We start from the raw sequence: 225871 nt of genomic DNA, 5'->3' as shown, positions 1-225871 counted from the left end.
CGGGTCGAAGGCCAGATCGCCCAGATCGCGCGGCGACAGGATCTTCGTCTCGCGGTTCTTCTCCAGCGCGGCCTCGGCGGCCTCGGCATCCATGGTTTCGGGCAGGAAACCCGCCAGGCCCAGGATGGTGGCGCGGTCGGTGGCATGGCCCTTGCCGGTAAAGGCCAGGCTGCCATGCAGGCTGGCGCGCAGCCCATGGGCGCGAAACGGCTGCTCGCGCAGCGCGTCGAGAAAACGCCCTCCCGCAACCATCGGGCCCATGGTATGGGACGAGGACGGGCCGACCCCGATCTTGAAGATGTCGAAGACCGAAAGAAACATGCCGCGGCTCCTCTTGTCAGTGGCGTTGCAGTCTATCCGCGGGGCCGGCGGCGGACCAGAGCGGCTGCGACGGGAGTTAAGCAGCTTCGCGACATTTGACGAGTCGTGACCTGCACGTTATTTGGGCAGGCGGCACAAACAAGCGGCAAAACCGGTCGCGACGCCAAGGCCCGGAACGCGGGCAGAGGCCGTTTTCTTTCGCATCCCCTGAAGCCGGCATACGAGTTTTTCCATGACGCTGCCCGAACCCATCACCCTTGGCACCACGCGGCTTGGCCCGCCGATCTTCCTGGCGCCCATGGCCGGGATCACCGACCTGCCGTTCCGCCGCGCCGTCCTGCGCCATGGCGGGGCCGGGCTGATGGTCAGCGAGATGGTCGCCTCGACCGAGATGGTGACGCCGCGCCCGTCCACCCGCGCCGCGGTGCGCGCCAAGGCGCTGACCGAGGGCGCGCTGCCGGTCTCGGTCCAGATCGCCGGGCGCGAGGCGCGGGCGATGGCGGAAACGGCGCGCATCGTCGCCGGCATGGGTGCGCGCATCGTCGACATCAACATGGGCTGCCCGGCCAAGAAGGTGACGGGCGGGCTGTCGGGGGCGGCCCTGATGCGCGATCTCGATCACGCGCTGGGGCTGATCGAGGCGGTGGTCGCCGCCGTGCCCGATCTGCCGGTAACGCTGAAGATGCGGCTGGGCTGGGACGCCGATTGCCTGAACGCGTCCGAGCTTGCCGCCCGCGCCGCCGGGGCCGGGGTCCGGATGCTGACCGTGCATGGCCGCACCCGGGCGCAGTTCTATACCGGCCGCGCCGACTGGGCGGCGATTCGGGCGGTGGCGAATCTGCCCGGTCGGCCGCCGCTGGTCGCCAATGGCGACGTGGTGGACGCGGCCAGCGCCAGCGCCGCGCTGCGCCAATCCGGCGCCGATGCGGTCATGGTCGGACGCGGCGCCCAGGGCGCGCCGTGGAAGCTGGCGCAGATCGCGCATGAATTGTGGAACACCCCGGCGCCCGAGGTGCCGCAAGGCGCGCGGCTGGCCGAGGCGGTGGCCGAACATTATCACGACATCCTGTCGCTTTACGGCCGCGAACTGGGCCTGCGCGTCGCCCGCAAGCACCTGGGCTGGTATGCCGAGGCGAACGGCGCCCCGAACCGCGCCGAGCTGCTGCGCGCCCCCACGCCCGAGGCGGCGCTGACCGCGATCCGCGCCGGTTTCGGCGATGCCGATGCGGCGCTGGTCGATGCCGTTCATGCCAATGCCCAGGCCACCGAGGTGCCTTCATGACAATCCGGGGCAGGTCCGACATGCTGCCCGATCCCGAGATGGAAGCCGGCGGCGGCTTCGTCTCGGCCGAGGTCGGGCCGAACTGGTCGGCGCTTCCCCTGCCCGCGATCATCCTGGACGCGCAAGGCCGCATCGCGGCGATGAATGACCTGGCCGAGGCGTTCCTGAACATCTCCTGCCGCTCGTCGCTGGGCCAGGCGCTGGAGGGGGTCGAGATGCGCAAGCGGTTGCGCATCGTGCCGATGCTGGGCTCGATCCTCGCGCGGATGCGCGAGGGGCACGAGGCGCTGAACCGCGCCGGCGTGCGCTTCGAGATCGGCGACCGCTCGGGCGGGCATTCCGACCGCATCGCCACCGTCCATGCCGGCCGGGCCCCCAGCCCGCGGGGCGGCACCGTCATCCTGCTGGCGCCCGCCGATGGCGGCGGCCGGCTGGGGCAGGGGCAGGCGGCGCGCTCGGCCGCGCGCTCGGCCATCGGCATGGCCGAGATGCTGGCGCATGAGATCAAGAACCCGCTGGCCGGCATCCGCGGCGCGGCGCAGCTGATCGGCATGAACCTGACCGCCGAGGACCGCGACCTTGCCGATCTGATCGTGGCGGAATCGCGCCGCATCGTCGAATTGCTGGACCAGGTGGAACGCTTCGGCGACACCTCGGCGCCGCGGCTGTCCGCCGTGAACGTGCATGACGTGCTGGAGCGGGTGCGCCGCTCGGCCGCCGTGGGTTTCGGCAAGGGGCTGCGCATCGTGCCCGATTACGACCCCTCGCTGCCGCCGGCGCTGGTCGATGCCGATCAGCTGGTGCAGGTCTGCCTGAACCTGGTCAAGAACGCCGCCGAGGCCATCGGCCGGGCGGGCCGGGGCGGCACCATCCGGCTGCGCAGCTTCTACGACGGCACCCTGCGCCTGGCCCCGACCGAGGCCGAGCCGCAGGGCCGCAGCCTGCCGCTGCAGATCGAGATCGAGGATGACGGCCCCGGCATCCCCGAAACCATCGTCGCCGAGGTCTTCGAACCCTTCGTCTCGGGGCGCGAGAACGGCACCGGCCTGGGGCTGGCGCTGGTCTCCAAGATCATCACCGACCATGGCGCCTGGATCGCGCTGGACTCCCGCCCCGGTCGCACCGTTTTCCGCATTTCACTGCCCAAAGCCTGAGGTTTTCCCATGGATGGCACCGTTCTGATCGCCGACGACGACCGCACCATCCGCACGGTGCTGACCCAGGCCCTGACCCGGGCCGGCTGCCGGGTCCATGCCACCGGCTCGCTGGCGCAGCTGCAGCGCTGGGTCGAGGAGGGGCGCGGCGATCTGGTCATCACCGATGTGATGATGCCCGACGGCAACGGCATCGAGCTGATCCCGGCGATCCGCAAGGCGCGGCCCGACCTGCCGGTGATCGTGATCTCGGCCCAGAACACCATTGTCACCGCCATCCGCGCGACCGAGGCCGCGGCCTTCGACTATCTACCCAAGCCCTTCGACCTGCCCGACCTGATGACCCGGGCCGGGCAGGCGCTGTCGCGCCGGCTGCGCCGCGCCGATCCGGCCGCCGCCGCCGCCCCGGCGCCCGAAGCCGGCGCCGATCCGGCGCTGCCGCTGATCGGCCATGCCCCGGCGATGCAGAACCTGTTCCGCATGGTGGCGCGGGTGCTGAATGCCGACCTGCCGGTGATGATCGCCGGCGAGGCCGGGGTGGGCAAGACCGTGGTCGCGCGCTCGTTCCACGACCTGTCGGACCGGCGCGAGGCGGGCTTCGTGGTGCTGACCTCGGCCGACCTGTCCGAGGAGACCATCCATCATGCCGATGAACGGGCGCAGGGCGGCACGCTGCTGATCGAGGATCCGACCGGTTTCGACGCCGCCGCCCAGGCCCGGCTGATCGGCATGATCGAGGCCTGGGAGGCCGGGCCGGGCCGCCACCTGATGCCGCGCCTTTTGTCCACCACCGGGCCGGACCCGCAGGCCGATGTGGCCGCGGGCCGGTTGCGGGCGGATCTGTATTACCGGCTGGCCGGGGTGACGGTGACGGTGCCGCCGCTGCGGGCGCGGGTGGACGACATCCCGCCGCTGGCCCGGCACCTGCTGGCCCGCGCCGCCGCGCAGGGCCTGCCGCAGCGCAGCCTGTCCGAGGGCGCGACGGCGCTGATCCGCGCCTATCCCTTTCCCGGCAACGTGCGCGAGCTGGAAAACCTGATGCGCCGGCTGGCGCTGACCGCCGCGGCGGCCGAGATCACCGAGGCCGAGGCCCGCGCCGCCCTGGCCGAGTCGAGCCCGATCATGCCGCCCGCCCCGGCCGCGGCCCCCGCCGCCCGGCCGGCGGCTGCGGCCGCCGGTCCGGCCGCGTCGGTCACGCCGCTGGGCGAGCCGGCGAATATGCGGCTGGCGCAATCGGTGGAAATGCATCTGCAACGCTATTTCGACCTGCATGGCGACGATCTGCCGCCGCCCGGCCTTTACGACCGCATCCTGCGCGAGATCGAAAAGCCGCTGCTGGAGATCGCGCTGGACGCCACGGGCGGCAATCAGCTGCGTTGTGCCGATCTTCTGGGCATCAACCGCAATACCTTGCGCAAGAAACTGACCGATCTGAATATCGAGGTGACACGGCGCCGCAAACTGATGTAAAACGGCCACAGATGGCCTTGCGAGAGTCGCTGAACGGCCACAGAACGGCCGCGGCACAGCGGCGAAACCGCGAGGACGGGCAAGTGGCGGGAACGCTGTCCAGGGATGCATGGGAACGTGTCGCGCGGCTGCGGCGGATGCGCTTTTATCGCAATGCCGCGACCTTGGGTCTGGTGGTGCTGGGCCCGGTGCTGGCCGGGCTGACCTTTGCGGTCATGGGCCCCTTCGCCAATGCCATTTCGGGCGGCTCGGTCTTGCGGCTGGTGCTGCTGGCCGACCTGCTCTACCTGATCGTGCTGACCGGGCTTGTCGTGGCGCGCATGGCGCAGATCGTCGCGGCGCGGCGCAAGTCGGCGGCCGGCTCGCGGCTGCACATGCGGCTGGTCGGCGTCTTCGCCACCATCGCGCTGGTGCCCACGGTGCTGGTGGCGCTGTTCGCCGGGCTGACGGTGAACATCGGCCTGGAAGGCTGGTTCTCGAACCGCGTGCAGCAGGTGGTCTCGACCTCGCTCTCGGCCGCCGAGGCCTATCAGGAGGAACACCGCCGCGACCTGACCAATGACGCGCGGCTGCTGGGCGGGGCGCTGACCCAGGCGGCGCGGCAGAACCCGATGCTGGATGATGGCGACCTGCGGCTGCTGCTGACCGACTACCAGAGCCAGATCCAGCGCGGATTGCGCGAGGCCTATATCATCGACGGCCGCGGCACCATCCGCGCCCGCGGCGAGCGCAGCTATCAGTTCTGGTACGAACAGCCCTCGCCCGCCCAGTTCGACGAGGCGGCGACCCGCGGGCTGGTGCTGATCGAGGACTGGCAGAACAACGAATTCCGCGCCCTGGCGCCGCTGACGCCGCTGGCCGACCGTTATCTCTATGTCACCCGCGACGTGGACGGCAGCCTTCTGGGCCTGCTGGACGACACCCGCCAGACCGTCGGCGAATACCAGCGCCTGGAGCAGGAGCGCGGCCGGGTGCTGTTCGAGTTCTCGCTGCTTTACCTGGGCTTTGCGCTGCTTCTGGTGGCGGCGGCGATGTGGCTGGGGCTGTGGTTCGCCGACCGGCTGTCGCGACCCATCGGCCGGCTGGCCGAGGCCTCCGAGCGGGTGGGCGAGGGCAATCTGGACTTCCAGATCCCCGCCCCCGACACCGGCGACGAGATCCAGACCCTGGGCGAAAGTTTCAACCGCATGACCCGGCAGCTGAAACAGCAGCGCCAGGAGCTGGTGGAAAGCTACCGCGCCGCCGACGACCAGCGCCGGCTGTTCGATTCCGTGCTGTCCTCGGTCACCGCCGGGGTGATCGGACTGGATGCGGCGGGCGAGATCGACTTCCTGAACCGCTCGGCCACCCGGCTGCTGGGCCTCGATCCGGCGGCGGCGCATGACCGGCTGCTGTCCGAGGCGGTGCCGGAATTCGCGCCGCTGTTCGAGCGGCTGTCGCAATCGGTGAACGAATCGGTGCAGGACGAGATCCGCCTGACCCGCGAGGGCCGGGTGGAAAGCCTGCTGGTGCGCATGGCGATCCGCCGCGGCGCCGCCGGCGGGCTGGAAGGCTATGTGGTGGCGCTGGACGACGTGACCGATCTGGTGTCGGCGCAGCGCATGGCCGCCTGGGGCGACGTGGCCCGCCGCGTCGCGCATGAGATCAAGAACCCGCTGACCCCGATCCAGCTTTCGGCCGAGCGGCTGAAGCGCAAGTTCGGCCCCATCGCCGGCGAGGAACGCGAGGCGCTGGAGCAATATACCGAGGTGATCATCCGCCAGACCAACGACCTGCGCCGGATCGTGGACGAGTTCAGCCGCTTCGCCCGCATGCCGGAACCGGACCGCAAGGAAACCGACATCGTCAAGCTGCTGCGCGATGCCGAGCTGATGCAGCGCGACGCGCTGCAGGGCGCGCTGGTCTCGGACATCCCCGACGAGCCGGTGATCGTCGATGCCGATGCCGGGATGATGCGGCAGGTCTTCACCAACCTGTTGAAGAACGCCGGCGAGGCGCTGGACGAGCTGCGCGCCGCCCCGCCCGAGGGCTGGGCGCCGCAGGTCCGGGTCATGCTGCGCGCCGCCCCCGATGCGGTGACCATCCGCATCACCGACAACGGCCCCGGACTGCCCGAGGACCGCACCCGGCTCTTCGAGCCTTATGTCACCATGAAACCCGGCGGCACCGGCCTGGGCCTGCCGATCGTCAAGAAGATCGTCGAGGAGCACGGCGGCAGCCTGATGCTGACCGACGCCCCCGAGGGACGCGGCGCCATGGCCGAGATCCGTCTGCCGCGCGAGCGCCAGCCGGTGCGCCTGTCCGTGCGCCGCCAGAAACACGAGCAGGAAACATTCAAATGAGCGATATTCTGATTGTCGATGACGAGCGGGACATCCGCGAGCTGATTTCCGACATCCTGCGCGACGAGGGCTTCTCGACCCGCCTCGCCGCCAATTCCGACCAGGCGGTGGCCGAGCTGAACGCGGCCGAGCCGGCGCTGATGATCCTCGACATCTGGCTCAAGGACAGCAAGATGGACGGGATCGACATCCTCAAGCAGGTCAAGCGCAACAATCCCGACGTGCCGGTGGTCATCATCTCGGGCCACGGCAATATCGAGATCGCGGTGGCGGCGATCAAGCAGGGCGCCTATGACTTCATCGAGAAGCCCTTCAACATCGACCAGCTGCTGGTGGTGATCCGCCGCGCCATGGAGACGGCGCGGCTGCGGCGCGAGAACTCGACCCTCAAGCGCGGCGAGGCGCGGGCCTCAGAAATGCTGGGCAATTCCGCGCCCTTCCGCCGGCTGCGCGAACAGCTCGACAAGGTGGCGAAGTCGAACGGCAGGGTGATGCTGACCGGCGAGCCGGGGGCGGGCAAGGAGATCGCCGCCCGCTATGTCCACGCCCACAGCCCGCGGGCGCGCGAGCCCTTCGTCACCGTGCCCTGCGCCACCATCGAGCCCGACCACATGGAGGAGGTGCTGTTCGGCCGCGAGACGCCCGAGCGCGGCATCGAGCCGGGGCTGCTGGAACAGGCGCATGGCGGGGTGATCTATTTCGACGAGGTGGCGGACATGCCGCTGGGCACCCAGCCCAAGATCCTGCGGGTGCTGACCGAGCAGCAGTTCCAGCGCTCGGGCGGCACCGACAAGGTGCGGGTGGACCTGCGGGTGATCTCCTCGACCAACCGCGATCTGGCGGCGGAAATCGCCGCCGGCCGCTTCCGCCAGGAGCTCTACGACCGGCTGAACGTGGTGCCGGTGGCGGTGCCGTCGCTTGCCGACCGCCGCGACGACATCCCGATGCTGGCCGGGCATTTCATCGAGCTGTTCCACGCCGGCCAGGGCCTGCCGCTGCGCGCCCTGCCCGAGGAGACCTGCGCGGCGCTGCAGGCGATGGGCTGGCCGGGCAACATCCGCCAGCTGCGCAACGTGATCGAACGGGTGCTGATCCTGGGTGACGGCATCGGGCCGATCCAGCCCTCGGAACTGGAGACCCAGAACGGTACCACCACCACCGGCGAGGCCCTGGCGCTGGGGCCGCAGATCACCAGCCTGGCGCTGCGCGAGGCGCGCGAACTCTTCGAGCGGGAATACCTGCTGGCGCAGATCAACCGTTTCGGCGGCAATATCAGCCGCACGGCGCAATTCGTCGGCATGGAGCGCTCGGCCCTGCATCGCAAGCTCAAGTCGCTGGGCGTCGTCGGCGGCATGCGCGTCGAGGAAGAGGTGATGGGGAAATGACGGTGCCGCCGCGTTTGCGGCGCGGTCGCCGGGGTATTTGGAAAACGGTGAAAGCGTTAGGCTTTTCTTAACTTCACCGGGGTATTCAGGTTGCGCGGGACAGGCTGGGGAGCCGATGACCGCAAACGGTGAAAGCGCCCCGGACCGCCCTGGAATGCCCGGGGGTTCCCGGTTGTCCGGGGCGCCGCCTCCGCCCTTCACCGTTTTCCAAATACCCTGGCGACGGCGAAGCGCGCAGGGTGACCGCCGATCAGGCCGCGGCGTTTTCGCTGTATCCGCCACGCGCGGCGCGCGTTAGGATCGCGCTTCACGAAGGGCATCAACCGGGGCCGGAATGAAGATCATCATCTGCGGGGCGGGGCAGGTCGGCTGGCACATCGCGCGCCATCTGGCGGGCGAGCGCAACGATGTCACCATCATCGACACCAATGCCGAGCTGATCCGCCGCGCCACCGATGCGCTGGACGTGCAGGGCGTCACCGGTTTTGCCAGCCATCCCGACGTGCTGGACCGCGCCGGCGCCCGCGATGCCGATCTGATCATCGCCGCCACCCATTCGGACGAGGTGAACATGGTCACCTGCCAGGTGGCGCATTCCGTCTTCCAGGTGCCGCGGAAGATCGCGCGGCTGCGCAGCTCGGCCTATCTCGACGCGATCTGGTCCGATCTCTACCGCACCGACCATCTGCCCATCGACGTGGTCATCAGCCCCGAGCGCGAGGTGGCGCGGGCGGCCCTGCAACGGCTTTCGGCGCCCTCGACCTTCGATGCCGAGACCTTTCTCGACGGGCGGCTGCACCTGCTGGGCATCCTGCTGGATCCCGACAGCCCGGTGCTGAACACGCCGCTGCGGCAATTGAACGAGATGTTCACCAGCCTCAGCGCCATCGTCACCGGCGTGCGGCGCGGCGGCCGGCTGTTCGCGCCCGAGCCGGGGGACCAGTTGTTCGAGGGCGACCAGATCTATGTCTTCACCCTGAGCGAGGACGTGCCGCGCACGCTGGAGATCTTCGGCAAGCCCATGGCCAAGCAGGAAAGCGTCGTCATCATCGGCGCCGGCAATGTCGGCCTTGCCGTCGCGCAATCGCTGGAGGCGCGGCCCGAGCGGGTGCGCGTCAAGCTGATCGAGCGCAGCCGCGGCCGGGCCGAGGACGCGGCCGACGCGCTGAACCGCACCATCGTGCTGAATGGCGACGGGCTTTCCGCCGAGCTGCTGGAGGAGGCGGCGGTGCCGCGTGCCGATGCGGTGCTGGCGATCACCGACGACGACAAGACCAATATTCTGGCCGCGGTGCGTGCCAAGCAGGCCGGCGCCAAGCTGGCGATCTCGCTGGTCAACGACCCGACGCTGATGTCGCTGATGGAACCCCTGGACATCGACGCCTTCATCAACCCGCGCGCCAGCACCGTGTCCACCATCCTGCGCCATATCCGGCACGGCCGGGTGCGCGACATCTATTCCATCGGCGATGCCGAGGCCGAGGTGATCGAGGCGCAGGTGCTCTCGACCTCGCCGATCTCGGGCCGGGCGGTGCGCGACATCGAATTTCCCGAAGGCGCGCTGATGGGCGCGGTGCAGAAGGGCGACCGGGTGGTCAAGCCCACCGGCGACCTGCGCATCGAAGAGGGCGATATCGTGGTGATCTTCGCCCTTGCCTCCGACATTCCCGAGGTCGAGCGCCTGCTGCAGGTCTCGATCGACTTCTTCTGAGGCCCGGGATGCGGCTGCTTCTGCGACTGCCCCTGATGGTGATCCTGGCCGGGATCGGCGGCGCGGCCATGGTGGTGCCGGGGCTTTACGCCCATGCCATCGACAGCCACAAGATCGGCGCGATCTTCCTGGGCTGCGCCGGGCTTTTCGTCCTTCTGGCCGCGATCCTGGGCCTGGCCACCGCCGAGGAACCCGAGGGGCCGCGGGCGCGCAGCGTGCTGCTGACCATGCTGGGCACCATGCTGCTGCTGCCCGCCATGCTGGCGGTGCCCTTTGCCATTTCCCTGCCCGATACCGGCTTCTTCAACGCCTGGTGGGAGATGATTTCCTGCCTGACCACCACCGGCGCCACGCTTTATGCCGCCGACCTGCTGCCGGCGCCGCTGCATCTGTGGCGCGCCGTGGTCGGCTGGCTGGGCGGGCTGTTCATGCTGGTCGCGGCCATCGCCCTGCTGGCGCCGCTGCGGGTCGGCGGGTTCGAGATTCTGTCCTCGCCCTATGGCCGCAGCGAGCGCTTCGAGCGGCTGCCGCGCTCGGCCGAGAGCGTCGCGGTGGTCACCCACCTCTCCACCCCGGCCTTCCAGACCGAACTGGTCGATCCGGTGCATCGGGTGATGCGGGCGGCGCGGGCGGTGTTCCCGCCCTATGCCGGGCTGACGCTGCTGATGTGGACGATCCTGCTGATGCTGGGCGAGAACGGGCTGGTGGCGCTGACCCGCGCCATGGGCACGCTGTCGACCAGCGGCATCAGCCCGGTGGGCGGTCCGGCCGGGCAGGGCAGCGGCATCGCCGGCGAGGCGGTGATCTTCCTGTTCCTGGTCCCGGCCCTGTCGCGGCGTTTCTGGCCCGGCGGCGGCGAGCTGAACACCAGCGAAAGCTGGACCGGCGATCCCGAGCTGCGCATGGCGGCGGGCGTGGTGCTGCTGGTCTCGGCCATGCTGTTCCTGCGGCATTTCGCCGGCGCCATCGGCGTCTCGCCCACCGGCGCCCAGGGGGTGCTGGACACGCTGGACAGCGCCGCCTCGGCCGCCTGGGGCGGGATCTTCAACGGCCTCAGCTACCTGACCACCACCGGCTGGAACTCGGTCGAATGGCAGGGCGCGCGCAACTGGTCGGGGCTCAGCTCTCCCGGGCTGATGCTGGCCGGGCTGGCGCTGATGGGCGGCGGCGTCGCCACCACCGCCGGCGGGGTGAAGCTGTTGCGGGTCTATGCGCTGGCCCGCCATGCCGAGCGCGAGCTGGACAAGATCGTGCATCCCAGCTCGGTCGGCGGCGGCGGGCTGATGGCGCGGCGGCTGCGCCGCGAGGGCGCCTATCTCGCCTTCATCTTCTTCATGCTGTTCGCCAGTTCGATCGCGGTGACGGTCATGCTGATCTCGTTGCAGCGGATCGAATTCGATTCGGCGACGATTCTGTCCATCGCGGCGCTGACCAATACCGGGCCGCTGGCCGGGGCGATTCCGCTGACCCCCAGCTTCCAGGGCTCGGCCGGCATGGCCGGCGCCCCGTGGGAGGGCTGGGCCGGCCTGCCGGCGCTGACCAAGGCGGTGCTGGCGGCGGCGATGGTGGTCGGCCGGGTCGAGACCCTGGCCATCCTGGCGTTGTTTTCACCGGAATACTGGCGCCGTTAGCGCCGATCACATGCTTGCAAGCCGCTGCCCGCTCGCCTAAGTCTTGAAAACCAGCGATAAGAACAAGGTGCATCGAATGGCCGGCGACAAACAGAACCTCCAGGACGCTTTTCTGAACCATGTCCGCAAGGGCAAGGTTCCGGTGACGATTTTTCTTATCAATGGTGTGAAACTGCAGGGTGTCATCACCTGGTTCGACAATTTCTGCGTGCTGCTGCGCCGTGACGGTCAGTCGCAGCTGGTCTACAAGCACGCCATCTCGACCATCATGCCGGGGCAGCCGATCAGCCTTTATGAGGGTGAGGACTGATTGGCCGAACCCTCGGAAACCCGCGAGCGGCCGACCCGCGCCTATGTGATCCATCCCGATCTGGGCAATTCGCGCACCCGCCGCTCGCCCGAGCTGGCGCTGGAGGAGGCCGTGGCGCTGGCCCATGCCCTGCCCGCCATCGAGGTGACCGGCGCCGAGGTGGCGCGGCTGCGCAATCCCGATCCGGGCATGCTGTTCTCCAAGGGCAAGCGCGAGGAGATCGGCCAGCACCTGCAGGCCGCCGCCGAGGGCGAGGGGGCGGAGCTGGTGCTGATCGACGGGCCGGTGACGCCGGTGCAGCAGCGCAACCTGGAAAAGGACTGGGGCGTCAAGATCCTCGACCGCACCGGGCTGATCCTCGAGATCTTCGCCGACCGGGCGCAGACCCGCGAGGGGGTGCTGCAGGTCGAGCTGGCGGCGCTGGCCTATCAGCGCACCCGGCTGGTCCGGGCCTGGACCCACCTGGAACGCCAGCGCGGCGGGTTGGGCTTCGTCGGCGGTCCGGGCGAGACGCAGATCGAGGCCGACCGCCGCGCCATCGACGAGCAGGTGATCCGCCTGCGCCGGCAGCTTGGGCGGGTGGTCAAGACCCGCGAACTGCACCGCAAGGCGCGCGCCAAGGTGCCCTATCCGATCGTGGCGCTGGTGGGTTACACCAATGCCGGGAAATCCACGCTGTTCAACCGGCTGACCGGGGCCGAGGTGCTGGCGCAGGACCAGCTTTTCGCCACGCTGGATCCGACCATGCGGCAGATTCTGCTGCCGGGCGGCCGGCGGGTGATCCTGTCGGACACGGTGGGCTTCATCAGCGACCTGCCGCATGAACTGGTCGCCGCCTTCCGCGCCACGCTGGAAGAAGTGCTGGCCGCCGACCTGATCCTGCATGTGCGCGACATCAGCCACCCCGAAACCGAGGAGCAGGCCGGCGACGTGGGCGAGATCCTCGATTCGCTGGGCGTCGAGGAAGACGTGCCGCTGATCGAGGTCTGGAACAAGATCGACGCGCTTTCGCCCGAAACCCGCGCGGCGCTGCAGCGTACCGATGCCCGCACCGCCGGCGTCCAGACGATCTCGGCCCTGTCCGGCGAGGGGGTGGACGCGCTGCTGGCCGCCATCGAGGAACGCCTGGCCGAGGCGCTGGACGAACCGCGCCTTGATGCCGAACTGCTGCTGCCGCATTCCGACGGCCGCCGCCGGGCCTGGCTGCACGAGCGCGGCGTGGTGGTGGCCGAGGAGTCGGCCGAGGACGGCGTGCATCTGCGCCTGCGCTGGACGGAACGGCAAAAGGCAACCTTCGAGGCGCTTTGACCGGGCCGGTCCCGCGGGTCCCGCGGGTGGCAGGGGTATTTGGAAAACGGTGAAAAGCCGCGGTCCCGAGAGTCGGGCGCGGTCGATTCCGGTTGAGCGGCCGCGATCTGAGCATTGGGAGACGGCGGCAGCCGGTCCGGTCCGCAGGGCGCGGCCTTTTCGCTTTCACCGTTTTCCAAATACCCGAATCTCTTCCTGACGGTCTGTTCCGGGCCATGGCGGCTTCGCTGTTCCCCGGACACCCGTGTCGCGCCGGGCGGCCGGGGCGGGTTTTCCGCCCGGGGGGCGTCAGGCCGGCAGGGCGGCGAGTTCGCCTGCCCAGGGCGGGTTGGCGCCGGGGCGCGAGACGGTGATCGCCGCCGCGCGGGTGCCGAGCGCCAGCGCGGCGGCGATGGCGCCGGCGGTCAGCGCGTCCAGCCCCTTGCGCGAGAGCACCCCGGCGCGGTCGAGCGCGGCCAACACCCCGGCGTTGAAGGTGTCGCCGGCGCCGATGGTGTCGGCGACCTCGACTTGCATCGCCGGGGCGGCCAGCGGTTCGCCCGACCAATGCGCCCGGGCACCGGTGGAGCCGCCGGTCTGGAAGACCACCCGCGGTCCGCGGTCGAGGATCGCGGCGGCGGCTTGCTCGAAGGTCTTGCCCGGCATCAGCCAGTCGAGGTCGTCGCCCGAGAGCTTGACCAGGTCGACCATCCCGAAAAGCCGGTCGAGCCGGGCGCGATAGGCCGTCTCGTCGGCGATGAAGAAGGGGCGGATGTTGGGGTCCAGCATGACCGGGATGCGGTGGCGAACGCGCTCGACCAAGGCCTCGACGGCGGCGCCGCAAGGGTCGGGGACCAGGCTGATGCCGCCGATGAACAGGGCCGTGACCGCGTCGGGGATCTCGGGCAGATCCTCGGGCGCCAGCATCCGGCCGGCCGAGCCCTCGTCGTAGAAGGCATAGCGCGCCTCGCCCCCGGTCAGGGTGACGAAGGCCAGTGTGGTCAGCCGGTCGCTGCGCGGGCAGAGGCCGGTATCCACCCCCGCCTCGGCCAGCGGGCGCAGCAGCATCTCGCCGAAGGTATCGCGCGAAATCGGCCAGAGATAGCCGGCCCGCGCGCCCATGCGGCCAAGCGCGATGGCGGTGTTATAGACCGAGCCGCCGGGCAGCGGCCGGTAAAGGGCGCCCTCGGGCACCATGTCGATCAGCGATTCCCCGGCGCAAAGGATCATAGCCTCTCCCTTCCTTCGTCAGTCCGCTCCCGTCTCCTGATAGCGGTAACTGCCGCCGATGGAAATATCCGGCGTGAGGTCGGCGGCGCCGATGCGGACGAAGCCGCCGCGTTCGTTCAGCCAGAGCAGCGCCAGCAGCAGCGCCAGCGCCAGCAGCAGCGCGAAGCCTATCTTCCAGGCCGACCAGGGCCGTTCGCCCTGCACGCGGCCGGACTGACCGTTGACCACGAAACGGTAGCTCTGGCCGTTGTAGCGATAGGCGGCGGTCCAGACCGGCAGCAGGATATGCTTGAAGGTCTCGTCGCTGTGCCGGGTCTCGATGCCGGTGATGCGCTGTTCGTCGCCGCCGATGGCGTGGCGCACGTCCATGGCGATGACGCCGGCCATTTCCTGCCGGGCGATGTCATGGCCCGAGCCGAGCGGGATCGTGTAGCCCTCGGCCAGGAAACCGGCCAGGTATTCGGGCCGGTAGGGCACCAGGTGCGACAGATCCCAGGGCGTTAGCGCGTCGGTGATGCGGCGCGGCAGCGCGCTGGAGGCCAGCACCAGCACGTCGTCGAAGTTCCGCGCCACCTGGCCCGAGGCCGGGGTCCAGCGCGTCCTGCGCACCTGCTGGGCCACCCGCTGCTGGCGGCCGTCCACCATCTGCGTGACGTAGACCGTCTCGTAATACCAGTCGCCGCGCGCGCCGCTGTAGCGCGAGGCGGTGTCGGCGTCGAAGGTCCAGAACGGCGAATAGACCCCGCTCATCCTTTTGCCGCGCCGCGCATAGGCGGTCAGGCCCGAAGGCGCGAACCAGAGCCCGCGCAGCCAGTCCTCGAGCGCGGTCTTGGCCTGCGCCTCGGTGATGACGAAGGGCAGCACGCCCTGCGGCTTGAGGTGGCGGCTGGTGCCGGTGTCGGTGACCACGGCGGTGGCGCAGAACGGGCAGGCCGAGGCGTGGCGGTCGCTGGTGATCTCGACCTTGGCGCCGCAATTCGGGCAGGAGAGCGTGCGCACCGTTTCGGTCAGGTCGCTGTGCCGGTCCAGCGACAGCCCGTGCTCCAGCGGCAATTCGCGCAGGCCTGGCGCCTTGTGGCCGCCGTCCCATTGCAGCGCCCGCCCCGTCGCCGGGTCGAGCAGGATGGCGCTTTCGCCCCACGGTCCCTGCCGGGCCTGGCGGGAGGGCGCGCGGGCGGGGCCGGGGCCGATCCGGCTTTCATGCCCGCAATAGGGGCAGACCAGGCTTTGCTGGCCCGGCGAGAATTCCAGGCTGGCGCCGCAATTCTCGCAAGGATAGCGGTATTCCGAGGGCGGCGTCGGCATTCCGGCCGCTTACCCCGCCTTCGGGACCGGCGGCGGCGGCGGCGGCGCGACGGTGAAGAGCTGGGCGAGTTCCGCCACCTCGTCCGCCGGTTTCCAGCCGTCCTGTCCGGGGGTCCAGACCAGCGTCTCGCGGGTGAAGCCGCCCTCGCGCACGAGGCGGCCGAGATGGGCGCGGCCATAGGGGCCGTCGGCCTGGCCGTTCACGGCGATGTGCCAGACGGTTTCGGGATGCAGCGGCGGCGGGCTTTGCGGGGCCTGCTGCTGCTGCGGCAGGGCGCCCCAGGGGCCGCGCTGCGCCATCGCCGCGCCCAGCCCTGCGCCCAGTCCGGCGCCCAGTCCGGCGCCGATGCCCGCGCCCATGCCGCCGGGCTGGTTCGAGGCGTTCAGCATCGCCTCGGAGGCGGCATATTGGCCGAAGCGGTTCAGGTCGCCGACGATGCCCATCGAGGTGCGCTTGTCGAGCATCCTTTCCACCTCGTCCGGCAGGCTGATGTTCTCGATATAGAATTCCGGAATGGTCAGGCCGTAGCCGGCCACCGTCGGGCCGATCGCCTTGGCGACCATCTGGCCCAGCTCGGCGGTATTCGCCGCCATGTCCAGCACCGGGATGCCCGAGGCGGCGATCAGGCGCGAAAACTCCTGCACGATGATGTTGCGCAGCTGGAAGCTGATCTCGTCGCGGGTGAACTCGCCATCGGTGCCGACGATTTCGGTCATGAAGCGGCCGGGATCGGTCACGCGCATGGAATAGGTGCCGAAGGCGCGGATGCGGACGGGCCCGAATTCGGGGTCGCGGGCGATGACCGGGTTTTTCGTTCCCCATTTCAGGTCGTTGAAGCGGGTGGTGTTGACGAAATAGATCTCGGACTTGAAGGGGCTGCGGAAGCCGTGGTCCCAGTGCTGCAGCCGGGTCAGGATCGGCAGGTTGTTGGTTTCCAGCATGTAGAGGCCGGGCTGGAACACGTCGGCGAGCTGCCCTTCGTGGATGAAGACCGCGGCCTGGCCCTCGCGCACGGTCAGCTTGGCGCCGTATTTGATCGCCTTGCCCACGGTCGGGTAGCGATAGACCATGGTGTCGCGGGTGTCGTCGGTCCATTCGATGATCTCGATGAACTCGCCGCCGAGGATGTTGAACAGGGACATGGGTCTGCCTTTCCGTTGCGGCGCCGCGGGCAGGAGCGTGCCGGGACATCCCTGGTCCCCAGCCCGCCCGGCGCTGTCGATGAGGATAGTGCCGAGGCCGCCCCGCTCGTCAAGCGAGGAGAGGGTGGCGATGCCGGCCGGGATTCATCTTTTCTTGAGGAAAGGGTGCTGGCCAATCGGAAATGCCGTCCCGCCCCCGATCCCGGATAGGTGCCATGCCGAAGCAGCCAGACCCTCCGCCCGACCGGATCCTGCGCCGGTTGACGGGGATCGCGGCCTGGCTGGGCCTGGCGTTCCGGTCGCTGCGGGGCGGGGGCCGGTCACACCTCGGTCCCCAGCAGCTCGCGGGCGATCTGCATCACGATGGGGCGGGCCTCGGCCTCGGTCATGCCGGGGTGCAGGCGCGGGTCGTAAAGGATCTTCAGCAGCAGTTCGTCATGCCGGGTCAGATAGGCGAATTCCTCGTCGTCGTTGAAGATCGAGGGGCGCACGCGTGGGCTGTCATTGGCCAGCCCCATGCCCTGCGCCAGTTCCTCGTGGATGCAGGAGCGGCGCAGGCGCGGCGGCAGCTCGGCCCGGATCAGCGCCACCGCCTGGGCATAGGTCGGGGAATTGCCGCTGGAATAGGCGAAGACCGTGCAATAATTCTGCGGCGCCAGGTCGCGCAGCGCGGCGATGTCGCCGGCCGGAATGCCCGGCACCAGCGCGGACAGGCGCGCGCCGATGGCACGCCGTTCGTCCTCGTTCAGGATCAGCACGTTGAAATTGCCCGAGGCGCCGGTCAGCGCCACCGGCTGGCCGCTGACGCGCTGCAGGCGCGCCGCGAAGCCTGCCACCTCGGCGCGGTCGCGGGCGCGCTGGGCCGGGGCGACCGAGTCGCCGAATTCCAGCCGCACCCGCACCGGCTGCTGCCAGCGCCGCAAGGGCGCGGGCACCGGGCGCGAGACCAGCTTGCCGCCGTCGCGCACATATTCGTCATGCAGCGCCACCTCGATGAAATCCTCGGCCAGCTTCTCGGGGGTCAGCGCGATCTCGGTGCCGGGATCGGTGCGCAGCCGGCCGCGGGCGATCAGCGTCTCCTCGATGCCGGCGAGATAGTCGCGCATGTTGCGGCTGACGGGGGATGCGGCTGCGGCCTCGGCCCGGGCGGTGGCGGCGCGGGCACTCTCGGCGCGTTCGCGGCGCAGCGCGGCCTGATCGACCGGCGGCGGTTCGGGCCGGTCGGGCGGCGGCGGCGCCTCGACTGCGGGGGGCGGGGTTTCCGTCGGCGGCTGGGGCGCGCAGGCGGCAAGCAGCGCCAGCAGGGCCAGCGCGACGGGCAGGGGCAGGAGCGGAGGAAAGCGGGCAGGCAGGGTCACGATGGCGTCGTTGCTGGGGTTGCGGATCGGGCGCTGGCCGCGGCGAGGGTGTTGCGCAGCTCGGTCTCCATGGTCTTCAGGTCTTCCTCGGCGGCGGCGCGGCGGGTGCGGCCCTCGTCGGCGATGCGCAGGCTGTCCTCGATGGTCGAGATCAGCTCGGCATTGGCGGTGCGCACCGCCTCGATGTCGAAGACGCCGCGCTCGATCTGGGTGCGGATCTGGGCATTGGCCTCGCGCAGGTTCTTGGCGTTGGCGGTCAGAAGGTCGTTGGTCAGGTCGTTCGCCTCCTTGACCGCGCGGGCGGCCTCGGCGCTGCGCTGGATGGTCACGGCCTGCGCAAGCTGCGTTTCCCACAGCGGCACGGTGTTCACCAGGGTAGAGTTGATCTTGGTGACCAAGGACTTGTCGTTTTCCTGCACCAGCCGGATCGAGGGCAGCGACTGCATGGTCACCTGCCGGGTCAGCTTGAGGTCATGCACCCGGCGGTCCAGGTCGTCGCGGGCCGCGCGCAGGTCGCGCAACTCCTGCGCGGCCATGACCTTGTCGTTCTCGGCCGCGGCTTCGACGGCGGCTTCCTTGGCAGGGGTCTCGTCGCGGTCGATCTGGGCCAGCTTCTCCTCGCCCGCGGCGATATAGAGCGCGAGTTCGTCATAGAAGTTCAGCGTCCGGTCATAGAGCAGGTCGAGCGACTTGATGTCCTTGAGCAGCCGGTGCTGGTGCTGGTCGAGATCGGCGGTGATGCGGTCGATCTGGCCCTGCACCTCTTCGTAATTGGCGACGAATTTGGCGAAGGGCGCGGCGCGGCCCAGAAGCTTCTCCCACCAGCTGCGCCGGCGGCGCACGTCCAGCTCGCTGACCGAAAAGCCGCGGATGGTGGTCACGATCTCGCGCAGCGACTCGCCGGCCGGGCCCACGTCCTTGTTTCTGACGTCGGCCAGCATGGCCTGGCTGATTTCCTGCAGCTCGTTCTGGGCGCGGGCGCCGAAATGCACGATCGAGCCGGAGTCGCGGATATCGACCTCGGCCATGCGCTTGCGGATCTCCTCGGCCACGGCGGGCCCGGCCTCGGCCAGTTTCGGCGCGGCGGCGGGCGGTTCGGGCAGGACCACCGAGGTCACGGTCTGGATCTCGTCCAGCGCGGCCTGGGCGCTGGCCTGTGTCTGCGTGGTCATCCGGCGTCGTCCTTTCCTGTGGGAGCTTCTGCAAGGCAGGGGCTCGGCCGCAGAATAGGCCGATTCCCGATGAGTTCAACGAGCGCCCGCGGGTGCGGTTCCCATTGCCCCGGCGGGTGTTGCCATCCTGCCCGGGTGGCGCCGGATCCGCCGGGGCGGGGGCTTGCCGGCCGGGCCGCTTTGCGTTGCGCGGCGGGCGGGGGGCGTGTAGAACCTGCCCGATTGAGCGTTGCGAAGGGAGCCCGTGCATGCGCAGAGTTGTCGTCACCGGTCTGGGGATGGTCACGCCGCTGGCCTCGGGGGTCGAGGAGACCTGGTCGAGACTTCTGGCCGGGGAATCCGGCGCCGGACCGATCACCCGGTTCGACACCAAGGACGTAACGACGAAATATGCCTGCGAGATCCCGTTCGGCGACGGTACGGGCGGCAGCTTCAACCCCGATGACTGGATGGAGCCCAAGGACCGGCGCAAGGTCGACGACTTCATCCTTTACGGCATGGCCGCCGCCGCGCAGGCGGTGCAGGATTCCGGCTGGGAGCCGGCAAACGAGGACGAGCGCGAGCGCACCGGCGTCATGATCGGCTCGGGCATCGGCGGGTTGTCCTCGATCGCCGATACGGCGGTGCTGATCAAGGAACGCGGGCCGAAGCGGGTCTCGCCCTTCTTCATTCCGGGGGCGCTGATCAATCTGGTCTCGGGCCAGGTCTCGATCCGCTTCGGCTTCAAGGGGCCGAACCATGCGGTGGTCACCGCCTGCTCGACCGGCGCGCATGCCATCGGCGACGCGGCGCGGCTGATCGCGCTGGGCGATGCGGACGTCATGGTCGCGGGCGGCACCGAAAGCCCGATCTGCGAGATCGGCATCGCCGGCTTCAATGCCTGCAAGGCGCTGTCGACCAAGCGCGAGGACGATCCCAAGGCGGCATCCCGCCCCTGGGACGAGGACCGCGACGGCTTCGTCATGGGCGAGGGCGCCGGCGTCGTGGTGCTGGAGGAATACGAGCACGCCAAGGCCCGCGGCGCCAAGATCTATGCCGAGATCCTGGGTTACGGCATGTCGGGCGACGCCTATCACATCACCGCGCCCAGCGAGGATGGCGACGGCGGTTTCCGCAGCATGACCAATGCCTTGGCGCGCGCCAACCTGTCGCCGGGCGACCTGGACTACATCAATGCGCACGGCACCTCGACCATGGCCGACGTGATCGAACTGGGCGCGGTCGAGCGGCTGCTGGGCGAGGCGGCGGGGAACGTCGTCATGTCCTCGACCAAGTCGAGCATCGGGCATCTGCTGGGTGCGGCCGGCGCGGTCGAGGCGATCTTCTGCATCCTGGCGCTGCGCGACCAGATCTGCCCGCCGACGATCAACCTGGACAACCAGGCGCGTGAATCCGCCGTCGATCTGGCCGCCAATGCCGCCGTGCGGCGCAAGGTGGAGTATGTGCTGTCGAACAGCTTCGGCTTCGGCGGCACCAATGCCAGCCTGGTGATGGGGCGGGTCAAGGAATGATCTGGCGCCACATCGCGTCGAACTTCCTGACGCTGCTGATCGTGATCCTGATCGCGGTCGCAGCGGCCATCGCCTGGGGCAAGCACGAATACTCCCGGCCCGGCCCCAGCGCCGTGGCGGCTTGCGTGCGCGTCGCGCCGGGCGCCAGCCTGAACGCGGTCAGCCAGCAACTGGCCGAGCAGGGCGTGGTGTCCAATGCCTATGTGTTCCGGGCCGGCGCGGATTATGCGGGGAAGTCGCGCGATCTGAAATACGGCTCTTACCTGATGCCGCCGCAGTCCAGCATGGAGGAGATCGTCCGGGTCATCACCGCCGGCGGTCCCAGCACCTGCGGCACCGAGGTGGTGTTCCGCATCGGCGTGCGCGAGAACTCGGTGATCCTGCGCGACATGGATGCCGGGACCGGGGTGTTTGCCGAGCAGGCGAAATACAACCCCGCCAGCGAGCCGGCGCCCGAGGTCATCGCCGCGGCCGAGCAAAAGCCGGACGCGCGGCTGCGCATCTCGGTCGCCGAGGGCGTCACCAGCTGGCAGGTGGTCGAGGGGCTGAAGCAGGCCGGGTTCCTGGGCGGCGAGGTCGCGAAACTGCCGGAGGAGGGCAGCCTGGCGCCCGATACCTATGACGTCGAGAAGGGCGCCGACCGCGCGGCTCTGCTGGCCGAGATGGCGCGGCGGCAGGCCGCGCACCTGGCCGCGGCCTGGGAGAAGCGCGAGCCGGATCTGCCCTATGCGACGCCGCAAGAGGCGCTGATCATGGCCTCGATCATCGAGAAGGAGACCGGGGTGCCGGACGAGCGCCGGGTGGTGGCCAGCGTCTTCGTCAACCGGATGCGGCAGGGGATGCGGCTGGAGACCGACCCGACGGTGATCTATGGCATCACCGGCGGCAAGGGGGTGCTGGATCGCGGCATCCGCGGCTCCGAGCTGCGTCGGCGGACGCCCTACAACACCTATCAGATCGACGGGCTGCCGCCGACGCCGATCGCCAATCCCGGCCGGGCCGCCATCGAGGCGGCGATGGATCAGGAGGATACGGATTACGTGTTCTTCGTCGCCGACGGCTCGGGCGGCCATGCCTTTGCCCGCACGCTGGAGGAGCACAACCAGAACGTCGCGCGCTGGCGCGAGATCGAGCGGCAGCGCGGCGAGCCGTTGTCGCCGGTGCAGGGCGACTGACACCGCAAGACGGGGGCGATTCCGTCCCCGTTTTCGCCCTGTTGCGCGGCCGCGCGATGGGGTGTTGCGCGAGGCAATTTGTTTTTTATAAAGAATAATTGGCAGAGGGACGCACAACCATGGGTTTTGCGTTGACTCTGCGAACGCCCTGAAGTAGAAATTACCCATGCTGGGAGAAATGGGCAAGCGGCCGGGTCGGTGACCTTGGGCCGCTTTTTTCATGTCTCGCTCGTGCGGACAGGCACACGAGGGCAGGGCGATCAAGAATGACCATGAGTTTCGATCCGGGGCCGGAGGCGCCGGAAGGGCCTTTCGTGCCCGGCGCCGCCACGGCGCCCGATATGAGCGTGCTGGAGATCGCGGACGGGCTGTTTTGGTCCTACGCGGCCGATCTGGACAGGCTTCGCCGCAAGATCACGGCGGGCAAGACCGACGATTTGAAGGAATCCGGCAAGCTGGTGCGCGCCCTGCGGGACGCGACCCAAATGGTGCTGGAGGAAAGGAACAAGGTTGACAAGCTTCGCAAGGATGCTGCCGGACAGGTCGGTGCAGGGGCACTCGACCTTGTCGCGGCACGAGATGAAATCGGGCGCCGCCTGGCTTGCCTCCGCCGAGCCGGAGGAGGTTGACGAATTCCTGGGGGGCCTCAGCGACAATGCCCTGGCGGCGCTGCCCTGGCTTTTCGAGTTCTGGGCGCTGCCGCATCAGCTGCCGCCCGAGGGCGACTGGAAGACCTGGGTGATCATGGGCGGGCGCGGCGCGGGCAAGACCCGCGCCGGCTCGGAATGGGTGCGCGCGCAGGTCGAGGGGGCGACCGCCGATGCTCCGGGGCGGGCGCATCGCGTGGCGCTGGTGTCCGAGACCTTCGACCAGGCGCGGGACGTGATGGTCTTTGGCGAGTCGGGCATCCTGGCCTGTTCGCCGCCAGACCGGCGTCCGGTCTGGGAGGCGGGGCGGCGGCGGCTGGTCTGGCCCAATGGTGCGACGGCGCAGGTCTATTCGGCGCATGAGCCCGAGGCTTTGCGCGGGCCGCAATTCGACGCGGCCTGGGTCGACGAGCTGGCGAAGTGGAAGAAGGCCGAGGAGACCTGGGACATGCTGCAATTCGCGCTGCGGCTGGGGCAGCATCCGCAGCAGGTGGTCACCACCACGCCGAAGAACGTCGGGGTGCTGAAGCGGATCCTGGGCAATGCCTCGACGGTGACCACCCATGCCCCGACCGAGGCCAACCGCGCCTATCTGGCCGAAAGTTTCCTGGCCGAGGTCGAGGCGCGCTATGCCGGCACCCGGCTGGGCCGGCAGGAGCTGGAGGGGCTGCTGCTGGAGGATGTCGAGGGCGCGCTGTGGACCACCGCCATGGTCGAGCGCTGCCGGGTCGAGGCGGCGCCGCGGCTGTCGCGCATCGTGGTGGCGGTCGATCCGGCGGTGAGCTCGGGCGCGGCCTCGGACGAATGCGGCATCGTCGTGGCCGGCGTGGTCAGCGAGGGGCCGGTGACGGAGTGGCGGGCCTATGTGCTGGAGGATGCCTCGGTCCGGGGCGGGCCGTCGGACTGGGCGCGGGCGGCCATCGCGGCGATGCAGCGGCATGGCGCCGAGCGGCTGGTGGCCGAGGTCAACCAGGGCGGCGACCTGGTCGAGAGCGTGATCCGGCAGGTCGATCCGCTGGTGCCGTTCCGCGCCTTGCGGGCCGGGCGCGGCAAGGGCTTGCGGGCCGAGCCGGTGGCGGCGCTTTACGAGCAGGGGCGGGTGCATCATCTGCGCGGGCTGGGCGTGCTGGAGGACCAGATGTGCCGGATGACCGTGGCGGGCTATGGCGGCAGGGGCTCGCCCGACCGGCTGGATGCGCTGGTCTGGGCAATCCATGAGCTGGTGATCGAGCCGGCGGCGGCCTGGAGACGGCCCTCGGTGCGGGGGTTGTAGCGCCGGACCGGGGGACGTCGCGTCCCCCGGACCCCCTGCGGGGTATTTGGAAAACGGAGAAAGGGCCTTGGGGCCTGCGGAGGGTCGCGGGAGCGGCCCTTTTTCATTGGGGATTCAGGAGGGACCGATGGCATTTCCCTGGTTCGGACGGGGGGCTGCGGCCGCGAGGCCGCCCGTCGTCGAGGTCGAGAAGAAGGCCAGCGCCACCGGCAAGGTGGTGGCGCTGGCGGCGGGCTCGGGGCGGGTGGTCTGGTCGCCGCGCGACACGGTCAGCCTGACCAATGCCGGCTTTGCCGGCAACCCGGTCGGGTTCCGGGCCGTGCGGCTGATTGCCGAGGCCGCCGCCGCGGTGCCGCTGGTCTGCCAGGACCGCGAACGGCGCTACGAGGTGCACCCGGTGCTGGACCTGCTGCGCCGGCCCAATGCCGGGCAGGGTCGCGCCGAGCTGTTCGAGGCGCTGTTCGGGCAGATCCTGCTGAGCGGCAATGGCTATCTGGAAGCGGTGGGCGAGGGCGCCAAGGGCTTGCCGGCCGAGCTGCATGTGCTGCGCTCGGACCGGATGGCGGTGGTGCCGGGGCCGGATGGCTGGCCCGTCGCCTATGAATATGGCGTGGGCGGGCGGAAGGTGCGCTTCGACATGGCGGGCAGTCCCGATCCGATCTGCCATATCCGCAGCTTCCATCCGCTGGACGACCATTACGGGCTGTCGCCCATGCAGGCGGCGGCGGTGGCGGTGGATGTGCATAACAGCGCCTCGAGCTGGTCGAAGGCGCTGCTGGACAATGCGGCGCGGCCTTCGGGGGCGATCGTCTACAAGGGGGCGGATGGGCAGGGCAGCCTGTCGCCGGACCAGTATGACCGGCTGGTGACCGAGATGGAGATGCACCATCAGGGCGCGCGCAATGCCGGGCGGCCGATGCTGCTGGAAGGGGGGCTTGACTGGAAGCCGATGGGGTTCTCGCCCAGCGACATGGAGTTCCACGAGACCAAGCTGGCGGCGGCGCGGGAAATCGCCCAGGCCTTCGGCGTGCCGCCGATGCTGATCGGCATTCCGGGCGAGGCGACCTATGCCAATTACGCCGAGGCGCATCGCGCCTTCTATCGGCTGACGGTGCTGCCGCTGGTCTCGCGCGTTGCCGGCGCCGTGGCCTGGTGGCTGTCCGAGCATCTGGGCGCCGAGATCGACCTGCGTGCCGATCCGGACCGGGTTCCGGCGCTGGCCGAGGAGCGCGACAGCCATTGGCGGCGCATCGGCGAGGCCGCCTTTCTGACCGAGGCCGAGAAGCGGGCGGCGCTGGGCCTGCCGCCCTTGGCGGAGGGCTGACGATGGAGGGCTCGCGTTTCGTGAAGGAGCCCTTCGACTGGCACGACCAGCGCTTCGATACGCAGGAGCGGATCATGGCGCTGCAATTCGGCCAGGTCGAGCGGCGGCTGGAGCGGATCGAGGCGCTGATCGAGGGGCTGGAGCGGCGGCTGTGGATGACCGTCTATGGCGTCGTCGCGGTGATCCTGACCCAGGCGGTGCAGTCGATCCTGGAATATGCACCGAAAGGAGGCTGACATGGATTCAAAGGATTACGGGCTGGAGCTGAAATATGCACCAGGCGGCTCGTTGATGGCGGAGGGCACGCGCATCGAGGGCTATGCCAGCCTGTTCGGCCTGGCCGATCAGGGCGGCGATATCGTGGTCCGCGGCGCCTATGCGGCCAGCCTGGCGCGGCTGGCGGCGCGGGGCGACAAGGTGCGGATGCTGTGGCAGCACGATCCCGCCAGGCCCATCGGCGTCTGGGACGAAATCCGCGAGGACGAGAAGGGGCTGTGGGTGAAGGGCCGGCTGCTGCCCGAGATCGCCCAGGCCCGCGAGGCGGCGGCGCTGATCGGGGCGGGTGCCATCGAGGGGTGTCGATCGGCTATCGCACCGTGGTCGCCGAGCGCGACGGCAAGGGCCGGCGGCTCTTGTCCGAGGTCGAGCTGTGGGAGGTGTCGCTGGTCACCTTCCCGATGCTGGCCGAGGCCAAGATCGGGCGCAAGTCCGAGGGCGCATCGGAATTGGCGGCGGCCTTCCGGGCCGCGACGCGGGCGCTGCGCGCCGAGTGAGGTTCACCAGATGGAGGGGACGATGACCGAGGTGAAGGCCGCGGCCGGGGCGGACATGCCCGGCGAGCTGGGGGCCGAGATGCTGGGGTTCGTCAATGAACTCAAGACATTCCGATCCGACATTCAGAAGCGACTGGAAGCACAGGAAGAACGCATGACCATGCTGGACCGCAAGACCATTTCCCGCGCCCGCGCCCCGCTGTCGGCCGAGGCCGATCAGGGCGCGCCGCATCAGAAGGCTTTCGACGCCTATATTCGCCACGGCGACGACGGCGCGCTGCGCGGGTTGCCGCTGGAGGGCAAGGCGATGACCACCACCAGCGACGGCGGCTTCCTGGCGGCGCCGACAGTGGCCCTGCAGGTGCAGGAGGCGCTGAACGTCACCGCCTCGCTGCGCAAGGTCGCCAATGTGGTGACGGTGGAATCGGCCACCTACGAGGTGCTGGTCGACATGGGCGACATCGCCCATGGCTGGGCGAGCGAAGCCACGGCGCAGGCCGAGACCGGCAGCTCGACCGTGCAGCGGGTGGTGATCCCGGTGCACGAGCTTTCCGCCATGCCCAAGGCGAGCCAGCGGCTGCTGGACGACAGCGCCTTCGACGTCGAGACCTGGCTGGCCGGCCGCATCGCCGAGAAATTCGCCCGCGCCGAGGCGACGGCCTTTGTCAACGGCGACGGCGTGAACAAGCCCAAGGGCTTCCTGACCCATGCCAAAGCGCCGAACGGCACGGCGACCAATGTGCAGATCGGCACCATCGCCTCGGGCGGGGACGGGGATTTCGCAGCGACCAATCCGGCCAATGCGCTGATCGATCTGGTCTATGCGCTGGGCGCGCAATACCGGGCCAATGCAAGCTTCCTGATGAACTCGAAGACCGCCGCCGCGGTGCGCAAGATGCGCGATGCCGATGGCCGTTTCCTGTGGGCGGATTCGCTGGCGATGGGGCAGCCGGCGCAGCTGCTGGGCTATCCGGTGCTGGTCTGCGAGGATATGCCGGACATCGCCCGCGGCTCGTTCTCGATCGCCTTCGGCGACTTCCGCTCGGCCTATACCATCGTCGAGCGGCCGGACCTGCGGGTGCTGCGCGATCCCTTCTCGGCCAAGCCGCATGTGCTGTTCTATGCCACCAAGCGCGTCGGCGGCGGCGTCACCGATGCCCGCGCCATCAAGCTGATGGTCTTCGGCTGATCCAGGGCCGAAGCGGGGGCCGCGCGGCCAATGTCCGCCGGACCGGCAAGCCACTGTCCGCGCGCGCGAGGGCGGATATGCGCGGCCCCCTTTTCGTCCAGAGGATGCGGCACTCCGGCGAGTGGGAGAGACGAAGATGATGCTTGTGGAAGTGACGGCCCCCGCGGTCGAGGCGCTGCCCGTTGCCGGGCTGCGGGAGCACCTGCGACTGGGCACGGGGTTCGAGATGGCGGGGGATGCGGCCGAGACCGCGGCGCTGGCGGGGTTCCTGCGCGCGGCCATCGCCGCCATCGAGGCGCGCACCGGCAAGGTGCTGCTGGCGCGGCAGTTCCGGCTGCGGCTGGAGGAATGGCGCGACCCTCTGGGCCAGCCGCTGCCGCTGGCCCCGGTCGAGGCCGTCGAGCAGGTCGAGATCGCCGATGCGGCGGGCGTGGGGACGCCGGTCGATCCGGCGAGTTACCGGCTGGTGCCGGATGTGCAGCGGCCGATGCTGAAGCCGGTGGGGACGTTCCTGCCATCGGTTCCTGCGGGCGGCTTTGTCGCCATCACCTTCCGGGCGGGGTTCGGGACGGACTGGGCGCGGGTGCCCGCCGACCTGGCGCAGGCGGTGCTGCTGCTCGCCGGGCGCTATCACGAGGACCGCAGCTTCGAGGGCACGCAGGGCGCGATGCCCTTCGGGGTCAGCGCGCTGATCGAACGCTGGCGCTCGGTCCGGGTGCTGGGGGGGCGCGGCACTTCGCGCGGCCGGACATGAGCGCGCCGCGGCTGACGGTGCCGCTGGTCATCGAATCGCCGCTGCGGGAACCGGACGGGATGGGCGGTTTCACGCTGTCCTGGCAGGAGGTCGGGCGGATCTGGGCCGAGATGCGATCGGGCGCTGGGTCCGAGCGTTTCGCCGAGGTGGGGGCTCAGAGCGTGGTGATCTGGCGGATCACCGTCAGGGCGGCGCCGTCCGGCGATGCGCGCCGCCCGCGCCCCGAGCAGCGGCTGCGGCTGGGCGAGGGTGCCGCAGCCCGGCTTTTCCGCATCGAGGCGGTGGCCGAGAGCGACCCGCAAGGGCGCTGGCTGGTCTGCGTGGCGAAAGAGGAGGCGCCGGCATGAGCTATCTGGGGACGGCCGCGCTGCAGGCCGAGGTGTATCGGGTGCTGCGCGCGGATGCGGCGCTGCGCGCACTGGTCGGCGACGCGATCTTTGACGCGATGCCGGTGGCGGCGCCGGCGGGCACTTATGTCTCGCTGGGCCCCGAGGAGGTGCGCGATGCGGGCGACATGACGGCGGCGGGGGCGGTGCATGATTTCGTCGTCTCGGTCCTGTCGGCGGCCGAGGCGGCGGGCGGTTTCGGCGCGGTCAAGGCGGCGGCGGTCGCGGTCAGCGAGGCGCTGGAGACGGCCGAGATGCAGCTTTCGCGCGGGCATCTGGCGGGGCTGTGGTTCCTGCGCGCCCGGGCGCGGCGGGCGGAAAACGGCGCGGGGCGACGGGTCGATCTGACCTTTCGCGCGCGCATCGACCTGGGTTGAGGAGAGACGGTGATGGCGGTGCAGAACGGACGCGACCTGCTGATCAAGATGGACATGACCGGCGACGGCCATTTCGAGACCGTGGCGGGGCTGCGGGCGACCCGGCTGGGCTTCAATGCCGAGACGGTGGACGTGACGAGCCTGGAGAGCGAGGGGCGCTGGCGCGAGCTGCTGGCGGGGGCGGGCGTGCGCTCGGCCAGCATCTCGGGGTCCGGGGTGTTCCGGGACGGGACCACCGACGAGCGGGCGCGGCAGGTGTTCTTCGACGGCGAGGTGCCGCGCTTCCAGGTGGTGATCCCGGATTTCGGCACCGTCGAGGGGCCGTTCCAGATCACCTCGCTGGAATATGCGGGCAGTTACAATGGCGAGGCGACCTATGAGATTTCCATGGCAAGCGCGGGCGCGATCAGCTTCGTCGCCTTCTGAGATGGTCAATCCGCTGGCGGGCGAGGTCGAGATTTTCCTCGACGGCCGGGCGCATGTGGCCAGGCTGACGCTGGGCGCCCTGGCCGGGCTTGAGGCGGAACTGGGCGCCGAAAGCATGATCGCGCTGGTCGAACGTTTCGAGGGCGGGCGGTTTTCCAGCCGCGACGTGATGGCGGTGCTGGTCGCGGGCCTGCGCGGCGGCGGCTGGCCGGGCGGCATGGCGGAACTGGCCGCGGCCGATCTGCGCGGCGGGCCGGTGGCCGCCGCCCATGCGGCGGCGGCGCTGCTGGCGCGGGCCTTCCGCATCGAGGGAACATGAGTGGTGGGCTGGACTGGCCGGGGCTTTTGCGCATGGCCCTTGGCCCCGTCCGGCTGGGGGGGCTGGGACTGACGCCGGCGCAGTTCTGGGTGCTGACCCCGGCGGAGCTGGCGCTGATGCTGGGCATCGAGCCGGGGCGCGGCGGCGCGATGACCCGCGACCGCCTGGCGGAACTGGTGGCGCGCTATCCCGACCGGCCGGCGACATGAACATCTGCAAGAAGGAGGTGCCGTCGTGGCGGACAAAGACGGATTCGACCGGCTGGACGAGGACGGGCCGGCCCTGGGCAAGGGCCTGGAGCAGAGCGCGCGGATGGTGGCGGAGTTCGACGCCGAACTGGCCCGGCTGCGCGAGTCGATGACCTATGCCAATCGCGAGGTGGGCACGCTGACCCAGGGTATCGGCAGCGGGCTGCGCCGGGCATTCGCAGGCTTGGTCTTCGATGGCATGAAGCTGTCGGACGCGCTGAAAGGCATCGCGCGCAGCATGGCGGACAGCGCCTTCGCCGTGGCGATGAGGCCGGTCGAGCAGGCGCTGGCGGGGGCCATTGCGCAGGGTGTGAACGGCATGGTCTCGGCGGCGCTGCCCTTTGCGAATGGCGGGGCGTTCGCGCAGGGGCGGGTGATGCCCTTTGCCAAGGGCGGCGTGGTCAGCCAGCCCACCTTTTTCCCGATGCGCGGCGCGACCGGGCTGATGGGCGAGGCCGGGGCCGAGGCGATCATGCCGCTGCGTCGCGGGGCCGATGGCCGGCTGGGCGTGGCGGCAGCAGGCGGCGGCGGGCGGCCGTTGAACGTGACCTTCAACGTCTCGACCCCCGATGTGGCGGGATTCCAGCGCAGCCAGAGTCAGATCGCCGCGCAGATGGGCCGGCTGCTGGCGCGCGGGGAAAGGAACGGGTGAACCATGGCATTTCACGAGATCAGGTTTCCGGCGAATCTGTCCTTTGGTTCGGTCGGCGGGCCGGAACGGCGGACCGAGATCGTCGCGCTGACCAATGGCCACGAGGAGCGGCGCACGCCCTGGGCGCATTCGCGGCGCCGCTATGACGCCGGGCTGGGGCTGCGCTCGCTGGACGATGTGGCGGCGCTGATCGCCTTTTTCGAGGCGCGGGCGGGGCAGATGCACGGATTCCGCTGGAAGGACTGGGCGGATTGCAAGTCCTGCGCGCCGAGCGGCACGGTGAGTTTCCAGGACCAGGAGATCGGTACCGGCGACGGGGTGCGGCGGGAATTTGCGCTGCGCAAGGCCTATGCCTCGGGCCCGGCGCGCTATTGGCGGCCGGTGACGAAGCCCGTCGAGGGTACGGTGCTGGCCGGGATCGGCAATGTCGAGCGGCGCGCAGGGGTGGATTTCTCGGTGGACACGGCTTCGGGGGTGATCCGCTTTGCCGGCCCCCCCGAGGCGGGGGCGGTGGTCACGGCGGGGTTCGAGTTCGACGTGCCGGTGCGCTTCGACACGGATCGCATCGCGGTCTCGGTCGCCTCGTTCCAGGCTGGAGACTTGCCGCAGGTGCCGGTGGTGGAGGTGCGGCTATGACCGAGACGATTGCGCGGGCCTGGGCGGTCCAGCGCCGTGACGGGCTGGTGCTGGGCTTTACCGATCACGACCAGGCGCTGTCCTTTGACGGCATCGCCTTTCGCCCCGACAGCGGGCTGACCGCGCGGGCACTGGTGCAGGGCCTGGGCCTGTCGGTGGACAACAGCGAGGTGGCGGGCGCGCTGTCGGACGCGGCGATCACCGAGCGCGACCTGATGGCCGGTCGCTGGGACGCCGCCGATGTGCGGCTGTGGGAGGTGGACTGGGCCGATCCCGCCAACCGGCGGCTGATCTTTCGCGGCCATCTGGGTGAGGTGGCGCGCAGCGGCGCGGCCTTCCGGGCCGAGCTGCGCGGGCTGTCCGAGCCTTTGAACAAGGCGCAGGGACGGGTCTATCATCCGCGCTGCTCGGCGGCGCTGGGCGATGGGCAATGCCGGTTCGATTTGTCCAGGCCGGGTTATTCGGCCGAGGGCGCGGTGGTCCTGGAAGACGGCAGCCGGCTTATGCTGTCGGGGGTGACCGGGCATGATGCAGGCTGGTTCGAGCATGGCCAACTGCTGGTGCTGACGGGCGCGGCCCGGGGGCTGTCGGGTCTGGTCAAGGCCGATGCCGCCCTGCCGGGCGCGCGGCGCGAGGTCGAGCTTTGGACGGCGCTGGGTATCCGGCCTGCGGTGGGCGACCGGGTGCGGTTGCTGGCGGGCTGCGACAAGCGGGGCGAGACCTGTCGGATGAAGTTCCTGAACTATCCGAACTTCCGCGGCTTTCCGCATCTGCCGCCCGAGGATTGGCTGATCGCGCCCAAGGTGAACCGGTGAGTGCGGCGGTGGTGGCGGCGGCCCGGGCCTGGATCGGCACGCCCTATGTGCATCAGGGCTCGGTCAGGGGGGCGGGGACGGATTGCCTGGGGCTGGTGCGCGGCATCTGGCGCGAGTTCTTCGGCGCCGAGCCCGAGGCCATGCCGACCTATACCCCCGACTGGGGCGAGGTCGGCGGGGTCGAGCTGTTGCTGGGCGGCGCGGCGCGGTTCCTGCTGCCCGCGCCGGACGAGAGGCCGGGCGACGTGCTGGTCTTTCGCATGCGGGTCGGGTCCGTCGCCAAGCATATGGGAATATTGGTGGAAATCGGCGAGCGGGCCAGCTTCGTCCATGCCTATGACCGGCATGGCGTGGTGGAAAGCCCGCTCTCGGCACCGTGGCGCGCGCGGATCGCGGGCCGGTTCCGGTTTCCGCCGGTTTGAGGGAAAGGTGAGGCGCAATGGCGACGATACTGCTGTCGGCGGTCGGGGCATCGCTGGGTGCGGGCTTTGGCGGCACGGTTCTGGGGCTTTCGGGGGCCGTCATCGGCCGGGCCGTCGGGGCGACGCTGGGGCGGGTCATCGACCAGCGCCTGCTGGGCGGCGGCTCGAAGGCGGTCGAGACGGGGCGCGTGGACCGGCTGCGCATCCAGACCGCGGGCGAGGGCACGCCGATCCCGCGGCTTTGGGGGCAGATGCGGGTGCCGGGCCATGCGATCTGGGCTGGTCCTTTGGTCGAGACGCGGCGCCGGCATGGCGGCGGCAAGGGCTCGGGGCCCAGCGTGACCGAGATCGGCTATCGGCTGAGCTTTGCGCTGGCGCTGTGCGAGGGGCCGATCCTGGGCGTGGGCCGCATCTGGGCGGATGGCGAGGAGATCTCTGCCGACGACCTGAACATGCGCGTCTATCCGGGCGACGAGGACCAACTGCCAGACCCGGCCATCGCCGCGCAGGAGGGCGATGCCGCTCCGACCTATCGCGGCATCGCCTATGTCGTCTTCGAGGATCTGGCGCTGGAGCGCTGGGGCAACCGGGTGCCACAACTGTCTTTCGAGGTGACGCGGGCGGCGAAGGAAGGCCGGGGGCTGTCGCGCGAGGTGCAGGCGGTGGCGATGATCCCCGGCACCGGGGAATATTCGCTGGCGACCACGGCGGTCAGCTATGACCTGGGCCTGGGCGAGACGCAGGTAGTCAACCACAATACCCCGCTGGCGTCGAGCGATTTCCAGGCCTCGATGCGGGTGCTGGGCCGGGAATTGCCGAATGTCGGCTCGGTCTCGCTGGTGGTGTCCTGGTTCGGCGACGATCTGCGGGTCGGCGAATGCACGGTGCGGCCCAAGGTCGAAGACCTGTCGCGCGACGGGCGCGAGATGGCCTGGCGTGCGGGCGGCATCGGGCGTCAGGATGCGGCCGAGGTGGCGCGGGTGGGCGGCAGGCCGATCTATGGCGGCACGCCGGCCGACGGCGCGGTGATCGAGGCGTTGCGGGCGATCGCCGAGAGCGGACGCAAGGCGGTGTTCTATCCCTTCATCCTGATGGAGCAACTGGCGGACAATGGCCGGCCCGATCCGTGGAGCGGCGCGGCGCATCAGCCGGTCATGCCCTGGCGCGGGCGGATCACCACCAGCGTCGCGCCCGGCCGCACGGGCAGCCCGGCCGGCACGGCGGCGGCCGAGACGGAGGTGGCGCGGTTCTTCGGCACGGCCGAGGCGGGGGATTTCTCGCGCGACGGCCGGACGATCCGCTATAACGGGCCTGAGGAATGGTCCTATCGCCGCTTCATCCTGCATTACGCGCATCTTTGCGCGGCGGCGGGCGGCATCGACGCCTTCCTGATCGGCTCCGAGATGGTCGGACTGACGACGATCATGGGATCGGCGCATTCGTTCCCGGCGGTCGCGCAGCTCAGGCGGCTGGCGGCGGAGGTGCGCTCCATCCTGGGTGAGGGGGTCCGGATCGGCTATGCCGCCGACTGGTCGGAATATTTCGGCCATCACCCCGGCAACGGCGACGTGCATTTCCACCTGGACCCGCTTTGGGCGGATGAGAACATCGACTTCATCGGCATCGACAATTACATGCCGCTGTCCGACTGGCGCGAGGGCGAGGCGCATCTGGACGCGCATTGGGGGCGGATCGACGAGCCGGCCTATCTGCGCGGCAATGTCGCGGGGGGCGAGGGCTACGACTGGTATTACGCCAGCGAGGCCGACCGGCAGGCGCAGCGGCGCACGCGGATCCATGACGGCGCGCATCACGAGCATTGGGTCTGGCGTTACAAGGACATCCGCGGCTGGTGGCAGAACCGGCATCACGACCGCATCGGCGGGCTGCGGCAGGCGCAGCCGACGGCATGGGTGCCGGGCAGCAAACCCGTCTGGTTCACCGAGATGGGCTGCGCGGCGCTGGACAAAGGCACCAATCAGCCGAACAAGTTCCTGGACGCGATGAGCTCGGAATCGATGCTGCCCTATTTCTCGGACGGGCGGCGCGACGACGTGATCCAGGCGGCCTATGTGCGGGCGATGACCGGGTTCTGGTCGGATCCGGCCAACAACCCGGCCCGCGCCGCGTTCGGCAGGACCGGGGCGGGGCGGATGGTGGACATGGCGCGCGCGCATGTCTGGTGCTGGGATGCGCGGCCCTATCCGGCCTTCCCGGCGCGCACCGACCTGTGGTCGGACGGTCCGGCATGGGAACGCGGGCACTGGCTCAACGGTCGCGCTGGTGCGGTGCCGCTGGCCGATGTGGTGGCCGAGATCTGCCGCGAGGCGGGGGTGCGTGCCTTTGACGCCGAGGGGCTGCGGGGGTTGGTGCGCGGCTATGCGCTGTCCGGGGCCGAGACCGGTCGCGCGGCCTTGCAACCGCTGATGCTGGCGCATGGATTCGATGCCGTCGAGCGCGAAGGCGTCCTGCGCTTCGTCATGCGCAGCGCGCGGGTCGACGCAGATCTGGGACCGGACGACATGGCGCTGACCGATGAGGTCGAGGCGGTCGAGGTCTCGCGCGCCGCCGATGCCGAGATCGTCGGCCGCATCCGGCTGACCCATGTCGAGACCGGCGGCGATTATGCCGCGCGCACCGCCGAGACGATGATGCCGGGGGCCGAGTTCCTGCCGGTCTCGGACAGCGAGCTGGCGATGGCGCTGACGCGGGGCGAAGGTCGGGCGCTGGCCGAACGCTGGCTGTCGGAATCGGCGGTGGCGCGGGACGGGGTACGCTTTGCCCTGCCGCCCTCGCTGGGGCATCTGGGGCCGGGGGATGTGGTGCGGCTGGCCGAATCCGGCGTCGAGGCACGGCGCTGGCGCATCGACCGGGTCGAGCGGGCGGGCGCGATCACCGTCGACGCGGTGCGGGTCGAGCCGGGGGTTTATCGCCCGGCCCGGCTGATCGAGGGCGAGACGGCGCTGCGGCCCTTTGTGCCGCCGATCCCGGTCTGGCCGGTCTTCCTGGACCTGCCGTTGCTGCGAGGGGACGAGTCACCGCATGCGCCGCATCTGGCGGTGACGGCGACGCCCTGGCCGGGGGCGGCGGCGATCTGGGTCTCGACCGAAGCGGCGGGCGGCTATGGGCTGAACATGACGCTGGACCAGCCGGCGATCATGGGTCGGACCGAAAGCCCGCTTTCGGCCGCGCGGCCCGGGGTCTGGGATCGCGGGCCGGCACTGCGGGTCCGCGTCAAGGGCGGCACCCTGGAATCTGCGACGCCGGAGGCGCTGATGGCGGGCGCCAACCTGCTGGCGATCGGCGACGGTTCGGCCGAGGGCTGGGAACTGCTGCAATTCACCGACGCACGGCTGGTCGCGGCCGGGCTGTGGGAGATCTCGACCCGGCTGCGCGGGCAGGCGGGGACGGATGCCTTCATGCCGGAGGTCTGGCCCTCGGGCAGCGTGGTGGTGGTGCTGGACGGCGCGGCGCGGCAGGTGGAACTGGCACCCTCGGCCCGCAACCAGATGCGATATTGGCGTATCGGACCGGCGACGCGCGCGCCGGACGACCCGAGCTATCGCCATGTCGCCGCGGCGTTCCGCGGCGCCGGGCTGCGGCCGCTGTCCCCCTGTCACCTGGAACTCCGCGGCCGGGTCGCGACCTGGATCCGGCGGACCCGGGTGCAGGGCGATGGCTGGGACGGGCCGGACGTGCCGCTGGGCGAGGCGCAGGAGCGTTACGCGGCCCGGTTGGTTCGGGACGGGCAGGTGTTGGCCGAGGCCGTGCTGGCCGAGCCGCGCTGGGTGGTGCCGGAAGACAGCTGGTCCCGGGCCATGGCCGGAGGCGACTTCGCCGTCGAGGTCGCCCAGCTTTCAGACACGTTCGGGGCCGGGCCCCATGCAAGGAGGATGATCCATGCCTGAGAACACGACCGCCAATTGCGCGCTGCCGCTGTTGATGCCGGCGCAGGCGCAGAAACATGTCACGGTGAACGAGGCGCTGCTGCGGCTGGACGGGCAGGTCGATTTGGTCTTGCAGAGCCTGACCCGCACCACCCCGCCCGACACGGTGGTGGACGGGATGTGCTGGGCCGTGCCCCCGGGTGCGGTCAATGCCTGGGAGGGGCGGGGCGGTATGGTGGCCATCGGCGCGAATGGCGGCTGGATCTTTGTCCAGCCGCGCTTTGGCCGGCGCGCGGTCATCGCCGATCAGGGGGTGGGGGCGATCCATGACGGCACGGCCTGGGTGGCGGGTGCGGTCACGCTGGGCCAGCACGGCTCGGGCCTGCTGGCGCGACAATTGTCCGAGGAGGTGACGCTGGGCGCCGGAGCCTGGTTCGAGACCGCGATGGTCATTCCGCCGGGCGGGCTGGTCATCGGGGCGACGGCGCGGGTGCTGCAGGCGGTCACCGGCAGTGCGAGTTCGTGGTCGCTGGGCACGGCGGGCAACGCTGACAGCCTGGCGCGGTTCGGGCAGGGGCTGGGCAAGGCGCAGGGTTCCTGGGCGCGGGGGGTGCTGTCGCCGCCCACCGCCTTCTGGGAGCCGGTGCCGCTGCGGCTGACCGCCATAGGCGGGCAGTTTACCGGCGGCCGGGTGCGCGTCGTGCTGCATTGGTGGGAGTTGCGGCTGCCGGACTGACGGTCTTTTCGCGCCCGTCGGTTTCCGCTAAACTTAAGGGATGAAACCGACGGGCGCGCCTGAATGAACCTGCAGAAAGACATGATCGAGCCGCTTTCCGACGCTCGTGACGCCCCTCGCGATTCGGTCTGGGGGCGTATCCAGCGCGAGGCGCGGGTTGCCGTGCGCGACGAGCCGCTGCTGGGTGCGCTGATTCATGCCGGGCTGTTGCACCATGCCACATTCGAGGCGGCGCTGGCCTATCGCTTTTCGCTGAAGCTCGCCTCGCGCGAGATGAGCGAGCAGATCCTGCGCGAGATCGCCGACGACGCCTTTGCCCGGGCGCCGGAACTGTCGGCGGCGGCGCAGGCCGACCTGTTGGCGGTCTATGACCGCGACCCGGCGACGCATCGGCTGATGCAGCCGATCCTGTTTTTCAAGGGCTACCAAGCGCTGCAGGCCTATCGCATCGGCCATTGGCTGTGGCAGCAGGGCCGGCGCGACATGGCCTATTTCGTGCAGATGCGTTGCTCGGAAGTGTTCGGGGTGGACATTCACCCGGCAGCGGTGATCGGCACGGGCGTGATGATCGACCATGCCCATTCCATCGTCATCGGCGAGACGGCGGTGGTGGGCAACGATGTGTCGATGCTGCATTCGGTGACGCTGGGCGGCACCGGCAAGGAGGATGGCGACCGCCATCCCAAGATCGGCAACGGCGTGATGATCGGCGCTGGCGCCAAGGTGCTGGGCAATATCCGCGTCGGGCATCACTCGCGCATCGCTGCGGGCTCGGTGGTGCTGGCCGAGGTGCCGCCCTGCAAGACCGTCGCCGGGGTGCCGGCGCGGATCGTGGGCGATGCTGGTTGCTCGGAGCCATCGAACACCATGAACCAGCTTCTGGGTCACGAGGACCTGTTCTAGAGCTAGAGCCAGTCCGCGTTGCCGCTGCCGGTCAGCTCGGCCAGTGCGAGGTTTTCGCGTGCGAGCCGTTCGTCGAGTTCGCGCGCGATCTGCGCGGCAAGCGAGAAGCCCTGATAGACCAGCGCGGAATAGATCTGAACGGCCGCGGCGCCGGCGCGCAGCTTTTGCCAGGCCTGCTCGGCCGAGGCGATGCCGCCGACGCCGATCAGCGGCACCCGGCCCCGCGTCTCGCGGTAGAGCCGGGCGAGGATGCGGGTGGCGGGATCGAAAAGCGGCGCTCCGGAAAGGCCGCCGGCTTCACCGGCATGGGCCGAGACGAGGCCGTCGCGCGAAAGCGTGGTGTTGGTCGCGATGATTGCATCGACCGGCGCGGCAAGGGCCACGGCAGCGATGTCTACGAGTGCGGTCTCGTCGAGGTCGGGCGCGATCTTGATGAACACGGGCGGGCGGTTCGGCAGCGCGTCGCGCGCGGCCAGCACGCCTTGCAGCAGCGCGGCCAGCGCCTGTGGCCCTTGCAGGTCGCGCAGCTTTTCGGTGTTCGGGGACGAGACGTTGACGGTCAGGAAATCGGCATGGGCGCCGGCAAGGCGCACGACCTCTGCGAAATCGGCGCTGCGGTCGGCGCTGTCCTTGTTCGCGCCGATGTTCAGCCCGACCGGGATTCCGGCGGGACGCCGGGCGAGACGTTCGGCGATGGCCTGCGCACCGTCGTTGTTGAAGCCGAAGCGGTTGATGATGGCGCGGTCCTGGGTCAGGCGGAACAGGCGCGGCTTGGGATTGCCGGGCTGGGAGCGCGGGGTGGCGGCGCCGACCTCGACGAAGCCGAAGCCGGCGCGCATCAGCGCCGGCAGGGCGCGGGCGTTCTTGTCGTAGCCGGCGGCGAGGCCGACCGGGTTCGGCAGGTCGAGACCGGCAAGGCGGGTGCGCAGGCGGTCCGAGGTGACGGGCTTGCCGGGCAGCGGCACCAGCCCGCGTTGCAAGGCGAGGATCGAGAGATCATGCGCGCGCTCCGGGTCGAGGCGATGCAGCGCGGCGAGGCCAAGCCGCTCGATGGGGTTCATGCCAGGTCTCCGGTCTCGTGGCCGTCGGGGCCGAGGGGCAGGGTGCGGCTCCAGAGCACATCGCCGGCCCGCAGCCTGCGGTAGAGATGCGGGAACAGGTCGCCGCCGCGGGAGGGTTCCCAGCGCAGGGCATCAAGCCCCTCGGTTTCGATGGCCAAGAGGTGCAGGTCGGGCTCGCCCGCGAAATGCTTGGCGAGCGTTTCGGGAAGCTGCGCGGCGGTGGACAGGTGGATATAGCCGTCGGCCAGGTCGACCGGCGCGCCGGCCGACCCTCCGTCGCGCAGGAATGCCTGATATTCGGGATCGCGGAAAATCTTGTAGGCCAGCATGGCCGGTTCATGCGTCGCGGTCCGGCCGCCGTCAAGCGCGAACCTTTGGCCGAGCACGATTGACGCAGGCGGGTGCATCGCCCAATCTTCCCCCGGTTCAGATATCCGTGACGAGAGGGATTGAGATGAAACGCTGGCTCCTGGTTACAGCGGCGGCGGTGGTGCTGTCTTCGGGCGCGGCGCAGGCGGATTACACGCTGCATGTGCTGCATATCAACGATTTTCACAGCAGGATCGAACCGATCAACAAGTATGACAGCACCTGCGATGCCGAGTCTCAGACAAAGAACGAGTGCTTCGGCGGCATCGCGCGCCTGGCCAGCAAGATTCGCGAGCTGCGCGAGCAGCTGAAGGCCGAGGGGCAGAACGTCGTCGTTCTGGACGCTGGCGACCAGTATCAGGGCAGCCTGTTCTATACGACCTACAAGGGCAAGGACACGGTCGAATTCATGAACGCCATCGGCTTCGACGCCATGGCGGCCGGCAACCATGAGTTCGACGACGGGCCTGGCGGCTTGCAGATCCTGGCCGAGGGGGCGAAGTTTCCGGTCGTCTCGGGGAACCTGGATCTCTCGCAATCGCCAGAGTTGAAGGGCAAGGTCGGCGACGCGCTGACCCTGGAGGTCGGCGGCGAAAAGATCGGCATCGTCTCGGCCCTGGCGATGGACACCCCCGAGACCGCCGCGCCCGGTGACAAGGTCATCTTCCAGGACGACATGGACAGCCTGAAAGCCGACGTGTCCGCGTTGACCGACGAGGGCGTGAACAAGATCGTCGCGCTGACCCATTCCGGCTACAAGCGCGACCAGGAATTCGCGGCCGAGGTCGCCGGGATCGATGCGGTCGTCGGCGGGCACAGCCACACGCTGCTGGGCGACATGGAGGGTGCCGAAGGGGCCTATCCGACCATGGTGAAGGGCGCGGACGGGGTCGAGGTTCCGGTGGCGACCGCCTATGCCTATGGCAAATATCTGGGCCATCTGGTCCTGACCTGGGACGACAATGGCAAGCTGGTCAAGGCCGAGGGCGCGCCAATCCTGCTGGATGCCTCGGTCGCGCCGGACGAGAAGCTGGCGGCGCGGGTCAAGGAGATGGCCGCGCCGATCGAGCAGCTCAAGCAGAAGCGGGTGGCCGAGATCAAGGCGCCGATCGACGGCAGCCGCAACAATTGCCGCGCCCGGGAATGCGAGATGGGCAACGTGGTGGCCGACGCCATGCTGGCGCGGGTCAAGGACCAGGGCGTCACCATCGCCATTCAGAACGGCGGCGGGCTGCGTGCCTCGATCCAGGCCGGAACGGTGACGATGGGCGATGTGCTGTCGGTGCTGCCGTTCCAGAACACGCTGTCGACCTTCCAGCTTAAGGGCGAGGATGTCCTCGTGGCGCTGGAGAATGGCGCGAGCCAGCTCGAGGAGGGAGCCGGGCGTTTTGCCCAGGTCGCGGGGCTGAAATACACCCTGGACCCGGCAGCGCCGCCCGGCAGCCGGATCGGCGATGTGCAGGTGCGCGACGGCACGAACTGGGTGGCCATCGATCCCAACGCGACCTATGGCGTCGTGTCGCAGAACTACATGCGTTCGGGCGGCGATGGTTACAAGGTCTTCGCCGAGAAGGCGATGAACGCCTATGATTTCGGGCCGGACCTGGCGGATGTGCTGGCGGAGTACCTTGCCAAACAGGGGCCGGGATTCGTGCCCAAGCTGGACGGCCGCATCACCGTCGAGTGAGATCGTCGGAAGCGGGCGGGGCCGGGCATTGCCCGGCCTTTTTTGCATATCAGGCCGGCGTCATGTCGGCAGGAAAGCGCGGGCGTTCTTCAGATGCCGCTGCACCAGCCTGCGCGCCTCGTGTCCGCGGGTCAGGAGGCGGGCGGCGGCGGGGCTTTCCCCGGCAAGATCGGGGAACAGCGTGAAGATCTCGCGGCGGGCGGCGGCGGAAAGCCCCGCCAGCGCCTGCGGTCCGGTCAGCAGCGATTCCGTCCAGATGCCCTCGGACAGCAGCAGTTCATGCCGGTCGAAGAGCAGGTGCAGGTAGCGGATCCCGCCGGCCGGCGCCAAAGCCCGGATGCCGGGCAGCGCGGTCAGGTGCTTGGCGGCAAGCAAGACCTCCTGGGCGCCAAACATGCGTTGCGCGATGAGCGAGCGGATCAGCACCCGATACTGGGGCGAAACAAGGAGATCGCGTGCCGGCAGGTCCGGCCCCAGCGCCCCTCGGCCGATCCGGATCGGCCGGAGGTTGGGCTGCAGGTCCAGTTGCCCGGCCGTCAGTTGCGCGCCGCCGATCCAGCGCAGCGGCCGATATCCGTGATCGCGGGTCAGGATGGCATCGCCCGGCAGAAGCGACTCGACCGGCCTGGCGCCTCGGGCGGTGGCGATCAGTGTGCCAGGTGTGAAGCAGGGTGGCGCCTTTGCCGTCTGGTCATAGGCGATCGAGGTCTGGCCGAAGCCGATCTTATAGCTGCCGACGAAGCTGTAGGTTGCGTCCTGACGGAATTGCGGCCAGTAGTCGCGGCCCTCCGCATCCTGCCGGATCTTCGGCACGATCAGGACGCTGTGCCGGCCGCCTGCTTCGATGGGATAGCCGCTGAGCGCGTAATCCACATGGGTCGGGAACGAGATGTAGAACTCGTTGCCATCAGCATCGCGCAGGATGGCGGCGTCCTGAAAGGATATGCGTTGGCCCGGGTCGAGATCATCCGGCGCGTGCGATGGGCCGAAACGGACGCTTTCCAGCAGGGACTGGCCGGTGTCGCTGCCGGGATCATCGTAGAAATTGCCGAAACCGCCGCGCGAGAGATAACCGAAGCGGGCGTCGTCATCCTCGATGCGGATCTCCCCCATCTGCGCCGCGTCGAACCGGATGGAGCTGCGGTTCAGGAAGGGCAGGTATTTGTCCGAGCCGACAGCGGAGGGATCGTTGTAAACCTGGGTGTCGAACGTTGCCGTCATGATCCGGTATTCCATGGATCCACCTGCACAATCATTGATTGTGTGTCAGATAGGATCACAATCGCACGCCTATCAACAAAACATTAATTTGCCTGTCTCATTTCGCGTTTTCTGTGTCGATGGCGCAACTTATGAGCGATTTGCAGGTTAAGATGTCAATCTTCGGGGGGGGCGCTGCCGATCTGGGGCAGGGCGGTGCGAAGGAAGTGTTCGAAATCGTCGAGGTCCACCGGCTCGAACTGTCCGAAGCCCTGCATCCAGACAGAGGCGCTGCGCAGCCCGTCGGGCTCGAGCTTGCACCAGATGATGCGGCCGCGACGCTCCTGCCGGATCAGCCCGGCGGCGGCGAGCACCGCGAGATGCTTCGAGATCGCCGCCAGGCTTACCTGGAAGGGTGCCGCCACATCCGTCACCGCCATGTCGTCCTCGAGCAGCATGCCGAGGATCGTTCGCCGCGTCGGATCGGCAAGGGCGGAGAAAATGGCGTCGAGACTGGGTGGCTGCGCGGTCATCGGCTTTCGCTTAACTTCGCGGTTGAATATGCGGCGGATGCCCTGTCGACCGCAAGGCCGGGTTTTCGCAACGCCGGGCGTTTCCGCGACTATCGAAAAAACAACGGGTTACACGGTAGACCCCCTTGCTTGACTCGGCTGGCGCAAGCCCCTATCACCGCGCCAACCGATAACGGGGGTGTGAGCCGTGGCCGAGGACGACCATGACGCCGCGCGGGCCCGGGACGCGAAGCGGTTGCGCGCGCTGGAGGCCCGGTTGGGCGAGAAGGCAGCCGACACGCCGGCCTCGCGCGCGGAAGAGCATTTCAGCCAGGCCAACATGGCCTGGCGCATGGTGACCGAGCTGGTGGCAGGATTGGCCCTCGGCTTCGGGATCGGGTTCGGGCTGGACTATCTGACCGGCCTGCGACCGGTCTTCATGGTGGTTTTCGTGTTGCTGGGCCTGATGGCCGGTATCAAGACCATGATGCGGACCGCGAACGAGATAGGCAAGGCACCGGGGCGCCCCGGCGACGACAAGGGTGAATGACGATGGCAGAAGAAGAAGCAGGTGGTCTGGTTTTCCATCCGATGGATCAGTTCGTCATTAAGCCGCTGTTTGGCGAAGGGCCGGTGAACTGGTACACGCCGACCAACGCGACGCTTTGGATGGCGCTGGCGGCGCTGGCAATCACCGCGCTTCTGGTCTTCGGCACCCGCGGTCGGGCCATCGTCCCCAACCGTGTCCAGTCCATCGCCGAGTTGCTTTACGGCATGGTCCGCAAGATGGTCGAGGACGTGACCGGCAAGGACGGGCTGAAATACTTCCCCTATGTGATGACGCTGTTCTGCTTCATCCTGTTCGCCAACTTCCTGGGCCTGCTGCCGAAAAGCTTCTCGCCGACCTCGCATATCGCGGTCACTGCGGTGCTGGCGGTGCTGGTCTTCGTCGGCGTCACCGTGCTGGGCTTCGTCAAGAACGGCGCACATTTCCTGGGGCTGTTCTGGGTCAGCTCGGCGCCGCTGGCGCTGCGCCCGGTGCTGGCGGTGATCGAACTGATCTCGTATTTCGTGCGGCCGGTCAGCCACTCGATCCGACTTGCCGGCAACATCATGGCTGGCCACGCGGTGATCAAGGTCTTTGCCGCCTTTGCCGCTGTTGCCGCGATCGCGCCGGTCTCGATCGTCGCCATCACCGCCATGTACGGGCTCGAGGTGCTGGTGTGCCTCATCCAGGCCTATGTCTTCACCATCCTGACCTGCGTCTATCTGAAGGACGCGCTGCATCCGGCGCACTGAGCCCGGCTGCAAGGTTAAAATCGAAACTCTTTCCAAAGCCTCAAGGAGCATGAATATGGAAAATCTGGGTCAACTGGGACAGTATCTCGGCGCCGGTCTGGCTTGCGTCGGCATGGCCGGTGCGGCCATGGGGGTGGGCAACGTTGCCGGCAACTACCTGGCGGGCGCGCTGCGCAACCCGTCGGCTGCCGCCTCGCAGACCGCCACGCTGTTCATCGGCATGGCCTTCGCGGAAGCCCTGGGCATCTTCTCGTTCCTGGTCGCGCTGCTGCTGCTGTTCGCAGTCTGATCCTTTGCCATCCTTGCGGTTGGGTGGGGGCCGTCCGGGCGCCCACCCGATTGTGAAACGACCGGCATGGGGTAGGATATGTTCAGCCTGTTGCAACAGACCGCGCCCGTCGTGGTCGAAGAATCTGAAACGGTGGTGATCACCGAATCCGTCGAAGCGGCGGGACATGGCGCCGATGCGGCCCATGCCGTGGCCGGTGCAGCGGATGCAGCCCATGGCGCGGCTGGCCATGCCGCCAGCGCCCCTGGCATGCCGCAACTGGATTTCACGACCTTCGGCAACCAGATCTTCTGGCTGCTGGTCATTCTGGCCGTGATCTACTGGGTGTTGTCGCGGATCGCGCTGCCGCGCATCAGCGGCGTTCTCTCGGACCGCCAGGGCGCCATTACCGGCGATCTGATGGCTGCCGAGGAATTCAAGCAGAAGGCCAAGGAGGCCGAGGCCGCCTATGACAAGGCGCTGGCCGACGCCCGCGCCGAGGCCCAGAAGATCGTCGCCGCCAACAAGGCAGAGATGCAGAAGGAACTCGACGCGGCCATCGCCCATGCGGATGCGGAAATCGGTGCCCGCTCGGCCGAGTCCGAGAAGCGCATCGGCGAGATCCGCGCCTCGGCCGTCGAGGATGCGCGCACCGTCGCCCGCGACGTGACTGCGGCGCTGGTAGAGAATTTCGGCGGCGCGGCCGACCAGAACCTGGTCAGCGAAGCGGTCGATCAGCGGCTGAAGGGGGTGCTGCAATGAAGCGTCTGAGCGTTCTCTTCGCCCTGATGGCGAGCCCGGCCCTGGCGGCTTCGGGTCCGTTCTTCTCGCTGCGCAATACCGATTTCATCGTCACGCTGGCCTTCCTGCTGTTCGTCGGCATCCTGGTGTATTTCCGGGTGCCGCAGATCGTCGGCGGCCTGCTGGACAAGCGCGCCGAGGGCATCCGCAACGATCTGGCCGAGGCCCGGCGCCTGCGCGAGGAAGCGCAGGAGATCTATGCGAGCTACGAGCGGCGCCAGCGCGAGGTCAAGACCCAGGCCGACGAGATCGTCGCCAATGCCAAGCGCGAGGCAGTGCTGGAGGCCGAGAAGGCCAAGAAGGCGCTGCAACTGTCGATCGAACGCCGGCTGAAAGCCGCCGAGGAGCAGATCGCCAGCGCCGAGGGCGATGCGGTCCGCGCCGTGCGCGACCGGGCGATCCAGACCGCGATCTCGGCCGCAACCGAGATCCTGGGCAAGCAGGCCACCGCCGAACAGCGCGCAGCCGGCATCGACAAGGCCATCGACGACGTGGCGCGCCGCCTGAACTGAAAACGGGCCGACAAGGCGCGACAAGGGACAGCGATACGAGGAACCCCCTTGGCAAAAGCCTCGGGGGTTTCTTGCATGTCCGGGCCCCGCGTCGTCGCCCTTCACCGCTTTCTGAATGCTAAGGGCACCGCTGCCGGGACCGCCGCTCGTTGGTTCCGGCGCCGGGGCATGAAAAAGGCCGGCGGCAGCGCCGCCAGCCCCCTGCCTGTTTCCGGCCCGCCGCGGTCAGCGGGTCGGGATGATCAGGATTTCCACCCGGCGGTTCTGCGCCCGACCCGCCGCGCTGTCGTTCGAGGCGGCCGGCTGGCTCGAGCCGCGGCCGGTGGTGGTGACGCGGTTCGAGGACACGCCGCCGGCGGTCAGGATGCCCGCGACCGAACGCGCCCGGCGCTCGGACAGGTCCTGGTTATAGGCGGCCGAGCCGGTGCTGTCGGTATGGCCGACCACCTGGATGGTGCTGTTCGGATATTGGTTGAGGTTGCGGGCGATGATGTAGAGGTCGTTCTGGCCCTGCGCGCCCACAGCCGCCGACTCGGTGGCGAACAGCGTCGATTCCGGCATGGTCACCGACAGGTAGCTGCCATGGTTCACCACGCGGATGTTGGGGTTGTTCAGCGACTGCTGCAGCGCCTTCTGCTGCTGGTCGAGGATGGCGCCGCCGACGCCGCCAACGGCCGCACCGACGATGGCGCCTTTGATCGCGTCCTTGCCCTGATCGTTCTTGTCCTTGTCGCGGGTCGCGCCCAGGATGCCGCCGACCACGGCGCCGGCGATGGCGCCCTGCTGGGCGCGGTTCATCTGGGTTCCGCCCGTCGTCGGGTTGCCATAGGGATCGGTGGGGGCGCAGGCGGTCAGGGCGATGGCGCCGGCCGAGGCGATGAGCAGCGGAATACGGGTTTTCATTTTTTCACCTTTCTTTTCAGGGCGATCCACCGTCGCCTGTCCTTACGACTTGGCCGGAGAGTCCGGCTGCTGGTGCCCAAACAACGGGAACTTGGCATGAGTTCCACGGCAAGGCCAGAGAAAGGCGCGCAAAATTGCTGACGGCCTCTCACAATGCGGCGATGCTGCGGGGTGCGATGCTTGCGCCCTCGCGCGTCAGCAGGGCGCGCTTGACCGCCTCGCCCCAGTGATAGCCGCCGATGGCGCCGCCGGTGCGGGTGACGCGATGGCAGGGCACCGCCCAGGAGACCGGGTTCTGCCCGACCGCGGTGCCGACGGCGCGCAAGGCTTTGGGCCGGCCGATACGCTCGGCCAGCATGGCATAGCTGATGACCTGTCCGGCCGGCACCTGGGTCAGCGCCCGCCAGACCTGCAGCTGAAACTCGGTGCCGCCGAGCCGGACGGCGATCTCGCCCCGACCGCTCAGCAGCGTCTGGATTGCCGGAGCCAGGGCCTCGGGCGCCTCGACCACCTTGGCGCGGGGAAAGCGTGCGGTCAGATCGGCCTCGACCTGATCCTCGGGGGTGGGACCGGCGAAGCCCAGGGCCCAGAGCGTGCCGCCCGCGCCATAGGCGATCGCCGTGCCAAAAGGGGTCGGGAAGCGCCCGCGACAGAGCACGGCGCCCAGATCCTCGGCCGGTTGCGTCGTGATGGCGACGCGCAGCCCCGGTTCGGCCGGGGCAAGGAGAAAGAGCGTCCGTGTCATCTTGGCCTCGCTGCTGTTGCTGGCGGCAGAGTAGCGCGGCGGCGGGCCGAATCCACGCAGGAATGCTTGCGTATGGCGGCGGGGCGGGGCATCTGGGGGGCCATGGCACGCAGCGCTTCCCCTCGTCTTCCGCCGGCCCTGCCCTATGCGGCGCAGGTCGAGATCTTTTCGCGGTTCCGCGCGGCGAATCCGCATCCGGTGACCGAACTGGAATATACCAATGCCTTCACCCTGCTGGTGGCGGTGGCGCTGTCCGCGCAGGCCACCGATATCGGCGTGAACAAGGCGACGAAGCGGCTTTTCCAGCGCGTCAGCACGCCGCAAGAGATGCTGGAACTGGGCGTCGAGGCCCTGACCGACGAGATCAAGACCATCGGGCTTTACCGCCAGAAGGCCAAGAACGTCATCGCCCTTTCCCGCCGGCTGGTCGAGGAATATGGCGGCGAGGTGCCGCAATCGCGCGCCGCGCTGATGACCCTGCCTGGCGTCGGACGCAAGACGGCGAATGTCGTGCTCAACAGCGTCTTTCATTTCCCGGCCCAGGCGGTCGACACGCATATCTTCCGGGTCGGCAATCGCACCCGCATCGCGCCGGGCCGTGACGTCGAGGCGGTCGAGCGCGCCGTCGAGGACAACGTCCCCGTCCCCTTCCAGCAGAGCGCGCATCACTGGCTGATCCTGCACGGCCGCTACATCTGCCAGGCCAAGCGCCCGCGCTGCAAGATCTGCCCCATCGAAGATCTCTGCCCCTACGAGGAGAAGACCGAATGACCACCCCCTATGTGATCGGCATCGGCAATGCCGTCATGGACGTGATCGCGCCGACCTCGGATGCCACCTTGGCGCGGCTGGAGGTGGAAAAGGGTATCATGCAGCTGATCGACCGCGAGCGGTCCGAGTTCCTGATGGCGGCGCAATCGGCCGATCCGCAGGCCGGCAAGGCGCGGCTGGTGCCGGGCGGTTCGGTAGCCAACACCCTGGCGGGGCTGGGAATGCTCGGGCTGCGCACCGCCTTCATCGGCAAGGTGGCCGGCGATCCGCTGGGGCTCAGCTATGCCGAGCAGACCGAGGCGCAGGGCACGGTCTTCGTCAATCCGCCGGTGGCGGGAGAGGTGGCGCCCACCTCGCGCTCGATCATCTTCGTGACGCCGGACGGCGAGCGGTCGATGAACACCTATCTGGGGATTTCGGCAGGGTTGGGGCCGGAAGACGTGAACCCGGCGACCTTCAGCGGCGCCGGCTGGCTGTTCCTGGAAGGCTATCTCTTCGACAAGGATGCCGGCAAGGCGGCTTTCCTGAAGGCGGCGGGGGCCTGCCACCAGGCGGGCGGGCAGGCGGGGATCGCACTGTCGGACCCGTTCTGTGTCGACCGGCACCGCGCCGATTTCCGCCGGTTGGTGGCCGGGCCGATGGATTACGTCATCGGCAATGTCCACGAATGGCAGTCGCTCTATCAGGTCGAGGATCTGGAGGAGGCGCTGCGGCAGGCCGCGGCCGACTGCGGCACGGTGATCTGCACCCGCTCGGGCGAGGATGCGATCCTGATCCGCGGTGCCGAGCGGGTGACGGCGCCGGTGCATCGGGTCGTCCCGGTCGATGCGACGGGCGCGGGCGACCAGTTCGCGGCCGGGTTGATCTATGGCCTGGCGATCGGCGCCGATCTGGCGGCGGCGGGACGCATGGGTTGCGTCGCGGCGGCCGAGGTCATCAGCCATGTCGGCGCCCGGCCCGAAAGCGACCTGCGTGCGGCGTTCCGGGCCGAGGGGCTGACCTGATCGCGCCCTGGGGCGCGGTCGCCGCAAGACTTGGAGAACCGAGAAGCGCCGGAGGGGAACCCTTCGGCGCTTGGTCTTTCCGGGTATTTGGGAAACGGTGAAATGCCCGGGCCCTGCCCTTCCTGTCGGGGTTCCGGAAGCACCACGGTGGCGGGTTTCACCGTTTTCCAGATACCCATGCGACCGGGAGGACAGGGCCGACCATCGCGGCCCTGTCCCCAGGCTTGCGTCAGGCGGCCTTGCGGGCGGTCTTGCCGTAGAAGCTTTCGCCCTTCGCGGCCATGTCCTTGAGCAGTTGCGGCGTGGCGAAGCGGGGGCCGAACTTCGCCGCGAGCTTCTCGGCGATCTCGGCGGCGCGGGGGGCGCCCAGCATGTCGAGCCAGCCGAAGGGACCGCCCGACCAAGGCGCGAAGCCCCAGCCGAGAATGGCGCCGACATCGCCTTCGCGGATGTCTTCCAGCACGCCTTCCTCGAGCGCGCGGACCGCTTCCAGCGATTGTGCGAACATCAGCCGGTGCTGGATCTCGGTCAGCTCGGGCTGGGTGTCGGCTTCGGGCCATTCGGTCGCGAGGCCCGACCAGAAACCCTGGCGCTTGCCGGCCTCGTCATAGTCATAGAAGCCGGCCTTGGCCTTGCGGCCGAGCCGGCCCTGGTCGGCGAGCTTGAAGATCACCGCGTCCACCGCGCCGTCCGGGTAGGCATCGCCCATGGCCGCCCTCGTGGCCTTGGCAATCTTGACGCCGAGGTCGATCGAGGTCTCGTCCACCAGCTGCAGCGGCCCCAGCGGCATGCCCATCAGCTTGGCGGCGTTCTCGATCAATGTGGGGCTGACGCCCTCGGCCACCATGCGGATGCCCTCGTTGAGATAGGGGATGATGCAGCGGTTGGCGTAGAAGAAGCGTGCGTCGTTGACCACGATGGCGGTCTTGCGGATCTGGCGCACGAAATCCAGCGCCTTGGCCACCGCGCGCGGGCCGGTCTCGCGGCCCTTGATGATCTCGACCAGCAGCATCTTGTCCACCGGGCTGAAGAAATGGATGCCGATGAACTGCTCGGGTCGGATGCTGGCCTTGGCCAATGCGGTGATCGGCAGCGTCGAGGTGTTGGTGGCGAAGATCGCGTCGGCGGGGATCACTGCCTCGGCGCGTTTGGTTACCTCGGCCTTGACGGTGGTGTCCTCGAACACCGCCTCGACGACCAGATCGCAGCCCTGCAGCGCGGCGTAGTCGGTGGTCGGCGTGATCCGGGCCAGCACCTCGGCCTTCTTCTCCTCGGTGGATTTCTTGCGGCTGATCGCCTTGTCCAGCAGACCGGTGGAATAGGACTTGCCGCGCTCGGCCGCCTCTGGCGTCGAGTCGATCAGCACCACCTCGATCCCGGCCATGGCCGAGACATAGGCGATGCCGGCACCCATCATGCCGGCGCCGAGGATGCCGACTTTCTTCACGCTCTGGTCGGGGGCCTCGGGACGGTTCGCGCCCTTCTCCAGCGCTTCCTTGTTGATGAACAGGCTGCGGATCATCGCGGTGGCGCTGGGGTTCATCAACACATTGGTGAACCAGCGCGCCTCGATCTTCAGCGCCGTGTCAAAGGGCACCATGGCGCCTTCATAGACGGCGCTCAGCAGCGCCTTCGCCGCCGGATAGACGCCCAGCGTCTTGCCATGCACCATGGCGCTGGCGCCGACGAAGGTCATGAAGCCCGCCGGATGGTAGGGTTCGCCGCCCGGCATCTTGTAGCCCTTGGCATCCCAGGGCTTCACCAGATCGGCATCCGAGGCCTTCAGCACCCAGTCGCGGGCGGCGGCCAGCGGATCGGCCGCCACCTCGTCGATCAGCCCGGCGGATCTGGCCTTGGCCGGGTCGCTGAGCTTGCCCTCCAGCAGGAAGGGGGCGGCGCCCATGGCGCCCAGCTTGCGCACCAGGCGGGTGGTGCCGCCGGCACCGGGAAAGATGCCGACCATGATCTCGGGCAGGCCGATCTTGGCCTTCGGGTTTTCGGCGGCAAAGATGCGATGCGTGGCCAGAGGCAGTTCCAGCCCGATCCCCAGCGCGGTGCCGGGCAGGGCGGCCGCGATCGGCTTGCCGCCCTTTTTCGTCTTGGGGTCCATCCCCGCCAGCTCGATCTTGCGCAGCAGGCGGTGCAGCGTCATCACGCCGTCGAAGACCGCCTGCGCCCCGCCCTGCTTCATGCCGGCGATGACGTTCAGGTCCATGCCGGCAGCGAAATCCGCCTTGCCGCTGGTGATGACGATGCCCTTCACGGCTTCGTCGGCCAGGGCATCGTCGATCAGCGCGCCAAGCGCGGCAGCGCCGTCCAGCGACAGCACGTTCATCGATTTGCCGGGCACGTCCCAGATGATGGTCGCGACGCCCTCGGCGTCCTTTTGCATGGTGAAATCGGTCATGTTCCCCTCCCTCAGACGCGCTCGATGATGGTGGCCGCGCCCATGCCGGACGCGATGCAGAGCGTGGCGAGGCCCACGGTCTTGTCCTGCCGCTCAAGCTCGTCCAGCAGCGTGCCGATGATGATGGCGCCGGTCGCACCCAGCGGGTGACCCAGCGCGATGGCGCCGCCGTTGACGTTGACCATGCCGGGATCGACCTGGAAGGCCTGCATGAAGCGCAGGACGACCGAGGCGAAGGCCTCGTTCACCTCGAAGAGGTCGATGTCCGAAATCGCCATGCCGGAGTCGCGCAGGATCTTTTCCGTCACCGGCACCGGGCCGGTCAGCATGATGGTCGGATCGGTGCCGATCTTGGCAGTGGCGCGGATGCGGGCGCGGGGCTTGAGCCCATGCGCCTTGCCGAATTCCGCGTTGCCGATCAGCACCGCGGCGGCGCCGTCGACGATGCCCGAGCTGTTGCCGGCATGGTGGATATGCTCGATGCGGTCCAGATGCGGATATTTCAGCATCGCCACCTTGTCGAAGCCGGGCATGCTCTCGCCCATTTCCTTGAAGCTGGCCTTCAGCTTCGCGAGATCCTCCAGCGTGGTGCCGGGCCGCAGGTATTCGTCGCGGTCGAGGATGGTCAGGCCGTTCTGGTCCCGGACCGGCACGATGGACTTGGCGAAGCGGTTCTCTTGCCAGGCGCGGGCGGCGCGGCGCTGGCTCTCGACGGCCAGGGCATCGGCCTCCTCGCGGGAAAAGCCGTATTCGGTGGCGATGATGTCGGCGCTGATGCCCTGCGGCACGAAATAGGTCTTGAAGGTCAGGCTGGGATCCACGGCGATGGCGGCGCCGTCGCTGCCCATCGGCACGCGGCCCATCATCTCGACCCCGCCGGCGATATAGGCCTGACCGGCGCCGCCCTTGACCTGGTTCGCGGCCAGGTTCACCGCCTCCATGCCCGAGGCGCAGAAACGGTTGATGGCAAGGCCGGGGATCGACTCGTCCAGGTCGGATTCCAGCACCGCCGAGCGGGCCAGGCAGCCGCCCTGTTCCTTGACCTGGGTGACATTGCCCCAGATCACGTCCTCGACCGCGTGGCCTTCCAGGCCATTGCGTTCCTTGACGGCATTCAGAAGCCGCGCCGACAGCGCGACCGAGGTGACTTCGTGCAGGCCGCCATCCGGGCGACCCTTGCCGCGTGGGGTGCGGGCGGCGTCGTAGATATAGGCTTCGGTCATGCGTCCTCCTTCGCGGCCCGGTCCGCGGGATTGCCGGGCATCAGGTCATAGGGGTGTTTCCAGCCGGGCAGCGCCGCGATGCGCGCCAGCCAGGCGTCGATATGCGGCCATTCGGCGCGGTCGAAGCCGAAGGGCTCGGGGTAATAGAGATAGCTGCAGCAGCACAGGTCGGCGATGCTCGGCCCATCGCCCGCCAGCCAGTCGCGGCCGGCCAGATGCCCCTCCAGCGTCTTCAACGCTGCCCTGCAGCGACCTTGCAGCCAGGCGATGACCTCGGCCGGGCGTTTGTCAGGCGGCAGGAAGTTCATCAGGAAGCGCAGCGCGCCGAATTGCGCCGAGCCCTTGTGGTTGTCCCAGAACAGCCAGCGCAGGATCTCGTTCCGGTCGCCCTGCAGGAAGCGCCCGGTCCGTTCGGCCAGGTGCAGCAGGATCACGCCGGACTGGGTCAGCGTCAGCCCGTGCTCGACGAAGACCGGCGCCTCGCCCATCTCGTTCAGCGCGCGATAATCGGCGCCGCGGGTGGCGCCGCCGAAGAAGTCCACGAAGACCGGCTGCCAGGGATAGCCGGTCAGCTGCATCATCAGCGCCACCTTGTAGGAATGGCCGGATTCTCCGAAACAATGAAGCTGGGCGGTCATCTGGGCTTCCTTTTCTGTACTGGCAGCGCCGGTTGAGCTCTTCGCGTGGGTATTTGTGAAACAAAGAAGACTTTAGGGTTTGCTTAACGCTTCCATCCTAATGTCGGTCTCGCGGTACAGGCTGGGGAGCCGATGACCGCAAACAGAGAAGGCGCTCCGGGTTCCCCGCTTCTTTCCTGCCCTTCGGGGGGGAGCCGGGTTCTCGGAGCCCAGCTTTGGCTTTCTCTGTTTTTCAAATACCCATGCGGCCTTGCCTCCTGGCGCTATCGCCGCTGATTTCAGAACCGCGCTGCATCCAGGGCCATCACCGGCTCGGCGCCCGAGCGGATGCGGGCAAGATGCATCGCGGTCGCCGGCAGCTGCCTGGCCATGTAATAGCGCCCCGTCGCCAGCTTGGTCTCGTGGAACGCGGCGTCCTGCGTGCCTTCCCCCAGCGCCTTGCGCGATGCGGCGGCCATGCGCAGCCACATCAGCCCCAGCGCCACATGGCCGAACAGATGCATGAAGTCGTAGGAGCCGGCCAGCGCCGCGTTCGGGTTCTTCATGCCTTGCTCCATGAAGAACATCGCCGCCGATTGCAGGTCCTTCGAGGCCGCTTTCAGCGGCTCGCAGAACTGGGCCTGCAGCACCTCGTCGGCTTCCTGCGCCTTGATCTCGGATTTCACCATCTCGAAGAAGGCCATGATCGGCCTGCCGCCTTCGGCCGCCAGCTTGCGGCCGACCAGGTCCAGCGCCTGCACGCCGTTCGCGCCCTCGTAGATCATGGTGATCCGGGCGTCGCGGACGAATTGCGACATGCCCTGTTCCTCGATATAGCCATGGCCGCCGAAGACCTGCTGGGCCTGCACCGCCGTCTCGAACCCCTTGTCGGTCAGGAAGCCCTTGATCACCGGCGTCAGCAACGAGACGAGCGCGTCCGCCTCCTTGTCATCGGCCAGCACGGCGCGGTCGATCAGATGCGCGCCCCAGAAGGCCAGCGCGCGCGCGGCTTCCAGGAAGCTTTTCTGGTCCATCAGGTTGCGGCGGATGTCCGGGTGGACGATCAGCGGATCGGCCGGTCCCGCGGGGTTCTCGTCCCCCGTCACCGCGCGGCCCTGCAGCCGGTCGCGGGCATAGGCGACGGCGTTCTGATAGGCGCCCTCGGCCACCGAATAGCCCTGCAGGCCGACGCCGATCCGGGCCTCGTTCATCATGGTGAACATGGCGCGCATGCCCTTGTGCAGCTCGCCCAGCAGCCAGCCCCTGGCGCCGTCATAGTTCATCACGCAGGTGGCATTGCCGTGAATGCCCATCTTTTCCTCGAGACTGCCGACCGAGAGCTTGTTGCGCTCGCCCAGGCTGCCATCCTCGTTCACCAGGAACTTCGGCACGATGAAGAGCGAGATGCCGCGTGTGCCCTCGCCGCCGCCGGGGGCCTTGGCCAGCACCAGGTGGATGACGTTTTCTGCCATGTCGTGGTCGCCGGCCGAGATGAAGATCTTCTGCCCGGTGATCAGATAGCTGCCGTCCTGCTGCGGCTCGGCCCTGGTGCGCAGAAGCCCCAGATCGGTGCCGGCATGGGGCTCGGTCAGGTTCATCGTGCCGGTCCATTCGCAGGACACCATTTTCGGCAGATAGGTGGCCTTCTGCGCGTCGCTGCCATGGGTGTGGATCGCCGAATAGGCGCCATGGGTCAGGCCCTGATACATGGTGAAGGCCATGTTCGAGGCCGAGAACATCTCGCCCGCCGCCAGGCCGATCACATAGGGCATGCCCTGACCGCCATAGGCCGGGTCGCAGTCGAGCGCGGCCCAGCCGCCCTCGCGCATCTGCTCGAAAGCCGCGCGGAAGCCGTCGGGCGTGCGCACCATGCCGTTTTCCAGCCGGCAGCCCTGCCGGTCGCCGACCGGGTTCAGTGGCGCCAGCACTTCCGAGGCCAGCTTGCCGGCGGCATCCAGCACGGCCTGAGTGAAGTCGCGGTCGAGATCGCCATAGCCGGGAAGCGCCTGCTTCGAGATCTCGAGCACGTCATGCAGCACGAACTGCATGTCGCGGACGGGGGCGGCATAGGTGGTCATCGGTCCTCCCAGGGTTGGCGCGTCAGGCGCCGGATTTCAGGTTCTGCAGCCAGAGCTCGCCCTCGGCGATCTGCTCGCGCAGCTCGGTGATGGCTCCGCCCAGCTCGTGGTGTTGCCGCTCCATGTCGGCAAGCCGCTCGCGGGCGGTGGCCAGGGTGGCCTCGGTCTGGGTGAGGTTGCGCTCGGCCGGGTCGTAAAGCTCGAGCAGCTGGCGGATCTGCTCCAGCGAGAAGCCGAAGCGCTTGCCGCGCAGGATCAGTTTCAGCCGCGCCCGGTCGGCGCGGTCGTAAAGCCGGTGCTGGCCCCGACGCTCGGGGAAGATCAGCTCGCGGGACTCGTAAAAGCGCAGGGTGCGGGGCGTCACCTCGAAGGCGTCGCACATCTGGCGGATGGTCATCAAAGCGTCGCTCATCGCCGATCCCTCCCTCAGTGGAACGCCTCGAAGGGGAATATAGGCGCAGTTGACGTGCGCGTAAGGTGCGACGTGGCGTCAGAGCCGCGGGGCGGTCCCGTCAGCGCCCGGCCGCCGCCGCGCCGTCCTCTCCGGAGGTTTCCATGTCCTTCAGCAGCGTCTGGGTCTCGTTGCGCAGCGCCAGCAGGTCGGCCATCGCCGCCTCCAGCTCGTCGCGCTGCTGGGCCAGCACCTCGAGCTGGCGGTCGGCCAGTTCGATCCAGACGCGATATTGTTCGCGCGTGCCCTTCTCGCCATAGATCAGCAGCCATTGCCGGATGTCCTCGAGCGAGAAGCCGAAGCGGCGACCGCGCAGGATCAGCTTCATCCGGGCGATTTCGCGCGGGCCGTAGAAGCGCGAGCGGCCTTCCTTCTTCGGGCTCAGAAGCTCGATATACTCGTAATAGCGCAAGGTGCGCGGCGTCACGTCGAAACGCGCGCACATTTCCTTGAAGCCAATGTATTCGTTATCGGACATCGGAAGAACTCATGCTCGGGCCGGCCTCGGCGCAGCCTAGCGCGCCGCCCGCGCAAACTCAACCATTGGTGGGAGCGGGCTTGCCAGTGTGCCCCGCGATGCTACCATTCCCCATCCAGCAGAGGCAGCCAGACGCATGACCGACCCATTCTCCGAGGAGCAGATCGAGCAGCGCCAGCGCATCGCGCGGCAGTTCATCGAGGTGATCCCGCATGCCCGCGCGCTTGGCATGAGCTTCGGCGAGCTGTCCGAGCAGGGGGCCGAGATCTGGCTGCCCTGGCGCGAGGATCTGGTCGGCGATCCGCGCAGCGGCGTGATCCATGGCGGCGTCATCTCGGCGCTGATGGACACCTGCTGCGGGGCGGCGGTGATGGTGCATCCGACGGGCGCGCGCTCGACCGCGACCATCGACCTGCGCATCGACTACATGCGCGCCGCGACGCCCGGCCAGACCATCCGCGCCAAGGCGAGCTGCTATCACATCACCCGCTCGGTCGCCTTCGTGCGGGCGGTGGCGACGGATGACGACGACAGCCGCCCCGTGGCCTCGGCCACCGGGGCCTTCACCATCGAGCGCTGACATGGCCGACCGCAACGAACCCCTGGCCGCGATCAAGTCGCGCCGCGACAACGCCCTGAACGCGCTGGTCTCGGGCGTGCCCTATATCCGCTGGCTGGGCATCCAGTTCGACCGCCGCGGCGACGAGCTGACCGCCGTGCTGCCCTTTGACCAGAAGTTGATCGGCAACCCGATGCTGCCGGCGATCCATGGCGGCGTCACCGCCGCCTTCCTGGAGGTGACCGCCATCGTCGAGCTGACCTGGACCGCGATCTGGGAGGACATGGAGCAGGGCCGCATCGCCCCCGACGCCGCGGTGCCCGACAGCCTGCCGCGCCTGCCCAAGACCATCGACTTCACCGTGGACTACCTGCGGTCCGGCCTGCCGCGCGACGCCTATGCGCGGGCCAAGGTGGTGCGCTCGGGCCGGCGTTATGCCAGCGTGCAGGTCGAGGCCTGGCAGGACCACCGCCAGAAGCTCTTCGCCCAGGCGACCGGGCATTTCCTGATGCCGCAGAACGGCTGAACCATGGTCGAGCTGCAATCCGGCGGCCAATCCGGCGGCCTGTCCGGGGTCGTGCCGCCGCGGGCGCTGACCCACCGCCGGGTGCTGGCCATCGCCTTGCCGGTGGTGCTGTCCAACGCCACGATTCCCATCCTGGGCGCGGTGGATACCGGCGTCATCGGCCAGTTGGGCCGGGCCGAGCCGATCGGCGCGGTCGGGCTGGGCGCGGTGATCCTGACCTCGCTCTACTGGATCTTCGGCTTCCTGCGCATGGGCACCTCGGGGTTGGTGGCGCAGGCGCATGGCGCGGGCGACGCGGGCGAATCCGGCGCGCATCTGATGCGGGCGCTGGCCATCGGCGCGGCGGCGGGGCTGGGCTTCATCCTGCTGCAGGCCCCGTTCTTCGCCGCCGCCTTCCGGTTGGCGCCGGCCTCGGCGTCGGTCGAGGCGCTGGCCCGGGACTATCTGGCGCTGCGCATCTGGGGGGCGCCGGCGACCATCTCGCTTTACGCCCTGACCGGCTGGCTGATCGCCGTCGAGCGGACGCGCTCGGTGCTGGTGATGCAGCTGGCGATGAACGGGCTGAACATCGGCCTGGACCTGTGGTTCGTGCTGGGTCTGGGCTGGGGCGTGCGCGGCGTCGCCGGGGCGACGCTGATCGCGGAATGGTCGGGGCTGTTGCTGGGCCTGTGGTTTGCCCGGCACGCCATCCGCGCCGGGCTGCGGCGGGCCGGGCTGTTCGCCCGCGACCGGCTGGAACAGCTGGCGCGGGTGAACGGCGACATCCTGATCCGCTCGGTGCTGCTGCAGGGCTCATTCACCACCTTCATGTTCATGGCGGCGGGGCAGGGCGACGTGACGCTGGCCGCCAACCAGGTGCTGCTGCAATTCCTCTCCATCGTCGCCTATGGGCTGGACGGCTTCGCCTTTGCCGCCGAATCGCTGGTCGGGCAGGCGGTGGGGGCGCGGCGGCCGGATCGGCTGCGACGGGCGGCGCGGCTGGCCTCGGGCTGGGGCGCGGCGGGGGCGGCGCTACTTGCGGCCGTCTTCCTGCTGGGCGGGCCGGCGATCATCGACCTGCTGACCACCGCCCCCGCGGTCCGGGCCGAGGCGCGGCAGTTCCTGCCCTGGTTGGTGGTGGCGCCGCTGGTCGGCGTGGCCTCGTGGATGCTGGACGGCATCTTCATCGGCGCCATCCGCACGCGCGAGATGCGCAATGCCATGCTGGTTTCGGTCGGGATCTACGCGGTTCTGGTGCTGCTGCTGCCCAGGGCCTTCGGCAATCACGGGCTTTGGGCGGCGCTGATGGCGCTGAACGCGTTGCGCGGTCTGACGCTGTGGCGGCTTTATCCGCGGGTCGAGGCGGCGGCCCGCGGCATGGCCCCCTGACCCGCGATGTCCTGAACCGCGGCCCCGGAACGCAAGACGCCCCGGCGCGGGGCCGGGGCGTCGGGAATGGCGCGGCGGGCCGCTTACATCTCGCTGACGATCTGGTCGCGGGCGGTGGCGCGCAGCTCGATCATCTTGGCGCGGATCGCCGCCTCGTCGGCCTTGCCGGTCAGGTCGGCCACCAGCTTGCGGAACACGTCCTCGTCGCCCGGTTCGTCGAAATCCGAGCTGACCACGGTCAGTGCATAGGCGCGCGCATCGTCGCCGGACTTGCCCAAAAGCCCGGCCGCCCATTCGCCCAGCAGGCGATTGCGCCGTGCCTCGGCCTTGAAGTTCAGTTCCGCATCATGGGCGAATTTCGCCTCTTGCGCGCGCTCGCGGTCGTCAAAGGTGGTCATGGCGGCCTCTGCTTGGGTTTTCCCGTGGTCTTATCGCAGGATATGCCCGCGCCGGGGTCGCATCGCAAGCCTGTATTGCCCCTGACCCCGTTTCTGGCCTATAGCGCGATAAAGATTGTCACCTTGCGGACGGGAGAAGCGCAGCATGGCACCAAGGCGCAAGAAAATCTACGAAGGCAAGGCCAAGATCCTGTACGAAGGCACCGAGCCCGGCACGCTCATCCAGTATTTCAAGGATGATGCCACCGCCTTCAACGCCCAGAAGAAGGCCACCATCGAGGGCAAGGGCGTGCTGAACAACCGCCTGTCCGAATTCTTCATGACCGGGCTGACCAATATCGGCGTGCCGAACCACTTCATCCGCCGCATCAACATGCGCGAACAACTGGTGCGTCAGGTCGAGATCATTCCGCTGGAAGTGATCGTCAGGAATTTCGCCGCCGGTTCCATCGCCAAGCGCCTGGGCATGGAAGAAGGCACGCCGCTGCCGCGCCCGATCGTCGAATACAGCTTCAAGAACGACGAACTGGGCGATCCCTTCGTGTCCGAGGAATACATCATCGCCTTCGGCTGGGCCAGTCAGCAGGATCTCGACGACATCGTGTCGCTGGCGCTGCGGGTCAACGATTTCCTGTCGGGGGTGTTCTTCGGCGTCGGCATCAAGCTGATCGACTTCAAGATCGAGGTCGGCCGGATCTGGGACGGCGATTTCATGCGCCTGGTGGTCGCCGACGAGATCAGCCCGGACAGCTGCCGGCTCTGGGATGTCAAGACCGGGCAGAAGCTGGACAAGGACGTGTTCCGCCGCGACCTGGGCAGCCTGACCGATGCCTATACCGAGGTGGCGCGCCGGCTGGGCCTGATGCCCGCCAACACCACCTCGCTGACCAAACCCACCCTGATCAACTGAGAGGCCCGCAGATGAAAGCCCGTGTCACCATCATGCTGAAGGATGGCGTTCTGGACCCCCAGGGCGAGGCGATCCGGCACGCGCTCGGCGGGCTGGGCTTTGCCGGGGTTTCCGGCGTGCGCCAGGGTAAGGTGATCGAACTGGACCTGGCGGCAGCCGATGCCGAGGCCGCCAGGGCCGAGGTGGCGCGCATGTGCGAGGGGCTGCTGGCCAATACCGTGATCGAGAAATACGCGGTCGAGATCGTCTGATCCGCCGGGCCGGGGGCTTCGCGCCCCCGGACCCCCGCGGGGTATTTGGAAAACGGAGAAAGCCGGCCGGGCGGGGAGGGCGGGTCCGTGATCGACAAGCTTTCCATGTTCATGGCCTTGGCGCGCGAGAAGCATTTCGGCCGCGCCGCCGAATCGCTGGGCATCACCCAACCCACCCTGTCCTCGGCCATCCGGGCGCTGGAGGAGCAGCTGGGCGTGCAGCTGGTGCGGCGCGGCTCGCGCTTCCAGGGGCTGACGCCCGAGGGCGAGCGGGTGCTGGGCTGGGCGCGGCGCATCGTCGCCGATGCCCGCGCCATGCAGGCCGAGATGCAGGCCAGCCGCAAGGGCGTGTCGGGGCGGCTGCGCATCGGCGTGATCCCCACCGCCATGCCGCGCATCGCCGAGCTGACCGGGCCGTTCCTGCGCCGCCATCCCAATGCCGGGGTCTCGATCCTGTCGCGCAGCTCGGACGAGATCCGCGACCAGATCGAGGCGCTGGAGCTGGATGCCGGCGTCACCTATCTGGACAGCGAGCCGCTGGGCCGGGTGCAGAGCCTGCCGCTGTATCGCGAAACCTATTGTCTGATCGACCGGGGCGAGCTGGCGGGGCCGGCCGACTGGGCCGAGACCGCCACCCGGCCGCTTTGCCTGCTGACCCCCGACATGCAGAACCGCCGCATCGTCACCCGGCACCTGGTCGAGGCGGGGGCGGATGCGCTGCCGCGGGTCGAATCGACCTCGATGCTGGCGATCCTGTCGCATGTGGCGACCGGCGACTGGGCGGCGATCCTGCCGCGGGCGCTGGCGCGCGGCCTGCCGCTGCCCGAGGGGGTTCGGGCCCGTGACCTGACCGGCGAGGGCCATATGGTCGGCGTGGTGGTGGCCCGGCGCGAGCCGCATCCGCCACTGGTCGAGGCGCTGATCCGCATTGTCTCGTCGATTGATACCTTCAATCAATAAACGATATATCACAATTGTATCGTCTATCACCGGCCTCTAGTCTGGACAAAACAGTAGAGCCCGGACCCCCTAGCCATGACCTCACCAGCGATCGACGCTGATTTCCTTCTGCGCCTTGACGAAATCATCGCCGCCCATCAGGGCCGCGAGGGGCCGCTTCTGCCCATCCTGCACGACATTCAGGCCGAATGGGGCCATGTGCCCGAGGAGGCGCAGCCGCGGCTGGCCGAGGCCCTGGGCATGACCCGGGCCGAGGTCTATGGCGTGGTCAGCTTCTATCACGATTTCCGCGACCATCCGCATGGCCGGCATGTGCTGCGGCTGTGCCGGGCCGAGGCCTGCCAGTCGATGGGCGCCGATGCCTTGGCCGAGGAGGTGCGCGCCGCGCTGGGAATCGACTGGCACGAGACCACCCCGGACGGGCGGCTGACGCTGGAGCCGGTGTTCTGCCTGGGGCTTTGCGCCTGCGCGCCCTCGGCGCAGATGGGCGACAGGCTGCTGGGCCGGGCGAATCTGGCCAAGGTGCGGCAACTGGTGGCGGAGGCAGGCGCATGAGGATCTGGGTTCCCCTGGACGCCGCCGCAAGGGCTTTGGGCGCCGACGCGGTGGCCGAGGCGCTGGGGCGCGAGTTTGCCGTGACCCGCAACGGCAGCCGCGGCATGATCTGGCTCGAGCCTCTGGTCGAGGTCGAGCGCGACGGCGTGCGGCACGGCTACGGGCCGGTCGGGCCCGAGGACGCGGCCTCGGTCGCCGAGGCGATCCGCACGGGCGGCGCGCATCCGCTGGCCCTGGGCCCGGTCGAGGAACTGCCCTGGATGAAGGCGCAAAGCCGGCTGACCTTTGCCCGGGTCGGCGTGATCGACCCGCTTTCGGTCGAGGAATACGAGGCGCATGGCGGGCTGGCCGGGCTGCGCCGCGCCATCGGCATCGGGCCGGAAAAGGTCGTCGAGGAGGTCACCGAATCCGGGCTGCGCGGCCGCGGCGGCGCCGGTTTCCCGACCGGCATCAAGTGGAAGACCGTCGCCGGCGCCAAGGCTCCGCGGAAATACATCGTCTGCAATGCCGACGAGGGTGATTCGGGCAGTTTTGCCGACCGCATGCTGATGGAGGGCGATCCGTTGGTCCTGATCGAGGGCATGGCGATCGCCGGCATCGCCACGGGCGCGGTGCAGGGCTATGTCTATATCCGCAGCGAATATCCCGACGCCATCCGGCTGATGGAGGCCGCCATCGGCAAGGCCCGGCAGGCGGGCATCCTCGGGCCGTCGGTACTGGGTTCGGGCCATGCCTATGACATGGAGGTGCGGGTCGGCGCCGGCGCCTATGTCTGCGGCGAGGAGACCAGCCTGCTCAACAGCCTGGAGGGCAAGCGCGGCGTGGTGCGCGCCAAGCCGCCGATTCCGGCGCTGGAGGGGTTCCTGGGCCGGCCGACGGTGGTCAACAACGTGATCTCGCTGGCCTCGGTGCCCTGGATCCTGACCCATGGCGGGGCGGAATACGCCAAGCTGGGCATCGGGCGGTCCAAGGGCACGATCCCGATCCAGATCGCCGGCAACGTGAAATATGGCGGGCTGTTCGAGGCTGCCTTCGGCATGAGCCTGCGCCAGATCATCGAAGAGATCGGCGGCGGCACCGCCTCGGGCCGGCCGGTCAAGGCGGCGCAGGTGGGCGGGCCGCTCGGCTCCTACATCCCGCATTGGAACTTCGACGTGCCCTTCGGCTACGAGGAGCTGGCGACGAAAGAGGGCCTGCTGGGCCATGCCGGAATCACCGTCTTCGACGACACCGCCGACATGCTGAAGCTGGCGCGCTTCGCCATGGAGTTCTGCGCCGTGGAAAGCTGCGGCAAATGCACGCCCTGCCGGATCGGCTCGGTCCGGGGGGTCGAGACCATCGACCGCATCGCCCAGGGCGACGAGACGGGGATCCCGATCCTTACCGATCTTTGCAACACGATGAAATGGGGCTCGCTCTGCGCGCTGGGGGGCTTCGCGCCCTTCCCGGTCATGTCGGCGCTGACCCATTTCCCCGACGATTTCAGCGGGCGCCGCGAGCCCCGCAAGGAGGCCGCCGAATGAAGGATTTCATCATTCCCGACCGTGACATGGGTACGCCCGCGGTCAAGTCCGACGTCACCGTGAACCTGCTGGTGGACGGCATCCCGGTCAGCGTGCCGGCCGGCACCAGCGTCATGCGCGCCGCCGCCGTGGCCGGCATCTCGGTGCCGAAGCTCTGCGCCACCGACCATCTGGCCGCCTTCGGCTCCTGCCGGCTTTGCGTGGTGCAGATCGACGGGATGCGCGGCCTGCCGGCCTCCTGCACGACGCCGGTGGCCGAGGGCATGGTGGTCCATACCCAGACCGACGAGGTGGCGCAGATCCGCAAGGGGGTGATGGAGCTTTACATCAGCGACCACCCGCTCGACTGCCTGACCTGCGCCGCCAATGGCGATTGCGAGCTTCAGGACATGGCCGGCGCCGTCGGCCTGCGCGAGGTGCGCTATGAGCCGGGCCAGAACCATTTCGCCCGTCGCGATGCCGAGGGGCCGAACCCGGAATACCGGCCCAAGGACCAGTCGAACCCCTATTTCACCTTCGACCCCGCCAAATGCATCGTCTGCAACCGTTGCGTGCGGGCCTGCGAGGAGGTGCAAGGCACCTTCGCGCTGACCATCGAGGGCCGCGGCTTTGACAGCCGCGTCTCGGCCGGGATGGCCTCGGACAGTTTCCTGTCCTCGGATTGCGTCAGCTGCGGCGCCTGCGTGCAGGTCTGCCCGACCGCGACGCTGATCGAGAACAGCGTGATCCAGATCGGCACGCCCGAGCATATCGTCAAGACGACCTGCGCCTATTGCGGGGTCGGCTGTTCCTTCGACGCGCATATGCGCGGCGAGGAGGTGGTGCGCATGGTCCCCAGCAAGGACGGCAAGGCGAACCACGGCCACAGCTGCGTCAAGGGTCGCTTCGCCTGGGGCTACGCAACGCATCGCGAACGCCAGACCCAGCCGATGGTGCGCGAACGCATCACCGATCCGTGGCGCGTGGTCAGCTGGGACGAGGCGCTGGATTTCGCCGCCACCCGTCTGCGCCAGGCGCAGGAGGATTTCGGGCGCGATGCCATCGGCGTCATCACCTCGTCGCGCTGCACCAACGAGGAAACCTATCTGGTGCAGAAGCTGGCGCGCGCCGTCTTCCACAACAACAACACCGACACCTGCGCCCGGGTCTGCCATTCGCCCACCGGCTACGGGCTGAAGACCACCTTCGGCACCTCGGCCGGCACGCATGACTTCGATTCGGTGGACGAGACCGACCTGGCGCTGATCATCGGCGCCAACCCGACGGATGCGCATCCGGTCTTCGGCTCGCGCATGCGCAAGCGGCTGCGCGAGGGGGCCGGGCTGATCGTCGTCGACCCGCGCGAGATCGACCTGCTGAAGACCCCGCATATGGGCGACAGCCTGCATCTGCCGCTGCGGCCGGGGACCAACGTCGCCGTCGTCACCGCGCTGGCGCATGTGATCGTCGCCGAGAAGCTCTATGACGAGGCCTTCATCCGCGAGCGCTGCGACTGGGACGAGTTCCTGGCCTATGCCGAATTCGTGATGGATCCCCGGCATTCGCCCGAGGAGGTCGAGAAGCTGAGCAAGGTGCCGGCCGAGCTGATCCGCAAGGCCGCGCGCGCCTATGCCGCCGCGCCGCGCGCCAGCATCTATTACGGCTTGGGCGTGACCGAGCATTCGCAGGGCTCGACCACGGTGATGGCGATCGCCAACCTGGCGATGATGACCGGCAATATCGGCAAGCCCGGCACCGGCGTGAACCCGCTGCGCGGCCAGAACAACGTGCAGGGTTCCTGCGACATGGGCTCGTTCCCGAACGAATATCCGGGCTATCGCCATGTCTCGGACCCCGAGGCGCGGGCCATCTATGAGCGGGTCTGGGGCGTCGAGCTGTCGCCCGAACCGGGCCTGCGCATCCCCAACATGTTCGACGAGGCACTGGCCGGCCGCTTCAAGGGCCTTTACTGCCAGGGCGAGGACATCGTGCAATCCGACCCCGACACCCGGCACGTCACTTCGGCGCTGTCGGCCATGGATATCGTGATCGTGCAGGATCTGTTCCTGAACGAGACCTCGAACTATGCGCATGTCTTCCTGCCGGGTTCGAGCTTCCTGGAAAAGGACGGCACCTTCACCAATGCCGAGCGGCGCATCAACATGGTCCGCCGCGCCATGACGCCGAAGAACGGCTACGAGGACTGGGAGGTCACGCAGCTGCTGGCCAACCGCATGGGCGCGGCCTGGTCCTATACCCACCCGCGCGAGATCATGGCCGAGATCGCGATGACCACGCCCAGCTTCGCCGGGGTCAGCTACGATCTTCTGGATCGCGAGGGTTCGGTGCAATGGCCCTGCAACGACAAGGCGCCGCTGGGCACGCCGGTCATGCATATCGACGGTTTCGTGCGCGGCAAGGGCAAGTTCGTCCATACCGAATACGTCGCGACCGAGGAACGCACCGGCGCGCGCTTCCCGCTGCTGCTGACCACCGGGCGGATCCTGTCGCAATACAATGTCGGCGCGCAGACCCGGCGGACCGACAACAGCGTCTGGCACCCCGAGGACATCCTGGAGATCCACCCCTCGGATGCCGAGAACCGCGGCATCCGGGAAGGCGACTGGGTGCGCGTGGCCTCGCGTTCGGGCGATACTTCGCTTAGGGCGCATATCACCGAGCGGGTGGCGCCGGGGGTGGTCTATACCACCTTCCATCACCCGACGACCCAGGCCAATGTGGTGACCACGGACAATTCCGACTGGGCCACCAACTGCCCCGAGTTCAAGGTGACGGCCGTGCAGGTCAGCCCCTCGAATGGCCCCTCGGAATGGCAAGAGGAGTATCGCCATCATTCCGACCTCGCGCGCCGCATCCTGCCCGCCGCTGCCGAGTGACCGCATGCGCGACGTGACGACCGGCGTCCTGCGCTGGGACGGCGCAGGCCAGGGCGGCGGCTGGCGGTTTGTCGAGCCGCCCCCGGCGCCGCAGGAATGCCCGGTGGCCATCGTCATCGACGGCATGAGCCAGGCGGTGCTGATGGCGACGCCGCAGGATCTGCGCGACTTCGCCCTGGGCTTCGCCCTGACCGAGGGGCTGATCGCGGCGCCCGGCGATGTCGAGGGGTTCGAGGAGGCCGCGGTCGAGGCCGGCGGTTTCCCGGCCCGCGAGGCGCGGCTGTGGCTGCGCCCCGGCCTTGCCGCGCGGCTGGCCGAGCGGCGGCGCAGCATGGTCGGGCCGGTGGGCTGCGGGCTTTGCGGCGTCGACAGCATCGAGGCGGCGCTGCCGCAGATCGTGCCGGTCGCCTCGGACTGGTCGATGCCGCCCGAGGACGTGGCCCGCGCCATGGCGGCGCTGACGCAAGGCCAGGTCTTGCGCCACCAGACCCCGGCGATCCACGGCGCCGCCTTCTGGGACGGCGCCCGCGCCGTGACGCGCGAGGATGTCGGCCGCCACAACGCGCTGGACAAGCTGGCCGGCGCGCTGGCGCAGGCCGGGCAGTCGGCCGGGCAGGGTGCCGTCGTCATGTCCTCGCGGCTGTCGGTCGATCTGGTGCAGAAGGCCGCCCGCATCGGCGCACCGATCCTGATCGGCGCCAGCGCGCCGACGGCGCTGGCGCTCGGCTGGGCCGAACGTGCCGGCATCACCCTGATCGCCCGCGCCCGGCAGGCGAGCTTCGATCTTTACACCCATCCCCGGCGCATCGCCGGAAGCTGAGGCCCCATGTCCCACGACGATTCCAAACTGATTCACATGGCCACGCAGATGGCGCAGTTCTTCACCAGCCAGCCCGACCGGCCGGCGCCCGAGGCGGTGGCCGCCCATATCAACGATTCCTGGACGCCGCGCATGCGCCAGGCCTTCGTGGCGTTGATCCGTGCCGGGGCCGAGGCCGATCCGGTGGTGCGCGACGCGGCGGCCTTCGTGCGGCTGCCCGCCGCCTGATTTTGCCTCTGCCACCCCGTCCGGCAGCGTGCTAGCGTGGCGGCATGGCACAGCTACCTTCCCGTCAAGAGATTCTCGATTGGGTGTCCGCCCACCCGGACGCCACTGCCAAGCGCGACATCGCCAAGGCCTTCGGCATCAAGGGCGCCGAGCGCATCGAGCTGAAGCGGCTGCTGAAGGAGCTGGAGGCCGAGGGCCTGCTGGAACGCCGCCGCCGGCATTACCACGATGCCGAGCGGCTGCCGCCGGTCACCGTGCTGCAATTGCTGCCGCCCAACCGCGACGGCGACATTTTCGCCAAGCCTTTGGAATGGCAGGGCGAGGGGCCGGTGCCGCGCATCCTTTACGCGGCGCTGAAATCCGATCCCGCCGTCGCGCCCGGCGAGCGCATCCTGGCCCGGCTGATCGAGACCCGGGGCGAGGATCACGACTATCAGGCCCGGCTGATCCGCCGCATCGGCACGGTGCAGCACCGCATCGTCGGCATCTTCCGCGCCGCGACCGGCGGCCCCGATGCCGGCGGCCGCATCCTGCCCATCGACAAGGGCCAGGACAGGGAATGGCAGGTGCGCCCCGGCGACGCGCATGGCGCGAAAAACGGCGAGCTGGTCGATGCCGAGCAGGTCGGCCCGCGTGGCCGCATCGGCCTGCCCGTGGCGCGGATCGTCGAGCGGCTGGGCGACCCTTCGGCGCCCCGGGCGGTCAGCCTGATCGCCATCCACCAGCACGGCATCCCCGACGATTTCCCCGACGCGGTGATCGCCGAGGCCGACGCCGCCCGCCCGGCGACGATGCAGGGCCGCGAGGATCTGCGGCACCTGCCTTTCGTCACCATCGACCCTTCGGATGCGCGCGACCGCGACGATGCCGTCGCCGCCGAAACGCATGAGGATGGCGGTGCCACGGTCTGGGTCGCCATCGCCGATGTGGCGCATTACGCCCGCCCCGGCTCGGCCCTGGACCGCGAGGCGCGGAACCGCGGCAATTCCACCTATTTCCCCGACCGGGTGGTGCCGATGCTGCCCGACATCCTGTCGAGCGACCTGTGCTCGTTGCATCAGGGCGTGGACCGGCCGGTGATCGCCGTGCGGATGCGGCTGGACGCGCAGGGCAACAAGACCGGCCACAGCTTCCATCGCGGCATGATCCGCTCGGCCGCGAGCCTGGCCTATGAGCAGGCGCAGGCGGCGGCCGACGGCAATCCCGACGACCAGACCGCGCCGCTGGTCGATGCGGTGATCCGGCCGCTCTGGCATGGCTACGAATTGCTCAAGGCCGCGCGGGCCCGCCGCCAGCCGCTGGAGCTGGACCTGCCCGAGCGGCGGATCGTGCTGACCCCGGACGGCCGGGTGAAGTCGGTGAATTTCCGCGAACGCTATGACGCGCATCGGCTGATCGAGGAATTCATGGTGCTGGCCAATGTCGCCGCCGCCGAGGAGCTGGAACGGCTGCGCCGGCCGCTGCTTTATCGCGTGCACGAGGAGCCGACGGTGGAAAAGCTCGACGCGCTGCGCGAGGTGGCCGAGGCCTCGGGCTTCACCCTGGCCAAGGGCCAGGTGTTGCAGACCCGGCACCTGAACCGGCTGCTGGAACAGGCCGAGGGGTCCGAGTTCGACGAGCTGATCAACATGACGGCGCTGCGCTCGATGCAGCAGGCCTATTACAACCCGGAGAATTTCGGCCATTTCGGACTGGCGCTGCGCTCTTACGCGCATTTCACGTCGCCGATCCGGCGCTATTCCGACCTGATCGTGCATCGGGCGCTGATCATGGGCCACAAATGGGGCGATGACGGGCTGTCGGCGCAGGATATCGAGACGCTTTCGGAAACCGCCCAGCACATCTCGGAGACCGAGCGGCGGTCGATGGCGGCAGAGCGCGACACCACCGACCGCTATCTTGCCGCCTATCTGGCCGACCGGGTGGGGGCCGAGTTCACCGGCCGCATCAGCGGCGTGCAGAAATTCGGCGCCTTCGTGCGGCTGGACGAGACCGGGGCGGACGGCCTGTTGCCGATCCGCGAGATCGGCCGGGAATATTTCCACTACGACCCGAATGCGCAGGTGCTGATGGGCTCGGAAACCGGACTGGAAATCGGCATCGGCCAGCGCGTGACCGTGCGGCTGACCGAAGCGGTGCCGCTGACCGGCGGGCTGATGCTGGAGTTGCTGGAGGTCGAGGGCCGGCCGCTGCCGCAGGGCGCCTCGCGCGGCCGTGGCAAGGGTCCGATGCGCAAGCGCGCCACCCAGGCCCGGCTGGCCGAGGTCAAGCGCGCCCAGAAACGCCGGCGGGTGCGGCGGCAGCATTGAACGAAGGGGGCTTTGCCCCCGCGCGTTCCGCGCTGCTCCAGGGTATTTCGAACACGGAGAAGGTCGCCGGGGCGCGCCCGCGTGTCGGCCGCGGGCCGGGGGTCTTGCGACCGCGGCGCAGGCGAAGGGGCGGCCCTTTCGGACCGCCCCTTGCCCTTGCATCATTGCCGTTCCAGGTTTCAGCCGATGGCGGCGGCGCGGACGTCGTCGTCGATCTTGTCGGCATATTGCGCGAAATTGTCGCTGAACATGCCGACCAGCTTGCGGGCCTGCGCGTCATAGGCGGCGCCGTCCGCCCAGGTCTGGCGCGGGTCCAGCAGCTTGTCATCGACGCCGGGGACCGAAACCGGAACCTCGAAGCCGAAATTCGGATCCTTGCGGAACTGCACCTGGTTCAGCGAGCCGTCCAGCGCCGCGGTCAGCAGGGCGCGGGTGGCCTTGATCGGCATGCGCTTGCCGGTGCCGAAGGCGCCGCCGGTCCAGCCGGTATTGACCAGCCAGCAGGCCGCGCCGGTCTGGGCGATCTTTTCCTGCAGCAGTTTGCCATAGACTTCCGGCCGGCGCGGCATGAAGGGGGCGCCGAAGCAGGTCGAGAAGGTCGGCGTCGGCTCGGTCACGCCGACCTCGGTGCCCGGGGTCTTGGAGGTGAAGCCCGACAGGAAGTGATACATGGCCTGGGCCGGGGTCAGTCGCGCGATCGGCGGCAGCACGCCATAGGCGTCGCAGGTCAGCATGATCACGTTCTTCGGCTGGCCGCCCAGCGAGGTCGGCGAGGCGTTCGAGATCTGCTCCAGCGGATAGGCGCAGCGCATGTTGTCGGTCAGCGAGTTGTCCTCGAAGTCCAGCTCCAGCGTGTCGGGGTCATAGACCATGTTCTCGACCACGGTGCCGAACTTGTAGCAGGTGGCGTAGATCTCCGGCTCGGCCTCGGCCGAGAGGTTGATGGTCTTGGCGTAGCAGCCGCCCTCGAAGTTGAAGATGCCGGTGTCGGACCAGCCGTGCTCGTCATCGCCGACCAGCGTGCGCGAGGGATCGGCCGAGAGCGTGGTCTTGCCGGTGCCCGACAGGCCGAAGAAGATGGCGCTGTCGTCCGGGTTGCCGAGCGCGTGGTTGGCCGAGCAATGCATCGGCATCACGCCCTTTTCCGGCAGGATGTAGTTCAAGAGCGTGAAGACCGACTTCTTGTTCTCGCCGGCATAGGCGGTGTTGCCGATCAGGATCAGCTTTTTGTCGAAATTGAGCGCGATCACCGTTTCCGAGCGGCAGCCGTGGCGTGCCGGATCGGCCTTGAAGCTGGGGCAGTTGATGATGGTGAATTCCGGCGCGAAGCTGGCCAGCTCGGCGGCCTCGGGCCGGCGCAGCAGGTTGCGGATGAACAGCCCGTGCCAGGCCAGTTCGGTCACGACCCGGACGTCGAGGCGCAGGGCAGGATCCGCGCCGCCGTAGAGGTCCTGAACGAAATAGTCCTTGCCTTTCATGTGTTCCAGCATGTCGGCATGCAGCCGGTCGAAGGCCTCGGGCTCCATCGGGCGGTTGTTCTCCCACCAAATGCTGTCTTCCACCGCGGGGCTGCGCACGACATGCTTGTCCTTGGGCGAGCGGCCGGTATGGGCGCCGGTCGAGACCAGGAAGGTGCCGCCAAGACCCAGCCGGCCTTCGCCGCGCTGGATGGCCGCTTCGATCAGCGCCGGTTCGAGCAGGTTGTAGTGGACATTGCCGAGCCCGGTGATCCCCTGGTCTTCGAGACGGCAATTCGGGTTGACGCGCGGTTCGCTCATGGCACCTGTGCTCCTGCTAGAATTCCGGGCCGACAACCGGCCGTTGCGCGTCCTATAACACGGCATTTCCCCAGCGAAAGCGGCGTTATGGACAGGTTTAGCGCTATCAGGAAAGGTTAGCGCAACCATTTGCGCGGGCATGGTCCGGGCGTCAAGAATTCGCCACAAAGGCAGGGGTTCTGTCCTAACCAGCGGTACTGATTCGCCGCGTTTCGGAGGCCGTCGCGCCATGATCCTGCACGCATCCTGCATCGCCCATCGGGGCAGGGGACTTCTGATCCTCGGGGCCTCTGGCGCAGGCAAATCGACGCTTGCTCTTGAAATGATGGCTTTCGGCGCAACGCTTGTGGCGGATGACCGTACGCTGTTGCGGGCGGAGGGCAGAGATATCGTCGCCGATTCGCCCGATTCGCTGCGCGGCCTGATCGAGGCACGCGGCCTTGGCATCCTGCGCGCCCGCGCCCATGGCCCGGTCGCACTGGCGTTGGCGGTGGATCTGGACCGGCCCGAGCCCGAGCGCCTGCCGCCGCCGCGCCGGCTTGACCTTTTGGACAGGGCTTTGCCCCTTGTCCTTGGCGCCGGCTGTGTCCATCTTGCCCCGGCACTGTTGCAATATCTCGACGCCGGACGGGCGGACACGGATGGGCAGGAGAAGTGAGCCGAGATGTCTGAGGCGGGCAGCCCCATGGACAACCAGCAGGACCCGGCCCGCGACGGCGGCGCCGTCGAGGATACGGCCCAGCGTCTGGTGCTGATCACCGGGCCGTCCGGGGCGGGCCGCTCGACCGCGATCAATGTGCTGGAGGATCTGGGCTACGAGGCCATCGACAACCTGCCGCTGTCGCTGATCCCGCGGCTGCTGGACGGGCCGCCGCGGCCGGTGCCGCTGGCGCTGGGGCTGGATGTGCGCAACCGCGACTTTTCCGTCGCCAACCTGACCGAGCTGATCGACAAGCTGGTGCGGCTGCCGGAATACGCCCCCGAGCTTCTGTTTCTCGACTGCGCCACCGAGCAGCTTTTGCGACGCTTCAATGAAACCCGGCGCCGCCATCCGCTGCGCGGCGAGGCCTCGCCCCTGGACGCGATCCGGGCCGAGCGCGATCTGCTGGCGCCGATCCGGGCGCGGGCCGACGTGCTGGTCGATACCTCGGAACTGTCGCCGCACGACCTGAAGGCGGAGCTGGCGCGCTGGTTCGACACCGAGACGGGGCGGCGGCTGGCGGTCTCGGTGCAGTCGTTTTCCTATAAGCGCGGGGTGCCGCGCGGGGTCGACATGATGTTCGACTGCCGCTTCCTGGCCAACCCGCATTGGGAACCGGCGCTGCGGCCCCTGGATGGCCGCGACCGGGCGGTTCAGGATTATGTGACGGCCGATCCGCGATTCGACGAATTCTTCCGCAGGGTGCGGGATCTTGTGCTTTTCGCCCTGCCTGCCCATCTGGAAGAGGGCAAGGCCCATCTGGCGATCGGCTTCGGTTGTACCGGAGGGCAACACCGTTCCGTCACAATGGCGGAAAAAATGGCGGATGCGCTTGCGAAAGCGGGCTGGCAAGTGTCAACTAGACATCGGGAACTTGAACGCCGTCAAATGGCGCCGGCACCTGGGGATGATGGCCAACACGGCCTCTCACACGGCACGGGCGCCAGGGTAAGCGGCTGATGCGTGGTGGAGTGAATTGATCGGGATTGTCATCGTGGCGCATGGCGGCCTGGCGAGGGAATATCTCTCGGCAGTCGAGCATGTGGTGGGACCGCAAACCGGCATCAAGGCCGTTACGATCGAGGAAAACCATGATCGGAGCCAGAAGCAGGCCGAAATCTGCGCGGCGGCCGATTCGGTCGATTCCGGCGACGGCGTGGTGGTGGTGACGGACCTGTTCGGCGGCTCGCCCTCGAACCTGTCGCTGATGGCCTGCGCGATGCGCAACCGCTCGATCCTTTACGGCGCGAACCTGCCGATGCTGGTGAAGCTGGCGAAATCGCGCAAGCTGTCGGTCGCCGATGCCGTTTCCCTGGCCAAGGATGCGGGACGCAAGTACATCAACAGCTATGACGTTCTGCCTGCCGATGTGCTTCCCATCCCGAATCGTGCCGCTTCATGAATGACATGACCAACGGGGCCGTCACCCGCGAACTGGCGATCATCAACGAAAAGGGCCTGCATGCGCGGGCCAGCGCGAAATTCGTCGAGACGGTCGAGCGGTTCGACGCCCAGGCCATCGTGGAAAAGGACGGGATCAGCGTCTCGGGCGATTCGATCATGGGTCTCTTGATGCTGACCGCGCCGCGCGGCAGTTCGATCCGCGTCACCACGCGCGGCGCGCAGGCCCGCGAGCTTGCCGATGCGCTGAGCGCGCTTGTCGAGGACTATTTCGGCGAAGGCATGTAAGGGCCGGACATGGCCCGATCCTCTTATCATCATGGCAATCTGCGCCAGGCCCTTGTCGAGGCCACGGTGCGGCTGATCGAGGAGAACGGTCCGCAGGGCTTTACCCTGGCCGAGGCCGCGCGCCTGGCCGGGGTCAGCGCCGCGGCGCCCTATCGCCATTTCACCGGCCGCGAGGATCTGCTGGAGGAGGTCGCCCGGCAGGGATTCGAGGAATTCGCCGCCCGGCTGGGGACCGCCTTCGACGACGGTCGCCCGCGGCCGCTGACCGCGTTCCTGCGCATGGGGCAGGAATATCTGGGCTTCGCGGCCGAGCGGCGCGGCTTCTACATCGCCATGTTCGAATCCGGCATCTCGATCACCGGCAATTCCGGGCTGCAACAGGCGTCCGAGCGGGCGCGGGGCGTGCTGGTCCGCGGGGCCGAATCGCTTTTCGTCAACCGCCCCGGCCCGCAGCCGCCGCCCGGCATGATCGCCGACCATATCTGGGCGCTGAGCCATGGCGTGGTCGAACTGTTCGGGCGCGGCAAACCCGGCTCGCGCTCGCCCATCTCGGCCGCTGACATGCTGGAAAGCGGCGCGCTGATCTATCTGCGCGGGCTGGGCGTGATCCCCGACTGAACCCCTTGGCTGAAAATTTTCGCCGCATCCCTTGAACCCGGCCGGCCGCGCTCCATTTATGTAAATGTGATTAACATTCACATCGGAAAGGGACCGCAATGAACACTGACATCGCCCCGCGCCCCTCCGCCTTCGACCGGATCGGCGCGGCATTGGCCGGCATCCGGGACTGGCTGGACGAGCGCGGGAAGGGCGCCTGGATCGCTGCCATGATCCTGGCCTTCATCGCCTGCTGGCCTTTGGGCCTTGCCATCCTGGGTTACATGATCTGGAGCAAACGCATGTTTTCTTGCCGCCACCGCCATCATCACCACGGCCACCGCTATCGCCAAGGTTTCGGCATGCCGACCGGCAACAGCGCCTTCGATGCCTATCGCGAGGAAACGCTGAAACGGCTCGAGGACGAGCATCGCGAATTCCTCGACTTCCTGCAGAAGCTGCGCGAGGCCAAGGACAAGGTCGAGTTCGATCAGTTCATGCAGGGCCGCAACCAGCCGCAGCCGCCCGCGCCGCAGGCCTGAGCCGCGCCGCCAACCGAATGCGAAAAGGGCCGGGGATCACCCGGCCCTTGGTCAATAGGAATACTCGCCGTAGATGCGGCTCAGATCGCCCGCCCATTCGCCGTGGTATTTCCCCAGCAACTCGTCGGCGGGCACCTTGCCCGTCTCGACGCTTTCCTTGAGCGCGTTCAGGAAATGCGTCTCGTCCGGGACCAGCCCGCCCGAGCCGGTGCGGGCCCGCGCCTTCAACCCGGCTTCCGAGATCGCCAGCACCTCGCGCGCCAGATCGCGCATCTTCACGCCGTTCACCTCGGCATCCAGCGCCAGCAGGCCGGCGCCGCGCCGCCAGGCCTCGCGCGTCTCGGCATCCCAGCCTTTGACCAGATCCCAGGCGGCGTCCAGCGCCGACTGGTCATAGACCAGCCCGACCCAAAGCGCCGGCAGGGCGCAAAGCCGCCGCCAGGGTCCGCCGTCGGCGCCGCGCATCTCGATGAATTTCTTGACCCGCGCCTCGGGGAAGACCGTGGTCAGGTGGTCCGCCCAGTCCGACAGGGTCGGGATCTCGCCCGGCAGCGCCGGCAGCTTGCCCTGCAGAAAATCGCGGAAGCTCTGCCCCAGCGCGTCGATGTATTTGCCGTCGCGATAGACGAAATACATCGGCACATCGAGCACGTAATCGACCCAGGCCTCATAGCCGAAGCCGTCCTCGAAGACGAAGGGCAACATGCCGGTGCGCGCCTCGTCGAGATTCTGCCAGATATGCGCGCGCCAGCTTTTCCAGCCGTTCGGCTTGCCGTCGAGGAAGGGGGAATTGGCGAAAAGCGCATTCGCCACCGGCTGCAGGGCCAGCGCCACCCGCAGCTTCTGCACCATGTCGGCTTCCGAGGCGAAGTCCAGATTCACCTGCACGGTGCAGGTGCGATACATCATCTGCGTGCCCAGCGTGCCGACCCGGCCCATGTAATCGGTCATCAGCCGGTAACGCCCCTTGGGCATCATCGGCATCTGTTCCTGCGTCCAGATCGGCGCGGCGCCCAGACCGATGAAGCCGGCGCCCAGCTCATCCGCCACGGTCTTCACCTCGGCCAGATGCTGATTCACCTCGTCGCAGGTCTGGTGGATGGTCTCCAGCGGCGCGCCCGACAGCTCCAGCTGACCGCCGGGTTCAAGACTGACATTGGCGCCGTCGCGCTCCAGCCCGATGATGTTGCCCGCCTCCAGCACCGGGGTCCAGCCGAAGCGGCTCTGCAGCCCCTCCAGCATGGCCTTGACCGAGGGCTGGCCGGGCGCAGCCTCGTAGGGCAGGGGCATCAGGTCGGCATGGCGATAGCCGAATTTCTCGTGCTCGGTGCCGATGCGCCAAGCCTCGCGCGGTTTCTCGCCCGCGGCGATATATTCGACCAGCTGTTCGGGACGTTCGATCGGGCCGCCGCCCTGTTGGGGAATGGACATCGGTGGCCTTTCGTTTGCCTTGCGTGCCACAGGTGGCAAGCGAGGCGCGTCAAGTCAAGCGGGCGCGCGCCGGCCTCGTCCAAACGGTCTGGATCGTCGGCGCCGCCTGGGCCAGGGCCGCGGAAAGGCGCCCCATCTCGATCCCCGGCAGCGTGGCGAAGGCGCCGGCCAGATGCTCGGCCCCCGTCGCATCCACCGGGATCAGCAGCGCCTGGCCATCGGCGCTTTTCAGCCGCCAGTGCCGGCGGCCGTTCAGCCGCATCAGCCGGATCTCGGCCAGCTCGCGCAGCGCGATCTCGCCGCCCAGCAGCCGGTTGGGCGACAGGTAGCGGATCGCGCCCTCGTCCAGCTCGACCATGCCGGGGCCGAGCGAGCCGTGGCGGAAGCGCATCCGCCGCCGCGCATCCAGTGCCCAGAGCGCCGAAGCCGCGGCGATCGCCGCGCCGATGGGCCACAGGATCCAGCCGCCCAGCGAGAACAGCCACAGCCCGAACCCGGTCGCGACCAGCGCGGCGCCGGTCTCGGCCCAGGGGCGCAGCTTCTCGGCCAGTTCCGGGCGGATCATCAAAGCTCCAGCGCCATGTCGCGATGCGGGATGCCGGCATCGTCATATTCCGGGCCGTAGGCGGCGAAGCCCAGCTTCTGGTAAAAGCCGATGGCATGGGTCTGGGCGCCCAGCTTGGCGCGGGTGACGCCGGGCAGGGCGCGCAGCTCGTCCAGCGCCGCGCGGATCAGCGCCGCGCCGGCCCCGGTGCCGCGGGCCGATTGCAGCACCGCGACGCGGCCGATCTTGCCGGTCGCGCCCTGGATCAGGATGCGGGCGGTGCCGATGGCCGCGCCGCTGTCGTCGCGGGCCAGCAGGTGGATCGCCGCGCCGTCGCGACCGTCCCATTCCTCGGCCTCGGGGACGTTCTGCTCGACGACGAAGACCTCGCGGCGGATGGCGCGGCAGGTGTCGAGGTCGGTGGTCTTCTCGATCATGCGAAGTAACGCTCCAGGATGCGGCGATAGATGCGGGCCAGCTGGCGCACCTGCTCGGCCGGTACGCGTTCGTCCACCTGATGCATGAAATGCCCCACCAGCCCGAATTCAAGCACCGGGCAATGATCCTTGACGAAACGCGCATCCGAGGTGCCGCCCGAGGTGGACAGCGCCGGGTCGAGCCCGGTTTCCTCGCGCACCACGCTGGCGACCAGATCGACGAAGGGGCCGGGCCGGGTCAGGAAGCTTTCGCCCGACACATCGGTCGAGATGGCGAAATCCACCCTGGTTTCGGCCGAAACCGCCGCCGCGCGGGCACGGATCATCCGGTCGAGGCTTTCGGAGCTGTGCGTGTCGTTGAAGCGGATGTTCACCACCGCCCGCGCCCGTTCCGGGATCACGTTCGAGGCCGGGTTGCCGCAATCCACCGTCGTGACCTGCAGGCCCGAAGGGTCGAAATGCTCGGTCCCCTCGTCCAGCGGCGCCTCGGTCAGTTCGTTCAGCAGCCGCACCAGCGCATGGATCGGGTTGCGGGCGCGATGCGGATAGGCGGCGTGGCCCTGGACGCCATGCGCCTCGATCCGCAGCGTCATCGAGCCGCGGCGGCCGATCTTGATCATCTCGCCCATGCGGTCGGGATTCGAGGGCTCGCCGACGATGCAGACATCCATCCGCTCGCCCTCGGCTGCCATCCAGTCCAGCAACGCGCGGGTGCCGTGCTTGCCGGGGCCCTCCTCGTCGCCGGTGATGGCCAGGATCACCGCGCCGTCCGGCGGCGGCGTCTCGGCCACGAAGCCGATGGCGGCGGCGACGAAGGCGGCGACCCCGGACTTCATGTCGGTGGCGCCGCGGCCCCAGATCCAGCCCCCGGCCTCGTGCCCGGAAAAGGGCGGATGCGTCCAACTGGCCGGATCGCCGGGCGGCACCACGTCGGTATGGCCGTTGAAGCCGAAGGTCCGCGCGCCTTTCGCCCCCCAGCGCGCGAACAGGTTCGGCACCCCCTCGCGGTCGACGCGGCGGCATTCGAAGCCCGCCGCGCCCAGCACCTCTGCCAGAAGCTGCAAGGCGCCGCCTTCCTCGGGCGTGACCGAGGCGCAGCGGATCAGCCTTGCGGTCAGTTGCGCGGGATCGGGGATCGGGGCGGATTGCGTCATGGGCGGGCCTTTCGCTTTTGGCCCTGATTACACCGCCGGCCCCGCAAGCTCCAGCGCGCGGCGCAGCAGGTTGGCGCCGGTCAGCACCAGCAGGATCAGCGTCCAGCGCCGGAACCGCGCCGCGTCCAGCCGGTCATGCGCCAGATAGCCCAAGCCCATGCCGATCAGGGCCGGGATCACCAGGATGGCGGAAAGCGGCAGGGTCCGGGCGTTCAGCAGCCCCGATTGCAGATGCGAGACGGTCAGCACCGCCGCGCCCAGGAAGAACACCACCCCCTGCACCCGCATCTGTTCGGTCTTGGGGGCGTGCAGCGACAGCAACAGCACCAGCAGCGGCGGCCCCCAGATGCCCGAGACGCCGCCGATCAGCCCGCCGATGACCCCGGTGGCGATCTCCATGCGCCGGCGGTGATGCACCGGCAGGACCAGGCTGCGGCCGAGGATCTGCCACAGCGCGAAGACGGTGATCGGCAGGCCGATGATGGCATACATCAGCCATTGCGGCACCCGCGGGGCGAAGGCGGCGCTGACCGGGATGAACAGCACGACCATGCCGATATGCCAGCGATAGGCCCAGCTTGCCTGCCAGGCGGGGCGCCAGCCGCCGCGCAGCGCCTGGCGGATATTGGTGACCAGCACCGGCAGGATCACCGCCGCCACCGCCTGCTGCGCGGTCAGGAAGGATCCCAGCGCCGCCAGCATGATCATCGGCATGGCAAAGCCGATGGCGCCCTTCACGAAGCCGGAAAACAGCGTGATCGCGATGGCGGTCCAGAAATGGAAGGGGTCGAGGCCAGCGCAGCACATGGTCTGGAAATGTCAGCAGGGGAATGGTGCTGTGAGAGAGGATTGAACTCTCGACCTCTCCCTTACCAAGGGAGTGCTCTACCACTGAGCTACCACAGCATCGTGGGCGGGGCTTTAGACCGACTGCGGCGGGCGCGCAAGGGGGAAGAGTCGGAAAAAATGCATTTCGCCATTCCCCGCCGATCCCGCCCGGCCGGCCGCGCCGCCGCTGGACGCAAGCCGGCAAGGACGCTAACAGAAGACATGGTGAAAACACCCCGCGATCCCAGGCAAGACACACGCGAAGCGCGGCTCAAGGCGGCGCTGCGGGCCAATCTTGCGCGGCGCAAGGCGCAGGGCCGCGCACGGGCCGGGACGGCGGAAGACAGCACGAACGAGCAGCACGGGCCAGAGATGCCGGCAAACGGCCAGACGCCCGGGAACGAGGATTAGATGGACCAGATCATTGTAAGGGGCAACGGGCCGCTGAGCGGCGAGATCCCGATCGCCGGCGCCAAGAACGCCTGCCTGACGCTGATGCCGGCGACGCTGCTGACCGACCAGCCGCTGACCCTGACCAATGCGCCGCGGCTCTCGGACATCCGCACCATGACCGCGCTGCTGCAGTCGCTGGGGGCCGAGGTGGCCAGCCTGCAAGATGGGCAGGTGCTGGCGCTGTCCAGCCACGACCTGACCAGCCACCGCGCCGAATACGACATCGTGCGCAAGATGCGTGCCTCGATCCTGGTGCTGGGGCCGATGCTGGCACGCGACGGCCATGCGGTCGTGTCGCTGCCCGGCGGCTGCGCCATCGGCGCCCGGCCGGTCGACCTGCACCTGCGCGCGCTCGAGGCGATGGGGGCGGAACTCGACCTGCGCGAGGGCTATGTCCACGCCAAGGCGCCCGCCGGCGGGCTCAGGGGCGCGGTGATCGACTTCCCGCTGGTCTCGGTCGGGGCGACCGAGAACGCGCTGATGGCGGCGACGCTGGCCCGCGGCACCACCGTCATCAACAATGCCGCGCGCGAGCCCGAGATCGTCGATCTGGCCGAATGCCTGCGCCGCATGGGCGCGCAGATCGAGGGCGAGGGGACGTCGACCATCACCGTCGAGGGCGTGCAGGCGCTGGGCGGCGCCACGCATCCGGTGGTCACCGACCGGATCGAACTGGGCACCTACATGCTGGCCCCGGCGATCTGCGGCGGCGAGGTCGAGTGCCTCGGTGGCCGCATCGACCTGGTCGCTGCCTTCTGCGAAAAGCTCGACGCGGCCGGCATCGAGGTGGTCGAGACCGCCCGCGGCCTCAAGGTCTCGCGCAAGAACGGCCGGGTGCGGGCCGTGGACGTGGTGACCGAACCCTTCCCCGGCTTCCCGACCGACCTGCAGGCGCAGATGATGGCGCTGCTTTGCACCGCCGAGGGCACCTCGGTGCTGGAGGAGAAGATCTTCGAGAACCGCTTCATGCATGCGCCGGAACTGGCGCGCATGGGCGCGCGGATCGAGGTCCATGGCGGCCACGCCACCGTCCATGGCGTCGAAAAGCTGCGCGGCGCCCCGGTGATGGCGACCGACCTGCGCGCCTCGGTCAGTCTGATCCTGGCCGGGCTGGCCGCCGAGGGCGAGACCATCGTCAGCCGGGTCTATCACCTGGATCGCGGCTACGAGAAGGTCGTGCGCAAGCTGCGCGGCGTCGGCGCCGATATCGAACGCATCAAGGAGGCCCCCGCCGATGGCTGACGCCCGTTTCACCGATGCCGATCCCGCACCGCTGGCGCTGCTGGCCGGCGATGCCGACGACCTGACGGTGATCTCGGCCCTGGCGCAGGATGCCATCCTGCCGGTGACCGAGATCGCCTATGACGGCCGCCATCGCCAGCTGGCGCTGCTGCTGAACCGTTTCCGCTGGGAGGATGCCGAGTTCGCCCGCCGCGACGGCCGCCCCTATGAGCGGGTGCGGTCGGTGCTGCTGATCTCGGACGTGCGGCGGGTGCAAAGCGACGGCATCGACCGCAAGGACCAAGACCTGATCCTGGAACTGCTGGCGCTGACCTGGCAGCCGGGCGAAGACGGCACCGGCCGCCTGCTGCTGGAATTCGCCGGCGACGGCACGCTGGCGATCGAGGTGGAATGCCTGAATGTCGAACTGCGCGACGTGACCCGGCCCTATGTCGCCCCCTCGCGCCGCGTGCCGCAGCATCCCGAGAACTGATCCGGCGGATCTTCCGGGTCCGGCATGGCGCCGGTCGCAAGATGGCATGAGCATTTGAAGGCCGCCGAGAACGCGCGATTTCGCCGCTTCCCAAAGACGCGAACCCGCGCTGCATCGACGGGCCCGGCCGCGCCATAGCCGCTTGAGCCCCTTGGTCCGAGCCGTTAACAAGGGCGGGTCATTGAAGGCCCGAGCCATGCCCATCCATCTTTCCAGCGCCCAACCCGATTTTGCCGAACGCTTTTCGGCGCTTCTGTCCATGAAGCGCGAGGATGCGGCGGATGTGAACGATGCCGTGGCGGCGATCATCGCCGATGTGCGCGACCGGGGGGATGCCGCCCTGGTCGAGCTGACCAAGCGCTTCGACCGTCTGGTGCTGACGCCCGAGACCCTGGCCTTCTCGAAAGCCGAGATCGCCGCCGAGATCGCGAAGGTTTCCGCCGAGGACCGCGCCGCGCTGGCCATGGCTGCGAACCGCATCCGCGCCTATCACGCCCGGCAGATGCCCGACGACCTGGGCTGGACCGATCCCGAGGGTGCGACCCTGGGCTGGCGCTGGACCCCGGTCTCGGCGGCCGGCCTCTATGTGCCGGGCGGGCAGGCGAGCTATCCCTCCTCGGTGCTGATGAACGCCATCCCGGCGCGGGTCGCCGGGGTCGAGCGGCTGGTGATCTGCGTGCCGACCCCCGACGGGGTGGTCAATCCGCTGGTGCTGCTGGCGGCCGAACTGGCCGGGGTGGATGAGATCTATCGCATCGGCGGCGCGCAGGCCATCGCGGCGCTGGCCCATGGCACCCGGACCATCCGCCCGGTGGACAAGATCACCGGGCCGGGCAATGCTTATGTCGCGGCGGCCAAGCGGCAGGTCTTCGGCCGGGTCGGCATCGACATGATCGCCGGTCCCTCCGAGGTGCTGATCATCGCCGCAGGCGCGCAGAACCCGGAATGGCTGGCGCTGGATCTGCTGGCGCAGGCCGAGCATGACGCCGATGCCCAGTCGATCCTGATCACCCCCGACGAAGCCCTGGCCCGCGCCGTGGTGGCCGAGGTCGAGCGCATCCTGCCGACCCTGCCGCGCGCCGCGGTGGCCGGGGCGAGCTGGCGCGACTATGGCACGGTGATCGTGACCCGCGACCTCGACGAGGCGGCGGCGCTTTCCGACCGGCTGGCGCCCGAGCACCTGGAGCTCTGCGTGGACGACCCCGAGGCGCTGGCGGAAAAGACCCGTCATGCCGGGGCGGTCTTCCTGGGCGGCTGGACGCCCGAAGCGGTGGGCGATTATGTCAGCGGCCCGAATCACGTCCTGCCCACGGCGCGCTCGGCGCGGTTCTCCTCCGGCCTGTCGGTGATGGATTTTCTCAAGCGCACCACGCTGGCCCGGCTCTCGCCCGAGGCGCTGGGGGCGATCGGCCCGGCCGCGGTAAGGCTGGCCGAATCCGAAGGGCTGTCGGCGCATGGCCGCTCGGTCTCGGCGCGGCTGGCGGCCTTGAACAGGGGGCAGTCATGAGCCAGCCCACGGACCGGCTGTGCCGAATCGACATCGACGACAGCGTGCTGCCGCCGGCCACCCCCGAGATCGAGCAGGAGCGCCGCGTCGCGGTCTTCGACCTGCTCGAGGATAACAGCTTCGTGCTGCCCGGCCGCGACGGGCAAGAGGTTCCCGCCGGCCCCTATGCGCTGGCCCTGGCGGTGCGCGAAAAGCGGCTGGTCTTCGACATCGCCACCGAATCCGGCGGCAAGGTGGCCGAGTTCCACCTGTCGCTGGGCCCGTTCCGGCAGACGGTCAAGGATTACTTCCAGATCTGCACCAGCTATTTCGACGCGGTGAAGCGGCTGCCGCCGGCGCAGATCGAGGCCATCGACATGGCCCGGCGCGGCATCCACAACGAGGGCGCCCGCACCCTGCAGGAGCGGCTGGAAGGCAAGGCCGAGGTCGATATCGACACCGCGCGGCGCCTGTTCACCCTGATCTGCGCCCTGATCCCGGGGTGATTCGTGGCCGGACCGATACCCCATTCGGTGCTGTTCTGCTGCGATCACAACGCCATCCGTTCGCCCATGGCCGAGGGGATGATGAAGAAGTTCTACGGCCGCGCCGCCTATGTGCAATCGGCGGGGGTCAGGAACGACATGGAGATCGACGGCTTCGCCATCGCCGTCTGCAAGGAGATCGGCGTCGAGCTGTCCACCCACCGCTCGCGGTCCTTCGAGGAAATGAAGGCCTGGGGCGATGATCTGACCAGCTTCGATCTGGTGATCGCGCTGTCGCCGGCCAGCCAAAGGCAAGCTCTTGAACTGACACGGGTTTCGCATCTGGACGTGGAATACTGGCCGATCATGGACCCCAGCGGCCTGGCCGAGGGGCGCGAGGCCAAGCTGGCGTTTTACCGCACCGTGCGCGACCAGATCCGCAAGCGGATGATCGAGCGTTTCGGCCCGGCGACCGAAGCGTGAGAGAAATTCCTGGCGCGCTAACGGAATCTTAGCCTCTTGCCGCAATCATGCCGGAAACCCCTTGCAGGAGTACCGCATGACCGAAATCCGGCGGCTCGACCTCCCCCTCGAATGGGCCCTGCGCGCCATGGGCACGCATCGCGCGGTGCTCATCCTTGATCTTGCCGGCCATATCGTGGCGGTGAACCAGACCTGTCTCGACATGAGCGGCTATCGCCGGCAAGAGCTGATCGGCCGGTCGGTCGTCATGCTGCTGGACCCGTCGGAAACGGTGCCGATCCGGCTGCGGCAGGTGCTGGAGGCGCCAGGGGGCTGCGACTCGCGCATTCACGGGCTGACGCAGCTTGCCGGGTCGCGCCGGCGGTTCCGGGTCGATGCCCGCATCTGCCCGATCCGTGACGATCAGGGGCAGGTCTGCCTGAACGTGATGTTCTTGCGCGAACCGGCCGAGGAGGCCGGGCCGCTGCGCCAGATGCTGCCCGGGGCGGCGGGCATGGGGCAGGTGATCCGCCTGCCGCGCCGCGTGCCCGGCGCGCCATGGCCGGGGCAGGCGGACGGCGCCGGGACCGATGCGGGTCACATGCTCGCGACGCGCTGCGAGCATTGACCGCCCTTCCGGAGGATCGGAATGGCCGGCCGCGGTTCAGACCACCACCGCCGCGCCCTCGGTGGCCGGGCCGACATGGCGGCGGAAGGCGGCGAACAGCTCCCGCCCCAGCCCTTCGGCCGAATGTGCGGGATCGTGCTTGGCCGGCGCGCGCTCCTCGAAGCCCTCGGCCAGGCAGGTCAGCGTGCCTTGCACCGCGTCAAGCCGGACCACGTCGCCGTCCCGCAGCCGCGCCAGCGGCCCGCCATCGGCGGCCTCGGGCGAGATGTGGATGGCGGCCGGCACCTTGCCCGAGGCGCCGGACATGCGCCCGTCGGTGACCAGCGCCACCCGCAGGCCGCGATCCTGCAGCACCGCCAGGGTCGGGGTCAGCGAATGCAGCTCGGGCATGCCATTGGCGCGCGGGCCCTGGAAGCGGACGACGACCACGACGTCCTCGGTGAACTCGCCGCGCTTGAAGGCGGCCTTCACCTCCTCCTGGTCGGCGAAGACCCGGGCGCGGCCCTCGATGACATGGCGCTCGGGCGCCACGGCCGAGACCTTGATGACGCCGCGGCCCAGATTGCCGGACAGCTGCTTCAGCCCGCCGGTGGCGGCGAAGGGATGGCCGGCCGGGCGCAGGATCTTGTCGTTCAGCGTCTCGCGCGCGTCCTCGGCCCATTCGATACGACCGTCCTTCAGCTTCGGCTCGCTGGCATAGGCGCCAAGCCCGCCGCCGGCGATGGTGCGCACATCCTCGTGCAGCAGCCCCGCCTCCAGCAACTGGCCGATCATGAAGCCGAGCCCGCCCGCGGCGTGGAAATGGTTCACGTCGGCCAGGCCGTTGGGATAGACCCGGGCCATCAGCGGCACCGTCTCGGACAGGTCGTGGAAATCCTCGAGATCCAGGATCACCCCCGCCGCACGCGCCATGGCCGGCAGGTGCAGCACCAGGTTGGTCGAGCCGCCGGTCGCCATCAGCCCGACGATGCCATTGACGAAGGCGCGCTCGTCCAGCACCTCGCCCGCCGGCAGGTAGTCGTTGCCCAGCCGGGTGATCGCGGCGGCGCGCGTCACGGCGGCGCTGGTCAGCGCCTCGCGCAGCGGCGTGTTCGGGTTGACGAAGCTCGACCCCGGCAGATGCAGGCCCATGAATTCCATCAGCATCTGGTTGGTGTTCGCGGTGCCGTAGAAGGTGCAGGTGCCCGGCGCGTGATAGCTGGCCATCTCGGCCGCCATCAGCGCCTCGCGGTCGATCTCGCCGGTGGCGAATTGCTGGCGGACCTTGGATTTCTCGTCGTTGGGCAGGCCCGAGGGCATCGGCCCGGCCGGGACAAAGACCGCCGGGATATGGCCGAAGGTGCCGGCGGCGATGATCAGCCCCGGCACGATCTTGTCGCAGACGCCGAGATACAGCGCGGCGTCAAAGGTGTCATGGGACAACGCCACGCCCGAGGCCAGCGCGATCACGTCGCGGGAAAACAGCGACAACTCCATCCCCGGCCGGCCTTGCGTCACCCCGTCGCACATCGCCGGCACGCCCCCCGCCACCTGCGCCGTGGCGCCGGCGGCATGGGCCGCCCGGCGGATCAGGTCGGGGTAACGCTCATAGGGCTGATGGGCCGAGAGCATGTCGTTATAGGCGGTGACGATGCCGATATTGGGCTTGCGGGTGGTGGCAAGATCCTGCTTGTCGGGCATGGCGGCATAGGCATGGGCCTGGTTGCCGCAGGACAGATGGGCGCGGCGCGGCCCTTCCTCGGCGGCGCGGGCGATCTTGGCCAGATAGGCGCTGCGGCTATGGATCGAACGTTCGCGGATGCGGTCGGTCACCCGGTCGATGGTGGCGTGCAGGGTCATGGCTCGCTTCTCCTTTGGCGCCAATGTATCCTGTTAGCGGTAACATTGCAACCGGCCCGCTCTTGCCCGCCGGCGTCTGTCGTGGCAATCCTGCCGCGTTTTGCACGAGGCCGCCATGACCGCCGATCTGCCCATCATCCGACTGCGCCCGAAATCCAAGCCGCAGGCGATCCGCCACGGCTTTCCCTGGGTCTTTGCCGACGAGCTGGTCACCGACCGGCGCACCCGCGCCATCCCGGCAGGCAGCTTCGCGCTGCTCGAGGATGCCGAGCGCCGGCCGCTGGGCCTGGTCACGGTGAATCCCGAATCGAAGATCATCGCCCGGATGATGGATCCCGACCCGCAGGCGCGGATCGGCCACGACTGGATCGCCGCGCGATTGCAGCGGGCGTTGGCGCTGCGCGAACGGCTGTTCGATGCGCCCTTCTACCGGCTGGTCCATGCCGAGGCCGACGGCCTGCCCGGCACCATCATCGACCGTTTCGGCGATGCCGCGGTGCTCCAGCCCAATGCCGCCTGGGCCGAGCGCATGGTCGAGGAGATCGCCGCGGCGCTGCGCCAGATGATCGGGGTCTCGACGGTGATCCTGAACGGCCAGGGCCGGGTGCGCGGGCTCGAGGGCCTGCCCGAGCGGATGGAGGTGCTGTCGGGCGCGGTTTCCGGCCCTGTCGAAGTGCCGATGAACGGCGCCATTTACCTTGCCGATCTGACGCAGGGGCAGAAGACCGGGTTGTTCTATGACCAGCGTCCCAACCACGCCTTCGCGCAGCGGCTGGCGCGCGGCCAGCGGGTGCTGGACGTGTTCTCGCATGTCGGCGGCTTCGGCCTGGCGGCGCTGGCGGCAGGTGCGACCCAGGCCATCTGCATCGACGGCTCGGCCGCGGCGCTGGACCTGGCGCGGGGCGGTGCGCGCGCCATGGGCGCCGAGTCGCGGCTGACCACCCGCCAGGGCGACGCCTTCGAGCAGATGGAGGCGCTGGCCGCCGAGGGCGCGCAGTTTGACCTGGTGATTTGCGACCCGCCGGCCTTTGCGCCCTCGAAACCGGCGCTGGAGGCGGGCTTGCGCGCCTATGAGCGGGTGGCGAAGCTGGCGGCGCCGCTGGTGGCGCCGGGCGGCTATCTGGGCCTGTGTTCCTGCAGCCATGCCGCCGACCTGACCGCCTTCCGCAATGCCAGCGCCCGCGGCATCGGCCGGGGCGGGCGGCGGATGCAGCTTCTGCATACCGGCCAGGCCGGGCCGGACCATCCGACGCTGCCGCAGCTGGCCGAGACCGGCTATCTCAAGGCGCTGTTCTTCCGGCTGGACGGATGAAGGCGGTTCTGGACGCCTGCGTGCTGTTCCCGACCGTGTTGCGGGAAATCCTGATCGACACGGCGGCGGCGGGGCGGTTTCAGCCGCTGTGGTCGCGCCGCATCCTGGACGAATGGCGCCATGCCGCCACCCGGCAGGGCAGTGATGCCGGGGTCGAGATCGCGCTGCTGGAATCGCGCTTTCCCCAAGCGCTGGTCGAACCGGGGCAGCGCGTGCTTGGCTTCGACCTGCCCGATCCGGCCGACCGGCATGTGGTCGAATGCGCGCTGGCGGCGGGGGCCGAAGCCATCGTCACTGCGAATCTGCGCGATTTTCCGGCGCGGAGGCTGGCCCCGGCCGGGCTGCGGGCGATCCACCCCGACGAATTCCTGCGCGACCTTTACCTGCAGGCACCCGAACCCGTGCTCGCGGCCATCGCCGCGACCGAGGCGCGGGCCCGCGCCGCCGGCGGCGCCTTGAGCCGCAACGAGTTGATGCGCCGCGCCCGGCTGCCGCGCCTTGCCAAGGCCATCGCCCGGCTGGAAACCCCGGAATCGCCGGCCTTTTTGCCGCCCGCCGCGCATGGAACCCCCCGTCGGGAACAGGACTGACCATGAGGATCGGATTGCAGGACTTGATGTTACCGCTAACATCCGCTAATCGACAGATCAGCGATGAGGAGGCAGCGATGGTTTCACGCATCATTCCGGTTGAGGATTTCGACCTGGTGATCTTTGGCGCCACCGGCGACCTGGCCCGGCGCAAGATCGTGCCCGGCCTCTATCGGCGGTTCGTGGCGGGACAGGTGCCGGGCAGCGCCCGCATCATCGGCGCCGCCCGCACCCGGCAGGACGACGCGGCGTTTCGCGCCGACATGCGCCAGGCGATCCGCGAATTCGTCGGCAAGCACGAGGACGAGGCGCAGGTCGCGGCCTTTCTCGACATGCTGGGCTATGTCGCCATCGACGCCCGCGGCACCGAAGGCTGGGCCGAGCTGAAGGCGCGCACCAGGCCCGGCGTCGCCCATGGCTTCTACTTCTCGGTCGCGCCGGCGCTGTTTGGCGACATCGCCGAGCGCCTGGCCGCGAACGGCATCGCCGACGGGGACAGCCGCATCGTGGTCGAGAAACCCTTCGGCCGCGATCTGGAAACCGCGCGCGCGCTCAATGCCACCCTGGCGCGGCATTTCGCGGAACGGCAGATCTACCGGATCGACCATTACCTGGGCAAGGAAACCGTCCAGAACCTGATGGCGGTGCGTTTCGCCAATATCCTGTTCGAGCCGCTGTGGAACGCGCAATATGTGGACCATGTGCAGATCACCGTGGCCGAGACGGTCGGCGTCGGCGGCCGCGGCGAATATTACGACCATTCCGGCGCCATGCGGGACATGGTGCAAAACCACCTGATGCAGCTTCTGTGCCTGATCGCCATGGAGCCGCCCTACCACATCGACTCGGATGCGGTGCGCGACGAGAAGCTCAAGGTGATCCGGGCGCTCGAGCCGGTGCCGGCCGGCGACATCGTGCGCGGCCAGTACCTGGCCGGTCCCGACGGTCCCGGCTATCTGGAGGATGCCGAGAACCCGGCCTCGCGCACGGAAAGCTTCGTCGCGCTCAAGGCGCATATCGCCAACTGGCGCTGGACCGGCACGCCCTTCTACCTGCGCACCGGCAAGCGGCTGCGCGCCCGCACCAGCGAGATCGTCATCACCTTCAAGGAGCCGCCGCATTCGCTGTTCGACGACAGCGGCACCCACAAGGCCAACCAGCTCGTCATCAAGCTGCAACCGAACGAAGGCATGAACCTGACCATGATGATTAAGGAACCGGGGCCGGGCGGCATGCGGCTGGTGCAGGTGCCGCTGGACATGAGCTTTGCCGACGCGCTGGGGGCCGATGGCACCGACATGCCGGACGCTTATGAACGGCTGATCATGGACGTGATCCGCGGCAACCAGACCCTGTTCATGCGCGGCGACGAGGTCGAGGCGGCCTGGGCCTGGACCGACCCGATCATCGCGGCATGGGAGAACGGCTCGAAGCGGCCGGAACCCTACGACCCGGGATCCAGCGGCCCCGAGGAAGCGTTGCGCCTGCTGCACCGCGACAACCGCCGCTGGAGGGAGATCCGCTCATGAGCGTGGAATTCATCGAATATGCCGATCGCGAGATGCTGTTCCTGTCGCTGGCGGACCGGCTGGCCGGGCAGCTTTCGCAGCATCTGCGGGTGAACGACGCCGCCAGTCTCTGCGTGCCGGGCGGCACCACGCCGGCGCCGCTTTACGACTACCTCTCGGGCAGCGAGGTGGACTGGGCGCGCGTCACCGTGCTGCTCAACGACGAGCGCTGGGTGGATGGAGAGCACCTGCGCTCGAACGGCCGGCTTTTGCGCCGCCACCTGCTCAAGGACAAGGCGGCGGCGGCGCATTACATCGACCTCTATACCGGCGACGCGCGCCCCGAGGCCGCGGTGCCGGCGCTGACCGAGGCCATCGCCCCGCATCTGCCGCTGACCGTGCTGCTTCTGGGCATGGGCACCGACATGCATACGGCAAGCCTGTTCCCCTCGGCCTCCGAAACGGTGCTGGCGCTGGCCCCCGATGCGCCCAGCGTCATGGCCATCAACAGCCTGAAGGACGAGCCGCGGATCACCCTGACCGCCTCGGCGCTCGGCGGCGCCATCAACACCCATCTGCTGATCGCCGGCGCCGACAAGCGCGAGGCCTTCGAGCGTGCGCAGGGTCTCGACCCGACCGAGGCGCCGATCCGGGCCTTCCTGGGCGACATCACCGTGCATTGGGCAGAGTGACATGACCGATATCTGGACCAGACTGACCGACCATCGCAAATCGCAAGGCGCGCTGCGGATCGAGGCGCTGTTTGCCGCCGACCCGGCCCGCGCCGCGGGCTTTTCCACCCGCGCCGAGGGGCTGGTGCTGGACTGGTCCAAGACCTCCATCGACGACACCGCCCGGGCGCTGCTGCTGGAACTGGCGCAGCCGGTCGCCGAACGGCGCGAGGCGATGTTCGCGGGCCAGCGCATCAACGAGACTGAGGATCGCGCCGTGCTGCACACCGCGCTGCGCAACCTTGACGCCAGCGTCATGGTCGAGGGCCAGGACGTCATGCCCGAGGTGCGCGCCACCCACGCCCGCATGGGCGCCTTCGCGCAAAGCGTCCGCGACGGCAGCTTCGCGGGCCAGGGTGGCAAGATCACCGACGTGATCAACATCGGCATCGGCGGCTCGGACCTGGGTCCAGCCATGGCGACCCGCGCGCTCTCGCCCTGGCACGACGGGCCGCGGCTGCATTTCGTCTCGAACGTGGACGGCGCCGATATCGCCGACACCATCGCCGGGCTCGATCCGGCGACCACGCTGGTCATCGTTGCCTCCAAGACCTTCACCACCATCGAGACCATGACCAACGCGCAAACCGCGCTGGACTGGATGGCGAAGACGGTGGCGCAGCCGGCGGCGCAATTCGCCGCGCTGTCCTCGGCCACCGACCGGACCGCCGAATGGGGCATCGACGCGGCCCGCGTCTTCGGGTTCGAGGATTGGGTCGGCGGACGCTATTCCATGTGGGGGCCGATCGGGCTGTCGCTGATGATCGCCATCGGACCCGGGCAGTTCGACCGCTTCCTGGCCGGAGGCGCGGCGATGGACCGGCATTTCCGCCAGGCGCCGCTGGCAGAGAACCTGCCGGTGATCCTGGCGCTGGTGGGCATCTGGCACCATCAAATCTGCGGCTATGGCACCCGCGCCGTGCTGCCTTATGACAACCGACTGGCGCGGCTGCCGGCCTATCTGCAGCAGCTCGAAATGGAATCGAACGGCAAGCGGGTGGCCATGGACGGCAGCGACCTGACATTGCCCTCGGGCCCGGTGGTCTGGGGCGAGCCGGGCACCAACGGCCAGCATGCCTTCTACCAGTTGATCCACCAGGGCACCGCCATCGTGCCCTGCGAATTCATCGTCGCCGCCCGCGGCCACGAGCCGGAGCTTGCGCATCACCACCTGCTGCTGACCGCCAATTGCCTGGCGCAATCCGAGGCGCTGATGCGCGGCCGCTCGCTGGACGTGGCGCTGGATCTCATGCGCGCCAAGGGGTTGACCGGCGCCGAACTGGAACGCCAGGCCCGTCACCGGGTCTTTCCCGGCAACCGCCCCTCGACGACGCTGCTGATCGCGGAGCTCGATCCTTTCACGCTGGGCCAGATCGTCGCGCTTTACGAGCATCGGGTCTTTGCCGAGGGGGTGATCCTGGGCATCAACAGCTTCGACCAATGGGGGGTCGAACTCGGCAAGGAACTGGCGCTGAAGGTCGCCCCGCTGCTCGAGGGCAAGCCCGCCCCCGGCCACGATCCCTCGACCGAGCAGCTGGCGGCGCTGATCCGCGCAGCGCGCGGCTGACCTTTTCTTCGTTGCCCCAATAGCCATGGGACGGCGCCGCCGGCGCTGCCCCCGCCGCTTGGGGCCGGCTTCCCGCAATTCGGACCCCCCGCAATTCGGGTCCAGAACGCGGGCCCGGAACGCGGGCCCGGAAAACCGGATTGACCCGCGCCGCATCCCGATTAGCCTCGGCTTGCGCAAACGGGAAGGGTGCAAACGGAAGGACAAGGCATGGATCTTCTGGCAAAGGCGACGGCGATCGTGGGCGGTGCGATGGTGTTGATGCGGCGCATGGGCGCACCTCGCCGCGCGGCATTCGGCCCCAGCCCCGCCATTCCGCAGGCGAAGAAACAGGGCATCATGACCCTGAAGATGCCCACCGCCCGCGGCTGGGCGCCGGGACAATTGCCCAAGGCCGCGCCCGGGCTGCGCGTCAACGCCTTCGCGCGCGAGCTGCAGCATCCGCGCTGGATCGAGGTCCTGCCCAATGGCGACGTGCTGGTGGCCGAAGCGCTGCAAGAGGCCAGCCCGCCGAAATCGCTGCTCGACCGCGCCACCCAGGCCACCATGCGCCGCGCCCGGGCGCTGGGCACCAGCGCCAACCGCATCACGCTGTGGCGCGACAGTGACGGAGACGGCGTGGCCGAAACGCGCGAGGTGTTTCTGGAGCGCCAGCGCCAGCCCTTCGGCATGGCCCTGGTCGGCGAAACCTTCTTCGTCGGCAATACCGACGGCATCGTCGCCTTCGCCTATCAGCCGGGCGCGGTCCGGCTCGACGGGCCCGGCCGCCGGCTGGTCGCGTTCAAGCCCGGCGGCCACTGGACGCGCAGCCTGATCGTTTCGCCCGACCGCAAGCGGCTTTACTGCGGCGTCGGCTCGCTGACCAATATCGGCGACGAGGGCATGGAGGCCGAGGCAGGCCGCGCCGCGATCTGGGAGCTGGAGCTGGAAACCGGCCGGGCGCGGATCTTCGCCTCGGGCCTGCGCAATCCGGTCGGCCTGGCCTGGGAGCCCACGACCGGCGCGCTCTGGACGGTGGTGAACGAACGCGACGGGCTGGGCGACGAGACGCCGCCCGACTACCTGACCTCGGTGCAGGACGGCGGCTTCTATGGCTGGCCCTATTGCTACTGGGGCCAGACCGTGGACGACCGCGTGCCGCAGGACCCGGCCGAGGTCTCCCGCGCCATCACCCCGGATTACGCGCTGGGCGGCCATACCGCCTCGCTGGGTCTGTGCTGGATGCCCGAGGGCACGCTGCCCGGCTTTCCGGACGGCATGGTGATCGGCCAGCACGGTTCCTGGAACCGCTCGACCCTGTCCGGCTACAAGCTGATCTTCGTGCCCTTTTCCGGCGGCCGCCCCTCGGGTCCGCCGCGCGACATCCTCTGGGGCTTCCTGTCCGAGGACGAGCGGCATTCCTATGGCCGCCCGGTCGGCGTCGCCATCGGCCCGGACGGCCGGTCGCTTCTGATGGCCGACGACGTGGGCGACGTGATCTGGCGGGTCAGCGCCGCCTAGAGCCGGTCGAAGACCGAGCCCATGCGCGGCGCGAACAGCCGCTCATAGGTCCGCAGCAAGGCGGTGTCGGTCATGGCGGCGACGCAATCGCAGAGGATGCGCAGGCCATCCCCGTTTTCGCCCCCGGTCTCGGCGAAACGCGCCCGCCATTCGCCGGGCAGCAGCCGGCCGGGGTCCGAGCGCAGCGCCTCGAAGACCTCGACCACCATGGCCTGGCCCTTGAATTCCAGTTGCTGCACCCCGGCGCTGCGGATCACCCGGTCGAAGACGAAGCCCTTCAGCGCCCCCAGCAAGCGGCGCGGCGCCTCGGCCAGCTCGACCCGCCAGCGCAGCAGCGGCTCGCGGAAGCCGGGTTCCTCGCGGAAGCGCACCGCGCCGATGAAGTGATGCACCAGCGCGCCGATGCAGCGCTTGCGCGCGGCGGGCGGGCCGAACAGCTGCGCCACCATCCGGTGGTGATCGCCGAACCCGCCGCCGGCCTCGGGCGGCAGCGCGGCGCGCAATTCCTCGGCCGAGACCAGCCCCAGCGCGATGGCGTCCTCGAGATCGTGGACGCCATAGGCGATGTCGTCGGCCACGTCCATGATGCTGCAATCCAGCGATTTGTGCAGCGTGGTCGCGTGGCCGCCTGCATGGGTGCGGATCTCGGCAAAGCGCAGCCGGTCCTCGGGGTCGAGCGGGGCGAGGATCCAGTCCACCACGCCGCTTTCGCAATCCAGGTGGCATTTCGGCGGCGTCGAGGCCGCCGCGTCGATGCTGCGCAGCACCGACAGCCTGTCGTGCAGGCGCGGGCGCAGCGCCGGATTCTGCAGTCGCGACCAGCTGGCGGGGTATTTCAGCACTCCCAACAGGCTGCGGCGCGTCAGGTTCACGCCGGGCTCGGGCGCCGCGTCGACGGGCTGGGACAGCAGGCGCAGGGTCTGGCCATTGCCCTCGAAACCGCCGGCATCGCGCATGCACCAGTTCAGCGCCGCCTCGCCGCCATGGCCGAAGGGCGGATGCCCCAGGTCATGCGCGCAGGCGATGGCCTGGATCATGCTGCGGCCGGGCAGGGCGGCCGCGGCGGGGTGCTGGGGGAATGTCCCCTGCAAGTGCTGCACCAGCCCGCCGGCGATCTGCGCCACCTCCAGCGAATGGGTCAGGCGGGTGCGGTAGAAATCGCTGTCGCCCAGGTTCAGGATCTGCGTCTTGCCCTGCAGCCGGCGAAACCCGGCAGAGTGGATGACCCGGGCATAGTCCACGTCGCCCTCGTCGCGGAAATCGTCGGCGGGGCGGGCGTGCGGTGCGTGCCGCGCCAGCCAGGCGGGGTCTAGAACCATTGCCCCGGCTCCATCAGGCCGAAATCCATCAACTGCTGCGAATTCCAGCGGAAGGGATACGAGTTCCGCCAGCGGAAGCTGCGGATATGCGCGCGCGAGCCGGGATTCTTCACCAGCGCCTTGGCCACCCGGAACGACGCGATGGCGGCGGTCAGGTTGTGATGCCAGGGGCAGGCATAGGTGTTGTATTCCTCGACGTTGAAGCGGTGGTCGGGCAACAGGCGCAGGCCCGGCCGGGTGCGGAACAGCGCGATGCGGTCGATGCGGCGGCGGTCCTGGGGAATGTATTCCTCGAAGCGCCAGCGCAGCCCGCCATGGAAATCCAGCTGCCGCTCCTTGTGGCGGCCCTGGCGGTCGGCGCGGCCGAGCGCGAAATAGCCGGTGCGGTCGAACATCGCCTCGTTCAGGCTGATCGCGTCGGGGAAACGCTGCAGGTCGGGCGCATAGAGGTCCACGACATAGGTCAGCATGGCGCTGCGCCGCTCCTCGGCATGGAAGGCCAGCATCTCGCCCACCGTGCGATGCTCCGAGAAGGGATAGAACAGGAATTCCGCGTTGTAGCCGTAATACAGCCAGGTGCCCTCGGGCATCAGTTCGATGGCGATGTTCACCGCCTCGACATGGGCGCGGCCGTGCCGCGACTCGTGACGCAGGTTGACGATCTTCGTCGCGCCGGTCTCGGGGACGGCATGGGCGGGCAGCGGCTCGGGCGACAGCGCCAGGATCAGCCGAAATCCCGCCTTCAGAAGATGCTCCAGCGTCTGGGCGACGGCCGCCTGGTCCTCGATCAGCACCAGTGCGATCGGGCCCTTGACCAGCCGGTCGGGCGATTCCCGCAGGAACTGGGCGAGGGGGCGGAAGCTCACGGCAGGGCGGCCTTGATCTGGTCGAGCGCCCGGGTCAGCGCCGCGGGGTCCGAGCCGGCACGGTCGAGCAGCGCCGCCAGTTCGGCCTTGCGGGCCGGCGCCAGCGACGAGGCGTCGATGATGGCGCGCACCTTGCCGGCATCGAAGCCCTGCGGGGTCAGGGCCGAGTCGATCTCGACCGCCCGGCTGGCGGCGCTGCCGGCTTCGCGCGTGGCGCTGGCGGCCTCGCGCGCGGCGGTGCCTGCGGCGATGGCGGCGGCCTCGGCCTGCTGCGGGGTGGTGTCGGCCTGGGCCGCGGCCTCGGCGGCGCGGTCGGCCGCGGCGATGGCGCTTTCGGCGGCGGCCTCGGCCTGTTCGGCGGCCGAGCTGGCCGGGCCGACCGCGGCGGAATCCGCCGAGGACGAAGCATCCGCCGCCGCATCCGCGGCAATGGCGGCGGCGTCGGCGGCGGCATCGGCGGCCGCATTGGCCTTGTCCTGCGCCGTGTCCCGCGCGGCGGGCGCATCCTCGGCGACGGGCGGGGCGGCGGCTTCGGGGGTCGCCTCGGGTGCCGGCATCTGCGCGGGCGTCGGTCTGAAGGCCCCCTCGCGCCAGAACCAGGCCGCAGCGGCGGCGGCGGCAAGCACGACGATCAGGACAAGGAACTTCTTCATGCGGGTCTCCGTCAGGGCAGCGGCGCAAACGCATCTATGCCATGTCGCGGGCAGGGGGAAAAGCATCCCGGCGGCACACGCGCCGCGCGGCCGCTCACGCCTGCGTCAACTGGGGCGCGAAACCGCGATCCATCCTGCCGAAACCTTGGCGCCCGACTGCGAATCCGGTTGAAAACGCGGCCCTGCAAGACTATTTAACCGCGCAAAACCTCTGGCCATACAAGGAAGACAGCCATAGCCCGCAGACCGCATAACGCTCCGCCCACCCGTGACACCGGCCCCCGCGTCAATGAACGCATCCGAGTCGCCGAGATCCGCCTGATCGGCGCGGATGGCGAAAACGTCGGCGTCGTGACCCCCGCCAAGGGGATGGAGCTTGCGCAGGAGGCCGGGCTGGACCTGGTCGAGATCTCGCCCAATGCCGTGCCGCCGGTCTGCAAGATCATGGATCTCGGCAAGTTCAAATATGAACAGCAGAAGCGCGAGGCCGAGGCCCGCAAGAAGCAGAAGATCATCGAGATCAAGGAAATCAAGTTCCGCCCTGGGACCGATACCCATGATTACGACGTGAAGATGCGTTCGGTGATGAAATTCCTGGGCGAGGGCGACAAGGTCAAGGTGACCCTGCGCTTCCGCGGCCGCGAGATGGCGCATCAGCAGCTGGGACTGGAACTTCTGGGCCGGGTCGCCGCCGATGTGGGCGAGGCCGGCAAGGTCGAATCGATGCCCAAGCTGGAAGGGCGTCAGATGGTCATGATGATCGCTCCGAAATAAGGCAGGGTGATGGCGGCCGAGGTGACGATTCTGGTTCTGCGCGAACCGGGCGCCGATCCGGCGCTGCCCTTGCCCGAATACCAGACCCGCGGCTCGGCCGGTGCCGACCTGCGGGCCGATCTGGGCGGGGCCGGGATGAACGGGGCCAAGCTGGTGCTCGAGCCCGGCCAGATCCGCCTGGTGCCGACCGGGCTGCGCGTGCAGATCCCCGCGGGCTACGAGATGCAGATCCGCCCCCGCTCCAGCCTGGCGCTGAAGCATGGCGTGACGCTGCCCAACACGCCGGGCACCATCGACAGCGATTATCGCGGCCCGCTGGGGGTGATCATGATCAACCTTGGCGCCGCGCCCTATGCGATCCACCACGGCGAACGCATCGCCCAGGCCGTCGTCGCCCCGGTGACGCGCGCGGCCTATGTGATGGCCGAGGCGCTGGACCAGACCGCGCGCGGCGAGGGCGGCTTCGGCTCGACCGGCCGGGGCTGACGGGGCGGGGCGGTGCCTGTCCTCATCCTTCTGCTGGTGCTGGTCTGGCTGACCGGCGGCTGGTGGCTTCTGGGCTATGGCGCGGTGCTGGGCTGGCTTTACTGGCTGCGGTTGCGCGGCTGGCTGCTGGGAATGGCCGCCGTCCTGCTGTGGCTGGCGGTGGCCGGCGCGGTCCAACGCTGGCCGGACAACGCCTTTTCGCGTTTCGTGCAATGGTCCCCCCATGCGCTGATCTGGCTGCTGGCCATGGCCCTGATCGGCGTCTCGGCCTGGCTGGCCCTGCGCCTGCTGCACCGCCACAGCGTCGCGCTGCCGCATGACGGGCCGGGGCTGGTGCCGGCGAAGCAGGCCGCAGCCGAGCCTTCGCCCGAACCCGCCGATGGGTCCGCGCCCGAATCCGGGGCCGATCCGGGCCCGCTCTCGGATGCGGAACTGGACCGCTACGCCCGCCATATCGTGCTGCGCGAACTGGGCGGGCCGGGACAGGCTGCCTTGCGCCGGGCGCGGGTGCTGGTCGTCGGCGCGGGCGGGTTGGGGGCGCCGGTCTGCCTTTACCTCGCTGCCGCCGGCGTCGGGCGGATCACCGTCGCCGACGACGACCGGGTCAGCCTGTCGAACCTGCAGCGGCAGGTGATCTTCCGCGCCTCGGACGACGGCGCGCTCAAGGCCGAGGCAGCGCGTGCCGCCATGCTGGCGCTGAACCCGCATGTCGCGGTCACGGCGATGAACCGCCGCATCACGGCCGAGGACGCCGCGCTGGTCGCCGACCATGATCTGGTCATCGACGGCACCGACAGTTTCGCCGCCCGCCAGGCCGTCAACGCCGCCTGCGTGCGGGCCGGCGTGCCGCTGGTCGCCGGTGCCATCGCGCAATGGGAAGGCCAGGTGACGGTCTGGGATCCTGGACACGGCGCGCCCTGCATGGCCTGCATCTTCCCGCAGGCGCCGGCCCCCGGTCTTGCCCCCGCCTGCGCCGAGGCCGGCGTGGTCGGACCCTTGCCGGGGGTGATCGGCTCGATGCTGGCGCTCGAGGCGATCAAGCTGATCGCCGGGGCGGGCGAGCCGCTGCGCGGGCAGATGCTGATCTTCGACGGGCTCTATGGCGAGAACCGGGTGATGAAAATCGCCCGCCGCGCCGATTGCCCGGTCTGTTCGGGGCTCGCGGGCTCTGGACATTTCCGGCAGGGCTGAAACACTCGCGGGCAACCGAACAGGAGGCTCGCATGAACCCCGAACTCACCCATTGGACCGGCCCGCTGGGGCTGCCGCGCTTCGACCGGATCCGCGACGAGGATTTCGCCCCCGCTTTCGACGTCTGTCTGAAACTGGCCGGCGACGCGGTCGAGACCATCGCCGCCAATCCCGAACCGCCGACCTTCCGAAACACCGTCGCGGCGCTGGAAACCGCCGAGGATCCCCTGAACCGGCTCTGCGCCATCTTCTTCACCCTGACCGGCGTCGATTCCAACCCGGCGCGCCAGGCGCTGCAACGCCAGATCGCCCCGCGGCTGGCGGCGCATGGCAGCAAGGTCAGCATGGACCCGCGGCTTTTCGACCGGGTCGAGGCGATCATGCAGGACAGGGACGGGCTGCCCCCCGAGGATCGCCGGCTGACCGAACTGAGCCTGCGCGGCCTGCGCCGGGCCGGGGCCGGCCTGACCGGCGCCGCGCGCCAGCGCATGGCGGCGATCCGCGAGCGTCTGGCCGTGCTCTCGACCGATTTCGCCCAGAACGTGCTGACCGACGAGCGGGACTTCACCCTGGCGGTGCCCGATGCCGGGCTGGCGGGGCTGCCGGACTGGCTGCTGCGCTCGATGCGGGCGGCGGCGCGCGAACGCGGCCTGCCCGGGCAGGTGGTGACGCTGAACCGCTCGCTGATCGTGCCCTTCCTGGAACATGCCGAGGACCGCGCCCTGCGCGAGGTGGCCTGGCGGGCCTGGACGGCGCGCGGCAGCGGCGCCGGCGCCGGCGGCGCCGCGACCGACAACCGCCCCATCGCCGCCGAGATCCTGGCGCTGCGGCATGAGCGTGCGCAGCTTCTGGGCTACCCGGATTTCGCCAGCTACAAGCTGGAACCCGAGATGGCCGGCGCGCCCGCCAATGTCGAGGCGCTGCTGATGCAGGTCTGGGCCCCGGCCAAGGCGCGGGCCGAGGCCGATGCCGCCCGCCTGGCCCAGATGCTGCACGAGGATGGCGTGAACGGCGCGCTGGAGCCCTGGGACTGGCGCTTCTACGCCGAGCGCCGCCGCAAGGCCGAGCACGATCTCGACGAGGCGGCGGTCAAGCCCTACCTGACGCTCGACGCCATGATCGGCGCGGTTTTCGACACCGCGCAGCGGCTGTTCGGGCTGGAGTTCCGGCCCTTCGACGCGCCGCTCTGGTCGCCCGATGTCCGGGCGTGGGAGATCACGCGGAACGGCCGGCAGATGGCCGTCTTCCTGGGCGATTACTTCGCCCGGCCCAGCAAGCGCTCGGGGGCCTGGTGCTCGTCCTTGCAGCAGCAGCACGGGATCGGCGCCGGCCAGCGGCCCATCGTGGTCAATGTCTGCAACTTCACCCCGCCCGAGACCGCCGGCGCGCCCTGCTATCTCAGCTGGGACGACGCCCATACGCTGTTCCATGAATTCGGCCACGCGCTGCACCATATCCTCTCCGACGTGGCTTGGCCCTCGATCTCGGGGACGTCGGTGGCACGGGATTTCGTCGAACTGCCGAGCCAGCTTTTCGAGCATTGGCTGGAGCAGCCCGAGGTGCTGGACCGCCACGCCCGCCATGCCGAGACCGGCGCGCCGCTGCCGGCGGCGCTGCGCGACCGCATCCTGGCGGCGAGAAATGCCGATCAGGGCTTTGCCACCACCGAATATCTGGAAAGCGCCCTGGTCGACCTGGCCTTTCACCGGGGCCCGCCGCCTTCCGACCCGATGGCGCGGCAGGCCGGGCTGCTGGCCGAACTGGGCGCCCCGGCCGCCATCCCGATGCGCCATGCCACGCCGCATTTCGCGCATGTGTTTTCCGGCGACGGCTACAGCGCCGGCTATTACAGCTACATGTGGTCCGAGGTGATGGATGCCGACGCCTTCGACGCCTTCCTGGAAAAGGGTGACGCCTTCGATCCGGAAACCGCCCGCAAGCTCGAACGCTGGATCCTGTCGAAAGGCGATTCCCTGCCGGCGGACGAACTTTGGTTGAAATTCAGGGAACGAAAACCGGGGGTTCACGCTTTGTTGAGAGGACGCGGCCTGCTGGCCGACGCTTCCTGAAACAACGGGAGATTGAAATGACTGTGATGAAGCCTCTTCTCGCCCTTGCTGCCGTGGCGACGCTGGGCCTGGTGGCCTGCGATCAGGTCGCGCCGACGACCCCCGAACCCACCCCGGGCCCGATCGCGCAGTCCAGCGCCCTGAACGGCACCTACAACCTGCTGGAATCGAATTGCGGCGATCCGACCAGCGACAAGAGCCTGGTCATCGACGGCAACAAGTTCATGTTCCCCGGCGCGACCTGCACCGTCGCCAATGCCGAGCAACAGGTGAACCAGACCCGCGTCACCCTGGCCTGCGAGGGCTCTCCGGCCGCCGGCAACCGCGTGGTGGACCTGCAGACCCGGCCGGACGGCACGCTGCGCATAACCGAGGATTCGACCACGCTGACCTATCACCAATGCATGAAGGCCACGGCCAGCACCGATTCTCTGGTCGGCCAGACCATGTGACGGCCCCGGCCGCCCCCGGCGGGGCGGCCGGTTTCGCGGGGATTTCCGCAACCTGGGGCTGCAAGGCGACCCCGTCGAACATCCTTGGCCATGCCCGCGCCGAGCCGGCGCCTGTCTATTGGGCAAGGCCGCGATGATTTTCTTTGCCCGCGCCCCGGGCCGCCCCCTATCCTTTCCGGGTCACGAGTTGCCGCGGCCGCAGGCCCGGCTTGGGTAGGGACGGCACGGGGAGGGACATGGCGTTGCCCGGCACGGTCTTGATGCAGAGCGTGGACGAGGTCCCGATCGACAAGATGGGCCTCGCGCATTATTTCGCGAATTACGAAACCTATCTGGGACCGATCCGGCAGCGGCCGCTGAAGTTCCTGGAACTGGGCATAGCCCGCGGCGATTCGCTGCGGCATTGGGAAAGCTGGCTGCCCAATGCCGAGATCACCGGCCTGGATATCACCCCCTGCCCGGCGCGTTTCGACAGCGGCCGGGTGCGCTGCTATGTCGGCGAGCAGCAGGACAAGGCGGTGCTGGACCGCCTTGCCGCCGAGCGCGCGCCCGAGGGCTTCGACGTCATCATCGACGACGCCGCCCATGTCGGACAGTTGGCGCGGCTCTGCTTCTGGCATCTGTTCGAGCATCACCTGAAGCCCGGCGGCTATTACTTCATCGAGGATTGGGGCACCGGCTACTGGCCGCAATACCCGGACGGCAAGCACTACCGCCCGCCCGACCCGGACCTGGCCGCGCATGAAAAGCTGCTGGACCGGATGCACAAATCCGCGCTGGTGCAGGCGGTCTATCCGCTGCGCAAGGCGACCGGCTGGATGCGCTGGAACCTGGTGCGGCGGCGCTTCCACGGCCATGACCGCGGCATGGTCGGCTTCGTCAAGGAGCTGATCGACGAATGCGGCGCCGAGGACATGACCCATCCCAGCTTCGGCACCGGCACGCCGCGCCGGTCGCGCTTCGACTGGATGCGTGTCTCGCTGGGCCATGTGGTGATCCGCAAGGCTGGCTGATCAGTCGCGGATCTCGCCCGCGTCGACACCCCAGATCGCGGTCTTGGGCACCCAGCCCTTCTCGCCGCCGCCCGAGACCCGGCACCAGTCGGGATTGCATTCGTGCAGCCGCACGATGGCGCCGGCCTCGGCCCGCGCCATCACATCGGCGCGCGGCTCGGGCCGGGCCAGCAGGTCCAGCATGTCCTTGGTGACGATGGCGGTGCGCACGCCCGACAGCAGCGAGTAATGCACCCAGCCGCCGGCGCCGTCCTGGTCTTCGACCCGCCGCCAGTGGCCGAACTCGGCCACCACGCGCAGCGGCATGCCGGCATGGCGGAACACCCAGTCGATGCGGTGCGACAGGCTTGGGCCGCGCCGTGCATTGCCCTCGCTGCCCTTCAGGCTGACATAGCGCGGCAGCGGCAGGTTGGTGACCGATCCGCGATGCGGGTCGCGCTCGCCGTCCTGGTGGCGGCTGATCGTCGCATCGGCCGACAGTCCGGGCACCGGCTTCGCGTCCAGGTTCTCGCCCGGATTGGTGGTCTGCGCCGGTGCCGCGACCCCGAACCATGTCCCGAGCGCCAATGCCATGGCGCCGAGCCAAGCCTGTCCTTGCTTCATATGCCCGTCCTGCAATTTCGGGGTCTTGTGCGCGCCCCGCATCGCGGGCACTTTGCCAAAACCCGCCCGGCTTTGGAAGAGAGGAGCGACCATGCCCGCCGTTCAAACGACCGATCCGACCCGGTCGCGCCTTAAAGTTACCGTGACCCGCCGCCTGCCCGAGGCGGTCGAGTCCCGGATGTCCGAGCTTTTCGACGTGTCCCTGAACGCCGACGATCACAAGATGAGTCGCGACGAGCTTTGCGCCGCCATGCGCGTCTCGGACGTGCTGGTGCCGACGGTGACCGACCATATCGACGCCGCCATGCTGGCCCAGGCCGGCGAGAAGCTGAAGCTGATCGCCAATTACGGCGCGGGCGTCGACCATATCGACGTGCATTCCGCCCGCCAGCGCGGCGTCCTGGTCAGCAACACCCCCGGCGTGGTGACCGAGGACACCGCCGACATGGCCCTGGCGCTGATCCTGGCCGTGACCCGCCGCATTCCCGAGGGGCTGGCCGAGATGCAGGCCGGACGCTGGCAGGGCTGGTCGCCGACCGCGCATCTGGGCGGCCGGCTGGGCGGCCGGCGGCTGGGCATCCTGGGCATGGGCCGCATCGGCCAGGCGGTGGCGCGCCGCGCCAATGTCTTCGGCATGCAGGTGCATTACCACAACCGCCGCCGCCTGCGCCCCGAGGTCGAGGCCGAGCTGCAGGCCACCTGGTGGGAGAGCCTCGACCAGATGCTGGCGCGGATGGACATCATCAGCGTGAATGCGCCGCACACGCCCTCGACCTTCCACCTGCTTAACGCCCGGCGGCTGAAGCTGCTGAAACCCTCGGCCGTGGTCATCAACACCTCGCGCGGCGAGGTGATCGACGAGAACGCCCTGACCCGGATGCTGCGCGCCGGCGAGATCGCCGGCGCCGGCCTCGACGTTTTCGAGCATGGGCACGAGATCAACCCGCGGCTGCGCGAGCTGCCCAATGTCGTGCTGCTGCCGCATATGGGCTCGGCCACCGTCGAGGGCCGGGTCGAGATGGGCGAGAAAGTGCTCATCAATATCAAGACCTTCGCCGACGGGCACCGGCCGCCGGATCTGGTGGTGCCCTCGATGCTGTGACCCGCGCGCCCCGGTTTTCCGGGGCGTTCGTTTTCGCGCCGCCGCCAAATCGCGCCATGTCGCTTTTTGCCGAGAATATGTCGCCGGGATACGGCAGACTGACCCCGGGAAAGCTCTAATCCGGTAAGGGAGCTTTGGGCGCGGAGAAGGAGTCGCTAGCCATGAAAACCCATGTGAAGGCCCTGGTGGTCGGCGGCGGCGCCGTCGGTTGCGGCATCGCCCTGCATCTGGCGCGCGCCGGCTGGGACACGCTGCTGGTCGAACGCGACGAGCTGACGGCCGGCTCGACCTGGCACGCGGCGGGGCTTCTGCCGCTGTTCAACATGGGCTACGCGACCAGCCACATCCACGACTATTCGGTCAAGCTCTATGCCGGGCTCGAGGCCGAGACCGGGCTGAACGCCGGCTTCACCCGCTGCGGCAACCTGCGCATGGCGCAGACCCAGGACCGGATGGACGAATACGAGCTGTATTCCTCGATCGCCGAGACCGTGGGCGTCGAGCATGAATTCATGACCCCCGCCCAGATCAAGGAGCGCTGGCCGCTGGTGAATATCGACGGGCTCAAGGGCGCGCTGTTCCACCCGACCGACGGCTATATCAACCCGGCCGACGTGACCCAGGCCATGGCCCGCGCCGCGCGCATGGCCGGCGCCAGCATCGAGCGCAAGATCCAGGTCAACGGCTATCGCTGGACCGGCGAGGAATGGGTCGTCACCTGCGAGAAGATGATCGAAAAGGGCGGCAACCTGGTCGGCTCGGGCGAGGAGTTCGAGATCCGCGCCGAGCATGTGGTGACCGCGACCGGCAACCACGCGCAGCGCACCGCCCGGCTGCTGGGCATCAAGATCCCGGCGATCCCGGTCGAGCACCAGTTCATCGTCACCGAGCCCGACCCGGCCTTGCTGGCCTGGCGCGAGGCCGGCAACCCCGAGCATCCGGTGCTGCGCGACGCCGACGCGAAATGGTATGTGCGCGAGGAGCGCGGCGGCTGGATCCTCGGCCCCTATGAGCGCAATGCCCCCGCGCGCTTCCTCTACGACGTGCCGGAAACCTTCCGCGCCGACCTGTTCCCGCTGGATCTGGAACGGATCGAAGAAGAATACATGTCGATGATCCACCGGCTTCCCAGTTCGGAAACCGTGGGGCTCAAGGACGATTTCAACGGCCCGATCTGCTATACCCCCGACGGCAACCCGCTGGTCGGCCCGGCGCCCGGCCTGCGCAACATGTGGCTGGCCGAGGGCTTTTCGTTCGGCATCACCGCCGCCGGCGGCGTCGGCCATTACCTGGCGCAGATGATGACCGCGGGCGAGGCCGAGATCGACATGGCCAGCCTCGATCCGCGCCGCTTCGGCCAGTGGATGACCACCGAATATGCCGCGCGCAAGAACGAGGAATCCTACGAGCACGTCTTCATCCTGCACCACCCGGATGAAGAGCGCGAGGCCTGCCGGCCGCTGCGCACCGCCCCGGCCTATGACCGCCAGATCGCGGCCGGCGCCCAGATGGGCCAGGTGAACGGCTGGGAACGCCCCAACTACTATGCCCCTGCCGGGTTCGACGATCACGCCTCGCGCAGCTTCCGCCGCGGCGGCTGGTGGCAATATGCCAAGGCCGAGGCCGAGGCCGTCCGCAACACCGCCGGCCTGATCGACGCCTCGGCCTTCACCAAGCACCGGGTCTACGGCCCCGGCGCCACCGCCTTCCTCGACTGGTTCACCACCAACAAGCTGCCCAAGGTCGGCCGCATCAACCTGACCTATGCGCTGACCGAGACCGGCACCACCCGCACCGAATACACCATCGTGCGGCTGGCCGAGGACGACTATTACCTGATCTCGGCCGGTGCCTGGACCGATTACGACGGCGACTACCTGCGCAAGACCGCCGAGGAGATGGAGGGCGAATTCGGCCAGGTCATCATCCAGGACATCACCACGCAATGGGGCGTCTTCGCCATCGCCGGGCCGAAATCGCGCGCCATCCTGAACGAGCTGGTGCGCGACGCGAACCCGGACACCGTGCTGGGCAACAAGCGTTTCCCGTGGCTGACGATGCGCAATATCGAGCTTGGCATGTGCCCGGTGCGCGCCATCCGCGTCGCCTATACCGGCGAGCTGGGTTGGGAACTGCACCACCCGGTCGAGTTCGGCCGCTACCTGTGGGACCAGCTGGTCGCGGCGGGCGAGAAGCACGGGCTGCAGCTGGTCGGCGCCCGGGCGCAGAACTGGCTGCGGCAGGAGAAATCCTATCGCGCCTTCGGCACCGAGCTTGGCCGCGATGCGACGCCGCTGGAAGCCGCGCTGGACCGCTTCGTCGATCTGGGCAAGGACTTCAACGGCAAGCAGGCGATGCTGGACACCGGCGTGCGCTCGAAATGCTGCACCCTGCTGATCGACGGGCCGTCGGATGCCGATCCCTGGGGCCGCGAGGCGCTCTATACCGAGGACGGCGCGGCCAAGATCGGCCGGTTGACCTCGGGCGGCTGGTCGGTGGCCTTCGGCAAGTCGATCGGCATGGGCTATGTCCGCCCCGACCTGGCCGAGCCGGGCACCAAGCTGAAGGTCCGGATGCAGCGCCAGCTTTGGGATGCGGTGGTGACCGAGGACAGCCCCTATGACCCGGAAAACAAGGTGATCCGCGTCGACGGCTGACCCTCCTCCCCAGCCGCAGATGCAGGAAAGGCCCGGCGTGATGCCGGGCCTTTTTTGCTGTTCGGCCAGCCGGTTACAGCAGGAAATCCGCCCCGGCCAGGCTGTGGCTGCCGTTCAGCGCCACCGAGAAATCCGCCCGGCCGTCGCCATTGGTATCGGCCAGGATCGTGGTCGCATTGCCGGCCCGCTCATAGCGCAGCTCGCCCGCCGCGCCGGTAAAGGCGCGCTCGCCGATCAGCCGGAAGGCCTGGTCGCCGGCCAGCCCGGCATGCGCGTCGATGCCGCGCAGGTCGATGCGGTCGCCCTGGCCGCGGCTGAAATCCTGGATCAGGTCGCGCCCCGCCGCCGCCACGCCCGACTCACCCAGGCCCAGGAACACGAACTGGTCGGCGCCCAGCCCGCCGTTCAGCCGGTCCGCGCCGGCGCCGCCGGTCAGCACGTCATTGCCGGCCCCGCCCAGCAGGCTGTCGGCCCCGGCGCCGCCCAGCAGCCGGTCATTGCCGGCCCCGCCGACCAGCGTGTCATTGCCCCCGGCCCCGAACAGCAGGTTCGCGGCGGCATTGCCGGTCAGCAGGTCGGCGAATCCCGAGCCGTTGACGTTCTCGATCCCGCTCAGCAGGTCTCTGCCCTGGCCGCCGCCGATCAGCTGCGCGCCGGCCGTCGTCAGGTTGACCCGCACGCCCCCCGTGGCCGCGCCATAGGCGACCAGGTCCACCCCGGCGCCACCGTCCAGCCTGTCGTCGCCGGCCCCGCCGACCAGCGTGTCGTTGCCGGCACCGCCCAGCAGCGTGTCGTTGCCCAGGCCGCCCAGCAGCGCGTTGTTGCCGGCATTGCCGCTGATCCGGTTCGCCAGCGCATTGCCGGTGCCGTTGATATTGCCCGGGCCAAGCAGCGTCAGGTTCTCGACATTGGCCTCGAGCCCGCGCGAGAAATTGGTAAAGACCGTGTCATTTCCGGCATTCGCCGTCTCGACCACCCGGTCGCCGGCCGTGACGTAATAGCTGTCGTTTCCGGCGCGGCCGACCAGATCCTCGGCCGCGCTGGTGCCGCGCAGCACGTTGGCCCGGCCATCACCGATGGACCAGTTGTCATCGGCGATGCGGATCGCGACAATCCGCGTGGTGCCGCCATCGGCGAAGGTCATGTTGCCGGTCAAATCGACGACGAGATAGGCGGTCTCGGTGCCCTCGTGCACGCCGTCGCGCAGGGCCGAAAGGGACATGTCGACCTGGTCATTGTAAGGCCGGGTCGAACTGATGCTGATCGAGCCGCGGCCCGAAGTCGCGCCGATGTCGGCCGCAGTCGCCGTGCCGCCGCTGGTCGAGATGTGATAGCTGTAGCTGACCCAATGATTGGTCATGCCGACGAAATTCAGCGCCATGCCGACGCTTTGACCCTCGCGAATGGTGATCGTCTCGGGCAGGTCGGCGACATAGGTCGTGGGCGTGGGGGCGGCGGTGCCGATGATCTCGAACGAGGTGTCGAAACCCAAGGCGCGCAGCTGGTCGTTGGTATAGACGCGCTCGTTGCCGTAGATGTCGGTGATGCGGACATGGGTGACATCGACGGTGCCAGAGGCATTGCTGGACCCGATGCGAATGTCCGATGTGTCGCTGCCCGAAGAGAATTGGCCAAAGCCACCAAGCGAGACATTGCCATAGGCGAAGGGGGCTTCGTTGCCGAACGAATAGGAAAAATCCCGGTCGAAGAAGATACCGACGCTGTCGATCTCGGTCCGATCCCGCCCCGTCGCAGCGAAACTGGCAAGCGTGGCCCCGTCGCTCAGATCCACCACATCCGGCAGGTCCAGCGAGGTCAGCACCGGCGCCGTCGTGTCGGCGCTGGTGCTGCGCACGTCGATGGAGGTGTCCACGCCCACGCGGCGCAGCGCATCGGCCGAAACCGTGGTCCGGTTGCCCAGCAAGTCGGTGATCTCGACATGGGTAATGTGCAGCGGCCCGGCGACGTTATGCGGCAGCACCTGCACGGTATGGCTGTGGCTGCCGTCCGCCCAGTCGCTGCCGCCGCCGTGGATGATCTGGAAATCATAGGCTCCGATCTCCGTCGCCAGCGGGCGGTCGTAATGGACCGTGACCTGGCGCACCCCGTCCGGGTCCGAGACATGGGCAGCAAACACCGCCGCAACCGGGTCGCGGTTCAGGGCAAGGGTGGAGGGAGCGGTAAGCGCCAGAAGGCGCGAGGGGCCGGTGTCGGGCATGATCAACCAATGGTAAACAATACGTGATCCTTGTGCCTTACCCTGTCCCGGATTGCCGCAGTAGCTGGCGATTTGGACAGGTTTCCGAACGCCGTGCTCGCGATTTCAAGGTGCACCGCCGGTGCACCCGCGGTGTACGCCGAGTGTACGCCAGTCACAGCAGGTCTTTCTTGGATATCAGAGGATTACGCGACCCGTTGCGCGCCCTGCGTCCGCAGCCAGCTACCCCCGCAACGCCCCCAGCCGCCGGGTCAGTTCATCCCGCAGCGCCACCCGCTCCTCGGGGGCCAGGAAGGCGCCCAGCTCGACCTCGCGCTTGCCGTCGGTCAGCACCAGGTAATCCTCGACCGGACCATTCGCGCGCAGCACCGCCCGCACCCAATAGGGGTTGGTCCGCCAGATGCGGTCGGCGCGGCCCGGGTCGCTGCGCACCAGCTCGAGCCGGTCGCGCGACAGCAGCATCACCTCCTGCGGCACTCGGTAGCTGCGCCGGATCGCCGCCCACAGCCCCCAGACCGCCAGCGCGGCAAAGGGCAGCAGGCCCCACAGCACCGCCGTGCCCAGCACCGCGATCAGCGGCAGCGCCAGGAAGCCCGCCGTCAGCCCGATCACCCAGACGAAACCGCGCCGCGGCAGGGCGCGATGCGGGCGGATCTCCAGACGGAAAACGGCCCCGGATTGCTCCGGGGCCGCATCATGCCATTGCCAGGGCATCGGCTCAGTGCGCGTGGCTGCGGTCCCAGTCCTCGCGCTTGGGCAGCTGCTCGAACGTGTGCTCGGGCGGGGGCGAGGGCAGGGTCCATTCCAGGGTGTCGGCGTGCTCGTTCCAGTAGTTCGGCACGTTGACGCGCTTGCCGGCGAAAAGCGTGTAGAACACGATGCCGATGAACAGCAGGAAGGACGCGAAGCTGATATAGGCGCCGATCGACGAGATGTTGTTCCAATAGGCGAACTCGACCGGATAGTCGATATAGCGGCGCGGCATGCCCTGGCGGCCCAGGAAGTGCTGCGGGAAGAAGATCATGTTCGAGCCGAGGAACATCATCCAGAAATGCAGCTTGCCCGCCCATTCCGGGTATTGCCGGCCCGACATCTTGCCGATCCAGTAATAGACCCCGGCGAAGATACCGAAGACCGCACCCAGCGACATCACGTAGTGGAAATGCGCCACGACGTAATAGGTGTCGTGATAGACCCGGTCCAGCGGCGCCTGGCTCAGCACCACGCCGGTCACGCCGCCGACGGTGAACAGGAACAGGAAGCCGAAGGCCCAGAGCATCGGCGTCTTGAACTCGATCGAGCCGCCCCACATGGTCGCGATCCACGAGAACACCTTGATGCCCGTGGGCACGGCGATGGTCATGGTCGCCAGCATGAAATAGGCCTGCTGGGTCAGCGACATGCCGGCCGTGTACATGTGATGCGCCCAGACCACGAAGCCCAGGATGCCGATCGCGGCCATGGCCAGGACCATCGGCAGGTAGCCGAAGATCGGTTTCTTGGCGAAGGTCGAGATGACGTGGCTGATGATGCCGAAGCCGGGCAGGATGATGATATAGACCTCGGGGTGGCCGAAGAACCACAGGATGTGCTGGTAAAGCACCGGGTCGCCGCCGCCGGCCGGGTCGAAGAAGTGGGTGCCGAAGTTGCGGTCCATCAGCAGCATGGTGATCGCGCCCGCCAGCACCGGCAGCGACAGCAGGATCAGCCAGGCGGTGATGAAGACCGACCAGGCGAACAGCGGCACCTTGAACAGCGTCATGCCGGGGGCGCGCATGTTCAGGAAGGTGGTGATGATGTTGATCGCGCCGAGGATCGAGCTGGCGCCCGAGACGTGGACGGCAAAGATCGCCAGGTCCATCGAATAGCCGGCCTCGGTGGTCGAGAGCGGCGGGTAGAGCACCCAGCCCACGCCCGAGCCCGCCTGGTCCGAGCCGCCCGGCGACAAGAGCGAGGCCAGACCCAGGGCCACGCCGCAGACATACATCCAGTAGCTCAGGTTGTTCAGCCGCGGGAAGGCCATGTCCGGGGCGCCGATATGCAGCGGCATGAAATAGTTGCCGAAGCCGCCGAACAGCGCCGGAATCACCACGAAGAACATCATCAGCACGCCATGATAGGTGATCATGACGTTCCACAGATGGCCGTTCGGCGTGCATTCGGCCGCGGCGTCGGCGATGAAGCGTGCGCCCTCCAGGCACATGTATTGCACGCCGGGATGCTGCAGCTCCATCCGCATGTAGACGGTAAAGCAGACCGAGATCAGGCCGACGATGCCGGCCGTGAACAGGTAAAGGATACCGATATCCTTGTGGTTTGTTGACATGAACCAGCGGGTGAAGAACCCGCGGGTGTCATGATGGTCACCGTGGCCGTGAACGGCTGCGTCTGCCATGCGTGGACTCCCTCAGAATGCGGCTGGCCGGCCTCGAAGGGCCAGCGGACTCGCTTTCGGTTCTAGAACAAGATCATGACCTGAGGCAATCCGCCACAGGGGCCAAATCCATGGCCCCCGGCCGCTTTTGCGTCTGCCGGGGGCGGGAATGTTGCCGCGCCGCGACAGGGGCTCAGTTCGCGGCGGGTGCCTCGGCTGCCGGGGCCGCGGCAGCGGCCTCGCCAGCGGCCGCATCGGCGGGGGCGGCGCCGGCCTCGGGCGAGTGCTGGGCCAGGAAAGCGACCACATCGGCCTGATTCTTGGCCATCTTGAAGGTCATCTTGGTCTTCAGCGACTTGTCGCCGACCTTCTCCTCGACATATTTGTTCGGGTCGGTGATGTAATGCTCCAGATCCTCGGTGGTCCAGATCTCGCCGGCCTCGCCCAGCTTGATCAGCGCGTCGGAATACTTGAAGCCTTCCTCGGTGCCAGCCTTGCGCCCGACCACGCCGTAAAGATTCGGTCCGGTCTTGCCGCCCTTGACCACATCCGTACCGTCCGGCGCCTGGATCATGTGGCAGGCCTTGCATTTCTTGAACTCTTTCTCGCCCTTGGCGGGGTCGCCGGCCTCTTGGGCCATTGCGGGCAGGGCGAGAGTGATGGCGGCGAGAGTGGCGTAGATGCTGGTCTTCATCGCGTGTCCTCTGGATCTTGCTTATCGTTGGCAGAGAGGACCTCCACGTCCTCCTCCGCACAAAGGGCTAGCACGCGTCAAGCCCGGGGAACACCGGCAAAAAGTAGCAGATCGCGAGAGGGTGATTGTGCCGCGCGGCGAAAGTCAGCCGGCTGGCGGCGGGAAGTTCCGGGCGAAGCTGCGGCGCAGCGCGTCGTCCAGGTCGGCCATGCCGACCGGCAGGCCCATGTCGACCAGGCTGGTCACGCCGTGGCCCTGGATGCCGCAGGGCACGATGCCGGCATAATGGCTCAGCTCGGGTTCGACATTGATGGCGATGCCGTGAAAGCTGACCCATTTGCGCAGCTTGACGCCGATGGCGGCGATCTTGTCCTCGCGCATGGTGCCGTCGAACAGCGGCGCCTTGTCGGGCCGGGCGATCCAGACGCCGACCCGGCCGTCGCGGATCTCGCCCTTCAGGTTGAACGCGGCCAGCGCGTCGATGACCCAGCTTTCAAGCGCCTTGACGAAGGCGCGCACGTCGCGGCCGCGGCGGTTCAGGTCCAGCATGACATAGACCACGCGCTGTCCCGGCCCGTGATAGGTGTATTGCCCGCCGCGCCCGGTCTCGTGCACCGGAAAGCGCGCGTCCAGCAGGTCGGCGGCCCTGGCCGAGGTGCCGGCGGTGTAAAGCGGCGGATGCTCGACCAGCCAGACCAGTTCCTCGGCCCGGCTTTCGGCGATGGCGGCGGCGCGCGCCTCCATGAAGGCGACGGCTTGCTGGTAATCGGTCAGGCCGGGGGCGGTGATCCATTCGGTCATGCGCGCGAGATAGTTCCGACCGGATCGGGGCGCAAGGGCGGTGCCGCGGGCGGCGCCGCGCCGGGGGCTGTCTGCCCCCGGACCCCCGAAGGTATTTGCGAAACGGTGAGGCGGCATGGCGCCGGATCATGAATCCTGTGCAAGATCATTCTGCGGATGTTGAATTTCACTAACGGATCATCTGTGGCTATACAGCAATTCGACCCAAGCGCGGACCGACACATGACCTTGCCCCTTTCCCCCGTCTTCGACGCCCTGCGCGCGGCTGCGCGCGACCGTATCCTGATCCTCGACGGCGCGATGGGGACGCAGATCCAGCAGCTTGGCCTAAGCGAGGCGGATTTCGCCGGCCATGGCGCCGGCTGCGCCTGCGGCTGCCATCCGCCCGCGCCGGGCGAGCATCCGCAGCAGGGCAACAACGACCTGCTGAACCTGACCCAGCCCCAGGCGATCGAGGAGATTCACTATCGCTATGCCAGGGCGGGCGCCGATATCGTCGAGACCAACACCTTTTCCTCGACCACCATTGCCCAGGCCGATTACGGCATGGAATCGGCGATCTACGAGCTGAACCTCCACGGCGCCCGCATCGCGCGCCGGGCGCTGGACCGCGCCACCGCCGAGGACGGCCGGCCGCGCTGGGTCGCCGGGGCGCTGGGGCCGACCAACCGCACCGCATCCATCAGCCCGGACGTGAACAATCCCGGCTATCGTGCCGTCACCTTTGACGGTCTGCGCCTCGCCTATGCCGAGCAGGTCCGCGGGCTGGTCGATGGCGGCGCCGACCTGATCCTGATCGAGACCATCTTCGACACGCTGAACGCCAAGGCCGCGATCTTCGCCTGCGAGGAGGTGTTCGAGGAGAAGGGCCAGCGCCTGCCGGTGATGATCTCGGGCACCATCACCGACCTGTCGGGCCGCACGCTGTCGGGCCAGACGCCGACCGCCTTCTGGTATTCCATGCGCCATGCCGCGCCGATCACCGTGGGCCTGAACTGCGCGCTCGGCGCCGCCGCCATGCGCCCGCACCTGGCCGAGCTGTCCTCGGTCGCCGACACGCTGATCTGCGCCTATCCCAATGCCGGCCTGCCGAACGAGATGGGCCAATACGACGAATCGCCCGAGGAGATGGCGGCGCAGGTTGCCGAATTCGCCCGCGAGGGGCTGGTGAACGTGGTCGGCGGCTGCTGCGGCTCGACCCCCGAGCATATCGCCGCCATCGCCCGCGCCGTGGCCGATCTGCCGCCGCGCGCGATCCCGGAAATCGAACCGCGCCTGCGCCTGTCGGGGCTGGAGCCCTTCGTCAAGACCGACGACATTCCCTTCGTCAACGTGGGCGAGCGCACCAACGTCACCGGCTCGGCCAAGTTCCGCAAGCTGATCACCAATGGCGATTACGCCGCGGCGCTGGACGTGGCCCGCGACCAGGTCGAGAACGGCGCCCAGATCATCGACGTCAACATGGACGAGGGGCTGATCGATTCGAAACAGGCGATGATCGACTACCTGAACCTGATCGCGGCCGAGCCCGACATCGCCCGCGTGCCGGTGATGGTCGACAGCTCGAAATGGGAGGTGATCGAGGCCGGGCTGAAATGCGTGCAGGGCAAGGCCATCGTGAATTCGATCAGCCTCAAGGAAGGCGAGGAGAGCTTCCTGGCCCAGGCCCGGCTTTGCCGCCGCTACGGCGCCGCCGTGGTGGTGATGGCCTTCGACGAGACCGGGCAGGCCGATACCGAGAACCGCAAGGTCGAGATCTGCGCGCGCGCCTATGACCTGCTGGTCAACACGGTCGGCTTCCCGCCCGAAGACATCATCTTCGACCCGAACATCTTCGCCATCGCGACCGGGATCGAGGAGCATGACAATTACGGGCTCGATTTCATCGGCGCGACCCGGCGCATCACCCAGGCCCTGCCGCATGTGCATGTCTCGGGCGGCGTCTCGAACCTCAGCTTCAGCTTCCGCGGCAACGAGCCGGTGCGCGAGGCGATGCATGCGGTGTTCCTGTATCACGCCATCCAGGCGGGCATGGACATGGGCATCGTCAATGCCGGCCAGCTGGTGGTCTATGACCAGATCGACCCGGGCCTGCGCGAGGCCTGCGAGGATGTGGTGCTGAACCGCAAGCCGAAGGCCGGCGGCACCGCGACCGAGAACATGCTGGAGATCGCCGAGCGCTTCCGCGGCGAAGGCGGCGCCAAGGCGCGCGAAAAGGATCTGACCTGGCGCAGCTGGCCGGTCGAGAAGCGGCTGGAGCACGCCCTGGTCAACGGCATCACCGAATATATCGACGAGGATACCGAGGAGGCGCGGCTGAAGGCCGAGCGCCCGCTGCACGTGATCGAGGGGCCGCTGATGGCCGGCATGAACGTGGTGGGCGACCTGTTCGGCTCGGGCAAGATGTTCCTGCCGCAGGTGGTGAAATCGGCCCGGGTGATGAAGCAGGCGGTGGCGCATCTGCTGCCCTATATGGAGGCCGAGAAGGCGGCGGCGGGCGGCGGGGGCGGTTCCTCCAGCGCCGGCAAGGTGCTGATGGCGACGGTCAAGGGCGATGTGCACGACATCGGCAAGAACATCGTCGGCGTCGTGCTGGCCTGCAACAATTACGAGATCATCGACCTGGGCGTGATGGTGCCGGCGACCAAGATCCTGGAAACCGCCAAGGCCGAGAAGGTGGACATCATCGGCCTGTCCGGCCTGATCACCCCGTCGCTGGACGAGATGGCGCATGTCGCCAGCGAAATGGAGCGCGAGGGCTTCGACATCCCGCTGCTGATCGGCGGCGCCACCACCTCGCGCGTGCATACGGCGGTCAAGATCCATCCGCGCTATGCCAAGGGCCAGGCGGTCTATGTCACCGACGCGAGCCGCGCCGTGGGCGTGGTCGGCAGCCTACTGTCCGGTCAGAAGAACGCCTATGTCGAAACTGTCCGCAGCGAATACATGGACGTGGCCAACAAACATGCCCGGGCCGAGGCGGACAAGAAGCGCCTGCCGCTGGCCGTCGCCCGCGACAATGCGGTCAGGATCGACTGGACCGGGTTCCGGGCCAAGGCGCCCGAATTCCTCGGCGCGCGGGTGATCGACGATTTCGATCTGGCCGAGATCGTCCGCTATATCGACTGGACGCCGTTCTTCCAGACCTGGGAGCTGAAGGGCGTCTATCCGCGCATCCTGGATGACGAGAAGCAGGGCGAGGTGGCGCGGCAACTGTTTGCCGACGCGCAGGCCATGCTGCAGCGCATCATCGACGAGCAATGGTTCCGCCCGCGCGCGGTCATCGGCTTCTGGCCGGCGAACCGGGTCGGCGACGACATCCGGCTGTTCACCGGCGAGGATCGCGCCGCCCCGCTGGCGACGCTGCACACCCTGCGCCAGCAGGTGAGCAAGCGTGACGGCCGCCCGAACGTGGCGCTGGCCGATTTCGTCGCCCCCGAGGGCGCCCGCGACTATGTCGGCGGCTTCGTGGTCACCGCCGGCGGCGAGGAGCAGCAGATCGCCGACCGGTTCAAGGCCGCGCATGACGATTTCTCGGCCATTCTGGTGCAGGCGCTGGCCGACCGCTTCGCCGAGGCGCTGGCCGAGATGATGCACGAGCGGGTGCGCAGGCAATATTGGGGCTATGCCGATGAGAGCTTCACCCCCGAGCAGCTGATCGCCGAGCCCTACAAGGGCATCCGCCCGGCCCCCGGCTACCCGGCCCAGCCCGACCATACCGAGAAGGTGACGCTGTTCCGGCTGCTGGACGCCACCGCGGCGACCGGGGTCGAGCTGACCGAATCGATGGCGATGTGGCCCGGCGCCTCGGTCTCGGGCCTCTATCTCGGCCATCCCGAGGCCTATTATTTCGGCGTCGCCAAGGTCGAGCACGACCAGGTGCTGGACTATGCCGCGCGCAAGGGGATATCCCTGCGCGAGGCCGAGCGCTGGCTGGCGCCGATCCTGAACTACACCCCGCAGGCGGCGGTCGCGGCCGAGTGAAAAGAAACCCGCGGCGGGCGGAAAAAATGCCCTTTTCATCCGCCGCGCAAGCGTCTATGAGACGCGAGCCTACGGACGTGCGGTCGTGGCGGAATTGGTAGACGCGCAGCGTTGAGGTCGCTGTTCCCTAACCGGAGTGGAAGTTCGAGTCTTCTCGACCGCACCATTTCTTCCAGAAAATTCAAGTGGTTCTCTTGTCCGGCAGTCCGGCGCCGACCGGCCTTGCGCTGTCGGTCGGGCCATGGCGGCGCTTTTGCGCATCATCCCGGGCCGTGGAACCCCGGCCTCGGCCGGCGGAAAGGGACGCGCCTTTTCCCAAGGGGTTGCGGCGCAGGGCCGCGGTTCTTTCCGCGCGGGATCCGCCGCTTTGCTGTTCCCTTTCCGGGCCGCTTGCGCCTAGTCTCTGCCCCGAACCAGGGGAGAGTTTCCATGTCCGAGAATTGGGGTTTCGACACCACCGCCATCCATGCCGGCAGCGCGCCCGACCCGGCGACCGGGGCGCGGCAGGTGCCGATCTATCAGACCACCGCCTTTGTCTTCAAGGATGCCGCCCATGCCGCGCGGCTGTTCGGGCTGCAGGAGGTCGGCTATATCTATTCCCGCCTGACCAACCCGACCATCGCGGCGCTGCAGGCCCGCGTCGCCGGGCTCGAGGGCGGGGCCGGCGCGGTCTGCTGTTCCTCGGGCCATGCGGCGCAGATCATGGCGCTGTTCCCGCTGATGGGACCGGGGCGCAACATCATCGCCTCGACCCGGCTTTACGGCGGCACCATCACCCAGTTCGCCCAGACCATTAAACGCTTCGGCTGGAGCGCGAAATTCGTCGATCTGGACGATCTCGAGGCGCTGCGCGCCGCCATCGACGACGACACCCGCGCCATCTTCTGCGAATCGATCAGCAATCCCGGCGGCTATGTCACCGACATCCCGGCCGTGGCCGGCATCGCCGATGCGGCCGGCCTGCCGCTGATCGTCGACAACACCCTGGCCACGCCCTTCCTGTGCAAGCCCATCGAGATGGGCGCGACCCTGGTCGTGCACAGCCTGACCAAATACATGACCGGCAACGGCACGGTGACCGGCGGCGTGATCGTGGATTCGGGCAAGTTCGACTGGTCGGCCTCGGACAAGTTCCCCAGCCTCTCGGAACCCGAGCCCGCCTATCACGGGCTGAAATTCCACGAGACCTTCGGCGCGCTGGCCTATACCTTCCACGGCATCGCCATCGGGCTGCGCGATCTCGGCATGACCATGAACCCGCAGGCCGCGCATTACACGCTGATGGGGATCGAGACGCTGGGCCTGCGCATGGCCCGCCATGTCGAAAACGCCCAGAAGGTCGCGGAATGGCTGGAAAACGATCCGCGCGTGACCTCGGTCACCTATGCGGGGCTGGCGTCGTCGCCCTGGAACGCGACGGCGCGGCGGGTCTATCCCAAGGGGGCGGGGGCGCTGTTCACCTTTGCCATCAAGGGCGGCTATGATGCGGCGGTGAAGCTGGTCGACAACCTGAAACTGTTCAGCCATGTGGCGAACCTGGGCGATTCGCGCTCGCTGGTGATCCATTCCGCCTCGACCACCCACAGCCAGCTGACCGACGCGCAGAAGATCGCCGCCGGGGCCGGGCCGGACGTGGTGCGGCTGTCGATCGGCATCGAGGACGCGGCCGACATCATCGCCGATCTGGATCAGGCGCTGGCCGCCGCCACCGCCTGAACATTCACCGCCTGAACATTGCAGGGCGGCGAGTCGCCTCGCCGCCCCGTTGCCCGTCAGTTCGCCGGGGCTTCCCCGGCCTCGCCGGCGTCCTCGGGCGCCGTCGCCGCGCCGCCTTCCGGCCCGTCAACCGGCCGCATGGCGAAGACGGCGGTGACCGAGGCGTTGACGGCCAGTTCGCCCGCTTCGATCGGCGTGTCGGCGGCGCCGGCCGCCTCGGCGCGCATCGCCATCATCGGCCGCGGCCCGCCGCCGCTCTGCTCCTCGGAAAGCGAGATCAGCCGGCCGAGCCGCATCCCCGCCGCCTCGGCCGTCACCTCGGCGCGGCGACGCGCATCGGCCACCGCCTCGCTGCGGGCCTTGTCCTCGGCCTCGGCCATGTCCTCGCGCGAAAACGCGATGCCGCTGATCTCGTTGGCGCCCGAGGCGACCAGCTTGTCCAGCACCGCGCCGAGGCCCGCGATGTCGCGCACCCGCACGGTGACGCTGTTCTGCGCGCCGTAGCCGGTCAGTTTCGGCGGCTGGCCGTCCTGATAATCCATCACCGGCGACAGGTTCAGCCCCGAGGTCTGGATGTCGCGCGCCTCGATGCCCTCGGCCTTCAGGGTCTCGATGACCTTGGCCTGCTGTTCGGCGTTCTGCGTCATCGCCTCGGCGGCGGTGGCGGCGCGGGTGCTGACGCCCAGGGTGATCGTCGCCATGTCGGGCTGGGCCCAGGCCTGGCCCTGGCCGGTGACGGTCAGTTTGGCGACGGGGCCGTGATGCTTCATGACGTGATGTCCCATGGGCGGCGCGGGCGGGGTGTCCGGGGCAGGGGCCTGGGCCAGCAGCGGGCTGGCGCCCAGCACGATCAGCGTGGCCGCGGTCAGCAGGGGTCGAAATTGGGGCATCGGGTCTTTCTCCTGGGCGCGTCGGGGAATGGTTCCGCCGCGTGGTTGGTTTGCGAGCCCGGGAAACGCAGGAAAACCGGTTTTGGATGCCTCACAATCCGGTGTTCGGCTTTTCACGGCAGGCGTTCTGCGTTAGTCCGGGATGATCCATTGTAAAGATGCGCCCCCGCGCAAGGAACCGCAAGGCAAGCCCGTTCATGACGCTTGATTCCGCTACCGAATACGCCCTCTCCTTCAGCGAGGATGCGGTGCATCTTCAACGGCGCGAAAAGGCGCGGGACGGGCAGGCGGCGGGCCGGCAGCCGGCCTGGCGGCATCTGGGGTCGGCGGATTTCGACTCCCCTGCCTTCCGCGAGGAATTTGTCCGGCTGCGCGTCATGGCCGGCGGCACGGATGCCGATGCGGCGCTGCCGGTGACGCTGATCATTCCCGACGACCAGATCCTTTATACCACGCTGACCGTGGCGCCCGGCGCCGACCGCGAGCGTGCGGTGGGCCGGGCGCTGGACGGGCTGACCCCCTATGCCATCGACGATCTGGCCTTCGACTGGGACGGCGACGGCGACAGCGTGCGCGTTGCCGCCGTAGCCCGCCAGACCCTGCGCGAGGCCCGCGATTTCGCCGCGCAATACGGTTTTGCGGGGCAGGGCTATTGCGCCGCCCCCCAGGGCGAGACCTATCCCGGCGAGCCGGTCTTCGTGCTGGACCCGCCGCAGCCGCGGGCGCGTCCCGCCGTCGATCTGGCCCAGGCCGGCGTGACCGCCGCCGCACTGCTGATCGAGGACGAGCCGCCGGCCGCGGCGAAGAAGCCGGCGGCGGCGCTGGATCTCGACCTTGGCGGCGATGCGGCCGAGGCCGCGGAAGCCGGCCCCGAAGCGGCGGCGCCCGCAGCGGTCGCCAGCACCGGGACAGCGCCGGCCGAGGCCGGGGCAGAGCCCGAAGCCGCAGAACCGGCCGCCCGGCTGCAAAACCCGGCCGAACCGATCGAGCCGGTGGCCAGCGCGGCGGATCAGCCGGAAACGGCGCCCGAGGCGGAGCAGGCCGCCGGGACACCGGCCGCCGGGGACGCGGCGACGCCCCCCGAGACGGTCGCGACCACGGCCGAGACGGTTGCCGAGGCCACGGCCGAGCCTGACGCGGCAGACAGCGGGCCGGCGATGGAAGAACCCGCCGCCGCGCCGGAGGAGACCGCCGCGGCCTTCACCGCCGCCCCCGCGCCGGATGAACCCGTCCCGACCCCGAACCCGGCCGCGCCGGTCGCGCGCCAGGCCCCGACGGCCGAGCCGGGCGGGGCGGCGCTGAACCCGCGCGCCCGCGCCTTCCATGAACGCGCCGCCGGCGCCCGCCAGACCCGCCCGGCCGGCAGCGCCCCGCCGACGCCGCGCCGCCCGGGCGAGCGCGGCGGCCTGCTGGGCCTGGTGGCGATGCTGGGCGCGCTGGTCGTCGGGCTGATTCTGATCTGGGCCTTCCTCGTGCCGGGCGAGCGGGACGGGCAACTGGCCGAAATCCCGGCCGCGCCGGTCGAGCAGGCGCCCGCCTCCGCCCAGACCGTCCCCGCCCAGACCGCCCCCGCCCAGACTTCCGCCCCCAAGACTGCGGCTGCGGAGCCGGCTGCGGCACCGGGCGCCGCATCCCCGGCGGCCGTCGCGACGCCGCCCGGTGCCGGGGCAAGCCCGGCTTCGACCGGACCCGCCGCGGTCACGGCGGCCACGCCTGAGCCGACACCGGCCACCGTCGCGGCGCCGGTTCCGGCATCGGCCCTGACCGAGGAAGAACAGCGTCGGGTCATCGTCGCCGCCGCCGCCGTGGCCGCGGCCGTGGTGCCGCCCTCGGCCCAGCAATCCGCGCCCCAGGGCACGGCGCCGGTCGCCGCCGCCAGCGCGCCGGCCCAGGCCATCGCCGCCGCGCGCCCGGCCGCCGCGCCCAGCCCCAGCCCCAGCGCCGAACGCATGCCGGCGCCGGCGCAGACCCGCAGCCAGGCCGCGCCGCGCCCCGCGGCGCCCGGCGCGTCCCGGCTGACCAGCTCGGCCCGGCCGCAGCTCGCACCCCGGCGCAGCACGCCGCAAACCACCACGCCGCGCGCCGATACCGCGCCGACCGTGCCGGCGAACCAGCTGCCCTATGAGGCCAGCCAACGCCGCAGCCCCCTGACCGGCAGCGCCCGCCCGCCGGAACGCAGCCGCCGTGCCGCCCCCGCGCCGACGCCTGTCGCCACGCCCGCCGCCACGCCTGCCACCACGGCGGCCGCTGCGCCGGTGCAGGCGGCGCCCGCCGCCACGGCCAGCAATGCCGCGGCCCGTCTGCGCGGCTCGGCCCGGCCGCCGCTGCGCCCCGAAGGCTCGACCCCCGAACTGATCCGGGACGACGCGCCGGGCGACGGCCTGACCCCGGCGGAACGCCAGCAGCTGCGCGGGTTGATCCGCGATCTGGGCCGGCAATCGGTCCGCGACGGGCGGGCCGCCGCCCGGTCCCTGCCGTTCCAGGGCGAGCGGCTGGCGCAGGCCCGGCCGGCGCGCAAGCCCGGCCAGGCCACGGCCAGCGATGCCGCCAGCCCCTCGGCCATAGACGCGGCGCTGCGTTCCGCCACCACGCCACCACCAGACAAGCCCGACAGCGTCGAGACCGCTGCTGCGCCCGCCCGGGATTCGGGCGGGCTTTTACATGGCTCGGCGCGGCCGCGGCCGCGGCCTCGCCCCGGCGCCGGGGCGGCTGCGGCCGGGCTCTCGGCCAAGGCGGTGGAATCCGCCATCGCCCAGGCGGTCGAGGCATCGCCCGCGTCGCCGGGCGGGGTGCGGCTATCGGCGCTAAGCTCCTCGCCGCTGCCGCCTCGGCGCGGCAAGGCCGCCGAGCCGGCCCCCGAGGCGGCTGCCGACGCGCCGCCGCCCGGCGCCCCGGCCGCCGCCGCCGCCGGCCCCAGCGCCGCCGAGCTGGCCGCGCGCCGCAAGCTCGACGAACAGCTGCAGGCCCAGGCCGAGGCGCGCATCCGCGCCCGCGCCCAGGCCGATGCCGCCGCCGAGGCCCAGGCCCGCGCCCAGGCCGAGGCCCGCGCCCGCGCCCAGGCCGCGGCCGAGGAACGCGCCGCCCGCGCCCGCCGCCAAGAATACAAGCCGCCCGAGGTCGACAACGAGCCCGAGATCGCCGCCGGCGCGCTCGGCAAGGGCGCGACCTCGGCCACCGTCGCCAAATCCGCGACGCAGCGCCGCGGCATGGATACCGGCCGCACCACCATCATCGGCATCATCGGCGCCGGCCAGGCCAGCCGCGCGCTGATCCGCCTGCGCAGCGGCAAGGTGGTGACGGTGCGCCTGGGCGACCGCATCGACGGCGGCACCATCAATTCGATCGGCAACGGCCGGCTGACCTATGTGAAATCCGGCCGCACCCACGAATTGCGGATGCTGGACGGCCGCTGATGGAGACATTCCTGCTGATCGCCACTGTCTACCTGATGACAATGGTGATCGCCGTGCCGCTGTCGGCGCGGCTGGGGCTGGGCTCGGTGCTGGGCTATCTGGTCTCGGGCATCGTCATCGGCCCGGTGCTGGGCATCGCCGGCAGCGCCGGCGAAATGGCCGACCTGCAGCATTTCGCCGAATTCGGCGTGGTGATGATGCTGTTCCTGATCGGCCTGGAACTGGAGCCGCAGGCGCTGTGGCAGATGCGCAAGCGCCTGCTGGGCCTGGCCAGCATGCAGATCCTCGGCACGGTGGCGCTGCTGGCGCTGGCCGCCATGGCGCTGAACCAGGACTGGCATATCGCGGTCACGCTGGGGATGATCCTGTCGCTCAGCTCGACCGCCATCGTGCTGCAGACGCTCAGCGAGAAAGCGCTGATGCAGACGCCGGGCGGACGCAGCGCCTTTGCCGTGCTGCTGACTCAGGACATCGCGGTGATCCCGATGCTGGCGCTGATGCCGCTTCTGGCGACCCGCGCCCCGATCGCCGATGCCGAGGAGCATATCGGCGAGGCCTTCATGCATGGGCTGCCCGGCTGGGCGGCGGCGCTGGTCACGCTGGGCGCGGTGGCGGCGGTGGTGCTGATCGGGCAATATCTGATCCGGCCGTTGTTCCGCTGGGTCTATGCCGCGCGGCTGAACGAGCTCGACACCGCCGTGGCGCTGCTGATCGTGGTGGGCATCGCCTCGCTGATGGAATTTGTCGGCCTGTCGCCGGCGCTCGGGACCTTCCTGGCCGGGGTGATGCTGGCGGGGTCCGAGTTCCGCCACGAGCTCGAAGGCCAGATCGCGCCCTTCAAGGGCCTGCTGCTGGGCCTGTTCTTCATCACCGTCGGCGCCGGCATGGATTTCCAGCTGTTTCTCGAGCGGCCGGTGACGGTGCTGGGCGTCACCGTGGTGATCATCGCCATCAAGGCGCTGGTGCTGCACCTGATCGCCCGGCTGACCGGCCTGCGCGGCCGCGACCGCACGCTGTTCACCCTGTCTCTGGCGCAGGCGGGCGAGTTCGGCTTCGTGCTGATCTCCTATGCCGTGTCGCTGGCGATCCTGCCGCGCGCCCTGGCGCAGGGCTTCCTGCTGGTCATCGCGCTGTCGATGCTGGCGACGCCGCTGCTGTTCATCCTGTCGGACTTCATCTCGCGCCGCATCGCCGAGGAACGCGCCAGCGACATCGCCGACGAGATCGAGGAGCAGCAGCCGATCATCATCGCCGGGGTCGGCCGCTTCGGCCAGGTGCTGAACCGGCTGGTCACCATGTCCGGCTTCAAGACCACGGTGCTTGACCATGACCTCGAGGTGATCCAGCTCATGCGCCGCTTCGGCTTCAAGGGCTATTTCGGCGACCCGACCCGCCCCGAGATCCTGACCGCGGCCGGGCTCGACAAGGCCCGGGTGCTGGTCGCGGCGCTGGACGATCCCGAGGCCAACCTGCGGCTGATCCGCTACGCCAAGGAAAAGCGCCCCGACATCGTGGTGATCGCCCGCGCCCGCGACCGGGTGAACGTGTTCCAGCTCTATGCCGCCCGCGCCGACCATATCGTGCGCGAGACCTTCGACAGCTCGCTGCGCGCCGGCCGCTATGTGCTGGAAAACCTCGGCCTCTCGCCCTACGAGGCCTCCGAGCTCGAGCGCATCTTCTACCGCATGGACCGCGCGCATCTGCGCCAGCTCGCCGAGGTCTGGAAGCCCGGCGTGCCGATGGAGGAGAATCGCGACTACATGACCCTGACCCGCGACCTGAACCGCCAGCTTGAAAACGTGCTGATGGAGCGCTTCGCGCATGGTCCGAGCGCCGCCCCCATCGCCGCCGAGCAGGACGAGGTGCCCGAACACGGCCTGGCGGCCCGCCCCGGCCGGCCCGGCGGGCGCTGAACCGGCCGGCGCCGGCCGGCGTCCCGGCCGCGATGGGGTATTTGGAAAACGGTGAACATGACGGGGCCGGCCCCGCCCGGCGCGGCCGGGGGGCCGTCGCATCGGAGCATTCGGGGAAAGCCGCAATGCGGCCGGGCGGATCGGGGGGCCCCGGCTTCGTCGTTGCGCAGATACCCAGGGTCGCCGCGCCACGGGCCGGGCCTTGCCGGGCGGGCGCCAAGCCCCTAAAAGGCGGGGCAACCTTGCCAGGGAAAATGCCATGCTCGACCATCTGACCTATACCGCCCCGGAACCGAAGACCATTCAGGGTGCGAAACAGGACTGGGAACTGGTCATCGGGCTGGAGGTCCATGCCCAGGTCGCCTCGAACGCCAAGCTGTTCTCGGGCGCCTCGACCGGCTTCGGGGCCGAGCCGAACAGCCATGTCTCCTTCGTCGACGCCGCCATGCCGGGGATGCTGCCGGTGATCAACGAATTCTGCGTGGCGCAGGCGGTCAAGACCGGCCTCGGCCTCAAGGCGGCGATCAACCTGACCTCGGCCTTCGACCGCAAGAATTATTTCTATCCCGACCTGCCGCAGGGCTACCAGATCAGCCAGCTCTATCACCCGATCGTCGGCGAGGGCGAGGTGATCGTGGACATGGCCCCCGGCATCGCCCGTCGCGTCCGCATCGAGCGCATCCACCTGGAACAGGATGCCGGCAAGTCGATCCACGACATGGACCCGAACATGAGCTTCGTGGACCTGAACCGCACTGGCGTCGCGCTGATGGAGATCGTCTCGCGTCCCGACATCCGCGGTCCCGAGGAGGCGGCGGCCTATGTCGCCAAGCTGCGCCAGATCATGCGCTATCTGGGCACCTGCGACGGCAACATGCAGAACGGCAGCCTGCGCGCCGACGTGAACGTCTCGGTCTGCGCCCCCGGCGCCTATGAGCGTTACCAGGAGACCCAGGATTTCAGCCATCTCGGCACCCGCTGCGAGATCAAGAACATGAACTCGCTGCGCTTCATCCAGCAGGCCATCGAATACGAGGCCCGCCGCCAGATTGCCATCATCGAGGATGGCGGCAAGGTGGTGCAGGAAACCCGGCTCTACGACCCCGACCGCGGCGAGACCCGCTCGATGCGCTCGAAAGAGGAAGCCCACGACTACCGCTATTTCCCCGACCCCGACCTGCTGCCGCTCGAGATCGAGCAGGGCTGGGTGGACGGCATCGCCGCCGTCATGCCGGAACTGCCCGACGAGAAGAAGGCGCGCTTCGTCAAGGAACTCGGCCTGTCGGAATACGATGCCGGCGTGCTGACCGCCGAGGTGGAAAGCGCCGACTATTTCGAACAGGTGGCCGCCGGCCGCGACGGCAAGATGGCGGCGAACTGGGTCATCAACGAGCTGTTCGGCCGGTTGAACAAGGAAGGCCTGACGGTCGAGACGGCGCCGGTTTCCGCCGCCCAGCTCGGCGGGGTGATCGACCTGATCGGTTCGGGGGCGATCTCGGGCAAGATCGCCAAGGATCTGTTCGAGATCCTCTGGACCGAGGGCGGCGACCCGGCCGGGATCGTGGAAGCGCGCGGCATGAAGCAGGTCACCGACCTCGGCGCCATCGAGGCGGCGGTGGACGAGATCATTGCCGCGAACCCGGCGCAGGTGGAAAAGGCCAAGGCCAATCCCAAGCTGGCCGGCTGGTTCGTCGGCCAGGTGCTGAAGGCCACCGGCGGCAAGGCCAACCCGGCGGCGGTGAACGAACTGGTGGCGAAGAAGCTGGGCGGCTGACGGGCGTCCCGCCTGCCGCGGCCGGTCCCGTCCTGCGGGGCCGGTGTTCGACGGCCGGTGTACGCCCGGTGTACGGTCCGTGCATGCCGGTCACCGCGAAAACCCCGGCATTTGCCGGTGTTTTTTCCCGCCGCTCCCGAATTTGTGCGGCCCGCAACGCGCGCCGGCGTTGCGCGGCCCGCTTCCCTTGGCAGGCCATCTCGCCTAACCTCCGGATCAAAGGAAAGGCATCCGCATGAGCAGCTACGAATACACCGTCATCCCCGCACCCGCCCGCGGCGAAAAGAGCCGGGGCGCGAAATCCGGGATCGAGCGCTTCGCCGCCACCCTGACCGATGTGCTGAACGACATGGCCCGCGACGGCTGGGACTATGTCCGGGCCGAGACCTTGCCGGCCGAGGAACGCTCGGGCCTGACCAGCCGCACCACGGTCTATCACAACCTGCTGATCTTCCGCCGCGCCCTGGCCGCGCCGGGCCGACAGCAGCTTCCCCTGCCCGCCACCGCGGCCGACCCGCAGCCCGCCGCCGCGGAACCTGCCGCAGCAGAACCCGCAGCCGCGGAAACCCCGGCCGATGCCGGCCAGCAACCGGCGCGCGGCCCCTTCAGCCAGCCGATGCGGGCCACGCCCAAGCCCGCGCCGCTGGCCGCGCCCGGCAACCATAGCCGCGCCCGCGCCGCCGAGCCGCCGCTGACCGCGCCGCCGGCCCCGGCCCCCGCCGGCCCGCGCCTCGGCCCGGCCAGCCGCTGATTTCACCGTTTTCCCAATACCCCGGGGTGAGCCCCCGGCACGGGGGCGAGGGGCAGCGCCCCTCCGGCCCTCACCAATGCGGCGGCCGCTGGTCGGCCAGCGGCACCACGCCCGTCTCGCTCTCGCGTTCCGCCTCGCGCTCCATCAGCATGCCGACATGCCGCGCCAGCCGGGCGAATTCGCTTTCCTGCCGGGCCACGATGCCCGACAGATCCTCGACCGTGCGCGCCAGATAGGCCACGGCCTCCTCCAGCCGCTCGATCCGTTCCTGCGTCTGCTTGTCCATCCATCCTCCATCCGCTAGACCCGCGCCTGGAAAAGCCCGAGGCAAACCATGGCGAAAGATCAGAAGAAACAGCCCCGTCCCAAGGCCGAGACGCCCAAGGGGTTCCGCGACTATTTCGGCGCAGACGTGACCGAGCGCAAGCAGATGCTCGACCGCATCGCCGAGATCTATCATCGCCACGGCTTCGAGCCGCTCGAAACCAGTGCCGTCGAAACCGTCGAGGCGCTGGGCAAGTTCCTGCCCGACGTGGACCGCCCCAATGCCGGGGTCTTCGCCTGGCAAGAGGCCGAGGTTCCGGGCGGCGGCGCCGGCGACTGGCTGGCGTTGCGCTATGACCTGACCGCGCCGCTGGCCCGCGTCGCGGCGCAGTTCCGCAACGACCTGCCCTCGCCTTATCGCCGCTATGCCATGGGCCCGGTCTGGCGCAACGAGAAGCCCGGACCCGGACGCTTCCGGCAGTTCTACCAATGCGATGCCGATACCGTGGGCTCGGCCTCGGTCGCCGCGGATGCCGAGATCTGCGCCATGCTGGCGGCGGCGCTGGAACATGCCGGCATCGCCCGCGGCGACTACCTGATCCGCATCAACAACCGCAAGGTGCTGAACGGCATCCTGGAAGCCATGGGCGTCGCCGAGGGCAAGCCGGCCGACGACGTGCTGCGCACCATCGACAAGTTCGACAAGGTCGGCGAAGACGGCGTGCGCCAGCTGCTCACCGCCGGGCGCAAGGACGACTCCGGCGCCTTCATCGAGGGCGTGGGCCTTTCGCCCGAACAGGCGGGGTCGGTGCTGGCCTTCCTGACCTCCAAGGGCGCGGACAACGCCGACACGCTCTCGAACCTGCGCGCCGCCGTCGGCGCCTCGGCCACGGGCGCCGAGGGCGTCGAGGAACTGGCGCAGATCGCCCGGATGCTCGCCGCCATGGGCGTGGACGAGGATCGGGCGGTGATCGACCCCTCGATCGTGCGCGGCCTCGGCTATTACACCGGCCCGGTCTTCGAGGCCGAGCTGACCTTTGAAATTCTCGACGACAAGGGCCGCAAGCGCCAGTTCGGCTCGGTCGCCGGCGGCGGCCGCTATGACGGGTTGGTGGAACGCTTCACCGGCCAGAAGGTGCCGGCGACGGGCGTTTCCATCGGCGTGGACCGGCTGCTGGCCGCCCTGCGCGCCAAGGGGCTGACGGGCAGCGAGGCGCGGGGCCCGGTCGTCGTCACCGTCATGGATCGCGAGCGCATGGCCGATTACCAGGCCATGGCCGCCGAGCTGCGCGCCGCCGGCATCCGCGCCGAGGTCTATCTGGGCAATCCGAAGAACTTCGGCAACCAGTTGAAATATGCCGACAAGCGCGACGCCCCGGTCGCCGTCATCCAGGGCGGCGACGAGGCGGCGCGCGGCGTGGTGCAGGTCAAGGACCTGATCCTTGGCGCGAAACTCGCGGCCCAGGCCAGCCACGAGGAATGGAAGGCCCAGCCCGCCCAGACAGAGGTCGCCCGTGCCGATCTGGTCGCGGAAGTCCGGCGCATCCTCGGATGAGCAAGCGCGAGAAACAGGCCATCGGCCAGCAGATCCTTGCCGCCTTCCGCGCCGCCGGCGCCGAGGAGGTCGCGCCCGACCTGCTGCTGCCGGCCGAGACGCTGCTGGACCTTTACGGCGAGGACATCCGCGCCCGCGCCTATGTGACCCAGGATCCGATCCGCGGCGAGATGATGCTGCGCCCCGACTTCACCGTGCCGGTGGTGCAGATGCACATGGCCAGTGGCGCCGAGCCGGCGCGCTATTGCTATCTGGGCGAGGTGTTCCGCAAGCAGGACCATGGCGAGACCCGCTCCGAGCATCCGCGCGACAACGAATATCTGCAGGCCGGTTTCGAGCTTTTCGCCCGCGATCCCGAGGCCGATGCCGAGGTGTTCGCGCTGTTTCACGACATCCTCGCGCCGCTGAAGCTGCAGGCCAGCATGGGCGATATGGATCTGCTGATGGACGCGGTGCGCGCCCTGCCGCTATCCGGTGCGCGCCGCGCGGCGCTCTTGCACCACATCTGGCGGCCGCGGCGCTTTGCCAAGGCGCTGGCGCGCTTTGCCGCGCCGGCCGCGCCGCGGCGCTTTCCGGAAACCGGCGCGCCCTGGACCGGGCTGCGTTCGCCGGCCGAGATGCAGGCGCGCATCGACCGGCTGCGCAGCGACGCCGTCGAGGCGCCGCTGCCGCCGCAATGGGTCGAGCGGCTGGAGCGGCTGTTCGCCATCGAGGCCCCGGCCCCCGAGGCGTTGCGGCAGCTGCGCGACCTGGCCGCCGAGATCCCCGACATCGCCGCGGCGGTGGACCGGCTGGAGCGCAACCTCGCGGCGCTGTCGGCGCGCGGCATCGACGTGGGCGCCGTGCATTTCGCCGCCAGCCACGGCCGGCACACGATGGAATATTACGACGGCATGACCTTCAGCTTCGCCGCGGCCGGGCGCGAGGACTGGCCGCCCGTCGCCTCGGGCGGCCGCTACGACGCGCTGGCGGCGGTTCTGGGCCAGGCGCAGGGCCGCTCGATCCCGGCGGTGGGCGGCATCATCCGGCCGGGTCTGGTGCATGAACTGGGGGGGCTGGCATGATCCGGCTGGGCGTGCCGTCCAAGGGGCGGCTGATGGAGCAGTGTTTTGACTGGTTCGCCGACCGCGGCGTGACCCTGTCGCGCGCCGGCTCGGACCGGGAATATGCCGGACGGGTGGACGGGGTCGGAAACGTGGCGCTGGTGCTGCTCTCGGCCGGCGAGATCCCGCGCGAGCTGATGGCCGGGCGCATCCATCTGGGCGTGACCGGCACCGACCTGATCCGGGAAAAGCTCGCCGGCTGGCGCAGCCATGTCGAGGAGCTGGCGCCGATGGGCTTCGGCCATGCCGACCTGATCCTGGCCGTGCCCGCCTGCTGGTCGGATTGCGACAGCCTGGACGATTTCGCCACCATCGCCCGCGATTTCCGCGCCGAGCACGGCTTCCGCCTGCGCATCGCCACCAAGTATCACCGGCTGGTGCGCGCCTGGCTGTCGGCGCAGGAGGTGGCGGATTACCAACTGGTCGACAGCCAGGGCGCGACCGAGGGCACGGTGGCCAACCTGACCGCCGAGGCCATCGCCGACATCACCTCGTCCGGCGAGACGCTGCGGGCGAACCACCTGAAGATCATCGGCGAGGAACCGATCCTGCGTTCGCAGGCGACGCTCTTGCGCTCGCTGGCGGCGGGGGACGCGGCCGAGGTGCGGGATTTCGCGGCGCGGCTCGGGCTCTAGAAACCTGCGGCGGGGCAGGGGCGTTCCCCTTGGCAACCACAACCGGAGGAAACCGATGCGCCGCCTGCCCATCCTGCTGATCGCCCTTGTCGCCACCCCCGCGCTGGCCTCCTCCGAGGATGCCTGGGAGCAGTTCCGCCAGGATGTCGAGACCGCCTGCAGCGCGCTTGCCCCCGAAACGGGCGAGACGGCGATCGAGGTCAATCCCTTCGGCTCGGAAAGCTACGGCGCGGCGCTGCTGATCACCACGCTGGCCGATGGCGGGGTGGATCGCTACGTCTGCATCTACGACAAGCAGGCCGGAAGCGCCGAGCTGACCGCGCCCTTCACGCCGCCGCAGGACGTGGTCGAGCCGCAGGCCGATGCGGCGGGCAATGTCGCGCCGGCCGAGGACACCCGGACGGACGCGCATCTCGTCAAGCCGTGACGGCCGCGCCGGTCGCGCGGCCGCATGGGTATTTGAAAAACAGAGAAAGCTTCAGTCGAGCCCGACCAGCGCCCGCGCGAAGTCGCGGGCGTCGAAAGCGTCGAGATCGTCGATCTGCTCGCCGACGCCGATGGCATGGATCGGCAGGCCGAAACGGTCGGCCAGCGCCACCAGCACGCCGCCGCGCGCGGTGCCGTCGAGCTTGGTCATGACCAGGCCCGAGACATCGGCGAGCTTCTGGAAGGTCTCGACCTGGCTCAGGGCGTTCTGGCCGGTGGTGGCGTCCAGCACCAGCAGGGTATTGTGCGGGGCGGACGGATCCTTCTTGCGGATGACCCGGACGATCTTGGCCAGCTCCTCCATCAGGTCCTGCCGGTTCTGCAAGCGGCCGGCGGTGTCGATCATCAGAAGGTCGGCGCCCTCGGCCTCGGCCCGGGTCATGGCGTCGAAGGCGAGGCTGGCGGGGTCCGAGCCCTCGGGCGCGGTCATCACCGGCACGCCGGCGCGGCTTCCCCAGACCTGCAATTGTTCGACGGCGGCGGCGCGGAAGGTGTCGCCGGCCGCGATCACCACCTTCTTGCCCGCCGCCTTGAACTGGCTGGCGAGCTTGCCGATGGTGGTCGTCTTGCCCGAGCCGTTGACGCCCACCACCAGCACCACCTGCGGCCGTTTGGGATAGATCGGCAGCGGCTTCGCGACCGGGGTCATGATGCGGGCGATCTCGCCGGCCAGCAGCTCCTTCAGCTCGGTGGCCGAGATGCGGCGGCCCATGCGGCCCTCGGCGATATTGGCGGTGACGCGCAGCGCCGTCTCGACGCCCATATCGGCCTGGATCAGCATCTCCTCCAGCTCTTCCAGCATGGCGTCGTCCAGCTCGCGGCGCGGCTCGGCCGGGACGGGCGCGCGGCCGAAGATCCGGCCCAGCATCCCCGGCCGCGCGGCGGCATCGTCGGCCGGCTGGGCCTCTGGCACCGGGGCCGGCTGCGCCGCCGGTTCGGGTGCGGGGGCGGCCGGCGTTTTCGCGTCCGCGCCTTCCGAGACGATCTCGTCCAGCCCGTCGCCGATCTTCGACGAGGACCGCGTCAGCCGGTCGCGCAGCTTCGAGAAAAACGACATGCACCCATCCTTCTGTCCGTCGCCCGGAACTTAGGCGGTCCGGCCCGAAAGGAAAAGGGCGCCCGCACCGGACGCCCTTCTTCGTTGGGAAAATACCCCGGGGATGTGGGGCAGAGCCCCACGGCAATCAGGCCTTGCCCAGGTAGATGTCGACCAGCTTCTGCAGCATGTCCAGCGCATCCTCGCGCGAGCGCTGGAAGCTGTTGCGGCCGATGATCGAGCCGTTGCCGCCGCCGTCGCGGATGGCGCGGGCATCGTCATAGACCGCGTCCGCGCCCTTGGCGGCGCCGCCCGAGAACACCACGATGCGGCGGCCGTTGAAGGCCGACTGCATGCAATGCGCGACGCGCTTGGCCTGGGTCGAGATGTCGATGCCCTTGGCCTCGTAGACCTTTTTCGCTTCCGGCAGCATCAGGTGGTCCGTGGAGAGCTTGATCTTGATGACATGCGCGCCGATCAGCGCCGCGATCTGGGCGGCATAGGCGGCGATGTCGATGGCGGTCTCGCCGTCCTTGCTGATCGCCTCGCCGCGCGGATAGGACCAAACCACCGTCGCCACGCCCTTGGCGGCGGCTTCCTTGCGCATCTCGACGATCTCCTCGATCATGTCGAGCGCCATGTCCGAGCCCGGGTAGATGGTGAAGCCGATGGCCGAGCAGCCCAGCCGCAGCGCATCGTCCACCGAGGCGGTGATCGCCTGGTTCTTGCCGGCGGTGTCCGACATCAGCGAATTGGCCGAGTTCACCTTGAGGATGGTCGGGATCTGGCCGGCGAAGGTGTCGGCGCCCGCCTCGATCATGCCCAGCGGCGCGGCATAGGCGTTCAGCCCCGCGTCGATGGCCAGCTGGTAATGGTAATGCGGGTCGTAGCCGGCCGGGTTCGGGGCGAAGCTGCGCGCCGGGCCGTGTTCGAAGCCCTGGTCCACCGGCAGGATGATCATCTTGCCGGTGCCGGCCAGCTTGCCGGTCATCAGCATGCGGGCCAGCTGGGCCTTCACACCCGGCGCTTCGCCCTCGTAATGGGCGAGGATCTTGCGGACGGTCTCGGTCATCTGCATCGGGAACTCCATTTCTGAATGCGGGCTGATTAGCAGACCCGCCGGCAAGGGCAATTGCGGTTGCGCTAACGGGAACCTGACGCTTCCGTCATGCGTTGATCCTGCGTCGCAATCGGGAGGACATGCCGATGGCAAACGAAGATCCCGCAGGCATCCCCGAGCAGATCCGTCAGAACCGGCCGTTCTTCCTGGTCCTGGGACTGGCGTTCGTGATCTCGATCGGAACCTTTCTCTTCATCCTGTTTCTGGACACCGACTCGAAGGATATCGAGCGTAACGCGCCTCCGGCCGTGACTTCGCCCGCGCCCGCGCCCGCGCCGGCAGGGCAGGCAGGCACGCAAGCGAACGGATAAGGGCCGCGGCGTCGCCGGCGCGGCATCCCGCGGGTCCCGGAATGTCAAAAGGGGCCCGCAGGGCCCCTTTTTTCCGTTCCTTGCGACCGGAGTTCAGCGCTTCTGCAGCGCCGCCACGCCGGGCAGTTCCTTGCCCTCCATCCATTCCAGGAAGGCGCCGCCGGCGGTCGAGATGAAGGTGAAATCGCCCGAGACCCCGGCCTTGTTCAGCGCCGCCACGGTGTCGCCGCCGCCGGCGACCGAGATCAGCTTGCCTTCGCGCGTGAGCCGCGCCGCTTCCCGCGCGGCGGCATTGGTCGCGGCGTCGAACGGCGGGATCTCGAAGGCGCCGAGCGGGCCGTTCCAGATCAGCGTGCGGCAGGTCTCGAAGACCTCGCGGATCTTCGCCACCGTCGCCGGGCCGGCATCGAGGATCATCGCATCGGCCGGGCAGGCGTCGGCGGTCACCGTCTCGCTGGCGGCGCCGGCCTTGAACTCGCGCGCCACCACCACGTCCACCGGCAGGTGGATGGTGCAGCCGGTCTTGCCGGCCTTTTCGAGGATGTCGCGGGCCGTGCCGGCCATGTCGCGTTCGGCCAGCGACTTGCCGACCTCGACATCCTGCGCCACCAGGAAGGTATTGGCCATGCCGCCGCCGATCACCAGGTGATCCACCTGCTCGATCAGGTTGCCGAGCAGGTCGAGCTTGGTCGAGACCTTGGCGCCGCCGACCACCGCCACCACCGGGCGCTGCGGATTGCCGAGCGCGGCGTCCAGCGCCTTCAGCTCCGCCTCCATCAGCCGGCCGGCGGCGGCGGGCAGCAGCCGCGCGATGCCCTCGGTCGAGGCATGTGCCCGGTGCGCGGCCGAGAAGGCGTCGTTCACATAGGCCTGACCCAGCGCCGCCAGCGAGGCGGCGAAGGTCGCGTCGTTGGTTTCCTCGCCCGGATAGAAGCGGGTGTTCTCCAGCAGCAGCACGTCGCCCTTGGCCAGATCGGCCACGGCGCGCTTGGCCGGGCCGCCGATGGCCTCCTCGGCGAATTTCACCGGCTGGCCGAGTGCCTTCTCCAGCGCCGGGACCACCACCTTCAGGCTCATCGACTCGACGCGCTGGCCCTTGGGGCGGTCGAAATGCGCCAGCAGCACCGGGATGCCGCCCCGGGCCTGGATGTCCTTGACGGTCGGCACGATCTTTTCGATCCGGGTGGCGTCGGTGACCTGGCCATCCTCGACCGGGACGTTCACGTCCACGCGGACAAGCACCACCTTGCCGTCAAGCTCCAGGTCGTCGATCGTGTTGAAATCCGTCATGTCCTCGTCCCTTTCCTGATGGGCTCCGGCGCCCGTGCGCGGGTTTTCCCGCATCATGACATTTTCGTCAACCGGCCCCGCAATCATGGACGGCGACGAACCGCCGGGGGCAATGGCGGCGTTGTATGGGCGGGACGAAATGCTTATGCCTTTGCCCAAGCCATCAGAAGGAGACCCCCATGGCCGAGATCAAGGATCCCGAAAACACGGTCATCATCGAGCTGAAGGACGGCCCGGTGGTGATCGAGCTGCTGCCCGATGTCGCCCCCAAACATGCCGAGCGCATGAAGGAACTGGCCCGGGCGGGGAAATACGACAACGTGGCTTTCCACCGCGTGATCGAGGGTTTCATGGCCCAGACCGGCGACGTGGAACATGCCAACATGGAAAACAACTACAACCCCGGCCGGGCCGGCACCGGCGGTTCGGACCTGCCGGACCTGCCGGCCGAGTTCTCGCGCCTGCCGCATGACCGCGGCACGCTGGGCGCGGCGCGGTCGATGAACCCGAACTCGGCCAACAGCCAGTTCTTCATCAACTTCAAGGACAACCATTTCCTGAACGGCCAGTATACCGTCTATGGCCGCGTCATCGAGGGCATGGAACATGTCGACAAGATCGTCCGCGGCGAGCCGCCGGCGAATCCCGACCGGATGATCTCGGTGAAGGTGGCGGCCGATGCTGAATAAGCTGCTGGCCTCTGCCCTGCTGCTGGTCGCCGGCGCGGCCGCCCATCCGGTGCTGGCCGAGGGCCTGCCGGGCGTCACCGACGGGCCCGGCCCGAACCTGGTGATCGAGGTCGCCGACGCCAAGGGCGCGGCCAAGGGCAAGATCGTGCTGGATCTTTATAACGACAAGGCGCCGAAACATGTCGAGCGGCTGATGACGCTGGCAAAATCCGGCGCCTATGACGGGGTGGTGTTCCATCGGGTCATCGACGGGTTCATGGCGCAGACCGGCGACGTGGAGTTCGGCAAACATGGCGGCGATACCGCGCGGGCGGGCATGGGCGGCTCGAACATGCCGGACCTGCCGGCCGAGTTCAACGATGTCAGCTTCCAGGCCGGCACCGTGGGCATGGCGCGCTCGCAGGATCCGGACAGCGCCAACAGCCAGTTCTTCATCGACCTGGCGCCGGCGACCTTCCTGGACGGGCAATATACCGTGGTCGGCCAGCTGGTCGATGGCTGGGAGGTGCTGAACGCCGTCAAGAAGGGCGATCCGGCCGCGAACGGTGCCGTGGTCGAGCCCGACTACATGGTCAAGGTGACGGTCGCGGAATAATCCCGCCGTCCGACCCCGAAGCCCCGCGCTCTGCGCGGGGCTTTTCTTCGACGAGGCCCCGCATGACGACGCTTTACATCGACGCCGATGCCTGCCCGGTCAAACCCGAGGCCGAGCGGGTCGCGACCCGGCTGCGCGTGCCGATGGTGCTGGTCTGCAATGGCGGGCTGCGGCCGCCGGCCAATCCTTTCGTGTCCTTGCGGATCGTGCCGGATGGCCCGGACGAGGCCGACAAGTGGATCGCCGCGCATTGCGGGCCGGGCGACGTGGTGGTCACCACCGACCTGCCGCTGGCCGACCGCTGCCTCAAGGCCGGCGCGCAGGTCGTGCAGCCGGACGGCGAGGTGCTGACGCCGGCCAATATCGGCCCGCGGTTGGCGACCCGCGACCTGATGCAGGACATCCGCGCCGCCGATCCCTTTCACCAGGGCCGCGGCGGCGGCTTCGGCAAGGCCGAGCGGACACGGTTTCTGCAAGCGCTGGACCGGGTGATGGCGGCGGCGCTGCGCACGGGCTAGCCTGCGGGCCATGGACAGCGCCTTGCAGCAATGATTTCAGGACCCATCATCATGTTCACGCGCCGATCTGCCGCTTTCTGGGCGACCTTCCTCATCATCCTCCTGGCCGCCGCCTGGCTGCTCTGGATCGGGCGAGAGCCGATCTGCAGATGCGGCTTCGTCAAGCTGTGGCATGGCGAGACGATGAGCTCTGAGAATTCGCAGCATCTCGCCGACTGGTATACGCCGTCGCATGTCATCCACGGGCTGCTGTTCTATGCCGGCTTGTGGCTGGTGGCGCGGCGCCTGCCTTTCGGCTGGCGGCTGACGATCGCGACGCTGGTCGAAGCCGCCTGGGAGATCGTCGAGAATTCCGACGCCATCATCGAACGCTACCGCGCGGTGACCATCTCGCTGGACTATTATGGCGACAGCGTGATCAATTCGGTCGCGGACATTCTGGCGATGGTGCTGGGCTTTGCGCTGGCGGCGCGGTTGCCGGTCTGGGCCTCGGTCGCCATGGTGATCGGTTTCGAGGCGCTGACCGCCTGGCTGATCCGCGACGGGCTGGCGCTGAACGTGCTGATGCTGCTTTGGCCGATGGACGCGGTGCGGGCGTGGCAGGGCGGGTGAGGGGGCGGATGGCGGTGTGGTGGTCAAGGACCCCAAAACGGTCACTCGGCAGCTTCCGCCCTTGTTTCCGCCTGCCACCATCTCAGCCAATGCGCAGTGCCTCGGCCCGCCTCGCGGGCGCATTGGCTCGTTCGTTTCACGCCCGGGCTGTTTTGCTTTTCCAACGTGCCTATGCCGGCGGATAGCTCGGCGACGGTCGCGTCGCGAGCGTGATGAGGTTGCCGTCGGGATCGCGCACTTGCGCCAGCGTCGAATAGTCGCCCTCGATGTCGTCGCCCAGTACGATCCCCAGGCTATGCAACCGACGGCGCTCGACCGCCACATCGTCCACGATAAGGAATAGCGCCCCTGTGCTGGCGATTTCAGCGTCGGTTGAAAGCCCCACCCCGGCCTGATCGAACAGCTCCCATTGCACCAGCGAGTCCATCGGCCTGTTACTTGGTCCGCGACCAAATAATTTCGCATACCAGGCTTCGGCAGCAACGAGATCTGCGGTCAGCAGGAAGGTGTAGATCCTATGCAGCGCCATTTGTCCTCTTCGGGTCAGGCGAATTGGGAACGCCATCCGGACCGGCAAGGTTCCCATGATATTCTTCTTAGGATTGAACGGCCCTTTGTCCGCTGAACTGGCGCTATAAGAGACGCGGAAACATAAGAGACGCGGAAACCACCTCTCCGGGAACGAAAAAGGCCGGCGCTTCCCCGCCGGCCCCTTTCTCACCCCACCTGCACCATGCGGTGCTTCTTCTTGCCGACCGAGATCTTCATCCCGTCGCCGATCAGTGCCGCATCCACGGCAAACTGGGGGTCGGACACGGCCTCGTTGTTCAGCCGCAACCCGCCCTCGGCGATCAGGCGCTTGGCCTCTTTCCCCGAGGCGGTGATGCCGGTCTGCGCCAGCAGCTGCACCACGGTCAGCCCGCCGGCCAGCGCGTCGGCGGCGATGGTCACCACCTCCAGATCGCCGCCGGCGCCGCCCTGCTCGAAGACCTCGCGCGCGGTCGCCTCGGCCGATGCCGCCGCCTCGGCGCCGTGCAGGAGCGTCGTTACCGCGTTGGCCAGAATGATCTTGGCGGCGTTGATCTCGGAGCCTGAAAGCCGGCCCAGGCGGTCGCATTCCTCGACCGGCAGCTCGGTATAGAGCTTCAGGAACCGGCCGACATCGGCATCGGTGGTGTTGCGCCAGAACTGCCAGAACTCATAGGGCGACAGCATGGCGCCGTTCAGCCAGACCGCACCGCCGGCCGACTTGCCCATCTTGCGGCCGTCCGAGGTGGTCAGAAGCGGCGAGGTCAGGCCCCAGATCTCGGCATCCAGCACCCGGCGCGTCAGGTCGATGCCGTTGACGATATTGCCCCACTGGTCCGAGCCGCCCATCTGCAGCCGGCAATCATAGCGCCGGTAAAGCTCGAGGAAGTCATAGGCCTGCAGGATCATGTAGTTGAATTCGAGGAAGCTCAGCGATTGCTCGCGGTCCAGCCGCGACTTGACCGATTCGAAGCTCAGCATCCGGTTGACGCTGAAATGCCGGCCGATGTCGCGCAGGAAATCCAGGTAGTTCAGGCTGTCCAGCCATTCGGCGTTGTTGAGCATCGCCGCGCGGCCATCGCCGTAATCGAGATAGCGGGCGAAGACCTGCTGCATGCCGTCGATGTTCGACCGGATCGCGTCCGGGGTCAGCAGCGGCCGCTCTTCGCTGCGGAAACTGGGGTCGCCGACCTTGGTGGTGCCGCCGCCCATCAGGGTGATCGGGCGGTTGCCGGTCTTCTGGAACCAGCGCAGCATCATGATGTTCAGCAGGTGGCCCACATGCAGGCTGGCCGCCGTCGCGTCATAACCGATATATGCCGTGACCGGGCCGTTGATCAGGGCTTCGTCCAGCGCCTGCATGTCGGTGCAGTCCGCCAGATAGCCGCGTTCGATCATCACGTTCAGGAAATCGGATTTGGCACGGTAGGTCATGGGCTGTTCCTTTCGAATGGCGCGGATATACCGTTGGGGCATGAAAAGGGAAAGCAGGATGATCCGGGCGCTGGGGATGATGTCGGGAACCTCGCTGGACGGGGTGGACGCGGCGATGATCGAGACCGACGGGACGCGCATCGCCGGTTTCGGCCGCAGCGCCTATCGCGCCTATTCCGGCAATGAATCGGGCCTCCTGCACGCGGCGCTGGGGCAATGGCCGGGCGGGCCGGACGTGGCCGAGGCGGCCGAGCTGTCGGTCGCCGCCCATGCCGCGCTGGCCGAAGCCTTCCCCGAGACGGAGCTGGTCGGCTATCACGGCCAGACCCTGGCGCATGATCCTGCCGGGCGCGGCACCCACCAGGCCGGCTGCGGCGCGGCGCTGGCGCGGCGGCTGGGCCGGCCGGTGGTCTGGGATTTCCGCTCCGAGGACGTGCGCCAGGGCGGCGAGGGGGCGCCGCTGGCGCCCTTCTTCCACTGGGCCTGCGCCGAATGGGCGATGGGGCAGGGGCTTTTGCCGCGCATTCCGGTCGGGTTCCTGAACCTGGGCGGCGTCGGCAACCTGACCTTCGTCGATCCCGCCGCCGGCGCGCCCGAGGCGCCGGGGGCCTGCGTCGCCTTCGACACCGGCCCGGCCAATGCGCCGGTGAACGACCTGATGCGCGCCCGGCGCGGGCTGGCGCGGGACGAGGGTGGGCGGCTCGCCCTGCTGGGCCAGCCGGACGCGGCGGTGATCGCCCGCTTCCTGGACCATCCGCATTTCGCCCGGGCTCTGCCGAAATCGCTGGACCGCGACGCCTTCCCGGCGCTGGCGGCCGAGGTGGCGGGCCTGTCCGATGCCGATGCGGCGGCGACGCTGACCCATGCCGCGGCGGCTGCGGTGGCGGCCGGGCTGGCGGCGCTGGACCGGGCGCCGGAACTGGTGCTGGTTTGCGGCGGCGGCCGCCATAACGCGGCGATGATGGCGGCGCTGGCGGCGCGGCTGCCGGTCCGCGTCGCCCCGGTCGAGGCGGCGGGGCTCGACGGCGACATGCTCGAGGCGCAGGCCTTCGGCTGGCTCGCCGTGCGGGTGCTGCGCGGGCTGCCGACCTCGGGGCCCGGCACCACCGGCGCGCCGGGCCCGGTCTGCGGCGGCCGGATCAGCCACCCGCCGGGCCGTTGAATCGGCGCGGTTTTTCCCGCCGGCGGATTTCCGCCTTCTGCCTGTTCGCGGGGCGGGAACCGGGGAACGATGCCGGGAATGGCGGCGTTTGCCTGCCATGAGACGGCGCCCAAGCCGTCCGTGACGAAAGACAACCGGAAAGGACATCGTCCATGAAACCTCTTGTCATTGCCGCCACCACCCTGGCTTTGGCGGGCGCGGCCTTCGCGCAGACCGAGACCGCCACGCCGCCGGCGATGCCGGCCGAGCAGGCCCAGGACGCCGCCACCGCTGCCGAGGGCGCTGCCGAGCAGGCCGGACAGGCCGCCGAGCAGGCCGCCGACGAAACCGGCACCGCCGCGACCGAGGCCGCCGACACCGCCGCGGATGCGGCCGCCGAGGCGGGCGACGCCGCTGCCGAGGCTGCGGATGACGCCGCCGATGCCGCCGCCGGCATGGGCGAGCAGGCCGCCGATACCGCCGCCGGCGCCGCCGACGATGCCGCTGGCGCTGCCGACGACGCGGCTGCCGCGGCGGACGATGCCGCTGCCGCCGCCGAGGACGCGGCCGCCGAGGCGCCGGTCACGCCGCCCGACGTGAAGGCCCCGGCGATCTCGGAAGCCGATCCCGGCGTGCTGTCGAGCTGGGTCACCAGCCGGCGCATCTGGACCACCAACCAGCCCTCGACCACCGAATGGGTGGATCCGCAGGTCGAGGAGCGCCCGGCCGAATGGCAGGACATCGCCAAGGTCAACGACATCGTGCTGGACGATTCGGGCCAGGTCGTCGGCTATATCGCCGATATCGGCGGTTTCCTGGGCATCGGCGCCAAGAAAGTGCTGCTGGGCGTGGATGCCATCCACCTGATCACGGTGGGCAACGACACCTTCTTCGCCACCAACTACACCAAGGCCGAGTTGGAGGCGCTGCCCGATTTCGACGAGAAGACCGTGCGGAAATAGGGCCTGCCTGTCTTGTTTTCCCGGTCTTGGGGGCGCCTTTCGGGGCGCCCCTTCATTTTTGCGCAAGATCGGTCAAGATCGGCCTTGACGCCACCCGCCCCCGTGCGTAAACCCCCTCGCACCCCGGACGGCGATCCGGGGGAAGTGGTCTGCGCGGTTGTAGCTCAGTTGGTTAGAGTACCGGCCTGTCACGCCGGGGGTCGCGGGTTCGAGCCCCGTCAACCGCGCCACCACCACCATATATCGCCGAAAAGATGCGCGGTTGTAGCTCAGTTGGTTAGAGTACCGGCCTGTCACGCCGGGGGTCGCGGGTTCGAGCCCCGTCAACCGCGCCATCTTTCCCCCTTGATCCCCTTTGGGCCCATGGCTTTGCGGCCGCGCTTCCGGCGCGGCTTTCCGAGTATTCGGGCAACGAAGAAGCCGGCCGGCAGCGGTGCCCGGCAGCGGCGCTAGGGGCTTTTCAAGCCGCCTCAATTCCCTATGCTGACCCCCAATCACGACGGAGGACGCCATGGCACGCGGAATAGATTACGGCGGAATGATGCACCGGGCCATGCAGCGGCTGATCGCCGAGGTGCTGCAATCCGTGGCCAGCGACGGGCTGCCGGGCGAGCATCATTTCTTCATCACCTTCGACACCCGTGATTCGGATGTCGAGATGGCCGACTGGCTGCGCGAGCGCTATCCCGAGGAGATGACCATCGTCATCCAGCACTGGTTCGATGATCTCGAGGTCACGCCCGAGGGTTTCCGCATCACGCTGAATTTCGGCAACTCTCCCGAGCCGCTCTACATTCCTTTCGACGCCCTGCGCACCTTCGTGGACCCGTCGGTCGAATTCGGCCTGCGCTTCGAGAACCACGAGGAAGAGGAGGACGAGGAGGACGAGGCCGACCCCGCGCCCGAGGAGCCGGGAGAGGAGGGCCCCAAGGGCGGCGCCGAGGTGGTCAGCCTCGACAAGTGGCGGAAATAGCCCGCCTGCCTCGGCCGGCCCGTCACGGTGCTGTCACCGGCAGGCCATAGAGGCGGAAACCGGCATCCTTGCAGGAGAAACCCGTTTGTCCGACCTGTCGCTTTTCCTGGGCCAGTTTCTGCGCCGACCCTCCGAGATCCGCGCCATTGCCCCGACCGGGCGCGCCACCGCGGCCGAAATGGCGCGGCTGGTCACGCCGCAGATGGAGGCGGTGGCCGAGATCGGCGCCGGCACCGGCACCATCACCCGCGCCATCCTGGCCACCGGCCTGCCGCCGCAGAGGCTGGAGCTTTACGAGCTGAACGCCGCCTTCTGCGCCCGGCTGGGCGAGCGGTTTCCGGGCACGCGGGTCCACAACCTGCCGGCGCAGGAGATGGTCAATGTCGGACGCCAGGGACTCGACGCGGTGATCTCGGGTGTGCCGACCCTGCCGATGCCCGACGAGCTGCAGGCCGCCATCGTCGGCGCGGCGCTGTCGATGATGAAGCCGGGCGCGCCCTTCGTGCAGATCACCTATGGCCCGCTGCCGCCGCTGTCCGAGGCGGTGCGGGCGCGGTTCGGCCTGAGCCATCGCAAAAGCCGCCGGATCTGGGCCAACCTGCCGCCGGCCCGCGTCTATGTCTTTCGCCAGTCGCCGTGAGCGCTAACTGCATACTTTCGCATACCAATTGCGAATCCGGCACGCCGGGGCTACAAGGCCGGCAGAACCGTGAGGGATATCCGACATGACCAAGACCACCCGCACCGAGACCGACAGCTTCGGCCCGCTGGAAGTGCCGGCCGACAAGTATTGGGGGGCGCAGACCCAGCGCTCGATCCAGAACTTCCCCATCGGCTGGGAAAAGCAGCCGGTTGCCATCGTGCGTGCGCTGGGGGTGATCAAGCAGGCGGCCGCCGAGGTGAACATGGCCACCGGCAAGCTGGACCCCGAGATCGGCAAGGCGATGGTGCAGGCGGCCTCGGAAGTCGTCGCCGGCAAGTTCGACGACAACTTCCCGCTGGTGGTCTGGCAGACCGGCTCGGGCACGCAGTCGAACATGAACGCCAACGAGGTGGTCAGCAACCGCGCCATCGAGATCCTGGGCGGCGAGCTGGGTTCCAAGAAGCCGGTCCATCCGAACGACCATGTGAACATGGGCCAGTCCTCGAACGACACCTTCCCGACCGCGATGCATGTCGCCATCGCCATGCAGGCGCGCGACGTGCTGCTGCCGGGGCTGGAAAAGCTGCACCAGGCGCTGGTGGCGAAGTCCGAGGAATTCAAGGACATCATCAAGATCGGCCGCACCCATACCCAGGACGCGACGCCGCTGACCCTGGGCCAGGAATTCGGCGGCTATGCGCATCAGGTCCAGAAGGGCATTGAGCGGGTCAAGCTGGCCTTGGGCGACATCTACGAGCTGGCGCAGGGCGGCACCGCCGTCGGCACCGGCCTGAGCACCAAGAAGGGCTGGGACACGGCCATCGCCGCCGCGATCGCCAAGATCACCGGCCTGCCCTTCGTCACCGCGCCGAACAAGTTCGAGGCGCTGGCCGCGCATGACGCGATGGTGTTCTTCTCGGGCGCGCTGAAGACCGTCGCCGGCTCGCTGTTCAAGATCGCCAACGACATGCGGCTGTTGGGCTCGGGCCCGCGTTCCGGCCTGGGTGAGCTGATCCTGCCGGAAAACGAGCCGGGCTCGTCGATCATGCCCGGCAAGGTCAACCCGACCCAGGCCGAGGCGCTGACCATGGTCTGCGCCCATGTCATGGGCAATGACGCCGCCATCGGCTTTGCCGGGTCGCAGGGTCATTTCGAGCTGAACGTCTACAACCCGATGATGTCCTATAACGTGCTGCAATCCATGCAGCTTCTGGGCGATGCGGCGGGATCCTTCACCGACAACATGGTGGTCGGCACCAAGGCCAATGTCGAGCGCATCGAGAAGCTGATGAAGGAATCGCTGATGCTGGTGACGGCGCTGGCGCCGACCATCGGCTATGACAATGCCACCAAGGTGGCCAAGACCGCGCACAAGAACGGCACCACGCTGCGCGAGGAGGCGATTGCGCTGGGCTTCGTCGATGGCGAGACCTTCGACCGCATCGTCCGCCCCGAGCAGATGATCGGTCCGGCAGACTGATCTTGACCGGGTCCGGTTCAGGCAAGGTCGTGAACCTGCGGGCGGCGCGCAAGACCGCCGCCCGCGATGCCGCCCGCAAGCAGGGCGACGCGAATGCGGCGAAGTTCGGCCGCAGCAAGGGCCAGAAGCTCGCCGAGAAGGACGCCGCGGTGCGGGCCGCCCGCCATCTGGACCAGCACCGCCGCGAGGTTCCCGAGAATGGCGACGAATGAGCCGCCTGCCGCGCCGCCGCTGCCGCCGATGTCGGCGCCGGTCAAGCGCTCGGTCACCATCGGCGGGCACCGCACCTCGGTCAGCCTGGAGGATGCGTTCTGGCGCGAGCTGCGCGCGCTGGCCCGCGCCGGGGGACGCACCACCGCGGCGCTGATCGCCCAGATCGACGCCGCCCGCCCGCCCGAGGTGGGGCTGGCCACGGCACTGCGGCTTTACGTGCTGGCCGAGATCGTCCGGAATCGGGCGTAACGCTTGCGGCGCCGGCCCTGGCTGACTAAAAGCCGCTGCACATATCCAAATTCCGGGACATACCATGGCAGGCCATAGCAAATGGGCCAATATCCAGCATCGCAAGGGCAAGCAGGACAAGCTGCGCTCGAAGCTGTTTTCGAAACTGGCCAAAGAAATCACCGTCGCCGCCAAGATGGGCGACCCTGACCCCGAGAAGAACCCGCGGCTACGCCTTGCGGTGAAGGAAGCCAAGTCGAACTCGGTGCCGAAGGACGTGATCGACCGCGCCATCAAGAAATCGCAGGGCGGCGATGCCGAGAACTACGACGAGATCCGCTACGAGGGCTACGGCCCGAACGGCATCGCCATCATCGTCGAGGCGATGACCGACAACCGCAACCGCACCGCCTCGAACGTGCGCAGCTATTTCACCAAGTATGGCGGCGACCTGGGGCAGACCGGCTCGGTCAGCTTCATGTTCGACCGCAAGGGCGAGATTCTCTACAACCCCGAGGCCGGCGATGCCGACACGGTGATGCTGGCCGCCATCGAGGCCGGGGCCGAGGATGTCGAGAGCGACGAGGACGGGCACTGGATCTATACCTCGGATACCGACCTGGCCGAGGTCTCGAATGCGCTGGAGGCCAGCCTGGGCGAATCCGAACATGCCAAGCTGATCTGGAAGCCGCAGGCCCCGACCGAGATCGACCTGGAGACCGCGCAGAAGCTGATGAAGCTGCTGGACGCGCTGGAGGACGACGACGACGTGCAGAATGTCACCGGGAATTTCGACATTCCCGAGGATGTGGCGGCGCAGCTTTGAACTTCCGCCTCCGGCGGGGGTATTTGGGCAACAGAGAAATCAGGGTCGCAGGTCTGCTGCGGCCCTTTTTCTTATGGCGGCGGTCAGGGGGGCAAGGGCGGGGGCCATGGCGCGCTGGACATGCCAATGCAGCGCCACGTCCAGCGGCAGGCCGGGGACCAGCGGCCGCAGCCGGCCGTCGCGCAGCGCCGGGGCGGCCATGCTTTCGGGGATCATGCCCCAGCCAAGACCGAGTGCCACCGCGCGGGCAAAGGGTTCCGAGGCCGGGATCCGGTGGCCGGGCAGGTGCAGGCGCTTGCCGGTGGCGCGTTCGGCCCAGCGGGATTGCAGCGCGTCCTTGGCGTTGAAGATGATCGTCGGGGCGGCGCGCAGGGCGGGTTCGGTCACGCCGTTCGGGAAATGCCGGGCCAGGAAATCCGGCGCGGCCAGCGCCTGGTAGCGCATCGCGCCCAAGCGCAGCGCGTCGCAGCCCGGCACCGGGTCGGGGTCCGAACTGATCGCCGCCGAGACCTGGCCCTGGCGCAGCCAGTCGCGGGCGTGGTCCTGGTCGTCCAACACCAGGTCGTAAAGCACCGGCAGCGCCGCCATCACCGGCGGGAACCAGGTGGCCAGGCTGTCGGCATTCACCGCCAGCCGCAGCACCGCCGGGCCGGCGGATGGCTGCAGCCCGGTCGCAAGCGTGCTTTCCAGCAGCCGCACCTGGTCGAGATGCTGCATCAGCCGCAGCCCGGTCTCGGTCCCGGTGGCGGGCGGGCCGCGATGGATCAGCACCTGGCCCAGCCGTTCCTCGAGCCCCTTGATGCGCTGCGAGACCGCCGAAGGGGTGACGCCGAGCGCCGCGGCCGCGGCCTCGAAGCTGCCGCGGCGGATGATCTCGGACAGGGCGCTGAGCGCGGCATAGTCAAGCATGAAGCCAGCCTTAACCCGGATAACGATTTTGAATTTGCCTGAAGGCGGCCCGGCCGGCAAGACAGGCCCGAAAAGGAGAGCCGCATGCATGCCTATCTTGCCGGTCTGGGCACCGCCCTGTCGCTGATCGTCGCCATCGGGGCGCAGAACGCCTTCGTGCTGAAGCAGGGTCTGATGCGCCGGCATGTGCTGGCGACCTGTGCGTTTTGCGCGCTGTCGGACGCGGTGCTGATCACCGCCGGGGTGCTGGGCGCCGGGGCGCTGGCGGCGCGCGCGCCGTGGTTTCTGGAGGCGATGCGCTGGGGCGGCGCGGTGTTCCTGCTGGTCTATGGCGCGCGGGCCTTTCGTGCCGCCTGGCGCGGCGGCGAGAGCCTGCGGGCCGGGCAGGGGGCGACCGGCCTGGCCGCCACGCTGGGCGTGCTGGCGGCGCTGACCTGGCTCAACCCGCATGTCTGGCTGGATACGGTGGTGCTGATCGGCTCGATCTCGGCCCGCTGGGAGGACAAGCCGGGTTTCGTCGCCGGGGCGGTCTCGGGCTCGGTGATCTTCTTCTTCGCGCTGGGCTACGGGGCGCGCTGGCTGTCGCCGCTGTTCGCGCGGCCGGCGGCCTGGCGGGTGCTGGATCTGCTGGTCGGGCTGGTGATGTGGAGCATCGCCCTTGGGCTGGTGCGGAACGGCTGACCCTTGCGCCCGGCCGGCCGAAAGGGCATGGCGGCGGGATGACGCAGGGCCCGGCCACCCCCCGCAGCGACCTGAACGGCATCTTCTGGATGCTGACGGCCGGGCTGTGCTTCGTCGGCGTCAACGGCACGGTGCGCTGGCTGGGCCAGGCGCTGCCGGCGGCCGAGGGCGCCTTCATCCGCTTCGCTTTCGGCCTGCTGCTGCTGGTCCCGGCGCTGGGGCCGGCGCTGCGGCGCGGCTTCCCCCCGCGCATCTGGGGGCTGTTCGCGCTGCGCGGCGGGTTGCATGTGCTGGCGGTGATCCTGTGGTTCTATGCCATGGCGCGCATCACCGTGGCCGAGGTCACCGCCATCGGCTTTCTCAACCCCATCGTGGTGACGGTCGGCGCGGCGCTGCTGATGGGCGAGCGGGTCTCGTGGCGGCGGGCGCTGGCCATCGCCGTGGCGCTGGCGGGGGCGATGATCGTGCTGCGGCCCGGCCTTCGGGCGCTGGAGCCCGGCCATCTGGCGCAGCTCGGCGCCTCGGTCACCTTCGGCCTGTCCTATCTGGTCGCCAAGCGGCTGTCCGACCATGTGCCGGCCTCGGTGGTGGTGGCGATGATGTCGCTGACGGTCTGCGTCGGGCTGGCGCCCATCGCGGCGCTGCATTGGGTGACGCCGAGCCTGCTGCAATGCGCGGTTCTGGCCTGCACGGCGCTGTTCGCCACCGCCGGGCATTACGCCATGACCCGCGCCTTCATCTCGGCGCCGCTGACGGTGACGCAGCCGGTGACGCTGCTGCAGTTGATCTGGGCCAGCCTGCTTGGCGCGCTGGTCTTTGCCGAGCCGGTCGATCTGTGGGTGCTGGTCGGCGGCGCCGTCATGATAGGCGCGATCAGCTATATCACCTGGCGCGAGGCACGGCTGCGGCGGGGCCTGGTCACCCCGCCGCCCGGCGCGACCCGCGATTAGCGCAGGTCCCAGTGGCGCGGGCTACGCTGCTGCGGCTCGATCCCGATGTCGCGCAGCAGGTGGTCGGGAAGCGTGTCGACCGGCGGCGGCTTGCCGCCCCGCCGCAGGGCGGCGCGCAGCAACGCCAGGCTGACGCGCAGCAGCCCGTGGGTCTTGATCAGCTCGTCCAAAGGCGCGCGGAGTTCCCGCGCGGCAGGAATGGTTGCAAGGGTCATCCTGTCCAGCCGCCCGTTCTGCACGGCACGGCCCTCATGTAGCAATGGGTCGAAAAGGCGACGGGCAGCGCCCGTGCGACATCGCGGGGCGTCAGCCGTCGGCGAAGATGGGGAAGCTCAGTCCCGGTGCGGGATGCCCTGAACGGGTTCCGTCAACGCCGGTCCTGGCGTCGGTTCATCCCGCGAAAGGCGGCAGCCGAAGCGGCGGTAATGATGATCATGCCGGTGCCCTTTCTGTCGAGATTGCGGAACAGGGCACTTGATAGGCACATCTTGCGATTCGAGGCAACCCGCCCCGCGAGGTTTGCGGGACGGGCCATGGTCTTGCCGCAACAAGGATGGGGTCAGTGCTCGATCGCGCCGCCCCCGGCGCCGCGCCGGGCGACCAGCCGGGACATGATGCTTTGCCGGGTCACGCGGCCGCCGCCCTGCAGGGGCAAGGCGTCGATGCCGGATTCGGTCATCATGCGGATGACCTCGCGCACCGGGGTTTCGCGGTCCAGCGCATCGCCCGGCAGGTCGCCGGGCTCGGCCACGTCCTCGGCGGTCAGCACCGCCAGCGGGTTCATGTGGGCGACGAAATCCTCGACATAGGCATTGACCGGATTGGCGATGATCTCGCGCGCGGTGCCGATCTGCACGATGCGGCCGCCCTCCATCAGCGCGATGCGGTTGCCGATGCGGAACGCCTCGTCCAGGTCGTGGCTGACGAAGACGATGGTGCGGCGGAAGCGTTCCTGCAGCTCCAGCAGTTCGTCCTGCAGCCGGTTGCGGATCAGCGGGTCCAGCGCCGAGAAGGGCTCGTCCATCAGCAGGATCGGCGCCTCGGTGGCGAAGGCGCGGGCCAGGCCGACGCGCTGCTGCATGCCGCCCGACAGGTCGCCCACCTTGCGCTCGGCCCATTCGGTCAGCCCGACGGTGGCCAGTTGGGCATCGACGCGCTTGCGCCGTTCGGCGGCAGGGACGCCGGCCAGTTCCAGCCCCAGGCCGACATTCTCGCGCACCGAGCGCCAGGGCAGCAGGCCGAACTGCTGGAACACCATGGCGATGCATTCGCGCCGCAGGCGGCGCAGCTCGGCGCCGGAGGCCTTGGTCACCGAGGCCATGCGGTCGCCGTTCCAGATCCGCACCTCGCCCCGGCAGACCCGAGTTGAGCCCGTTCACCGCCCGCAGCAGCGTGGATTTTCCCGAGCCGGAAAGGCCCATAAGCACCAGGATCTCGCCCTCGCGCACGGTCAGCGAGCAGTTGTGCACGCCCAGGACCTGGCCGGTTTCGGATTTGATCGGCCCGCGGTCCAGCCCCTGGTCCATCAGCGGCAGGGCCGCCTCGGGCGAATCGCCGAAGACGATGTTCACATTGTCGAATTCGACCGCGTTGCGCGCGGTTTCCATGCGATCAGTCATCACGCCTCCCCACGCGCATCATCCGGTCCAGCATGATGGCGACGACCACGATGATGAACCCGCTTTCGAATCCCAGCGCGGTATTCACGCTGTTCAGCGCCCGGACCACCGGCACGCCCAGACCCGAGGCCCCGACCAGTGCGGCGATCACCACCATCGACAGCGACAGCATGATCGTCTGGTTCAGCCCGGCCATGATCTGCGGCGCGGCGCTTGGCAGCTCGACCTTCCACAGAAGCTGGCGCGGCGTGGCGCCGAAGGCGATGGCGGCCTCGACCAGCGATTGCGGGGTCGAGCTGATGCCCAGATGTGTCAGCCGGATCGGCGCCGGCAGCACGAAGATCACCGTGGCGATCAGCCCGGGCACCATGCCGATGCCGAAGAAGACGATGGCGGGGATCAGGTAGACGAAGGTCGGCAGCGTCTGCATCAGGTCCAGCACCGGCCGCATCCAGGCGTAGAGCTTGGGCCGGTGCGCCGTGGCGATGCCGATGGGCACGCCGATGGCCATGCAGACCACGCAGGCCGACAGCACCAGGGTCAGGGACTGCATGGTCTCGTCCCAATAGCCCTGGTTGAGGATGAAAAGAAAGCTCAGCGCCACCAGCAGGCAGGTCTTCCAGCTGCGTTGCAGCGCCCAGGTCAGCGCCACCGCCAGCAGGGTGAAGATCAGCGGGTGCGGGTATTCGAGAAGCGCGAGAATGCCGTTGATCAGCCCGTCCATCAGCTTCGAGATGAAGTTGAAGACGACCGCGGCATGGGCGTTCAGCCAGTCGAAGATCGCCTTGGCCGTCTTGCCCACCGGGATCTTGGTCCCGGTCACCAGCTCGGTCAGTTGCTCCATGCGTCCTTGTCTTTCTGCCGGGCGTTCGGGGAAGGTCTGCGCGGCGGCGGGCGGTCGGCCCATTGGGCCGACGCCTCGGGCGGGGCAGGTCTTCGTTTCCGGCGAAGGTGGAAGGAAAGGCCCGAAGGCCCGGGAACGCGGGGACAGGCCGGGGCGCGTCCTGCGCCCGCGGCGGCCTGCCGCCCGCCCGGATTCATTCGGCCAACGCCTTGTCCAGCGCCGCCTGCGCGTCGCCGCCATCGGCGGTGGTCACGCCCGCGATCCAGGGTTTGGCGGCATCGGGATTGGCCTTGAGCCATTTCAGCGCCGCATCGGCAGGCGCCTCGCCATCGTTCAGGATCAGGCCCATGACCTCGCTCTCCATGGGCAGGGTGAATTCGAGGTTCTGCAGGAACTTGCCGACATTCGGGCATTTCTCTGCATAGCCGGCGCGCACGTTGGTGTCGACCCGCGCCCCGCCGAAATCCGGCCCGAAGACATCGTCGCCGCCGGCCAGATAGGTCATCTTGAACTGCGTGTTCATCGGATGCGGCTCCCAGCCCAGGAAGACCACCGGCTGGCCGGCGCCGTCGGCACGGGCGACCTGCGCCAGCATCCCCTGTTCGCTGCTTTCGACCACCTCGAAGGTGCCGAGGTCGAACTTGTTTTCCGCCACCATCTCCAGCAGCAGGCGGTTGCCGTCATTGCCCGGCTCGATGCCGTAGATCTTGCCGTCCAGTTCCTTCTTGTGGGCGGCGATCTTGCCGAAATCGTCGATGCCCAGCTTGGCGCCGGCCGCGTTGGTGGCCAGGGTGTATTTCGCACCGGTCAGGTTGGTGCGCAGAACGTCCACGGTGCCGGCGTCGCGATAAGACTTCAGGTCGTTTTCCTGGCTCGGCATCCAATTGCCCAGGAACACGTCCACATCGTCCTTGGCCATCGCGGTATAGGTCACCGGCAGCGACAGGATCTTGGTCTCGGTCTCGTAGCCCAGGGCCTGCAGCACGCTCGAGGCGAGCGCGGTCGTCGAGCTGATATCCGTCCAGCCGACATCCGAGAAGACGACCTTGCGGCACTCCATCGGCTCTTGTGCCGCAGCGATGCCAGCGGTGGCGAATGAAGCGACCAACCCGGCGGCAAGAGCTGCGGCGGTGCGGCGAAATGTCATCTTTATCTCCCTGGTTTGTTGACTGGTGAGTCAATTAAGGCTTTTATTGATTGACGAGTCAATCAAAGATCTGCCAGATGCGGGTCGCCCGCGCGAATTTTCGAACGAAACGACAAAACGGTGTCCTGTCATGCCCAAACTTGGTGCTGAACCTATCCGAAAGGCGGCATTAATCAACGCCGCGATCACCACGGTGGGCCGCGCCGGGTCGCTGGACGTCACCGTGGCGCAGATCGCGCGCGAGGCGGGAATGTCCTCGGCGCTGGCGCATCATTATTTCGGCTCCAAGGAGCGGATCTTCCTGGCGGCGATGCGGCACATCCTGGCGCAATACGGCGCCTCGACCCGCGCGGCGCTGAAGGGGGCCGGCACGCCGCGCGAGCGGCTGGACGCCATCGTCGCCGCCAGCTTCGACAGCGCCAATTTCGAGCGCGACACCATCGCCGCCTGGTTGAACTTCTATGCGCTGGCGCTGGTCGAGCCCGAGGCGGCGCGTCTGCTGCGCGTCTATCACCGCCGGCTCAGTTCGAACCTGCTGGTGGCGCTGCGGCCGCTGGCGGGCGCGGGGGCCGAACGCATTGCCCGCACGCTGGGGGCGCTGATCGACGGGCTTTATCTGCGCGCGGCGCTGTCCGACACCGCCGATGCCGCCGCCGCCGAACGCACGACACTGGATTATCTGGAGAAGGTCCTGCCATGAGCCATTCCGCCCAACCCGCCGCCAGCCTTTACATCGACGGCGCCTTCGTCGAGGGCGCGGGGGCCGAGCTTGCGGTGCATTATCCCTATACCGGCGCGGTGATCGCCACCCTGCGCGAGGCCTCGCCGGCGCAGGTGGCCAAGGCCACCGCGGCGGCGGCGGCGGCGCAGCCGGCCTGGGCGGGGCTGCGCCCGGTCGAGCGTGGCCGGGTGCTGATGCGGGCGGCGCAGCTCATCCGCGAGCGGGCCGAGGAACTGGCGCGGCTCGAAACCCTGGACACCGGCAAGCCGATCCAGGAGACGCGGGTGGCCGACTGGCCCTCGGGCGCCGATGCGCTGGAATATTTCGCCGGGCTGGCGCCGACCGTCACCGGCCAGGCGATCCCGCTGGGCGGCGATTTCGTCTATACGATCCGCGAGGCGCTGGGGGTTTGCGCCGGTATCGGCGCCTGGAATTATCCCAGCCAGATCGCGTGCTGGAAGGCGGCGCCGGCCTTGGCGATGGGCAATGCCATGGTCTTCAAGCCCAGCGAGGAAACCCCGCTGGGCGCGCTGAAACTGGCCGAGATCCTGACCGAGGCCGGTCTGCCGGCCGGCATCTTCAACGTGGTGCAGGGCCGCGGCGCGGTGGGCGCGGCGCTGGTCACGGACCCGCGGGTCGCCAAGGTGTCGCTGACCGGCTCGGTCGCCACCGGGCAAAAGGTCTATGCCGCCGCGGCCGAAGGCATGCGGCATGTCACCATGGAACTGGGCGGCAAGTCGCCGCTGATCGTCTTCGACGATGCCAGCCTCGAGGATGCGGTCGGCGCGGCGATGCTGGCGAATTTCTATTCCGCGGGGCAGATCTGCTCGAACGGCACCCGGGTCTTCGTGCAGCAGGGCATCCTGCCCGCCTTTCTCGACCGGCTGGCCGAGCGGGTGGCGAAGGTCCGGATCGGCGACCCGCTGGACGAGGAAACCCAGCACGGTCCCATCGTCAGCCCGGCCCAGGCGGCGAAGATCCGCGAGGCCATCGAGCGCGGCCGCGCCGAGGGCGCGCGGCTGGTCTGCGGCGGCTCGGGCGAGGGCGCCTTCGTGCCGCCCACCGTGTTTGCCGATGCTTCGGACGACATGTGGATCGTGCGCGAGGAGATTTTCGGCCCGGTGATGTCGGTGCTGGGCTTTGCCACCGAGGAGGAGGCCGTCGCCCGCGCCAATGCCTCGCCCTATGGGCTGGCGGCCGGGGTGTTCACCCGCGACCTGGCGCGCGGCCATCGGGTTGCGGCGGCGCTGCAGGCCGGGACCACCTGGATCAACGCCTATAACCTGACCCCGGTCGAGGCGCCCTTCGGCGGCGTCAAGCTGTCGGGGGTCGGCCGCGAGAACTCGGCCGCGGCCATCGAACATTATTCGCAGCTGAAATCGGTCTATGTCGGCATGGGAGGCGTCGATGCGCCCTATTGAGCGGCGCCGCGCCGGCGGCGCGGTGGGCATGGGTATTTGGGCAACGAAGAAGCCCGCAAGGGCGGTGCAGGGGAGGCAGGCATGATCCCGGATTACCTCATCGTCGGCGCCGGTTCGGCCGGCTGCGCGCTGGCCTATCGGCTGGTGATGGCCGGCAAGCGCGTGGACGTCATCGAATATGGCGGCAGCGATGTCGGGCCCTTCATCCAGATGCCGGCGGCGCTGAGCTATCCGATGAACATGCGCCGTTATGACTGGGGCTTTTCCTCGGAACCCGAAGCGCATCTGGGCAACCGGCGGCTGGTGACGCCGCGCGGCAAGGTGGTCGGCGGGTCGTCCTCGATCAACGGCATGGTGTTCGTGCGCGGCCATGCCCGGGATTTCGACTTCTGGGCCGAGAGCGGCGCCGACGGCTGGGCCTATGCCGATGTGCTGCCCTATTTCAAGCGCATGGAGAGCTCGCATGGCGCGGTCAGCGACTATCGCGGCACCGAAGGGCCGCTGCATGTGACGCGCGGCTCGCGCAAGAATCCGCTGTTCAACGCCTTCATCCGGGCCGGGCGCGAGGCCGGCTATCCGACCACCGAGGATTACAACGGCGCCCGCCAGGAGGGCTTCGGCGCCATGGAGGCGACGATCTGGGAAGGCCGGCGCTGGTCGGCCGCCAATGCCTATCTGCGCCCGGCGCAGGAAACCGGGCTGTTGCGGCTGCGGCGCGGTCTGGCGCAGCGCGTGGTGTTCGAGGACGGCCGCGCCGTCGGAGTCGAGGTCAGGAATACCCGCGGCGTCAATGTGTTCCGCGCGAAACATGAGGTGATCCTTTCGGCCAGTTCGATCAACACGCCGAAGCTGCTGATGCTGTCGGGCATCGGCCCGGCGGACCATCTGCGCGCGCATGGCATCGCGGTCCGGGCGGACCGGCCCGGCGTGGGCGCGAACCTTCAGGATCACCTGGAGGTCTATATGCAATATACCGCGACCAAGCCGGTCACGCTTTACAAGCACTGGAACCTGTGGGGCAAGGGCTCGATCGGGGCGCAATGGCTGGCGACCGGGACCGGCCTCGGCGCCTCGAACCAGTTCGAAAGCTGCGGCTTCATCCGTTCGGCCGCCGGGGTCGAATACCCGGACATCCAGTATCACTTCCTGCCGCTCGCCGTGCGCTATGACGGCAAGGCGGCGGCCGAGGGGCATGGCTTCCAGGTCCATGTCGGGCCGATGCGGTCGAAGTCGCGCGGCACGGTGCGGCTGAAATCCGCCGATCCGAAGGAGGCGCCGGAGATCCGCTTCAATTACATGTCGCATCCCGACGACTGGGCCGAGTTCCGCGCCTGCGTGCGACTGACCCGCGAGATCTTCGAGCAGCCGGCCTTTGCCGAATACAAGGGCTACGAGATCCAGCCCGGCGAGGATGTGCTGAGCGATGCGCAGATCGACGCCTTCATCCGTGAGCATGCCGAGTCGGCCTTCCACCCCTGCGGCACCGCCCGCATCGGCCGGCGGGACGACGAGATGGCGGTGGTCGATCCCGAATTGCGGGTGATCGGCGTCGAGGGGCTGCGGGTCGCCGACAGCTCGATCTTCCCGCGCATCACCAACGGCAACCTGAACGCGCCGTCGATCATGACCGGCGAAAAGGCCGCCGATCATCTTCTGGGTCAAGGCATGCTGGCGCCGCTGAACCTGGGGCCGGAGATCGCCCCTGACTGGAAGGAAAGCCAGCGTTCGGCGTGAGTTATTCTGTCTTCTTAGAATCTTTCAAGAGATCCGACAGCCCGGCGAAGGGCTTTCGGGTCTCGGTCTCGGGCGCCGGTTCGGCCGCGCCCAGAGCCGCGCCCTCGGCCCGGGGATAAAGCGGCAGGGCCAGCGCCAGTTCCTCGACCATGATCGCCTCGACGTCGATGAACGGCCCCAGCGGTTCCAGTTCCTCGTCGAGCATCTCGATTTCGTCGCCCTCGGGTGTGCCGACATGCGGCGAGTAGAGGCGACGCACCGTCTCGTCGATGGTGGTCTTGACCGGGGCCAGCGTCACGACGCAGGGCTGCACCACCCGGGCGGACAGCTTGCCCGTGACCTCCCATGCCTCGTTCTGCGCGGCGCGGATCTCGCCGGTGAAGCTCAGCCTGGGCAGGGCGCTCAGGCCCAGCTCGCCGGCCAGCGCCTCGCGCGCCGGGGCGGCGGGGGCAAGCGTGAATGCCGTCGGTTGGCGCGGGTTCAGATGCGCCACCCGGAACCGGGTCTGCGGGGCTTTGGAATCGGTCATCGGTGGCCTTTCGCGGGCGATTTCGCCCATGGTCTGGATATTCTTGAGCGCGGGGCGCGAGTTTGCTAAGCCGGTCGCGCGGCGTCAACAGGCGCGTAAGGGGACAGTGAGAATATGAAGATTTCCCGGCGGCAGATCATGGGTCTTGCACTGGCTGCGCCTCTGGGCCTTGCCGCCTGCCAGGCCACCTATCGCAATCACGGCTATGTGCCGCCCGAGGAGCAGCTGGCCCAGGTCGTCGTCGGCCAGACCACGCAATCCGAGCTGGAGGGGCTGATCGGCCGGCCTTCGGCGCAGGGGCTGCTGACCGGCTCGGCCTGGTATTACGTCGGCTCGCGCTGGCAGTTCTACGGCCCCCGCCAGCCGCGCGAGATCGACCGCCAGGTGGTCGCCATCAGCTTCGGCGAAAGCGGCGTGGTCAGCAATGTCGAGCGCTTCGGGCAGGAGCGCGGCCAGGTCGTGGTGCTGTCGCGGCGCGTGACCGATACCGGCGTCACCAGCCTGGGGCTGATCCGGCAGCTGATGGGCAATGTCGGCCGGGTCTCGGCCGGGCAGTTGCTGGACCAGCAGTAAGGCGAAAGGGCGCCGCGGCGGCGCCCCTTGCCGTCAGCCCGCCCCGGGCATGAAGCGCAGCGCCACGCCGTTGATGCAATAGCGCAGCCCGGTGGGCGGCGGGCCGTCCGGGAAGACGTGGCCCAGATGCGCGTCGCAGCGGTGGCAGCGCACCTCGGTGCGGATCATGCCGTGGCTCAGGTCGCGATGTTCGTCGATGGCGCCGCCCGGTTGCGAGAAGCTGGGCCAGCCGCAATGGCTTTCGAACTTGGCATCGCCGTCGAACAGCCGGGCGCCGCAACAGACGCATTCGTAATGTCCGGGCCCCTGGGGAAAGCCCGGATGGGAAAACGGCCGCTCGGTTCCGGCCTGCCGCGTCACGCGATAGGTCTCGGGGTCCAGCGCCTCGCGCCATTCCGCATCGGTCTTGATGATCCGCTCTGACATCTTCGCACTTCAATCCTGCTATGCTGCTGTTACAAGATAGGTGCAGGGAGGGCGGTAACAAGTCGGATCAGGGCCGGTTGGCGGCCAATCAGGGGATCGGGCAAGGACGCCATGCAACCATTGCGCAAGGGCCGCTACGAGGTCAGCTTTGCTGAAACCGCAGAAGAAATTCGCGCGGCGCAGCGCCTGCGCTGGCTGTGCTTCATCGGCCGCGGCCGGCCGGACGAGGCGCCCGGGGCGCCCGGGGCGCTGGATGCCGACGATTACGACGCGCGCTGCAGCCATGTGCTGATTCGGGAAAGCGGCTCGGGCCGGCTGGTCGCCTGCTTCCGCATGCTGACGCTGTCCGGCGGGGCCGAGATCGGCGACAGCTATTCGGCGCGCTATTACAACCTGTCACGTCTGCGCGATTTCCACGGCCGCATGGTCGAGATCGGCCGCTTCTGCATTCATCCCGAACTGCAGGACCCGGACATATTGCGCCTGGCCTGGGGGGCGCTGGCCCGGCACGTCGACGAACAGCGGGTCGAGATGCTGTTCGGCTGCTCCAGCTTCATGGGCACCGATACCCAGGGCTACGAGGACGCCTTCGCCATGCTGCGCGAGCGGCACCTGGCGCCGAAACGCTGGTTGCCGCGGGTCAAGGCACCGCAGGTGTTCCGCTTTGCCCGCACCCTGCGGCTGCGCAAGCCCGATCCGCGCCGCGCCATGGCGGCGATGCCGCCGCTGCTGCGCTCCTACCTCGCCATGGGCGGCTGGGTCAGCGATCATGCGGTGGTGGACCGGCAGCTCGACACCCTGCATGTCTTCACCGGGCTGGAGATTGGCGCCATTCCCCCCGCGCGGGCGAAACTCTTGCGCGCGGCCGGGGCGTAAGCGGCTTTGCATCCGGCGCGCAAAGCGCCTATGTGCCGGCGCATGAGCGACAGATTCCAGTTCTCCGTCCAGGCCACCGACGGCCGCGCCCGCAGCGGTGTGATCCAGACCCCGCGCGGCGAGATCCGCACCCCCGCCTTCATGCCGGTCGGCACCGCCGCCACCGTCAAGGCCATGCTGCCCGAATCGGTGCGCGCCACCGGCGCCGACATCCTGCTGGGCAACACCTATCACCTGATGCTGCGCCCCGGCGCCGAGCGCATCGCCCGGCTGGGCGGCCTGCACCGGTTCATGAACTGGCCGCGGCCGATCCTGACCGATTCGGGCGGCTTCCAGGTCATGTCGCTGTCCAGCCTGCGCAAGCTGACCGAGGAGGGCGTGACCTTTTCCAGCCATATCGACGGCTCCAAGCATGTCCTGTCGCCCGAAACCAGCATGGAGATCCAGCGCCTGCTCGGCTCGGACATCGTCATGGCCTTCGACGAATGCCCGGCGCTGCCCGCGTCCGAGGAGGTGGTGGCGAAATCCATGCGCATGTCGATGCGTTGGGCGCAGCGCTCGCGCGACGCCTTCGGCGACCGGCCGGGCCACGCGCTGTTCGGCATCATGCAGGGCGGCGTCACCCGCGAATTGCGCGAGGAATCGGCCGAGGCGCTGAAATCCATCGGCTTCGAGGGCTATGCCATCGGCGGCCTCGCCGTCGGCGAGGGGCAGGAGGCGATGTTCGGCGTGCTCGACTATGCCCCGGGCTTCCTGCCCGAGGACCGGCCGCGCTACCTGATGGGCGTCGGCAAGCCCGACGACATCGTCGGCGCGGTGCTGCGCGGCGTCGACATGATGGATTGCGTGCTGCCCTCGCGCTCGGGCCGCACCGGCCAGGCCTGGACCCGGCGCGGCCAGGTCAACGTCAAGAACGCCCGGCACGCCGACGATCCGCGGCCGCTGGACGCGCATTGCAGCTGCCCGGCCTGCACCGGCTACAGCCGCGCCTATCTGCACCATGTCTTCCGCGCCGGCGAGATGATCTCGGGCATGTTGCTGACCTGGCACAACCTGCATTACTTCCAAGAGCTGATGGCGGGCCTGCGCGATGCGATCTCGCGCGGGCAACTGGCCGGATTCGTCGCCGAATTCGAGGCAATGCGGGCACAGGGCGACATAGAACCTTTGTAAAACGCCGGGTAATGCCTTGAACTTCTGCGAACCTTCGATATTCCCGAAGGGAATCGCCCGGCGGATGACCCGCCGCCCCTTGAAAGAGTCCTATGCCAGCCGACGCACAGACCGACCGCAAGACCGAGATCCGCACCATCGCCACCACGGCCGAACTGGCCGAATTCTGTGAACTGGCCAAGGCCCAGCCCTATGTCACGCTCGATACCGAATTCCTGCGCGAGCGGACCTATTATTCCAAGCTCTGCCTGATCCAGGCGGCGCTGCCGCCGGCCTCGGGCAAGGCGGCGGGCGGGCCGGCGGTGCTGATCGACCCGCTGGCCGAAGGGCTGTCGCTGGAGCCGCTTTACGACCTGTTCCGCCACAAGGCGACGGTCAAGGTCTTCCACGCCGCGCGCCAGGATCTGGAAATCTTCTTCCACGATGCCGGCGTCTTTCCCGATCCGCTGTTCGACACCCAGATCGCCGCCATGGTCTGCGGCTTCGGCGAGCAGGTGGGGTACGAGACGCTGGTCAAGAAGATCGCCCGCCAGCCGCTCGACAAGTCCTCGCGCTTCACCGACTGGTCGCACCGGCCGCTGTCAGAGGCGCAGGCGGCCTATGCGCTGGCCGACGTGACGCATCTGCGGGCGATCTACGAGTTCCTGTCGGCGCAGCTCGACAAGACCGGCCGCGCCCCCTGGCTGGAGGAGGAGGTCGCGGTGCTGCTGAACCCCGAGACCTATATCACCCGGCCGGACGAGGCCTGGACGCGGGTGTGCACCCGCTCGGGCTCGCCGCGCTTCCTGGCGGTGGTGCGCGAGCTGGCGCGCTTCCGCGAGAGCTTCGCCCAGGACCGCGACATTCCGCGCGCCCGGGTGTTCAAGGACGATGCGCTGATCGAACTGGCCTCGACCAAGCCGCTGACCGAGGCGGATCTGGGCAAGTCGCGGCTGCTGTTGCGCGATGCCCGGCGGGGCGAGATCGCCAGCGGCATCCTGGCCGCGGTCAAGGCCGGGTTGGAGGCCAGGGATCTGCCGAAACCGGCGCCCGAGGAACCGGGGCGGCCCGGCAATGCGGCGCTGGCCGACCTGTTGCGGGTGCTGCTGAAGGCCAAGTCCGACGCGGCCGGCGTGGCGCCGCGGCTGATCGCCTCGGCGGCGGATCTCGATGCCATCGCCTCGGGCGCCCGCGACCTGCCGGCGCTGTCGGGCTGGCGGTCCGAGGTTTTCGGCCAGGACGCGCTGCGCCTTGCCGCGGGCGAGATCGCGCTTTCCGCGCAGGGCGGGGCGGTCAAGGTGGTGCCGGTATCGGGTTGACCGGGGCTAGTCCCGGTCGACCTTGCCGACCTCCTCGGCCACCTCTTGTGCCACCGGCGTGACCAGCACCCGGATCAGATACAGCACCACCATCGCCATTCCGGTGGCGATCAGCGCCAGCCACAGGTCGCCGGTCCCGCAGCACAGCCCGATGGCGCCGCAAAGCCACATCGAGGCGCCGGTGGTGATGCCGCGCACATTGCCCTTGTTGATGACGATCGAGCCGGCGGCCAGAAAGGCCACGCCCGCCGTCACCGCCTCGATCAGCCGCAACGGATCGGTGCGCTGCCGCTCGTCATTGGCCGTGTCCAGCGCGGTCAGTTCCATCGCCACCAGCGTGAAGCAGGCCGCCGCCAGCGCGATCAGCATATGGGTGCGCAGCCCGGCGGCGCGGGCATGGACCTCGCGCTCCCAGCCGATGACGCCGCCCAGCAGCACCGCCATCACCAGGCGCAGAACCACCACCGCGATGGGCAGGCTGGTCGGTCGCGAAAACTCCTCGGCCAGCATGTCCAGCATCGGGGTCACTTTCGTGCAGCTTTTTCCTCGATGCCCGAACGCCCCTCGCGGCGGTCGAGTTCATTTTCCACCTCGGAAAGCGTCACATCGCGCGCCGCCAGCATGACCAGCAGGTGATAGAGCGTATCAGCGGCCTCGCAGATCAGCCGGGCGCGGTCGCCCTTCACCGCCTCGATGATCGCCTCGACGGCCTCCTCGCCGAATTTCTCGGCGCATTTCTCGGGGCCCTTCGCCAGCAGATTGGCGGTCCAGCTGGTCTCGGGATCGGCGCCCTTGCGCGCCGCGATGGTCTCGGCCAGCCGTTGCAAGCCGCTCATGTCAGCCTCACGGGGATGCCGGCGGCGGCCAGATGCGCCTTGGCCTCGGCCACGGTGAAGGTGCCGAAATGGAAGATCGAGGCCGCCAGCACCGCCGAGGCATGGCCTTCCAGCACGCCCTCGGCCAGATGCTCCAGCGCGCCGACCCCGCCCGAGGCGATGACCGGCACGTTCACCGCATCGGCGACGGCGCGGGTCAGCGGGATGTTGAAGCCGGATTTGGTGCCGTCGCGGTCCATGCTGGTCAGAAGGATCTCGCCCGCGCCCTTGGCCGCGACGGTGCGGGCGAATTCCACCGCGTCGATGCCGGTGGGCTTGCGGCCGCCATGGGTGAAGATCTCCCACCTGCCGGGCGCCACGGTCTTGGCGTCGATGGCGCAGACGATGCACTGGCTGCCGAAACGGTCGGCGGCCTCGGCGATCACGTCGGGGTTGGCGACGGCGGCCGAGTTGAAGCTGACCTTGTCGGCGCCGGCCAGCAGCAGCGCCCGCACGTCCTGGTGGCTGCGCACCCCGCCGCCGACGGTCAGCGGCACGAAACAGGCCTCGGCGGTGCGGGTCACCAGGTCGTACATGGTGCCGCGATTCTCATGCGTGGCATGGATGTCGAGGAAACAGATCTCGTCGGCGCCGGCCGCGTCATAGGCGCGGGCCGCCTCGACCGGATCGCCGGCATCGACGAGATCGACGAAATTCACGCCCTTGACCACGCGGCCATCGGCGACATCCAGGCAGGGGATCACACGGGTCTTCAGCATGCGCCTTGTTACCTCGCCCCGCGCCGTCAGGCCAGCGCCTTCAGCGCCGCGTTCAGGTCGATGGCGCCGTCGTAAAGCGCCCGGCCCGAGATGGCGCCGGCGATGACCCCGGTGGCGCGCAGCGCCATCAGGTCCTGCATCGAGGAAACCCCGCCCGAGGCGATGACCGGAATGTTCACCGCCCGGGCCAGCGCCTCGGTCGCGGCGATGTTGGGGCCGGCCATGGCGCCGTCGCGGTCGATATCGGTATAGATGATCGCGGCGACGCCGGCATCCTCGAAGCGATGCGCCAGGTCGACGGCCATCACGTCGGTTTCCTCGGCCCAGCCGCGCGTCGCCACCCGGCCGCCGCGGGCGTCGATGCCGACGGCGATCTTGCCCGGAAAGGCCATCGCCGCCTCATGCACCAGCGCCGGCTGCTCGACCGCCACCGTGCCCAGGATCACCCGCGCCAGCCCGCGCTCCAGCCAGGCCTCGATGGTCGCCATGTCGCGGATGCCGCCGCCCAATTGGGCCGGCACCGCGATGGCGGCCAGGATCGCCTCGACCGCGGCGGCGTTCACCGGCTTGCCGGCAAAGGCGCCGTTCAGGTCGACCAGATGCAGCCATTCCGCCCCGGCATCCTGAAAGGCGCGGGCCTGCGCGGCGGGGTCCGAGCCGAAGACGGTCGCCGCCTCCATGTCGCCGCGCAGCAGGCGCACGCAATTGCCGTCCTTGAGGTCGATCGCGGGATAAAGGATCATCGCATCTCTCCTGATAGCGTGGCGCCCCTTTGCCACAGCCGGCGCCGATCCGAAAGCCCCGGCCCCCGAAGCCGCGACCTCACGTCAGGCTTGATCGGCGGCGGCGGGCGCCCGCATCCTGCGCCCGGGACCACACCCGCAAACAAGACCCCGGGGGAGGGGGAATCACCATGAGAACACTGGCTCTTGCCGCATCGCTCGCGTTGGCGGGCAGCGCCGTCCAGGCCGAAGGCATCGGCGGCATCTTCCAGACCCAGGCCAATGACGACGGCAATGTCGGCATGGTGCAGTTCTACGATTGCGGCGGCAAGTATTGCGGCAAGCTGATCAAGAGCTTCGACAAGGCCGGCAAGGAGATCGCCTCGCCCCATACCGGCAAGAACATCGTCGCCGGCATGACCGACGAGGGCGGTGGCAAGTTCTCGGGCGGCACGATCTGGGATCCGGGCGCTGACAAGATCTACAAGTCGAAGATGCAGCTCAGCGGCAAGACGCTGAACGTCTCGGGCTGCATCGCGGTGTTCTGCAAGACGCAGCGCTGGGTGCAGGTGAAATAGCGGCCCCGACCTTCACCGTTTTCCAAATACTCCGGGGGAACGCCCGATGCGCCCCGACGAGGGGCGCCTCGGGCGTGGGGGCAGAGCCCCCGCCCGCGCCGCTCAGGGGCGCCAGCGCAGGAAATTGCCGATGATGCGCAGCCCGACGGCCTGCGACTTCTCGGGATGGAACTGGGTGCCGACGATATTGTCCTTCCCGACCACCGCCGTCACCGGCCCGCCGTAATCCGCCGTGGCCAGCAGATGCGCCGGATCGGCGACGCGGAACTGCCAGCCATGCACGAAATAGGCGTGATCGCCGGTGGCGATGCCGTCCAGCAGCGGATGCGGGCGCAGCACCTGCAGGTCGTTCCAGCCCATATGCGGCACCTTCAGGCCGGGGGCGTCGATGGCGTCGATCTCGCCGCCGATCCAGCCCAGACCCGCCGTATCGCGATATTCATGCCCGGTCTCGGCCAGCATCTGCATGCCGACGCAGATGCCCATGAAGGGCACGGCGCGGTCCAGAACCGCCTCGCGCAGCGCCTCGACCATGCCGGGGACGGCGTCCAGCGCCGCCCGGCAGGCCGGAAAGGCGCCGTCGCCCGGCAGCACGATGCGCTCGGCGCGGGCCACCGTCTCGGGGTCGGAGGTCACCACCACCTCGGCCCCGGCCTCGCGCCCCATCAGCGCGAAGGCCTTCTCGGCCGAATGCAGGTTGCCGCTGTCGTAATCGACCAGCGCCACCCGCATCACAACGCCCCCTTGGTCGAGGGCAGCACGCCGGCCATGCGCGGGTCGGGCTCGACCGCCTCGCGCAGGGCGCGGGCCACCGCCTTGAAGGCCGCCTCGGCGATGTGATGCGCATTCAGCCCGTGCAGCCGGTCCACATGCAGCGTGATGCCGCCATGGGTCGAGAGCGCCTGGAAGAATTCCCGCACCAGCTCGGTGTCGAAGCCGCCGATCTTTTGCGCCGGGAAATCCACGTTCCAGACCAGGAACGGCCGGGCCGACAGGTCCAGCGCGGCGCGCACCAGCGCATCGTCCATGGCCAGGTGGAAGGAACCATAGCGCCGGATGCCCTTCTTGTCGCCAAGCGCCTGGACCAGCGCCTTGCCGATGGCGATGCCGGTATCCTCGACCGTGTGGTGGTCGTCGACCTGCAGGTCGCCCCTGGCCCGCACCGTCAGGTCGATCAGCGAATGCCGCGCCAGCTGGTCCAGCATGTGATCGAAGAAGCCGACGCCGGTGCGGTTGTCGTAGCGGCCGCTGCCGTCCAGGTCCAGCTCGACCTCGATCTGCGTCTCGGCCGTGTCGCGGGTGATCTTTGCGCGGCGCATCTGGCGTCTCTCCTCATCAGGCTTGCCGCCTTATAGGGCCCGATCCGGCGGCTGAAAAGCACGGGATGCGGCGGGAAACCCCGCCCATCCTTGTCATATGGCCGAGGCAATGCCAAAAAGTGACAAGCGACCCACAAGCGACCCATAAGGGCGACCCGCAAGGACATGCGACCCGAAAGGATCCCGGCCGATGAGAGACGACCTGAACGCCAGCGAAAAGCGGCTTATCGCCGCCCTGGACCGCATCGACCAGTTCATCGACCGCGCGGCGGAGCGGCGCGGCGGCCCGGATGGCATCATGCCGGAGGAGGGGCTGGCGGCGCAGCTGCACGAGACCCGCGGCGAAAACCGCCGCCTGTCGCAGGAACTGGCCGCGCTGCACGAGCGGCAATCCGAAACCCTGGCCGCCTGCGAGGCGCGGCTGGCCGAGGCGCATCGGCGGCTGGTCGATGCCGGGCAGGAGGCCGCGCGCCTCGCCGCCGCCAACGAGGCGCTGGCCGAAGCGAACCGGGCGCTGATCGACGGCGCCGGGCCGCCGGGTGACGAGATCCGCCGCGCGCTGGAGGCCGAGATCGAATCGCTGCGCGCCGCCCGCGCGGCCGAGCTGGCGCAGATGGGCGACATCATCGACACGCTGGACCGGCTGACCGCGCCCGCCGCTGCCGGCGCGCAGCCGGCGGGTGCGGCCGAAGCCGCCGCCCCGGACGAAGGCGCCGGGTTCGAGGACGAGAATGCGGATCTGGACGAGGAAAGGGGCTGATCCATGGCCGAAGTCGATTTCCCGATCGGACACAAGTCCTATACGCTGGCCTGCCAGGAGGGCGAGGAGCGGCTGCTGAAGCGCGCCGCCGCGCTGCTCGATGCCGAGGCGCAGGTGATCCTGGAGCAGGCCGGTCGGATGCCCGAGCCGCGGCTCTTGCTGCTGGCCGGGCTGATGCTGGCCGACCGCACCGCGGCGCTGGAGGATCGCGCCGCCTCGGCCGAGCGCGAGCTGGCGCGGCTCAAGACCAATCCGCAGCGCGTCGAGGTGCCGGTGGTGCCCGAAAGCCTGGTCGAGGGCATGGCCGAGCTGGCCGCCCGGGCCGAGGCGCTGGCGCAGAAGGCCGAGGACCAGCTGGCGGGCTGAACGCCCGGCCGATGCCCTCGCCTGAATATTTGAGGCACGCAGTGATCCGCCGGGCGGCCGTGCCGCGTCCGGCGGCCTTGGCATGGGTATTTGGGAAACGGTGAAAGCGGCCGGCGCTGGGCCGGTTGGCGGGTTCTGCCGGTCCGCGACGCTTGTCGGGCCGTCGCGGCCGGGGAGGCCGCATCTTGCCGGAAAATGCCGTGATGAACCGCGGAACGGGGTGGGGCGAACCCGGGCCGGCGGGCCGGGCTTGAGAAATTTTAGAAGCAAGCCACTGATTTATCGTTAAATTAAAAACGATAGATGAACACGTCTTTTTTCTTGAAATAAACGATAATCTCTGTCGTAATTTTGGACATGAGACGCCTTGCAAGGCAATCAAGGAGGAAGAGGCATCATGATCCGCACCATCCGCGTGACCGACAGCCAACTGGCCCATGGCCGTGTGATTCGCCGCCATCTCGACGGCCGCCTGACGGTCGAGGACGGCACCAAGCGCCTGACCGGCCATCCGCTGCGTATGGGCTTCCGGGATCGTTGCCTGGGCTTTTCGCTGCGCCGTGCGATGACGGCGGCGGCGGCGATGCTGGGACTGGGCCTTGCCGCCCAGGCCCATGCCGAGAACGCGCTGCTGAACGTCAGCTACGACCCGACCCGCGAGCTTTACCGCGAGGTCAACGCCGCCTTTGCCGCGCAATGGCAAGCCGATGGCCATCCGGCGCCGCAGATCGAGACCTCGCATGGCGGCTCGGGCGCGCAGGCGCGGTCGGTGATCGACGGGCTCAAGGCGCAGGTGGTGACGCTGGCGCTGGCTTCGGATATCGACCAGATCGCCGCCCGGGGGCTGCTGCCCGAGGATTGGCAGGCGCGCCTGCCGCATAACAGCGCCCCCTATACCTCGACCATCGTCTTTCTGGTGCGCGAGGGCAATCCCAAAGGCATCCGGGACTGGGGCGACCTGGTCAAGGACGGCGTCGAGGTCATCACCCCCAATCCCAAGACCTCGGGCGGGGCGCGCTGGAACTATCTGGCCGCCTGGGCCTGGGCGCAGAAGCACGGTCAGGATCCCAAGGGTTTCGTGGCCGAGCTGTTCAAGCATGTCCCGGTGCTGGACAGCGGCGCGCGCGGCGCGACCACGACCTTCACCCAGCGCGAGATCGGCGACGTGCTGCTGGCCTGGGAGAACGAGGCCTATCTGGCGCTGAACGAGCTGGGCGAGGACCGGTTCGACATCGTGGTGCCCTCGGTCTCGATCCTGGCCGAGCCGCCGGTCGCGGTGGTCGACAAGAACATCGCCGATGACGAGCAGAAGGCGCTGGCCGATGCCTATCTGGGCTTTCTTTACAGTCCCGAGGGCCAGGCGCTGGCCTTCAAGCATTATTACCGCGCCTGGGACGCCAGCGCCGCCGATCCGGACGACGTGGCCCGCTTTTCCAAGCTCGACCTGGTGACCATCGCCGATTTCGGCGGCTGGAAGCAGGCCCAGCCCGAGCATTTCGGCGACGGCGGCAGCTTCGACCAGATCTATGGCGGGAATTAGGCGATGCCGGCGCTGCGCATCCAGAACTCTCCCATGCCCGGCTTTGCGCTGGGCATGGGCATCACGCTGACCATGCTGTCGCTGATCGTCATCCTGCCGGTCGGCGCGCTGCTGGCCCAGGGCGCGAGCTATGGCGCAGAGGGTATTTGGAAAACGGTGAACACGCCGCGGGTCTGGGCGGCGCTCTATCTGTCGTTCCGGCTGGCATTTTTCGCGGCGCTGTTCAACCTGGTCTTCGGCACCTTGCTGGCCTGGGTTCTGGCGCGCTACCGCTTCGCGGGCCGCCGGCTGGTCGATGCGCTGGTCGACCTGCCCTTCGCCCTGCCGACCGCGGTGGCGGGCATCGCGCTGACCGCGCTTTATGCGCCGAACGGCGTCCTCGGCGGCATCGCCAAGGCGCTGGGCGGCAAGATCGCCTATACGCCATCGGGCATCCTGATTGCGCTGATCTTCGTCGGCCTGCCCTTCGTCACCCGCACCGTGCAGCCGGTGATCGCCGAGATCGAGCAGGAGGTCGAGGAGGCCTCGGCCACGCTGGGCGCCGGGCGGTTCCATACCCTGCGCCGGGTGATCCTGCCGATGCTGATGCCGGCGGCGCTGACCGGCTTCGCGCTGTCGCTGGCCCGCGCGGTCGGCGAATACGGCTCGGTCATCTTCATCGCCGGCAACCTGCCGCTGAAGACCGAGATCGCGCCCCTGCTGATCGTCATCAAGCTGGAGGAGTTCGACTATGACGGCGCCGCCGCCATCGGCATCGCCATGCTGCTGATTTCGTTCACCATGCTTCTGGTCATCAACCTGATCCAGATCTGGAGCCGCCGGAGGATCGGCCATGTCTGATATGCAAGCCCCCGCCCGCTGGCGCCCGGTGACCGAGGAAAGCCGGCCGGTCCGCATCGCCCTGATCGCCGTGGCCCTGGTCGGCCTTGGCATCCTGGTGCTGGCGCCGCTGGCCGTGGTCTTCGCCGAAGCCCTCGCACGCGGCGCGGCCGAGGCCGTCGCCTCGCTGGCCCAGCCCGACGCGCGGGCGGCCGTCAGGCTGACGCTCTTGGTCGCGGCCATCGCCGTGCCGCTGAACGCGGTCTTCGGCATCGCTGCCGCCTGGACCATCACCAAGTTCGACTTTCGCGGCAAGGCGTTCCTGATCACGCTGATCGACCTGCCGTTCTCGGTCTCTCCGGTGGTGGCGGGGCTGGCGCTGGTGCTGCTGTTCGGCACCAACAGCCTGATAGGCGGCTGGCTGGTCGCGCAGGGCTTTCCGATCATCTTCGCGCTGCCGGGGATTGTGCTGGCCTCGGTCTTCGTCACCTTTCCCTTCGTCGCGCGCGAGCTGATCCCGGTGATGATCGAGCAGGGCCGGGCCGAGGAGGAGGCGGCGCTGACGCTGGGCGCCTCGGGCTGGCGGGTGTTCCGCACCGTGACGCTGCCGAACATCAAATGGGCGCTGCTTTACGGGGTGCTGCTGTGCAACGCCCGCGCCATGGGCGAGTTCGGCGCCGTGGCCGTGGTCTCGGGCAAGATCCGCGGCGTCACCGCCACCATGCCGATCACCATCGAGATGATGTACAACGAATATCTTTCGGTGGCGGCCTTTTCGCTCGCCGCCGTGCTGGCGGCGCTGGGCCTGCTGACGCTGGCGCTGAAGTCCGTGCTGGAATGGCACCACGCCGACCAGCTTGCCACAACCCGCAGACATTGAGGTGTCCGATGCATATCGAGATCGACGAGATCGCCAAGCAATTCGGTGCCACCACGGCCTTGCAGCCGGTCAGCTTGGCCATCCCCTCGGGGGCGCTGGTGGCGCTCCTGGGCCCCTCGGGCTCGGGCAAGACCACGCTCTTGCGCATCCTGGGCGGGCTGGAGTTCCCCAGTTCCGGCCGGGTGCTGTTCGACGGCCAGGACGCGACCGGCATGACCGTGCAGGAGCGGCGCGCCGGCTTCGTGTTCCAGAGCTATGCGCTGTTCAAGCACATGACGGTGTTCGAGAACATCGCCTATGGGCTGCGCGCCCGCCCGCGCGCCGCGCGCCCGCCCGCGGCCGAGATCCGGCGCCGGGTGTCGAAGCTTCTGGACCTGATCCAGCTGCCGCAGATCGCCAAGCGCTTCCCGAGCCAGCTGTCGGGCGGCCAGCGCCAGCGCGTCGCCCTGGCGCGCGCCTTGGCCATCGAGCCGCGCATGCTGCTGCTCGACGAGCCTTTCGGTGCGCTCGACGCCCGCGTGCGCAAGGAGCTGCGCCAGGGGCTACGCGAGATCCACGACACCACCGGCCTGACCACGGTCTTCGTCACCCATGATCAGGACGAGGCGATGGAGCTGGCCGACCTGGTGGTGGTGATGTCCATGGGCCGGATCGAGCAGGTCGGCCGCCCGCAGGACATCCGCGCCCGGCCGGCGACGGCCTTCGTGCGGGGGTTCATCGACGCCTGAGGCCGGCGCGGATTCACCGGTCTCCGGGGAACGAGGCCGCCCCGGTCGCGGCATGGCTGCGGCGGGGGGTTTTCGCCGCGCCGCGGCGTGCCTAGATGAGGGCTTTCGGAACCCGTGCAGGAGACATGATGGAACGCCTTCTCGAACGCAGCCTTTTCGCCAGCCGCTGGATGATGGCGCCGATCTATGTCGGGCTGGCGCTGTCCCTGCTGATCCTGCTTTGGGTCTTTGCGCTGGAATTCTGGCACCTGGTGCAGATCCTGCCGGTGATGACCGTGAACGACGCGGTGCTGGGCGTGCTGGCGCTGATCGACCTGAGCCTGGCCGCCAACCTGCTGCTGATCGTGATCTTCTCGGGCTACGAGAATTTCGTCAGCCGCATGGACCTGAGCGGGCACGAGGACCGGCCGAACTGGCAGGGCGAGGTGGATTTCTCGGGGCTGAAGCTGAAGCTGGTGGCCTCGATCGTGGCGATCTCGGGCATCCATCTGCTGAAGGTGTTCATGGATGTCAGCAAATACAGCGCCGACCAGATCCGCTGGATGGTGGTGATCCATCTGGTCTTCGTGATCTCGGGGGTGCTGCTGGCGGCGATGGACTGGATCTCGAACCATGGCAAGACGCTGAAGAAGGCCAAGGCGGCGCAGGGCTGAGCCGTCGCGCCGGTCGCGCGGCCGCCGGGGTATTTGGGAAACGGTGAAGGGCAGGGGCGTCGCGTCGGGGCGGCGCCCCTGGCGCGTGCCGCGGATTTTTGGCCGGGCGGGCGGCGCGGACCCTTGCGACTTTGCCCGCCATGGCTATAACCCCGGACGATTTATCAGCCGCCAGCCCGAGGGACCGCCATGCCGAAAAGAACCGATATCAAATCCATTCTGATCATCGGTGCCGGTCCCATCGTCATCGGGCAGGCCTGCGAATTCGACTATTCCGGCGCCCAGGCCTGCAAGGCGCTGCGCGAAGAGGGCTACCGGGTCATCCTGGTGAACTCGAACCCCGCCACGATCATGACCGATCCCGAGATGGCGGATGCGACCTATATCGAGCCGATCACCCCCGAGGTGGTGGAAAAGATCATCGCCAAGGAACGGCCGGACGCGCTGCTGCCGACCATGGGCGGGCAGACCGGGCTGAACACCGCGCTGGCCCTGGCCGACATGGGGGTGCTGAACCGCTACGGCGTCGAGCTGATCGGCGCGCAGCGCGCCGCCATCGAGATGGCCGAGGACCGCAAGCTGTTCCGCGAGGCCATGGACCGCATCGGCCTGGAGAACCCGCGCGCCACCATCGTCGCCGCGCCGAAACATCCGAACGGCCGCTATGACATCGCGGCCGGGGTTGCGATGGCCATGGAGGCGCTGGAGGATATCGGCTTGCCCGCCATCATCCGTCCCGCCTTCACCCTGGGCGGCACCGGCGGCGGCGTCGCCTATAACCGCGACGATTACGAGCGCATCGTGCGCACGGGCCTGGAGGCCTCGCCGGTGGCGCAGGTGCTGGTGGACGAGAGCCTGCTGGGCTGGAAGGAATACGAGATGGAAGTCGTGCGCGACCGCGCCGACAACGCCATCATCGTCTGCTCGATCGAGAACGTCGATCCGATGGGCGTGCATACCGGCGACTCGATCACCGTCGCCCCGGCCCTGACCCTGACCGACCGCGAATACCAGCGCATGCGCAACGGCTCCATCGCCGTGCTGCGCGAGATCGGCGTGGAAACCGGCGGCTCGAACGTGCAATGGGCGATCAACCCGGCGGATGGCCGCATGGTGGTGATCGAGATGAACCCGCGCGTGTCGCGCTCTTCGGCGCTGGCCTCCAAGGCCACCGGCTTCCCCATCGCCAAGATCGCCGCCAAGCTGGCGGTGGGCTATACGCTGGACGAGCTCGACAACGACATCACCAAGGTGACGCCGGCTTCGTTCGAGCCCTCGATCGACTATGTGGTGACCAAAATCCCGCGGTTTGCGTTTGAAAAATTCCCCGGCTCGAAGCCCGAGCTGACCACGGCGATGAAATCCGTGGGCGAGGTGATGGCCATCGGCCGGACCTTCCATGAATCGCTGCAAAAGGCGCTGGCCTCGATGGAGAACGGCCTGACCGGCCTTGACGATATCGAGATCCCCGGCGCGCCCGACAAGGCCGCCATCGTCAAGGCGATCAGCGCCCAGACCCCGGACCGGCTGCGGCTGATCGCCCAGGCCATGCGCCACGGGCTTTCCGATGGCGAGATCCAGCACGCCACCGCCTTCGATCCCTGGTTCCTGTCCCGCCTGCGCGAGATCGTCGAGGCCGAGAACGCGGTGCGCGCGGCCGGCCTGCCCGCCGACCTGGACGGGCTGCGCCGGCTGAAGATGATGGGCTTCACCGACGCCCGGCTGGCGGCGCTGTCCGGCCAGCCCGAGGCCGCGGTGCGCAAGGCCCGCCGCACCCATGACCTGCACCCGGTCTTCAAGCGCATCGACACCTGCGCCGCCGAGTTCGAGGCCCAGACCCCTTATATGTATTCGACCTACGAAGTCCCGGCGATGGGCGAGGTCGAGAACGAAGCCCGCCCCAGCGACCGCAAGAAGGTGGTGATCCTCGGCGGCGGCCCGAACCGCATCGGCCAGGGCATCGAATTCGACTATTGCTGCTGCCACGCCTGTTTCGCGCTGACCAAGGCCGGCTACGAGACCATCATGGTCAACTGCAACCCCGAGACGGTCTCGACCGATTACGACACCTCGGACCGGCTGTATTTCGAACCGCTGACCCTGGAACACGTGCTGGAAATCCTGCGCATCGAGCGCGAGAACGGCACGCTGCACGGCGTCATCGTCCAGTTCGGCGGCCAGACGCCGCTGAAACTGGCCAATGCGCTGGAGGAGGAGGGCATCCCGATCCTCGGCACCACGCCCGACGCCATCGACCTGGCCGAGGACCGCGAGCGCTTCCAGAAGCTCTTGAACGACCTGGGCCTGAAGCAGCCGATCAACGGCATCGCCCATTCCGACGCCGAGGCCATCGAGATCGCGCGGCGCATCGGCTTCCCGCTGGTCATCCGCCCCTCCTACGTGCTCGGCGGCCGCGCCATGGAGATCGTGCGCGACATGGACCAGCTCAACCGCTACATCCGCGAGGCGGTCCAGGTCTCGGGCGACAGCCCGGTGCTGCTCGACAGCTACCTCTCGGGCGCCATCGAGGTCGATGTCGACGCGCTCTCGGACGGCAGCACCGTCCATGTCGCCGGCATCATGGAGCATATCGAGGAGGCCGGCGTCCATTCCGGCGACAGCGCCTGCTCGCTGCCGCCGCACACGCTCGACGCCGCCACCATCGCCGAGCTGAAGGTCCAGACCGTCGCCATGGCCCGCGCCCTGAACGTCGTCGGGCTGATGAACGTGCAATTCGCGCTGAAGGACGGCGCCATCTACGTGCTCGAGGTCAATCCGCGCGCCTCGCGCACCGTGCCCTTCGTCGCCAAGGCCACCGACAGCGCCATCGCCTCGATCGCAGCTAGGCTGATGGCGGGCGAGCCGATGGCGAACTTCCCGGCCCGGCCTGCCTATCCCGAGGGCGTCGGCCCCGAGGACAGCCTGCCCTTCGCCGACCCGCTGACGCTCGCCGACCCGAACACGCCCTGGTTCTCGGTCAAGGAGGCGGTGCTGCCCTTCGCCCGCTTCCCCGGCGTCGACACGCTCTTGGGCCCGGAAATGCGCTCGACCGGCGAGGTCATGGGCTGGGACCGCAACTTCGCCCGCGCTTTCCTCAAGGCGCAGATGGGGGCGGGGACGCAGTTGCCTTCCGAGGGGCTGGTCTTCATCTCGGTCCGCGACGCCGACAAGTCCGAGGCGCTGGCCCAGGCCGGCCGCGACCTGACCGAGATGGGTTTCAAGCTGGTCGCCACCGCCGGCACCGCCCGCTTCCTGCGCGAGGCCGGGGTCGAGACCGAGCTGGTGAACAAGGTCTACGAAGGCCGCCCGAACATCGTCGACCGGCTGAAGAACGGCGAGATCGCCATGGTGCTGAACACCACCGAGGGCGCGCAGGCCATCGCCGATTCGCGCGAGATCCGGGCGGTCGCGCTGAACGACAAGATCCCGTATTACACCACGGCGGCGGGGAGCATCGCGGCCGTGGCGGCGATCAAGTCGCGCGGGGAAGGCGAGGTCGGGGTGCGGGCGCTGCAGGCTTGAGGGGCTGCGACTTCACCCAAGAATAAGCAAAGGCCGCCCCGTAGGGCGGCCTTTGTTTTCGGCCCATTCCCGCCCTTCGTGCCAAGTGCGGCGGATGACCGGTCCCAGCCTCAAAGCAGTCTTTATTAGCGAGTTCAAGCGCTTGAACGAATAGCCTACCTGACATTGGCGCTACGCCTACCAGCGCGACGTCGGGTTAGCATCTCGTATTTTTGCTTTCGCGCCCTATCTTCCCCAGCAGTTGGCAGGCTGAAATGGAAAGTTGTTGAAGCGTAGGTGGCGCCATCAATCACACGGTTCTCATTGGATTGCGCCACACCCAAGCTTCCAGCGAAGGTTGCAATAACTTCGCTAGCCACAGACAATCCCAACCCAGTCCCATTCTGTCGGATATTCTTTGCGTTTACCCCCCTAAACCCTCGCTCGAATACTTTCGCTTCTTCACCATCTGCAAAAATCGGCCCCAATGATCTCACTGAAACCTCAGTTTCGGTGTCCGTATCCTGAACTTTAACAGTTATTTCTGAGTTCTTGGGTGAATATTTTATGGCGTTTTCAATCAAAGTATAAGGGACAATATCGAGAATATTTGGGCCCTCGGCCAATCGATAGGAGCTGCCGGAAAGGTTTATTTCGACATTTTTATGGCGAGCATCCGCCTTGAAACACCTAATTACTTTATCAACTCGGCTATAGACCGGTATTTTTTCAATTTCATCAAATCGGTCGACAGAATTGGAGAAATCCAGGTAATCAATTCGCACTTTAAGCATCGTCTGAGATGCAATTATCGTCTTTATCAAGTCCCTCGTTTTATGCAGTGAATTCTCCTTCACAGCACGTTCTGCTTCTATCGCACTATGGTAAATCGAGCTGGATAGATGCCTCAAGTCGTGAACCAACGCTGTGAGCTCACCTTCTGACGCCTCTCTTACGTTTGAAAGCCTTTCAAAATGATACTTTAAATACTGTTCCACTTGGGACTTCGAAACTAGAGGCTTATACCCATGGAACTTCTTGGATGGCTGGCCACCATCTTCAAGGTAAAGACCTGGGATTACGTACTTATTTCCTTGGTCATCAACCTTCACAAGTGTCATGTAGCCGAACTCAGATCGAGACCAACCAATTTTATCTATCTTTAGATACTGTTGAATCCTGTATTTATCACAAAGCTCTGGCGGCAACTTGAAAATCGTTCCACCGTGGAACTTTGGCTCGCCCTGCGGACTAACAACGATAGAGGAAAATGCCAACATTATGCTGCAAACACAATTGCCCAAATTCCAGAAGCTATTAGGCTCTGGACTATACCCTTTGCATGCCCTCCCAGGTCGGCGCTCCTTAATATCGCCTCAATCTCAGAAAATTTGCTGTCGCTGGCATTAATTGCCTCAACATAAGCGCTTTCCAGCTCTAAAATTTTCCGCAAGTCTATCTCGAGATCAATCAAACCTTGGCGAGTGGTCAGCCATCGCTCATAGGGATCTGAGGCGATATCTATAGCCTCGTCAAGCTTACCGACCAACTTAGTAATATCATCGTCCTTTTTGATGAAATCGTCCGAAAACTGCTTGGCTGCATTAGCTTCTGGCGTATTTGATCTCGCACCAGTATAAGCGATTACATACTTGGTCGGGTAATTGTCTTTTATCTCTTTGATGATGCTAGCCCCACCTATGGACTTGTCAAAGTTTTGCCCAACACCCATCAAGTCGCAAATTACGACATCAAAATCACTGATGTCATCCAATGACTTAATGTCCGGCAACTCTTGAATTTTGTACCCATATGTTGTCAGGTTGCCGTGGGCCTTAAACTTCTCGTCATCAATAATGGCTATTTTGACCGCTGACCTGATATCTTTTCGAGACATTGAAGCCTTCTTGCCCTTCGAGTGGTCCCGAAGCTCGATTACCGACCGATAGGCACTCAGGGGCTTAGGTAGGATTTTTTTGACTAAGGACTTCATGCGGCGCTCGCAACTGAGGGTGTGTAAAGAAGTACACACATGCTTTACACATGGCTAGGCTGGAAAGACTGTTCCCAAGGCATTTTTCCTCCGGTAGCCGGCGCCTCATCCCATCATAGTCAGCTATCTGAACAAAGGCGCAAGCTTCGGCAGAGAAGTGTTAAGCATCGCGGAAGCAGCTGAGATGTTGACTTGGCAAAGCTCGCTTGCTGCGCATCGCTGCCGTTCGTTTAGAACGCAGCGAACGACCGCCTTCCGCCCAATGCGACCATGCGCCATCACTCATCGCCCCCGCTTCCCCTCCAACTCCACCCGCAACACCGCCGAGCTGACTCGTTCCTCCCCCATCGGCACCCCCGCCTCGTCAAACCGCGTCGGGTCGTCCCCGAACGCCTCATCCTCCATCCGCTGCAAATCCCCCCAGCGCGGCCGCGCCCCGTCAAAACCCTCCTCGACCCGGCGCTTCATGTAGTCCATCGTCTCCGCCCCCCGGATCATCCCCGCCAGCCGGGCATGCATCCACACCGACAGTACCCGGTTCAGCCGCGGCTGCCAGTCCGTCCCGGTCGAGCGAAAGAATTTCACCACCGCCTCGTCCAGCCGGATCGTCACCCGCAGCTTCTTCGACTGGCCCTTCTCGCGCGCGATCTCGTGCCATTCGGCGGGGATGCGCAGTTCCTCCATCAGCCGCTGGTGCAGATCCCATTCCAGCATCCGCATCGCATCGGCCATGTAGTGATAATTTACCCGCCGTTGTTCTTCCGCCTTGCCGACCATCGCCCGAATCCTCCGACCTCTGCCCGGCGGATCATCGCCCGGCAAGGGTTAACCGGTGCTGAACGCGGCGCGCGTTGCCGGTGTACGCCCGGTGTACGCGCCGTGCATGGTCGCTGCACGGAAAGGGCGCGGCCCTTTCGGACCGCGCCCCCTCTGCTTCATCGTCCGGGTCAGGGAGGGAGGGGCCCCGGCTCAGAGGATGAAGTCGCTCGCGGAATACTGGCCCGCCAGCGTCGCCCCATCGGCGATTCGGATGGTCATCTCGACCGCCGGATCGCCGTCGACATTGACCCGCAGCAGCGTCTCGGTGCCGCTGTTCATCACCCAGGCGCGGCCGGGGCCGCCGGGGTTTGTTCCATTGAAAACAAAGGCCTGATTGCCGCCGATCAGGGCATTCGCATCGATGGCGGAAAGGTCGATGCGGTCGCCCACGGCGACGCCGACGCCGTCGAAGCCGTTGATCAGATCGCGGCCCGGTCCCCAGGTGGAATCGGCTAGGGCCACGAAGCGGAACACATCCGCGCCCGCGCCGCCATTCAGCACGTCCGCGCCGGTGTTGCCGGCCAGCGTGTCATTGCCGGCCCCGCCCTGCAGCACATCGTTCCCCGCCCCGCCGCCAAGGAAGTCGTTGCCGTTCATCCCCTGCAGCGTGTCATTGCCGGCAAAACCGTGAAGCTGGTCGTTCCCCGCGCCGGCATTCATCAGGTTGGCGCCTGCGGTGCCGAGCAGGGTGTCATTCCCGCCCGCGGTCATGGCATTCTCGAAATTCACGAAACTTTCGCCCGCAAAATTCGTGGCCCCGGTCGCCAGGTTGATGCGATAGGCCCCGGAATAGGTCCGGGCATCCAGCATGTCGATTCCGGCGCCACCATTCAGGGTTTCATTCACGCCCAGGCCGGCGATCACCATGTCGTTTCCGGCATCCGCGGAATAGAAACCCGCGCCGCTGGAAACCAGCCGATCATCGCCATTGCCGCCATAAAGCGTGTCCGTACCCGCCGTCGCGGTCAGCAGGTCATTGCCATCGCCGCCCGACAGATAATCATTGTCCGTGCCGCCGGTCAAAGTGTCATCGCCGACCCCGCCATAAAGCGTGTCATTGCCCGCACCACCATCGATGGCGTCGTTTCCTGCGTTACCATAGATGATATTGGCCGCATCCGTGCCCAGAATCGTGTCGTTTCCGGAGCCGGAATAAAGATTTTCAAAATTGACGAAGTTTTCGCCAGTGTAATTCGTGGCGCCGGTCACCATGTTGATGGAATAGGCGCCGCTCCAGGCGGCGGTGTTCAGCCAATCATCATCGGTGCCGCCATCCAGTGTCTCGCCGCCGCCGACCCCGGCATAGATATAGTCATTGCCGGATTCTCCATAATATTGGCCGTAGCCACTGGAAACGATGGTGTCGGCATCGCTTCCGCCCCAGATGGTGTCGGTGCCAGTGCCGGCGTTCAGATAATCTCCGCCTGCGCCACCAGAGAGGTAATCGTTACCTGCAAGACCGGAAATCGAGTCGTTTCCGTTATTACCATACATGATATTGGCTGCATCCGTACCCAGCAGCGTGTCGTTGCCGGATCCGGTATAGACGTTCTCGAAGTTCACATAGCTTTCGCCGGTGAAATTCGTGGCGCCGGTGGCCAGATTGATCATATAGGCGCCGCTATAGGTGGTGGTGTTCAGCCAGTCCGTATCCGCGCCACCGTCCAGCGTCTCGCTGGTGCCAAGGCCGGCATAGATATAGTCGTTGCCCGCCTCGCCATAATAACGGCCGCCGCCGCTGGAAACCAGCGTGTCGTTGTCGCTGCCGCCATAAAGCGTATCGCTGCCGGTTCCGGCATGCAGGTAGTCATTGCCGGCGCCGCCGGAAATGAAATCGTTGCCGCCGTATCCATAGATGTAATCGTTTCCGTTATTGCCATACATGGTATTGGCGGCGTCGGTCCCGTACAGCGTGTCGTTGCCGGATCCGGAATAGACGTTCTCGAAATTCACATAGCTTTCGCCGGTGAAATTCGTGGCGCCGGTCGCCAGGTTGATCCTGTAGGCGCCGCTATAGGTGGTGGTGTTCAGCCAATCCGTATCCGCGCCACCGTCCAGCGTTTCGCTGGTGCCAAGGCCGGCATAGATATAGTCGTTGCCGGCATCGCCGTAATATTGCCCGGCTCCGCTGGAGACGATGGTGTCGTTGTCGTCCCAGCCATGCACCGTGTCGGTTCCCGAACCGGCGCTGATATAGTCATAGCCATCGCCGCCCGACAAGTAATCGTTGCCCGAGCCGCCATAGATGGTGTCATTGCCGCCGAGGCCAAGAACGTAATCGTTCCCCCCAAGGGCATTGAAGACTTCGCTGGCAGACGTACCGATCAGGGTGTCGTTGCCATTCGTTCCGGTAGGCATGTGCTCCTCCTGTCGTCCTGATAGTCGCGGGGCGTCTTCACCCTCGTGCTGAGAGATTGCTCCTCGACGCGTGAAGGCGGCGTGAAATACGGATTACGCCTTGAAATGAAATGTATATTCCGGGGAATGGCAGGGTTTGCCACGGCCCGGATGCCAGGCCGGAGCGACGGCCGGGGATTGCTCCTTGTCCTGCGCGCGGCTATCGCAGGCAAAAAGGGGTCCGGGAACCATGAGCTTCAACACCTTCGGTCGCGTCTTCACCTTCACCACCTGGGGCGAAAGCCACGGACCGGCGCTTGGCGCGACGGTGGATGGCTGCCCGCCCGGCGTGGCGCTGGACGAGGCCTGGATCCAGCAATTCCTGGATCGCCGCCGGCCCGGCAGCTCGAAATTCACCACCCAGCGGCAAGAGCCGGACCAGGTCCGCATCCTCTCGGGCGTGTTCGAGGGCAAGACCACCGGCACGCCGATCCAGCTGATGATCGAGAACACCGACCAGCGCAGCAAGGACTACGGCGAGATCGCCCAGGCGTTCCGTCCCGGCCATGCCGACATTGCCTATCATCTGAAATACGGCATCCGCGATTATCGCGGCGGTGGCCGCTCCAGCGCGCGGGAAACGGCGGCGCGCGTGGCGGCGGGCGGTGTGGCGCAGGCGGTGTTGCGCGAATTGGCGCCGGATCTCAAGATCACCGGCTACATGGTGCAGATGGGCGAACTGCATCTGGACCGGGCGCATTTCGACGCGGCCGAGATCGGCAACAACCTGTTCTTCCTGCCCGACGCCTCGGCGGTGCCGGCCTGGGAGGATTACCTGAACGCCATCCGCAAGGCGCAGGACAGCGTCGGCGCCGCGCTCGAGGTCTTGATCCAGGGCTGCCCGCCCGGCCTGGGCGCGCCGGTCTATGCCAAGCTGGATACCGACCTGGCGGCGGCGATGATGTCGATCAACGCGGTCAAGGGCGTCGAGATCGGCGAGGGCATGGCGGCGGCCGCGCTGACCGGCACCGCCAATGCCGACGAAATCCGCATGGGCAACGAGGGCCCGCGGTTTCTGTCAAACCACGCCGGCGGCATCCTGGGCGGCATCTCGACCGGGCAGGACATTGTGGTCCGCTTCGCTGTGAAGCCGACCAGCTCGATCCTGACGCCGCGCCGGACCATCAACCAGTGCGGCGAGGAGATCGAATTGATCACCAAGGGCCGGCATGACCCATGCGTCGGCATCCGCGCCGTGCCTATTGCCGAGGCCATGGCGGCCTGCGTGATCCTGGACCACCTGATGCTGGATCGCGCCCAGACCGGCGGCCAGCGCGGCCGCATCGGCTAGGAAGGCTGGCCGCGAGCGGGGCCACCGTTCCGCCTGTTGCGCCGCCGCGCGGGCCCGTTCGCCCCCTCGGACCATCGGGACAACGCAGCAAGCCGGGCCGCTGAGCCCGGTTTTCTGCGCCTGGTTTTCTCGGTTGTCCAAATACCCATGCGGCCGCGCCTGAGGCGATGCGCCCCGCCGGTCGGGCGGGGCGCCGGCCAGGGGTCAGAAGCCGGCCTTGATCTTTTCGAACTCGGCCAGCTGCTTTTCGCGCTGCTCGGGGTCGTTCGGGGTCTGGGCCAGGATCGGGGCGTCGACCGGCGACAGGCCTTCCTTTACCGCCGGCTCGTCCTTGATCGTCTCCATGGCCACGGTCGAGGTATGGCCGTAGCCGATGGTGTCCAGAAGCCCCTTGGCCGCTTCCGGCGCCAGCCAGGCGTTGATGAAGTCATAGGCCTTGTCCTCGCTGCCCGGGCCGTTCTTCAGGTTGATGAAGCCGCAGAAGAAGGTCGAGCTGCCCTCCTTGGGCGCGCGCTGGAAGCCGACCGGGAAGCCGTCATTCTCCAGCAGCACCACGCCGTCGTTCCAGGACCAGGCCACGTCCACCGCGCCCGAGGCCATCAGCTGCGCCTGCTCGGCCGGGTCGGCCCAATAGGCGGCGACGTTCTGATGCGCCTGGCGCAGCCAGTCGGCCGCGGCCTTGAACTGCTCGTCCGTCACCTTGGTCCAGTCGGTCGTGCCGGTCGCCAGATAGGCCAGCGCCCAGACGTCGTCGGCCGAATCGGGCAGGCTGGTGCGGCCCTGATATTTCGGGTCGACGAAAACGTTCAGGCTGGCCACGTCCTCGGCCGGCACGTTGTCCTTGTTATAGGCGATGGCGGTGGCGCCCCAGTCGGTCGGGATGTACCAGACGCCCTGATCGTCCTTGAAGATCGGCGAATCGAGGAATTTCGGATCGAGCGTGTCGAAGGCCGGGATCTTCGCGGTGTCCCAGGGCTCGATCAGCCCGGCGTCGCGGTATTTCGACACCATCTGCGAGCAGGGATGCGCCACGTCGGCTTTGAAGCCCGAGGCGAGCTTCTGATAGGCCTCGTCGTCGTCGCCGTAAAAGGCAAAGGTCGGGCTGTCGCCGTGCTTGTCGATATAGCCCTGGAAGATCACCGGTTCCTCGAACCCGGCCCAGTCGAAGACCGTGAGTTCGGGGTCGGCGGCGTGGGCGGCGGTCAGGGCGGTGCTGGCCAGCGCGATCGCCAGGACGGAGGAGCGCAGAACTGTCATGTCGGATCTTTCCTTGAGGGCGGACTGACCCGACGCTAGCCGGCCCGGCATCGCCTCGCAAGCGTGGCTTGACTACCAGCGGCCCGAGGCGCCGCCGCCCCGCGACGAGCCGCCGCCGAAGCCCGAGGAACCGCCGGAACGGCCGCGGAAGCCGGGCCTGCGCTCGCGGCGCAGCACCGCGCCCGCGGGGTCGTACCAGACCGTCTGCGGCAAGGGTCGCGGCCGGGTCTCGGACCAGCCGCAGCCGGGGCAGTGCCGGGTGACGGTCTCGTGCGAGACCATGTGGCCGCCCTCGGGCAGCGGGGTCTGCAGCGGCGCGGTCCGGGTTTCCAGGCCCCGCCGCCCGCATTGCGGGCAACGGTTGCGCCGCCAGACCTGCCGCGCCATGCCGCCGAGGATCGCAACCCAGGCCGCGCCGAAAAGCCAGGGGAACAGCCGTTCCAGCCAGGAATTGCCCGGCGACCCGAGCGGCCGCCCCGCGGCCGTGGGCCGGGCGATGAGCGCGATCGCCGCCTCGGTGCCGTCGCGGATGCCCCGCGACATCGCGCCGTCGCGGAAGGCGGGCAACATGGTGTTGCGCAGGATCTCTTGCGCCAGGATGTCGGCATCGTTCTCGTAGCCGCGGCCGAGTTCGATCCGCGCCTCGCGCTCCCCGGCCAGCACCAGAACCATGAACCCGTCGTTGCGCGTGGCATTGCCGACGCCCCAGTGGTTGAACAGCCGGGTGGCAAAGGCCTCCAACCCCTCCGTTCCGCCGCCGTGGCGTGCCCGGTCGGTCAGCGTGACCACGGTGCCTTCGATGCCGGTCTGCTCGCGCAGCGCGCTCAGCGCCGCGTCGAGGGCGCGGGCATCCTCGGGCGACAGCAGGCCGGCGAAATCGTTGATGCCGGTCTGCTGCCAGTCCGGCAGGTTCTGCGCATGGGTCGGAAACGCCAGCCACAGCAGGGCGAAAAGCCCCAGAAGCACGCGCAGGGGTCGGAAGCGGGACGGGGCGGCGGCGGAGGGGGCGCGCATCCTGTCTTGCCCTCTAGCCCGGCAGGATCTCGGGGCCGCCGGTGATTTGCGGGTCGGGCTGGCCGATAAGCGCCTCGTCGCGGCCGGCGAACTCGACCGCGCGCAGGATGGTCTGGATCGCGGCGATCCGCGCCCGCTTCTTGTCGTCGGCGCGGATCACCGTCCAGGGCGCGATGACCGAATGGCTGCGCAGCAACGTGTCCTGGATCGCCGCGCTGTAATCGTCCCATTTCGCCAGCCCCTCGACGTCGATGGGGCTGAGCTTCCACTGCTTCAGCGGATCCTGCTCGCGGTCGAGGAAGCGGCTCAGTTGCTCGGCCCGGCCGACCTCGAGCCACAGCTTGACCAGGATCACCCCGTCATCCACCAGCATGGTCTCGAAGCGCGGCAGTTGGCGGAAGAAGGTCTCGCGCTGCGCGTCGGTGCAGAAGCCGAAGACCTTCTCGACCACGCCGCGATTGTACCAGCTGCGGTCGAAGAGCGCGATCTCGCCCCGCGCCGGCAGCCAGTCGACGTAGCGCTGGAAATACCATTCGCCGGTCTCGCGCTCGCTGGGCTTGGGCAGGGCGACGATATAGGCCGAGCGCGGGTTCAGGTTCTCGCGCACCCGTTCGATGGTGCCGCCCTTGCCGGCGGCGTCGCGACCCTCGAACAGCACCACCATGCGCTTGCCGCCATGGATCACGTCGCGCATCAGCCGCACCAGCTGCAATTGCAGCCCGGCCATCTGCTCGTCGTAATCCTTGCCCTTCATCTCCTCGGCATAGGGGTAGGAGGGCTCGATGATGCGGTCCTTTTCCGCCGCCTTCACCGCCTTGCGCAGCTCGTCGGGCGCCTGCTTTTCCAGATAGCGGGTGATGGCGCCGACGAAGGGCAGGTCGGGCGGCGCCTTGTCCTGCTTGTCCTGCGTGTCCTCGCCGTTCTTTCCGCCGTTCTTTCCCATGCTCAGGCCTCGCCGATGCGGTTCAGGTCGAAGGGGGTGGTCTGGTAGATCTCGTTGATCCAGTTACCGTAGAGCAGATGCGCATGGCTGCGCCAGCGGTTCGTCGGCAGGCGCGACGGATCGTCCTCGGGATAATAGTTCACCGGCACGTTGATCGGCTTGCCCGAGACCACGTCGCGGTCGTATTCGTCCTTCAGCGTGGTGCTGTCATATTCGAAATGGTTGAAGACATAGAGCGCGCGGTGGCCGGCATCCTCGATCAGGCAGGGCCCGACCTGGTCCGAGGCGATCAGCGTCCGCAGCGCCGGGATGGCGTCCACCTCGGGCTGGCGCACCTCGGTCCAGCGGCTGACCGGCACCAGCACATCGTCCGAGAATCCTCGCAGATAGGGCGAGGCGGGGGCAAGGTTCTGGTGGCGGAAGCAGCCGAAGGCCTTGTGGTCCAGCATGTGCTTTTCCAGCCGGTGGAAATGCCAGGCCATGGCCATGCCGCCCCAGCAGACGCCGAAGGTCGAATGCACATGGCTCTGCGTCCAGGCGAAAAGCCGCTGCAATTCGTCCCAATAGGTCACCTCCTCGAAGCGCAGGTGCTCGATGGGCGCGCCGGTGATGATCAGCCCGTCGAACTTCTCGCCCGTCTCCTCGACCTCGCAGAAGCGGCGGTAGAAGCTTTCCATGTGGTCGGCGGCGGTGTTGCGGCTTTCGTGGTCCGACATGCGGATCAGCTGGAAGTCGATCTGCAGGGGCGTGGCGCCGATCAGCCGGGCGAACTGGTTCTCGGTCTGGATCTTCTTGGGCATCAGGTTCAAAAGCCCGATGCGCAGCGGCCGGATGTCCTGCATCGCCGCACGCCCCGGCGACATGACCATGACGCCCTCGTTCGACAGGATGTCGAAGGCGGGCAGGTCATTGGGCAGGGTGATGGGCATCATGCGTCCTTTCTGTCGGTCTTCCTGTCGGTTTTTCTGTCGATGGCCCGGCCGATCAGCGCGGTCAGATCGCCGGGGGTTCTTACCCCGGCCACTTCCTCGGCCAGGATGGTCACGCCGCGCCGGGCCATGGCCTCGTAGCGGGGCTGACGATGGGCCAGCGCCCGGGCATAGGTCCAGCGGATGAAGTCGTCCGGATTGACCTGCCCCTCGGCCAGGCCCTTTTCCACGCGATAGTCGGTCCAGGCGCGGTCGAGGAAATCCGGCTGGTAATACATCGGCTTCGGCGCCCGGTCGAAGCGGCGCACCAGTTCCTCGGTATGCGCGGCCGAGCCCTTGATCCAGACCAGCAGCAGGTCGCGCTCCAGCACGTCCAGCACCGGGTCGCGTTCGGCATAGGGGTCCACCACCTCGCAGACCGAGCCGCCGGAATCGCAGACGAAATTCGGCAGGTTGTAGATCTCCTGCGCGCGGCGGATGAAATGCCCGGTATCCAGCAGCGCCGCGACCTCGGCCATGCGGTGCTGGTCCTGGCGGCGCATGTATTCGTCGAATTCCAGCCCGCCGCGGGTGACGCTGCCGGGCTTGCCCAGATAGGTGGACAGCGGCGCCAGGTTCTCGAAGGTGATATTCGAGGCAATATAGACCGAATCCGACAGCAAGAGCTCGCGCAGGAACGGCACCTTCATCGCCTCGCGCTTGAAGTTGTCGGCGATCAGCTCGCCCATGTAGCGGGTGCCGATGCGGTAATCGACCGAATAGTGGAACCATTCCCCCGAGCCGCGCAGCATCGAGGCGAGGAAAGTCTTGCCCAGCCCGGACATGCCGAAGAACAGCACGCGCTTCTTCGGGGCGGCCAGCCACTCGGCTTGGGTCTTGTAGAGCATGGGCCTTCCTTTTGCTGGGCTTGGCGATAGTTAGTCCCGCGCGGGGCCAAGGAAAAGGGGGTGCCCGCCCCCGCCGATCGGCCCGCCGCCCGAAAAACCGACCGGCCCGCCCTTGCATCCCGTCCCTGAGCCCCTATCTGGGGCGGGCGGACCGGGCCCCTCTGACGACGCTTGTCGTGATGTCGGACCGCATCGAGCCCTGCTCGGTGCCAGCCCGGATCCCCTTTCCCGCCCAAGGCTACGCACCGGCTTTCGTTCAACGTGGAGCCTGACATGGAACCTTTCTATCTCACCCTGTTTCTCGGCACGCCGATCTGGCTGTGGCTGGTTTTCATTGGCCTGGTCGGCCTGTTGCTGGCCTTTGACCTCGGCGTGCTCAACCGCGGCGACAAGGAGATCGGCGTCGCCGAAAGCCTGAAGCTCTCGTCCTTCTACATCACCCTGGGCGTGCTGTTCGGCGGCTTCGTCTGGTATCAGCTGGGCAGCAATGCCGCCGCCGAATACATGACCGCCTTCGTGGTGGAAAAGACCCTGGCGATGGACAATGTCTTCGTCATCGCGCTGATCTTCGCCACGCTGTCGATCCCGCGCCGCTACCAGCACCGGGTGTTGTTCTGGGGCATCCTGGGCGTGATCGTGCTGCGCGGCATCATGATCGGCGTCGGCGCCACGCTGGTCGCGCAATACGGCTGGATCCTCTATGTCTTCGCCGGCTTCCTGATCCTGACCGGCATCAAGATGCTGTTCATCGGCGACAAGGAGCATGACATGGGTTCGAACCCGGTCCTGGCCTTCCTGCGCCGCCGCATGCCGCTGACCGAGGAGCTGCACGGCCATGCCTTCGTCGTGAAGCGGCCCGATCCCGCGACCGGCCGCATCCGCCGCTATGCGACGCCGCTGCTGCTGGCGCTGGCGATGATCGAGATCGCCGACGTGATCTTCGCCGTCGATTCGGTGCCGGCGGTCTTTGCCATCACCACCGACCCCTATATCGTCTATACCTCGAACATCTTCGCCATCCTGGGCCTGCGCGCGCTGTTCTTCGCACTGGCGGCGATCATCCACCGCTTCGAATACCTCAAGCAGGCGCTGGCGGTGCTCTTGATCTTCATCGGCTCCAAGGTGTTTCTGGCCGACCTGATGGGGCTGGCCAAATTCCCGCCCGCGATCTCGCTGGGTATCACCTTCGCCATCCTCGGCGCCGGTATCGGCTGGTCGCTGTGGCGCACCCGCAAGGACGCGGCGCGCGCCTGAGCGCCAAGCCTCGGGCGCCGCGCCCGGCCGCGCGGCTGCTGTCGGGTATTTGAACAACAGAGAAGGGAAGGTGCGGCGGGGTGCCAAACCCGGCCGCCTTCGCACGACCTGATCCGGGCTGCCGTCGCGGTAATCAATCCGCAGTAGCGCGCCGGGTACAATCGCGCTATGCTGCCGCTCAGACCCGGCAAACGGGCGATGCAAACGAGGCAGTGACGGCGGTAACCCATGACCGAGATGGTCTTTGGCACCACGCCCGTTCGGGCTGGTGATCCGATTCTTCCCCGCTGGTGGCGCACGCTGGACCGATGGTCCTTGGCCTGCGTGCTGGGGCTTTTCGCGGTAGGGCTTCTTCTGGGACTGGCGGCCTCGGTGCCGCTGGCCGAAAGGAACAGCCTGCCGCAGTTCTATTACGTCAGTCGCCAGGCGGTTTTCGGCGCCATGGCGCTGGTGATCATGCTGGTGATCTCGACCTTCTCGCCCCGGCAGGTGCGGCGGATCGGCGTGCTGGGTTTCCTGGTCGCGCTGCTGGTCCTGTTCGCGCTGCCGGTCATCGGCACCGATTTCGGCAAGGGCGCGGTGCGCTGGCTGCGGCTGCCCGGCGGCATGTCGGTGCAGCCCTCGGAGTTCCTGAAGCCCTGCTTTGTCGCCATCTGCGCCTGGTTCATGGCCGCCAGCCAGGAGGTCGGCGGCCCGCCCGGCAAGTCCTTCTCCTTCGGGCTTGCCGTGGTCGTGGTGCTGCTTCTGGCGATGCAGCCCGATTTCGGCCAGGCCTCGCTGGTACTGTTTTCCTGGTGCGTGATGTATTTCATCGCCGGGGCGCCGCTTTACCTTCTGGGGGGTGTGATGGGGCTGGCCTGCGTCGGCGGCGTCTTCGCCTATGGCGCCTCGGAACACTTCGCCCGCCGCATCAACGGCTTTCTCGCCGCCGAGGTCGATCCGCGCACCCAGCTCGGCTATGCCACCAACGCCATCCAGGAGGGCGGCTTCTTCGGCGTCGGCGTGGGCGAGGGCACGGTCAAGTGGTCGCTGCCCGACGCGCATACCGATTTCATCATTGCCGTCGCGGCCGAGGAATACGGGCTGATCCTGGTCCTGATCATCATCGCGCTTTACACCACCATCGTCATCCGCTCGCTGCTGCGCCTGCAGGGCGAACGCGATCCCTTCGCCCGCATCGCCGGCACCGGACTGGCCTGCGCCTTCGGCGTGCAGGCGCTGATCAACATGGGTGTTGCGGTGCGGCTTCTGCCGGCCAAGGGCATGACGCTGCCCTTCGTCAGCTATGGCGGTTCGTCGGTCATCGCCTCGGGCATCGCCATGGGCATGCTGCTGGCGCTGACCCGCTCGCGGCCGCAGGGCCGGATCGGCGATCTTCTGGGCCGGGGCCGGGGATGAGCGTGGCCCCGCTTTGCCTGATCGCCGCCGGTGGCACCGGCGGGCATATGTTCCCGGCGCAATCGCTGGCCGAGGTGCTGCTGGCGCGCGGTTGGCGCGTCAAACTTTCGACCGACGAGCGCGGCGCCCGTTATGCCGGCGCCTTCCCGGCCGAGGTCGCGCGCGAGGTGGTCAGCTCTGCCACCACCGCGCGCGGCGGTGCGCTGGCGAAGCTTGCCGTGCCCTTCCGCATCGGCGCCGGCGTGCTTGCGGCCATGCGCCGGATGCGCGCCGACCGCCCGGCCGTGGTGGTGGGCTTTGGCGGCTATCCGACCATCCCCGCCATGTCGGCGGCGCTGGTGCTGAAGATCCCGCGCATGATCCACGAGCAGAACGGCATCATGGGCCGGGTGAACATGGCCTTTGCCCGCCGAGTGGACCGCGTCGCCTGCGGCACCTGGCCGACCGTGCTGCCGCCGGGGGTGCAGGGCATCCATACCGGCAACCCGGTGCGTCGGGCGGTGCTGGACCATGCCGCCGCGCCCTATCTGCCGCCTTCGGACGGGCCGCTGAACCTGCTGGTCATCGGCGGCAGCCAGGGCGCGCGCGTGCTTTCGGACCGGGTGCCGGAGGCCATCGCCGGCCTGCCCGAAGGGGTGCGAACCCGGCTGTCGGTCAGCCACCAGGCCCGGGCCGAGGACGGCGAGCGCGTCGCCGCCGCCTATGCGGAGGCCGGCATCGCCGCCGTGGTGCGGCCCTTCTTCGACGACGTGCCGCAACGGCTGGCGCAGGCGCAGATGGTGGTCAGCCGGGCCGGGGCCTCGTCCATCGCCGACATCACCGTGATCGGCCGCCCGGCCATCCTGATCCCCTATGCCGCCGCCACCGGCGACCACCAGACCGCCAACGCCCGTGCCCTTGCGGAATCCGGCGCGGCCATCCTTTTGCCCGAATCCGTGCTTGACGCCGAGAGCCTCAGGCGCGACATGCGGGACATCCTTTCCGACGGCGCCCGCGCCTCCGCCATGGCTGCGGCGGCGCTTTCGCTGGGTCGCCCCGACGCGGCGCAGCGCCTTGCAGATCTAGTGACGGACCTGACCCGATGAATGCAGCGACCAAACTCCCGGGCGAACTGGGCCCCATCCATTTCGTCGGCATCGGCGGCATCGGCATGTCCGGCATCGCCGAGGTGTTGATGACGCTCGGCTACCAGGTGCAGGGCTCGGATGCGAAACGCTCCAAGATCACCGACCGGCTGGAAAGCCTGGGCGCCACCGTCTTCGAAGGCCAGCGCGCCGAGAATATCGGCGAGGCCGGGGTGGTGGTGATCTCGACCGCGATCAAGAAGGGCAATCCCGAGCTTGAGGAGGCGCGCCGCCGCGGCCTGCCGGTGGTGCGCCGGGCCGAGATGCTGGCGGAACTGATGCGGCTGAAATCCAACGTCGCCATCGCCGGCACCCATGGCAAGACCACCACCACCACCATGGTCGCGACGCTGCTGGACGCGGGCGGCTTCGACCCGACCGTCATCAATGGCGGCGTGATCCACGCCTATGGCAGCAACGCCCGCGCCGGCGCCGGCGAATGGATGGTGGTCGAGGCCGACGAGAGCGACGGCAGCTTCAACCGCCTGCCCGCCACCATCGCCATCGTCACCAACATCGACCCCGAGCATATGGAGCACTGGGGCTCCTTCGACGCGCTGCGCAAGGGCTTCCAGGATTTCGTCTCGAACATCCCCTTCTACGGCCTTGCCGTCTGCTGCACCGACCACCCCGAGGTGCAGGCGCTGGTCGGCAAGCTGACCGACCGCCGCGTCGCCACCTTCGGCTTCAACGCCCAGGCCGACATCCGCGCCATGAACCTGCGCTATGAAAACGGCGTGGCGCATTTCGACATCGCCCTGCAGGGCGAAGCGGCGCTGAACGACGGCGAAACCCCGGTGATCGAGGGCTGCACCCTGCCGATGCCGGGCGACCACAACGTCTCGAACGCGCTGGCCGCCGTGGCGGTCGCCCGCCACCTTGGCATGAAGCGCGCCCAGATCCGCGAGGCGCTGGCTAAGTTCGGCGGCGTCGGCCGCCGCTTCACCCGCGTGGGCGAGGTGAACGGCGTCACCATCATCGACGATTACGGTCACCACCCGGTCGAGATCGCCGCCGTGCTGAAGGCCGCCCGCCAGGCCACCAAGGGCCGGGTCATCGCCGTGCACCAGCCGCACCGCTACTCCCGGCTCTCCAGCCTCTTCGACGATTTCTGCACCTGCTTCAACGAGGCCGACGTGGTCGGCATCGCCGAGGTCTATTCGGCCGGTGAGGAGCCGATCCCCGGCGCCTCGCGCGATGACCTGGTCGCCGGGCTGATCGCCCACGGCCACCGTCACGCCCGCGCGGTGATGGACGAGGGCGACCTGGAGCGGCTGGTGCGCGAGCAGGCGCGGCCCGGCGACATGGTGGTCTGTCTGGGTGCCGGCACCATCTCGGCCTGGGCCAACAACCTGCCGGAACGGCTGACGGAGAAGGCCGCGTGATCGCGCTGATCGCCCATCCCGTCGGCGCAGCGCTTTGCGCGGTGCTCTGGGGCGTCGCGGCCTGCCTGTTGCCCTTCGTGCGGCTGCGCTGGCGTCACTCGGCGCTTTGGGCCCTGGTGTTGTGCGGCGTGCCGGTGCTGGGCTGGCTGACCTATCTCTGCGGGCCGGGCTTCGGCGTGCTGTTCCTTGCCATCGGCCTGTCGCTGCTGGTCTGGCCGCCCTTCGAGGCGCTGCGCCGCCGCCGCGCGCCCCTGCGTCGCGGGCTGCACTGACCTGCCGGCATGGCACTGGTCTGGCTGATCATCGCCGTCACGGTGACCCTGACCGCCACGATTGGCGCGCTGCGCGCCGCGACCCGGTCGCTGGTGCCGCTGGCCCTGCCACTGGCGCTGCTGCTGGGCGCGGCCGGTCTGTGCTATCTGATAAGCGGCACCAAGACGGGCGGCTACCTGCCCGGCATCGTCGGCGCGCTTCTGTGCCTGCTGCTGCTGGTCGCCGCCGGCGGGCTGGTGCTTGGCGCGGCCGGGCGCTGGCTCTATGACCGGCTGAGCCACGCCGCTGCCGGGTCCGGACCCGTCGCCCTATGGGATGTCTGGCTGCTCGGCGGGCTTGGAGCGCTGGCGGTGCTGCTCAGTGCCATGGAATAATGCCAGGCGCCCCGCGCCTGCCTGCGCGTCCGGACCAGGCTTCCGGCGCAGGCGGCTTTGCCAGTCGTGAGGCCGGTGACGCCGGCGTCGGGAAACCGAGCTGCTTGGCATGACACTGGATACCCGGCGGCGTCACGCGCGATGCGGCCGAGGGCACCGGCGGGTTGCTGGTCTTGGGCGGCAAGGATTGCGCGTCAGGCAGCCTGTCGCTGCCGGTCCATCCCCATAGCCTGGACGTCGGCGCCGACGGTGCGCTGCCCTATGTCAGCGTGAAGGCCGCGACCGAGGAGCAGCATCTCGGCTTCCGCAAGGATGCGGTGGATTCGGTGCTGCGGCTCGACCTGGCGCGGCTGGCCGAGGCCGGATGAGCAAAGCCGGCCCGGCGGTGGGGCCGGCCATCGCAAGGCTGGGAAGGGGCCGGGCGGCCCCGTTTCTCATTCCGGCAGGATGCGCACCGCGCCCTTGTCGGCCGAGGCGGCGAATTGCGCATAGACCTTGAGCGCGGCCGAGACCTGGCGCTGGCGCGGCTGCGCGGGTTTCCAGCCCGCGGCGTCCTGTTCGGCGCGCCGCGCCGCCAGTTCGTCCTCGGACACCGCCAGGCGGATCGAGCGGTTGGGGATGTCGATCTCGATCCGGTCGCCGTCGCGCACCAGGCCGATGGTGCCGCCGGCCGCCGCCTCGGGGCTGACATGGCCGATGGACAGGCCCGAGGTGCCGCCCGAGAAACGCCCGTCGGTGATCAGCGCGCAGGCTTTGCCCAGACCCTTCGATTTCAGGTAGCTGGTCGGATACAGCATCTCCTGCATCCCCGGTCCGCCCTTGGGGCCTTCGTAGCGGATGACCACCACGTCTCCGGCCTCGACCTTGCCAGTCAGGATGCCCGAGACGGCGGCGTCCTGGCTTTCATAGACCTTGGCTGTGCCGGAAAACACCAGGATCGATTCGTCCACGCCGGCGGTCTTCACGATGCAGCCGTCCAGCGCGATATTGCCCTTCAGCACCGCCAGCCCGCCATCCTTGGAAAACGGCGCATCGGCCGAGCGGATCACGCCCTTCTCGCGGTCGAGGTCCAGGTCGGGCCACAGCGTCGCCTGGCTGAAGGCCACTTGCGTCGGCACGCCGCCCGGCGCGGCCAGGAACAGCTCGCGCGCAGCCGGGTCGTTGCTGCGGGCGATGTCCCATTGGTCGATGGCGGCGCCGATGGTGGGCGCATGCACGGTCGGGCAGTCGCGGTCGATCAGCCCGGCGCGGTCCAGTTCCCCAAGGATCGCCATGATGCCGCCGGCACGATGCACGTCTTCCATATGCACGTTGGCGGTGTTCGGCGCGACCTTGCACAGGCAGGGCACCTTGCGCGACAGCGCGTCGATGTCGTCCATGGTGAAATCGACCCCGCCCTCCTGGGCGATGGCCAGCAGGTGCAGCACGGTATTGGTCGAGCCGCCCATGGCGATGTCCAGCGACATGGCGTTCCGGAACGCCGCCTTGCTGGCGATGACGCGCGGCAGCACCGAGGCGTCGTCCTGTTCGTAATGGCGGCGCGTCACCTCGACGATGCGGCGGCCGGCTTCCAGGAACAGGTTCTTGCGCAAGGCATGCGTGGCCAGCGTCGAGCCGTTGCCGGGCAGCGACAGGCCCAGGGCCTCGGACAGGCAGTTCATCGAATTGGCGGTGAACATGCCCGAGCAGGAACCGCAGGTCGGGCAGGCGGCTTCCTCGATGGCGGCCAGGTCGGCATCCGAGACCTTGTCGTCGGCGGCCGCGACCATGGCGTCCACCAGGTCCAGCGAGACCTTGCGCCCGTCGCCCAGCGTGACCTTGCCCGCCTCCATCGGCCCGCCCGAGACGAAGATCGCCGGGATGTTCAGCCGCATCGCCGCCATCAGCATGCCGGGGGTGATCTTGTCGCAGTTCGAGATGCAAACCATGGCATCGGCGCAATGCGCATTGACCATGTATTCGACCGAATCGGCGATCAATTCGCGCGAGGGCAGGGAATACAGCATCCCGTCATGGCCCATGGCGATGCCGTCATCGACGGCGATGGTGTTGAATTCCTTGGCGATGCCACCGGCGGCCTCGACCTCGCGCGCGACCATCTGGCCCAGATCCTTCAGATGCACATGGCCCGGCACGAATTGGGTGAAGCTGTTCACGATGGCGATGATCGGCTTGCCGAAATCGCTGTTCTTCACCCCGGTCGCGCGCCAGAGGCCACGGGCCCCCGCCATGTTGCGGCCATGGGTGGTGGTGCGGGAACGGTATGCGGGCATGGCTGGGATCTCTGTCGTCTGAATGTCCGTGCTGGGCGGCCAGTATCACAAGGGGATCGGCAAGGTTACCCCTTATCACGCTGGACGGTGGCGGCTAGCCCAGATTTGATCCGTCCGCCCGGCCGGAAAGCCCGCGCAGGATGCGTCGGCTGCGGCGGACGGTGGTGATCGCCGTCAGCGCCAGCACCAGAACCAGCGTCCAGGTCAGGACCGGCCAGGCCGCGCCGGAAAGCCATGCGCCGACCTGCAGCAGCGCCCCGGCGGTCACCGCCGCCATGCGATGCGATTTGGCCCCCGGCCCGCGGAAATCCGAGCCGAGCCCGGCCGCGCGGCCGAATTCGCGCAGATAGGCGGTCAGGATCGCCAGCGCCCCGGCCAGCAGTCCCAGCGCCGGCCAGCCCGCCGCCGCGCCGAAGCCGGCCAGGATGATCAGGTCCGACAGCCGGTCCGGCACCTCGTTCCAGAAGGCGCCGTCCGGCGTGCCCATGCCGCCCTCGACCGCGACCAGCCCGTCGAAGAGATTGCAGAGCAGCCGCAATTGCGTGAACGCCGCGCCGAGGACGAGCAGCAACCCCGCTGCCCAAAGCGCGCTGACCTGCGCCGACAGCGCGAAGGCCGCGCCCGCCAGCGCCGCCGCCACGACCGAGCCGGCCGAGATGCGGTTGGGCGCCACGCCCTCCTCGACCAGCCGCCGGGTGACATGGGCGGCCCATCTCGTGTTGCGGCTGGCGATCGGCCGCCGGCTGAAATCCTCGGTCATAACCACCCCCATGCCAGAATATGCAGAAACACCGGGGCCGAGAACACCAGGCTGTCCAGCCGGTCCAGGATGCCGCCGTGCCCCTGCACCAGCGTGCCCCAGTCCTTGACGCCGCGGTCGCGCTTGATGGCGGACATGATCAGCCCGCCGAGGAAGCCGAAGGTGGTCACGGTCAGCGCGATCAGCCCTGCCTGCCACCAGCCGAAGGGCGTGAAGGGCGCCAGCGCCACCCCCAGCGCACTGGCGCTGATGACGCCGCCGGCCAGCCCCTCGACCGTCTTCGAGGGCGAGACGCGCGGCGCCAGCAGGTGCCGCCCCAGCGCCTTGCCCCAGACATATTGCAACACGTCCGAAGCCTGCACGACCAGGATCAGCCAGGCGACCAGCGTGAAGGCGCTATAGCGATAGCCGGGGATGTCCAGCGTCAGGATCGCCGGGATATGCGCGACGCAATAGACGCAGACCATCAGCGCCCATTGCGTTTCCGACACCCTTGTCAGGAAGCCCTGCACCTCGCCCTTGAGCACGGTGACGACCGGCAGCAGCAGGAAACAATAGACCGGGATCAGCAGCGCGGCAAAGACCGGAACCTCGGCATAGACCAGCAGGTATTGCAGCGGCAGGATCACGTAGAAGGCGATGGCCAGCCCGTCATGGTCGTCGCGCCGCGTGTGGGTGATGGTGGCGAATTCGCGCAGCGCCGCCATGGAGCAAAGCGCAAAGAACAGCGTGATCGCCCCGGCGCCCAGGGTGAAGATCAGCGCCAGCACGCCGATCATCACCCACCAGGCGCGGATGCGGTCGGCGAGGTTCTGCGCCGTGGGTCCGCCGACCCGGCCGGTGCGGATCAGCAGCCGCGCCACCAGCGAGGCGAGAATCAGGAAGGCGAAAAGCCCGTAGAAGAAGAAGGCCGAGGGGGAATGGAAACGGTCCACGGATCAGCCTTTCTGCTCGGCCAGCGCCAGCATCGCCAGCGAAAGGCGGGCCAGGAAGGCCTCGCGGCTTTCACCCGTTTCGACCCGCATGGGCTGGCCGAAGCGCACGGCGCAGTTCAGCGGCACCGGCAGGAAGGCGCCTTTCGGCAGGATGCGGTCCAGGTTCAGGATCCAGGCTGGCACGATCTCGGCCTGCGGCACGGCACGTGCCAGGTGATAGATGCCGGATTTCAGCGGCAGCAGGCGCGCGTCGGTCAGGTTGCGGGTGCCCTCGGGAAAGAAGATCACGTCCTCGCCGCCGCGCAACACCTCGGCCACGGTTTCGACCGGGTCCGAGCGGCGGCTGTTGGGATCCCGGTCGATCAGCACGGCGCGGAACACCCGATGGGCGATCCAGCGGCGCAGGTCCGAACGCTCCCAGTAATCGGCGCCGGCGACGGGGCGGGTGTGCAGGCGGTGCCGTTTCGGCAGCACAGACCACAGCGCCACGAAATCGGCATGGCTGACATGGTTGGCGACCAGGATGCGCGGCGCGGCTTGGGGCGGCGGCAGGTCGATGGCGCGCAGGCTCAGCAGCAGCCGCGCGGTCGCCACCAGTCCCGCGCGGGTCATTCGCACCGGAATCGTCGCTGTCATAAGCATCCCTGTCCCTGTTCCGGCCCCTGCATGACACGAAGCGGGGCGGGACGGAAGCCGGGCCTATTCCAGCCAGAGGTCGCGCAGCAATGCCTGCGCCAGATGGTCTATCGAGCCGCCATCTATCCGGACCAATCGTTCATGGCCGTGATACGACACGCGCAGCCTGTCGCCGATGACTTCGTATTCGCCTGAAACCAACGCTCCCTTGCGGCAGGCGAGGGTGACCGTGCCTTTCATCACCGTTTCCCTTTCCGTCATTGCCATCTAGCCTGAGGCCGGAGGGCCGGTCGCGGCAAGTACGACTTTCGGACAGGTCTGCGGGACTGTGTGCCGGGTGCCACGGTCCCGCCGGCGGCGCGGCGCCGGCATGGGCGGGTGGGGCAAGGTGACCGGATGGGGCGGGTACCCGCCAAGCCGTTGCCGGAAATGAAGAAACCGGGCCCGAAGGCCCGGCCATTCCGGCCCGCCCGCAACGGGCGGCGGTCGTCCCGCCGGTCAGGACATGCTGGTCAGCACGTATTGCACGATGCGTTCGGCCGCGTCCTCGGGGGTCAGATCGACGGTGTTCACCGTGATCTCGGCCTGCTGCGGCTGCTCATAGGGGCTGTCGATGCCGGTGAAGTTCTTCAGCTGGCCCGAGCGCGCCTTCTTGTAGAGTCCCTTGACGTCGCGCGCCTCGGCCACCTCCAAGGGCGTATCGACGAAGACCTCGACGAACTCGCCCGGCGCCATCAGGTCGCGCACCATCTGCCGCTCCGAGCGGAAGGGCGAGATGAAGGCGGTCAGCACGATCAGCCCGGCATCGGTCATCAGCTTCGCCACCTCGCCGACGCGGCGGATGTTTTCCACCCGGTCGGCATCGGTGAAGCCCAGGTCGCGGTTCAGCCCGTGGCGGATGTTGTCGCCGTCCAGCAGGAAGGTGTGCTTGCCAAGGGCGTGCAGCTTCTTCTCGACGATATTGGCGATCGTGGATTTGCCCGAGCCGGACAGGCCGGTGAACCAGACCACGGCCGGCTTCTGGTTCTTCAGCGCCGCATGGGCTTCGCGGTTCACGTCCAGCGCCTGCCAGTGGATGTTCTGCGACCGGCGCAGGGCGAAATGGATCATCCCCGCCGCCACCGTGGTATTGGTCATGCGGTCGATCAGGATGAAGCCGCCCAGGTCGGGGTTCTGGGCATAGGCCTCGAACGGGATCGGCCGGTCGGTCGAGATGTTGACCACGCCGATGGCATTCAGCCCCAGCGTCTTGCTGGCCAGATGCTCCAGCGTGTTGACGTTCACCTCGTATTTCGGCTCGGTGACGGTGGCGGTGACCACCTGGGTGCCGATCTTCAGCAGATAGGGGCGGCCGGGCAGCATTTCCTGCTCGGTCATCCAGACCAGCGTGGCCTCGAACTGGTCGGCGACCTCGCAGGGCTGATCGGATTGCACGATCACGTCGCCGCGCGAGCAGTCGATCTCGTCGGCGAAGGTCAGCGTCACCGACTGGCCGGCGACCGCCTGCTCCAGGTCGCCGTCGAAGGTGACGATGGACTTGACCGTCGTGGTCTTGCCCGAGGGCAGCACCCGGATCGCGTTGCCCGGCCGCACCCGGCCCGCGCCGATCTGACCGGCAAAGCCGCGGAAATCCAGGTTCGGCCGGTTCACCCATTGCACCGCCATGCGGAACGGATGATCCTGCATCTGCGCGTCGTTGACCGGCGCCTGTTCCAGATGGCCCAGCAGCGTCGGGCCCTGATACCAGTGCATGTTGTCGCTGTGGCCGACGATGTTGTCGCCCTTGAGCCCCGAGATCGGGATCGGCAGGAAGCTGTCCATGCCGATCTGCTTGGCGAAATGCGAGTAATCCGCGACGATGTCGTAGAACCGCTCGGCCGAGTAATCGACCAGGTCCATCTTGTTCACCGCCAGCACCACGTTCTTGATGCCGAGCAGGTTCACCAGATAGCTGTGGCGCCGGGTCTGGGTCAGCACGCCCTGGCGCGCGTCGATCAGGATCACCGCCAGGTCGGCGGTCGAGGCGCCGGTGACCATGTTGCGGGTGTATTGTTCGTGGCCGGGGGTGTCGGCGACGATGAACTTGCGCTTGTCGGTGGCGAAGAAGCGATAGGCCACGTCGATGGTGATGCCCTGCTCGCGCTCGGCCGCCAGGCCGTCGACCAGCAGCGCGAAGTCGATGTCGCCGCCTTGCGTGCCCACGTTCTTGCTGTCGTTTTCAAGGCTTGCGAGCTGGTCCTCGAAAATCATCTTGCTGTCATAGAGCAGCCGGCCGATCAGCGTCGACTTGCCGTCATCGACCGAGCCGCAGGTGATGAAGCGCAGCATGGTCTTGTGCTGGTGCTTCAGCAGATAGGCGTCGATATCCTCGGCGATCAGGGCATCCGTGACGTAGACGGGGTCCTTCATCTCGTGGTTCATCTCAGAAATACCCCTCTTGTTTCTTCTTCTCCATCGAGGCCGACTGGTCGTGGTCGATGGCGCGGCCCTGCCGCTCCGAGGTCGTGGTCAGCAGCATTTCCTGGATGACTTCGGGCAGGGTGCGGGCGTTGGATTCCACCGCGCCGGTCAGCGGATAGCAGCCCAGCGTGCGGAAACGCACCGATTTCATCACCGGCTCTTCGCCGTCGCGCAGCCGGAAGCGCTCGTCATCGACCATGATCAGCAGCCCGTCGCGTTCCACGACCGGGCGCGGCTGGCTGAAATACAGCGGCACGATGTCGATGTTTTCCAGATGGATGTACTGCCAGATGTCCAGCTCGGTCCAGTTCGACAGCGGGAAGACCCGGATCGATTCGCCCTTGCCCTTGCGGGTATTGTAGAGCTTCCACAATTCGGGGCGCTGGTTCTTGGGATCCCAGCGGTGGTTGGCCGAGCGGAACGAGAACACCCGCTCTTTGGCGCGCGACTTTTCCTCGTCGCGGCGGGCGCCGCCGAAGGCCACGTCGAAGTTGAACTTGCTCAGCGCCTGTTTCAGCCCGTCGGTCTTCCACATGTCGGTATGCAGGCTGCCGTGGTCGAAGGGGTTGATGCCCTTTTCCATCGCCTCTGGGTTGTGGTGGACGATCAGTTCCATGCCGGCCTCGGCCGCGGCGCGGTCGCGCAGCTCGTACATGGCGCGGAACTTCCAGGTGGTGTCCACATGCAGAAGCGGGAAGGGCGGCGGGGCGGGGTAGAACGCCTTCTTGGCCAGGTGCAGCATGCAGGCCGAATCCTTGCCCACGGAATACAGCATCACCGGGTTGTCGGCCGTGGCCACCACCTCGCGCATGATCTGGATGCTCTCGGCCTCGAGCCTCTGGAGATGGGTCAGCGTGGCCGCCTGACCCCCGGTATGTATGACGGATTGGCTGTTCATCGGCATGGCCCTTGTTCTGCGATGTGTGTCCTTTGCCAGATTTTCCCGGCAAGACCAAGACCACCAGAGCGGGAAACGGCCTCGCCCGGTTCCGGGCGGATTCGCGCCATGCCCGGCCCCGGGGGGCGCCGCCGCAACCCGTCGCTGGTCCCCTTGCCGGTTGCCTATATTCGTTTTCGGTTCGCTTTTCAGCCGTTTCTTGCAGGCGCAGCGAAGGAAATCGCGGGCGTTTCGAGGTATTTTTATGCCGCATCGCAGCGATAACGGGCGTTTTCCGCCGCATCGCCGCGCAAAACTGTTCGTTTTTCCAGGAAACGATCATAAGCGAAAATTTCTGCTTGACCGAGGTCACGCAGACGTTACACCTTTCGCCCAGGATGGGTGCCATGACGGGGAGGATCGGCGTGTCAGCACCAGGGCGGCCCGCGGCCGATCTGTTCATCATCGGCGGCGGCATCAACGGCTGCGGCATCGCGCGGGACGCGGCGGGGCGCGGGCTTTCGGTCACGCTGGCCGAACAGGGCGATCTGGCGCAGGCGACTTCCTCGGCCTCGACCAAGCTGTTCCATGGCGGGCTGCGCTATCTGGAATTCTTCGAGTTCCGGCTGGTGCGCGAGGCGCTGGAGGAACGCGAGACGCTGCTCTCTGCCATGCCGCATATTTCCTGGCCGATGCGTTTCGTGCTGCCCTGGTCGCCGCAGATGCGGTTCGAGAGCGACACCCCGACCTCGCGGCTTCTGTCCTTCGTCATGCCCTGGATGCGCGGCCGCCGGCCGGCCTGGCTGATCCGGCTGGGGCTGTTCCTTTACGACAACCTGGGCGGGCGCAGGATCCTGCCGGGGACCAGGCGGCTGGACCTGTCCCGCGATCCGCTGGGCAAGCCGTTGAAGCCGGGCTTCCGGCTGGGCTGGGAATATTCCGACTGCTGGGTGCAGGATGCGCGGCTGGTGGTGCTGAACGCCCGCGACGCGCAGGCGCGCGGCGCCACCATCCTGACCCGCACCCGTGTCGCCGATGCCGAGCGGGCCGGCGATCTGTGGCGCATCACCACCGAGGGGCCGGACGGCGCGCGGACCCATCACGCCCGGGCGCTGGTCAATGCCGGCGGGCCCTGGGTCGAGGAGGTGATCCGCAATGTCGCGCATATCCAGTCCTCGGAAGGGGTGCGGCTGGTGCGCGGCAGCCATATCGTCGTGCCGCGGCTTTACGATCACGACCGCTGCTATTTCTTTCAGGGCACCGACGGGCGGATCATCTTCGCCATCCCGTTCGAGGAGGATTTCACCCTGATCGGCACCACCGACATGGACCATCAGGGCCCGCCGGGCGACGCGCATTGTTCGGATGCCGAGCGCGATTATCTTTGCGCCTTCGCCAGCCAGTATTTCGCCAAGGCGGTGACGCCCGACCAGGTGGTCTGGACCTATTCCGGGGTGCGGCCGCTTTATAATGACGGCGCCAAGTCGGCCACGGCGGCGACGCGGGACTATGTGCTCGGCCTGAACGACGCGGGCGCGCCGCTGCTGAACGTGTTCGGCGGCAAGATCACCACCTATCGCCGGCTGGCCGAGGGCGCGCTGGCCAAGCTGGCGCCGTTCTTTCCGCAGGCCGGCGGCGACTGGACGGCGCGGGTGCCATTGCCCGGCGGCGATTTCCCGGTCGACGGGGTCGAGGAGCTGATCGCGCAGCTGCAGGCCAGCCATCCGTTCCTGCCGCCGCGCCTGGCCCGCCGGCTGGTGCGCACCTACGGCACCGAGGCTTTCCTGCTGCTCGACGGCGCCGAAAGCATGGCGGCACTGGGCCGCGACTTCGGCGCCGGGCTGACCGGGGCCGAGGTGGACTGGCTGATCCGCAATGAATTCGCCCGCAGCGCGCAGGACATCCTTTGGCGGCGCACCAAGCTGGGGTTACACATGAACGAGGCGCAGCGCCGCGAACTGGAGGCGTTCGTGGACACGCGGCAGGCCGCCGATCCGGCGGCGGAATAGGGGAGGAAGGCTTTGCTGGAATTGCAGGGCGTGTCGCGGTCGGTCGGGGGAAGGGTGCATATCCATTCCACCAGCCTGACCTTGCAAAGGGGCACGATGAACGTGCTGCTGGGGCCGACGTTGTCGGGCAAGACCAGCCTGATGCGGCTGATGGCCGGGCTGGACCAGCCCTCGACCGGACGCATCCTCTGGGACGGGCAGGACGTGACCGGCCAGCGCGTGCAGGACCGCGGCGTCGCCATGGTCTATCAGCAGTTCATCAACTATCCCGGTCTTTCGGTCTATGAAAACATCGCCTCGCCGCTGCGCATCCTCGGCCGGCCGCGGGACGAGATCGACCGCAAGGTGCGCGAGACCGCCGAGATGCTGCGGCTGACGCCGATGCTGGCGCGCAAGCCGCTGGAACTGTCGGGCGGCCAGCAGCAGCGCTGCGCGCTGGCCCGCGCGCTGGTCAAGGGCGCCGGCCTCGTGCTGCTGGACGAGCCGCTGGCCAACCTCGACTACAAGCTGCGCGAGGAATTGCGGGTTGAGATCCCGCGCATCTTCGAGGCGTCCGGCGCGATCTTCGTCTATGCCACGACCGAGCCCGAGGAGGCGCTGCTGCTGGGCGGCCAGACCGCGACGCTGTGGCAGGGGCGGGTGACGCAGTTCGGCGCGACGCCGGCCGTCTATCGCCGGCCGGTCGATGCGACCACGGCGCGGGTGTTCAGCGATCCGCCGATGAACTTCGTCGGCGCCCGCAAGCAGGGCGCCGCGGTCAGCCTGGGCGACAGCGCGCTGGCCTCGGGCAGTTTCGCCGACCTGCCGGACGGCGCCTATCTGGCCGGGTTCCGCGCCAATCACCTGTCGCTGACCCGGCATGGTCCGATGGCGGTCGAATTCGTCTGCACGCTGGTCGGAACCGAGGTCACCGGCTCGGAAACCTTCGTGCATGTCGAGCACGGCGCCGACCGCTGGGTCGGGCTGGTCGAGGGGGTGCATCAGCTGACGGCCGGCCAGCCGCTCTCGGTCTGGCTGGACCCGGCGCATGTCTACCTGTTCGATGCGGCCGAGCGGCTGGCCGTCCCGGCCGCCTATGCGAAGGTGGCCTGACATGGCACAGATCACGCTGAAGAACCTTGCCCACAGCTACCTCGCGCATCCGCGGTCCGAGGCGGATTACGCGCTGAAGGAAATGGACCATGTCTGGCAGGACGGCGGCGCCTATGCGCTGCTGGGCTCGTCCGGCTGCGGCAAGACCACGCTGCTGAACATCATCTCGGGCCTCTTGACCCCCAGTCACGGCCGGGTGCTGTTCGGCGATCGCGACGTGACCGGGGCCCCCACGGCCGAGCGCAACATCGCCCAGGTGTTCCAGTTCCCGGTGGTCTACGACACCATGACCGTGCGCGACAACCTGGCATTCCCGCTGAAGAACCGCGGCAAGGACGCGGCCTATATCAAGGCGCGCGTCGACCAGATCGCCCGCATGATCGGCATGGAGGCGATGCTGTCGCGCAAGGCGCAGGGCCTGACCGCCGACGCCAAGCAGAAGATTTCCCTTGGCCGCGGCATGGTGCGCGAGGACGTGAACGCGATCCTGTTCGACGAACCGCTGACCGTCATCGACCCGCAGATGAAATGGGAGCTGCGCACCCAGCTCAAGCAGTTGCACCGCCAGTTCGGCCATACCATGATCTATGTCACCCATGACCAGACCGAGGCGCTGACCTTCGCCGACAAGGTCGTGGTCATGTATGAAGGCCGGGTGGTGCAGATGGGCACGCCCGAGGAACTGTTCGAGAAGCCTGCCCATACCTTCGTGGGCTATTTCATCGGCTCGCCCGGGATGAACTTTCTTGACGCCGAGCTGCGGGGCGACCGCGCCCTGCTGCCCGGCGGCGAGACGGTGGCATTGGGCGGGCATTACGCCCCGGTCGCCGGCCGGGTGCAGATCGGCATCCGTCCCGAACATGCCACGCTGGTGGCCAGCGGCGGGCTGCCGCTGACCATCCGCCGCGTCGAGGATGTGGGCCGCCACCGCCTGGTGCGCGGCGAAGTGGCCGGCCGGCCGCTGAACGTGGTCATGCCCGAGGGCATGCCGGTCGAGGGCCTGCCGCAGGTCGCCTTCGCGCCGGGCAGGATCAACGTCTATGCCGACGACTGGCGCGTCGCGCCGCAGGAAGAGGGGGCCGCCTGATGGACAAGACCCAGAACAACCGCGCCTGGTTCCTGGTCCTGCCGGTGCTGGTGATCGTCGCCTTCTCGGCGGTGATCCCGCTGATGACGGTGGTGAACTACGCCTTCAACGACACGTTCGGCAACAACGAGTTCTTCTGGGCCGGGCTGGAATGGTTCGACGAGATGGTCCATTCCTCGCGCCTGCACGAGGCGCTGGGCCGGCAGGCGCTGTTTTCCGCCATCATCCTGGCCATCGAGGTGCCGCTGGGCATTTTCGTGGCGCTGAACATGCCCAAGAAGGGCTTCTGGTCCAGCCTGGTGCTGGTGCTGATGGCGCTGCCCTTGCTGATTCCCTTCAATGTCGTCGGCACGATCTGGCAGATCTTCGGCCGCACCGATATCGGCCTGTTGGGCCGGGGGCTGGCGGTGCTGGGGCTCGACTACAACTACACCAACGACCCGCTGGACGCCTGGATCACCGTGATCGTCATGGATGTCTGGCATTGGACCAGTCTTGTGGCGCTGCTTTGCTATGCCGGGCTGCAATCCATCCCGCAGGCCTATTACCAGGCGGCCAAGATCGACCAGGCCAGCCGCTGGGCGGTGTTCCGCCATATCGAGCTGCCCAAGATGAAGGGCGTGCTGCTGATCGCGGTGCTGCTGCGCTTCATGGACAGTTTCATGATCTATACCGAGCCCTTCGTCGTCACCGGCGGCGGACCCGGCAACTCGACCACCTTCCTGTCCATCGACCTGGTGAAGATGGCGGTGGGGCAGTTCGACCTGGGCCCGGCCGCCGCCTTCAGCCTGATGTATTTCCTGGTGATCCTGCTGGTTTCCTGGGTGTTCTACACGGTAATGACCAATATGGACCGCAGCCAGTCCGACATCCCGGAGGCCATGTGATGCGCGTCAGACCCTCGGCCATCGTCATGGTGCTTTACCTGCTGTTCCTGCTGATCCCGATCTATTGGCTGCTCAACATGAGCCTGAAGACCAATGCCGAGATCACCGGCACTTTCAGCCTGTTCCCGCACAACCTGACATTGCGGAACTACCGGGTGATCCTGACCGATCCCAGCTGGTATATGGGTTACGTGAACTCCATTATCTATGTGGTCATGAACACGGTGATTTCCATCGCCGTGGCGCTGCCGGCCGCCTATGCCTTCAGCCGCTACAGCTTCATGGGCGACAAGCACCTGTTCTTCTGGCTCTTGACCAACCGCATGTCGCCGCCGGCGGTCTTTGCGCTGCCCTTCTTCCAGCTTTATTCCTCGATCGGGCTGTTCGACACCCATATCGCGGTGGCGCTGGCGCATTGCCTGTTCAACGTGCCGCTGGCGGTCTGGATCCTGGAAGGCTTCATGCGCGGCGTCCCGAAGGAGATCGACGAGACCGCCTATATCGACGGCTACAGCTTCCCGCGCTTCTTCGTGAAGATCTTCATGCCGCTGATCGCCAGCGGCATCGGGGTCGCCGCCTTCTTCTGCTTCATGTTCAGCTGGGTCGAGCTGCTTTTGTCGCGCACCCTGACCAGCGTGAATGCCAAGCCCATCGCGGCGACGATGACCCGCACCGTCTCGGCCTCGGGCATGGACTGGGGCGTGCTGGCGGCGGCGGGGGTGTTGACCATCATCCCCGGCGCGCTGGTGATCTGGTTTGTCCGCAACTACATCGCCAAGGGCTTTGCCCTGGGGAGGGTCTGATGTCCGACGCTGCCATCCCGACGCACCGACGCAAGGCCTGGCCCGCCATCTATGCCGGGGCCGCCCTGGTGATGGCCGCCATCCTGGCCCTGTTGGTCTGGGCCACGCCGGTCGCGGACGGCGCCAGGGACTGGACCGCGCCGATGGTCCCCGGCGGCTGGATGGCCTGGACCTTTCCGGTGGCGCTGTTCTTCTGGGTGATCGCCAGCCTGCTGGTGCTGTTCACCATCCTGGCCATCCGGTTTCCCGAGACCCCGCGCCTCGGCATCCTGCGCATCGAGACGACGCGCGGCGACCGGCTGTTCATCTCGCTTCTCGGCTCGGCCTTCATCTGCCTGGGCTGGCTGTTCTTCGCAGGCCCGCCGCTGTGGTGGGGGCTTGCGCTCTGCCTCGTCTATGCCGCGGCGGTGTTCCGCTGGGTATGACCGGGTTCGAACAGCCCCAGGGCAGCGGCAATTGCCCCGGGGCGCTCGCGATAGGATCAACGTCTCATTCCAAGGGAGGAAAACATGAGACCGATGCAAAGGACCACGGCCATGGCGCTTGCGCTTCTGGTCATGGGCGCGCCCGCCTGGGCGGACATGGAGGCGGCGAAGAAATTCCTCGACGCCGAGATCGGGGATCTGTCCTCGCTCTCGCGCGAGGACCAGGAAAAGGAGATGCAGTGGTTCGTCGACGCCGCGCAGCCGCTGGCGGGGATGGAGATCAAGGTGGTGTCCGAAACCATCACCACGCATGAATACGAAGCCAAGGTGCTGGCCCCGGCCTTCACCGCCATCACCGGCATCAAGGTCACCCACGACCTGATCGGCGAAGGCGACGTGGTGGAAAAGCTGCAGACCCAGATGCAGACCGGCGAGAACATCTACGACGCCTATGTCAATGACAGCGACCTGATCGGCACGCATTGGCGCTATCAGCAGGCCCGCAGCCTGACCAAGTGGATGGCCGAGGAGGGCAAGGACTTCACCAGCCCGACCCTGGACCTGCCCGATTTCATCGGGCTGAAGTTCACCACCGCGCCGGATGGCGACCTGTATCAGCTGCCCGACCAGCAGTTCGCGAACCTGTACTGGTTCCGCTACGACTGGTTCAACGACCAGAAGACCAAGGACGATTTCAAGGCCAAGTATGGCTATGACCTGGGCGTGCCGGTGAACTGGTCGGCCTATGAGGACATCGCCGAGTTCTTCACCGGCCGCGACATGTCCTATATCGAGGGCGGCCCCAAGAAGGCCTGGGGCAACATGGACTACGGCAAGAAGGACCCCAGCCTTGGCTGGCGTTACACCGATGCCTGGATGTCCATGGCCGGCATGGGCGACAAGGGCGAACCCAACGGCCTGCCGGTCGACGAATGGGGCATCCGCGTCGATGAAAACAGCCGCCCCGTCGGCTCCTGCGTGGCGCGCGGCGGCGCGACCAATGACGCGGCGGCGGTCTATGCGGTGACCAAGGCCATCGACTGGCTGAAGAAATACACCCCGCCCGAAGCCATGGGCATGACCTTCGGCGAGGCCGGCCCGGTCCCGGCGCGCGGCGACATCGCCCAGCAGATGTTCTGGTATACCGCCTTCACCGCCGATATGGTCAAGCCCGGCACCCCGGTGATGAACGAGGACGGCACGCCGAAATGGCGCATGGCGCCCAGCCCGCACGGCGCCTATTGGGCCGAGGGCACCAAGATCGGCTATCAGGACGTGGGCTCCTGGACGCTGATGAAATCGACGCCGGTGGATCGCGCGCAGGCCGCCTGGCTTTACGCGCAATTCGTGACCTCGAAGACCGTGGACGTGAAGAAATCCCATGTCGGGCTGACCTTCATCCGCGAATCGACGATCCAGGACAAGTCCTTCACCGAGCGCGCGCCGCAGCTTGGCGGCCTGGTCGAGTTCTACCGTTCGCCCGCCCGCGTGCAATGGTCGCCGACCGGGACCAACATCCCCGACTATCCGAAGCTGGCGCAGCTTTGGTGGCAGAACATCGGCGACGCGCTGTCGGGCGCCAAGACCCCGCAAGAGGCGCTGGATTCGCTCTGCGCCGAACAAGAGCGGGTGCTGGCCCGGCTGGAGCGTTCCGGCGTGCAGGGCGACCTGGGGCCGAAGCTGAACGAGGAGAAGGACGCGCAGGAATGGCTGGACGCCGAGGGCTCGCCCGTCGGCCCGCTGGAGAACGAGAAGCCGCAGGGCGAGACGATCTCCTATGACGAGCTGCTGAAGTCCTGGCAGTAATCTGCCTTGACGGGCGGGGCCCTGCCTCGCCCGTTTCTCTGCCTCTCGGGGATCGACGAACCGCCATGACCCATATCCTTGCCATCGACCAGGGCACCACCTCGTCGCGCGCCATCGTCTTCGACGCCGGGCTGCGTCCCGTCGCCTCGGCGCAAAAGGAATTCCCGCAGCATTTCCCCGCCTCGGGCTGGGTCGAGCATGACCCGTCGGACCTCTGGGTCAGCGTGGCCGGGGTGGCGCGGGCGGCGGTCGAAAAGGCGGGGCTGCATGCCGGCGACATCGCCGCCATCGGCATCACCAACCAGCGCGAGACCACGCTGATCTGGGACCGCCGCACCGGCCAGCCGCTGCATCGCGCCATCGTCTGGCAGGACCGCCGCACCGCCGGGTTGTGCGACCGGCTGAAGGCCGAGGGACATGAGCCGGTGATCGCGGCCCGCACCGGGCTGCTGCTCGACCCGTATTTCTCGGGCACCAAGCTGGGCTGGCTTCTGGACAATATCGACGGCGCCCGCGACCGTGCCAAGCGCGGCGAGCTGGCCTTCGGCACCGTGGACAGCTGGCTGATCTGGAACCTGACCGGGGGCCGCGTCCATGCCACCGACGCCACCAATGCCGCCCGCACCCTGCTTTACAACATCGTCGAGAACCGTTGGGACGCGGAAATCTGCGCGCTGCTGGACATCCCCATGGCGCTGCTGCCCGAGGTCCGCGACTGCGCCGGCGATTACGGCACCACGCGCGCCGACCTGTTCGGGCGCGAGATCCCGATTCTTGGCGTTGCCGGCGACCAGCAGGCGGCGACGGTCGGCCAGGCCTGTTTCGCGCCGGGCATGATGAAATCGACCTATGGCACCGGCTGCTTCGCGCTGCTGAACACCGGCGAGAAGATGGTGGCGTCGAAGAACCGGCTGCTGAGCACCATCGCCTATCGGCTGGACGGCCGCACCACCTATGCGCTGGAGGGCTCGATCTTCATCGCCGGGGCGGTGGTGCAATGGCTGCGCGACGGGCTGAAGATCATCCGCCACGCCGCCGAGACCCAGCCGCTGGCCGAGGCGGCCGACCCGGCGCAGGAATTGCTGCTGGTGCCGGCCTTCACCGGGCTGGGGGCGCCCTATTGGCGGCCGGAATGCCGGGGCGCGGTCTTCGGGCTGACACGCAATTCCGGCCCGGCCGAGTTCGCCCGCGCGGCGCTGGAGAGCGTGGGTTTCCAGACCCGCGATCTTCTGGAAGCCATGCGCGCCGACTGGCCGGATGCCGCGCAGGGCGTGCTGCGCGTCGATGGCGGCATGGCGGCCAGCGACTGGACCATGCAGTTCCTGGCCGACATCCTCGGCGCGCCGGTGGACCGGCCGCGCGTGACCGAGACGACGGCGCTGGGCGCCGGCTATCTGGCCGGCCTGGGGGCGGGCCTGTGTCCGTCCCCCGAGGAGTTCGCCCGCGACTGGGCCCTGGAGCGCCGTTTCGAGCCCATCATGGCCGAGGCTGTGCGCGAGGCCCGCTATGCGCGCTGGCAAAGGGCCGTCCAGGCCACCATCGCCGCCGCCGGCTGATCCCGCGGGGGCGGCTAAAGCGCGCCGCCCCGAAGCGTGTCGAGTGGCTGGAACATCAGCCCGTCCGGCCCCTGCACCAGGTGGGCGGTGATGCCGAAGACCCGGGCGAGGTTTTCGGCGGTCAGCACCGCCTCGGGCGGACCATCGGCGGCGATGCCGCCCTGGTGCAGCATGACCAGCCGCGTGCAATGCCGCGCCGCCAGCCCCAGGTCGTGCAGCGAGGCCAGGACGGCATGGCCCTGCTCGGCCAGCTGCCGGAACAGCCGCATCACGTCGATCTGCGCCGCCGGGTCCAGCCCGGCGATCGGCTCGTCGGCGATCAGCAGCGGCGTTTCCTGCGCCAGCGCCCGGGCGATCAGCGTGCGGGCCTGCTCGCCGCCCGACAGTTCGGTGGCGCGGCGGTGGCGCAGCGGGGCCAGGTGCAGCGCGGCGATGGCGCGTTCGATGGCGGCGCGGTCGGCGCTGCCTGCGGAATGCGGATGGGCGATGCGGCCAAGCGCCACCAGCGCCTCGACCGGCATCGGCCAGGCGATCTCGCGGCCCTGCGGCATATAGGCGGCGGCGCGGGCGCGTTCGCGCGCCGGCAGCGCCGCCAGCGAGCTGTGGCCCCGCGCCGGCAAAAGTCCCAGGGCGGCGCGCAGCAGCGTGGTCTTGCCGGCGCCGTTCGGACCCAGCAGGCCGACGAACTCGCCGGCGCCGAGGCGCAGGTCGATGCCGTCCAGAACCGGGCGGCCGGCGCGGTGCAGCGACAGGGCGCGAAGCTCCAGCATGGTCACAGCCCCTCGCGCCGGGTTTTCAGGATCAGGTGCAGGAAGAAGGGCGCCCCCACCAGCGCCGTCAGCACCCCCAGCTTCAGGTCGCGACCCGGTGCGATCAGCCGCACGGCGATGTCGGCAGCCAGCACCACCGCCGCGCCCCCCAGCGCCGAAGCCGGGACCAGCCGCGCCGGGCTGGCGCCCACGGCGCGGCGCAGGACATGCGGCACCACCAGTCCGACGAAGCCCACCGTCCCGGCCACGGCCGTGGCGCTGCCGATCAGCGCGGCGATGCCCGCGACCAGCATCAGCCGCAGCCGGCCCAGATGCACGCCGCTGGAGGCGGCCGCATCTTCGCCCAGCGTCAGCGCCTGCAGGGCGCGGCGCGTCGGCCACAGCACCGCGAAGCCCAAGCCCATGAACGGCGCCGCGATCCAGACATGCAGCATTGAGCGGTCCGCCAGCGAGCCCATCATCCAGAACACGATCTCGTTGGCGGCGAAGGGATTGGGCGACAGGTTCAGCACCAGCGAGGTGCCGGCCCCGGCCAGGGCCGAGATGGCGATGCCGGCCAGGATCAGCGCCAGCGTGCCGCCGCGCGGCCCGGCCAGCGCCAGCACCAGCAGCACCGACAGCGCCGCGCCGGCCAGCGCCGCCAGCGGCAGGCCCAGCGGAAAGGCGGCCGACAGCCCGGTCTGGATCGCCAGCACCGCCCCCAGCGCCGCCGAGGCGCTGGTGCCGATCAGCCCCGGCTCGGCCAGCGGGTTGCGCAGGAAGCCCTGCAGCACCGCGCCCGACATCCCCAGCGCCGCGCCGACCAGCAGGCCCAGGATGGCGCGCGGCAGCCGCAGCTCACGCATGACCAGGACCAGCATCTCGTCGCCGCGGCCAAGCAGCGCGGCAAGGCTCTGGCCGGCGCCGATCCCGGCCGGGCCGGTCAGCAGCGAGGCCAGGAACAGCGCCGCGACCAGCAGCGACAGCGCGGCGATCAGCAGCGGCTGACGCGGCGCGGTCATCGCGCCGTCTCCAGCGACAGGCGGGCGTCGCGCAACTGCGCCACGGCGCGCAGGATGAAGGGGGTGCCGCAGACCCATTCGGGATCGGTCATCACCTCGGCCGGCGCCCCCCGGGTCAGCGCCCGCAAGGCCGGGTGGTCCAGCACCTCCTGCCCGCGGGCGCTGCCCGGATAGCGGCGGCCCTCGACCAGCAGGTCGGGCTCCGCAAGCAGCAGCGTCTCCAGCGGCAGGACGCCGCCCGCGGGCAGCCCGAGCGTGTCGGCGACATTGTCGAAGCCGGCCAGAGTCACGATCTGCCCGGCCAGGCTGGCCGAGCCCGAGCTGTAGCCGTTCACCGCATAAAGCGCCGCGCGCGGGCGCGGGCCGGGCGGTGCATCGGTCAGCCGCGCCAGATCGGCGTCGAACCGCGCCAGCAGCGCCTCGGCCGCCGTCTCGCGGCCCAGCACCTCGCCCATACGGCGGATATTGGCGCGGATGCCGGCGATGTCGGTCTCGACCGGGAAGACCTCGACCGGGACATCCAGCCGTTCCAGCAGCCGGATCGCCCCCGGCGCGGTCCAGCCGCCGGCCAGAACCAGGTCGGGCCGGGCCAGGAAGATCTCCTCGACCAGGCCGTGATTGACCGGCAGGCGCGACGCCGCCTCGGCCATGGCCGAGGCGGTGGGATCCTGCGCCAGATACGAGACCGAGACCAGTTGCCCCGGCGCCGCCAGCAGCATGGCAAGCTGGTCGGTGCACAGGTTCATCGACAGCACCCGGCGCGGCGGCTCGGCCGCGGCGGGCAGGGACAGGCCGGGCAGGGACAGGCCGGCCAACAGGCAGGCGGCCAGGCGAAGCCGCCTTACCATTGCGCCGTCAGTCCCGCGTAAACGGTGCGGCCCTGGCCGTAATAGCCCCAGGCTTCGGAATAATCCTCGTCGAACAGGTTCACGACGCGGCCGGTCAGCCGGACATTCCCGGTCAGGTCATAGCCGGCGGCCAGGTTCACGGTCACGTAATCGGGCAGTTCGGTGGTGGCCGGAAGGTCGGGCCAGGCGGTGTTGAACCATTCCTCGTCGTAATTGCCGGCGACATAGCGCAGATCGGCCGTGACCGTGCCGCGACCCTGCGCGAAATCGCCCGTGGCGCGCAGCCCCAGCCGGTGGCGCGGCTGGCGGGTGATGGGCGTGTCGTTCTCGGTGCGGGCATCGGTATAGGTATAGGTTGCGCCCAGCCGCAGCCAGTCCGCCGCTTCGTATTCCAGATCGATCTCGAAACCCTTGCGGGTGCTGGTGCCGGCGACGTTCACCGAGGTTTCGCCGGCCCCGGCGATCATGTCCTCGACCTTGCTGGTGAACAGGGTCGCGCCGAGCTGGCCGCGGCCGGCGGCGAAGTCCAGATCGGCGCCGATTTCATAGCTGCGGCTGGTTTCGGGGGTCAGGTCCGGGTTGCCGTGATAGGTGCCGGGCGTATAGCCGTAAAGCTGGAACATGTCGGGATTGACGGTGGCCTCTCCGGCCGCGGCGCGCAGGCGCAGGTCGCGCCCGGGCAGTTGCCAGGCGCCGGCGATGTTCCAGGTGGTCGCGTCGCGGAAATCCTCGTTGAAATCCCGCCGCAGCCCGGCCTGGACGCCGATGCCGTTGTCGAACTGCCCCTGATATTCCAACGCGACCGATTTGGTGTCGCGTTCAAACCGGCCGCCGGGTGCAAAGAAACTTTCGTAGCTTTCGCGCTTCTTCTGCAGGGCCAGGTTCAGCTTCTGCGCGGCGTCGCGGGCATGGCCGCCGTCCAGCGCCCAGGTAGCGGTATATCGGAAATCCCGCAGCCGCGAGGCATCGTCATAATCGGGCACGCCGGCGTCGAAATGATCGGTGGTCTGGTTCATCCCCCCGATGAAGAATCGGTTCAGCAACCGGCCAGCCAGTGCCTCGGCCTCGAGCCAGAGCGAGCCGTAGGTTTCATTCCGGTCCGCGGTGTGCGGCGTGTCGATCACGTAGTCGTCGGGAGAATCGACCAGATCGAACCGGGATGCGTCATAGCCGTATTCCTGCCAGCTGCGCCGCAGGGTGAAGCCGGCGGTCACCGCCTCGCTGATGGTATAGGAACCGCTGAGGGTCAGGGTCTCGCGATCGTTGAACTCGGTATCGCCGCCCGGCGTGCGCGAGGCGTCCTCGCCATCGGTATGGCGCGTCGCGGCCGAGAAGCTGATCTGGCCGCGCTCGCCCATGGCGCGGACATAGGCGCTGGCGGCGCGGGTGGCCTGGCCACCGATCTCGACCCCGCCGCCATAGCTGAGTCCCGGGGCGGCGGCGCGGCGGGTGGTGATCGAGATCACCCCGGCGGCGGCATTGGCGCCGTAGATCGTCGATTGCGGGCCGCGCAGCACCTCGATGCGCTCGATATCCTCGGTCAGCAGGCCGCTGAACACATAGTCGCCGCTGCCGGGGGCATTGGCCTCGACCCCGTCGATCAGCACCAGCACATGGTTGGATTCCCCGCCGCGGATGCGGACCTTGGTCAGCGTCTCGCCGGTCGAGGTGACGGCCAGGCCGGGCAGGTCGCGCAGCGCGTCCTGGACGGTGACGAAACCGCGCGCCTGCAGATCCTCGGCGGTCAGGATGCTGTGGGCGCGGCCATAGGCGCTTTCCACGACCGGCGACAGGCCGCCGGACAGCACGACCGTATCCAGCATCACCGGCTGCTGCGCGTCCTGGCCCAGGGCGGCGGCGGGCAGGAGCAGGGCGGTGGCGGCAAGCAGGGAAACCCGGGTTCTGAACATTCCAAAGCCTTTCCAGCGCGGGGCTTGGCCCGCGATTTGCAGAACTGTCCTGCGGAAAGGCCAAGGGCAGCCCGGCCGCAGCACGGAGACTGTCACCTCTGCGGAACGGCCGCTTTCCGGGCGCGCCCCGCGCCGGGAATGGGTGATCGCTGCGGCAGGTCTCCTGGCTTGCGGATCATTGCTCGGGCCGGCCTTCCCGGGATGCCCCCAGTGGCGCCTGCGGCCTTCGCTCACCGCATACAGTTGCGGGGGCAGCCCCGGCCTTGCCCGGTCCGCGTCGCGGCCCAAGGCGCACCGATGTTCCCTTTTCATCCGGCAGCGCCGGAAACCGTAGCGGCCCCGCATTGCCGCAGCGCAGCCCGTCCTGTCAAGCGCGCCGTGCCGCTGCCGGTTGCCGGCCGGGGGCCGGCCGGGGCGCGGCAAAGGCCCCGTGCCCCGGAAAATACCGATCTGGCCGCAGCTTTTCCCGCCCGGACCCGCCGCCCCGGCGACGGCCCGCCGGCGGCTGCGTCATTCCGCCGCTGCCAGCGTGGCGCGGATCGCCCGGGCCAGCCGGCGGCAGCCTTCCTCCAGCGCCTCGGGCGGGTTGAGGGTGAAGTTGATCCGCAGCGAGCGGCGGTCCTGGCCCTGGGGGTCGAAGACGCTCGAGGGCGAGATGCAGACGCCATGCGCCAGCCCCGCCTGCAGCAGCCGGTCGGTATCCAGCCGCGGGTCGCGGGCCGTGGCCCAGACGAACATGCCGCCCGACGGCACCTGCCAGTCCAGATCGCCCGCCAGATGTTCGCGCATCGCCGCGCAAAGCGCGTCGCGGCGCGCGCGGTAAAGCGACAGGATCGCGGGCCGGATCCGCTCGGTCATGCCGCCTTCCAGCGCCCGCAGCGCCAGCATCTGCGACAGCCCGCTTGTGCACATGTCCGAGCCCTGCTTGGCGGTGGCCAGCGCCGCGATCATCGCGGGCGCCGCGACCACCCAGCCGATGCGCAGGCCGGGGGTCAGTTCCTTGGACAGCGAGCCCATGTAGACCACCGGCCCGGCATAGGGCCCGGGATGGCCGGCCGCCGAGAGGTCGAGCAGCCGGGGCAGTGGCGCGCCCTCGTAATAAAGCACGCCATAAGGGTCGTCCTCGATCAGCCAGGTGCCGGTTTCATGGGCGGCGGCGACCAGCGCCTGCCGCTCGGGCAGCGAGACCAGCCGGCCGCTGGGATTCGAGAAATTCGGCACGGTATAGGCGAACTGCGCGCCCTGCATCGCGGCGCGCGGGTCGTGGTCGTTGCGCTCGATCCGCATCGGGCGATAGCGCGGCGCATGCGGCCGCCAGGCGTCCAGCGCCCCCAGATAGGCCGGGCTCTGCGCGGCGACCGTGCCGCCGGGCTGCAGCAGCACCTTTCCCACCAGCTCCAGCGCCTGCATCCCGCCGGTGGTGATCAGCACGTTGTCGCGGGTCAGCCGCAGGTCGGGGGTCGAACACCGCGCCGCGATCAGCTCGCGCAGGGCCGGCAGGCCGGGGATCGGGCCATAGCCCAGGGATTCGGCCGGGTGGCTGCGGATCACCTCGGCGGCCAGGTCGGCCAGCTCCTCGACCGGCCAGAGCGAGGGTTCGGGCAGGCCGCCGCCCAGATTGATCAGATCCGGGATCTGCCCGGCGGCCAGAAAGACCGAGGTCACGTCATTGGTCTGCGCGAGCCATGGCGCAAAGCCGCGGCGGCTGGCGGCCTGCGGCTGGGCCGGGGCGATGGGGGCGTCGGGCGCGGCGGCATGGGGGGCAGGGGTATGGGGGGCAGGGGCATGTGCGGGCATGGCATCCTCGTGATCCTCGGCAGAGGATAACCGCGCCGACGGCGGATGTCCCTGCAAAGAGTCGCGAGATACTTCCCCTTTGCGCTGCAACTCCCTATGAATTGCCATTATCCTGGCGGGATTCACCATGACCGAGCTTGACGCGATCGACCATCGCATCCTGACCCATCTGCGGGCCGAGGGGCGGATCTCGATCCTCGACCTGGCCGAGCGGGTCGGCCTGTCGCCCACCCCCTGCGGCCGACGGGTCAGGCGGCTGGAGGAGGCGGGCGTCATCAAGGGCTATGCCGCGCGGATCGACCCGCAGGCGCTGGGGCTGGCCATCAGCGTGCTGATCGCCGTCCGGCTGGCCCGGACCGGGCCCGAGGACAATGCCGGCTTCCTGGCCGCGCTGCGCGACCGGCCCGAGGTGGCCGAGTGCTTCCTGGTGACCGGCAACAATATCGACTACATGCTGCGGGTGCAGGTCCGCGACATCGACGCGCTCGGTACCTTCATCCGCGACGTGCTGCAGCGTATTCCCGCGGTGGGCGAGACCTCGACCATGGTGATCCTGAAACAGGGGCTGGACTGAGCGGCCCTGGCCGGCCCGGCTCGCTTGTATCCGCCGGCCATGTGTATCAGAACCGCGGCCAGTCGGGAGGATCGCGATGAACGCTTTGAAAAGGATCGGCATCGACACCTACATGCTGCTGCTGCTCGGCATGGTCCTGCTTGGCCTGCTGCTGCCGGCGCGCGGCATGGCGGCCGAGGCCCTGCGCATCGCGACCTTCTGGGCGGTGACGCTGCTGTTCTTCCTTTATGGCGCCAAGCTGGACCCGGCCTCGGTGCGGGCCGGGCTGCTGAACTGGCGGCTGCAGGGTCTGACCTTCGGCGCCACCTATGCGCTGTTCCCGCTGCTGGGCCTGCTCCTGGCCGCGGCTTTCGGCGGCGTGCTGGGACCGGAGCTGACCCTGGGGCTGCTGTTCCTGGCGGTGCTGCCCTCGACGGTGCAAAGCTCGATCGCCTTCACCTCGATGGCCGGGGGCAATGTGCCGGCGGCGATCTGCGCGGCCTCGCTGTCGAACATGGCCGGGGTGGTGCTGACGCCGCTGCTGGTGACGCGCATCCTGCATCAGGAAGGCGGCGGGGTCAGCCTGGACGCCGTCGAAAAGATCGCCCTCCAGATTCTTTTGCCCTTCGTGGCCGGCCAGTTGCTGCGGCCCTGGATCGGCGGCTTCGTCCAGCGCCACCGGCTGCTGACCATGGTGGTGGACCGCGGCTCGATCCTGCTGATCGTCTATTCGGCCTTCGGCGCGGGCACCGTCGCGGGCATCTGGTCCTCGATCCCGGCCCCAGGGCTGGTGCTGTGCTTCCTGGTGGTCAGCCTGTTCCTGGCGCTGGCCATGGCGATCATGCTGGGGGCGGGGCGGCTGTTCCGCCTGCCGCCCGAGGATCGGGCGGTGCTGTTCTTCTGCGGCTCGACCAAGAGCCTGGCCAGCGGCCTGCCCATCGCGACGGCGATCTTTCCGGCGGCGACCGTCGGCGTCACCGTGCTGCCGGTGATGATCTATCACATGATCCAGCTGCTGGTCTGCTCGGCCATCGCGCAAAGGCAGGCCCGCGCCCGGATGTGAGCGCGGGACCGGCCCCGGGGATCAGTGGCCCCCGGCCCGGATCAGCGGCACCTCGTTGCCCTCTGCGTCGAACAGCTTGCCGTCGGCATAGTAATCGCCATCGCGGAGCTGGGCGATATCCGCATAGCGGATCGTCCGTTCCGAGGCGGCGCCGAAGACCGAGGGCTGGTCGGAATTGCCGGCCGTCAGGTGGTTGAACAGCAGGTTCAGCGTGATCGCCATCAGCGCCGAGGAACTGATGCCGGAATGGAAGATGGTCTCGACCCAGGCCGGGAACTGGTCGTAGAAGCTGGGGATGACGATCGGGATGGTGCCGAAGCCGATCGAGCTGGCGACGATGATCAGGTTCATGTTGTTGGCGTAATCCACCCGCGACAGGGTGCGGATGCCGCTGGCCGCGACCGTGCCGAACAGCACGATGCCGGCCCCGCCCAGCACCGGGCTGGGGATCGCCGCGACCACCCGGCCCATGACCGGCAGCAGCCCCAGCGCCACCAGGATCAGCCCGCCGGTCGCCACCACATAGCGGCTCTTGACCCCGGTGACCGCGACCAGGCCGACATTCTGGGCAAAGGCGCTTTGCGTGAACGAGCCGAAGAAGGGCGCGAGCATGCTCGACAGCATGTCGGCGCGCAGGCCGTCGCCCAGGCGCCGCGAATCCACCTTGGTCTCGACGATCTCGCCCACCGCGAAGATGTCGGCCGAGGTTTCGACCAGCGTCACCAGGATGACGATGAACATCGAGATGATCGCCGCGACCCCGAAGGTCGGATAGCCGAAATGGAAGATCTGCGGCAGGGCGAAGACCGGCCCCTCGGCCACGCGCGAGAAATCGGTCATGCCGAAGGCATAGGCGATGACGGTGCCGATCACCAGGGCCAGCAGGATCGACAGCCGCGAGATCGCCGCATTGCCCACCTTGCTGAGCAAAAGCACGATCAGCATGGTCACCCCGGCCAGCAGGATATTGGCCTGGCTGCCGTAATCGGCGGCGGCGCGGTTGCCGCCCATGGCCCAGGATCCCGCCACCGGCATCAGCGTCAGGCCGATGGTGGTGATGACGATGCCGGCCACCAGCGGCGGAAAGAAGCGCGTGATGCGCGAAAAGACCGGCGTGATCAGCAGTCCCAGAAACGACGAGGCGATCACCGCGCCGAAGATCGCCTGGATGCCGCCATTGCCCGAAATGGCGATCATCGTCGCCACCCCGGCGAAGGATACGCCCTGTACCAGCGGCAGCTGGCAGCCGAAGAAGGGCAGGCCGATGGTCTGCAGCAGCGTCGCCGCGCCGCCGGCGAACAGCGATGCGGTGATCAGCAGCCCGATCTCGGCCGGCGACAGCCCGGCGGCCTGGCCGACGATCAGGGGCACGGCGACGATGCCGCCATACATGGTCAGGATATGCTGGAAGCCATAGGCCAGATTGGCGAAAGGCCCCAGCTTCTCATCCTCGGGCCGGCTTGATTCGGTTGTCGGATATGTGGTTGACTCCACGGACATCTCCCCCTCTCTCCGCGCGCAGGCTCTCCTCCTGCGGGATCGGGCGGAACTTATCGGCAGAAACCGGGAGCAACTTTAACAGAAAGCTATAAGCTGAGTTGAGGATTGGTATAAAACACGCCGATCCTGCCGGTCTTGTGCCTTGGGCGATCATCGCGGCGGTGTCGGCGCGAGATCTGCAAGACGCCCCTAGTGCTTCAGGCTGCGTGCCAGCACGGCCTTGACCGCAGCGGGATCCATCGGCTCGCCCAGGAAATCGTGCATCGCGCGGATATGCTCGGGGTCCGAGACCAGTCTTTCGTAATCCAGCATCATCGTGCAATCGGGATGCTCGGCGATATAATCCGCGAACAGCCGCTCGGCCAGCCGCAGCTGGGAAAAGACCTGTTCCCGCGGCTGCTTGGCCCACCAGCTGGACCTGGCGACCGCCTCGTGGTTGCGGCGCTGGAACAGGAAGCGCGTCTTGGGAAACGCCGCCCGCATGATGTCGAGATGGTGGCGAAAGAAGCTCGGATCTTCGTGGAATCGGATTTCCTTGAAGCCGCAGACCCGACAATCCTTGGGCGGGCGCAGCATCTGGCGCACGAACAGATCCATCAGCGCCAGGCTGAACTCGTCGGGGTTCACCTTTTCCGCTCCGGCCCAGGGATCCCAGGGCTTGCCGAGGATCGGCTGCAGGTAAGGCCGCCGCTCGGCACGTGGCTTCCCGAGATCCTCGCGGCGCCAGCGGAACATCTCGTGCTCGCGCACCAGATGGATGGCTTTGGCGAAAAGATGCGTCAGATTCGCGTTCTCGCCGCGGATGGCATAGCCCGGAATCGCGTTCAGCAGGCTCTGGGTCAGGGTCGAGCCCGAACGGCCATAGGTCACGACGAAGACATAGCCGTCCCGAGGGGCGAAAAGATGGCGATAGGTTGGCATCCGGACCGGCCCTCTTCGGTTTGCGCCAGCCTTAACCCGGCATGGGGCAAGGGGTAAAGCCTGCCGCCGCCCTGTGTCGACCCGGCGGCTGTGGTCGCGCCCGACCGGGGCGGAGAACCCCGCGCGCGAATCGTCTTTTGCAGCCTTGCCGTGCAGCAGAGGAAATTTCTGCTTTAATCGCAGGTCGTTGCCTAAAATTTACTCTTCCAGGCGCTGATCCTACTAGCGCTACTACAACTTTGACGCTAGGACTGAACCTGTTCTTTTCGTCAGGTTAAAAGCCGGTATCGCACTGCCAAAAGGTGTTGGCCTTTGTCATGCCTCTGTCGCGAGTTGAAGAGTAAATAGCAACTGCAGCCCCCTGTCCGGGGGATCAGGTCAGCTCCGGTTTGGCTTTAAAAAAAAATAGAGTGCACCATGACCTCGTTCATCGTCGATGGACGCGTGCAGCAACTTGCGCGCGGACTTCTGCCCGAAAACGTTGAAATTGAAGCGCTGGGATTTGGGAAGGATGGGATCGGATCCGATTATCCCGTCGATCGCCCGTTTCTCGCCGCGATCGCCCTGGCCGGCCACGCCGAGGAGCTGCGTACGGCGCTGGCCGGCAGCCCGCATGCACGGCTGGCCCTGATCGAGCTGGATCCGCGCCATCCCGATGCCGGCCGCGCCGAGATGATCCGGCTGTTGCTGGGCGAGATCGCCGCCTCGCATCGCCAGATCGGCGAGGCGCGGGCGGTGGCGGCGCAGCTTCGCTCGGAAAGCATCGGCATCAAGACCCGATTGCGCGACATCGAGAACCTGCTTTACAGCCTTGGCAACCCGCAACTGTCGAACGCCCTCAGTTGGCAGCCGACGGGCGCGCTGCTGGCGCTGTCCAGCGGACAGACGGTGGTTCAGAACCTGCCGATCAACGCGGTCAGCCTGACGGCGATCGACCTGTGGTTCCCGCAGGTGGTGCTGCCGGTGATCGCCGGCCTGACCCTGGCGGTCGAGGATGCCGCCGGGCTGGTCTATCCGCTGCGGGCGGTCAGCCCGGACATGGGGCTGGAAACCGGCTGGATGCGGTTCTGCCTGGCCGAACCGATCGCCGGAATCGGCCGGGATTGCCGGCTGAAGTTGACCTGGACGGGTCCGGGCAGCATCACGCTGGGCCTTGGCCAGCCGGTTCCCGACCCGCGCTTCCGCGCCACCCCGGACACCGGAACCGCCCCCGCCGAGACCCTGGCCATGCGGGCCTGGCAGTCCTTGGGCGGCGTCCGGCTGCCCGCCTGCACGCCGGCCCTGTCCAGCGGCAGCGCCGCCTCGATCCACGAGGCGGAGTTCATCGCGCCGTCCAGCCTGCCGAGCCCCGAGCTTTTCGCCCAGCCGCCCGTGGTGACCGACCATGTATCGACGGCCTTCTGGGAAAGGGAGGATGCCATTCTGGTGCATCCGTCGCGCAGCGGCCCGGCCTGTGCGATCATCCGCGGCGTCGATCTGGCCGGCCTGTCGCATGTCTCGGCCCTGGTCACCGTGGGTCATGTGCGTGCTCCCAGCCTGAATTTCGCGGTCGGCGTGGCGCCGCATGGGCTGGTGGACGAGGATGGATTCTGGCAGCGCCGCATCGGGCCGTGGATGACCGGCATGCCGGCACAGGGCTGGGGGCAGGTGCATTGCATTCCGGCGGAGCCGATTACCGGCAAGGCCGATATCCTGCTGGCTGCCTCGCTGGCGACGGATATGCCGAACGATCTGAGCTGGGGGCTGTTCCGGGGCTTCCGCTTCTCGCGCGGGGCGACAGCCGCCGCGGCCAACCGGCCGGACGTCGCCCGAGGCTACGAGGTGTCGGCATGAGCCGGGGCCCGCGGGTGTTTTCCTCGGTCAGCGCCGCGGCGGCACAAGGCGGCAGCCGGTCGATCAGCGTCGTCATCCCCATCAAGGGGCACCCGGTTCTGCTGGACGATGCCATCGCCTCGGTGCAGCGCGAGATCGAGGCGGGCACGATCCAGCGCCTGATCGCGGTCAATGACGGTTGCAGCTATGCCGAAACGTCGGAAAGCCTGACGGCCTGGCAGACGCTTCTGGGCGACAGCATGCAGGTGCTGTCGTGCCGCAATGGCGGGCTGAGCGCGGCGCGCAATCGCGGCATCGACGCCGCGCTGAAGGCCGATCCGCAGCTCGAGGGCATCTTCCTGCTGGATGCCGACAATATCCTGGCGCCGGGCGCCGGCGCCACCATGCGCCGGCTGATCGACACCCATCCGCAAGCCGACTGGTTCTATCCCGATTTCGACTTCTTCGGACAGGCCGGCCATTACATCACCGATCGCCGGCACGAGCTGTTGTTTCACGCCCAGATCAACATCTGCGAGGCCGGCAGCCTGATCCGCCGCCGGGTCTTCGAGGCCGGCATCCGTTTCGACGAGGGCATGAGGCGCGGCTACGAGGATTGGGACTTCTGGCTGTCGGCCGCCAAGGTCGGGTTCAGGGGGCAATCCGCCGCCCAGCCCCTGCTGCTTTATCGCAAGCGTCCCGTCAGCATGCTGAGCAATTCGCATGATGCCGATGCCGAGCTGCGCCGCTATCTGGAACAGAAGCACAACTGGCTTTTCAACACTCCGAAGCTGCTGGAACTCGAGGCGGCGCGCTTCCCGCGCTTCGCGGTCGTCGAGGGCCAGGGGAACACGGTCCGCGTGCAGACCGATCCCGGCCAGAGCCGCGAAATCACCTTGCAGGAGCTGGAGCGCCAGATCATGGCGCATTTCGCCGAGCCTTTCGCCAACCATGCCCCGGCCTATCTGGTGTTCCTGCGCGAGGGGGTCTCGGCGCGGTTGCTGGATCACCGGCTGCTGCACAGTTTCTTCTGGAATGCCGAGCGTCGCTGGGCCCGGGCCGAGGAGCGGCCGCAATTCGACCTGTTCTATCTGGATCCCTCGTCCAGCGGCCATCGGATCAGCAATGCTTTCGACGATCCCGACCGGCTGGCGGACGGGGTGGTGATCGACCTGACGGCGGTGCATGACCTGGTCATGGGCTTGGACGAGGATGCGCTGCGCTGCATCGACCAGCTGCCCTCGCGGTTCCGCGTGCGGAGCTGGGCGATGGCGCTGGAGCGCATGACCCGGCTGGACCAGAAATCCGCCAGCGGGCTGGAACTGCTGCGCAGCTTCATCCTGCAGCTGAGCCGCAGCCGCTTCCGCGCCGCCCTGGGGCAGCGCTGGGAATGGCGGGAACAGGGCGGCGCGGTGGACCGCGGCATGGCTGTCCAGATCCCCCGCAAGATCTCGGGCGGGGGTGTGGTGTTTCCGCTGCTGAAGCAGCCGGGCAAGCGCGACCTTGCCTTCGTCCTGCCGATCTTCGATTTCGGCGGCGTCGAGAAGGTCGTGGCCTCGATGGCGCGCGAGCTGGCGCAGAACGGCTTCCGCTGTCACCTGGTCGCGGTCAGCGACCGGCCGATCCATCCCGACGGCTGGGCGCTGCAGGCTTTCGCCACGGTGAACTGGATGCCCGATCCCAGCGCCATCGACTGGACCGGGACCGAGTTCCTGGGCACCGCCGAGCCGAGCTGGGGCAACTGGCACGAGAAAGCCGACCTGATGGGGCTGCTGTCCTCGATGGATGTGGTGATCAACGCCCATTCCGGCGCGCTGCACAAGGTGGCCGACCACCTGCGCCGGCGCGGCATCACCATGATCGACCACGAGCACCTGCTGGAGCGCAGCGCCTATGGCCGCAGCTATGGCCCGCCCAAGCTGGCCCTTGCCTATGAATATGCCTATGACCTGGTCCTGACCTGTTCCGAGGCGCTGCGGGTCTGGATGCACGGTCACGGCATCCCGCGCGAAAAGCTGATGGCGGTGGTCAACGCGCCGGGCTATCCGCTCTCTGCCGGGGCCGCCCGCAAGGTGATGGACGAGCGCGCGCGGCGCGATCCCGCCGCGCCGCTGCGGGTGCTGTTCATGGGCCGGCTGGACCCGCAGAAGGGCGTTCACCGCCTGGCGGCGATCTATCATGCCCTGGCGCTGCGCGCGCCGCAGATCAGCCTGACCATTGCCGGCGGCTCGGTCGTCGACACCGCCGAGGCCGATTTCTCGTTCCCGCGCCGCACCCGGATGCTGGGTCCGGTGCGCGGTCCCGAGGCGCTGACCCGCTTGCTGGCCGACACGGACGTGATGATCCTGCCCTCGCATTACGAGGGCCTGCCGCTTTCCGTGCTCGAGGCGCAGCGCTGCGGCGTGGTGGTGCTGGCCACCAATGTCGGCGCCATGGACGAGGCGATCCAGCACGGCAGCACGGGCTTTATTCTGCCCGAGGCCGGTTGCGAGGACAGTTTCGTCACCATGATCGCCGCCCTGGACAAGGACCGGACGCTTTTGACGCGGATCTCGGAGAATGCCGCCCGCATGGCCCGCGACTGGTCGCTGACCGTCGCGCCCCTGCTGGCATGGCTGAAGCGGCGGCAGGGGGAGCCGGCCGCCGAGGGTAGGGGGAAGAGACAGTTTGATGTGTTCAGGAGCAAGATGTGACGACTCTCTATGAAGCAGCGATGCGCAATTTCTGCGCGGCGGCAGATATTCTGGAAGCATTGCAATCGACCCGGCTGGATCTGGTGGGCGAGGCGCGGAACGGGCTGATCGGCCGCCCCCGCCTGGCCTTGGGCGGCGGATACAACGACGTGACCTCGTTCTTCGGGGCATGCCTGCCGGTCAGCGGCCGCGCCGAATTGCTGGCGGCCGAGAACGGCTCCGGCGTTGAACTGCGCTGCAGCAGCGCTGACTGGCTGACGCTGGAGGGCACGCTTGCCGGCGAGGTCATCACAGATTCCTGCTATGTCGAGATGCAGCTTTCCGCGGATCGGCCCGTCATCGCCGATGTCTTCTTGCGGGAGTTCCTGGACGGCGGCGCCGTGCGGGATACCGGCCACCGGGAATGCCATCTTTCCGTCGGCGGCGTCGCCGTCTGCAAGCTGGCGCTGCCGGAGCTTGCCGAGGAGGTGACCGCCCGGCGGGTGATCATCCACCTGCGCCATCCGGCGGCCCGGCTGATCATCGACCGCCTTGCCATCACCCTGACCTGACCGTGCCCATGCCGATGGCGACGAAGCTCCTCTGCCTGCCGAAAGACTGCCAGCCATGCAGATGAATCTGGATTTCTGCTTCCTGGACGATGCCGGCATCGTTGCGGTCGCAGGCTGGACCACCCAGCCGCGACCGGAACTGCGCCTGCATGTCGATGACGCCGTGCTGTCCCCTGTCGCGGTGACGCGCCATGTGCGCCGTGACCTGCGCAGCAACGAGCCCATGGGGGTGATCGCGCTTTTCGATCTGTCCGCCCTGGGCGGAGATGCCGCGCACGCGACGATCCATCTGGGTGAAGGCAACGAGTTCAACGAGATCCGCGACCAGCGCCTGGTCGAGGATGCGCGGCGGCTGGTCGAGATCGGGGTGGACGAGGTGTTCTTCGCGCTGCTGCGGCTGATCGCCCAGCGGCGGCTGATCCTGTCGGATGAGCGGGTCGGACGCGAGATCTGCGCGCGCCTGCGCATGGCGCCCTCGGCCGCGTCCGAAACCGAAAATCACGTCCTGGCCGTCGACCGCTGCCAGATGACCGCCGCCGGACAGGGCGCGGTCATCGGCTGGTACATGCCGGCCCAGACCAGGACCGAGCCGCTTTGCGCCCTGGCGGTCGGCGACGAGACGGTCGTTCCCGTCGACCTACTTCCCGCCAGCATAGCACGGGCCGATCTGGCGGGCTATGCGTCGCGCTATCGTTTCACCGGCCATGACGGCTATTGCGGCGGCTGGCGTCTGCCCGGCGCCTCGTCGAACCCGGCACGCCTGCTGCTGATGATCCCGGGCGAGGACTTCCTGCCCGGCGTCATGGTCCCGGTCGAACCCGTCGCGGCGGCCGACCTGGCCCAGCATGTCACCGTGGCGGCCCTTGGCCTCGACGACATCGCGGATCGCAGCCGGCTTCGCCGCGCGATGCTGCCGGGCGTGCTGCCCACGCCCCGCGTGTCCGAGCCGGCCGGGAAAGGGCGGGATGGCGACGATATCCTGCTGATCCTCGACCACGATCTGGCCGACAGCGACCTGCGCGATGTCCTGCGTCGCATCGGCCCCCATCTTCCTGATCGCCTGCGGCTGCAGCTTTTGCGTCCGCGGCTGACGCCCGTATTGCAGAATGCCATTGATGGCGCCGCGCGCGAGATCGGGGCCGGGCTGCTGCTGCAGGACGTATCGCTGCGCATCGCCCGGCCCGAGGCGATGCCCGAATGGGTGGTCTTCGCGCGCAGTTCGACATTGTTCCAGTTCGCCGCCGATCCGGCCTTTGCCGATTTCCGCGATCCGCGCGTCACCATGCTGGACCCGATCGGTACGGTGATGGCCGCCCCCGCCGCGCAGGCCGCGCGTCTTGCCCGCGATCTGTTGCCCTTCGTGCTGTCGATGCCGGCCGCGCCCTTCTTTGCGCTGCTGGATCAGCTCCCCGGCTGCTTCCTGACCGAAGAGGCGCGGGTCCGGCTGCTGGCCGAGGCGCTGATCCGGCAGGGCGCCGCCATGGCGGGCCGGACCGACATGCATCGTTATTTCGAGGGCAAGTCCGGCCCGCATTGCCAAAGCCTCGCCGACGGCCGCGACTGGCATTCCTTCGATGCCGAGAGCCGCCAAATG

Annotated in this window: 217 protein-coding genes, 4 tRNA genes, 2 pseudogenes and 1 riboswitch (2 of these 224 only partly in view); of the genes and pseudogenes, 143 read left to right on the top strand and 80 right to left on the bottom strand. The window is 68.3% G+C overall.

Features of this window, described 5'->3' with window-relative positions:
• A protein-coding gene (locus NBE95_RS12565; RefSeq protein WP_289895770.1) for an L-serine ammonia-lyase crosses the window boundary here: on the bottom strand, positions 1-321 show its 5' end (the start). 1062 nt of this gene lie to the left of the window's left edge; the window shows 321 of its 1383 coding nt (coding positions 1-321); it begins with the start codon at positions 319-321; its stop codon lies off the left edge, out of view.
• Between the two features lie 232 nt (positions 322-553).
• On the opposite strand from NBE95_RS12565, the gene dusB reads away from it, so the two are divergent.
• From dusB to hflX, 9 genes are all read left to right on the top strand, one after another.
• Positions 554-1603, top strand: coding sequence for a tRNA dihydrouridine synthase DusB (gene dusB, locus NBE95_RS12560; protein ID WP_289895769.1), 1050 nt, complete (start codon positions 554-556; stop codon positions 1601-1603).
• Positions 1600-2757, top strand: a complete 1158-nt coding sequence (locus tag NBE95_RS12555; RefSeq protein ID WP_289895768.1) for an ATP-binding protein — start codon at positions 1600-1602, stop codon at positions 2755-2757. Before dusB ends, NBE95_RS12555 begins: the two co-directional genes overlap by 4 nt.
• 9 nt (positions 2758-2766) lie before the next feature.
• On the top strand, positions 2767-4227 hold the full coding sequence (locus NBE95_RS12550) for a sigma-54 dependent transcriptional regulator (RefSeq protein WP_289895767.1): 1461 nt from the start codon (positions 2767-2769) through the stop codon (positions 4225-4227).
• A 137-nt stretch (positions 4228-4364) separates the two neighbouring features.
• Positions 4365-6569 (top strand): PAS domain-containing sensor histidine kinase, encoded by a 2205-nt coding sequence (locus NBE95_RS12545; protein WP_289895932.1) that lies wholly within the window; start codon positions 4365-4367, stop codon positions 6567-6569.
• A complete protein-coding gene (locus NBE95_RS12540; protein WP_289895766.1) occupies positions 6566-7954 on the top strand; it encodes a sigma-54 dependent transcriptional regulator in 1389 nt (462 codons plus the stop codon). Before NBE95_RS12545 ends, NBE95_RS12540 begins: the two co-directional genes overlap by 4 nt.
• A 334-nt stretch (positions 7955-8288) precedes the next feature.
• On the top strand, positions 8289-9665 hold the full coding sequence (gene trkA / locus NBE95_RS12535) for a Trk system potassium transporter TrkA (RefSeq protein WP_289895765.1): 1377 nt from the start codon (positions 8289-8291) through the stop codon (positions 9663-9665).
• Positions 9666-9673: 8 nt separating this feature from the next.
• The gene (locus tag NBE95_RS12530) at positions 9674-11296 is read left to right on the top strand and encodes a potassium transporter TrkG (RefSeq protein WP_289895764.1); all 1623 of its coding nucleotides are present in this window, start codon (positions 9674-9676) and stop codon (positions 11294-11296) included.
• Between the two features lie 76 nt (positions 11297-11372).
• Positions 11373-11606 carry an RNA chaperone Hfq gene (hfq, locus tag NBE95_RS12525; RefSeq protein WP_010394165.1) on the top strand — a complete coding sequence of 78 codons (234 nt, stop codon included), beginning with the start codon at positions 11373-11375 and terminating at the stop codon, positions 11604-11606.
• Positions 11607-12914 carry a GTPase HflX gene (gene hflX / locus NBE95_RS12520; RefSeq protein WP_289895763.1) on the top strand — a complete coding sequence of 436 codons (1308 nt, stop codon included), beginning with the start codon at positions 11607-11609 and terminating at the stop codon, positions 12912-12914.
• A 288-nt stretch (positions 12915-13202) separates the two neighbouring features.
• On the opposite strand, the gene NBE95_RS12515 is transcribed toward hflX, so the two are convergent.
• The 5 genes from NBE95_RS12515 to NBE95_RS12495 all read right to left on the bottom strand — a co-directional run bounded on the left by NBE95_RS12515 (position 13203) and on the right by NBE95_RS12495 (position 19101).
• A complete protein-coding gene (locus NBE95_RS12515; RefSeq protein WP_289895762.1) occupies positions 13203-14123 on the bottom strand; it encodes a carbohydrate kinase in 921 nt (306 codons plus the stop codon).
• An 18-nt stretch (positions 14124-14141) separates the two neighbouring features.
• Positions 14142-15428 (bottom strand): zinc ribbon domain-containing protein, encoded by a 1287-nt coding sequence (locus NBE95_RS12510; protein WP_289895761.1) that lies wholly within the window; start codon positions 15426-15428, stop codon positions 14142-14144.
• A gap of 9 nt (positions 15429-15437) precedes the next feature.
• Positions 15438-16571: an SPFH domain-containing protein gene (locus NBE95_RS12505; protein ID WP_289895760.1), complete on the bottom strand. Its 1134-nt coding sequence runs from the start codon at positions 16569-16571 to the stop codon at positions 15438-15440.
• A gap of 320 nt (positions 16572-16891) precedes the next feature.
• Positions 16892-17929 carry a DUF2927 domain-containing protein gene (locus NBE95_RS12500; RefSeq protein ID WP_289895759.1) on the bottom strand — a complete coding sequence of 346 codons (1038 nt, stop codon included), beginning with the start codon at positions 17927-17929 and terminating at the stop codon, positions 16892-16894.
• Positions 17926-19101, bottom strand: a complete 1176-nt coding sequence (locus NBE95_RS12495) for a toxic anion resistance protein (protein WP_289895758.1) — start codon at positions 19099-19101, stop codon at positions 17926-17928. Before NBE95_RS12495 ends, NBE95_RS12500 begins: the two co-directional genes overlap by 4 nt.
• A gap of 248 nt (positions 19102-19349) precedes the next feature.
• On the opposite strand from NBE95_RS12495, the gene fabF reads away from it, so the two are divergent.
• The 21 genes and pseudogenes from fabF to cysE all read left to right on the top strand — a co-directional run bounded on the left by fabF (position 19350) and on the right by cysE (position 37554).
• Entirely contained in the window at positions 19350-20612 is a 1263-nt protein-coding gene (gene fabF / locus NBE95_RS12490; protein WP_289895757.1) for a beta-ketoacyl-ACP synthase II, read from the top strand.
• Positions 20609-21787: an endolytic transglycosylase MltG gene (gene mltG / locus NBE95_RS12485; RefSeq protein ID WP_289895756.1), complete on the top strand. Its 1179-nt coding sequence runs from the start codon at positions 20609-20611 to the stop codon at positions 21785-21787. Before fabF ends, mltG begins: the two co-directional genes overlap by 4 nt.
• Before the next feature lie 266 nt (positions 21788-22053).
• Positions 22054-22416, top strand: a complete 363-nt coding sequence (locus tag NBE95_RS12480) for a permease (RefSeq protein ID WP_289895755.1) — start codon at positions 22054-22056, stop codon at positions 22414-22416.
• Complete coding sequence (locus NBE95_RS12475) at positions 22367-23707, top strand: terminase family protein (RefSeq protein ID WP_289895931.1); 1341 nt, start codon at positions 22367-22369, stop codon at positions 23705-23707. The genes NBE95_RS12480 and NBE95_RS12475 overlap by 50 nt, the downstream gene beginning before the upstream one ends.
• Positions 23708-23834: 127 nt before the next feature.
• Positions 23835-25031 carry a phage portal protein gene (locus NBE95_RS12470; protein ID WP_289895754.1) on the top strand — a complete coding sequence of 399 codons (1197 nt, stop codon included), beginning with the start codon at positions 23835-23837 and terminating at the stop codon, positions 25029-25031.
• Positions 25032-25033: 2 nt separating this feature from the next.
• Positions 25034-25267: a hypothetical protein gene (locus tag NBE95_RS12465; RefSeq protein WP_019352420.1), complete on the top strand. Its 234-nt coding sequence runs from the start codon at positions 25034-25036 to the stop codon at positions 25265-25267.
• Position 25268: 1 nt separating this feature from the next.
• Positions 25269-25804 (top strand): annotated as a pseudogene (locus NBE95_RS12460) (HK97 family phage prohead protease).
• Between the two features lie 22 nt (positions 25805-25826).
• Positions 25827-26993 (top strand): phage major capsid protein, encoded by a 1167-nt coding sequence (locus tag NBE95_RS12455; RefSeq protein ID WP_289895753.1) that lies wholly within the window; start codon positions 25827-25829, stop codon positions 26991-26993.
• 136 nt (positions 26994-27129) lie between these two features.
• Entirely contained in the window at positions 27130-27747 is a 618-nt protein-coding gene (locus NBE95_RS12450) for a hypothetical protein (RefSeq protein ID WP_289895752.1), read from the top strand.
• A complete protein-coding gene (locus tag NBE95_RS12445) occupies positions 27744-28094 on the top strand; it encodes a head-tail adaptor protein (protein ID WP_289895751.1) in 351 nt (116 codons plus the stop codon). The genes NBE95_RS12450 and NBE95_RS12445 overlap by 4 nt, the downstream gene beginning before the upstream one ends.
• Complete coding sequence (locus NBE95_RS12440; protein WP_289895750.1) at positions 28091-28510, top strand: DUF3168 domain-containing protein; 420 nt, start codon at positions 28091-28093, stop codon at positions 28508-28510. Before NBE95_RS12445 ends, NBE95_RS12440 begins: the two co-directional genes overlap by 4 nt.
• A 12-nt stretch (positions 28511-28522) precedes the next feature.
• Positions 28523-28936, top strand: a complete 414-nt coding sequence (locus NBE95_RS12435) for a phage major tail protein, TP901-1 family (protein WP_058097454.1) — start codon at positions 28523-28525, stop codon at positions 28934-28936.
• 1 nt (position 28937) lies between these two features.
• Positions 28938-29255 carry a gene transfer agent family protein gene (locus NBE95_RS12430; protein WP_289895749.1) on the top strand — a complete coding sequence of 106 codons (318 nt, stop codon included), beginning with the start codon at positions 28938-28940 and terminating at the stop codon, positions 29253-29255.
• A complete protein-coding gene (locus NBE95_RS12425; protein WP_289895748.1) occupies positions 29252-29464 on the top strand; it encodes a phage tail assembly chaperone in 213 nt (70 codons plus the stop codon). Before NBE95_RS12430 ends, NBE95_RS12425 begins: the two co-directional genes overlap by 4 nt.
• A gap of 25 nt (positions 29465-29489) precedes the next feature.
• Positions 29490-30155: a phage tail tape measure protein gene (locus NBE95_RS12420; protein WP_289895747.1), complete on the top strand. Its 666-nt coding sequence runs from the start codon at positions 29490-29492 to the stop codon at positions 30153-30155.
• Between the two features lie 3 nt (positions 30156-30158).
• Positions 30159-30791 (top strand): DUF2460 domain-containing protein, encoded by a 633-nt coding sequence (locus tag NBE95_RS12415; protein ID WP_289895746.1) that lies wholly within the window; start codon positions 30159-30161, stop codon positions 30789-30791.
• Positions 30788-31606 carry a DUF2163 domain-containing protein gene (locus NBE95_RS12410; RefSeq protein ID WP_289895745.1) on the top strand — a complete coding sequence of 273 codons (819 nt, stop codon included), beginning with the start codon at positions 30788-30790 and terminating at the stop codon, positions 31604-31606. The genes NBE95_RS12415 and NBE95_RS12410 overlap by 4 nt, the downstream gene beginning before the upstream one ends.
• The gene (locus tag NBE95_RS12405) at positions 31603-32028 is read left to right on the top strand and encodes an NlpC/P60 family protein (protein ID WP_289895744.1); all 426 of its coding nucleotides are present in this window, start codon (positions 31603-31605) and stop codon (positions 32026-32028) included. The genes NBE95_RS12410 and NBE95_RS12405 overlap by 4 nt, the downstream gene beginning before the upstream one ends.
• A 17-nt stretch (positions 32029-32045) precedes the next feature.
• A complete protein-coding gene (locus tag NBE95_RS12400; RefSeq protein WP_289895743.1) occupies positions 32046-35936 on the top strand; it encodes a glycoside hydrolase/phage tail family protein in 3891 nt (1296 codons plus the stop codon).
• On the top strand, positions 35929-36651 hold the full coding sequence (locus tag NBE95_RS12395) for a DUF2793 domain-containing protein (RefSeq protein ID WP_289895742.1): 723 nt from the start codon (positions 35929-35931) through the stop codon (positions 36649-36651). Before NBE95_RS12400 ends, NBE95_RS12395 begins: the two co-directional genes overlap by 8 nt.
• A 63-nt stretch (positions 36652-36714) precedes the next feature.
• Positions 36715-37554 (top strand): serine O-acetyltransferase, encoded by an 840-nt coding sequence (gene cysE / locus NBE95_RS12390; protein ID WP_289895741.1) that lies wholly within the window; start codon positions 36715-36717, stop codon positions 37552-37554.
• Between the two features lie 2 nt (positions 37555-37556).
• Here the strand turns inward: cysE and NBE95_RS12385 are convergent, their stop codons facing one another.
• The gene (locus NBE95_RS12385; protein WP_289895740.1) at positions 37557-38615 is read right to left on the bottom strand and encodes a quinone-dependent dihydroorotate dehydrogenase; all 1059 of its coding nucleotides are present in this window, start codon (positions 38613-38615) and stop codon (positions 37557-37559) included.
• Entirely contained in the window at positions 38612-38944 is a 333-nt protein-coding gene (locus NBE95_RS12380) for a DUF952 domain-containing protein (RefSeq protein ID WP_289895739.1), read from the bottom strand. Before NBE95_RS12380 ends, NBE95_RS12385 begins: the two co-directional genes overlap by 4 nt.
• 125 nt (positions 38945-39069) lie before the next feature.
• On the opposite strand from NBE95_RS12380, the gene NBE95_RS12375 reads away from it, so the two are divergent.
• Positions 39070-40671 (top strand): bifunctional metallophosphatase/5'-nucleotidase, encoded by a 1602-nt coding sequence (locus NBE95_RS12375; protein ID WP_289895738.1) that lies wholly within the window; start codon positions 39070-39072, stop codon positions 40669-40671.
• Positions 40672-40731: 60 nt separating this feature from the next.
• Here the strand turns inward: NBE95_RS12375 and NBE95_RS12370 are convergent, their stop codons facing one another.
• Both NBE95_RS12370 and NBE95_RS12365 read right to left on the bottom strand, forming a co-directional pair.
• Positions 40732-41892 (bottom strand): Hint domain-containing protein, encoded by a 1161-nt coding sequence (locus NBE95_RS12370; protein ID WP_289895737.1) that lies wholly within the window; start codon positions 41890-41892, stop codon positions 40732-40734.
• Between the two features lie 155 nt (positions 41893-42047).
• Positions 42048-42404: a metalloregulator ArsR/SmtB family transcription factor gene (locus NBE95_RS12365; RefSeq protein ID WP_289895736.1), complete on the bottom strand. Its 357-nt coding sequence runs from the start codon at positions 42402-42404 to the stop codon at positions 42048-42050.
• Positions 42405-42591: 187 nt separating this feature from the next.
• Between NBE95_RS12365 and NBE95_RS12360 the strand changes: the two genes are divergently transcribed.
• The 5 genes from NBE95_RS12360 (at position 42592) to NBE95_RS12340 (ending at position 45263) form a co-directional block, all read left to right on the top strand.
• On the top strand, positions 42592-42933 hold the full coding sequence (locus NBE95_RS12360; RefSeq protein ID WP_289895735.1) for an AtpZ/AtpI family protein: 342 nt from the start codon (positions 42592-42594) through the stop codon (positions 42931-42933).
• 2 nt (positions 42934-42935) lie between these two features.
• Positions 42936-43682 (top strand): F0F1 ATP synthase subunit A, encoded by a 747-nt coding sequence (locus NBE95_RS12355; protein ID WP_289895734.1) that lies wholly within the window; start codon positions 42936-42938, stop codon positions 43680-43682.
• A 55-nt stretch (positions 43683-43737) separates the two neighbouring features.
• Entirely contained in the window at positions 43738-43971 is a 234-nt protein-coding gene (locus NBE95_RS12350) for a F0F1 ATP synthase subunit C (protein ID WP_010394077.1), read from the top strand.
• Between the two features lie 78 nt (positions 43972-44049).
• Positions 44050-44712 carry a F0F1 ATP synthase subunit B' gene (locus NBE95_RS12345; protein WP_289895733.1) on the top strand — a complete coding sequence of 221 codons (663 nt, stop codon included), beginning with the start codon at positions 44050-44052 and terminating at the stop codon, positions 44710-44712.
• A complete protein-coding gene (locus NBE95_RS12340; RefSeq protein WP_289895732.1) occupies positions 44709-45263 on the top strand; it encodes a F0F1 ATP synthase subunit B in 555 nt (184 codons plus the stop codon). Before NBE95_RS12345 ends, NBE95_RS12340 begins: the two co-directional genes overlap by 4 nt.
• Before the next feature lie 225 nt (positions 45264-45488).
• On the opposite strand, the gene NBE95_RS12335 is transcribed toward NBE95_RS12340, so the two are convergent.
• A complete protein-coding gene (locus NBE95_RS12335; RefSeq protein WP_289895731.1) occupies positions 45489-46166 on the bottom strand; it encodes an OmpA family protein in 678 nt (225 codons plus the stop codon).
• Positions 46167-46314: 148 nt separating this feature from the next.
• Entirely contained in the window at positions 46315-46911 is a 597-nt protein-coding gene (locus tag NBE95_RS12330; protein ID WP_289895730.1) for a methylated-DNA--[protein]-cysteine S-methyltransferase, read from the bottom strand.
• Between the two features lie 102 nt (positions 46912-47013).
• Between NBE95_RS12330 and nth the strand changes: the two genes are divergently transcribed.
• Positions 47014-47682 carry an endonuclease III gene (nth, locus tag NBE95_RS12325; protein WP_289895729.1) on the top strand — a complete coding sequence of 223 codons (669 nt, stop codon included), beginning with the start codon at positions 47014-47016 and terminating at the stop codon, positions 47680-47682.
• Entirely contained in the window at positions 47679-48686 is a 1008-nt protein-coding gene (locus tag NBE95_RS12320) for an adenosine kinase (protein ID WP_289895728.1), read from the top strand. The genes nth and NBE95_RS12320 overlap by 4 nt, the downstream gene beginning before the upstream one ends.
• Before the next feature lie 229 nt (positions 48687-48915).
• Here the strand turns inward: NBE95_RS12320 and NBE95_RS12315 are convergent, their stop codons facing one another.
• The 6 genes from NBE95_RS12315 to NBE95_RS12290 all read right to left on the bottom strand — a co-directional run bounded on the left by NBE95_RS12315 (position 48916) and on the right by NBE95_RS12290 (position 55940).
• Positions 48916-51093, bottom strand: coding sequence for a 3-hydroxyacyl-CoA dehydrogenase NAD-binding domain-containing protein (locus NBE95_RS12315; protein ID WP_289895727.1), 2178 nt, complete (start codon positions 51091-51093; stop codon positions 48916-48918).
• An 11-nt stretch (positions 51094-51104) separates the two neighbouring features.
• Positions 51105-52316 (bottom strand): acetyl-CoA C-acetyltransferase, encoded by a 1212-nt coding sequence (locus NBE95_RS12310; protein WP_289895726.1) that lies wholly within the window; start codon positions 52314-52316, stop codon positions 51105-51107.
• On the bottom strand, positions 52313-52954 hold the full coding sequence (locus NBE95_RS12305) for a glutathione S-transferase family protein (RefSeq protein WP_289895725.1): 642 nt from the start codon (positions 52952-52954) through the stop codon (positions 52313-52315). Before NBE95_RS12305 ends, NBE95_RS12310 begins: the two co-directional genes overlap by 4 nt.
• A gap of 278 nt (positions 52955-53232) precedes the next feature.
• The gene (locus NBE95_RS12300) at positions 53233-55011 is read right to left on the bottom strand and encodes an acyl-CoA dehydrogenase C-terminal domain-containing protein (protein ID WP_289895724.1); all 1779 of its coding nucleotides are present in this window, start codon (positions 55009-55011) and stop codon (positions 53233-53235) included.
• Between the two features lie 22 nt (positions 55012-55033).
• Positions 55034-55423, bottom strand: a complete 390-nt coding sequence (locus NBE95_RS12295; protein ID WP_289895723.1) for a MerR family DNA-binding transcriptional regulator — start codon at positions 55421-55423, stop codon at positions 55034-55036.
• A 100-nt stretch (positions 55424-55523) separates the two neighbouring features.
• Positions 55524-55940 carry a MerR family DNA-binding transcriptional regulator gene (locus tag NBE95_RS12290; protein ID WP_289895722.1) on the bottom strand — a complete coding sequence of 139 codons (417 nt, stop codon included), beginning with the start codon at positions 55938-55940 and terminating at the stop codon, positions 55524-55526.
• A gap of 136 nt (positions 55941-56076) precedes the next feature.
• Between NBE95_RS12290 and NBE95_RS12285 the strand changes: the two genes are divergently transcribed.
• Genes NBE95_RS12285 through NBE95_RS12275 form a run of 3 tightly spaced genes read left to right on the top strand, consistent with a single transcriptional unit; the run spans position 56077 to position 58393 of the window.
• Positions 56077-56520, top strand: a complete 444-nt coding sequence (locus tag NBE95_RS12285; protein ID WP_289895721.1) for a PaaI family thioesterase — start codon at positions 56077-56079, stop codon at positions 56518-56520.
• Between the two features lies 1 nt (position 56521).
• A complete protein-coding gene (locus tag NBE95_RS12280) occupies positions 56522-57025 on the top strand; it encodes a PaaI family thioesterase (protein ID WP_289895720.1) in 504 nt (167 codons plus the stop codon).
• Positions 57026-57028: 3 nt separating this feature from the next.
• On the top strand, positions 57029-58393 hold the full coding sequence (locus tag NBE95_RS12275; RefSeq protein WP_289895719.1) for an MATE family efflux transporter: 1365 nt from the start codon (positions 57029-57031) through the stop codon (positions 58391-58393).
• Positions 58394-58476: 83 nt separating this feature from the next.
• Here NBE95_RS12275 and NBE95_RS12270 read toward each other — a convergent pair whose 3' ends face one another.
• A complete protein-coding gene (locus tag NBE95_RS12270) occupies positions 58477-58791 on the bottom strand; it encodes a DUF1476 domain-containing protein (RefSeq protein ID WP_289895718.1) in 315 nt (104 codons plus the stop codon).
• A 145-nt stretch (positions 58792-58936) separates the two neighbouring features.
• On the opposite strand from NBE95_RS12270, the gene purC reads away from it, so the two are divergent.
• From purC to rnr, 9 genes are all read left to right on the top strand, one after another.
• The gene (purC, locus tag NBE95_RS12265; RefSeq protein WP_028716635.1) at positions 58937-59701 is read left to right on the top strand and encodes a phosphoribosylaminoimidazolesuccinocarboxamide synthase; all 765 of its coding nucleotides are present in this window, start codon (positions 58937-58939) and stop codon (positions 59699-59701) included.
• 11 nt (positions 59702-59712) lie between these two features.
• Positions 59713-59952, top strand: a complete 240-nt coding sequence (gene purS / locus NBE95_RS12260; protein WP_289895717.1) for a phosphoribosylformylglycinamidine synthase subunit PurS — start codon at positions 59713-59715, stop codon at positions 59950-59952.
• An 87-nt stretch (positions 59953-60039) separates the two neighbouring features.
• Positions 60040-60912: a LysR family transcriptional regulator gene (locus NBE95_RS12255; RefSeq protein ID WP_289895716.1), complete on the top strand. Its 873-nt coding sequence runs from the start codon at positions 60040-60042 to the stop codon at positions 60910-60912.
• 75 nt (positions 60913-60987) lie between these two features.
• On the top strand, positions 60988-61467 hold the full coding sequence (locus NBE95_RS12250; protein WP_289895715.1) for a formate dehydrogenase subunit gamma: 480 nt from the start codon (positions 60988-60990) through the stop codon (positions 61465-61467).
• Positions 61464-62990: an NADH-ubiquinone oxidoreductase-F iron-sulfur binding region domain-containing protein gene (locus NBE95_RS12245; RefSeq protein WP_289895714.1), complete on the top strand. Its 1527-nt coding sequence runs from the start codon at positions 61464-61466 to the stop codon at positions 62988-62990. The genes NBE95_RS12250 and NBE95_RS12245 overlap by 4 nt, the downstream gene beginning before the upstream one ends.
• Positions 62987-65866: a formate dehydrogenase subunit alpha gene (gene fdhF, locus NBE95_RS12240; protein WP_289895713.1), complete on the top strand. Its 2880-nt coding sequence runs from the start codon at positions 62987-62989 to the stop codon at positions 65864-65866. Before NBE95_RS12245 ends, fdhF begins: the two co-directional genes overlap by 4 nt.
• A gap of 4 nt (positions 65867-65870) precedes the next feature.
• Positions 65871-66686, top strand: a complete 816-nt coding sequence (gene fdhD / locus NBE95_RS12235; protein WP_289895712.1) for a formate dehydrogenase accessory sulfurtransferase FdhD — start codon at positions 65871-65873, stop codon at positions 66684-66686.
• A 6-nt stretch (positions 66687-66692) separates the two neighbouring features.
• Positions 66693-66914, top strand: coding sequence for a formate dehydrogenase subunit delta (locus NBE95_RS12230; RefSeq protein ID WP_289895711.1), 222 nt, complete (start codon positions 66693-66695; stop codon positions 66912-66914).
• Between the two features lie 44 nt (positions 66915-66958).
• Positions 66959-69223: a ribonuclease R gene (rnr, locus tag NBE95_RS12225; protein WP_289895710.1), complete on the top strand. Its 2265-nt coding sequence runs from the start codon at positions 66959-66961 to the stop codon at positions 69221-69223.
• Positions 69224-69402: 179 nt separating this feature from the next.
• On the opposite strand, the gene NBE95_RS12220 is transcribed toward rnr, so the two are convergent.
• Positions 69403-71001 carry a phosphoenolpyruvate carboxykinase gene (locus tag NBE95_RS12220; RefSeq protein WP_289895709.1) on the bottom strand — a complete coding sequence of 533 codons (1599 nt, stop codon included), beginning with the start codon at positions 70999-71001 and terminating at the stop codon, positions 69403-69405.
• A 139-nt stretch (positions 71002-71140) separates the two neighbouring features.
• Between NBE95_RS12220 and NBE95_RS12215 the strand changes: the two genes are divergently transcribed.
• The 6 genes from NBE95_RS12215 to NBE95_RS12190 all read left to right on the top strand — a co-directional run bounded on the left by NBE95_RS12215 (position 71141) and on the right by NBE95_RS12190 (position 74529).
• Entirely contained in the window at positions 71141-71659 is a 519-nt protein-coding gene (locus NBE95_RS12215) for an HPr kinase/phosphatase C-terminal domain-containing protein (RefSeq protein WP_354670366.1), read from the top strand.
• 27 nt (positions 71660-71686) lie between these two features.
• Positions 71687-72661 carry an RNase adapter RapZ gene (gene rapZ, locus NBE95_RS12210; protein WP_289895708.1) on the top strand — a complete coding sequence of 325 codons (975 nt, stop codon included), beginning with the start codon at positions 71687-71689 and terminating at the stop codon, positions 72659-72661.
• A gap of 16 nt (positions 72662-72677) precedes the next feature.
• The gene (locus tag NBE95_RS12205; protein ID WP_289895707.1) at positions 72678-73103 is read left to right on the top strand and encodes a PTS fructose transporter subunit IIA; all 426 of its coding nucleotides are present in this window, start codon (positions 72678-72680) and stop codon (positions 73101-73103) included.
• A complete protein-coding gene (locus NBE95_RS12200) occupies positions 73100-73390 on the top strand; it encodes an HPr family phosphocarrier protein (protein WP_019353312.1) in 291 nt (96 codons plus the stop codon). Before NBE95_RS12205 ends, NBE95_RS12200 begins: the two co-directional genes overlap by 4 nt.
• 9 nt (positions 73391-73399) lie before the next feature.
• On the top strand, positions 73400-74008 hold the full coding sequence (locus tag NBE95_RS12195; protein WP_289895706.1) for a TetR/AcrR family transcriptional regulator: 609 nt from the start codon (positions 73400-73402) through the stop codon (positions 74006-74008).
• A gap of 98 nt (positions 74009-74106) precedes the next feature.
• Positions 74107-74529: a DUF2852 domain-containing protein gene (locus NBE95_RS12190; RefSeq protein ID WP_019353832.1), complete on the top strand. Its 423-nt coding sequence runs from the start codon at positions 74107-74109 to the stop codon at positions 74527-74529.
• Positions 74530-74580: 51 nt separating this feature from the next.
• Here the strand turns inward: NBE95_RS12190 and NBE95_RS12185 are convergent, their stop codons facing one another.
• The 6 genes from NBE95_RS12185 to NBE95_RS12160 all read right to left on the bottom strand — a co-directional run bounded on the left by NBE95_RS12185 (position 74581) and on the right by NBE95_RS12160 (position 79001).
• Positions 74581-75960: a glutamate--cysteine ligase gene (locus NBE95_RS12185; RefSeq protein WP_289895705.1), complete on the bottom strand. Its 1380-nt coding sequence runs from the start codon at positions 75958-75960 to the stop codon at positions 74581-74583.
• Between the two features lie 49 nt (positions 75961-76009).
• The gene (locus tag NBE95_RS12180) at positions 76010-76525 is read right to left on the bottom strand and encodes a hypothetical protein (RefSeq protein WP_289895704.1); all 516 of its coding nucleotides are present in this window, start codon (positions 76523-76525) and stop codon (positions 76010-76012) included.
• On the bottom strand, positions 76525-76941 hold the full coding sequence (locus NBE95_RS12175) for a GNAT family N-acetyltransferase (protein WP_289895703.1): 417 nt from the start codon (positions 76939-76941) through the stop codon (positions 76525-76527). The genes NBE95_RS12180 and NBE95_RS12175 overlap by 1 nt, the downstream gene beginning before the upstream one ends.
• A complete protein-coding gene (dapE, locus tag NBE95_RS12170; RefSeq protein WP_289895702.1) occupies positions 76938-78095 on the bottom strand; it encodes a succinyl-diaminopimelate desuccinylase in 1158 nt (385 codons plus the stop codon). The genes NBE95_RS12175 and dapE overlap by 4 nt, the downstream gene beginning before the upstream one ends.
• Before the next feature lie 27 nt (positions 78096-78122).
• The gene (locus tag NBE95_RS12165) at positions 78123-78902 is read right to left on the bottom strand and encodes a sulfite exporter TauE/SafE family protein (protein ID WP_289895701.1); all 780 of its coding nucleotides are present in this window, start codon (positions 78900-78902) and stop codon (positions 78123-78125) included.
• A gap of 24 nt (positions 78903-78926) precedes the next feature.
• A tRNA-Thr gene (locus NBE95_RS12160) sits at positions 78927-79001 on the bottom strand.
• A 144-nt stretch (positions 79002-79145) separates the two neighbouring features.
• On the opposite strand from NBE95_RS12160, the gene NBE95_RS12155 reads away from it, so the two are divergent.
• From NBE95_RS12155 to NBE95_RS12125, 7 genes are all read left to right on the top strand, one after another.
• Positions 79146-79334, top strand: a complete 189-nt coding sequence (locus NBE95_RS12155; protein WP_289895929.1) for a hypothetical protein — start codon at positions 79146-79148, stop codon at positions 79332-79334.
• Positions 79335-80618, top strand: coding sequence for a UDP-N-acetylglucosamine 1-carboxyvinyltransferase (murA, locus tag NBE95_RS12150; RefSeq protein WP_289895700.1), 1284 nt, complete (start codon positions 79335-79337; stop codon positions 80616-80618).
• Positions 80611-81090, top strand: a complete 480-nt coding sequence (locus NBE95_RS12145) for a DUF2948 family protein (RefSeq protein ID WP_289895699.1) — start codon at positions 80611-80613, stop codon at positions 81088-81090. Before murA ends, NBE95_RS12145 begins: the two co-directional genes overlap by 8 nt.
• Before the next feature lie 196 nt (positions 81091-81286).
• Positions 81287-82597: a histidinol dehydrogenase gene (hisD, locus tag NBE95_RS12140; protein ID WP_289895698.1), complete on the top strand. Its 1311-nt coding sequence runs from the start codon at positions 81287-81289 to the stop codon at positions 82595-82597.
• Entirely contained in the window at positions 82594-83082 is a 489-nt protein-coding gene (locus tag NBE95_RS12135; RefSeq protein WP_289895697.1) for a UPF0262 family protein, read from the top strand. The genes hisD and NBE95_RS12135 overlap by 4 nt, the downstream gene beginning before the upstream one ends.
• A gap of 66 nt (positions 83083-83148) precedes the next feature.
• Positions 83149-83544 (top strand): low molecular weight phosphatase family protein, encoded by a 396-nt coding sequence (locus tag NBE95_RS12130; protein ID WP_289895928.1) that lies wholly within the window; start codon positions 83149-83151, stop codon positions 83542-83544.
• Between the two features lie 76 nt (positions 83545-83620).
• Positions 83621-84151, top strand: coding sequence for a PAS domain-containing protein (locus tag NBE95_RS12125; protein WP_289895696.1), 531 nt, complete (start codon positions 83621-83623; stop codon positions 84149-84151).
• Between the two features lie 36 nt (positions 84152-84187).
• On the opposite strand, the gene edd is transcribed toward NBE95_RS12125, so the two are convergent.
• Positions 84188-85990 (bottom strand): phosphogluconate dehydratase, encoded by a 1803-nt coding sequence (gene edd, locus NBE95_RS12120; protein WP_289895695.1) that lies wholly within the window; start codon positions 85988-85990, stop codon positions 84188-84190.
• Between the two features lie 115 nt (positions 85991-86105).
• Here edd and NBE95_RS12115 point away from each other — a divergent pair, with 115 nt between their 5' ends.
• From NBE95_RS12115 to NBE95_RS12090, 6 genes are all read left to right on the top strand, one after another.
• Positions 86106-87302, top strand: coding sequence for an RSP_2647 family RNA methyltransferase (locus tag NBE95_RS12115; RefSeq protein WP_289895694.1), 1197 nt, complete (start codon positions 86106-86108; stop codon positions 87300-87302).
• Complete coding sequence (locus NBE95_RS12110) at positions 87299-87892, top strand: RSP_2648 family PIN domain-containing protein (protein ID WP_289895693.1); 594 nt, start codon at positions 87299-87301, stop codon at positions 87890-87892. The genes NBE95_RS12115 and NBE95_RS12110 overlap by 4 nt, the downstream gene beginning before the upstream one ends.
• A 77-nt stretch (positions 87893-87969) precedes the next feature.
• Positions 87970-89421, top strand: a complete 1452-nt coding sequence (gene zwf, locus NBE95_RS12105) for a glucose-6-phosphate dehydrogenase (RefSeq protein WP_289895692.1) — start codon at positions 87970-87972, stop codon at positions 89419-89421.
• Complete coding sequence (gene pgl, locus NBE95_RS12100) at positions 89418-90092, top strand: 6-phosphogluconolactonase (protein ID WP_289895691.1); 675 nt, start codon at positions 89418-89420, stop codon at positions 90090-90092. Before zwf ends, pgl begins: the two co-directional genes overlap by 4 nt.
• 1 nt (position 90093) lies before the next feature.
• Positions 90094-91698: a glucose-6-phosphate isomerase gene (pgi, locus tag NBE95_RS12095; RefSeq protein WP_289895690.1), complete on the top strand. Its 1605-nt coding sequence runs from the start codon at positions 90094-90096 to the stop codon at positions 91696-91698.
• A 210-nt stretch (positions 91699-91908) separates the two neighbouring features.
• Positions 91909-93198, top strand: coding sequence for a sorbosone dehydrogenase family protein (locus NBE95_RS12090; RefSeq protein ID WP_289895689.1), 1290 nt, complete (start codon positions 91909-91911; stop codon positions 93196-93198).
• Here the strand turns inward: NBE95_RS12090 and NBE95_RS12085 are convergent.
• The 3 genes from NBE95_RS12085 to NBE95_RS12075 are packed head-to-tail and all read right to left on the bottom strand — an operon-like array spanning position 93195 to position 96036.
• Positions 93195-94517, bottom strand: coding sequence for an anti-phage deoxyguanosine triphosphatase (locus NBE95_RS12085; protein WP_289895688.1), 1323 nt, complete (start codon positions 94515-94517; stop codon positions 93195-93197). The two genes, NBE95_RS12090 and NBE95_RS12085, sit on opposite strands and share 4 nt — an antisense overlap.
• Positions 94508-95383, bottom strand: a complete 876-nt coding sequence (locus NBE95_RS12080) for a glycosyltransferase family 2 protein (RefSeq protein ID WP_289895687.1) — start codon at positions 95381-95383, stop codon at positions 94508-94510. Before NBE95_RS12080 ends, NBE95_RS12085 begins: the two co-directional genes overlap by 10 nt.
• Positions 95380-96036 (bottom strand): hypothetical protein, encoded by a 657-nt coding sequence (locus tag NBE95_RS12075; RefSeq protein WP_289895686.1) that lies wholly within the window; start codon positions 96034-96036, stop codon positions 95380-95382. The genes NBE95_RS12080 and NBE95_RS12075 overlap by 4 nt, the downstream gene beginning before the upstream one ends.
• Positions 96037-96270: 234 nt before the next feature.
• On the opposite strand from NBE95_RS12075, the gene infC reads away from it, so the two are divergent.
• From infC to NBE95_RS12045, 6 genes are all read left to right on the top strand, one after another.
• Positions 96271-96810, top strand: coding sequence for a translation initiation factor IF-3 (gene infC / locus NBE95_RS12070; protein ID WP_354670369.1), 540 nt, complete (start codon positions 96271-96273; stop codon positions 96808-96810).
• Between the two features lie 9 nt (positions 96811-96819).
• Entirely contained in the window at positions 96820-97296 is a 477-nt protein-coding gene (dut, locus tag NBE95_RS12065) for a dUTP diphosphatase (protein ID WP_289895685.1), read from the top strand.
• A 12-nt stretch (positions 97297-97308) separates the two neighbouring features.
• The gene (moeB, locus tag NBE95_RS12060; RefSeq protein ID WP_289895684.1) at positions 97309-98487 is read left to right on the top strand and encodes a molybdopterin-synthase adenylyltransferase MoeB; all 1179 of its coding nucleotides are present in this window, start codon (positions 97309-97311) and stop codon (positions 98485-98487) included.
• A gap of 32 nt (positions 98488-98519) precedes the next feature.
• A complete protein-coding gene (locus NBE95_RS12055; RefSeq protein ID WP_289895683.1) occupies positions 98520-100556 on the top strand; it encodes a M3 family metallopeptidase in 2037 nt (678 codons plus the stop codon).
• Between the two features lie 26 nt (positions 100557-100582).
• Positions 100583-101008 (top strand): hypothetical protein, encoded by a 426-nt coding sequence (locus NBE95_RS12050; protein WP_019353621.1) that lies wholly within the window; start codon positions 100583-100585, stop codon positions 101006-101008.
• A gap of 236 nt (positions 101009-101244) precedes the next feature.
• Positions 101245-102021, top strand: coding sequence for a class I SAM-dependent methyltransferase (locus NBE95_RS12045; RefSeq protein ID WP_289895682.1), 777 nt, complete (start codon positions 101245-101247; stop codon positions 102019-102021).
• Here NBE95_RS12045 and NBE95_RS12040 read toward each other — a convergent pair whose 3' ends face one another.
• Positions 102022-102594 carry an SH3 domain-containing protein gene (locus tag NBE95_RS12040; RefSeq protein WP_289895681.1) on the bottom strand — a complete coding sequence of 191 codons (573 nt, stop codon included), beginning with the start codon at positions 102592-102594 and terminating at the stop codon, positions 102022-102024.
• 121 nt (positions 102595-102715) lie between these two features.
• Between NBE95_RS12040 and NBE95_RS12035 the strand changes: the two genes are divergently transcribed.
• Positions 102716-103726: a D-glycerate dehydrogenase gene (locus NBE95_RS12035; RefSeq protein WP_289895680.1), complete on the top strand. Its 1011-nt coding sequence runs from the start codon at positions 102716-102718 to the stop codon at positions 103724-103726.
• 161 nt (positions 103727-103887) lie between these two features.
• Positions 103888-106383: an FAD-dependent oxidoreductase gene (locus tag NBE95_RS12030; protein WP_289895679.1), complete on the top strand. Its 2496-nt coding sequence runs from the start codon at positions 103888-103890 to the stop codon at positions 106381-106383.
• A 73-nt stretch (positions 106384-106456) separates the two neighbouring features.
• Here NBE95_RS12030 and NBE95_RS12025 read toward each other — a convergent pair whose 3' ends face one another.
• The 5 genes from NBE95_RS12025 to lipB form a co-directional block, all read right to left on the bottom strand.
• Positions 106457-108601 carry a calcium-binding protein gene (locus NBE95_RS12025; RefSeq protein ID WP_289895678.1) on the bottom strand — a complete coding sequence of 715 codons (2145 nt, stop codon included), beginning with the start codon at positions 108599-108601 and terminating at the stop codon, positions 106457-106459.
• Positions 108602-108823: 222 nt separating this feature from the next.
• Complete coding sequence (locus tag NBE95_RS12020; protein WP_289895677.1) at positions 108824-109315, bottom strand: DUF2244 domain-containing protein; 492 nt, start codon at positions 109313-109315, stop codon at positions 108824-108826.
• Between the two features lie 4 nt (positions 109316-109319).
• Entirely contained in the window at positions 109320-110996 is a 1677-nt protein-coding gene (gene ctaD, locus NBE95_RS12015) for a cytochrome c oxidase subunit I (RefSeq protein WP_289895676.1), read from the bottom strand.
• 172 nt (positions 110997-111168) lie between these two features.
• Complete coding sequence (locus NBE95_RS12010) at positions 111169-111669, bottom strand: cytochrome C (protein WP_289895675.1); 501 nt, start codon at positions 111667-111669, stop codon at positions 111169-111171.
• Between the two features lie 144 nt (positions 111670-111813).
• A complete protein-coding gene (gene lipB / locus NBE95_RS12005) occupies positions 111814-112470 on the bottom strand; it encodes a lipoyl(octanoyl) transferase LipB (RefSeq protein ID WP_289895674.1) in 657 nt (218 codons plus the stop codon).
• Between the two features lie 222 nt (positions 112471-112692).
• Between lipB and metH the strand changes: the two genes are divergently transcribed.
• The 3 genes from metH to NBE95_RS11990 all read left to right on the top strand — a co-directional run bounded on the left by metH (position 112693) and on the right by NBE95_RS11990 (position 118170).
• On the top strand, positions 112693-116454 hold the full coding sequence (gene metH, locus NBE95_RS12000; RefSeq protein ID WP_289895673.1) for a methionine synthase: 3762 nt from the start codon (positions 112693-112695) through the stop codon (positions 116452-116454).
• Positions 116455-116533: 79 nt separating this feature from the next.
• A tRNA-Leu gene (locus NBE95_RS11995) sits at positions 116534-116620 on the top strand.
• Positions 116621-116883: 263 nt separating this feature from the next.
• Complete coding sequence (locus NBE95_RS11990; RefSeq protein WP_289895672.1) at positions 116884-118170, top strand: O-acetylhomoserine aminocarboxypropyltransferase/cysteine synthase family protein; 1287 nt, start codon at positions 116884-116886, stop codon at positions 118168-118170.
• 56 nt (positions 118171-118226) lie between these two features.
• On the opposite strand, the gene NBE95_RS11985 is transcribed toward NBE95_RS11990, so the two are convergent.
• The gene (locus tag NBE95_RS11985) at positions 118227-119060 is read right to left on the bottom strand and encodes an SIMPL domain-containing protein (RefSeq protein ID WP_289895671.1); all 834 of its coding nucleotides are present in this window, start codon (positions 119058-119060) and stop codon (positions 118227-118229) included.
• A gap of 197 nt (positions 119061-119257) precedes the next feature.
• Between NBE95_RS11985 and NBE95_RS11980 the strand changes: the two genes are divergently transcribed.
• The 4 genes from NBE95_RS11980 to NBE95_RS11965 all read left to right on the top strand — a co-directional run bounded on the left by NBE95_RS11980 (position 119258) and on the right by NBE95_RS11965 (position 126911).
• Positions 119258-122473, top strand: a complete 3216-nt coding sequence (locus NBE95_RS11980) for a hypothetical protein (RefSeq protein ID WP_289895670.1) — start codon at positions 119258-119260, stop codon at positions 122471-122473.
• Complete coding sequence (locus NBE95_RS11975; RefSeq protein ID WP_289895669.1) at positions 122473-124386, top strand: monovalent cation:proton antiporter-2 (CPA2) family protein; 1914 nt, start codon at positions 122473-122475, stop codon at positions 124384-124386. Before NBE95_RS11980 ends, NBE95_RS11975 begins: the two co-directional genes overlap by 1 nt.
• A gap of 259 nt (positions 124387-124645) precedes the next feature.
• Complete coding sequence (gene gatB / locus NBE95_RS11970; RefSeq protein ID WP_289895668.1) at positions 124646-126160, top strand: Asp-tRNA(Asn)/Glu-tRNA(Gln) amidotransferase subunit GatB; 1515 nt, start codon at positions 124646-124648, stop codon at positions 126158-126160.
• A gap of 235 nt (positions 126161-126395) precedes the next feature.
• Positions 126396-126911: a DUF4177 domain-containing protein gene (locus NBE95_RS11965; protein WP_289895667.1), complete on the top strand. Its 516-nt coding sequence runs from the start codon at positions 126396-126398 to the stop codon at positions 126909-126911.
• Between the two features lie 70 nt (positions 126912-126981).
• Here the strand turns inward: NBE95_RS11965 and NBE95_RS11960 are convergent, their stop codons facing one another.
• Positions 126982-127197: a SlyX family protein gene (locus tag NBE95_RS11960; protein ID WP_289895666.1), complete on the bottom strand. Its 216-nt coding sequence runs from the start codon at positions 127195-127197 to the stop codon at positions 126982-126984.
• Positions 127198-127245: 48 nt separating this feature from the next.
• Between NBE95_RS11960 and hisS the strand changes: the two genes are divergently transcribed.
• From hisS to NBE95_RS11940, 4 genes are read left to right on the top strand one after another with little or no spacing between them, the layout of a single operon-like run.
• Positions 127246-128730 carry a histidine--tRNA ligase gene (hisS, locus tag NBE95_RS11955; protein WP_289895665.1) on the top strand — a complete coding sequence of 495 codons (1485 nt, stop codon included), beginning with the start codon at positions 127246-127248 and terminating at the stop codon, positions 128728-128730.
• The gene (locus NBE95_RS11950; protein WP_289895664.1) at positions 128727-129794 is read left to right on the top strand and encodes an ATP phosphoribosyltransferase regulatory subunit; all 1068 of its coding nucleotides are present in this window, start codon (positions 128727-128729) and stop codon (positions 129792-129794) included. Before hisS ends, NBE95_RS11950 begins: the two co-directional genes overlap by 4 nt.
• Positions 129791-130468: an ATP phosphoribosyltransferase gene (hisG, locus tag NBE95_RS11945; protein WP_289895663.1), complete on the top strand. Its 678-nt coding sequence runs from the start codon at positions 129791-129793 to the stop codon at positions 130466-130468. Before NBE95_RS11950 ends, hisG begins: the two co-directional genes overlap by 4 nt.
• Positions 130469-130523: 55 nt before the next feature.
• Positions 130524-130895 carry a hypothetical protein gene (locus tag NBE95_RS11940; RefSeq protein ID WP_289895662.1) on the top strand — a complete coding sequence of 124 codons (372 nt, stop codon included), beginning with the start codon at positions 130524-130526 and terminating at the stop codon, positions 130893-130895.
• Positions 130896-130946: 51 nt separating this feature from the next.
• Here NBE95_RS11940 and ftsY read toward each other — a convergent pair whose 3' ends face one another.
• Positions 130947-132011, bottom strand: coding sequence for a signal recognition particle-docking protein FtsY (gene ftsY / locus NBE95_RS11935; protein WP_289895661.1), 1065 nt, complete (start codon positions 132009-132011; stop codon positions 130947-130949).
• Between the two features lie 127 nt (positions 132012-132138).
• A complete protein-coding gene (locus NBE95_RS11930; protein WP_289895660.1) occupies positions 132139-133068 on the bottom strand; it encodes a class I fructose-bisphosphate aldolase in 930 nt (309 codons plus the stop codon).
• A gap of 128 nt (positions 133069-133196) precedes the next feature.
• Here NBE95_RS11930 and NBE95_RS11925 point away from each other — a divergent pair, with 128 nt between their 5' ends.
• A complete protein-coding gene (locus NBE95_RS11925) occupies positions 133197-133421 on the top strand; it encodes a hypothetical protein (protein ID WP_289895659.1) in 225 nt (74 codons plus the stop codon).
• Between the two features lie 93 nt (positions 133422-133514).
• Here the strand turns inward: NBE95_RS11925 and NBE95_RS11920 are convergent, their stop codons facing one another.
• Positions 133515-134711, bottom strand: a complete 1197-nt coding sequence (locus tag NBE95_RS11920) for a phosphoglycerate kinase (protein WP_289895658.1) — start codon at positions 134709-134711, stop codon at positions 133515-133517.
• A gap of 179 nt (positions 134712-134890) precedes the next feature.
• Between NBE95_RS11920 and NBE95_RS11915 the strand changes: the two genes are divergently transcribed.
• From NBE95_RS11915 to NBE95_RS11900, 4 genes are all read left to right on the top strand, one after another.
• Entirely contained in the window at positions 134891-135400 is a 510-nt protein-coding gene (locus tag NBE95_RS11915) for a peptidylprolyl isomerase (protein ID WP_289895657.1), read from the top strand.
• A complete protein-coding gene (locus NBE95_RS11910) occupies positions 135390-135995 on the top strand; it encodes a peptidylprolyl isomerase (protein ID WP_289895656.1) in 606 nt (201 codons plus the stop codon). The genes NBE95_RS11915 and NBE95_RS11910 overlap by 11 nt, the downstream gene beginning before the upstream one ends.
• Positions 135996-136057: 62 nt before the next feature.
• Positions 136058-136513: a YaiI/YqxD family protein gene (locus tag NBE95_RS11905; RefSeq protein ID WP_289895655.1), complete on the top strand. Its 456-nt coding sequence runs from the start codon at positions 136058-136060 to the stop codon at positions 136511-136513.
• Between the two features lie 51 nt (positions 136514-136564).
• Positions 136565-137125 carry a DUF2585 domain-containing protein gene (locus NBE95_RS11900; protein ID WP_289895654.1) on the top strand — a complete coding sequence of 187 codons (561 nt, stop codon included), beginning with the start codon at positions 136565-136567 and terminating at the stop codon, positions 137123-137125.
• Between the two features lie 169 nt (positions 137126-137294).
• Here the strand turns inward: NBE95_RS11900 and NBE95_RS11895 are convergent, their stop codons facing one another.
• Together NBE95_RS11895 and tyrS are read right to left on the bottom strand one after the other, a co-directional pair.
• Positions 137295-137711, bottom strand: coding sequence for a hypothetical protein (locus tag NBE95_RS11895; protein ID WP_289895653.1), 417 nt, complete (start codon positions 137709-137711; stop codon positions 137295-137297).
• A 131-nt stretch (positions 137712-137842) separates the two neighbouring features.
• Positions 137843-139087 carry a tyrosine--tRNA ligase gene (tyrS, locus tag NBE95_RS11890; protein WP_289895652.1) on the bottom strand — a complete coding sequence of 415 codons (1245 nt, stop codon included), beginning with the start codon at positions 139085-139087 and terminating at the stop codon, positions 137843-137845.
• A gap of 58 nt (positions 139088-139145) precedes the next feature.
• Between tyrS and NBE95_RS11885 the strand changes: the two genes are divergently transcribed.
• The 10 genes from NBE95_RS11885 to NBE95_RS11840 all read left to right on the top strand — a co-directional run bounded on the left by NBE95_RS11885 (position 139146) and on the right by NBE95_RS11840 (position 145553).
• A complete protein-coding gene (locus tag NBE95_RS11885) occupies positions 139146-140249 on the top strand; it encodes an anhydro-N-acetylmuramic acid kinase (protein ID WP_289895651.1) in 1104 nt (367 codons plus the stop codon).
• 152 nt (positions 140250-140401) lie between these two features.
• The gene (locus NBE95_RS11880; RefSeq protein WP_289895650.1) at positions 140402-141190 is read left to right on the top strand and encodes a PRC-barrel domain-containing protein; all 789 of its coding nucleotides are present in this window, start codon (positions 140402-140404) and stop codon (positions 141188-141190) included.
• 153 nt (positions 141191-141343) lie between these two features.
• A tRNA-Asp gene (locus tag NBE95_RS11875) sits at positions 141344-141420 on the top strand.
• A gap of 28 nt (positions 141421-141448) precedes the next feature.
• Positions 141449-141525: transfer RNA gene (locus tag NBE95_RS11870), tRNA-Asp, on the top strand.
• 176 nt (positions 141526-141701) lie between these two features.
• Entirely contained in the window at positions 141702-142163 is a 462-nt protein-coding gene (locus NBE95_RS11865) for a ClpXP protease specificity-enhancing factor SspB (RefSeq protein WP_019352027.1), read from the top strand.
• Positions 142164-142248: 85 nt separating this feature from the next.
• The gene (locus NBE95_RS11860; protein ID WP_289895649.1) at positions 142249-142803 is read left to right on the top strand and encodes a methyltransferase type 12; all 555 of its coding nucleotides are present in this window, start codon (positions 142249-142251) and stop codon (positions 142801-142803) included.
• 85 nt (positions 142804-142888) lie between these two features.
• Entirely contained in the window at positions 142889-144286 is a 1398-nt protein-coding gene (gene fumC / locus NBE95_RS11855; protein WP_289895648.1) for a class II fumarate hydratase, read from the top strand.
• 2 nt (positions 144287-144288) lie between these two features.
• Positions 144289-144498 (top strand): DUF4169 family protein, encoded by a 210-nt coding sequence (locus NBE95_RS11850; RefSeq protein WP_289895647.1) that lies wholly within the window; start codon positions 144289-144291, stop codon positions 144496-144498.
• Positions 144485-144748 carry a ribbon-helix-helix domain-containing protein gene (locus tag NBE95_RS11845; RefSeq protein WP_289895646.1) on the top strand — a complete coding sequence of 88 codons (264 nt, stop codon included), beginning with the start codon at positions 144485-144487 and terminating at the stop codon, positions 144746-144748. The genes NBE95_RS11850 and NBE95_RS11845 overlap by 14 nt, the downstream gene beginning before the upstream one ends.
• Positions 144749-144812: 64 nt before the next feature.
• A complete protein-coding gene (locus NBE95_RS11840) occupies positions 144813-145553 on the top strand; it encodes a YebC/PmpR family DNA-binding transcriptional regulator (protein ID WP_289895645.1) in 741 nt (246 codons plus the stop codon).
• A gap of 39 nt (positions 145554-145592) precedes the next feature.
• Here the strand turns inward: NBE95_RS11840 and NBE95_RS11835 are convergent, their stop codons facing one another.
• On the bottom strand, positions 145593-146462 hold the full coding sequence (locus tag NBE95_RS11835) for a LysR family transcriptional regulator ArgP (RefSeq protein ID WP_289895644.1): 870 nt from the start codon (positions 146460-146462) through the stop codon (positions 145593-145595).
• 84 nt (positions 146463-146546) lie between these two features.
• Between NBE95_RS11835 and NBE95_RS11830 the strand changes: the two genes are divergently transcribed.
• Positions 146547-147143: a LysE/ArgO family amino acid transporter gene (locus NBE95_RS11830; RefSeq protein WP_289895643.1), complete on the top strand. Its 597-nt coding sequence runs from the start codon at positions 146547-146549 to the stop codon at positions 147141-147143.
• Positions 147144-147181: 38 nt separating this feature from the next.
• The gene (locus tag NBE95_RS11825; RefSeq protein WP_289895642.1) at positions 147182-148093 is read left to right on the top strand and encodes a DMT family transporter; all 912 of its coding nucleotides are present in this window, start codon (positions 147182-147184) and stop codon (positions 148091-148093) included.
• Here NBE95_RS11825 and NBE95_RS11820 read toward each other — a convergent pair.
• From NBE95_RS11820 to choX, 5 genes and pseudogenes are all read right to left on the bottom strand, one after another.
• The gene (locus tag NBE95_RS11820) at positions 148090-148308 is read right to left on the bottom strand and encodes a hypothetical protein (RefSeq protein WP_289895641.1); all 219 of its coding nucleotides are present in this window, start codon (positions 148306-148308) and stop codon (positions 148090-148092) included. The genes NBE95_RS11825 and NBE95_RS11820 overlap by 4 nt on opposite strands.
• Positions 148309-148460: 152 nt before the next feature.
• Complete coding sequence (locus NBE95_RS11815; RefSeq protein ID WP_289895640.1) at positions 148461-148628, bottom strand: hypothetical protein; 168 nt, start codon at positions 148626-148628, stop codon at positions 148461-148463.
• Positions 148629-148652: 24 nt separating this feature from the next.
• A pseudogene (gene choV, locus NBE95_RS11810) lies at positions 148653-149712 on the bottom strand (choline ABC transporter ATP-binding protein).
• A complete protein-coding gene (gene choW / locus NBE95_RS11805; RefSeq protein WP_289895639.1) occupies positions 149705-150556 on the bottom strand; it encodes a choline ABC transporter permease subunit in 852 nt (283 codons plus the stop codon). The pseudogene choV and the gene choW overlap by 8 nt, the downstream one beginning before the upstream one ends.
• A 193-nt stretch (positions 150557-150749) precedes the next feature.
• Positions 150750-151703 carry a choline ABC transporter substrate-binding protein gene (gene choX, locus NBE95_RS11800; protein WP_289895638.1) on the bottom strand — a complete coding sequence of 318 codons (954 nt, stop codon included), beginning with the start codon at positions 151701-151703 and terminating at the stop codon, positions 150750-150752.
• Between the two features lie 130 nt (positions 151704-151833).
• Here choX and betI point away from each other — a divergent pair, with 130 nt between their 5' ends.
• The 3 genes from betI (at position 151834) to betA (ending at position 155579) form a co-directional block, all read left to right on the top strand.
• Positions 151834-152403 (top strand): transcriptional regulator BetI, encoded by a 570-nt coding sequence (gene betI, locus NBE95_RS11795; RefSeq protein WP_289895637.1) that lies wholly within the window; start codon positions 151834-151836, stop codon positions 152401-152403.
• Positions 152400-153845: a betaine-aldehyde dehydrogenase gene (betB, locus tag NBE95_RS11790; protein WP_289895636.1), complete on the top strand. Its 1446-nt coding sequence runs from the start codon at positions 152400-152402 to the stop codon at positions 153843-153845. The genes betI and betB overlap by 4 nt, the downstream gene beginning before the upstream one ends.
• An 81-nt stretch (positions 153846-153926) precedes the next feature.
• Positions 153927-155579 carry a choline dehydrogenase gene (betA, locus tag NBE95_RS11785; RefSeq protein ID WP_289895635.1) on the top strand — a complete coding sequence of 551 codons (1653 nt, stop codon included), beginning with the start codon at positions 153927-153929 and terminating at the stop codon, positions 155577-155579.
• A 1-nt stretch (position 155580) separates the two neighbouring features.
• Here the strand turns inward: betA and NBE95_RS11780 are convergent, their stop codons facing one another.
• A complete protein-coding gene (locus NBE95_RS11780) occupies positions 155581-156108 on the bottom strand; it encodes a DUF177 domain-containing protein (protein ID WP_289895634.1) in 528 nt (175 codons plus the stop codon).
• Positions 156109-156222: 114 nt separating this feature from the next.
• Here NBE95_RS11780 and bamE point away from each other — a divergent pair, with 114 nt between their 5' ends.
• Complete coding sequence (gene bamE, locus NBE95_RS11775; RefSeq protein WP_289895633.1) at positions 156223-156681, top strand: outer membrane protein assembly factor BamE; 459 nt, start codon at positions 156223-156225, stop codon at positions 156679-156681.
• A gap of 33 nt (positions 156682-156714) precedes the next feature.
• On the opposite strand, the gene msrB is transcribed toward bamE, so the two are convergent.
• Positions 156715-157107, bottom strand: coding sequence for a peptide-methionine (R)-S-oxide reductase MsrB (msrB, locus tag NBE95_RS11770; RefSeq protein WP_289895632.1), 393 nt, complete (start codon positions 157105-157107; stop codon positions 156715-156717).
• Positions 157108-157218: 111 nt separating this feature from the next.
• On the opposite strand from msrB, the gene NBE95_RS11765 reads away from it, so the two are divergent.
• The 3 genes from NBE95_RS11765 to rnd all read left to right on the top strand — a co-directional run bounded on the left by NBE95_RS11765 (position 157219) and on the right by rnd (position 160454).
• Complete coding sequence (locus NBE95_RS11765) at positions 157219-157983, top strand: GNAT family N-acetyltransferase (protein ID WP_289895631.1); 765 nt, start codon at positions 157219-157221, stop codon at positions 157981-157983.
• Positions 157984-158025: 42 nt separating this feature from the next.
• The gene (gene tgt / locus NBE95_RS11760; protein ID WP_289895630.1) at positions 158026-159156 is read left to right on the top strand and encodes a tRNA guanosine(34) transglycosylase Tgt; all 1131 of its coding nucleotides are present in this window, start codon (positions 158026-158028) and stop codon (positions 159154-159156) included.
• Positions 159157-159284: 128 nt separating this feature from the next.
• On the top strand, positions 159285-160454 hold the full coding sequence (gene rnd / locus NBE95_RS11755) for a ribonuclease D (RefSeq protein WP_289895926.1): 1170 nt from the start codon (positions 159285-159287) through the stop codon (positions 160452-160454).
• A gap of 6 nt (positions 160455-160460) precedes the next feature.
• On the opposite strand, the gene NBE95_RS11750 is transcribed toward rnd, so the two are convergent.
• Genes NBE95_RS11750 through hisA form a run of 4 tightly spaced genes read right to left on the bottom strand, consistent with a single transcriptional unit; the run spans position 160461 to position 162791 of the window.
• On the bottom strand, positions 160461-160973 hold the full coding sequence (locus NBE95_RS11750; RefSeq protein ID WP_289895925.1) for an MgtC/SapB family protein: 513 nt from the start codon (positions 160971-160973) through the stop codon (positions 160461-160463).
• A gap of 5 nt (positions 160974-160978) precedes the next feature.
• Positions 160979-161290: a phosphoribosyl-ATP diphosphatase gene (locus tag NBE95_RS11745; protein WP_019352683.1), complete on the bottom strand. Its 312-nt coding sequence runs from the start codon at positions 161288-161290 to the stop codon at positions 160979-160981.
• Positions 161287-162048 (bottom strand): imidazole glycerol phosphate synthase subunit HisF, encoded by a 762-nt coding sequence (gene hisF / locus NBE95_RS11740; protein ID WP_289895629.1) that lies wholly within the window; start codon positions 162046-162048, stop codon positions 161287-161289. The genes NBE95_RS11745 and hisF overlap by 4 nt, the downstream gene beginning before the upstream one ends.
• Before the next feature lie 26 nt (positions 162049-162074).
• A complete protein-coding gene (gene hisA, locus NBE95_RS11735; RefSeq protein WP_289895628.1) occupies positions 162075-162791 on the bottom strand; it encodes a 1-(5-phosphoribosyl)-5-[(5-phosphoribosylamino)methylideneamino]imidazole-4-carboxamide isomerase in 717 nt (238 codons plus the stop codon).
• A 170-nt stretch (positions 162792-162961) separates the two neighbouring features.
• Between hisA and NBE95_RS11730 the strand changes: the two genes are divergently transcribed.
• Entirely contained in the window at positions 162962-163348 is a 387-nt protein-coding gene (locus NBE95_RS11730; protein WP_019353287.1) for a DUF2147 domain-containing protein, read from the top strand.
• A 102-nt stretch (positions 163349-163450) separates the two neighbouring features.
• Here the strand turns inward: NBE95_RS11730 and hisH are convergent, their stop codons facing one another.
• Positions 163451-164080, bottom strand: coding sequence for an imidazole glycerol phosphate synthase subunit HisH (gene hisH, locus NBE95_RS11725; protein ID WP_289895627.1), 630 nt, complete (start codon positions 164078-164080; stop codon positions 163451-163453).
• Positions 164080-164667 (bottom strand): imidazoleglycerol-phosphate dehydratase HisB, encoded by a 588-nt coding sequence (gene hisB / locus NBE95_RS11720; RefSeq protein WP_289895626.1) that lies wholly within the window; start codon positions 164665-164667, stop codon positions 164080-164082. The genes hisH and hisB overlap by 1 nt, the downstream gene beginning before the upstream one ends.
• A gap of 190 nt (positions 164668-164857) precedes the next feature.
• Here hisB and NBE95_RS11715 point away from each other — a divergent pair, with 190 nt between their 5' ends.
• The 8 genes from NBE95_RS11715 (at position 164858) to carB (ending at position 173935) form a co-directional block, all read left to right on the top strand.
• Positions 164858-165427, top strand: a complete 570-nt coding sequence (locus NBE95_RS11715) for a hypothetical protein (RefSeq protein ID WP_289895625.1) — start codon at positions 164858-164860, stop codon at positions 165425-165427.
• A gap of 3 nt (positions 165428-165430) precedes the next feature.
• On the top strand, positions 165431-165793 hold the full coding sequence (locus NBE95_RS11710) for a cell division protein ZapA (RefSeq protein ID WP_289895624.1): 363 nt from the start codon (positions 165431-165433) through the stop codon (positions 165791-165793).
• Positions 165794-166190: 397 nt separating this feature from the next.
• On the top strand, positions 166191-167333 hold the full coding sequence (locus tag NBE95_RS11705; RefSeq protein WP_289895623.1) for a sulfate ABC transporter substrate-binding protein: 1143 nt from the start codon (positions 166191-166193) through the stop codon (positions 167331-167333).
• A gap of 3 nt (positions 167334-167336) precedes the next feature.
• A complete protein-coding gene (gene cysT, locus NBE95_RS11700) occupies positions 167337-168173 on the top strand; it encodes a sulfate ABC transporter permease subunit CysT (RefSeq protein WP_289895622.1) in 837 nt (278 codons plus the stop codon).
• The gene (gene cysW, locus NBE95_RS11695; RefSeq protein ID WP_289895621.1) at positions 168166-169032 is read left to right on the top strand and encodes a sulfate ABC transporter permease subunit CysW; all 867 of its coding nucleotides are present in this window, start codon (positions 168166-168168) and stop codon (positions 169030-169032) included. Before cysT ends, cysW begins: the two co-directional genes overlap by 8 nt.
• An 8-nt stretch (positions 169033-169040) precedes the next feature.
• The gene (cysA, locus tag NBE95_RS11690) at positions 169041-169760 is read left to right on the top strand and encodes a sulfate ABC transporter ATP-binding protein (RefSeq protein ID WP_289895620.1); all 720 of its coding nucleotides are present in this window, start codon (positions 169041-169043) and stop codon (positions 169758-169760) included.
• A gap of 128 nt (positions 169761-169888) precedes the next feature.
• Entirely contained in the window at positions 169889-170413 is a 525-nt protein-coding gene (locus NBE95_RS11685; protein ID WP_289895619.1) for a TIGR00645 family protein, read from the top strand.
• A gap of 189 nt (positions 170414-170602) precedes the next feature.
• Positions 170603-173935 (top strand): carbamoyl-phosphate synthase large subunit, encoded by a 3333-nt coding sequence (gene carB / locus NBE95_RS11680; RefSeq protein ID WP_289895618.1) that lies wholly within the window; start codon positions 170603-170605, stop codon positions 173933-173935.
• Between the two features lie 155 nt (positions 173936-174090).
• Here carB and NBE95_RS11675 read toward each other — a convergent pair whose 3' ends face one another.
• The 4 genes from NBE95_RS11675 to NBE95_RS11660 all read right to left on the bottom strand — a co-directional run bounded on the left by NBE95_RS11675 (position 174091) and on the right by NBE95_RS11660 (position 179084).
• Positions 174091-175194, bottom strand: coding sequence for a HAMP domain-containing sensor histidine kinase (locus NBE95_RS11675; protein ID WP_289895617.1), 1104 nt, complete (start codon positions 175192-175194; stop codon positions 174091-174093).
• Entirely contained in the window at positions 175194-175811 is a 618-nt protein-coding gene (locus NBE95_RS11670) for a hypothetical protein (RefSeq protein ID WP_289895616.1), read from the bottom strand. The genes NBE95_RS11675 and NBE95_RS11670 overlap by 1 nt, the downstream gene beginning before the upstream one ends.
• 378 nt (positions 175812-176189) lie before the next feature.
• On the bottom strand, positions 176190-176684 hold the full coding sequence (locus tag NBE95_RS11665) for a BrnA antitoxin family protein (protein WP_289895615.1): 495 nt from the start codon (positions 176682-176684) through the stop codon (positions 176190-176192).
• A 192-nt stretch (positions 176685-176876) separates the two neighbouring features.
• Positions 176877-179084, bottom strand: a complete 2208-nt coding sequence (locus NBE95_RS11660; protein ID WP_289895614.1) for a hypothetical protein — start codon at positions 179082-179084, stop codon at positions 176877-176879.
• Between the two features lie 229 nt (positions 179085-179313).
• Here NBE95_RS11660 and aroC point away from each other — a divergent pair, with 229 nt between their 5' ends.
• Entirely contained in the window at positions 179314-180414 is a 1101-nt protein-coding gene (gene aroC / locus NBE95_RS11655; RefSeq protein WP_289895613.1) for a chorismate synthase, read from the top strand.
• Positions 180415-180618: 204 nt separating this feature from the next.
• On the opposite strand, the gene NBE95_RS11650 is transcribed toward aroC, so the two are convergent.
• The 5 genes from NBE95_RS11650 to NBE95_RS11630 all read right to left on the bottom strand — a co-directional run bounded on the left by NBE95_RS11650 (position 180619) and on the right by NBE95_RS11630 (position 185444).
• A complete protein-coding gene (locus NBE95_RS11650; RefSeq protein ID WP_289895612.1) occupies positions 180619-181671 on the bottom strand; it encodes an extracellular solute-binding protein in 1053 nt (350 codons plus the stop codon).
• 72 nt (positions 181672-181743) lie between these two features.
• A complete protein-coding gene (locus NBE95_RS11645; protein WP_289895611.1) occupies positions 181744-182685 on the bottom strand; it encodes a TPM domain-containing protein in 942 nt (313 codons plus the stop codon).
• A gap of 13 nt (positions 182686-182698) precedes the next feature.
• The gene (gene ppk2 / locus NBE95_RS11640) at positions 182699-183628 is read right to left on the bottom strand and encodes a polyphosphate kinase 2 (protein ID WP_289895610.1); all 930 of its coding nucleotides are present in this window, start codon (positions 183626-183628) and stop codon (positions 182699-182701) included.
• A 2-nt stretch (positions 183629-183630) separates the two neighbouring features.
• Positions 183631-184557 carry a homoserine O-succinyltransferase gene (metA, locus tag NBE95_RS11635; RefSeq protein WP_289895924.1) on the bottom strand — a complete coding sequence of 309 codons (927 nt, stop codon included), beginning with the start codon at positions 184555-184557 and terminating at the stop codon, positions 183631-183633.
• Complete coding sequence (locus tag NBE95_RS11630) at positions 184557-185444, bottom strand: ATPase (protein WP_289895609.1); 888 nt, start codon at positions 185442-185444, stop codon at positions 184557-184559. Before NBE95_RS11630 ends, metA begins: the two co-directional genes overlap by 1 nt.
• 273 nt (positions 185445-185717) lie before the next feature.
• Between NBE95_RS11630 and NBE95_RS11625 the strand changes: the two genes are divergently transcribed.
• From NBE95_RS11625 to NBE95_RS11595, 7 genes are all read left to right on the top strand, one after another.
• Positions 185718-186698: a TerC family protein gene (locus NBE95_RS11625; RefSeq protein WP_289895608.1), complete on the top strand. Its 981-nt coding sequence runs from the start codon at positions 185718-185720 to the stop codon at positions 186696-186698.
• Positions 186699-186926: 228 nt separating this feature from the next.
• The gene (locus tag NBE95_RS11620) at positions 186927-188096 is read left to right on the top strand and encodes a putative peptidoglycan glycosyltransferase FtsW (protein ID WP_289895607.1); all 1170 of its coding nucleotides are present in this window, start codon (positions 186927-186929) and stop codon (positions 188094-188096) included.
• The gene (locus NBE95_RS11615; protein ID WP_289895606.1) at positions 188093-189181 is read left to right on the top strand and encodes a UDP-N-acetylglucosamine--N-acetylmuramyl-(pentapeptide) pyrophosphoryl-undecaprenol N-acetylglucosamine transferase; all 1089 of its coding nucleotides are present in this window, start codon (positions 188093-188095) and stop codon (positions 189179-189181) included. The genes NBE95_RS11620 and NBE95_RS11615 overlap by 4 nt, the downstream gene beginning before the upstream one ends.
• On the top strand, positions 189178-190605 hold the full coding sequence (murC, locus tag NBE95_RS11610) for a UDP-N-acetylmuramate--L-alanine ligase (protein ID WP_289895605.1): 1428 nt from the start codon (positions 189178-189180) through the stop codon (positions 190603-190605). The genes NBE95_RS11615 and murC overlap by 4 nt, the downstream gene beginning before the upstream one ends.
• Positions 190602-190877: a DUF2484 family protein gene (locus NBE95_RS11605; protein ID WP_289895604.1), complete on the top strand. Its 276-nt coding sequence runs from the start codon at positions 190602-190604 to the stop codon at positions 190875-190877. Before murC ends, NBE95_RS11605 begins: the two co-directional genes overlap by 4 nt.
• 9 nt (positions 190878-190886) lie before the next feature.
• Positions 190887-191252, top strand: a complete 366-nt coding sequence (locus NBE95_RS11600; RefSeq protein WP_289895603.1) for a hypothetical protein — start codon at positions 190887-190889, stop codon at positions 191250-191252.
• Positions 191253-191416: 164 nt separating this feature from the next.
• Entirely contained in the window at positions 191417-191620 is a 204-nt protein-coding gene (locus NBE95_RS11595; RefSeq protein ID WP_289895602.1) for a hypothetical protein, read from the top strand.
• 66 nt (positions 191621-191686) lie between these two features.
• Here the strand turns inward: NBE95_RS11595 and ilvD are convergent, their stop codons facing one another.
• The 7 genes from ilvD to cysD all read right to left on the bottom strand — a co-directional run bounded on the left by ilvD (position 191687) and on the right by cysD (position 199214).
• Positions 191687-193525, bottom strand: coding sequence for a dihydroxy-acid dehydratase (ilvD, locus tag NBE95_RS11590; RefSeq protein ID WP_289895601.1), 1839 nt, complete (start codon positions 193523-193525; stop codon positions 191687-191689).
• Between the two features lie 94 nt (positions 193526-193619).
• Complete coding sequence (locus NBE95_RS11585; protein ID WP_289895600.1) at positions 193620-194285, bottom strand: CDP-alcohol phosphatidyltransferase family protein; 666 nt, start codon at positions 194283-194285, stop codon at positions 193620-193622.
• Positions 194282-195220 carry a phosphatidate cytidylyltransferase gene (locus NBE95_RS11580; protein WP_289895599.1) on the bottom strand — a complete coding sequence of 313 codons (939 nt, stop codon included), beginning with the start codon at positions 195218-195220 and terminating at the stop codon, positions 194282-194284. The genes NBE95_RS11585 and NBE95_RS11580 overlap by 4 nt, the downstream gene beginning before the upstream one ends.
• A gap of 3 nt (positions 195221-195223) precedes the next feature.
• The gene (locus NBE95_RS11575) at positions 195224-195856 is read right to left on the bottom strand and encodes a lysophospholipid acyltransferase family protein (RefSeq protein WP_289895598.1); all 633 of its coding nucleotides are present in this window, start codon (positions 195854-195856) and stop codon (positions 195224-195226) included.
• Between the two features lie 63 nt (positions 195857-195919).
• On the bottom strand, positions 195920-196096 hold the full coding sequence (locus tag NBE95_RS11570; RefSeq protein WP_289895597.1) for a hypothetical protein: 177 nt from the start codon (positions 196094-196096) through the stop codon (positions 195920-195922).
• A 258-nt stretch (positions 196097-196354) separates the two neighbouring features.
• Positions 196355-198277, bottom strand: coding sequence for a sulfate adenylyltransferase subunit CysN (cysN, locus tag NBE95_RS11565; protein ID WP_289895596.1), 1923 nt, complete (start codon positions 198275-198277; stop codon positions 196355-196357).
• A gap of 1 nt (position 198278) precedes the next feature.
• Complete coding sequence (cysD, locus tag NBE95_RS11560) at positions 198279-199214, bottom strand: sulfate adenylyltransferase subunit CysD (protein ID WP_289895595.1); 936 nt, start codon at positions 199212-199214, stop codon at positions 198279-198281.
• 386 nt (positions 199215-199600) lie between these two features.
• Here cysD and glpD point away from each other — a divergent pair, with 386 nt between their 5' ends.
• The 8 genes from glpD (at position 199601) to glpK (ending at position 208858) form a co-directional block, all read left to right on the top strand.
• Positions 199601-201202, top strand: coding sequence for a glycerol-3-phosphate dehydrogenase (glpD, locus tag NBE95_RS11555; protein WP_289895594.1), 1602 nt, complete (start codon positions 199601-199603; stop codon positions 201200-201202).
• A 12-nt stretch (positions 201203-201214) separates the two neighbouring features.
• Positions 201215-202294 (top strand): ABC transporter ATP-binding protein, encoded by a 1080-nt coding sequence (locus tag NBE95_RS11550; protein ID WP_289895593.1) that lies wholly within the window; start codon positions 201215-201217, stop codon positions 202292-202294.
• 1 nt (position 202295) lies between these two features.
• Positions 202296-203381, top strand: a complete 1086-nt coding sequence (locus NBE95_RS11545) for an ABC transporter ATP-binding protein (RefSeq protein WP_289895592.1) — start codon at positions 202296-202298, stop codon at positions 203379-203381.
• Positions 203381-204268 (top strand): sugar ABC transporter permease, encoded by an 888-nt coding sequence (locus NBE95_RS11540; RefSeq protein WP_019351862.1) that lies wholly within the window; start codon positions 203381-203383, stop codon positions 204266-204268. The genes NBE95_RS11545 and NBE95_RS11540 overlap by 1 nt, the downstream gene beginning before the upstream one ends.
• Positions 204268-205071, top strand: a complete 804-nt coding sequence (locus NBE95_RS11535; protein ID WP_289895591.1) for a carbohydrate ABC transporter permease — start codon at positions 204268-204270, stop codon at positions 205069-205071. The genes NBE95_RS11540 and NBE95_RS11535 overlap by 1 nt, the downstream gene beginning before the upstream one ends.
• Positions 205071-205496: a DUF2160 domain-containing protein gene (locus tag NBE95_RS11530; RefSeq protein WP_289895590.1), complete on the top strand. Its 426-nt coding sequence runs from the start codon at positions 205071-205073 to the stop codon at positions 205494-205496. Before NBE95_RS11535 ends, NBE95_RS11530 begins: the two co-directional genes overlap by 1 nt.
• An 84-nt stretch (positions 205497-205580) precedes the next feature.
• Positions 205581-207302, top strand: coding sequence for an ABC transporter substrate-binding protein (locus NBE95_RS11525; protein ID WP_289895589.1), 1722 nt, complete (start codon positions 205581-205583; stop codon positions 207300-207302).
• 65 nt (positions 207303-207367) lie between these two features.
• A complete protein-coding gene (gene glpK, locus NBE95_RS11520) occupies positions 207368-208858 on the top strand; it encodes a glycerol kinase GlpK (RefSeq protein ID WP_289895588.1) in 1491 nt (496 codons plus the stop codon).
• Between the two features lie 14 nt (positions 208859-208872).
• On the opposite strand, the gene NBE95_RS11515 is transcribed toward glpK, so the two are convergent.
• The 5 genes from NBE95_RS11515 to NBE95_RS11495 form a co-directional block, all read right to left on the bottom strand.
• Positions 208873-209628 (bottom strand): ABC transporter ATP-binding protein, encoded by a 756-nt coding sequence (locus NBE95_RS11515; RefSeq protein WP_289895587.1) that lies wholly within the window; start codon positions 209626-209628, stop codon positions 208873-208875.
• Between the two features lie 2 nt (positions 209629-209630).
• The gene (locus NBE95_RS11510) at positions 209631-210629 is read right to left on the bottom strand and encodes an iron ABC transporter permease (RefSeq protein WP_289895586.1); all 999 of its coding nucleotides are present in this window, start codon (positions 210627-210629) and stop codon (positions 209631-209633) included.
• A complete protein-coding gene (locus tag NBE95_RS11505) occupies positions 210626-211477 on the bottom strand; it encodes an ABC transporter substrate-binding protein (protein WP_289895585.1) in 852 nt (283 codons plus the stop codon). The genes NBE95_RS11510 and NBE95_RS11505 overlap by 4 nt, the downstream gene beginning before the upstream one ends.
• Complete coding sequence (locus tag NBE95_RS11500; protein WP_289895584.1) at positions 211471-213387, bottom strand: TonB-dependent receptor; 1917 nt, start codon at positions 213385-213387, stop codon at positions 211471-211473. Before NBE95_RS11500 ends, NBE95_RS11505 begins: the two co-directional genes overlap by 7 nt.
• Positions 213388-213522: 135 nt before the next feature.
• Positions 213523-213735: riboswitch (cobalamin riboswitch) on the bottom strand.
• Between the two features lie 162 nt (positions 213736-213897).
• On the bottom strand, positions 213898-215184 hold the full coding sequence (locus NBE95_RS11495; RefSeq protein WP_289895583.1) for a PLP-dependent aminotransferase family protein: 1287 nt from the start codon (positions 215182-215184) through the stop codon (positions 213898-213900).
• A gap of 127 nt (positions 215185-215311) precedes the next feature.
• Between NBE95_RS11495 and NBE95_RS11490 the strand changes: the two genes are divergently transcribed.
• Both NBE95_RS11490 and NBE95_RS11485 read left to right on the top strand, forming a co-directional pair.
• Positions 215312-215758 (top strand): Lrp/AsnC family transcriptional regulator, encoded by a 447-nt coding sequence (locus NBE95_RS11490; RefSeq protein WP_289895582.1) that lies wholly within the window; start codon positions 215312-215314, stop codon positions 215756-215758.
• 76 nt (positions 215759-215834) lie between these two features.
• The gene (locus tag NBE95_RS11485; protein WP_289895581.1) at positions 215835-216800 is read left to right on the top strand and encodes a bile acid:sodium symporter family protein; all 966 of its coding nucleotides are present in this window, start codon (positions 215835-215837) and stop codon (positions 216798-216800) included.
• A gap of 21 nt (positions 216801-216821) precedes the next feature.
• On the opposite strand, the gene NBE95_RS11480 is transcribed toward NBE95_RS11485, so the two are convergent.
• Positions 216822-218294 (bottom strand): nucleobase:cation symporter-2 family protein, encoded by a 1473-nt coding sequence (locus tag NBE95_RS11480; protein ID WP_289895580.1) that lies wholly within the window; start codon positions 218292-218294, stop codon positions 216822-216824.
• A gap of 195 nt (positions 218295-218489) precedes the next feature.
• Positions 218490-219221 carry a sulfotransferase gene (locus tag NBE95_RS11475; protein ID WP_289895579.1) on the bottom strand — a complete coding sequence of 244 codons (732 nt, stop codon included), beginning with the start codon at positions 219219-219221 and terminating at the stop codon, positions 218490-218492.
• A gap of 417 nt (positions 219222-219638) precedes the next feature.
• Between NBE95_RS11475 and NBE95_RS11470 the strand changes: the two genes are divergently transcribed.
• The 4 genes in view from NBE95_RS11470 to NBE95_RS11455 are tightly spaced (at most 55 nt apart) and all read left to right on the top strand, a layout consistent with a single transcriptional unit that may run on beyond the window.
• Positions 219639-221054, top strand: a complete 1416-nt coding sequence (locus tag NBE95_RS11470) for a DUF6212 domain-containing protein (RefSeq protein WP_289895578.1) — start codon at positions 219639-219641, stop codon at positions 221052-221054.
• Entirely contained in the window at positions 221051-223726 is a 2676-nt protein-coding gene (locus NBE95_RS11465) for a glycosyltransferase (protein ID WP_289895577.1), read from the top strand. Before NBE95_RS11470 ends, NBE95_RS11465 begins: the two co-directional genes overlap by 4 nt.
• A complete protein-coding gene (locus NBE95_RS11460; RefSeq protein ID WP_289895576.1) occupies positions 223723-224277 on the top strand; it encodes a hypothetical protein in 555 nt (184 codons plus the stop codon). The genes NBE95_RS11465 and NBE95_RS11460 overlap by 4 nt, the downstream gene beginning before the upstream one ends.
• Positions 224278-224332: 55 nt before the next feature.
• Positions 224333-225871 carry the 5' portion of a hypothetical protein gene (locus NBE95_RS11455; RefSeq protein ID WP_289895575.1) on the top strand. The gene runs 21 nt beyond the window's last position, so 1539 of the gene's 1560 nt are visible here — the first part of the coding sequence; its start codon is at positions 224333-224335; the stop codon falls past the right edge of the window.

Source organism: Paracoccus sp. TOH, assembly GCF_030388245.1.
GTDB classification, from domain to species: domain Bacteria; phylum Pseudomonadota; class Alphaproteobacteria; order Rhodobacterales; family Rhodobacteraceae; genus Paracoccus; species Paracoccus simplex.
The sequence above is the reverse complement of the archived record's forward strand: the minus strand, read 5'-3'. Positions and strand labels throughout refer to the sequence as shown.

Coding starts and splice junctions, on each gene's coding strand:
- NBE95_RS11895 (WP_289895653.1), bottom strand. CDS start 137,711: ATGGGAACCTTGCCGGTCCGGATGGCGTTCCCAATTCGCCTGACCCGA.
- NBE95_RS12175 (WP_289895703.1), bottom strand. CDS start 76,941: ATGATCGAGAAGACCACCGACCTCGACACCTGCCGCGCCATCCGCCGC.
- NBE95_RS12415 (WP_289895746.1), top strand. CDS start 30,159: ATGGCATTTCACGAGATCAGGTTTCCGGCGAATCTGTCCTTTGGTTCG.
- NBE95_RS12505 (WP_289895760.1), bottom strand. CDS start 16,571: ATGTCCCTGTTCAACATCCTCGGCGGCGAGTTCATCGAGATCATCGAA.
- ilvD (WP_289895601.1), bottom strand. CDS start 193,525: ATGCCCGCATACCGTTCCCGCACCACCACCCATGGCCGCAACATGGCG.
- NBE95_RS12010 (WP_289895675.1), bottom strand. CDS start 111,669: ATGAAGACCAGCATCTACGCCACTCTCGCCGCCATCACTCTCGCCCTG.
- pgl (WP_289895691.1), top strand. CDS start 89,418: ATGAGCGTGGAATTCATCGAATATGCCGATCGCGAGATGCTGTTCCTG.
- NBE95_RS11950 (WP_289895664.1), top strand. CDS start 128,727: ATGAGCAAGCGCGAGAAACAGGCCATCGGCCAGCAGATCCTTGCCGCC.
- hfq (WP_010394165.1), top strand. CDS start 11,373: ATGGCCGGCGACAAACAGAACCTCCAGGACGCTTTTCTGAACCATGTC.
- NBE95_RS11920 (WP_289895658.1), bottom strand. CDS start 134,711: ATGACGGATTTCAACACGATCGACGACCTGGAGCTTGACGGCAAGGTG.
- NBE95_RS12215 (WP_354670366.1), top strand. CDS start 71,141: ATGGTCCGGGCGTCAAGAATTCGCCACAAAGGCAGGGGTTCTGTCCTA.
- NBE95_RS12545 (WP_289895932.1), top strand. CDS start 4,365: ATGCGCTTTTATCGCAATGCCGCGACCTTGGGTCTGGTGGTGCTGGGC.
- NBE95_RS11500 (WP_289895584.1), bottom strand. CDS start 213,387: ATGTTCAGAACCCGGGTTTCCCTGCTTGCCGCCACCGCCCTGCTCCTG.
- NBE95_RS12290 (WP_289895722.1), bottom strand. CDS start 55,940: ATGTCCGATAACGAATACATTGGCTTCAAGGAAATGTGCGCGCGTTTC.
- NBE95_RS11630 (WP_289895609.1), bottom strand. CDS start 185,444: ATGCTCTACAAGACCCAAGCCGAGTGGCTGGCCGCCCCGAAGAAGCGC.
- NBE95_RS12365 (WP_289895736.1), bottom strand. CDS start 42,404: ATGACCGCGCAGCCACCCAGTCTCGACGCCATTTTCTCCGCCCTTGCC.
- purC (WP_028716635.1), top strand. CDS start 58,937: ATGGCACCAAGGCGCAAGAAAATCTACGAAGGCAAGGCCAAGATCCTG.
- NBE95_RS12245 (WP_289895714.1), top strand. CDS start 61,464: ATGAGGATCTGGGTTCCCCTGGACGCCGCCGCAAGGGCTTTGGGCGCC.
- fabF (WP_289895757.1), top strand. CDS start 19,350: ATGCGCAGAGTTGTCGTCACCGGTCTGGGGATGGTCACGCCGCTGGCC.
- bamE (WP_289895633.1), top strand. CDS start 156,223: ATGAAGATTTCCCGGCGGCAGATCATGGGTCTTGCACTGGCTGCGCCT.
- NBE95_RS11585 (WP_289895600.1), bottom strand. CDS start 194,285: ATGACCGAGGATTTCAGCCGGCGGCCGATCGCCAGCCGCAACACGAGA.
- NBE95_RS12310 (WP_289895726.1), bottom strand. CDS start 52,316: ATGACCGAAGCCTATATCTACGACGCCGCCCGCACCCCACGCGGCAAG.
- NBE95_RS11905 (WP_289895655.1), top strand. CDS start 136,058: ATGACGACGCTTTACATCGACGCCGATGCCTGCCCGGTCAAACCCGAG.
- NBE95_RS11685 (WP_289895619.1), top strand. CDS start 169,889: ATGGAACGCCTTCTCGAACGCAGCCTTTTCGCCAGCCGCTGGATGATG.
- tgt (WP_289895630.1), top strand. CDS start 158,026: ATGAGCGACAGATTCCAGTTCTCCGTCCAGGCCACCGACGGCCGCGCC.
- NBE95_RS12355 (WP_289895734.1), top strand. CDS start 42,936: ATGGCAGAAGAAGAAGCAGGTGGTCTGGTTTTCCATCCGATGGATCAG.
- NBE95_RS12450 (WP_289895752.1), top strand. CDS start 27,130: ATGATGCTTGTGGAAGTGACGGCCCCCGCGGTCGAGGCGCTGCCCGTT.
- NBE95_RS11745 (WP_019352683.1), bottom strand. CDS start 161,290: ATGAGCGGCTTGCAACGGCTGGCCGAGACCATCGCGGCGCGCAAGGGC.
- choX (WP_289895638.1), bottom strand. CDS start 151,703: ATGACATTTCGCCGCACCGCCGCAGCTCTTGCCGCCGGGTTGGTCGCT.
- NBE95_RS12530 (WP_289895764.1), top strand. CDS start 9,674: ATGCGGCTGCTTCTGCGACTGCCCCTGATGGTGATCCTGGCCGGGATC.
- cysN (WP_289895596.1), bottom strand. CDS start 198,277: ATGAACCACGAGATGAAGGACCCCGTCTACGTCACGGATGCCCTGATC.
- NBE95_RS11990 (WP_289895672.1), top strand. CDS start 116,884: ATGTCCGAGAATTGGGGTTTCGACACCACCGCCATCCATGCCGGCAGC.
- NBE95_RS11910 (WP_289895656.1), top strand. CDS start 135,390: ATGCTGAATAAGCTGCTGGCCTCTGCCCTGCTGCTGGTCGCCGGCGCG.
- NBE95_RS11525 (WP_289895589.1), top strand. CDS start 205,581: ATGAGACCGATGCAAAGGACCACGGCCATGGCGCTTGCGCTTCTGGTC.
- NBE95_RS11845 (WP_289895646.1), top strand. CDS start 144,485: ATGGCGACGAATGAGCCGCCTGCCGCGCCGCCGCTGCCGCCGATGTCG.
- NBE95_RS12475 (WP_289895931.1), top strand. CDS start 22,367: ATGAAATCGGGCGCCGCCTGGCTTGCCTCCGCCGAGCCGGAGGAGGTT.
- NBE95_RS12555 (WP_289895768.1), top strand. CDS start 1,600: ATGACAATCCGGGGCAGGTCCGACATGCTGCCCGATCCCGAGATGGAA.
- NBE95_RS12335 (WP_289895731.1), bottom strand. CDS start 46,166: ATGAAAACCCGTATTCCGCTGCTCATCGCCTCGGCCGGCGCCATCGCC.
- mltG (WP_289895756.1), top strand. CDS start 20,609: ATGATCTGGCGCCACATCGCGTCGAACTTCCTGACGCTGCTGATCGTG.
- hisF (WP_289895629.1), bottom strand. CDS start 162,048: ATGCTGAAGACCCGTGTGATCCCCTGCCTGGATGTCGCCGATGGCCGC.
- NBE95_RS11495 (WP_289895583.1), bottom strand. CDS start 215,184: ATGCCCGCACATGCCCCTGCCCCCCATACCCCTGCCCCCCATGCCGCC.
- NBE95_RS12435 (WP_058097454.1), top strand. CDS start 28,523: ATGGCGGTGCAGAACGGACGCGACCTGCTGATCAAGATGGACATGACC.
- NBE95_RS11660 (WP_289895614.1), bottom strand. CDS start 179,084: ATGCCTACCGGAACGAATGGCAACGACACCCTGATCGGTACGTCTGCC.
- NBE95_RS11815 (WP_289895640.1), bottom strand. CDS start 148,628: ATGGCCCGTCCCGCAAACCTCGCGGGGCGGGTTGCCTCGAATCGCAAG.
- dut (WP_289895685.1), top strand. CDS start 96,820: ATGGCGGCCGAGGTGACGATTCTGGTTCTGCGCGAACCGGGCGCCGAT.
- betB (WP_289895636.1), top strand. CDS start 152,400: ATGAGCCATTCCGCCCAACCCGCCGCCAGCCTTTACATCGACGGCGCC.
- pgi (WP_289895690.1), top strand. CDS start 90,094: ATGACCGATATCTGGACCAGACTGACCGACCATCGCAAATCGCAAGGC.
- NBE95_RS12345 (WP_289895733.1), top strand. CDS start 44,050: ATGTTCAGCCTGTTGCAACAGACCGCGCCCGTCGTGGTCGAAGAATCT.
- NBE95_RS12350 (WP_010394077.1), top strand. CDS start 43,738: ATGGAAAATCTGGGTCAACTGGGACAGTATCTCGGCGCCGGTCTGGCT.
- NBE95_RS12085 (WP_289895688.1), bottom strand. CDS start 94,517: ATGGTTCTAGACCCCGCCTGGCTGGCGCGGCACGCACCGCACGCCCGC.
- NBE95_RS12470 (WP_289895754.1), top strand. CDS start 23,835: ATGGCATTTCCCTGGTTCGGACGGGGGGCTGCGGCCGCGAGGCCGCCC.
- rnr (WP_289895710.1), top strand. CDS start 66,959: ATGGCACAGCTACCTTCCCGTCAAGAGATTCTCGATTGGGTGTCCGCC.
- NBE95_RS12155 (WP_289895929.1), top strand. CDS start 79,146: ATGGTGAAAACACCCCGCGATCCCAGGCAAGACACACGCGAAGCGCGG.
- NBE95_RS11780 (WP_289895634.1), bottom strand. CDS start 156,108: ATGACCGATTCCAAAGCCCCGCAGACCCGGTTCCGGGTGGCGCATCTG.
- NBE95_RS12300 (WP_289895724.1), bottom strand. CDS start 55,011: ATGACCACCTATGCCGCCCCCGTCCGCGACATGCAGTTCGTGCTGCAT.
- nth (WP_289895729.1), top strand. CDS start 47,014: ATGGCACGCAGCGCTTCCCCTCGTCTTCCGCCGGCCCTGCCCTATGCG.
- NBE95_RS12550 (WP_289895767.1), top strand. CDS start 2,767: ATGGATGGCACCGTTCTGATCGCCGACGACGACCGCACCATCCGCACG.
- glpD (WP_289895594.1), top strand. CDS start 199,601: ATGACGGGGAGGATCGGCGTGTCAGCACCAGGGCGGCCCGCGGCCGAT.
- NBE95_RS12165 (WP_289895701.1), bottom strand. CDS start 78,902: ATGTGCTGCGCTGGCCTCGACCCCTTCCATTTCTGGACCGCCATCGCG.
- NBE95_RS12440 (WP_289895750.1), top strand. CDS start 28,091: ATGAGCTATCTGGGGACGGCCGCGCTGCAGGCCGAGGTGTATCGGGTG.
- NBE95_RS11985 (WP_289895671.1), bottom strand. CDS start 119,060: ATGCCCCAATTTCGACCCCTGCTGACCGCGGCCACGCTGATCGTGCTG.
- murC (WP_289895605.1), top strand. CDS start 189,178: ATGAATGCAGCGACCAAACTCCCGGGCGAACTGGGCCCCATCCATTTC.
- glpK (WP_289895588.1), top strand. CDS start 207,368: ATGACCCATATCCTTGCCATCGACCAGGGCACCACCTCGTCGCGCGCC.
- NBE95_RS11475 (WP_289895579.1), bottom strand. CDS start 219,221: ATGCCAACCTATCGCCATCTTTTCGCCCCTCGGGACGGCTATGTCTTC.
- NBE95_RS11820 (WP_289895641.1), bottom strand. CDS start 148,308: ATGACCCTTGCAACCATTCCTGCCGCGCGGGAACTCCGCGCGCCTTTG.
- NBE95_RS11880 (WP_289895650.1), top strand. CDS start 140,402: ATGAAACCTCTTGTCATTGCCGCCACCACCCTGGCTTTGGCGGGCGCG.
- edd (WP_289895695.1), bottom strand. CDS start 85,990: ATGACCCTGCACGCCACCATCGACCGGGTGACCGACCGCATCCGCGAA.
- NBE95_RS11505 (WP_289895585.1), bottom strand. CDS start 211,477: ATGGTAAGGCGGCTTCGCCTGGCCGCCTGCCTGTTGGCCGGCCTGTCC.
- NBE95_RS12020 (WP_289895677.1), bottom strand. CDS start 109,315: ATGCCCTGGCAATGGCATGATGCGGCCCCGGAGCAATCCGGGGCCGTT.
- NBE95_RS12075 (WP_289895686.1), bottom strand. CDS start 96,036: ATGAAGAAGTTCCTTGTCCTGATCGTCGTGCTTGCCGCCGCCGCCGCT.
- NBE95_RS12515 (WP_289895762.1), bottom strand. CDS start 14,123: ATGATCCTTTGCGCCGGGGAATCGCTGATCGACATGGTGCCCGAGGGC.
- NBE95_RS12040 (WP_289895681.1), bottom strand. CDS start 102,594: ATGGCATTGGCGCTCGGGACATGGTTCGGGGTCGCGGCACCGGCGCAG.
- NBE95_RS11515 (WP_289895587.1), bottom strand. CDS start 209,628: ATGCTGGAGCTTCGCGCCCTGTCGCTGCACCGCGCCGGCCGCCCGGTT.
- NBE95_RS11465 (WP_289895577.1), top strand. CDS start 221,051: ATGAGCCGGGGCCCGCGGGTGTTTTCCTCGGTCAGCGCCGCGGCGGCA.
- NBE95_RS12340 (WP_289895732.1), top strand. CDS start 44,709: ATGAAGCGTCTGAGCGTTCTCTTCGCCCTGATGGCGAGCCCGGCCCTG.
- NBE95_RS11615 (WP_289895606.1), top strand. CDS start 188,093: ATGAGCGTGGCCCCGCTTTGCCTGATCGCCGCCGGTGGCACCGGCGGG.
- lipB (WP_289895674.1), bottom strand. CDS start 112,470: ATGACCGAATGGATCACCGCCCCCGGCCTGACCGATTACCAGCAAGCC.
- NBE95_RS11650 (WP_289895612.1), bottom strand. CDS start 181,671: ATGACAGTTCTGCGCTCCTCCGTCCTGGCGATCGCGCTGGCCAGCACC.
- NBE95_RS12110 (WP_289895693.1), top strand. CDS start 87,299: ATGAAGGCGGTTCTGGACGCCTGCGTGCTGTTCCCGACCGTGTTGCGG.
- NBE95_RS11930 (WP_289895660.1), bottom strand. CDS start 133,068: ATGCAGATGACCGAGACCGTCCGCAAGATCCTCGCCCATTACGAGGGC.
- NBE95_RS12185 (WP_289895705.1), bottom strand. CDS start 75,960: ATGTCCATTCCCCAACAGGGCGGCGGCCCGATCGAACGTCCCGAACAG.
- hisA (WP_289895628.1), bottom strand. CDS start 162,791: ATGATCCTTTATCCCGCGATCGACCTCAAGGACGGCAATTGCGTGCGC.
- NBE95_RS11675 (WP_289895617.1), bottom strand. CDS start 175,194: ATGTTGGCATTTTCCTCTATCGTTGTTAGTCCGCAGGGCGAGCCAAAG.
- ctaD (WP_289895676.1), bottom strand. CDS start 110,996: ATGGCAGACGCAGCCGTTCACGGCCACGGTGACCATCATGACACCCGC.
- NBE95_RS12455 (WP_289895753.1), top strand. CDS start 25,827: ATGACCGAGGTGAAGGCCGCGGCCGGGGCGGACATGCCCGGCGAGCTG.
- NBE95_RS11965 (WP_289895667.1), top strand. CDS start 126,396: ATGAGCAGCTACGAATACACCGTCATCCCCGCACCCGCCCGCGGCGAA.
- fdhD (WP_289895712.1), top strand. CDS start 65,871: ATGCGCGACGTGACGACCGGCGTCCTGCGCTGGGACGGCGCAGGCCAG.
- NBE95_RS12320 (WP_289895728.1), top strand. CDS start 47,679: ATGACCACCCCCTATGTGATCGGCATCGGCAATGCCGTCATGGACGTG.
- NBE95_RS12430 (WP_289895749.1), top strand. CDS start 28,938: ATGGTCAATCCGCTGGCGGGCGAGGTCGAGATTTTCCTCGACGGCCGG.
- NBE95_RS11670 (WP_289895616.1), bottom strand. CDS start 175,811: ATGTCTCGAAAAGATATCAGGTCAGCGGTCAAAATAGCCATTATTGAT.
- trkA (WP_289895765.1), top strand. CDS start 8,289: ATGAAGATCATCATCTGCGGGGCGGGGCAGGTCGGCTGGCACATCGCG.
- choW (WP_289895639.1), bottom strand. CDS start 150,556: ATGGAGCAACTGACCGAGCTGGTGACCGGGACCAAGATCCCGGTGGGC.
- purS (WP_289895717.1), top strand. CDS start 59,713: ATGAAAGCCCGTGTCACCATCATGCTGAAGGATGGCGTTCTGGACCCC.
- NBE95_RS11835 (WP_289895644.1), bottom strand. CDS start 146,462: ATGCTTGACTATGCCGCGCTCAGCGCCCTGTCCGAGATCATCCGCCGC.
- NBE95_RS11530 (WP_289895590.1), top strand. CDS start 205,071: ATGTCCGACGCTGCCATCCCGACGCACCGACGCAAGGCCTGGCCCGCC.
- NBE95_RS12380 (WP_289895739.1), bottom strand. CDS start 38,944: ATGCTGGCCTACAAGATTTTCCGCGATCCCGAATATCAGGCATTCCTG.
- NBE95_RS12220 (WP_289895709.1), bottom strand. CDS start 71,001: ATGAGCGAACCGCGCGTCAACCCGAATTGCCGTCTCGAAGACCAGGGG.
- metA (WP_289895924.1), bottom strand. CDS start 184,557: ATGCCCATCACCCTGCCCAATGACCTGCCCGCCTTCGACATCCTGTCG.
- NBE95_RS11715 (WP_289895625.1), top strand. CDS start 164,858: ATGAGAGACGACCTGAACGCCAGCGAAAAGCGGCTTATCGCCGCCCTG.
- cysE (WP_289895741.1), top strand. CDS start 36,715: ATGAACCTGCAGAAAGACATGATCGAGCCGCTTTCCGACGCTCGTGAC.
- NBE95_RS12025 (WP_289895678.1), bottom strand. CDS start 108,601: ATGCCCGACACCGGCCCCTCGCGCCTTCTGGCGCTTACCGCTCCCTCC.
- NBE95_RS11535 (WP_289895591.1), top strand. CDS start 204,268: ATGCGCGTCAGACCCTCGGCCATCGTCATGGTGCTTTACCTGCTGTTC.
- NBE95_RS12315 (WP_289895727.1), bottom strand. CDS start 51,093: ATGACCGATTTCACCATGCAAAAGGACGCCGAGGGCGTCGCGACCATC.
- NBE95_RS11540 (WP_019351862.1), top strand. CDS start 203,381: ATGGACAAGACCCAGAACAACCGCGCCTGGTTCCTGGTCCTGCCGGTG.
- NBE95_RS12030 (WP_289895679.1), top strand. CDS start 103,888: ATGAAAACCCATGTGAAGGCCCTGGTGGTCGGCGGCGGCGCCGTCGGT.
- NBE95_RS11915 (WP_289895657.1), top strand. CDS start 134,891: ATGGCCGAGATCAAGGATCCCGAAAACACGGTCATCATCGAGCTGAAG.
- zwf (WP_289895692.1), top strand. CDS start 87,970: ATGGTTTCACGCATCATTCCGGTTGAGGATTTCGACCTGGTGATCTTT.
- NBE95_RS12395 (WP_289895742.1), top strand. CDS start 35,929: ATGCCTGAGAACACGACCGCCAATTGCGCGCTGCCGCTGTTGATGCCG.
- NBE95_RS11825 (WP_289895642.1), top strand. CDS start 147,182: ATGACGCAGGGCCCGGCCACCCCCCGCAGCGACCTGAACGGCATCTTC.
- cysW (WP_289895621.1), top strand. CDS start 168,166: ATGTCTGATATGCAAGCCCCCGCCCGCTGGCGCCCGGTGACCGAGGAA.
- NBE95_RS11750 (WP_289895925.1), bottom strand. CDS start 160,973: ATGCTGGACATGCTGGCCGAGGAGTTTTCGCGACCGACCAGCCTGCCC.
- NBE95_RS12050 (WP_019353621.1), top strand. CDS start 100,583: ATGAAGCCTCTTCTCGCCCTTGCTGCCGTGGCGACGCTGGGCCTGGTG.
- NBE95_RS12230 (WP_289895711.1), top strand. CDS start 66,693: ATGTCCCACGACGATTCCAAACTGATTCACATGGCCACGCAGATGGCG.
- NBE95_RS11575 (WP_289895598.1), bottom strand. CDS start 195,856: ATGACAGCGACGATTCCGGTGCGAATGACCCGCGCGGGACTGGTGGCG.
- NBE95_RS12125 (WP_289895696.1), top strand. CDS start 83,621: ATGACCGAAATCCGGCGGCTCGACCTCCCCCTCGAATGGGCCCTGCGC.
- NBE95_RS11865 (WP_019352027.1), top strand. CDS start 141,702: ATGGCACGCGGAATAGATTACGGCGGAATGATGCACCGGGCCATGCAG.
- NBE95_RS12250 (WP_289895715.1), top strand. CDS start 60,988: ATGACCTCACCAGCGATCGACGCTGATTTCCTTCTGCGCCTTGACGAA.
- NBE95_RS12090 (WP_289895689.1), top strand. CDS start 91,909: ATGGATCTTCTGGCAAAGGCGACGGCGATCGTGGGCGGTGCGATGGTG.
- NBE95_RS11960 (WP_289895666.1), bottom strand. CDS start 127,197: ATGGACAAGCAGACGCAGGAACGGATCGAGCGGCTGGAGGAGGCCGTG.
- betI (WP_289895637.1), top strand. CDS start 151,834: ATGCCCAAACTTGGTGCTGAACCTATCCGAAAGGCGGCATTAATCAAC.
- ftsY (WP_289895661.1), bottom strand. CDS start 132,011: ATGTCGTTTTTCTCGAAGCTGCGCGACCGGCTGACGCGGTCCTCGTCG.
- NBE95_RS12465 (WP_019352420.1), top strand. CDS start 25,034: ATGGAGGGCTCGCGTTTCGTGAAGGAGCCCTTCGACTGGCACGACCAG.
- NBE95_RS12035 (WP_289895680.1), top strand. CDS start 102,716: ATGCCCGCCGTTCAAACGACCGATCCGACCCGGTCGCGCCTTAAAGTT.
- cysD (WP_289895595.1), bottom strand. CDS start 199,214: ATGAACAGCCAATCCGTCATACATACCGGGGGTCAGGCGGCCACGCTG.
- NBE95_RS11830 (WP_289895643.1), top strand. CDS start 146,547: ATGCATGCCTATCTTGCCGGTCTGGGCACCGCCCTGTCGCTGATCGTC.
- hisH (WP_289895627.1), bottom strand. CDS start 164,080: ATGCGGGTGGCGCTGGTCGATTACGACAGCGGCAACCTGCATTCGGCC.
- dapE (WP_289895702.1), bottom strand. CDS start 78,095: ATGACGCAATCCGCCCCGATCCCCGATCCCGCGCAACTGACCGCAAGG.
- NBE95_RS11490 (WP_289895582.1), top strand. CDS start 215,312: ATGACCGAGCTTGACGCGATCGACCATCGCATCCTGACCCATCTGCGG.
- NBE95_RS11710 (WP_289895624.1), top strand. CDS start 165,431: ATGGCCGAAGTCGATTTCCCGATCGGACACAAGTCCTATACGCTGGCC.
- hisD (WP_289895698.1), top strand. CDS start 81,287: ATGCCCATCCATCTTTCCAGCGCCCAACCCGATTTTGCCGAACGCTTT.
- NBE95_RS12145 (WP_289895699.1), top strand. CDS start 80,611: ATGGCTGACGCCCGTTTCACCGATGCCGATCCCGCACCGCTGGCGCTG.
- hisB (WP_289895626.1), bottom strand. CDS start 164,667: ATGCGCCGCGCAAAGATCACCCGCGACACGGCCGAGACGCAGATCGAG.
- dusB (WP_289895769.1), top strand. CDS start 554: ATGACGCTGCCCGAACCCATCACCCTTGGCACCACGCGGCTTGGCCCG.
- NBE95_RS12445 (WP_289895751.1), top strand. CDS start 27,744: ATGAGCGCGCCGCGGCTGACGGTGCCGCTGGTCATCGAATCGCCGCTG.
- fdhF (WP_289895713.1), top strand. CDS start 62,987: ATGAAGGATTTCATCATTCCCGACCGTGACATGGGTACGCCCGCGGTC.
- NBE95_RS11840 (WP_289895645.1), top strand. CDS start 144,813: ATGGCAGGCCATAGCAAATGGGCCAATATCCAGCATCGCAAGGGCAAG.
- NBE95_RS12195 (WP_289895706.1), top strand. CDS start 73,400: ATGGCCCGATCCTCTTATCATCATGGCAATCTGCGCCAGGCCCTTGTC.
- NBE95_RS11470 (WP_289895578.1), top strand. CDS start 219,639: ATGACCTCGTTCATCGTCGATGGACGCGTGCAGCAACTTGCGCGCGGA.
- NBE95_RS12285 (WP_289895721.1), top strand. CDS start 56,077: ATGACCGACCCATTCTCCGAGGAGCAGATCGAGCAGCGCCAGCGCATC.
- NBE95_RS12375 (WP_289895738.1), top strand. CDS start 39,070: ATGAAACGCTGGCTCCTGGTTACAGCGGCGGCGGTGGTGCTGTCTTCG.
- NBE95_RS12295 (WP_289895723.1), bottom strand. CDS start 55,423: ATGAGCGACGCTTTGATGACCATCCGCCAGATGTGCGACGCCTTCGAG.
- NBE95_RS12425 (WP_289895748.1), top strand. CDS start 29,252: ATGAGTGGTGGGCTGGACTGGCCGGGGCTTTTGCGCATGGCCCTTGGC.
- NBE95_RS12190 (WP_019353832.1), top strand. CDS start 74,107: ATGAACACTGACATCGCCCCGCGCCCCTCCGCCTTCGACCGGATCGGC.
- NBE95_RS11900 (WP_289895654.1), top strand. CDS start 136,565: ATGTTCACGCGCCGATCTGCCGCTTTCTGGGCGACCTTCCTCATCATC.
- NBE95_RS11730 (WP_019353287.1), top strand. CDS start 162,962: ATGAGAACACTGGCTCTTGCCGCATCGCTCGCGTTGGCGGGCAGCGCC.
- NBE95_RS12275 (WP_289895719.1), top strand. CDS start 57,029: ATGGTCGAGCTGCAATCCGGCGGCCAATCCGGCGGCCTGTCCGGGGTC.
- NBE95_RS11570 (WP_289895597.1), bottom strand. CDS start 196,096: ATGAAAGGCACGGTCACCCTCGCCTGCCGCAAGGGAGCGTTGGTTTCA.
- NBE95_RS12280 (WP_289895720.1), top strand. CDS start 56,522: ATGGCCGACCGCAACGAACCCCTGGCCGCGATCAAGTCGCGCCGCGAC.
- NBE95_RS11665 (WP_289895615.1), bottom strand. CDS start 176,684: ATGGTCGGCAAGGCGGAAGAACAACGGCGGGTAAATTATCACTACATG.
- NBE95_RS11925 (WP_289895659.1), top strand. CDS start 133,197: ATGGCAAACGAAGATCCCGCAGGCATCCCCGAGCAGATCCGTCAGAAC.
- NBE95_RS12055 (WP_289895683.1), top strand. CDS start 98,520: ATGAACCCCGAACTCACCCATTGGACCGGCCCGCTGGGGCTGCCGCGC.
- NBE95_RS11705 (WP_289895623.1), top strand. CDS start 166,191: ATGATCCGCACCATCCGCGTGACCGACAGCCAACTGGCCCATGGCCGT.
- NBE95_RS11885 (WP_289895651.1), top strand. CDS start 139,146: ATGATCCGGGCGCTGGGGATGATGTCGGGAACCTCGCTGGACGGGGTG.
- murA (WP_289895700.1), top strand. CDS start 79,335: ATGGACCAGATCATTGTAAGGGGCAACGGGCCGCTGAGCGGCGAGATC.
- NBE95_RS11645 (WP_289895611.1), bottom strand. CDS start 182,685: ATGCGCGCCCCCTCCGCCGCCGCCCCGTCCCGCTTCCGACCCCTGCGC.
- NBE95_RS11940 (WP_289895662.1), top strand. CDS start 130,524: ATGCGCCGCCTGCCCATCCTGCTGATCGCCCTTGTCGCCACCCCCGCG.
- cysA (WP_289895620.1), top strand. CDS start 169,041: ATGCATATCGAGATCGACGAGATCGCCAAGCAATTCGGTGCCACCACG.
- NBE95_RS12115 (WP_289895694.1), top strand. CDS start 86,106: ATGACCGCCGATCTGCCCATCATCCGACTGCGCCCGAAATCCAAGCCG.
- tyrS (WP_289895652.1), bottom strand. CDS start 139,087: ATGACCTACCGTGCCAAATCCGATTTCCTGAACGTGATGATCGAACGC.
- NBE95_RS11510 (WP_289895586.1), bottom strand. CDS start 210,629: ATGACCGCGCCGCGTCAGCCGCTGCTGATCGCCGCGCTGTCGCTGCTG.
- NBE95_RS12510 (WP_289895761.1), bottom strand. CDS start 15,428: ATGCCGACGCCGCCCTCGGAATACCGCTATCCTTGCGAGAATTGCGGC.
- fumC (WP_289895648.1), top strand. CDS start 142,889: ATGACCAAGACCACCCGCACCGAGACCGACAGCTTCGGCCCGCTGGAA.
- hisS (WP_289895665.1), top strand. CDS start 127,246: ATGGCGAAAGATCAGAAGAAACAGCCCCGTCCCAAGGCCGAGACGCCC.
- NBE95_RS12385 (WP_289895740.1), bottom strand. CDS start 38,615: ATGAACCCCATCGAGCGGCTTGGCCTCGCCGCGCTGCATCGCCTCGAC.
- NBE95_RS12045 (WP_289895682.1), top strand. CDS start 101,245: ATGGCGTTGCCCGGCACGGTCTTGATGCAGAGCGTGGACGAGGTCCCG.
- NBE95_RS12330 (WP_289895730.1), bottom strand. CDS start 46,911: ATGACACGGACGCTCTTTCTCCTTGCCCCGGCCGAACCGGGGCTGCGC.
- carB (WP_289895618.1), top strand. CDS start 170,603: ATGCCGAAAAGAACCGATATCAAATCCATTCTGATCATCGGTGCCGGT.
- metH (WP_289895673.1), top strand. CDS start 112,693: ATGACCTTGCCCCTTTCCCCCGTCTTCGACGCCCTGCGCGCGGCTGCG.
- NBE95_RS11980 (WP_289895670.1), top strand. CDS start 119,258: ATGACGCTTGATTCCGCTACCGAATACGCCCTCTCCTTCAGCGAGGAT.
- cysT (WP_289895622.1), top strand. CDS start 167,337: ATGCCGGCGCTGCGCATCCAGAACTCTCCCATGCCCGGCTTTGCGCTG.
- NBE95_RS11485 (WP_289895581.1), top strand. CDS start 215,835: ATGAACGCTTTGAAAAGGATCGGCATCGACACCTACATGCTGCTGCTG.
- ppk2 (WP_289895610.1), bottom strand. CDS start 183,628: ATGGGAAAGAACGGCGGAAAGAACGGCGAGGACACGCAGGACAAGCAG.
- rapZ (WP_289895708.1), top strand. CDS start 71,687: ATGGACAACCAGCAGGACCCGGCCCGCGACGGCGGCGCCGTCGAGGAT.
- NBE95_RS12135 (WP_289895697.1), top strand. CDS start 82,594: ATGAGCCAGCCCACGGACCGGCTGTGCCGAATCGACATCGACGACAGC.
- NBE95_RS12270 (WP_289895718.1), bottom strand. CDS start 58,791: ATGACCACCTTTGACGACCGCGAGCGCGCGCAAGAGGCGAAATTCGCC.
- gatB (WP_289895668.1), top strand. CDS start 124,646: ATGCTCGACCATCTGACCTATACCGCCCCGGAACCGAAGACCATTCAG.
- NBE95_RS11625 (WP_289895608.1), top strand. CDS start 185,718: ATGGAACCTTTCTATCTCACCCTGTTTCTCGGCACGCCGATCTGGCTG.
- NBE95_RS12370 (WP_289895737.1), bottom strand. CDS start 41,892: ATGACGGCAACGTTCGACACCCAGGTTTACAACGATCCCTCCGCTGTC.
- NBE95_RS11620 (WP_289895607.1), top strand. CDS start 186,927: ATGACCGAGATGGTCTTTGGCACCACGCCCGTTCGGGCTGGTGATCCG.
- NBE95_RS12130 (WP_289895928.1), top strand. CDS start 83,149: ATGGCCGAGGGGATGATGAAGAAGTTCTACGGCCGCGCCGCCTATGTG.
- NBE95_RS12495 (WP_289895758.1), bottom strand. CDS start 19,101: ATGACCACGCAGACACAGGCCAGCGCCCAGGCCGCGCTGGACGAGATC.
- aroC (WP_289895613.1), top strand. CDS start 179,314: ATGAGCTTCAACACCTTCGGTCGCGTCTTCACCTTCACCACCTGGGGC.
- NBE95_RS11765 (WP_289895631.1), top strand. CDS start 157,219: ATGCAACCATTGCGCAAGGGCCGCTACGAGGTCAGCTTTGCTGAAACC.
- NBE95_RS11600 (WP_289895603.1), top strand. CDS start 190,887: ATGGCACTGGTCTGGCTGATCATCGCCGTCACGGTGACCCTGACCGCC.
- NBE95_RS12410 (WP_289895745.1), top strand. CDS start 30,788: ATGACCGAGACGATTGCGCGGGCCTGGGCGGTCCAGCGCCGTGACGGG.
- NBE95_RS12200 (WP_019353312.1), top strand. CDS start 73,100: ATGAATGACATGACCAACGGGGCCGTCACCCGCGAACTGGCGATCATC.
- NBE95_RS11545 (WP_289895592.1), top strand. CDS start 202,296: ATGGCACAGATCACGCTGAAGAACCTTGCCCACAGCTACCTCGCGCAT.
- NBE95_RS12305 (WP_289895725.1), bottom strand. CDS start 52,954: ATGACCGCCCAGCTTCATTGTTTCGGAGAATCCGGCCATTCCTACAAG.
- NBE95_RS12400 (WP_289895743.1), top strand. CDS start 32,046: ATGGCGACGATACTGCTGTCGGCGGTCGGGGCATCGCTGGGTGCGGGC.
- msrB (WP_289895632.1), bottom strand. CDS start 157,107: ATGTCAGAGCGGATCATCAAGACCGATGCGGAATGGCGCGAGGCGCTG.
- NBE95_RS12480 (WP_289895755.1), top strand. CDS start 22,054: ATGACCATGAGTTTCGATCCGGGGCCGGAGGCGCCGGAAGGGCCTTTC.
- hisG (WP_289895663.1), top strand. CDS start 129,791: ATGATCCGGCTGGGCGTGCCGTCCAAGGGGCGGCTGATGGAGCAGTGT.
- NBE95_RS12180 (WP_289895704.1), bottom strand. CDS start 76,525: ATGATCCGCCCGGAACTGGCCGAGAAGCTGCGCCCCTGGGCCGAGACC.
- NBE95_RS11975 (WP_289895669.1), top strand. CDS start 122,473: ATGGAGACATTCCTGCTGATCGCCACTGTCTACCTGATGACAATGGTG.
- NBE95_RS12540 (WP_289895766.1), top strand. CDS start 6,566: ATGAGCGATATTCTGATTGTCGATGACGAGCGGGACATCCGCGAGCTG.
- betA (WP_289895635.1), top strand. CDS start 153,927: ATGATCCCGGATTACCTCATCGTCGGCGCCGGTTCGGCCGGCTGCGCG.